This window comes from Acinetobacter marinus, from assembly GCF_900096915.1.
GTDB lineage: Bacteria > Pseudomonadota > Gammaproteobacteria > Pseudomonadales > Moraxellaceae > Acinetobacter > Acinetobacter marinus.
This window is the reverse complement of sequence record NZ_FMYK01000001.1, coordinates 576,715-773,491: the sequence shown is the minus strand read 5'-3', so window position 1 is coordinate 773,491 and position 196,777 is coordinate 576,715. Positions and strand designations below refer to the sequence as shown.

The 196,777-nt window shown below is 43.6% G+C and carries 155 protein-coding genes, 1 tRNA gene, 1 rRNA gene and 2 pseudogenes (1 of these 159 cut by a window edge); 99 read left to right on the top strand and 60 right to left on the bottom strand.

The genetic code is table 11. The features are described 5' to 3' along the window. From rrf to BLQ60_RS03335, 10 genes are all read left to right on the top strand, one after another. A 5S ribosomal RNA gene (gene rrf, locus BLQ60_RS03375) occupies positions 1-90 on the top strand; the annotation flags it as partial. Positions 91-261: 171 nt separating this feature from the next. Beyond that, the gene (locus BLQ60_RS03370) at positions 262-660 is read left to right on the top strand and encodes a putative signal transducing protein (protein ID WP_092615881.1); all 399 of its coding nucleotides are present in this window, start codon (positions 262-264) and stop codon (positions 658-660) included. Between the two features lie 167 nt (positions 661-827). Next, a complete protein-coding gene (locus BLQ60_RS03365) occupies positions 828-1,346 on the top strand; it encodes a hypothetical protein (protein ID WP_213030456.1) in 519 nt (172 codons plus the stop codon). A gap of 48 nt (positions 1,347-1,394) precedes the next feature. Beyond that, positions 1,395-2,711, top strand: coding sequence for a DUF445 domain-containing protein (locus BLQ60_RS03360; RefSeq protein WP_092615878.1), 1,317 nt, complete (start codon positions 1,395-1,397; stop codon positions 2,709-2,711). Positions 2,712-2,817: 106 nt separating this feature from the next. After that, positions 2,818-3,477, top strand: a complete 660-nt coding sequence (gene adk / locus BLQ60_RS03355; protein ID WP_092616121.1) for an adenylate kinase — start codon at positions 2,818-2,820, stop codon at positions 3,475-3,477. A gap of 128 nt (positions 3,478-3,605) precedes the next feature. After that, on the top strand, positions 3,606-3,761 hold the full coding sequence (locus BLQ60_RS14020) for a hypothetical protein (RefSeq protein WP_171259034.1): 156 nt from the start codon (positions 3,606-3,608) through the stop codon (positions 3,759-3,761). Positions 3,762-4,121: 360 nt separating this feature from the next. Beyond that, positions 4,122-5,972, top strand: coding sequence for a hypothetical protein (locus BLQ60_RS03350; protein ID WP_092615875.1), 1,851 nt, complete (start codon positions 4,122-4,124; stop codon positions 5,970-5,972). Between the two features lie 12 nt (positions 5,973-5,984). Then, the gene (locus BLQ60_RS03345) at positions 5,985-6,683 is read left to right on the top strand and encodes a hypothetical protein (RefSeq protein WP_244515948.1); all 699 of its coding nucleotides are present in this window, start codon (positions 5,985-5,987) and stop codon (positions 6,681-6,683) included. Between the two features lie 28 nt (positions 6,684-6,711). Next, complete coding sequence (locus BLQ60_RS03340) at positions 6,712-9,138, top strand: DUF6160 family protein (RefSeq protein ID WP_092615872.1); 2,427 nt, start codon at positions 6,712-6,714, stop codon at positions 9,136-9,138. A 102-nt stretch (positions 9,139-9,240) separates the two neighbouring features. Then, complete coding sequence (locus BLQ60_RS03335) at positions 9,241-10,797, top strand: hypothetical protein (RefSeq protein ID WP_092616115.1); 1,557 nt, start codon at positions 9,241-9,243, stop codon at positions 10,795-10,797. Positions 10,798-10,879: 82 nt separating this feature from the next. On the opposite strand, the gene exaC is transcribed toward BLQ60_RS03335, so the two are convergent. Then, positions 10,880-12,391, bottom strand: coding sequence for an acetaldehyde dehydrogenase ExaC (exaC, locus tag BLQ60_RS03330; protein WP_092615869.1), 1,512 nt, complete (start codon positions 12,389-12,391; stop codon positions 10,880-10,882). A gap of 165 nt (positions 12,392-12,556) precedes the next feature. On the opposite strand from exaC, the gene BLQ60_RS03325 reads away from it, so the two are divergent. Together BLQ60_RS03325 and BLQ60_RS03320 are read left to right on the top strand one after the other, a co-directional pair. Continuing rightward, positions 12,557-13,729, top strand: a complete 1,173-nt coding sequence (locus tag BLQ60_RS03325) for a transcriptional regulator (RefSeq protein ID WP_092615866.1) — start codon at positions 12,557-12,559, stop codon at positions 13,727-13,729. Between the two features lie 394 nt (positions 13,730-14,123). Continuing rightward, positions 14,124-15,830, top strand: a complete 1,707-nt coding sequence (locus tag BLQ60_RS03320; RefSeq protein ID WP_092615863.1) for an AAA family ATPase — start codon at positions 14,124-14,126, stop codon at positions 15,828-15,830. A 104-nt stretch (positions 15,831-15,934) separates the two neighbouring features. Here BLQ60_RS03320 and BLQ60_RS03315 read toward each other — a convergent pair whose 3' ends face one another. Then, on the bottom strand, positions 15,935-17,122 hold the full coding sequence (locus tag BLQ60_RS03315) for a S1C family serine protease (protein ID WP_092615860.1): 1,188 nt from the start codon (positions 17,120-17,122) through the stop codon (positions 15,935-15,937). A 489-nt stretch (positions 17,123-17,611) separates the two neighbouring features. Between BLQ60_RS03315 and BLQ60_RS03305 the strand changes: the two genes are divergently transcribed. From BLQ60_RS03305 to BLQ60_RS03290, 4 genes are all read left to right on the top strand, one after another. Continuing rightward, complete coding sequence (locus BLQ60_RS03305) at positions 17,612-19,135, top strand: M48 family metalloprotease (protein WP_092616112.1); 1,524 nt, start codon at positions 17,612-17,614, stop codon at positions 19,133-19,135. A gap of 94 nt (positions 19,136-19,229) precedes the next feature. Then, the gene (locus BLQ60_RS03300) at positions 19,230-19,610 is read left to right on the top strand and encodes a GFA family protein (protein WP_092615854.1); all 381 of its coding nucleotides are present in this window, start codon (positions 19,230-19,232) and stop codon (positions 19,608-19,610) included. Positions 19,611-19,870: 260 nt separating this feature from the next. Next, positions 19,871-21,037 carry an ATP phosphoribosyltransferase regulatory subunit gene (locus tag BLQ60_RS03295; RefSeq protein WP_092615851.1) on the top strand — a complete coding sequence of 389 codons (1,167 nt, stop codon included), beginning with the start codon at positions 19,871-19,873 and terminating at the stop codon, positions 21,035-21,037. 156 nt (positions 21,038-21,193) lie between these two features. Next, complete coding sequence (locus BLQ60_RS03290; RefSeq protein ID WP_092615848.1) at positions 21,194-22,510, top strand: adenylosuccinate synthase; 1,317 nt, start codon at positions 21,194-21,196, stop codon at positions 22,508-22,510. A gap of 218 nt (positions 22,511-22,728) precedes the next feature. Here BLQ60_RS03290 and BLQ60_RS03285 read toward each other — a convergent pair whose 3' ends face one another. The 3 genes from BLQ60_RS03285 to BLQ60_RS03275 all read right to left on the bottom strand — a co-directional run bounded on the left by BLQ60_RS03285 (position 22,729) and on the right by BLQ60_RS03275 (position 25,813). After that, positions 22,729-23,031 (bottom strand): hypothetical protein, encoded by a 303-nt coding sequence (locus BLQ60_RS03285; protein ID WP_092615845.1) that lies wholly within the window; start codon positions 23,029-23,031, stop codon positions 22,729-22,731. A 39-nt stretch (positions 23,032-23,070) separates the two neighbouring features. Then, positions 23,071-25,182 (bottom strand): TonB-dependent copper receptor, encoded by a 2,112-nt coding sequence (locus tag BLQ60_RS03280; protein ID WP_244515946.1) that lies wholly within the window; start codon positions 25,180-25,182, stop codon positions 23,071-23,073. A 115-nt stretch (positions 25,183-25,297) separates the two neighbouring features. Next, a complete protein-coding gene (locus BLQ60_RS03275; RefSeq protein WP_092616105.1) occupies positions 25,298-25,813 on the bottom strand; it encodes a DUF2946 family protein in 516 nt (171 codons plus the stop codon). Positions 25,814-26,319: 506 nt separating this feature from the next. Between BLQ60_RS03275 and sohB the strand changes: the two genes are divergently transcribed. The 8 genes and pseudogenes from sohB to pstB form a co-directional block, all read left to right on the top strand. After that, complete coding sequence (gene sohB, locus BLQ60_RS03270) at positions 26,320-27,282, top strand: protease SohB (protein ID WP_092615842.1); 963 nt, start codon at positions 26,320-26,322, stop codon at positions 27,280-27,282. Positions 27,283-27,534: 252 nt separating this feature from the next. After that, positions 27,535-30,228: a COG1470 family protein gene (locus tag BLQ60_RS03265; RefSeq protein ID WP_244515945.1), complete on the top strand. Its 2,694-nt coding sequence runs from the start codon at positions 27,535-27,537 to the stop codon at positions 30,226-30,228. Positions 30,229-30,243: 15 nt separating this feature from the next. Next, positions 30,244-32,934 carry a hypothetical protein gene (locus BLQ60_RS03260; RefSeq protein ID WP_092616099.1) on the top strand — a complete coding sequence of 897 codons (2,691 nt, stop codon included), beginning with the start codon at positions 30,244-30,246 and terminating at the stop codon, positions 32,932-32,934. 289 nt (positions 32,935-33,223) lie between these two features. Next, positions 33,224-37,420 (top strand): prealbumin-like fold domain-containing protein, encoded by a 4,197-nt coding sequence (locus BLQ60_RS03255; RefSeq protein ID WP_171259033.1) that lies wholly within the window; start codon positions 33,224-33,226, stop codon positions 37,418-37,420. 432 nt (positions 37,421-37,852) lie between these two features. Beyond that, the gene (locus BLQ60_RS03250; protein WP_092615836.1) at positions 37,853-38,875 is read left to right on the top strand and encodes a substrate-binding domain-containing protein; all 1,023 of its coding nucleotides are present in this window, start codon (positions 37,853-37,855) and stop codon (positions 38,873-38,875) included. Positions 38,876-39,039: 164 nt separating this feature from the next. After that, on the top strand, positions 39,040-40,419 hold the full coding sequence (gene pstC, locus BLQ60_RS03245) for a phosphate ABC transporter permease subunit PstC (protein WP_092615833.1): 1,380 nt from the start codon (positions 39,040-39,042) through the stop codon (positions 40,417-40,419). Next, entirely contained in the window at positions 40,416-41,813 is a 1,398-nt protein-coding gene (gene pstA / locus BLQ60_RS03240; RefSeq protein ID WP_092615830.1) for a phosphate ABC transporter permease PstA, read from the top strand. The genes pstC and pstA overlap by 4 nt, the downstream gene beginning before the upstream one ends. Positions 41,814-42,000: 187 nt before the next feature. After that, positions 42,001-42,756: pseudogene (gene pstB / locus BLQ60_RS03235) on the top strand (phosphate ABC transporter ATP-binding protein PstB); the annotation flags it as partial. Positions 42,757-42,863: 107 nt separating this feature from the next. Here pstB and thiM read toward each other — a convergent pair. The 7 genes from thiM to BLQ60_RS03200 all read right to left on the bottom strand — a co-directional run bounded on the left by thiM (position 42,864) and on the right by BLQ60_RS03200 (position 54,518). After that, positions 42,864-43,709 carry a hydroxyethylthiazole kinase gene (gene thiM, locus BLQ60_RS03230; RefSeq protein ID WP_092615824.1) on the bottom strand — a complete coding sequence of 282 codons (846 nt, stop codon included), beginning with the start codon at positions 43,707-43,709 and terminating at the stop codon, positions 42,864-42,866. A 180-nt stretch (positions 43,710-43,889) separates the two neighbouring features. Then, positions 43,890-44,816: an ABUW_2363 family tetratricopeptide repeat lipoprotein gene (locus BLQ60_RS03225; RefSeq protein WP_092615822.1), complete on the bottom strand. Its 927-nt coding sequence runs from the start codon at positions 44,814-44,816 to the stop codon at positions 43,890-43,892. A 167-nt stretch (positions 44,817-44,983) separates the two neighbouring features. After that, on the bottom strand, positions 44,984-45,778 hold the full coding sequence (cysE, locus tag BLQ60_RS03220; RefSeq protein WP_092615819.1) for a serine O-acetyltransferase: 795 nt from the start codon (positions 45,776-45,778) through the stop codon (positions 44,984-44,986). Next, entirely contained in the window at positions 45,771-46,709 is a 939-nt protein-coding gene (locus tag BLQ60_RS03215; protein WP_092615816.1) for an RNA methyltransferase, read from the bottom strand. Before BLQ60_RS03215 ends, cysE begins: the two co-directional genes overlap by 8 nt. Positions 46,710-46,765: 56 nt before the next feature. Further along, positions 46,766-50,374 carry a DNA polymerase III subunit alpha gene (gene dnaE / locus BLQ60_RS03210; RefSeq protein WP_092616096.1) on the bottom strand — a complete coding sequence of 1,203 codons (3,609 nt, stop codon included), beginning with the start codon at positions 50,372-50,374 and terminating at the stop codon, positions 46,766-46,768. Between the two features lie 152 nt (positions 50,375-50,526). Then, entirely contained in the window at positions 50,527-51,933 is a 1,407-nt protein-coding gene (locus BLQ60_RS03205; protein WP_092615812.1) for a peptidylprolyl isomerase, read from the bottom strand. Further along, positions 51,933-54,518, bottom strand: coding sequence for an LPS-assembly protein LptD (locus BLQ60_RS03200; RefSeq protein ID WP_244515944.1), 2,586 nt, complete (start codon positions 54,516-54,518; stop codon positions 51,933-51,935). Before BLQ60_RS03200 ends, BLQ60_RS03205 begins: the two co-directional genes overlap by 1 nt. Positions 54,519-54,642: 124 nt before the next feature. Here BLQ60_RS03200 and BLQ60_RS03195 point away from each other — a divergent pair, with 124 nt between their 5' ends. The 18 genes from BLQ60_RS03195 (at position 54,643) to gspK (ending at position 70,123) form a co-directional block, all read left to right on the top strand. Further along, complete coding sequence (locus BLQ60_RS03195) at positions 54,643-55,686, top strand: aminoglycoside phosphotransferase family protein (protein ID WP_092615808.1); 1,044 nt, start codon at positions 54,643-54,645, stop codon at positions 55,684-55,686. Further along, the gene (gene murU, locus BLQ60_RS03190; RefSeq protein WP_092615805.1) at positions 55,683-56,384 is read left to right on the top strand and encodes an N-acetylmuramate alpha-1-phosphate uridylyltransferase MurU; all 702 of its coding nucleotides are present in this window, start codon (positions 55,683-55,685) and stop codon (positions 56,382-56,384) included. The genes BLQ60_RS03195 and murU overlap by 4 nt, the downstream gene beginning before the upstream one ends. Positions 56,385-56,503: 119 nt before the next feature. After that, on the top strand, positions 56,504-57,136 hold the full coding sequence (gene rsmG / locus BLQ60_RS03185) for a 16S rRNA (guanine(527)-N(7))-methyltransferase RsmG (protein ID WP_092615802.1): 633 nt from the start codon (positions 56,504-56,506) through the stop codon (positions 57,134-57,136). 236 nt (positions 57,137-57,372) lie between these two features. After that, positions 57,373-58,212, top strand: coding sequence for a ParA family protein (locus BLQ60_RS03180; RefSeq protein WP_092615799.1), 840 nt, complete (start codon positions 57,373-57,375; stop codon positions 58,210-58,212). After that, positions 58,209-59,102 (top strand): ParB/RepB/Spo0J family partition protein, encoded by an 894-nt coding sequence (locus BLQ60_RS03175; protein ID WP_092615796.1) that lies wholly within the window; start codon positions 58,209-58,211, stop codon positions 59,100-59,102. Before BLQ60_RS03180 ends, BLQ60_RS03175 begins: the two co-directional genes overlap by 4 nt. Before the next feature lie 49 nt (positions 59,103-59,151). Next, complete coding sequence (locus tag BLQ60_RS03170) at positions 59,152-59,835, top strand: MotA/TolQ/ExbB proton channel family protein (RefSeq protein ID WP_092615793.1); 684 nt, start codon at positions 59,152-59,154, stop codon at positions 59,833-59,835. Further along, on the top strand, positions 59,825-60,250 hold the full coding sequence (locus tag BLQ60_RS03165) for an ExbD/TolR family protein (RefSeq protein WP_092615790.1): 426 nt from the start codon (positions 59,825-59,827) through the stop codon (positions 60,248-60,250). Before BLQ60_RS03170 ends, BLQ60_RS03165 begins: the two co-directional genes overlap by 11 nt. A 47-nt stretch (positions 60,251-60,297) precedes the next feature. Then, positions 60,298-62,058, top strand: coding sequence for a lipid A export permease/ATP-binding protein MsbA (gene msbA / locus BLQ60_RS03160; RefSeq protein ID WP_092616090.1), 1,761 nt, complete (start codon positions 60,298-60,300; stop codon positions 62,056-62,058). Between the two features lie 32 nt (positions 62,059-62,090). Further along, complete coding sequence (lpxK, locus tag BLQ60_RS03155; protein ID WP_092615787.1) at positions 62,091-63,104, top strand: tetraacyldisaccharide 4'-kinase; 1,014 nt, start codon at positions 62,091-62,093, stop codon at positions 63,102-63,104. Positions 63,105-63,134: 30 nt separating this feature from the next. After that, entirely contained in the window at positions 63,135-63,899 is a 765-nt protein-coding gene (kdsB, locus tag BLQ60_RS03150; RefSeq protein WP_092615785.1) for a 3-deoxy-manno-octulosonate cytidylyltransferase, read from the top strand. A gap of 30 nt (positions 63,900-63,929) precedes the next feature. Continuing rightward, entirely contained in the window at positions 63,930-65,021 is a 1,092-nt protein-coding gene (locus tag BLQ60_RS03145) for a hypothetical protein (protein WP_092615782.1), read from the top strand. A 105-nt stretch (positions 65,022-65,126) separates the two neighbouring features. Next, positions 65,127-65,468, top strand: a complete 342-nt coding sequence (locus tag BLQ60_RS03140; RefSeq protein ID WP_092616088.1) for a PilZ domain-containing protein — start codon at positions 65,127-65,129, stop codon at positions 65,466-65,468. A 222-nt stretch (positions 65,469-65,690) separates the two neighbouring features. Continuing rightward, positions 65,691-66,470 (top strand): TatD family hydrolase, encoded by a 780-nt coding sequence (locus BLQ60_RS03135; RefSeq protein WP_092616085.1) that lies wholly within the window; start codon positions 65,691-65,693, stop codon positions 66,468-66,470. Between the two features lie 146 nt (positions 66,471-66,616). Then, a complete protein-coding gene (locus BLQ60_RS03130) occupies positions 66,617-67,276 on the top strand; it encodes a TetR/AcrR family transcriptional regulator (protein WP_092616082.1) in 660 nt (219 codons plus the stop codon). A 55-nt stretch (positions 67,277-67,331) separates the two neighbouring features. Then, positions 67,332-67,958, top strand: a complete 627-nt coding sequence (locus tag BLQ60_RS03125) for a type II secretion system protein (protein WP_244515943.1) — start codon at positions 67,332-67,334, stop codon at positions 67,956-67,958. After that, a complete protein-coding gene (gene gspI / locus BLQ60_RS03120) occupies positions 67,942-68,391 on the top strand; it encodes a type II secretion system minor pseudopilin GspI (RefSeq protein WP_244515942.1) in 450 nt (149 codons plus the stop codon). The genes BLQ60_RS03125 and gspI overlap by 17 nt, the downstream gene beginning before the upstream one ends. Further along, positions 68,388-69,137, top strand: coding sequence for a type II secretion system minor pseudopilin GspJ (gene gspJ / locus BLQ60_RS03115; protein WP_092615779.1), 750 nt, complete (start codon positions 68,388-68,390; stop codon positions 69,135-69,137). Before gspI ends, gspJ begins: the two co-directional genes overlap by 4 nt. After that, complete coding sequence (gene gspK / locus BLQ60_RS03110) at positions 69,134-70,123, top strand: type II secretion system minor pseudopilin GspK (protein WP_092615777.1); 990 nt, start codon at positions 69,134-69,136, stop codon at positions 70,121-70,123. Before gspJ ends, gspK begins: the two co-directional genes overlap by 4 nt. 27 nt (positions 70,124-70,150) lie before the next feature. On the opposite strand, the gene BLQ60_RS03105 is transcribed toward gspK, so the two are convergent. Further along, positions 70,151-70,837 carry a TetR/AcrR family transcriptional regulator gene (locus tag BLQ60_RS03105; protein WP_092615775.1) on the bottom strand — a complete coding sequence of 229 codons (687 nt, stop codon included), beginning with the start codon at positions 70,835-70,837 and terminating at the stop codon, positions 70,151-70,153. 189 nt (positions 70,838-71,026) lie between these two features. Between BLQ60_RS03105 and BLQ60_RS03100 the strand changes: the two genes are divergently transcribed. Further along, positions 71,027-72,484, top strand: a complete 1,458-nt coding sequence (locus BLQ60_RS03100) for a flavin-containing monooxygenase (protein ID WP_092615772.1) — start codon at positions 71,027-71,029, stop codon at positions 72,482-72,484. 42 nt (positions 72,485-72,526) lie between these two features. Then, the gene (locus BLQ60_RS03095) at positions 72,527-73,369 is read left to right on the top strand and encodes an SDR family NAD(P)-dependent oxidoreductase (RefSeq protein WP_092616074.1); all 843 of its coding nucleotides are present in this window, start codon (positions 72,527-72,529) and stop codon (positions 73,367-73,369) included. 150 nt (positions 73,370-73,519) lie between these two features. Here BLQ60_RS03095 and argG read toward each other — a convergent pair whose 3' ends face one another. Continuing rightward, positions 73,520-74,863: an argininosuccinate synthase gene (gene argG / locus BLQ60_RS03090; RefSeq protein ID WP_092615769.1), complete on the bottom strand. Its 1,344-nt coding sequence runs from the start codon at positions 74,861-74,863 to the stop codon at positions 73,520-73,522. Between the two features lie 667 nt (positions 74,864-75,530). On the opposite strand from argG, the gene lldP reads away from it, so the two are divergent. The 4 genes from lldP to dld all read left to right on the top strand — a co-directional run bounded on the left by lldP (position 75,531) and on the right by dld (position 81,049). Then, positions 75,531-77,192, top strand: a complete 1,662-nt coding sequence (gene lldP / locus BLQ60_RS03085) for an L-lactate permease (protein WP_171259032.1) — start codon at positions 75,531-75,533, stop codon at positions 77,190-77,192. A 44-nt stretch (positions 77,193-77,236) separates the two neighbouring features. Then, positions 77,237-77,986, top strand: coding sequence for a transcriptional regulator LldR (gene lldR / locus BLQ60_RS03080; RefSeq protein ID WP_092615763.1), 750 nt, complete (start codon positions 77,237-77,239; stop codon positions 77,984-77,986). Continuing rightward, positions 77,983-79,137, top strand: coding sequence for an FMN-dependent L-lactate dehydrogenase LldD (gene lldD, locus BLQ60_RS03075; RefSeq protein ID WP_092615760.1), 1,155 nt, complete (start codon positions 77,983-77,985; stop codon positions 79,135-79,137). The genes lldR and lldD overlap by 4 nt, the downstream gene beginning before the upstream one ends. Positions 79,138-79,354: 217 nt before the next feature. Continuing rightward, positions 79,355-81,049: a D-lactate dehydrogenase gene (dld, locus tag BLQ60_RS03070; RefSeq protein WP_092615757.1), complete on the top strand. Its 1,695-nt coding sequence runs from the start codon at positions 79,355-79,357 to the stop codon at positions 81,047-81,049. 111 nt (positions 81,050-81,160) lie between these two features. Here dld and BLQ60_RS03065 read toward each other — a convergent pair whose 3' ends face one another. Further along, the gene (locus tag BLQ60_RS03065; protein WP_092615754.1) at positions 81,161-83,191 is read right to left on the bottom strand and encodes a choline transporter; all 2,031 of its coding nucleotides are present in this window, start codon (positions 83,189-83,191) and stop codon (positions 81,161-81,163) included. 312 nt (positions 83,192-83,503) lie between these two features. Here BLQ60_RS03065 and betI point away from each other — a divergent pair, with 312 nt between their 5' ends. The 7 genes from betI (at position 83,504) to BLQ60_RS03030 (ending at position 92,041) form a co-directional block, all read left to right on the top strand. Then, positions 83,504-84,097: a transcriptional regulator BetI gene (betI, locus tag BLQ60_RS03060; RefSeq protein WP_092615751.1), complete on the top strand. Its 594-nt coding sequence runs from the start codon at positions 83,504-83,506 to the stop codon at positions 84,095-84,097. A gap of 166 nt (positions 84,098-84,263) precedes the next feature. Continuing rightward, complete coding sequence (gene betB, locus BLQ60_RS03055) at positions 84,264-85,742, top strand: betaine-aldehyde dehydrogenase (protein WP_171259031.1); 1,479 nt, start codon at positions 84,264-84,266, stop codon at positions 85,740-85,742. 118 nt (positions 85,743-85,860) lie between these two features. Beyond that, positions 85,861-87,540, top strand: coding sequence for a choline dehydrogenase (betA, locus tag BLQ60_RS03050; protein WP_092615745.1), 1,680 nt, complete (start codon positions 85,861-85,863; stop codon positions 87,538-87,540). A gap of 118 nt (positions 87,541-87,658) precedes the next feature. Then, positions 87,659-88,069, top strand: coding sequence for a hypothetical protein (locus tag BLQ60_RS03045; protein WP_092615743.1), 411 nt, complete (start codon positions 87,659-87,661; stop codon positions 88,067-88,069). Positions 88,070-88,329: 260 nt separating this feature from the next. Beyond that, a complete protein-coding gene (gene clpB / locus BLQ60_RS03040; protein ID WP_092615740.1) occupies positions 88,330-90,909 on the top strand; it encodes an ATP-dependent chaperone ClpB in 2,580 nt (859 codons plus the stop codon). A 75-nt stretch (positions 90,910-90,984) separates the two neighbouring features. Continuing rightward, entirely contained in the window at positions 90,985-91,254 is a 270-nt protein-coding gene (locus BLQ60_RS03035; protein ID WP_092615737.1) for a hypothetical protein, read from the top strand. Between the two features lie 175 nt (positions 91,255-91,429). After that, complete coding sequence (locus BLQ60_RS03030; protein ID WP_092615734.1) at positions 91,430-92,041, top strand: glutathione binding-like protein; 612 nt, start codon at positions 91,430-91,432, stop codon at positions 92,039-92,041. Positions 92,042-92,137: 96 nt separating this feature from the next. Here the strand turns inward: BLQ60_RS03030 and BLQ60_RS03025 are convergent, their stop codons facing one another. The 4 genes from BLQ60_RS03025 to trhA form a co-directional block, all read right to left on the bottom strand. Then, on the bottom strand, positions 92,138-93,535 hold the full coding sequence (locus tag BLQ60_RS03025) for an APC family permease (protein ID WP_092615731.1): 1,398 nt from the start codon (positions 93,533-93,535) through the stop codon (positions 92,138-92,140). Positions 93,536-93,869: 334 nt separating this feature from the next. Then, positions 93,870-94,259, bottom strand: coding sequence for a DUF1398 domain-containing protein (locus BLQ60_RS03020; protein WP_092615728.1), 390 nt, complete (start codon positions 94,257-94,259; stop codon positions 93,870-93,872). A gap of 168 nt (positions 94,260-94,427) precedes the next feature. After that, a complete protein-coding gene (locus tag BLQ60_RS03015; protein ID WP_092616071.1) occupies positions 94,428-95,723 on the bottom strand; it encodes an MFS transporter in 1,296 nt (431 codons plus the stop codon). A 175-nt stretch (positions 95,724-95,898) separates the two neighbouring features. Then, entirely contained in the window at positions 95,899-96,585 is a 687-nt protein-coding gene (gene trhA / locus BLQ60_RS03010) for a PAQR family membrane homeostasis protein TrhA (protein ID WP_092615725.1), read from the bottom strand. 207 nt (positions 96,586-96,792) lie between these two features. Between trhA and BLQ60_RS03005 the strand changes: the two genes are divergently transcribed. Continuing rightward, positions 96,793-98,043: a class I SAM-dependent methyltransferase gene (locus BLQ60_RS03005; protein ID WP_244515941.1), complete on the top strand. Its 1,251-nt coding sequence runs from the start codon at positions 96,793-96,795 to the stop codon at positions 98,041-98,043. A gap of 123 nt (positions 98,044-98,166) precedes the next feature. Then, positions 98,167-98,400: a hypothetical protein gene (locus BLQ60_RS03000; protein WP_092615719.1), complete on the top strand. Its 234-nt coding sequence runs from the start codon at positions 98,167-98,169 to the stop codon at positions 98,398-98,400. A gap of 204 nt (positions 98,401-98,604) precedes the next feature. Here BLQ60_RS03000 and polA read toward each other — a convergent pair whose 3' ends face one another. Beyond that, positions 98,605-101,373: a DNA polymerase I gene (gene polA / locus BLQ60_RS02995; protein ID WP_092615716.1), complete on the bottom strand. Its 2,769-nt coding sequence runs from the start codon at positions 101,371-101,373 to the stop codon at positions 98,605-98,607. Between the two features lie 157 nt (positions 101,374-101,530). On the opposite strand from polA, the gene BLQ60_RS02990 reads away from it, so the two are divergent. Both BLQ60_RS02990 and BLQ60_RS02985 read left to right on the top strand, forming a co-directional pair. Continuing rightward, positions 101,531-104,551, top strand: coding sequence for a DUF2339 domain-containing protein (locus tag BLQ60_RS02990; RefSeq protein ID WP_092615713.1), 3,021 nt, complete (start codon positions 101,531-101,533; stop codon positions 104,549-104,551). A gap of 56 nt (positions 104,552-104,607) precedes the next feature. After that, positions 104,608-105,183, top strand: a complete 576-nt coding sequence (locus BLQ60_RS02985; protein WP_092615711.1) for a flavin reductase family protein — start codon at positions 104,608-104,610, stop codon at positions 105,181-105,183. Positions 105,184-105,242: 59 nt separating this feature from the next. Here BLQ60_RS02985 and BLQ60_RS02980 read toward each other — a convergent pair whose 3' ends face one another. The 3 genes from BLQ60_RS02980 to BLQ60_RS02970 form a co-directional block, all read right to left on the bottom strand. Further along, positions 105,243-105,746, bottom strand: a complete 504-nt coding sequence (locus tag BLQ60_RS02980) for a nuclear transport factor 2 family protein (RefSeq protein ID WP_092616068.1) — start codon at positions 105,744-105,746, stop codon at positions 105,243-105,245. Positions 105,747-105,833: 87 nt separating this feature from the next. Beyond that, positions 105,834-106,778, bottom strand: a complete 945-nt coding sequence (locus tag BLQ60_RS02975; RefSeq protein ID WP_092615708.1) for a mechanosensitive ion channel family protein — start codon at positions 106,776-106,778, stop codon at positions 105,834-105,836. 69 nt (positions 106,779-106,847) lie between these two features. After that, complete coding sequence (locus BLQ60_RS02970) at positions 106,848-107,678, bottom strand: hypothetical protein (RefSeq protein ID WP_092615705.1); 831 nt, start codon at positions 107,676-107,678, stop codon at positions 106,848-106,850. Between the two features lie 202 nt (positions 107,679-107,880). Here BLQ60_RS02970 and gspE point away from each other — a divergent pair, with 202 nt between their 5' ends. The 4 genes from gspE to BLQ60_RS02950 all read left to right on the top strand — a co-directional run bounded on the left by gspE (position 107,881) and on the right by BLQ60_RS02950 (position 110,617). After that, entirely contained in the window at positions 107,881-109,356 is a 1,476-nt protein-coding gene (gspE, locus tag BLQ60_RS02965; protein WP_092615702.1) for a type II secretion system ATPase GspE, read from the top strand. Positions 109,357-109,524: 168 nt separating this feature from the next. Continuing rightward, positions 109,525-109,782 carry a type II toxin-antitoxin system ParD family antitoxin gene (locus BLQ60_RS02960; protein WP_092615699.1) on the top strand — a complete coding sequence of 86 codons (258 nt, stop codon included), beginning with the start codon at positions 109,525-109,527 and terminating at the stop codon, positions 109,780-109,782. After that, positions 109,779-110,084, top strand: coding sequence for a type II toxin-antitoxin system RelE/ParE family toxin (locus BLQ60_RS02955; protein ID WP_092615696.1), 306 nt, complete (start codon positions 109,779-109,781; stop codon positions 110,082-110,084). The genes BLQ60_RS02960 and BLQ60_RS02955 overlap by 4 nt, the downstream gene beginning before the upstream one ends. Before the next feature lie 53 nt (positions 110,085-110,137). Continuing rightward, positions 110,138-110,617: a hypothetical protein gene (locus BLQ60_RS02950; RefSeq protein WP_092615693.1), complete on the top strand. Its 480-nt coding sequence runs from the start codon at positions 110,138-110,140 to the stop codon at positions 110,615-110,617. A gap of 114 nt (positions 110,618-110,731) precedes the next feature. Here BLQ60_RS02950 and BLQ60_RS14015 read toward each other — a convergent pair whose 3' ends face one another. The 5 genes from BLQ60_RS14015 to BLQ60_RS02930 all read right to left on the bottom strand — a co-directional run bounded on the left by BLQ60_RS14015 (position 110,732) and on the right by BLQ60_RS02930 (position 115,143). Then, positions 110,732-110,890 carry a hypothetical protein gene (locus tag BLQ60_RS14015; RefSeq protein ID WP_171259030.1) on the bottom strand — a complete coding sequence of 53 codons (159 nt, stop codon included), beginning with the start codon at positions 110,888-110,890 and terminating at the stop codon, positions 110,732-110,734. Between the two features lie 238 nt (positions 110,891-111,128). After that, positions 111,129-111,755, bottom strand: coding sequence for a superoxide dismutase (locus BLQ60_RS02945; RefSeq protein WP_092615691.1), 627 nt, complete (start codon positions 111,753-111,755; stop codon positions 111,129-111,131). A gap of 193 nt (positions 111,756-111,948) precedes the next feature. Further along, complete coding sequence (gene rsmD, locus BLQ60_RS02940) at positions 111,949-112,509, bottom strand: 16S rRNA (guanine(966)-N(2))-methyltransferase RsmD (protein ID WP_092616065.1); 561 nt, start codon at positions 112,507-112,509, stop codon at positions 111,949-111,951. A 24-nt stretch (positions 112,510-112,533) separates the two neighbouring features. After that, positions 112,534-114,543, bottom strand: coding sequence for a penicillin-binding protein 2 (mrdA, locus tag BLQ60_RS02935; RefSeq protein ID WP_092615688.1), 2,010 nt, complete (start codon positions 114,541-114,543; stop codon positions 112,534-112,536). 255 nt (positions 114,544-114,798) lie between these two features. Beyond that, complete coding sequence (locus tag BLQ60_RS02930) at positions 114,799-115,143, bottom strand: hypothetical protein (protein WP_092615685.1); 345 nt, start codon at positions 115,141-115,143, stop codon at positions 114,799-114,801. A 342-nt stretch (positions 115,144-115,485) separates the two neighbouring features. Between BLQ60_RS02930 and mnmG the strand changes: the two genes are divergently transcribed. The 4 genes from mnmG to BLQ60_RS02910 all read left to right on the top strand — a co-directional run bounded on the left by mnmG (position 115,486) and on the right by BLQ60_RS02910 (position 119,508). Beyond that, positions 115,486-117,366 carry a tRNA uridine-5-carboxymethylaminomethyl(34) synthesis enzyme MnmG gene (mnmG, locus tag BLQ60_RS02925; protein ID WP_092615682.1) on the top strand — a complete coding sequence of 627 codons (1,881 nt, stop codon included), beginning with the start codon at positions 115,486-115,488 and terminating at the stop codon, positions 117,364-117,366. Positions 117,367-117,444: 78 nt separating this feature from the next. Continuing rightward, on the top strand, positions 117,445-117,825 hold the full coding sequence (locus tag BLQ60_RS02920) for a hypothetical protein (RefSeq protein ID WP_092615679.1): 381 nt from the start codon (positions 117,445-117,447) through the stop codon (positions 117,823-117,825). Between the two features lie 144 nt (positions 117,826-117,969). Then, complete coding sequence (gene rnhB, locus BLQ60_RS02915; RefSeq protein ID WP_092615676.1) at positions 117,970-118,557, top strand: ribonuclease HII; 588 nt, start codon at positions 117,970-117,972, stop codon at positions 118,555-118,557. 177 nt (positions 118,558-118,734) lie between these two features. Continuing rightward, on the top strand, positions 118,735-119,508 hold the full coding sequence (locus tag BLQ60_RS02910; protein WP_092615673.1) for a DODA-type extradiol aromatic ring-opening family dioxygenase: 774 nt from the start codon (positions 118,735-118,737) through the stop codon (positions 119,506-119,508). A gap of 90 nt (positions 119,509-119,598) precedes the next feature. Here BLQ60_RS02910 and BLQ60_RS02905 read toward each other — a convergent pair whose 3' ends face one another. Continuing rightward, positions 119,599-121,068 (bottom strand): amino acid permease, encoded by a 1,470-nt coding sequence (locus tag BLQ60_RS02905; protein WP_092615671.1) that lies wholly within the window; start codon positions 121,066-121,068, stop codon positions 119,599-119,601. 479 nt (positions 121,069-121,547) lie between these two features. Next, complete coding sequence (gene pdxR / locus BLQ60_RS02900; protein WP_092615668.1) at positions 121,548-123,047, bottom strand: MocR-like pyridoxine biosynthesis transcription factor PdxR; 1,500 nt, start codon at positions 123,045-123,047, stop codon at positions 121,548-121,550. A gap of 370 nt (positions 123,048-123,417) precedes the next feature. Between pdxR and BLQ60_RS02895 the strand changes: the two genes are divergently transcribed. From BLQ60_RS02895 to BLQ60_RS02870, 6 genes are all read left to right on the top strand, one after another. Next, positions 123,418-124,701 (top strand): Glu/Leu/Phe/Val family dehydrogenase, encoded by a 1,284-nt coding sequence (locus BLQ60_RS02895; RefSeq protein WP_092615665.1) that lies wholly within the window; start codon positions 123,418-123,420, stop codon positions 124,699-124,701. Positions 124,702-125,068: 367 nt separating this feature from the next. Next, positions 125,069-126,331, top strand: coding sequence for a 4-aminobutyrate--2-oxoglutarate transaminase (gene gabT / locus BLQ60_RS02890; protein ID WP_092615662.1), 1,263 nt, complete (start codon positions 125,069-125,071; stop codon positions 126,329-126,331). A 16-nt stretch (positions 126,332-126,347) separates the two neighbouring features. Beyond that, positions 126,348-127,796 carry an NAD-dependent succinate-semialdehyde dehydrogenase gene (locus BLQ60_RS02885; RefSeq protein WP_092616062.1) on the top strand — a complete coding sequence of 483 codons (1,449 nt, stop codon included), beginning with the start codon at positions 126,348-126,350 and terminating at the stop codon, positions 127,794-127,796. Positions 127,797-127,954: 158 nt separating this feature from the next. After that, positions 127,955-128,446, top strand: a complete 492-nt coding sequence (locus BLQ60_RS02880; protein ID WP_092616059.1) for a GNAT family N-acetyltransferase — start codon at positions 127,955-127,957, stop codon at positions 128,444-128,446. A 170-nt stretch (positions 128,447-128,616) separates the two neighbouring features. Continuing rightward, complete coding sequence (locus tag BLQ60_RS02875; protein ID WP_092615659.1) at positions 128,617-129,201, top strand: M23 family metallopeptidase; 585 nt, start codon at positions 128,617-128,619, stop codon at positions 129,199-129,201. A 256-nt stretch (positions 129,202-129,457) separates the two neighbouring features. Then, the gene (locus BLQ60_RS02870; RefSeq protein WP_092615657.1) at positions 129,458-132,247 is read left to right on the top strand and encodes a M16 family metallopeptidase; all 2,790 of its coding nucleotides are present in this window, start codon (positions 129,458-129,460) and stop codon (positions 132,245-132,247) included. A 218-nt stretch (positions 132,248-132,465) separates the two neighbouring features. Here the strand turns inward: BLQ60_RS02870 and BLQ60_RS02865 are convergent, their stop codons facing one another. Continuing rightward, positions 132,466-134,166: an AIPR family protein gene (locus tag BLQ60_RS02865; RefSeq protein WP_092615654.1), complete on the bottom strand. Its 1,701-nt coding sequence runs from the start codon at positions 134,164-134,166 to the stop codon at positions 132,466-132,468. 157 nt (positions 134,167-134,323) lie between these two features. Continuing rightward, the gene (locus BLQ60_RS02860) at positions 134,324-134,719 is read right to left on the bottom strand and encodes a DUF3144 domain-containing protein (protein ID WP_244515939.1); all 396 of its coding nucleotides are present in this window, start codon (positions 134,717-134,719) and stop codon (positions 134,324-134,326) included. 175 nt (positions 134,720-134,894) lie between these two features. Here BLQ60_RS02860 and BLQ60_RS13950 point away from each other — a divergent pair, with 175 nt between their 5' ends. The 3 genes from BLQ60_RS13950 to BLQ60_RS02845 all read left to right on the top strand — a co-directional run bounded on the left by BLQ60_RS13950 (position 134,895) and on the right by BLQ60_RS02845 (position 138,090). Next, positions 134,895-135,320: a hypothetical protein gene (locus BLQ60_RS13950; RefSeq protein WP_143005167.1), complete on the top strand. Its 426-nt coding sequence runs from the start codon at positions 134,895-134,897 to the stop codon at positions 135,318-135,320. A 78-nt stretch (positions 135,321-135,398) separates the two neighbouring features. Then, entirely contained in the window at positions 135,399-137,279 is a 1,881-nt protein-coding gene (locus tag BLQ60_RS02850; RefSeq protein ID WP_092616056.1) for a copper resistance system multicopper oxidase, read from the top strand. Then, positions 137,203-138,090 carry a copper resistance protein B gene (locus tag BLQ60_RS02845; protein ID WP_378235165.1) on the top strand — a complete coding sequence of 296 codons (888 nt, stop codon included), beginning with the start codon at positions 137,203-137,205 and terminating at the stop codon, positions 138,088-138,090. The genes BLQ60_RS02850 and BLQ60_RS02845 overlap by 77 nt, the downstream gene beginning before the upstream one ends. Positions 138,091-138,307: 217 nt before the next feature. Here the strand turns inward: BLQ60_RS02845 and BLQ60_RS02840 are convergent, their stop codons facing one another. Next, complete coding sequence (locus BLQ60_RS02840) at positions 138,308-138,853, bottom strand: hypothetical protein (protein WP_092615642.1); 546 nt, start codon at positions 138,851-138,853, stop codon at positions 138,308-138,310. Positions 138,854-138,973: 120 nt separating this feature from the next. After that, positions 138,974-139,063, bottom strand: a tRNA-Ser gene (locus BLQ60_RS02835). Between the two features lie 248 nt (positions 139,064-139,311). On the opposite strand from BLQ60_RS02835, the gene BLQ60_RS02830 reads away from it, so the two are divergent. Beyond that, positions 139,312-140,196 (top strand): ATP-binding protein, encoded by an 885-nt coding sequence (locus tag BLQ60_RS02830; RefSeq protein ID WP_092615639.1) that lies wholly within the window; start codon positions 139,312-139,314, stop codon positions 140,194-140,196. 117 nt (positions 140,197-140,313) lie between these two features. On the opposite strand, the gene lolA is transcribed toward BLQ60_RS02830, so the two are convergent. From lolA to rplU, 3 genes are all read right to left on the bottom strand, one after another. Then, positions 140,314-141,018: an outer membrane lipoprotein periplasmic chaperone LolA gene (lolA, locus tag BLQ60_RS02825; RefSeq protein WP_092615637.1), complete on the bottom strand. Its 705-nt coding sequence runs from the start codon at positions 141,016-141,018 to the stop codon at positions 140,314-140,316. A gap of 350 nt (positions 141,019-141,368) precedes the next feature. Further along, complete coding sequence (gene rpmA / locus BLQ60_RS02820; RefSeq protein ID WP_092615635.1) at positions 141,369-141,626, bottom strand: 50S ribosomal protein L27; 258 nt, start codon at positions 141,624-141,626, stop codon at positions 141,369-141,371. An 18-nt stretch (positions 141,627-141,644) separates the two neighbouring features. Beyond that, positions 141,645-141,956, bottom strand: a complete 312-nt coding sequence (gene rplU, locus BLQ60_RS02815; RefSeq protein WP_092615632.1) for a 50S ribosomal protein L21 — start codon at positions 141,954-141,956, stop codon at positions 141,645-141,647. A 587-nt stretch (positions 141,957-142,543) separates the two neighbouring features. Here rplU and sdsA point away from each other — a divergent pair. The 3 genes from sdsA to BLQ60_RS02800 all read left to right on the top strand — a co-directional run bounded on the left by sdsA (position 142,544) and on the right by BLQ60_RS02800 (position 147,267). Continuing rightward, positions 142,544-143,527 (top strand): All-trans-nonaprenyl-diphosphate synthase, encoded by a 984-nt coding sequence (gene sdsA / locus BLQ60_RS02810; protein ID WP_092615629.1) that lies wholly within the window; start codon positions 142,544-142,546, stop codon positions 143,525-143,527. Positions 143,528-143,609: 82 nt separating this feature from the next. After that, entirely contained in the window at positions 143,610-145,655 is a 2,046-nt protein-coding gene (locus BLQ60_RS02805) for a site-specific recombinase (RefSeq protein WP_092615626.1), read from the top strand. 316 nt (positions 145,656-145,971) lie between these two features. Next, positions 145,972-147,267, top strand: coding sequence for a serine hydrolase domain-containing protein (locus BLQ60_RS02800; RefSeq protein WP_092615624.1), 1,296 nt, complete (start codon positions 145,972-145,974; stop codon positions 147,265-147,267). 161 nt (positions 147,268-147,428) lie between these two features. On the opposite strand, the gene BLQ60_RS02795 is transcribed toward BLQ60_RS02800, so the two are convergent. Next, positions 147,429-148,619, bottom strand: coding sequence for a transglycosylase SLT domain-containing protein (locus BLQ60_RS02795; protein ID WP_092615621.1), 1,191 nt, complete (start codon positions 148,617-148,619; stop codon positions 147,429-147,431). 556 nt (positions 148,620-149,175) lie between these two features. Then, on the bottom strand, positions 149,176-150,165 hold the full coding sequence (locus BLQ60_RS02790) for an AraC family transcriptional regulator (RefSeq protein ID WP_092615618.1): 990 nt from the start codon (positions 150,163-150,165) through the stop codon (positions 149,176-149,178). 125 nt (positions 150,166-150,290) lie between these two features. Here BLQ60_RS02790 and BLQ60_RS02785 point away from each other — a divergent pair, with 125 nt between their 5' ends. After that, positions 150,291-154,229: a molybdopterin-dependent oxidoreductase gene (locus tag BLQ60_RS02785; RefSeq protein ID WP_092615615.1), complete on the top strand. Its 3,939-nt coding sequence runs from the start codon at positions 150,291-150,293 to the stop codon at positions 154,227-154,229. Between the two features lie 119 nt (positions 154,230-154,348). Here the strand turns inward: BLQ60_RS02785 and greB are convergent, their stop codons facing one another. From greB to BLQ60_RS02760, 5 genes are all read right to left on the bottom strand, one after another. Next, positions 154,349-154,825 carry a transcription elongation factor GreB gene (greB, locus tag BLQ60_RS02780; protein WP_092616053.1) on the bottom strand — a complete coding sequence of 159 codons (477 nt, stop codon included), beginning with the start codon at positions 154,823-154,825 and terminating at the stop codon, positions 154,349-154,351. A gap of 78 nt (positions 154,826-154,903) precedes the next feature. Further along, a complete protein-coding gene (nth, locus tag BLQ60_RS02775) occupies positions 154,904-155,584 on the bottom strand; it encodes an endonuclease III (RefSeq protein ID WP_092616051.1) in 681 nt (226 codons plus the stop codon). 128 nt (positions 155,585-155,712) lie between these two features. After that, a complete protein-coding gene (locus tag BLQ60_RS02770) occupies positions 155,713-156,543 on the bottom strand; it encodes an RnfABCDGE type electron transport complex subunit B (protein WP_092615612.1) in 831 nt (276 codons plus the stop codon). 422 nt (positions 156,544-156,965) lie between these two features. Further along, entirely contained in the window at positions 156,966-157,952 is a 987-nt protein-coding gene (bioB, locus tag BLQ60_RS02765) for a biotin synthase BioB (RefSeq protein WP_092615609.1), read from the bottom strand. 106 nt (positions 157,953-158,058) lie between these two features. Next, on the bottom strand, positions 158,059-158,958 hold the full coding sequence (locus BLQ60_RS02760) for a LysR family transcriptional regulator (RefSeq protein WP_092615607.1): 900 nt from the start codon (positions 158,956-158,958) through the stop codon (positions 158,059-158,061). Positions 158,959-159,066: 108 nt separating this feature from the next. Between BLQ60_RS02760 and BLQ60_RS02755 the strand changes: the two genes are divergently transcribed. From BLQ60_RS02755 to BLQ60_RS02745, 3 genes are all read left to right on the top strand, one after another. Continuing rightward, positions 159,067-159,702 (top strand): SDR family oxidoreductase, encoded by a 636-nt coding sequence (locus tag BLQ60_RS02755; RefSeq protein WP_092615604.1) that lies wholly within the window; start codon positions 159,067-159,069, stop codon positions 159,700-159,702. Positions 159,703-159,773: 71 nt separating this feature from the next. Next, positions 159,774-160,688, top strand: coding sequence for an alpha/beta hydrolase (locus tag BLQ60_RS02750; protein WP_092615601.1), 915 nt, complete (start codon positions 159,774-159,776; stop codon positions 160,686-160,688). Positions 160,689-160,784: 96 nt separating this feature from the next. Next, the gene (locus BLQ60_RS02745) at positions 160,785-161,705 is read left to right on the top strand and encodes an alpha/beta hydrolase (protein WP_092615598.1); all 921 of its coding nucleotides are present in this window, start codon (positions 160,785-160,787) and stop codon (positions 161,703-161,705) included. Between the two features lie 104 nt (positions 161,706-161,809). Here BLQ60_RS02745 and tal read toward each other — a convergent pair whose 3' ends face one another. After that, on the bottom strand, positions 161,810-162,790 hold the full coding sequence (gene tal / locus BLQ60_RS02740; RefSeq protein WP_092615595.1) for a transaldolase: 981 nt from the start codon (positions 162,788-162,790) through the stop codon (positions 161,810-161,812). Positions 162,791-163,046: 256 nt separating this feature from the next. Between tal and BLQ60_RS02735 the strand changes: the two genes are divergently transcribed. Then, the gene (locus BLQ60_RS02735) at positions 163,047-164,753 is read left to right on the top strand and encodes an Hsp70 family protein (protein ID WP_092615592.1); all 1,707 of its coding nucleotides are present in this window, start codon (positions 163,047-163,049) and stop codon (positions 164,751-164,753) included. Positions 164,754-164,856: 103 nt separating this feature from the next. Here BLQ60_RS02735 and BLQ60_RS02730 read toward each other — a convergent pair whose 3' ends face one another. Further along, complete coding sequence (locus BLQ60_RS02730) at positions 164,857-167,139, bottom strand: sulfite exporter TauE/SafE family protein (RefSeq protein ID WP_092615589.1); 2,283 nt, start codon at positions 167,137-167,139, stop codon at positions 164,857-164,859. Positions 167,140-167,331: 192 nt separating this feature from the next. On the opposite strand from BLQ60_RS02730, the gene pgaA reads away from it, so the two are divergent. The 4 genes from pgaA to pgaD are packed head-to-tail and all read left to right on the top strand — an operon-like array spanning position 167,332 to position 173,721. Further along, entirely contained in the window at positions 167,332-169,800 is a 2,469-nt protein-coding gene (gene pgaA / locus BLQ60_RS02725) for a poly-beta-1,6 N-acetyl-D-glucosamine export porin PgaA (RefSeq protein WP_092615586.1), read from the top strand. A 2-nt stretch (positions 169,801-169,802) separates the two neighbouring features. Then, a complete protein-coding gene (gene pgaB, locus BLQ60_RS02720) occupies positions 169,803-171,800 on the top strand; it encodes a poly-beta-1,6-N-acetyl-D-glucosamine N-deacetylase PgaB (RefSeq protein ID WP_092615583.1) in 1,998 nt (665 codons plus the stop codon). Between the two features lie 3 nt (positions 171,801-171,803). Continuing rightward, positions 171,804-173,099 carry a poly-beta-1,6-N-acetyl-D-glucosamine synthase gene (gene pgaC / locus BLQ60_RS02715; RefSeq protein WP_092615580.1) on the top strand — a complete coding sequence of 432 codons (1,296 nt, stop codon included), beginning with the start codon at positions 171,804-171,806 and terminating at the stop codon, positions 173,097-173,099. Beyond that, positions 173,092-173,721 carry a poly-beta-1,6-N-acetyl-D-glucosamine biosynthesis protein PgaD gene (pgaD, locus tag BLQ60_RS02710; protein ID WP_092615578.1) on the top strand — a complete coding sequence of 210 codons (630 nt, stop codon included), beginning with the start codon at positions 173,092-173,094 and terminating at the stop codon, positions 173,719-173,721. Before pgaC ends, pgaD begins: the two co-directional genes overlap by 8 nt. Here pgaD and pgaB (BLQ60_RS02705) read toward each other — a convergent pair. The 3 genes from pgaB (BLQ60_RS02705) to trpS form a co-directional block, all read right to left on the bottom strand. Continuing rightward, a complete protein-coding gene (gene pgaB / locus BLQ60_RS02705) occupies positions 173,639-175,024 on the bottom strand; it encodes a poly-beta-1,6-N-acetyl-D-glucosamine N-deacetylase PgaB (RefSeq protein ID WP_244515938.1) in 1,386 nt (461 codons plus the stop codon). The two genes, pgaD and pgaB (BLQ60_RS02705), sit on opposite strands and share 83 nt — an antisense overlap. Positions 175,025-175,119: 95 nt before the next feature. Then, the gene (locus BLQ60_RS02700) at positions 175,120-175,530 is read right to left on the bottom strand and encodes an MmcQ/YjbR family DNA-binding protein (protein WP_092615575.1); all 411 of its coding nucleotides are present in this window, start codon (positions 175,528-175,530) and stop codon (positions 175,120-175,122) included. Between the two features lie 285 nt (positions 175,531-175,815). Further along, positions 175,816-176,829 (bottom strand): tryptophan--tRNA ligase, encoded by a 1,014-nt coding sequence (gene trpS, locus BLQ60_RS02695; protein WP_092615572.1) that lies wholly within the window; start codon positions 176,827-176,829, stop codon positions 175,816-175,818. Positions 176,830-177,101: 272 nt separating this feature from the next. Here trpS and BLQ60_RS02690 point away from each other — a divergent pair, with 272 nt between their 5' ends. From BLQ60_RS02690 to ypfJ, 3 genes are all read left to right on the top strand, one after another. After that, a complete protein-coding gene (locus BLQ60_RS02690; protein ID WP_092615569.1) occupies positions 177,102-177,650 on the top strand; it encodes a hypothetical protein in 549 nt (182 codons plus the stop codon). Positions 177,651-177,878: 228 nt separating this feature from the next. After that, positions 177,879-178,814: a DUF808 domain-containing protein gene (locus BLQ60_RS02685; RefSeq protein WP_092615566.1), complete on the top strand. Its 936-nt coding sequence runs from the start codon at positions 177,879-177,881 to the stop codon at positions 178,812-178,814. 44 nt (positions 178,815-178,858) lie between these two features. Then, complete coding sequence (gene ypfJ / locus BLQ60_RS02680) at positions 178,859-179,764, top strand: KPN_02809 family neutral zinc metallopeptidase (protein WP_092615563.1); 906 nt, start codon at positions 178,859-178,861, stop codon at positions 179,762-179,764. A gap of 91 nt (positions 179,765-179,855) precedes the next feature. On the opposite strand, the gene BLQ60_RS02675 is transcribed toward ypfJ, so the two are convergent. The 6 genes from BLQ60_RS02675 to BLQ60_RS02650 all read right to left on the bottom strand — a co-directional run bounded on the left by BLQ60_RS02675 (position 179,856) and on the right by BLQ60_RS02650 (position 184,643). After that, a complete protein-coding gene (locus BLQ60_RS02675) occupies positions 179,856-180,143 on the bottom strand; it encodes a PA4642 family protein (protein ID WP_092615560.1) in 288 nt (95 codons plus the stop codon). Positions 180,144-180,313: 170 nt separating this feature from the next. Continuing rightward, on the bottom strand, positions 180,314-180,586 hold the full coding sequence (minE, locus tag BLQ60_RS02670) for a cell division topological specificity factor MinE (protein WP_092615557.1): 273 nt from the start codon (positions 180,584-180,586) through the stop codon (positions 180,314-180,316). Position 180,587: 1 nt separating this feature from the next. Then, on the bottom strand, positions 180,588-181,400 hold the full coding sequence (gene minD, locus BLQ60_RS02665; protein WP_092615554.1) for a septum site-determining protein MinD: 813 nt from the start codon (positions 181,398-181,400) through the stop codon (positions 180,588-180,590). A 66-nt stretch (positions 181,401-181,466) separates the two neighbouring features. After that, positions 181,467-182,210: a septum site-determining protein MinC gene (gene minC, locus BLQ60_RS02660; RefSeq protein WP_092615551.1), complete on the bottom strand. Its 744-nt coding sequence runs from the start codon at positions 182,208-182,210 to the stop codon at positions 181,467-181,469. 232 nt (positions 182,211-182,442) lie between these two features. Beyond that, positions 182,443-183,486, bottom strand: a complete 1,044-nt coding sequence (locus BLQ60_RS02655; RefSeq protein ID WP_092615548.1) for a hypothetical protein — start codon at positions 183,484-183,486, stop codon at positions 182,443-182,445. Between the two features lie 239 nt (positions 183,487-183,725). Continuing rightward, entirely contained in the window at positions 183,726-184,643 is a 918-nt protein-coding gene (locus BLQ60_RS02650; RefSeq protein ID WP_092615545.1) for an acetyltransferase, read from the bottom strand. A gap of 342 nt (positions 184,644-184,985) precedes the next feature. Here BLQ60_RS02650 and BLQ60_RS02645 point away from each other — a divergent pair, with 342 nt between their 5' ends. Together BLQ60_RS02645 and tfpB are read left to right on the top strand one after the other, a co-directional pair. Further along, positions 184,986-185,630: a YiaD family glycine zipper/OmpA-like lipoprotein gene (locus BLQ60_RS02645; protein WP_092615542.1), complete on the top strand. Its 645-nt coding sequence runs from the start codon at positions 184,986-184,988 to the stop codon at positions 185,628-185,630. 228 nt (positions 185,631-185,858) lie between these two features. Then, positions 185,859-187,622: a type IV pilus assembly ATPase TfpB gene (gene tfpB / locus BLQ60_RS02640; RefSeq protein ID WP_092615539.1), complete on the top strand. Its 1,764-nt coding sequence runs from the start codon at positions 185,859-185,861 to the stop codon at positions 187,620-187,622. Between the two features lie 100 nt (positions 187,623-187,722). Here tfpB and hemP read toward each other — a convergent pair whose 3' ends face one another. Beyond that, positions 187,723-187,893, bottom strand: coding sequence for a hemin uptake protein HemP (gene hemP, locus BLQ60_RS02635; protein ID WP_092615537.1), 171 nt, complete (start codon positions 187,891-187,893; stop codon positions 187,723-187,725). A 117-nt stretch (positions 187,894-188,010) separates the two neighbouring features. On the opposite strand from hemP, the gene mutT reads away from it, so the two are divergent. Next, positions 188,011-188,988, top strand: coding sequence for an 8-oxo-dGTP diphosphatase MutT (gene mutT, locus BLQ60_RS14180; RefSeq protein ID WP_092615534.1), 978 nt, complete (start codon positions 188,011-188,013; stop codon positions 188,986-188,988). A 146-nt stretch (positions 188,989-189,134) separates the two neighbouring features. Here the strand turns inward: mutT and BLQ60_RS02625 are convergent, their stop codons facing one another. Both BLQ60_RS02625 and mrcB read right to left on the bottom strand, forming a co-directional pair. Next, on the bottom strand, positions 189,135-189,746 hold the full coding sequence (locus tag BLQ60_RS02625) for a tetratricopeptide repeat protein (protein WP_092615531.1): 612 nt from the start codon (positions 189,744-189,746) through the stop codon (positions 189,135-189,137). A gap of 305 nt (positions 189,747-190,051) precedes the next feature. Next, a pseudogene (gene mrcB / locus BLQ60_RS02620) lies at positions 190,052-192,322 on the bottom strand (penicillin-binding protein 1B); the annotation flags it as partial. A gap of 202 nt (positions 192,323-192,524) precedes the next feature. Here mrcB and BLQ60_RS02615 point away from each other — a divergent pair. Continuing rightward, a complete protein-coding gene (locus BLQ60_RS02615) occupies positions 192,525-193,427 on the top strand; it encodes an NAD(+) kinase (RefSeq protein WP_378235163.1) in 903 nt (300 codons plus the stop codon). A 66-nt stretch (positions 193,428-193,493) separates the two neighbouring features. Continuing rightward, a complete protein-coding gene (locus BLQ60_RS02610; protein WP_092615522.1) occupies positions 193,494-193,763 on the top strand; it encodes a YeaC family protein in 270 nt (89 codons plus the stop codon). A gap of 66 nt (positions 193,764-193,829) precedes the next feature. Here the strand turns inward: BLQ60_RS02610 and BLQ60_RS02605 are convergent, their stop codons facing one another. Beyond that, a complete protein-coding gene (locus BLQ60_RS02605; RefSeq protein ID WP_092615519.1) occupies positions 193,830-194,852 on the bottom strand; it encodes a glycosyl transferase family protein in 1,023 nt (340 codons plus the stop codon). Between the two features lie 210 nt (positions 194,853-195,062). Between BLQ60_RS02605 and BLQ60_RS02600 the strand changes: the two genes are divergently transcribed. Beyond that, on the top strand, positions 195,063-195,524 hold the full coding sequence (locus BLQ60_RS02600) for a PACE efflux transporter (RefSeq protein ID WP_092615516.1): 462 nt from the start codon (positions 195,063-195,065) through the stop codon (positions 195,522-195,524). Positions 195,525-195,959: 435 nt separating this feature from the next. After that, entirely contained in the window at positions 195,960-196,172 is a 213-nt protein-coding gene (locus BLQ60_RS02595; protein ID WP_092615513.1) for a cold-shock protein, read from the top strand. Positions 196,173-196,336: 164 nt separating this feature from the next. Here the strand turns inward: BLQ60_RS02595 and BLQ60_RS02590 are convergent, their stop codons facing one another. Then, positions 196,337-196,777, bottom strand: partial view of a DUF2238 domain-containing protein gene (locus BLQ60_RS02590; protein ID WP_092615510.1) — the 3' portion only. The gene runs 177 nt beyond the window's last position; 441 of the gene's 618 nt are visible here — the last part of the coding sequence; the start codon falls outside the window, past its right edge; it ends in the stop codon at positions 196,337-196,339.

Genomic DNA, 196,777 nt, shown 5'->3' with positions numbered 1-196,777 from the left:
CACCTGATCCCTTCCCGAACTCAGAAGTGAAACCACTTAGCGCTGATGGTAGTGTGGGGTTACCCATGTGAGAGTAAGTCATCGCCAGCTTTTAAATCCAAAGCCCTCACCTAAAAGGTGGGGGCTTTTTTTATTGTGTGCGATTTTGTTAGAATAAAATTCGTACATGATTTGCCATAAAGAACAGCGTTATTCCCGTATCAGCTGTCTGGTATTTATGAAGAAAAATCCTCACTCACTTAGATTTTAAAGAAACCAAAGATGAAATGGATCTTAGTTCAAAGTTTTTCTTTTCCTTGTGAGGCGCAAATTGCCAAATCGCAATTGTATGCTGTTGGTATTAATTCTCGGATTGAAAATGAACATACCATTAATATGGATTGGTTGTATTCTAATGCATTAGGTGGTGTGAGATTGCTCGTTTTGGAGCGTGATTTTGAAGACGCTAAGAAATTACTGGAGCAAGATTTTAGCGATGCTGTAGATGAAGTCTTTGTAGAGGAGAAAATACGTTGTCCGCAGTGTCAAAGCCAGCATATTGTTTCCCACACTCACGGGAAAAGAGTGGCTTATCTTTTATTTATGCTTTTAGGTTTTCCCTTGTCTAAAGTAGAACATGGTTATCTTTGCCAATCGTGTCATCATTTTTTTAAACTTTAATTTGATTTTGATCGAATTGACCAAGAATGTTGTCAAATCAGCACTTTGGCATCTTCGGTTTTTCTGTTAGAGTCTTGCAAGAGATTGAATCGCACATGATGTGCTGTAAATTTCGATAATGATTGCGTTTAATGAAATGCTTTAGGGATAAAGCGGGGATAAAAAAAGTGAATAAATTTTTCTTGACGCTTTGTGCGTTGTTTAGTTTTGGACATGCGTATGCGGTAGACCTATTACCTGATGCCAAACTTGCGGAGTCTGCACCAACCTTAAAAAAAGGCTATGTCGGAGCGGGGATCAGTCAGCAATTATTGCATGGGAATTTCGAGTGGGTTAACCCCTATGGTATTGCCTATGCAAAAGCAGGTGTCTTTATCAATGATGATCATGAGGCGGGTGGACAGATCGGCTTTCGATTTCCGTATCATTTTACAGGCACGGATCAGAATGGTTACTACTTCGGGGTTTATGCGGGACATTTGGAAAGTATCGAGCTGGATAGTGAGGCGCATACTCGCTTAGGTGTGGGCGTAGATTTGGCGTATGTGATGTTGAATGCGAATCGGATTAGCACCATCAGTGTTGGGATTGGGGCTGCGGAGAAAGTGGAAGGGCAGTATGGTGGTGAGAAAGAGACCGAACCACAATTACAATTTGCCTATAGCTTAAGTTTTGGGGTTTTCTAAAATCATGAATGGCTGTAATTCTAAGAATATTTTGATTGTGAGTGGTTGATGTTAGCGCAGATTGCCCAGCTTTGGCAGGAATTTAGTAGTCGTCCAGATTTTTGGGCGATTTTGAGCATTGTCCCCGTGACTGCATTTGTGACGTGGGCACATGTATGGATGGCGCTGAAAATGGTGTTTTATCCGATTCATTTTTGGGGCTTCCATCTCGGCCCTTTGCCTGTGGGCTGGCAAGGGATTGTGCCACGTAAAGCGGGGCGGATTTCAGGCATTATTACTGACAATACGCTATCGAAGCTCGGTTCTTTGCGGGAGTTTCTTGAGGCGATGGATCCTGAGGAAATGGCTCGGATCATCGGCGAGCAAGTAGGGCATGAGTTGGATCACTTGATTGATGAAGTGATGATGGAACGTCGTGCTGTACTTTGGGAAAACCTACCTTATGCGATTAAACGGCGTATTTATGCGCAGGCGCATCAGCAGTTACCGAATGTGATGAAAGATTTGGTCACGGAGCTGACCTATAATGTCGAAAATCTCGTCGATATGCGCAGTATGGTGGTCAACCAAATGGAAAATGACCGCCAGCTGATGGTGAAAATGTTCCTGAAAGTCGGTCAAAAGGAAATTAATTTTATCTGGCATATTAGTGCATTGATTGGTGCATTTTTTGGTATTTTTCAAATGTTTGTTTATGTCTTTGTACCTGAACATTGGACAGTGCCATTTTTTGCGGCGATTTGGGGATTTCTGACCAACTGGATTGCGATTTGGATGGTGTTTAATCCGATCAATCCTCATCCTCTAAAATTTCCGCAATTATTCAAACGTACAGACGGTTTGAAATTTCCGTGGATTCGTCCTGTGATGCCTCGTATTGGCACCTATAATTTTCAAGGTGCATTTATGAAGCGTCAGGACGAGGTGTCGATTGTTTTTTCGGAAGTGGTGACGGCGGATTTAATTACTTTGAAGTCGATCATGACGGAAATGATGTACGGCAAGCGTAATCTGAAAACTCGCCGAATTATCAAACGCCATGTTAATGAAATGATGGAAACGCCTTTGGTGCGTACTTCCTTACAATTGGCGATTGGTCCTACAGAATATGCCAAACTAAAGTCTGACTTGATTGATCGTTCGATCGAACTTACGATGGTTCCTGTGAGTGATCCTGCGTTTAATGCGAGTCGGGCGAAAAAGATTTTTACCATGTTTCGAGATCGGATCCGACTATTAACCCCGCACGAGTTTCAAAATTTGTTGCGTCCAGCATTTCATGAGGACGAGTGGATTTTAATTGTGCTCGGTGGCGTCACGGGTTTTGGTGCGGGTTTGATTCACTTATTTGTGGCATTTTTATAGGCTTCGAGCTAAACTAGCCACAATTAAAAAATTTGAATTTCGTCAATTCAGTGTTCAATATTTGATAATTGTTTGATTTAATTTTATTGTTATGAGGATGTTTATGATGCGCATTATTTTATTAGGACCACCTGGAGCAGGTAAAGGTACGCAAGCTCAGCTGATCTGTAAGCGCTATAATGTCCCACAAATTTCAACTGGTGATATGCTGCGTGCAGCAATCCGTGAAGGTACAGAACTTGGTAAACAAGCACAGTCTGTCATGGAAAATGGTGGGTTAGTTTCTGATGAGTTAATCATCGGTTTGGTCAAAGAACGCATTGCTCAGCCAGACTGCGAAAATGGCTGTATTTTTGATGGTTTCCCACGCACGATTCCACAAGCAGAAGCCCTTGCCAGTGAAGGCATTCACATTGATCACGTGATTGAAATCCGCGTACCTGATGAAGAAATCGTGAAACGTCTTTCTGGTCGTCGTCAGCACCCTGCCTCTGGTCGTGTTTATCATATCGTGTATAACCCACCAAAAGTGGAAGGTAAAGATGATGAAACAGGTGAAGATTTGGTACAACGTCCAGACGATCAAGAGCAAACCATTCGTAAACGTCTAGCGTCTTATCATGCGGAAACAGAACAGTTGGTTGGCTTCTATCAAGAGCGTGCTGGCAAAGAAGAAAATTCGGCGACTTATGATCAAATCAACGGTTTAGATCCAATCGAAAAAGTCCAAGAAAACCTATTTGCGATCTTAGATAAAGAAAACTAATCGCCAATAGGTGCAAAAAGCTCTATCATCAGATAGAGCTTTTTTATTTTAAGAGCTTTTTTATTTGAAGTTTGCAATATTGGTCATTCGGCAATATTGTAATGTTAGACAGGAATTAGGAAATTGGCATGAAATTTATGATTATCTTATTATTGCTCGTGTCCATTGTGATCTTAATTGGTTTATTTATCATGAGTGCACGTTTGCTCAAACATGCAAAACAACAGGATGAAAATGCTACACATCAAGCGCTAAATCCGAAATCAAAACAGCGTCAGAAGTGATTTCTTGGGTATAAATAAGTCCTTGTGAAAGGATATTATGCTGCGAGTTTTAAAAACAGTTTGATTTGCATAAAGCGTTGTTTATTGGTTTGAGATTAACTTTGCGATAAATGGTAAATTATTGTTAAGTATTTAAATTTTAAAATAAAAAACTAAAAATAAATGCCCATCTTTGCTTGTCAGCACAAAAAAGTGGTGGCAGAAGCTGACTTTTTCAGCATAATATGAATGGTGTGAACTGGCTGGCAAGGTCGCTGAGTTGGTTTGTGCGATGTAAAGATGTAAAAGTGATGTAATACAAAAATAAGCATCAAGTAGGACGCAATAAAGATGCATGACGCATCGAGATAGGATGAGCTGATGATCAAGCGCACAACCGATTTATTTCAATTCTCTGCAATTGGTTTTGCAGTCTATGTTGCGATGTGTTCCAACGTATTTGCTCTTGAAAAATTAGAAGAAGAAGAGCTTGCTGCGTCAACGGGCGAGGGTATTGCCTTAATTCCACAAGAATTTTCTATGCGTTTCAATGGTGCGGATGATACAGGCATAGGTACGCTTGATACAGGTTATGTGCGTTTAATCCCTGTTGGTCCTGTGACTGCTGAAGCAAAAGCAGATGGTTTTGAAAAGGCCGATGTCTATCTTTATGGTTTTTCGATTTCACAATCTAATGCAGATTATGGCGAAAATCGCACCGCTGATGATTGGGGTACTCCGTTCGGTCGAGCCATCACATCGTGGGGCAGTGCCAATAATCCGTGGTTGATTAAGACCGTTACTGCAACAGATGTGGCAAATTTTGCAGGTGATACCAATAATACCGTGCCTTATATCAGCCTCGAAGCGCCACTTTATGAGGCGAATGTCAGCCAATCGGATGCTCAGTCTGCCTATAATTTAAAAATGAATATGTGGATGGATGCCTATCAACGTGATTCTAATGTGGCTGAAGTTCTAAATACAGAAACAGGGTTAAGTAACCGTTTGCGTTTGAATTTTGCCTTTGATGGCTTTGGGATTAACGGTAGTAATTTAAAAATTTTTAGTACCTTAGATGGTGTGAATGCTGGCAATGTTGGGCAGGGCTTAGATCCATCGTATAACAAAACACTGGGTATGGCAGGCTTGATCCGAATTAACTCGGGCGATACCTCAAATCTGCGTGCCAAAGTGACGCAAGGTTCGGTGACTCGCTCAACCATTGTTAATAATGCGACCTTAGCCAGTAATTATTCGGGTGCTGATTTTAAAACTACCTATATGCCTCTAGTGAAAAATGGCTATGGCAATCAGCTTTGCGGTAGTTCAACCAATAATAATGGTAAGACCAGTAGCAATAACTCAGCACACTGCTTGACTCGTGAAGGGGTGAGAACCATCACCGCAACCGCAACTGCGACCAACAGTTGGTCGAAGCCTGATCAATTGCCAAGTGTACTCAAAATTGGCACACAAGAAATTGGTGATGCAGGCAGCTCTCCTGCCTTTGGTGGCAATGCGCCTGTGTTTAACTCAAGCAGTGCAACAGGAACGTCAGATGGGATTTATTTATATGGTTTAAATGCCAATATTGTCTTAGGTAGTTTGTCGCAACCACTTATTTTTAATACAGATGATGGCAGTAACTTTTCGATGGAATTGACTCGGATTCCAAACCAAGAAAATGTCTATAAAAAAATCTATACCGATTACTCTGGGCAAGATGCATCTTATCTCGGCTCGACTTGTAATGTACATCAATGTGGCACGACACAAAGCTATGGTGGTAAGGATTACCAAGGTTCAAATGCGACGCATAGCAGTATTACGATCGGTTCAACCGTCTATGACCCGACAACCAATACGCTGACGGCATATAACGGCGCCGAAGCGATCGGGATTTCCTTTGGAGAAATGGTGAATGCGACAGGGCTGACCGCAACGAATACGCAAAATTATCAACAATCCTATCAGAGCACACGTAGTTGTAATACCAACTGGTTAGGTAATTGCAATGGCGGTTGGGGAAACTGGGGCAACTGGCAACAAACAGCCAATACCAAATATACCCAAAATACCAATGGGCAAATTTATCAAACCATTTCCAATGTACCGTTAACCAATACCTTAAATGTCACACCAAAAAGTATCGGCAATAATTTGGGGTCGGCTGTGATCGATGGCGTGCTGATTCAACATCTCAAGTTTAGTACTACAGGTTTAAATTAAGGAGGGCGTGCCATGTATAAAAATTTAATGTTGAGCTTCGCCCTTGCAGGTTGTTCTGTTGCTTTTTCAGTACCCACTATGGCGGGACTTGAACAACTTGATGATGGGCAGTTACATCAAGTGGAAGCACAGGCAGGTGCGGATATTTCACTCAAACTCACCTTGAATCATACTGCAGATGCCATGTTCGATACCTCGGTCTGTCCACCAGATCAGTTGCAATATTGTCGGCTCGGGATTTCTTTGAATAACCGCTACCATGACGATAGTTTGGATACTATCGACCCGACCACGGGTGTCCGTACGGCATCAACTACGGGGCGCAAAGAATGGTTGGTCTTTAAAGGTATTCAAGGGACGATCAATATTCAAAAAATCATGCTGGATGGTGCTGATGTGGCATTTACTAACGGTGCAAGCACCACAGTGAAAGCCGCAATACAGCTTGGCTTTGATGAGAAATTACCGATTCAGATCCGCAATTTTGGTTTTCAATCATTGTCTTTGGAGCGTGATGATGGTTCAAACGAGCAAGGACCGGGCTATTTACATACCGCACAATATACTGCAGCAGATGGTGCATTTGATGCGAATAATCCGCTGACGGGCAGTGCACGTGAACGAGGATTTATCGGCATGAATGTGCATGGCAATCTTGCAATTGGTGGCAATATTAAAATTTTTGGCTGCGATGGACACGCACGCTGTTAAATTTTAGTCAAAAATAAGGGATTCCATCATGAAAACAAAAAATCTAAAACAGTCTAATATTCGTCAATTTCGCAGTCGCCGAGCTTTTGTGCTGAGCGCTTTAGTGAGCAGTCTGATGCTAGTACAGCACACGGCGTATGCCTTACAAGCCTTAGAAGAAAGTGATCTGCGCAAAATCGATGGTCAAGACGGCATTGCTTTGCAAACTGAATATGCTCAGATTGAGATTGATCAGTTGTACTGGGAAGATCAAGCAGGCACCGCATCCAATACAGAGCAGTCTTTACGAGCTGTTGCCAATGATGTGAAAATCCAAAAAAATCCCAATTATCAATCAGGGAATTATTCGCTCGGTACGAGTTATGAAATAGATACGGGTGCCGATACCAATGGTGCGACTGGGCTAAGTTTAAAAATTACTGCACAACCATCGACAGTTTCCATTCGAAATTTCCAGCTGTGTGCACAAACACCGAGTGTAGATTGTAATGCCAGTTTTGGTAATTTCGCCATGCAAACAGGCTCTCCGCTACAGATCGCTTTGGTCACCACAGATGGATTATTTAACAGGAATGCTCAAGCTGAGCTGAAGCTCGGACTACAAAATATCAATATTTATACTGGACTCGCCACAGCTGTTGCTGATCAGTACAACCAATTGATTTTAAAAAATACCAATTTTAATTTTTATGGCAAAGGCGTTGCTTATATCGATGATGCGGAAGGATTTGTACTGAATACCAATGTTGGTAACAGCACAGCATCAATGACACAAGCCCCTGATGCAAACCATGGCTATGTCGATTTTGAACGGGTTACCGATCCTGACCAGACAGGTGCGTCCACAGGCACTTATGCGGGTACCAGCTCAGGAATTAATTTAGAGTTCATGACCAAAGCCAATGCAGTGGTTGATGCCAATACACCTGTCTACTCTACAGACAATGCCAAAGGTCTGATACGTGTCGGCGCCAGTGGTCGTATTGTCAATGGTGAAGTGCAAGTGCGTGGTGTGAATGCCAATGGCTTGGGTGCAACTGATAATGTACTTGGTTTTGCAAGTCGTGCTGATCAATCTGCGCCGAATGCAACAGGCGCAAATGCAACCATTATTGGTTCCTCTGGCATTGGTATGCGCATTCGTGGTGAGTTTACCGCTAGTGGTGACTCAATGCTGGGTGGTGATAACTCGAAAGCAACTACACTGGAAATCGGTGGTGCGGGTAGCAATACCTTTGGTTTTGAATTTGGCGAGCTGAAACCGTTGATTGCCAATTCTGATCAACGTGCTTATTTTGATAGTGGTAATGTCTATTTAAATATGGCAAATACCAAGCATTTGGCACTACCAGAAAATTACGTTCTGCAAAACTCACGCTTTGGGGGCACAAGCAACACTTATCTGACCAAGGCGAGCGATTATATTCAACAAATTCATAATTTGAGTGTCAATCCATATAGCTTGGTGTTGGCAGTGCGTGGTGCAGAATTTCAAGCCTTATCTAAACGTGGTCGCTTCACCTCAAGTAGTGGCGTGTCGACCGAGAACAGCATTGCTGCGGATAAAGGGTTAGATAACCGATGGGGCTTGGGTTTACCGTTTTATAATTTAAATGCCAATATGGCGATGTACTCAACAGAGTATTCAGGCGACGTATTTACGCTGGACAACGCCAGCAATCAAGTCACGAAAAGTACCGTCAATAACTCACAACGTCTTGGTTTTTCGTTGGCAATGAGCGTTGATGGAAAAAATACGGACGGTAGTAAAACCACGTCAATCTTGGTGATTGATGGTGGTGACCGTGATGGGAATAGCGCCAATGGCATTCAAGCCACAGACTATTATTTTGGATTGCGTAATATCGATATGCTGTTGAGCGGATCGGGCAGTGTCGGTTTTGAAAATGGCAATTTTAATATGAATTTGCCCAATTTATTAATGGTCATGGCGGCGGAAATCGCAGCAGGTTATCTACCAGGTGCGAAATATAAATCAACTGGGGCAGATGTGCCGCTGAACAATTTTAATTTACCTGATGATGTTTTACTGGGCTTAAAAGTCAAATTATTAGGTGATATGAATTTCGCCTTGATTCCAAACAATCAAATCTCGGCAAATCGAGGCAACCAGCTCTCCATCGTTGGTGAATATGACTTAACAGAAGGTACGATTCAGATCAGTGATTCAATCGATGGCTCAATGATCGGATTTGATAATATGTCTGGTTTGGTACGATTTAATAATGCGATCGAAGTGAATAAAGACAATGTCGGATTCAACTATAGCTTTGATTTTAACCCGAACCGCAATGCCGCAGATGTCTTTCGGGTAAAAGATCTAAACTTTTATCCACCACTGGGTGCCAGTAATAACCGTGGTCAACGTCTTGGTGAAATGGTCATGACAGGTGGACGACTTGGTGTAGAAATGAGTATTACCCCTCGAAATTAGTTCGATCGTGGATGCTAGAGAATAGCACTTCAGCAAATTGAAATTTGAATCGATGGATATCGACATGAAAGGAATGCAAAACGTGGTATTAGGATGATGCAGATGAAAAAAATATTTCAGATCACAGCAATCACCAGTTGCATAATGGCTTTTGCAGCACAAAGTATTGCGCAAACTGGTCTACAAGCGCTGACAGACCAAGAGCTTTCACAAGCTGAAGGTCAGGCATTGTTAAATCTAGGTTACACCGAGCCAACGGGTGCCAAAGGCAGTGTGTCGGATTTTGGCTTTTATAAGCTCGGTTTAGAAGGCGAGCTTGAGATCAATGCCAATATCCGAAATCTTCAGCTCGGTTGTGGCGGGGTAAATGGTGCAGGTGGCTGTGATATTGATATGGAAAATGTTGCACTGAGTGGATTGCCTGACTCTTATGCCGCAGATGGCACACCGCAATGGGACAATGGTCGTCCCTCAAGTAGTGCGAAAATCACCAATCCATTTATTGAGTTTGCGATACGCAATCCGACCTCATCTGCACTTCGAGAAGTTTCAGGCATACGCTTGAGCGCAGAGCAAATCAGTGGACTACTGACTGCTGGCGTGGAAAATCTAGGTGCGGGACAAACTACGACAGATGGTATTAAATCCTTTAGTGGTTATCTCCAAGTGGCAGATACCCCAGTAAGTTCTAAAACAGAAGCAGCGGTTTTTGGTAAAACTTATGATCAAATGATCTATGCACAAGTTCATACTCTTGTAGGTGACTCATCGGTATTCTCCAATATTCAACAAATGAATGGTGGCACGGCAGCACCTTCTGGAACCCATTGGGGAACCAATGTTGCAGAGCAAGCAGTTAACTTCATTTTTCCGCAAACCACGATTCAGGGTAATCGTATGTCACAGCTGAATCTGGTTGTGGAAGGTGTGCCAATTAACCCGATTGCGATTGCTGCGGGAGATGGTGCGTTGTATATGCGCTTGACCGATAATATTTTGACGGTGAATAACTCGACATTCTATATGGGTGAAGAAGGCAGTAATTCATGGACGGTAAAAGATTGTGCAGTTTCAGCATCAGCAGCCTCTTGTGGTCTCAGTACAGTGCAAAAAACATGGAATGATAACTTGCGTAATGCGGGTATCGCCGTTGGGCAAATGGGCTGTCTAAATAGTAGCAATGCCTATGATCAAGGTGCATGTACTTATATTACCAATCTGAAAGCCAATGTAACGGTCAAACAGAATTTCAATCTCGTACATAATCTGCCAATTGAATCAGGTGGGTACCTTTCTTTGCAAAAAGAAAGTATTCATTGGCCTGGCGCAAATAGCGATGATATCGCCCAAACGGGTTGGTGGATGTCATTTCAAGATCCTTTGAATTTTGGCGCATTAAATCCAACCCAAGCGATTTCGATGCAAGATGTCTTACCACAAATTGCTACACTGATTACGGACTATATGGCGACACCTGAGGGGCGTATTGATCTTGGTATTGGCGATGCTTTAGGTCAACTCTTTGGTCTACCACTCTATAAGCCATTAGGTAACATTGATGTGGCAGGGAAACCTGCGGTATTGACCTTGGAGAATCTACCACTGGATAACCATCAAGCTGTAGTATCGAACTGCTGGGGGAATTTAAAGTTCTGTTAAATTGTGATTCAGTCAAATTAGACTTGTAAGATAAAGCCGAGAATCATCTCGGCTTTTTCATTGCATGAGGTATTTAACTAGGTTAGAAGAAGCCTGCAGGTTTGGTTGAATAACTCACTAACAAGTTTTTGGTTTGTTGGTAATGATCAAGCATCATGCGATGGTTTTCACGTCCGATCCCTGATTTTTTATAACCGCCAAATGCCGCATGGGCAGGATAGATGTGATAGCAGTTGGTCCAAACACGACCTGCTTGGATTGCACGCCCAGCACGATAAGCAGTATTGCCACTACGTGCCCAGACACCTGCGCCTAAACCATAAATAGTATCATTGGCGATCTTCATCGCATCATCGAAATCTTTGAACGTGGCGACTGATAGTACAGGACCAAAAATTTCTTCTTGGAAAATTTTCATGCTGTTATTGCCTTTGAAGATGGTTGGCTCGATATAAAAACCAGTACCGACTTCGTTACGTGCTTCACCACCAGTCAAAATCTGTGCACCTTCTTCTCGACCTGTATTGATACAACCCAAGATTTTATCTTGTTGCTCTTGCGAAGCCTGTGCACCAATCATGGTGTCGGTATCCAGCGGATGACCAGTTTTAATACGTTTTACCCGCTCGACAGCCAGCTCAAGGAATTGATCTGCAATACTTTCTTGTACCAAAGCTCGAGATGGACAAGTACAAATTTCACCTTGGTTCAGCGCAAACATGGCAAAACCTTCGAGTGCCTTATCCAGATAGTCGTCTTGCTGATCCATAATGTCGGCAAAGAACACATTCGGTGATTTACCGCCAAGTTCAAGCGTCACAGGAATGATATTTTCAGTCGCATATTGCATGATCAACTGACCAACTTGGGTCGATCCTGTGAATGCAATTTTGGCAATGCGGGAATTGGTGGCAAGAGGACGACCTACTTCAGCACCATAACCATTGACGATATTGAGCACACCTTCTGGCAGTAAATCTTGGATTAATTCCACCAAGACCAAAATACTAACAGGCGTCTGCTCAGCAGGCTTGAGCACGATGCAGTTACCCGCTGCAAGTGCAGGTGCAAGTTTCCAAGCTGCCATGAGAATTGGGAAATTCCACGGAATGATCTGTCCGACTACGCCAAGCGGCTCATGGAAATGATAGGCAATGGTATCTTCGTCAATCTCAGAAATACCGCCTTCTTGGGCACGGATACAACCTGCAAAATAGCGGAAATGATCGATTGCTAATGGAATATCTGCAGCCAGCGTTTCACGAATGGGCTTACCATTGTCCCAAGTTTCTGCAACTGCAAGCACTTCTAAACTTTGCTCAAGACGATCGGCAATTTTTAATAAGAGATTAGAACGTGTGGTCGGTGAGGTGCTGTTCCACTGCGCTTTGGCAGCATGTGCAGCATCTAAAGCAAGTTCAATATCTTCAGCACTGGAGCGGGGTACACGGGTAAAGACTTCACCGTTCACTGGAGAGATATTGTCAAAATATTCTCCTTTGACTGGTGCAACCCATTTGCCACCGATAAAATTTTCATATTGTTTTTTAAACTGGATTTTAGAGCCATCTGTGTTTGGGTCTGCATAACGCATAATTCACATCCTTTTGACTAAAGTTCATTGTATATCTTCTATGATCGCTCCTATACTGTATATACGGCTTTCGATGTAGAGATACAGTGGATCACTGAACTAGCCTAAGCAATCTTAGGTAGGGAAAAGGTAGGAATAGATTCGGTCAATCTGTAGGACGATCACATGTCACTCAAAAAAGAGTTAAATCAACGACGTAGAGATATTGAAAAATTAAAAAATCAATGTTTACAGACCACTATTGATGGTCATATTGAAAATGGTTCGATCCAGTATTCATGGCAACGCTCCACCAAAGCACAAATCGCAAGTGATCTGACGGCTGCCCCCTTAGCAAAAGTGTCAGAAAATGTGTCGATACTCGATAAAGCGCTGGAGCAATGTGATTCGCAATTAAAAGACATCGCCCATCAGTCATCAATGGTGCTGGCAGTGGCAGATCAATCCACGCAAATCCGTTGGGTTGAAGCCAGTCGACATATGCAAGGCGCCTCAGAAAATGTCCATTTTGTGCAAGGCGGGCAATGGGGCGAGGACGTGGTTGGCACAAATGCCTTGGCGTTGTCGCTATATACAGGAAAATCCAGTTGTGTCTTTTCCAATGAGCACTACCTAGATGCGATCCAAGATTGGGTCTGCTATGCGGCACCGATCTATCATCCAAGTACAGGGCAAGTGGTTGGTGTGGTTGATTTGTCCACCACGTGGGATCAGCATAATCAATTGGGTATTTTGGCAGCGGAACGCTGTGCACAGATTGTGCAAGGTGCATTACAGCTTCAAAGTCAGCAGATTTTACAATTGACCTGTTCAGGTATCGCCAAAGCGCAATATCAGGGCAAGACGCTGAATCTCAGTCCACGCCAATTTGAAATCGTCTGTATTCTCACGTTGTGTAAGCAAGGCATGAATTTGGATCAACTTCACCAAGCATTGTATGGTGAGCGCAAAGTCAGCATGGGCACACTCAAGGCAGAAATGTCACAATTACGTGAAACCTTAGGTGGCATGTTGGGTTCACGTCCTTATCGGCTATTGCTTGATGTGCATGCCGATTTCTGTGAATTAGAACACGCCTTAGATGCGGGCAATATTCATGCGGCACTGCGACTCTATCAAGGCATCTTTTTGGCCCGGACGGAAAGTCCATTTTTGATTGCGTGGCGAGATTGCATTGAATCGAGAATGAGCGAGGTGATTTTTAAACTTGAAGATAAGGATTTGCTACTGAAACATTTGTCGCATTTTCCTGAAGCCATCGATGCTGTTGAGCGTTTGATGGAATTATTACCTGAGGATCATCCGATGCAACATACACTGTTGCGTTTTCATGGGTAGTAGTTTGAAGTAGATAAACATCGAAATTTTAAAGCGAAATATGATTGAATTAACGATTCTTTAGTTGGATTTCGTCGAGGGTTTCGTCTTAAAAAATCAATGATCATGCGATTGATAAAAAGCAACAAAAGTAAAAAGCAAAAAAAAAAGAATATTGAGGTTCAAATTCAATATTCTCTAAAGTTGGGAGAAGTATCTGAGGAAGATATTTCTTAAACGCATCATACAAATCTATCGAAATATGAACCACCTACCTTTTGCCAACTTTTATCGAATTGGTCATTTTTATGTGCAAATGTGCTGAGAAGTCGGGCGTAAGTGTCCAATTTTTTGGTGAGATCAGCTACAATCGTCGCCACCTGATCGTCAAACCTGTGTGAATTAAGCCAAAGCTATGAAACAAGATACCGCATTAAAACTACTCAAAGCTGGAGAAAATGTATTCCTCACAGGCTCCGCTGGCGCAGGGAAAACTTATACCTTAAATCAATATATTCAGTATCTTAAAGCTCGGAAAATCCCTGTGGCAATCACTGCATCGACAGGTATTGCCGCCACCCATATGAATGGTATGACGATCCATACATGGGCTGGGATTGGCATCAAAGATCAGCTCGCTGAAAATGATCTCAAACGCATGAAAGAGCGTAAATATTTGCGTGAGCATTTGGAAAAAGTACAAGTCTTAATCATTGATGAAATTTCCATGCTCCATGCCAAACAGTTCAATCTCGTCAATCAAGTATTGCAATATTTCAAAGGCTCAGCAGAGGTGTTTGGTGGCATTCAAGTGGTTGCATCGGGGGACTTTTTTCAGCTCCCACCTGTGGGTAAAAATGATGAGTTGAATCGAGATAAATTTGCCTTTATGTCTGAGGCTTGGGTGCAAGCTCAGTTTCGAGTGTGTTATCTCAGTGAACAGCATCGTCAGTCGGATAGTGTATTGGATCAAATCTTAAATGCAATCCGTCGCCAAGCGGTGAGTGATGCGCAGATTCAAACCCTGATCAATACCAAACATCAACAGCACGACACAGAGATCGTGACTCGTCTGTATACACATAATCTCGATGTCGATCGCATCAACGAACAACAGCTCGATACCATTAGTCAAAAGACGCATCGTTTTGATGCAGTGCTTGAAGGCAATGAAAAATTACTGGAAACCTTAAAATCTTCGGTGCGTTGCCCAGAGCAATTGATCTTGAAAAAAGGCGCAAAGGTGATGTTTGTCAAAAATAACTTCGATCTTGGCTATGTCAACGGCAGTATCGGCGAGGTGATTGGCTTTATCGAAGATGAAGAATTGGGCATGATGCCACAGGTTCGCCTCAATGATGGCTCGTCAATTGCGGTGGAAGCAGAAACATGGTCGATCGAAAATGAAGAGGGTAAAGTCCTTGCAAGTTTGACGCAAATTCCACTACGTTTGGCTTGGGCGATCACCATTCATAAAAGTCAGGGTATGACGCTAGAAAGTGCTGAAATTGATCTGGCACGGACTTTTGAAAATGGTCAGGGCTATGTGGCATTGTCACGGCTCAAGTCGATTGAAGGCTTAAAATTACTGGATTTCAATCCGCAGGCGTTGGTGCTAGATCGTTTGGCGGTGAAAGCGGATGCTCGTTTTAAAGAGCTGTCTGATGAAGCAGAGCAAAATTTTGCTGAGCTTGATTTGAGCAAACAGCATGAAGCCTTTATTCGCCGCACGGGTGGCATTACCAATCCGAATGAAATCGCTCGACTAGAGAAGAAGCTACAAGGTCAAAAGCGGAGCTATAGTAGTGATACGTTGGCAGAAACACAGGCGCTATATGAAGCGGATTACGATATTGAAGACATTGCTTCGGAGCGTCAACTGACCAAATCCACAGTGATTAATCATTTATCCAAACTTGCCAAAGCGGGCAGTATCGACGTCGAGCGGATTCGTCCTGAAGAAGATGAGTTAGAAAAAGTGCGCAAAGCCTATAAGAAAATCCAAAAGCGCAATCAAGTCGATGACCTGAACGATGATGGTAGTGTCAAGCTACGGCCACTGGTCAGTGAAACGGGTTTAGGATACGAGAAAGTGCGTGTGGCGCTGATCTTTGTTGCATGATTGCTGTATTGTGATCTTTGTCGCCTGATTTTTGTATGTGGTTTTAAAAAATGGCGTATCGTTAAGGTACGCCATTTTTCTGTAAAGTAAACTCGATATGAAACTTATCGAGGCTGTTGCTGAGGGATCGGTAAAAATTGCCCTGATTTACTATCTGGACGCTCGGCAATTTTTATGGTGATGTCGATCTGCTGATCGCCACGCACAATCACCGCAGGCACTTCTGTATTTGGCTTTTGACGACCAACATATGAAATCAATTGATTTGAGTTTTCAAAAGTTTGATCATTAATCGATAAGATAATATCGCCTTTTTGGATGCCAGCTTGATCTGCAGGACCATTTTTTAATACACCCATCACTTGTACGCCAGTTTTACTGTCAGTATTCAGTGGGTCTGCTTGATTTAAACCACGCACTTCGATACCGAGCCAACCACGCACCACACGCCCTTGCTCCAGAATCGAATCCAATACTTGCTGACAGATTTGCGCAGGAATGGCAAAACCGATGCCAAGCGAACCACCTGTACGTGAGAAAATCGCCGTATTGACGCCAATCAAATTGCCCGCAACATCAATCAGTGCGCCACCAGAGTTGCCTGGGTTAATCGCTGCATCAGTCTGAATAAAGTCTTCATAGGTATTGATGCCAAGTCCAGTACGTCCAGTCGCCGAGATAATGCCTTGTGTAACGGTTTGACCAACGCCGAATGGATTACCAATCGCCAAGACCACATCACCCACCGCATTGCCACTGAGTTTAAATGGCAACACAGGCAAATCATTCAGTTCGATTTTGATCACCGCCAGATCAGTCTCTGGGTCGGTACCGATCACCGTGGCTTTGGCTTTACGTCCATCATGCAGACCCACCACGATTTGTTCGGCTTGGGCGATGACGTGATTGTTGGTGAGGATGTAGCCATCAGGGCGAACAATCACCCCAGAGCCTAAGCTGTTTTGGTCTTCAGGTTGTAGCTGTTCAGGGATTTGATCGCCAAAGAATTCTCGTAAAAACTCTTCATTGATCGGCATACTTTGTTGCTGTGAGACTTTTTGTAGGGTGAAAATATTGACCACAGCAGGCGCAGCGACTTCCACAGCACCACTATAGGACACCACGCCACCCGTACGACTGGTATCGATCAAGGGTTTGACATTTTCGGCTGGCATCTTGACACCGTCGGCTGCCACAGGTGGTTTAGGGACTTGTAATTTTTGCCACGCAACAAAACCAACAATTACCACAACCAACAATAGCCATGGCAATACTACAAATAAACGGCGCACAGTGAGTTCCTCAATGTCTCAAAAAGATCAAAATCGATACGGCGATGAAGCGTTGAAATATCAACAATTCTTAGATAAAACTTTGATTATTTTAGAACAAATCAAAAAGTGTTCACATCGGCTACCTGATTGGAATTGTAATGCTTTAGTAAACTTTGTCCCATTTTTTGCCTTGATTCACGTACTAATTGGAATGTGGCGGTCGCTAAAGTGGATATTAAAGTAGATATATGGATGATTTCAAAGACGCAATTTACATTTACACATTGAGTATTTGTGCTGTGAATGCTACAAGAAAATATGACACAAAACAGACCACGTTACTTTACTAAGTCGACAGAGATGCCACGAAAAAACACAACTGATTTGACAGAGTTTTCTCAATCACATCGTCCTAGCACGGTGCCGAGATTTGCACTCAAAACACAGCTATTGGTAAATGTTTTTTTGCTGGAAATGTTCTGTAGCCAAGTGGCTGTGGCTGAGCCAATGCAAACGGTCAATCTGCAAAACTCACCCCCTGTGATCGAATTAAATCGCTACCCAAATCCACTATCTAGTCGGAACTCTAGTTATGATTGGAGCACGATTCCCAATGACAAGAATCAATATCTGGATATTCCTGATATTGGCGGTGGTGGTGTGGGTTTGATTAATCGCAATGAAGAACAACAAATCGGCGAAAAAGTCTTACGTGAAGTACGTGCCAAACTGCCTGTGTTGCAAGATGCGTGGCTAGAAGATGAGCTGAGTCAGGTATTTGGAGAAATTTACGGTCAAAGTAACTTAGGTGCACCGATCGCCTTAGTGGTGATTCGTGATGAGCAGATCAATGCCTTTGCCGTACCAGGTGGATTATTTGCGATCAATGCAGGTTTGCTGACCACAGCCAAAAATATGGACGAAGTCGCAGGGGTGATGGCACATGAAATCGCCCATGTGACCCAGCGTCATTTCAGTCGTTCCAAGGAAAACTTTAAAGGGCAGGGTTTACTGACTTTGGCAGGTATCTTGGCGGGCATTGCCGTGGCGAGCCAGTCGCCAGATGCGGGTGCGGCGGTGATGCTTGGTTCACAAGCAGCCATGCTTGATCGACAGCTCTCCTATAGTCGAGAACAAGAGCGAGAGGCGGATCGTGTTGGGATGCAGTATATGGCGATCGCAGGCTATAACCCTGAAAGCATGGCAGATTTTTTTGAAACCATGCATCGTAAAACCTCACAACTGAGTTTTTTGCCTGACTTTTGGCTGACCCATCCGCTGACGACGGATCGTATGAGTGAAGCACGCCTGCGGGCACGGCAATATCAATATAAATCCAATCAATACACGATAAATCATCAAGGCAGTCATAAAAATACGCAACAAGACTTATTCGAGATGATGCGCTGGCGAGTGGCAGTGCTTTCTGGCTATGTCAATCTCACCCAACTGAAAAGTATGGCAACCCGCAATCATGGTGCCGCCTTGGCATTGGCGCATTATTATATCGAGCAGTCACAATATGCCGATGCCAAGAAAATTTTGGACAATCTCAGTCCTAGTGCCGTGGAAAAGACTTTGTATCAACTGACATGGTCGGCGTGGTATGTCGAAAATAAACAATACCAACAAGCGCTGGATGCGGTATTACCACTCTATCGGGTGATGCCAGAGCATCGGGCTTTGGCGATGCAAGTGGCAGACATTTATATCTTGCAAGGACAGGGTGATCAAGCGCATCAGATTTTAAATAAACTCAGTCAAAGTAATCCACGTGACGTGGCAGTTTGGCAAGCCTTACAACGTGCCGAAACTGTCCGTAGTAAAACCGCGATTAATCAAGAATTTCAAGCGATCAATGGCTTACGTTATCGTGCAGAGGCGCAATTTTGGTCAGGTCAAGAGGAAAATGCCATTAAAAGCATGCTCCATGCCGAGCGTCTGGCGATGCAAAAGAACAATGAGTCGTTGCAATCTCGGATTACGGTGCGTTTAAAAGCCATGCAAGATGCGCATCAATTGAATTTATAAGTCAGTGACCTTTCGCTAATTATATAAATGCTTGAAAAATATTATCGTATAATTTGATCAATGATTTTAAGGATGAGTTTAAAGGAGAGTGAAAATGATCAAAGGACAATGTCAGTGCGGTGCAGTAAAATTTCGTTATGACGGCGAACTTGAGGAAACAATCGTCTGTCATTGCAAGGATTGTCAGCGTGCGCATGGCACAGCCTTTGCGTTTAACAGCCCAATTGATGAACGACTGTTTGTGTTTGAAAGTGGCAAAGACGCCCTAAAAGAATTTTTTTCTTCGCCAAAAAAATCACGAGTATTTTGTCAGCATTGTGGTACGCCACTGTATTCTTACCGCACCGATTTGCCCAATGTGATGCGCCTACGCATGGGGATTATCCGTGAAGGGCATATTCCCGCACCTGCAAAACAAGTGCATGTGGAAAGTAAACTACCTTATGTGACGGTGCAGACCGCAGCAGATCAATAACGCATGGATTGAAATATGGCTTGGTATCCACATTTTGCAAAGTGTTGCTGAATCGCTGTAGCAATATTTTCCGATCGGATGTGCAATGTGTGGGTGCAACGATTTTGAGATCGTGCTAAGATAGCGTGCAATTCGGGTATTGCCCGATTTTTTTATGCGACAAATTTGGGTGAATCAATTTTCCAGTGCCAATCAATGCGCTTGGGAGGTGATTCGCCTGCGTCGATGTGGTCGAAAAAATTACATTTAGGTCTTCGTACATGCCCATTTCAGAGACATGGTTGCTGCCTGATGGTGTAGCAGATGTTTTGCCAGAACAAGCGCAAGTGATCGAAAACATGCGCCGTCAAGCCTTAGATTTTTTAGCAGGGCGAGGCTATCAGCTCGTATACACGCCATTTATTGAATATTTAGAATCATTATCTTCCTTAAGTGCGCTCAATCAAGATTTGGATTTGGTCACCTTTAAATTGATCGATCAAATCTCAGGACGTCTGCTGGGTGTGCGTGCCGATATGACGCCACAAGTGGCACGTATTGATGCGCATGTGCGTCCGATTGCGGGTGTGGCACGTTACTGCTATGCAGGAACGACTTTACATACTAAACCACAAGGTTTAGCGGCGTCTCGTGCGCCCTTACAGCTTGGCGCAGAATTGTTTGGACATGACAGTGTCGATGCCGATCTCGAAATGATCGACACCATGCTAGGCGTATTAAATAGCGTCGGCATCACTGAAAAATTACACCTTGATCTCGGACATGTTGGTATTTTTAGAAGTTTGGTGAAAATCGCTGGCTTAAGCCAAGATCAAGAAAATCATTTATCTGAGCTATATCAACGTAAAGCATTGCCAGAGCTCAAAGCCTATACTGCAACCATTCAAAACGGAGCAGACTTTGAAGCCTTAGGTCGTTTGTCAGGTGATTTGGATCAATTACTAGATAACCTATCGTCTGGCGTGCGTGCTGATGCAGATTTTAGTCATGCGTTCGAGACCTTAAAATCGACCGTTGAACAAATCCAAAGCCGTTGGGCACAGGTCAGTGTCGGTGTGGATGTGGTCGAGTTACGAAGCTATCACTATCATACTGGACTGATGTTTGCGGTGTATGCGCCAAATAATGCCACGCCACTTTCGCAAGGTGGACGTTATGACGGCATCGGTGAGCACTTCGGTCGAGCACGAGCGGCGACAGGATTTAGTTGTGATTTATATCGTTTAGTTGCAGATCAATTCCAAGCGATTGAGATCGTGGTTGCACCTGCAGGACGTGATACGGATCTACTGCAAGCAATTGAATCTGTGCGTGCGAATGGTCAGCAGGTGGTACAACTGCTTGGTCAAGATCAGATGGATTCTGTGCCACAGGCTTCGCACAAGTTGGTGAAAATTGATGCAGATTGGCAGGTTCAAGCGATTTAATCGAGTGGCTGTAAAAAGTTCTGTAAAAGATTGATGGTTTTAAGGTTTTAGTAATTCGGGTGATGCACCATTGTTCAAGTAACATTATGTAAAACGCAGAATGTGATGAACAGTGCGCATTTTCAAGACAATTTTTAATGATGTAATGAGGCTATTATGGGCAAGAATGTTGTGGTACTCGGTACCCAATGGGGCGACGAAGGTAAAGGTAAAATCGTTGACCTGCTCACAGATCAAGCAGCTGCTGTGGTGCGCTATCAGGGCGGTCACAATGCAGGGCACACATTAGTGGTCGGTGGTAAGAAAACCGTTCTTCACCTCATTCCATCAGGCATTTTGCGTGACAATGTCTTGTGCTTCATTGGCAATGGCGTGGTGCTGTCCCCTGAAGCCTTGATCAAAGAAATGGATATTTTGGAAGCAGAGGGCGTACCTGTGAAAGAGCGTTTACGTATTTCTCCAAACTGTCCATTGATCTTGCCGAACCACATTGCACTCGATCAAGCACGTGAGAAAAAACGTGGCAATGCCAAAATCGGCACAACAGGTCGTGGTATCGGTCCTGCGTATGAAGACAAAGTCGCTCGCCGTGCGGTACGTGTCGCAGATTTGATTCGTGGCGGTGCTGCGCTTGAGCAACAATTGTCAGAATTATTAGAATTCCATAATTTCCAATTGACCCAATACTACGGCGTGGAAGCGGTTGCACTTGAAGATGTGTTGGCACTTTGCAATGTATGGCGTGAAGTGCTTGCACCGCTTGTGGTGGATGTGACTGAAACCTTGCATCAATACCGTAAAGCGGGCAAGGCGATCATGTTCGAAGGCGCACAAGGTTCGTTGCTTGATGTGGATCATGGTACCTATCCGTATGTGACTAGCTCGAATACCACAGCAGGAGGTGTGAGTTCAGGTTCAGGTATGGGACCACTGCATCTTGATTATGTTTTGGGCATTACCAAAGCCTATACCACACGTGTTGGTGCAGGGCCTTTCCCAACTGAGCTTCATTATGATGCAGCGACAGACACAGGTGATGCGATCGGTCGTCACTTGGGTACAGTCGGTCATGAGTTTGGTGCGTCTACTGGTCGTCAGCGTCGTTGTGGTTGGTTTGATGCAGAGATTCTACGTCGTTCGGTTGAAGTGAACTCATTGTCAGGGATTTGTTTGACCAAACTCGACGTACTTGATGGACTCGAAGAAATCAAAATCTGTGTCGGCTATGAGCCAGCGGATTCGGGTTGTGCGGGTTCTTCGGATGCGATTTCATTCGAGTGCTTAAAGCCAATTTATGAAACTATGCCAGGTTGGACAGAGTCGACCGTTGGTTTAACCGATATTGATCAATTGCCTGCAAATGCGTTGGCGTATGTGAAGCGTATTGAGCAATTGATCGAATGTCCGATTGATATTGTATCTACAGGGCCTGATCGTGCGGAAACCATTATTTTACGTCATCCATTTAATTGAAATGTCGATAAACCATCTGCGTAGATGAATTTCTGCGTTGCGCCTTGCTCGCAATCCTCATGTACTTCTATGTACACTGCGGTTGCTGTGCGAGGTGCGCCTAGAAACTCTAGCTACTCGTTAGGTTATCGAGCATTCCAAGTGCTTAATTTGAATGCCGTATAAACGAGAAAATGCCAGCATATTGCTGGCATTTTTATTGGTGTTGAAAAAATCATTTAGTGTGCATGTTGCTCAGAATGGTTCATCTCTGTCGCTGTAGCATCTGTGCTATTTGCTTCAGGCATTGCCATTTCGGTATTGCTTTCCAATGTAGTCGCATTCGCCATTTTTGCATCAGTTGCCGCTTGTTGTGCGGCAGCTTCGGCGGCTTGCTTGCGCTTTTGGCTTGGCATATAGTCAGGCTCATTGGCAATCGAGAGGAATAAGAATCCTAAAAAAATTGCGGCAAAAATCAATGCAATAATGACACCTTTCCAGCCAAAGATGGATTTGTCTGATTTTGCGTATTCGTCACTCATGTTGAGCTCCTTTTGTAATATTCAAAAAATTAAAATCATTTAAAATTTCATGCTGACATGAGCCCAATAATTGCGACCCGTTTGATTAAACTGTTCATTGCTGGCATAGCCAAATACCGATGCGCCTGCTTTATTCAGATGTTCAGTATAGGTCTCATCCAAGACATTATCTATACCGAATGCCAGTCCAATCGCAGGATTGATTTGATAGTTGGCATTGACCGATAGCGTGTTAAAGGCGTCACTTTCTTGTAGATCATAACCGACGATATTGCCTTCACCCACGCTAATCCGATCTTGCTTGGCAACCACTCGCCACAATAGCCCAAGACTATAGTTATCCGTGACATAGCGCAGATTGAAACGTCCCTCAAGCGGTGCAATTTGGGGTAATGGCGTATTATCCGTGGTATTTTCACCCCATGCGTACATGGCACTGAGGTCGGTTTGCAGACGATCGGTAAAGTTATAGCCAATGCCAAGTTCACCACCTGCAATGGTTGCATCGATATTCTCAGCAAGCGGTCGAGTATTGCCATTATAACGAACTAATATAAAGTCATTAATCACACCCGCATAAGCTGATGCCCAAGAATGATATTTGCCGAATTGATGTTCAAAACCAAGATCGAGTTGCGTGGTTTTTTCAGTGTCTAGGTTGTTGAGATTATCCACCATTAGATAACTGCTATTGCCCATCATATCGGTCGTGCCATTACCATAACTGATTGAGGTGCTATACAGCTCCCAATAATCTGGACTGCGCTCGACATGACCTACGCCGATATAGCGCTTCAAACCATTGTCTTGATTGTTCTCTAGGCGAATAAATGCGCTTGGCAGGGTGTCTTTACGCACTTGATCATTCTCGGCGCTATCAACTTTGACTTGATCAAAGCGTAGACCTGTTACGACTTTGTTTTGCGGATTGACTTGATAATTCAGCTCACCAAACGCACCATAACTTTGAAAACGCAGATCTTCTTCGAGTGGCATATTCATCGACGGCATCGCAGAGCTTTTCATATCGCCAGCATGTTTATTGCGCTGTGAGTCGAGTCCTGTGATCAGGCTGAATTGATCCCAATCACTGGTCATGGCAATGCGACTATTCAATGTGCGACGTGTAACTCGCATCGACATTTCATTGGGCACGCTCATTCCCATCATGGTCGTCATCGGCGCATCACGCAAGCTGTAGTTGTCCATAACATGATCATTAAAACTATAATCAATTTGCGCTTCAATCTTGGAAATCACATCGCTAATGTTGCGTTTCTCGGCATGCAAGCCCAGACTTTCTCGTTTGAATTGTGAGCCATCCATAGTGCGTCCTGCATAAGCGGATTCACCATCGCCCACACCTGCTTTAAGTTCGAGCCAAGTGTCTGCATCAGGTGTCCAACCTAAGGCAAGATCACTACTCCAACGTTCCCAGTTGGAGTGGATGGTTTGTCCATCGCCATCTTGATAATCATCAGACTTTGAGCGGTTGGCATTGAGGCGTGCGTAGACCGTATCATTGCCCACAGCCGCTTCGACATTGTGATCAATGCGACCAAAAGAGCCGATCATCACGCTGGCTTCACCTTGATAGGGTTTGTCCTTGTCGAAAGTTGGCGCTTCACGCTCAAAGAGTACTGTTGCCGCAGAACCTGGTGTGGCATACTGCACGGTTTGTGGACCTTTAATCACCGTGATTTTGTCAAAACTTTCTGGAGAAATATAAGCGGTCGGTGCGTCCATACGATTGGGGCAAGCGCCAAGATTCTCTGTACCATCTGTAAGCATTTTAATCCGTGAGCCATACATACCACGAAAAGTGACATCGCCATTGGTACCGCCATTTTTTACGCTATTAAAGCCCATGATGCTATTTAGATAAGCAGCACCGTCCGAGGCAGGCATTGGCTGAATGGTTTGTTTGGCATCCGTTTCCACGATTAAACCATTGGCTTGATTGCCTTGTTGTGCCGTCACCACAATTGGAGAAAGCATAACAGGAGAATTTTTAGACGACGCATCGGCATGCTGATGGTCATGCGTTTGAGTCGTTTCAGTGTCTAAAGCGTCTGCATGACTGAGCTGAACTGCTGATAAGCAGACCAAAGTCATCGCTAGCATTAAAGGTTGAGTTTTAAAATTTTTCATAAATTATTCGCAAAACAATTTTAAAGTCGATCACAAAACATGGCACGTACTTTTGCACTGGCGTGTATCAACCAGTCAAAGTGATATGCATCATTTTGCAGTGAAGTTTTAAACGTTATGCGAATAGTGGCGGGGCACGCCCTTGAGGAATCAGAAATAAACGCTGTAAATAAAAATAAATCGGCGCAAACTGGCGCTGAAGAAACAACAAGCGCACTTGCACACGCTCAAATACTTCTTGAATGCCAAACTCAGGTGGCAAGACTAAGTTGGCATAGACCGTACAGTATTGACACTGATGACCTGCATCATGTTGATGTGCGCTGTGCGGAGAAGGTTTTGCATGGTCATCCATAGACATCGCATGATAATCTGTGTGTAATGACATTGAGTGTGCATCGTGTGTACTATTTTTATTCTGATCTATTGCATGCGCTTGATGTGAATGCTGATGATCTAAATGCTTTGATGTATTTGAATTGGCAGAATGGTCATGCCACAGTAGCGCACGACTAATCGTTTCACACACAGGTGAAATCTGATATTGCGCTGGGAGGAGTGGTTGCAGGAAAACTGCAATCTGTAAACATACCGCAAAACAACTCAATAACAAGCCACTAAAAAACAGCATACGTTGATTTGAGCAATGCTGATTCATGAGCTTTTGATTGAAACCGTTATGCGACATGCGTTGATGAAATAACAATAGCGTTACTCAACAATTCAAAGATTTAAATCGTGTTACATATTATCACACATCGCTATCTACGCCATGAATATTTAGTTCCTTAAAAAATAGGCTTGATTTTCTACGGATAGACCTTATAAATGTAGGGTCTGTTGACATTTCAACCATGCTTTGCGTTATGAGCTAAAACCACATAACTGAGGCATGAGACGAAGGGAATGGTTGTTCCCTTGCCAAGTTTCATAACGAAAGTTATGGCAGTTTTAGCCATAACCCTTTGGGACAAGGATGCTTTTTGACGCTACGTCGTTATAAATGAGTCATTTAGAATGACTAAATTTCCTCATTCCTGCCTAGTATCGTCTAAAAAGCATCCGATGTCGCAAACATCTGTGAAATGTCATCAGACCCTAGACAATATTCATTTTCATTTATGTACTGGACTATCTATGTTATTTCATCTGCCAAAGTTGCCTTCAGAGCTTCGAGTTGTCCATCTCAACCAACGTATCGAACAACAACGTCGTCGTATTGCACAAACCACATTAGGCAAACTAGAGCTGTTACAACTCACTGCACAGCTCAAGCGTGAAGCCTTAGCACGCAAAAAAAACAATCAGAAGATTTTTGTTTTAGATTTCAAAGGCGACATGAACGCCAGTGCCGTCGAACAGCTACGTGAAGAAATTACTTTAATTCTCGCTACGGCAAAAGCAGGCAAAGATCGTGTAGTACTTCGCCTAGAAAGTCCTGGTGGTGTGGTGCATGGCTATGGTCTTGCTGCGGCACAGTTGGTACGTCTGCGTGATGCAGGTTTTCACCTGACCATTTGCGTGGATAAAGTCGCTGCCAGTGGTGGCTATATGATGGCGTGTATTGCCAATGAAATTATCGCTGCACCTTTTGCGATCTTAGGTTCGATTGGTGTAGTGGCCCAGTTACCAAACTTTAATAAGTTGTTAAAAGAACATCATATTGATTATGAGGTGTTTACCGCAGGTGAATATAAGCGCACAGTGACATTATTTGGTGAAAACTCTGAACAGGGGCGTGCCAAGTTTGAACAAGAACTTGAACAAACCCATGCTTTATTTAAGCACTTTGTCGAAAACTACCGCAGCCAACTTAATGTTAGCGATGTGGCAACTGGTGAGCACTGGTATGGTGAAGATGCGCTGAAATTAAAATTGATCGATAAAATTCAAACTTCGGATGCCTATTTGTTGGAGCATTTACAACAACATGACGTCTATGTCTTGAACACTCGTAAAAAACCGACATTGGGTGAAAAACTTGGCTTACAAGCGGCAAGTATTGCCACAGTAATGATGCCAACTTTGGTTGATTCTGCAAAAGAGAGTTTGATGAAATTGTCACAAAAAACCGTAGCCTTTCGAGATCCAAGTTTGTAACTGCTGCAACAATTCAAAATCGTCTGATTTTTCAAAGCCACAGTTCAGTGGCTTTTTTAATGCCTTGATTTTATTAAGATAAAGGTAAATTTCTATTCTTTAGATGCATTCCTTACAAATCTTTTGTATTTTAGATCAGTATTTTCTTTGTGATTTTGTTGGCATAATGTATATTCTGTCACGTAAAAATTACTTTTTTGCAACATTTTCTGGTTTTTCTTTTGATTGATTGGCGTTCTGGGCGAGGCGAGCATGATTGACCGAGGTCAAGTGGGGATATTTTACAAGCAAATATGGCAGAAATCTTTTGCGCTGATCATCCTCGGATGTGCGCTAATGATGGTACAGCAGTTTGCTTTTGCACAGCCCAAAGCAGGCACAAAAATCACCAATATCGCCAGCGGTGATTTTCTTGATGCGCAGGGCAATTTGCAAGTCATTAACTCCAATCCCGTTGTACTTTCTGTACAGCCGATCTATGCGCTGACCTTACAAAGCAATCAATCCAATATTGGCACGATCGGCAGCCAGCTTGATTTTCCGCATGTGCTGACCAATACAGGGAATATTGCAGACAACTACCAACTGAGTCTCACTCAATCCACAGCGGATCAGTTTGATCTCAATGGCGTTGCGGTCTATATCGACCGTGATCAAAATGGCATTCCCGATGACAATAATAATCTACTCGCAAGTGGCGCAACCATCCGTTTAGACGCGGAAGAATCTGCCATGTTGGTGGTGGTCGGTACCATTCCTTCCGATCGCACAGCAGGCAACATCGCAAACTTTAACCTGACTGCGACCAGTCAAGCGAATAGCACCTTAAATGCTACGGTCACAGATAGCACCAAAGTAATTGACGATGCGGCGATTCACGTCACCAAGTCGCAAAGTCTAAGCTATGGCAAAACGGGCACGATTCTGACCTATACCTTTACTTATGAAAATACAGGTACAGCAGCAGGGCGTTTAGTACTCACAGATACTTTGCCTGCAGATTTGAGTTATCAAAAAAGTTCAGGGAAATGGAGCAACGGTTCTGGCAATTTAACTGATGCAGACGATACCGAAACAGGTACAAATGCTGCAATCATCTATCAAGCTAGTGAAAGTACGGGTGTGGTGGCGTTTGAGCTTGCCAGTATTCCTGCGCTGACACGAGGCACAGTCAGCTTTGCTGTTCAAATTGATGATGATGCAAAAGCCAAAATACCAAATACAGCAAACTATCAAGTGTTTGATAGTGCAAATACGGTACAAAAAGCCACAACAACCAATACCGTGATCTTTACCGTACAACATGAATTGGCAGTCGTTCTGAATAATAAATCCTCCGCACCTGATGACGGTGGCGATGCTACGAATGCACCTGACAATTTAATCAGCGTGGATAGTGCCAAAGCAGGTGGTGCGGAAGTCGTTTTTGATAATTATGTCTGGAATACAGGGCAAAGCACCGACACTTATAATTTAACGATTAATAAGGACAACGTTCCTGAATGTGCTGTAGTGCGTTTATATCATGCAGATGGTCGCACCTTACTCACAGACAGCAATGCAGATGGCATCATTGATACGGGTGCTATTGCATCTTCGGCAAATAAACCGATCAAACTCGGCGTGTATTTCCCGTCAGATTGTGTGCTCACTGGCACCATGAATTTTGATATCACTGCGACTTCTGTAACCAATACAGCGATTAGCAACAGTACCCGTGATCAGATCGTCGATGTGGTCATTACGGGTGAAAGTGATCTCTATAACGCAGAAGATAAGTCTGGGGAAGGCGTTGGTGAGGTCAGTGATAACGGCGTAGCTTGGATTAGTAAAAGTGGTAGTCGTGGCAGTACCGTGGTCTTTCCACTGGAAATCAAAAATAGTGGCAGTTTAAGCAATAATTACGAGCTGTTTGCATCAAGTGCAGAGATTGATCTGAGTAATATTACGACTACACTGCCTGATGGCTGGACAGTGAATTTCTATGAAGGCGATGCAACGTGTAGCACGCTGGGCGGACTGATCACCAATTCAGGCAACATTGCCGCGGGTGCGACTAAACAATATTGTGCAGTGGTGAGTATTCCTGAAAATACCGATGTGTCAACCACGCCGATTTGGTTTGCGATGAAATCGCCATTAAATGCACAAGGCGATAGTGTCAAAGATCAAGTGGTGGTACAGCAGTACCGCAATCTAAGCCTCGTCAATGATCAGCAAGGTCAAGTGGCTGTGGGTGGCACCATCACGTATTTACATACCTTGCGTAATAATGGCGTGTTGGTCGAAGGTGATCAGGCGGGTGAAATTCTATTGGCAGTTACGCCACATGATCCAGCCGATGGGTTTAACTATACGCTGTATTATGATGCCAATGCCAATGGCGTGATTGATGCCACAGATCCGCTGGCAACTGATCTCAATGCCATTGTTAGTGCTGGTCTACAACCGAATGAATCGATACAGCTGCTTTTAAAAGTCCAAGCGCCAAGTACAGCGGCAGTTGGCTTGATCAGTAATGCCGATATTACCGTAACTGCGACAGATACTATCCAAGGACTGACGCTTGATCCGATCATTAACACCGATCAGACTTCGGTTGGTGTCTCTCAGCTTCGTTTGATTAAAGAACAAGCCAAAGATGAAGATTGCACATGGACAGCTGCTAATGTGGTCTCGGCAACCTATACCGTGACACCACAGCAAATCAAGCCAAATCAATGCTTAAACTATCGTCTGACCATTCGTAATGACAGTGAGACCACTGCGACCAGCGTCAAAATCAATGATGTGGTTCCAGCTTACACCATCTTGCGTGCATCATTACCACCTTCGGTCAGTCAAGGCACGGTAACAGTAACAGGTGTCAATATCGAGGGGGCAATGGGAGATTTGGCGCCACTTGAGCAAGCGATTCTTTATTTTTCAATACGTGTGACACCATAAGGGCGGCTGATGATCATGGATAAACGATTGAATTTTAAATTGAAAAAAAACCGCCTCACACAAGCCATTTCTTGGGCGATGTTGAGCGCTGGGCTTGCGATATGTACGCAAAGCTATGCTGCCAACCAAACCATTATCAGTAATATGGCGATTGGTGAATATACCGAAGAAGGCTCGACCGTGGTACAAACCAGTCGTTCAAACTTGGTACAGACTACGATTTTGCCTGTGTATTCGATGCAACTCACTGCGAACAATACCAAAAATGTCGCTACAGCGCAGACGGTGTATTTGCCACATACGTTGACCAATAATGGTAATTTCGCTGATCAATATACGCTGACCAGTGCCAACGTAAGTGGTGATGGTTATGACCTCACAGGTTTGGTGATTTATCTGGATGCCAATCGAGATGGTTTGCCCGATTCGACCACGCCAATTACTGCCTATGCTTTGGAAGCGGGGCAATCAGTCGGTTTGATCCTCAGTGGCACCGTGCCAAGTACCGCAACTGCGGGGCAAGTGGCTCGCCTCACGCTCAGCGCCAATGCATCTAATGGTGGCAATAGCATCAGCAATACCGATGCCTTGACCGTGACCAATCAATCGGCATTAGAATTCCGTAAAAAGTTTTCTGTGATTGAAACCACCACCAACGGCATCGTCACCATTCGTATTGATTATCGAAACTATGGCGCTGTAGCCACAGGCGCAGTCGTGCTGACGGATATTCTCAGTACAGATCTCGACTATCTAGCGGGCAGTGAAAACTGGAATGGCACAGCAGTGAACCCTGCAACAGGCGCCAACGATCCGACAGGCATCGACTATAGCGTGACAGCTGACGTACTGACTGCTACCATTAGTAGTATTCCTGCAGATAGTTCGGGTTATATCGAGTTTCGGGCCACAGTAGTGAGAAGTACTGCGGGCAATATTGAAAATGTCATTAATATCTCAGCAGATCATGATAATTCGGGCACTACAGCGAATATTAGCGACCAATCCAACACCGCATCAGTGCGGGTCAATCCGATCTATGGCGTGGAAATCAATGCCTCTTCGAGCACTGCAAGTCATAGTAGTGCCGACAATATCTTGACTGCGGCTGGCGTGAGTCAGGGCGGTGTGATCAATTTCAATAACTATGTTTGGAATACAGGCAACACCACCGATCGCTACAACCTCACTATTGCCAATAATACGTTTCCTGTCGGAAGCGTTGTTGAGTTTTACCGTGCCGATGGGGTAACGCCACTCCTTGATAGTAATGGTGATGGGATTCCTGATACAGGCAGTATTGCGCCGAATCAACACCTTGCGATCGTGGTCAAAGTACGTTTGCCAAGTGACTATGCTGTATCTGCATCAGAAACTTATAGCATTAGCCCGCAAGCGCAATCCATTAATCAAAGTGCAGTCGTCGATACGGTTGAAGATCGCAGTAATTTAAATGCAATTACATCCACTCAACTGGTTGATTTATATAACAGCCCTGAAACTACAAATAACGGTACAGGTAACGGCAGTGTTAGTAACGCAGGCAATGCTTGGAAAACATTAACGACGACTAGCAGTAGCACAGATGCTGGCGCTAGCGTGGTATTTCCACTGACCGTGAAGCACACAGGCACGCCAACAGAATATTTACTCAGTGCAGATGCCGATCAAAACTTTGCACAGGCGAATCTCCCCGCAGGTGTCAATGCAGTTCGCTTCTACCAAAGTGCAGATGCAAGTTGCACAACATTAGGTGCAGAAATTGGCAAGACCCGCTATCTGAATGATGGTGAAAGCCAAACTGTCTGTGCTGTGGTTGAAATAGACGCCACAGCTGCATCAGGCACGGTGCCGATTTATTTTCGTGCCAGTTCGACCAGTACAGCAAGTAGCGATGGTACCAGCAATGTTGGTTTCGACAGCATTCACAACGCCATCACCATTCAAAATGTAGAATCTGTTGCGCAGATCGAATTTATGCCTGATTTATCAGGACAAGTTGCGCCACTCGGGACAATCGTCTACAGCCACTTACTCATCAACCATGCAGATAGTGCATTAGATTCAACGCATAATTTCACCATCAGCAATTCAAATAGCGCATTTAAAGCGGACTTGTATCTGGATAGTAATGGTAATGGTCAGTTTGATAGTGCGGATACAGTGATAGATAGCATTGCCGATTTACCGGGTGGAGTTTTGGCTGCAAATTCAGAAGTTCGCCTCTTTGTGAGAGTGGAAAATACTGCTACAAATAACCTTGCACAGACCAATACCACGACCGTGAATTTGGTTGATGCTTCTGATGTAGTGATTGATCAAGTGGTTGATTTGACTACGGTGAACAATCAACAGTTGATCTTGACCAAGCTACAAGGCTTAGATGCAGACTGTAATGGTGCGGTTGACGATGAGTATACCAGTAACACATTACCAATCGGTAAAAGTGCTGATGGCTCAGGGCAATGCGTGCAATATCGTGTGACGTTGACCAATCAAAGTGCCACTGCGTTAAACAGCGCATTTAACTTTCGAGATCAGACACCTGCCTATACGGTGCTGTCCCATGCTGTAACGTGTGCAAGTTGTACGGGTGTAACAGCGCCAGCAATTGGTCAATCGGGTAATGTGACAGGCAGTTTAGCGAATGTAGCAAGTGGTCAGTCTTATGAGTTTAGTTTTGGGGTGCGCTATGTTGGGCAATAATATGAGAAGTAAAATAATCAAGCCTAAAGTATCTATTCTTCGGCTGATTTTGATTTATTTGGTTGCTTTAATTTCAATTTTAGTAAGTGATCTGTCACATGCTGCGTATCAGCGTAGTTATGAAAATTTAGGTTTTGAATTACCAAAAATCGCAACTTCTCCTAATGATTGTCGTGTTTATTTAAGCAGTACGCGCATACCTGGATGGAATACGACTCATGGAACACGATCAGAAGGTTATTCAGGAACATGTACCATCTCAACCAGTGGATCAGGACAAATCATTGAAATGTGGTCTGGGCCACGAAATATTAATGGTACTGCGGGTAATAAACTCGATACGATTTCAGCACGTGAAGGGACACAATTTGTTGAATTGAATGCAGAGCAATTGTCTGAACTTTCCCAAAATGTATGTTTGGTCAGCGGCGAGACAGTAGCTTGGAAACTCAGCCATAATGGTCGGAATGCAAGCAACGATACCATGAGATTTCGGGCGGGCTCACAAAGTATCGCAACCATGTCTACCAGTACAACTGGTCAAGGTAGTGTGACGTGTACTTTAGGGACATGCAATGTCAATAGTCAAGTATTAAAAACAGATACTGGTGCGACCACAGGAACAACTGTAGCAAGATGGGCAGATTATTCGGGAACATTTACTTATAGTGGTTCCACTGGGGAAGTTCCAATGGGATTTGAATCCACTTCAGGCACTGCCACGAGTGGTAATTTCTTAGATGCAATTCAAATCTCTGTTAAGCCGATTGTGGAGTTTGGTTCTGCAAATTACAGCGTTGCAGAAAATGGAGGAACATCTCAACCCATTACTCTAAATATAACGGGGACAATTCCTACAAGTGGATTGGCACTTACTTTTGTAGTTACGGACAAGACTGCGCAGTTGGGTGTAGATTATAAGATTAACAATGGTTCAGGAAATACCTTTAGTGTCACAATCCCTGCAGGAGACTATGGTGTAGGTGGTACACCTTATACTGTGAAAGTGCCCGTTGAAGTGATCAATGACACAGTCAATGAAAATGATGAAGTATTTTCTGTCGCCTTACAAGAAAATCAAAACTATCACTTATTATCCACCAACGCTTGTGGCGCATCAGGTTACGGTACAGCAACTTATACTATTATTGATGACGATGCACCATATAGTATGGATTTGAAAATTGTCAAATCCCAGCGTGCAGATACATCGGGTGTATGGTCTACTGATCCTGTACGAGTTATTCTTGGAGGGATAGTACAGTATCAATTAGTCATGAGTAATAAAAGTGACAATGTAGTGAGTCCAACCAGTCAAGCCAGCTTTAGTGATAACATTCCTTCGAATATTACTGGGTTATCAATCATCAGCAATGTTGGCTCAAGCGGTGCAACATCATGTCTTTCCAGCCTCACAGGAAATATCTTAAGTGGACAATTTAGTGGCCCTAAAAATGCAATATGTACGGTAACAATTCAAGGTACTGCGACAACAGGAGGAATCATTACCAATACTGCAAATGTTGTCGTGCCTGCAGATAATACAGATGCATATCCTTCAGATAATACGAGTACGGTTCAAACAAATATTGCGATTGCTGAAATTAATTTAACCAAGTCAAGCATTGGTGGTGTAGGGACATTTGCTTTTACCCTGACAGGAACATCACAAACTACAGGGTCTATATCAACTACAGTATCCAATAGTGCGCATCAGGTCGATGGTAATACCTCGCTTGCAGGCGTACAAAGTTTTGCGATAGTTAATACTGGCAATGTAACGATTACAGAAACATTACCGACAACCGGAAGCTGGAAACTTACTGCTATGACCTGTCGTGATTATAGTACTGGAAATGCAATTTCAGGTACCCTGTCAGGTACGACATTTACGATTCCTGCAAGTCAAATTATATCAGGTAAAACCTATACTTGTAATGTGGTTAATACCAAGACACCAACGGTAAAAATTACTAAAGAAACTCTAGGTGGCTCAGGCGGTACGTTCAATTTCACAAATACTAACTTAAGTAGTGCGACAACGACGTTAAGCCCAGTTACGACTGGAACTTCAAATACCGCCACAGCAACTTCATCTGTGTTGACCGTTCAGAATATTGGATCTAATGTTACCATTACCGAAGATGCATTAGCGAACTATAAGCTGAGCAATGCAGTATGTACCGATGCCAATAGTGCAACAACGGGGAATAATGGGACATTTGGTACAGTTGCTAATAATACGCTCACCATTCCAGCTGCCAATATCAAAAGTGGTGCAGACATTACCTGTACCTTTACCAACCAAAAACAACGCACATTGACCTTAAAGAAAACGTGGGTCAATGCCAAACTCAATGATGCTGCGACGTTGACAGCGACTGGTTTGACTGATTTTGCATCGGTAGCAAACACGGTGAGCGAGACAGATACCGCACCATCTCAAGCTGTCAATGTGGGTGCTGTGATCACACTCGGTGAGACCATTACCACTGGCACAGGCAATTATAATGCGACTTTAGCTTGTGTGAATGATTCAAATGTTGCTGTGCCTGTCACATCAAATCAAATCACCATGCCAGATGCTAATGTGACTTGTACCTATACCAACAGTCGTATTGCACAGCAGTTGAATTTGAAAAAGCAGTGGCAAAATGCGACGCTCAATCATAGCGCATCTGTAACCACAACGGGTGGAACGAATAATCCGACTTTTAATTCTACAGCGACCAGCGCAGGGAATAATGCAACTACAGGCACGGCGGTGACAGTGTATGCAGGGGATGTCGTCACTTTGCCTGCTGAGACGTTTGCAGGTGGAGCGAGTGCCAGTAACTATACGGCGACAGTTGCCTGTGCAGGCGGTTCAATGCTAGCGAGTGGTGCGACAGGGCGTACATTGACAATTTCAAATAATACGACTGCCACTGAGTGTACATATACGAATACTAATAATGTTAAATTGACGGATTTATCCATCACCAAAACCGATAATGTGGATAGTGTCTATAATGACACCGATACCACTTATACTATTGTAGTGACCAATGCGGGACCAAATGCAGCAGATGGAGCGATCTTTAAAGATCCTGTGGCAACGGGACTGACGAAATCAACCATTACCTGTAGTGCAACTGGCGGTGCGGTCTGTCCGACGACTGCAAATTTAACGATTGCGAATATCGAGTCGAGTAATGGCTTGGCTATTCCGACTTTGCCAAATGGTGGTGTGGTTACATTTACGGTGAAAGCGAATGTTACGGCGACCAGTGGTAATGTATCAAACGTTGCAACAATCACGGCACCAAGTGGTACGACTGATCCAGTGAGTACAAATAACTTAGCAACAGATACGGATTCTGTGCTAACACTTATTGTTATCCAAGGTAAGGTTTTTGAAGACAATAGTGGTACGACTGGTATTGCATCGAATGCGTACAATGCAGTGCAAAACACTGGCGAAGTTGGAATAGCAAATAGCACAGTACAATTGACCAACTGTTCGGGCACTGTCCTTGCAACAACAGAAACGGATGCAATGGGTCAATATCAGTTTGCCGTGAGTCAAGCGACATTACCTAGTCCGAACTTCTGTGTTGTACAGACCAATGTTGAAGGTTATACCTCTGTGAGTGGTACGACTGGCTATACACGTAGTACAGATACGATTACAGTCGCAACGACTGGTAGCACATATACAAATTTGAATTTTGGTGATGCCAAGTTAAATCTTGTCTTAACAGAAAGTGGTCAGCATACCGTAGTCGCTGGTGCGGTAACGGATTATCCACATCGCTTGCAGTCAGATGCAGCAGTACAAATTACAGGTATGACGCAGACATTGAACCAACAGCCAAACAGTGCATCTGATCAAGATTGGCAGGCGCTGATCTATCGTGATAGCAACTGTAATGGTGAAGTCGATGCAGGTGAAGCCTTATTTAATCCAAGTAGCACGACGCCTGTGACATTGTTGCCATCAGCAGATATCTGCTTGGTACAACGTGTCCACGTGCCAACCAATGCCTATGCAGGTGCACAGCATAATGCACAGCTCGAAGCCAGCTATAGCGTGACATTAAGTAATTCTACGCCAGCCATAACAGGTACATCGAATCAAGTGCAAGATACCACGATGCTTGGTAGTGCAGGGCTTGAGCTGAGCAAGAAGGTGCGCAAAGTGGCATCGTGTCCATCGACCAGTGCCGATACCACGGTATTTAGCACCAGCAATGAAGCAACCACGCTCGACAAGCTGGAGTATGAAATCACCTATAAAAACAATAGTGTGAAGAATCTGCAAAATGTCAAAGTCAAAGATGCGGTTCCGACAGGCACGACTTTTGGTAGCATTTCTTGTGAGTCGACACCGAGTGGTAATAGCTGTACGCCAACGCATACTGGTGAAGCCTTGTTGTGGCAACTCACGGGCAATCTTACTCCAGCAAGTAGTGGTACGGTACGTTTCTGCGTGACACCGCAATAGGGTAGGCGGTCGATATTGTTGAAGTTGAAGCAATATCACGAGCTGATCTGATCAACAGATGAAAGAAACTGTCTCAAAATCTAACTATTAACCCCACCTAACCTCCCCTTTAAAAGGGGAGGAATTTTAACCATTTGATTTTATTGAGCGGTCTTCCCCCTTCAAAGGGGGATGAGGAGTACTCTCCGCAAGGGGGTTTTATAGTTTTGAGACAGCTTCTTGATTTAGCACTTTCATTTTTAGTGTTTTTCATTTTCAATGCATTGTCGATAAAAAATACAATGCCATAAATTATTAGAAATAAATCAATTAACAAAATAGTCATCTCACTGTCACTTAACTGTCATATTAAAATTTCACAATATCGCTACACAAGAAGCTGACTCCTCGACATTAGCTTTAAACATTTTCAACAATCCAAGAGAGATAAGAATGCGCTTAACTCAACAAATCGGTCTCGCAATTGCTGTTGCATCAACCATGACCGCTGCGAACGCTGCTCGTGATACCATTCAAATTGCTGGTTCTTCAACAGTATTGCCATTTGCAAGTATCGTTGCAGAAGAGTTTGGTAATACATTCCCACAATTTAAAACCCCTGTTGTTGGCTCTGGCGGGAGTTCAGGTGGTTTACGTCAGTTCTGTCAAGGCGTGGGTGACAATACCATCGACATCGCCAATGCATCTCGTAAAATCAAAGATTCAGAAATCGCAAGCTGCAAAAAAGCAGGCGTCAATAAAATCCAAGAAATCAAAATCGGTTATGACGGCATCGTATTTGCGTCTAACGCAAACAAAGCCTCTTTTAAATTGAAGCCTTATCACGTATTTGCCGCTTTGGCTGAAAAAATGCCTGCAAAAGGGAAATTGATTGCCAACCCATATACTCGTTGGAATCAAATTGATAAAGCATTGCCAAATGAACCAATTACGCTAGTGATTCCTGCATCAAACCACGGTACACGTGAAGTGTTCCAAGAAAAAATGGTCAATGCAGGCTGTGAAGCATACGATTACTTCAAAGGTTTGGACAAAGATGCACGTGAAAAAGCATGTTCATCATTCCGTAAAGACGGTCGTGTGATCGAAATCGCTGGTGACTACACAGAAACCCTAGCTCGCTTAAAAACTTCACCAAGTGCGGTGGGTGTATTTGGTTTGAGCTTCTATGATCAAAACAAAGACCGTCTACGTGTGGCAACAGTGAATGGTGTGACACCATCTGAAGCAACTGTGATCAGTGGTAAATATCCTGTGTCTCGTCCGCTTTACTTCTATGTTAAAGGCGAGCATCTACAAGCCATCAAAGGTTTGCCACAATATGTTGAGTTCTTCTTGAGCCCGAAAGTCTCTGGTAATAACTCGAAAATTGTCAAAGCAGGTCTGATTCCAATGAATGCGTCTGAACGCAGCAAAGTATTGGCAGACTTCAAAGCAGGTAAATCTGTTAAATAAATAACTCAGCACGGAAGCTGATGATAGAACACTCTGTCATCGGCTTTTTTGTCTATCGGTAGATTGATGTTTCGGTAAATACGATTTTTCGATAGATCAATTGATTTCGTTTTTGTTTGGTGAAATGTGGGTTTAGCCCGTATCACAGCATACTTGGAGCCTCCATGAATTTATTACTGATTGGCATTTTGCTGGCGATTATCGCCGTTGCCTATCAGATCGGTCTGACCCGTAGTCGATCGATTGCTGGTAAGGGCAACAACTCAGCAATGTTGCACTCTCGTCCAGGCTACTATGGCACGTTGGTTGCCTTGTGGTGTGGTATTCCTGCTGCACTGTTACTCTTTGTTTGGAACTTTGCAGAACCATCGATTTTGCGTCATGTGGCGCTCGGTGAGATTCCTGCACAGGTGGCGAGCAGTTTGTCTGCGACGGAGTTGGATGTGGTGTTACGCCGTATTCAGTCGATCGCTTCAGGATTTGGTGTGACGGATACCGCACAAGCCTATGAAGTGGCTGCAGCAGAAAAATTAAAAGGCTATCAGACCATTGGTTTGATTGCCAAGTTTGCCGTGGTGATTTCGGTTGCATTATTTGGTTTGGCATATGCCCGCCAACGCATCTCCCAGCAATATCGTGCCCGTAACCAAGTGGAAAAAACCATTTCGGTGGCTTTGGCATTGTGTTCAGGGATTGCGATTTTGACCACCGTCGGCATTGTCATGTCGATGCTCTCAGAAGCCTTGAATTTCTTTAATTTTGTCAGTCCTGCAGAGTTTTTCTTGGGCACAGAATGGAATCCAGGTTTTAGTACCACAGGTTCTGCCGAAGGTAGTTATGGTTTATTACCACTACTTTGGGGCACCATCATGGTCAGTATCATCGCCTTGCTAGTCGCTGTACCAGTAGGTTTGATGACGGCGATCTATTTGGCGGAGTATGCCAAGCCACGCTTTCGTGCCATTGTGAAGCCGATTATTGAGATTCTTGCAGGGATTCCGACCATTGTGTACGGTGTGTTTGCCTTGATGGTGATTGGTCCATTTTTTAATACGATGGGCAATACTATCGGTTTAAATATCAATGCCACCAGTGCGTTGACGGCAGGTTTTGTGATGGGGATTATGATTATTCCTTTTGTCTCGTCACTGTCGGATGACATTATCACTCAAGTGCCACGTTCACTTCGTGATGGCTCATTGGGGCTTGGCGCAACCAAATCTGAAACCATTCTCAAAGTGGTGATGCCAGCAGCGCTACCAGGTGTGGTCGGTGCATTCTTATTGGCGGCTTCTCGTGCCATTGGTGAAACCATGATCGTGGTACTGGCAGCAGGGAACAGCCCATTATTACATGGCAATCCACTGCAAGCGGTATCGACTGTGACTGTCACCATCGTTAACCAGTTAACTGGCGACACAGACTTTGCCAGCCCGCAATCCTTGGTTGCCTTTGCCTTGGGTCTAACCCTTTTCGTGATCACTCTTGGTCTGAACATCATTGCACTGTATATCGTGCGCAAATATCGTGAGCAATACGAATGAGTACAACCAATCATCCAACCATGGATCAGTACCCAGAGTTTGATCCACAACAAGCTGCAGCAGAACAGGCTGAGCGTCGCAAGCGAATCGAGAGTTCACTGGGCAAGCGTCATCGTAAAGAAAAAGCATTTAAAACCATGGGGTTTACTGCGGTACTCATCGGTTTGTTCTTCGTGGTGCTGTTATTCGGCAGTATTTTAAGCCGTGGTCTGCCTGCATTTTGGCAGTCTTCGATGAAGACCGAAGTCTACTTTGATCCAACGGTGATCAATGTTGGTCCAAAACCTGTGCCACGTTCTGGTGAATCACCTGCGGCATTTGAAGAGCGCTTTGTCAATTGGCAGGGTGAATTTGCCATGGTCGATTGGGATAGCTTATTGGTCAATAGTGTCATTGCCCAAGATCCGCAGCTAGAAAGTCGTCGTGATGATTTGGTGGCGATTTTTAGTAGCTCAGAAGGCTATCGCTTGCGTGATATGGTGCTGGCGGATCAAAGTCTGATTGGGAAGAAGCAAGAAATTAAATTCTTAACCGATGCCAATGTCGATGTTTGGATCACTGGGAAAATTGATCGTAGCCTCCCAGATGAGCAACAACAGCTCAGCCCAGAAGTGCGTCAACTTGCCGATCAGCTTAAAGCCGATGGCGTGATTTATAATGGATTTAACACCAATCTATTTACCAATCCAGACTCTCGGAGTGCGCCAGAGCTCAGTGGTTTGGCGGGTGCGTTCATGGGCTCACTGTTCATGATGTTGATCGTAATTTTTATCTCGATCCCAATTGGTGTGGCGAGTGCGATCTATCTCGAAGAATTTGCCAAGCAAAACTGGTTGACTGACATTATTGAAGTCAATATCAACAACCTTGCTGCAGTGCCATCGATCGTGTTCGGTTTGCTCGGTGCGGCGATCTTCATTAACTGGTTCCATTTACCACTTTCTGCACCATTGGTCGGTGGTTTGGTACTCAGTCTCATGACTTTACCTACCGTGATTATCACCACCCGTGCGTCATTAAAAGCCGTGCCACCGTCGATTCGTCAAGCAGCACTCGGTCTAGGCGCTTCAAAAGTGCAAAGTGTGTTTCATCACGTGTTACCGCTTGCATTACCAGGTATTTTGACTGGTGCCATCATCGGCGTGGCACAAGCGCTTGGTGAAACTGCACCACTATTATTGATCGGAATGAGTGCATTTGTTGCCAGTATTCCTGCTTCACCAATGGATCAAGCGACCGCTTTACCTGTACAAATTTATCTTTGGCAGGGCAATGAATTGCGTAACTTCTTTGAAGGGCGTACTGCGGCAGCGATCATCGTATTGCTTGCGATGATGATCGGACTGAACAGTTTGGCGATTTGGTTACGTAAAAAGTTTGAAGTTCGTTGGTAATTGGAGAAAAATGATGCTAACAACTGAAGTAAAGAATGTTGATACACAGGATATCAAAGTGAACAATCCAAGTACCTCACACACCAATGCCACACAAACCAACGGCGATCAAACGCCTGAGCAATCACAGCGTGAGACTTCAAAGTTTGATGTGAAAAATAAAGAACAATCACAGCGCCAGCAAGCTGAGGTGAAACTCAGTACCAAAGACGTGCACGTCTACTATGGTGATTCCGAAGCGATTAAAGGCATTGATTTAGATATTTATCAAAATGAAGTGATTGCCTTTATTGGTCCGTCTGGCTGTGGTAAATCGACTTTTCTGCGTACCTTAAACCGCATGAATGACACCATCGATAGCTGTCGTGTGACTGGACAAGTCAATCTCGATGGTCGTGATATTTATGACCAAAATCTTGATGTGGTTTTACTTCGTGCGCAAGTTGGGATGGTATTCCAAAAGCCCAACCCATTTCCAAAATCAATCTTTGAAAATGTTGCTTATGGTCCGAAACTGCACGGTCTAGCAAAAAGCAAATATGATCTTGAAGAAATCGTAGAAAATAGCTTGCGCAAGGCTGGACTTTGGGAAGAAGTCAAAGATCGTTTAAATCAACCGGGAACGGGACTTTCGGGCGGTCAGCAACAACGTCTATGTATTGCACGTACTATTGCGGTCAGCCCTGAAGTGATCTTGATGGATGAGCCATGTTCTGCGCTCGATCCGATTGCCACCGCAAAAGTGGAAGAATTGATCTCTGAGCTGTCGACCCAATATACCATTGCCATTGTCACGCACTCAATGCAACAGGCTGCTCGTGTATCGAATCGCACGGCATACTTCCATTTGGGTGATTTGATCGAAGTCAACTCGACCGAAAAAGTATTCACGCAACCTGATCATCAGCTGACGGAAGCCTATATTACAGGTCGTTTTGGCTAACACGTATTATCAAAGCGTTATCGGTAAAATAAAAAAAATCAGGACGGTTTAGACCGTCCTGATTTTTTTACAGATTTACGAATTAGACTAGCTCAGTATCGATACCATTATTTTGACAAGATGTTGATGTCTACCTGCAGAAAATCTTCGGCAGTGATTTGAAATAAAGTATCTAAAAATAACATCTGAAAACTACCAATACCTGCATTGTTGTCCTGCATTTTTTGCTCAGCGATTTGCGCTGCCACGGCGAAATGCGCATGTGCCGCAAGTGCTGCCAAAGCGGGCGCTTGATCCTGTGTTAACACACCGAGATAGGCTGCACAGACTGCACCGAGTGCACAGCCCATTGCCGTGACTTTGGGCTGTAGTGCTGAGCCACCTGTAATGCGGATCACGCCATATTCTTTAGACAAGATATAATCACTGGCGCCAGAAATCGCCACACAATCACAAATGCCTAACAGTTGCTGTGCTTGATCAACGGCTTGCTCTGCGCTTAAGGTGCTATCGACGCCTTTGCTTTCGCCCTGTGCACCAGCGAGGGTTGCCATTTCAGAGGCATTGGCACGGATAATCGTCGGATGATATTGCAATAAATCATCCACAATCTGACTGCGCCACGCCAAAATCTCACTATAACCAACTGGATCAAGCACCCACGGCTTTTTGACATTATCGGCACTTTGTGCGGCATATTGCATGGCTTGTGATTGCTCGGGTGTCGGTGTGCCTGTATTGATGCTTAAAGCATGGGCAACACGGGCGAAGTTGCCCGCTTCTTGCTTATTATCAATCATCGCAGGGGATGCGCCGATCGCAAGACAGACATTGGCGGCAAAGTTATTGGCGACACTATTGGTGATGCAATGCACTAAGGGTTGCGTGCTTTGCAGTTTCAGCCATAAGGATTGAATGGCTTGAGTGAGATGTGACGCAGTGGTGGTGGTCATGGATGGATGCACCAAATTAGAAATGCCAAATTAAAAAACGATGGCAAGAATTAAAAAGAAAATTGACAGTACACTTCACCTATCATCTTGGTTCAAGACTACAGTGAAATAGCGGTCTAAAAAAGCCAGCCCGAAGGCTAGCTGATGCATTTCAAGTCGATTAAATTCATCTTTAAAGTATTAACTGCCACGCTGCCAAACATTATAGCGATTGCCAGATTCGATCGATGCACGTACTTGATCAACTACGCCAGCCTCAGATGGATAGGTAATTTTGTAATTATTCAAGGTAGTGAGCGCATTTTTCTTCTGCTCGAGCCCAAGATAATTATTCACCATCGACAAGTGTGCTTCTTGAATGCCTGCGTCCATTGCGGTTTTGAGATAAGGGGTCGCTTCTTTGAATGCACCACCTTCAGACAGTCCAAAACCTAACCAAAAACTGGTTTCAGGATCATTTGGTTTGAGTTTGAGTAAGCGAGTCGCATAGCTCAGTGCTTTTGGTCCGTACTTATCGCCCATATCGAGGTTACGTGCCATGTGGTTGGCTTTGGCTGCACGGAGCAAGATGTCATACGATGCGTTCGGTTGCACTGCATATTGATCGAGGGTGACGATAATGTCTTTGAGTTTATCGGTCATGCCAGATTTTTCACGTTTCACATCAAAACGGGTTGGATAATGACGGGCTTTACCTTCCAAAATCGTGAGGAAATCATCAATGTCTGTGACATCCAGTTCATTGTCTTGGGCAAGTACCGCAAATTTCATGGCTTTATCATTGCTGTTGGCGACAGGAATAATAAAACGGTTTTGATCCAAAATAATCTCTTCAGAGTTTGGATTATTTGGATCAGCTTTGACACGCAGTTTGGTCAGCGGGGCATTGATGGCTTTTTGCAAATTCACTTCAAACTCAGGCGGTGCAGTATAGTCCGCAGGGTTGAGTGCATAAAATGGCGCAGAAACTTGCGGTTCGGTGTAGACAATCGGTTCAAGTACCGCAGGTTGTTTATTTGCTTGTACCTGCGAGGTTGGGGTAGTGCTACAAGCACTCAGAAAAATACTACCCAATACAGTTAAAGTTAAAATTGGTTTTATTTGCATGTTCATTCCATTCGTTCGAGCTGACACAAAGTCATCAGTCTAAGGAAAATTGTGCTGTGCTTCAAGATTTGATCTGATAATCACGTAACGGATTGTTTAGTCAAAAACAAAATATCCATTGAAATTGTAAATGCAATGAACAGCTCAATATAATTCAATCAATAGACTCATGACTTTGATTCGATACTCAAGTCATATTCCCGCTGTACTTCTTCAAGCACCTGTTTATCTTGCTTAGATAGTGGTGTGAGGTGAGGGCGCTTAAACTCTGGATCGAGCTTGCTAAGTTGCGTACACATACGTTGTAGATGTGCTTCGTTTTTTTGCAGGCGATCTGACAAGATGCGTAGACTTTCCAGTACCGTATCAGGTTCACTCTGTGAAGCCGCATAGGGCTGAAAATCGGCGCATGCATTATCTTGTGAAGAACTTTCGATGATTGCTTCTTCTTGTTTCATAATAAATCGTGCAGGATTACCCACTGCGGTGGTATTTGCAGGCACCGCTTTGGTCACGACGGCATTGGAACCGACTTTGGCATTTTTCCCGACAGTAAATGGTCCAAGAATTTTCGCACCTGCACCGACGATCACACCGTCTTCAAGGGTTGGATGGCGTTTACCTTTATCCCAAGTTGTGCCGCCCAAAGTCACCCCATGATACAGCGTGACATCATTACCAATCTCGGCAGTTTCACCGATCACCACACCCATGCCATGATCAATGAAAAAACCTTGTCCAATCTTCGCTGCAGGGTGAATCTCAATGCCTGTAGCAAAGCGTGAAAATGCAGAAACCGCTCGTGCTGTGCCTTTCAACTCTTTTTGCCACAATCCATGCGCAACGCGGTGCATGACAATGGCGTGAAAGCCGGGATAGGTGGTGACGACTTCCAAAACATTACGTGCCGCAGGGTCACGATCAAACACCGCTTGGATATCTTGTTGAAGTTGTTTAAACATCTGTTCGATCTCCTTGAGTGTTCATTTTGTCATCACATTGATTTTGATTACTAGGCTTTTTATCGTTTGGGCTTTTATTGGCTTTGCTATCTTGTGGCTGCCATGTGCCTTTGCGTAAGGCTTGTACTCGACTAAACACGCCACGCAGTAAATGATATTCCATCCGATCTAATTGTATCCGACCGAATAATCGCCGTAAACGCAGCGGTAATAAACGTGGATTTTCAGGATCAAGAAACTCAATATCAGCTAAGGTCTGTTCAAAATGCGGATAAAACTGTTGCATCTGATCTTGAGTCACTAAAGGCTCATCCCATTGCATCGACTGACCTTGTACCAATTGCATGGCTTCGACTTTTTCTGCGTTTACTTCTGCATCATTTCTTTCGAGTGAACTGTTTAGACTTACAGTTTCGACACTTTGTAAGCATGCCATTCTCAGCTCATAGCACACGACTTGTATCGCTTGTGCGACATTGAGTACGCCATATTCGGGATTGACTGGAATGGTCAGGTGATAATTGGCAAGTGCCAGTTCTTCATTGGTCAAGCCACGATCTTCACGCCCAAACAGTATCGCCACCTGTTGATTTTTTTGCGTCGCATTGGCGATTTCTAAGCTAGCAGGGCGGACGTCTAAAATCGGCCAAGGAATAGTACGACTGCGGGCACTGGTGCCAAACACCACATGACAATCCGCCAAGGCATCTTCAATCCGCTCAACCACTCGAATATGTTCGATCAAATCACTGGCACCTGCGGACAGCGCATCAATATCAGGGTGTGGATAATGCTTTGGCGCAACCAACACCAGATGCTTTAAGCCCATGGTTTTCATGGCACGTAAGGCTGCACCAATATTGGCAGGGAGTGTGGTATTGACCATCACGATACGGATATGATCAAGTAAATCAGTCGCTTGAGTAGACATATTTCCTTCAAATTTCAGAATATTTGATAAATGTGGCTTGTGCTTATATTCATGCCTTAGGAATAGCGCATGTCTTCGCTATACTCAAAAGCATCATCACTACGAAGCATGCCGTCTAATTCACCTTCATTAATTTGACGATTTTGCTGTAAATGTGATGGAGGTGGCGGTGGTTCGTCAATCACTTGATATTTTGGTTTCACCACTTGCGCGGCTTTTGATTTAACCTGATATTCCACCCGAATATGTTCTTTACCCAAATGATCACGCAGTTTCAGCATCAGATCATCGGTCGGTGTGACTTGCCAAGCCTCACCAAGTTGCAATTCATAGGTCGCAAAGTGATTTTCCAATTGCAATTTGATTGGAATATGTACCGCATTGGCTTGCTGACAAAATGGCTCAATCGCAGTGAGTAAATCATTGGCAAAATCAGCACTTAACTGATCTTCATGAAAGCGCAAATGAATCGCTTGGGCACGTTTTTCACGGATTTGATTGAGGTTAAAGGCTTTGCTGAGTCGTCCAAGTGGGCGATCAAAACCTTCTCGTTCATAAATTTCCCCTTCAATCACCACCACGGTTTCATTTTGGAAAAATTCTTTGTAGCGTTCAAAGCGTTCACGATTTGTGGATATTTCAAAACGAGCCGTGCCATCGTCCAAGGTGATCATGGTGCGATTCGGGAAATGCGCCACATCAATAATCAGCCCTGCGATCACGGTGGTCTGTCCACGTCGTGTGGTACTGAGATTATTCAATGTATTTGGAATAAAGCGTTTTAATTCATCTTTATACACATCAATCGGGTGACCTGTCAGATACAAGCCGAGCGTGTCTTTTTCACCTTTGAGGCGGACTTCATCACTCCACGGTTTGATCGGTTTCAGTGGTTTACGCTGTACTTGCTCCACTTCACCAAACAAATCCATGATGCCTGATTCACGGTTGTTACGAGCTTGCTCCGCCGCTTGCACCGCTTCGGGAAGATTTTCCATTAGAATGGCACGTTCTTCACCCAAACAATCGAGCGCACCTGCACGAATTAAGGCTTCTAATGTACGTTTGTTGATTTTCTTGAGATCAATACGATGACAGAAGTCGAATAAATCTTGATATTCGCCTTGCGCCACTCGAGAATCAATCACCGACTGCATCGCCTGCTCACCAACGCCTTTGATTGCACCGAGTCCATAGACAATCGTTTTCGGGTCACTGGCTTTAAAACGATAATCCGACATATTGATTGACGGCGGTAAAACGGTCAGATCATTACTACGACAGTCATCAATCAAAAACACCACATTATCAGTATTTTGCATTTCCGAGGACATCACCGCCGCCATAAACTCGGCAGGATAATGGGCTTTAAGCCATGCGGTATGATAGGCGACGAGGGCATAAGCCGCAGCATGCGATTTGTTAAAACCATAGCCTGCGAACTTTTCCATATAATCGAAAATTTCGTTGGCTTTGACCTCATCAATGTCTTTGGTCGCTGCACCTTTGAGGAAGATTTGCCGTTGCTTGACCATTTCCTCAGGTTTCTTTTTCCCCATAGCACGACGAAGCAAATCCGCACCGCCGAGGGTATAACCTGCACAGACCTGTGCAGCCTGCATGACCTGTTCTTGATAAACCATGATGCCGTAAGTTGGTTTCAAAATATCTTCGAGCAGTGGATGCAGATATTCAAAACTGCCACCGTGCATACGATGGATAAAGTCAGGAATCAGATCCATCGGACCGGGACGATACAACGATACAAAGGCAATGATTTCTTCAAACTGACTTGGGCGTGCTTCTTTGAGCATGCGTTTCATGCCGACGGATTCAAACTGGAATACCGCTGTGGTATTGCCATCGGCGAACACCTCATAGGCTGCTTTATCATCTAAAGCAATCTGTTCGAGGATAATCCGTTCAGATTCAGGTAAGCGTGCGTTGATATGGGTTAATGCATCCTCAATCACGGTGAGATTTCGCAGCCCTAAGAAGTCGAACTTGACCAAGCCGACCGCTTCGACATCATCTTTATCAAACTGGCTGACTCGACCTGTGCCATCGGCTTCACAGCTAATCGCTGAAAAGTCGGTAATTTTTCCGGGAGAGATCAGTACGCCACCTGCGTGTTTTCCTGTATTACGAGTAATACCTTCGAGCTTGAGTGCCATATCCCAAATTTCTGAGGCATCGTCATATTCAGGGTTGGCAGGGTTGGTCACCATGTCTTTGAGCTCTGCTTCCATTTCCAAAGCAGTTTTCAGATCAACACCGAGTGGCTTGGTCGGCACAAGTTTTGAAATCCGATCTGCTAAACCATACGACTTACCCAAAACACGTGCCACATCTCGAATCGCACCTTTGGCTGCCATCGTACCAAAGGTGGCAATCTGCGATACCGCATCTCGTCCATAATGACGTGACACATACTCAATGACACGGTCACGTCCTGCGATACAGAAGTCAATATCGAAATCGGGCATCGATACACGTTCAGGATTCAGGAATCGCTCGAAAAGCAGTTCATAACGTAGCGGATCAAGATCGGTAATTTTTAGACTATAAGCAACCAATGAGCCTGCACCCGAACCACGACCCGGTCCAACAGGGACGCCATTATTTTTTGCCCAGCCAATAAAGTCCATGACGATGAGAAAATAACCTGGGAAACCCATTTTGAGAATAATATCAATCTCATAGGTCAGTCGATCATGATATTTTTTATCAATCTCGGCCCAGGATTCATCACGCTCATTTTCGGGATAAAGTAAGGCAAGCCGTTCGATTAAGCCTTGCTCTGACACATGACGGAAATAGGAGTCAATAGTGTGTTCAGGCGGAATCGGGTAATCAGGTAGATAGTTTTTACCCAAAGTCAGATTGACCGTACAACGCTGTGCGATCAGATAACTATTCGTCAGCGCATTGGGTAAATCAGCAAACAGCGTTTGCATTTCAGCATTGGATTTGAAATATTGCTGATCGGTATAATTTTGCGGACGGCGATCATCACCGAGTACATAGCCTTCGGCGATACAGACCCGAGCTTCATGCGCTTCAAAATCACTTTGCTTAATGAAGCGTAAATCATTGTGCGCAACCACACCGATTTGATATTTTTGTGCAAGTTGCAATGCCTGTTGGATAAACAGTTCTTCATTCGGCAAGCCAACACGGCTAATCGCCAAATACACCCGATCGCCAAAAGCATTTTTCCATGCGTCAATCAGTGGCTCGGCTTTGTCAGGATTGGATGAGCAGAGTGCTTGACCGACATCGCTATGAATTCCCAACAGGGCAATTAGTCCATCAGATTGCTGACAAATCCATTCTGGCTGAACGGTTGGAATGTCGAGTTTCAGTCCATCGGTAAAACCTTTAGACACCAGTTCGGTGAGATTAAGCCAACCCGCTTGATTCATCGCAAGCAATTGTACACGTTGGTTTTCTTCACCAAGTCGTAGATCACTACCGAAAATTGGCTTAATGCCATGCTTAAGACAAGCATTATAAAACTTCACCGCAGCGTGCATATTGGACAGGTCAGTCAGTGCCAAAGCAGGCATCTTGTCTTCGGCAGCAGCTTTCACCAAATCAGGGATTCTGATAATCGAATCCGTAATCGAATATTCGCTGTGAATGCCTAAATGGACAAATTGCATCATTGAAACCGTCTAACTTGAGTGTGAAATTCTAAGCATCAAATCTTAACACGAGTGCTGGCGTTTGAGCGGATGTGATTTGAACAAAGTAAAAAACCAAATACAAGATTTGGTTTTTTAAAAGAAAATGAATCAATTTTGATGTCAAATGATTAGTTTTTGGTGCTTGACGCTGCGTTCGAATCAGGTGCTGTTTGCGAAGCGTTGGCTTGCGGTTCAGAATTGGTTGAACTTGGGTCTTTTAAGGTCGGATCTTTGATATCGACATATGCCTCTGCACGCACTTCACGCAGCCAACTATCGAGCTCTGCATCAAACTGACGTTCGCCAAGAATTTGCTTCGCCATACGACGCTGATATTCTTCGGTCATATCGACTTGGCGTTGGTTTTCAACTTTCAGGATATGCCAGCCGTATTGTGTTTGGAATGGTTGACTAACTTGACCTACAGCAGTTGAGGTCATGACTTTTTCAAATTCAGGCACCATCACCCCAGGCGATACCCAATCCAGACTTCCGCCATTACGTGCTGAGCCAGAATCGGTAGAATAGGTCGCTGCCATTTCTTGGAAATCAGCACCTTGTTGCAAGCGACTATAGATTTGATCAATCTGTTGCTTGGCATCTTCAGGGCTGACTACTTCAGACGGTTGAATCAAAATATGGCGGGTGAAATATTGTGGCACAAGGGCTTTTTTACCATCAGCACTGCGTTCTAACAATTTTAAAATATGAATGCCATCTTTAGCCTGAATCAGCTCAGTGGTTTTACCCACTTCCAAATTGCTCAAACGAGCAGCAAGATCGGCTGGAATGTCAGATAAAGCACGTGTGCCCATATCGGCACCTTGCACTACGATTTGATCATTATTGTATTGATCGGCAATGGCTTTGATGTCATCGCTATTGTTGAGCGCTTCACGTACTTGATTGGCTGTTTCAGTGACTTTTGCAACATCTGTACTTTCAGATTGCGGTGCAATGCGTAAGTGTAAGACATGTACTTGGCTACCGAGTGCAGCTTGACCTTGTGGTGAATTGAGGAAATTATCAATATCTCGCTCAGACACATGAATCCGTGACATGACTTGTTGCTGACGCAGACGGTTGACACTTAAATCTTCAGCGACTTGTTTACGCATCGCTTCATAGCTACCTGGACGCTGTGCATCAAGACTTTTTTGGAAATCTTCAAGGCTGGCAGCACCTTGTTGTTTGGCAATCGATTGAACTGCTTGATTCAGCTCTGCATCGCTTGGCTTAATGCCAAAACGGCGCACTTGTTCCACTTGGGCTTGACGTAAAATCAATTGATCCAACACTTGTCGACGTAAGATCGGCGCAGGTGGCACTTGTTGCCCCTGACTTTGCATTTGTTGTTGAATCACCGCAGCAGCTTGATCTAAATCACTTTTGAGAATCGCACTCGAACCGACCACAGCGATTACTTGATCGATATTTGCAGCGTAAAGCGATGCTGAGGTCGATAGCGCTAGGGCGAGCGTAGATGCACGAAGCATTTTAACAAGTGTTTGACGAAGTACAGTTGGGTTATTCATTAACGTTGCGTCCAAGTTTGGTTAACATGATCAAATCCAATGACACGATCTTCTAATAAAGAGGCGAGTTTACCAGTTAAACCACCTAAGCCTTTTAAGCTAAATTCTGCCATGATGGCTTTTTTCGCAGAGACATCTTCATCGGTTGGGTCATCCAGATCATTATAATATCTGCGTGCATAGACCGAAACGCCCCAGCAACACGATTCATAATTTACCCCGAGCAGAATTTCTCGTGTCAGGTCATTGTCGATGTCGTATTGTACGTGACCCATTAAGCGCCAATTGTTGTGAATCGGTTGCACAAATGAGCCGACCACTTGCTGATAGGCTTGTTGGCGTAAATCTGCCAACTCGTCACGATAGATGTAGCCGAGATTGTAGAGTTGACCGACATCATCGGCATAGCTGAGGGTGAGATTACTCAGTGTATTTTTGCCATCCGCATCAAATGCGACATTTGAATTGACATTGATGGTGTTGCTCAGCTGACTAGAAAAAGTCATTACAGGACCAGAATAGTCGTCGGTCGCAATCGGGTCATTGTCAGTATCGAGGCGCACTTTGCGATCGGCAAAATAAAAACTCTGACCAATACTGGCACGTAAGCGCTCCAAGCCGACTTGATCATACAAACGATAAGTCACACCGAGCGAGGCAAAATTATTGTCCTCTAAGCGGTCATGTCCATAGAAGCGATATGGGCTAAACAGGCGGTCATAACTGATCGAAGCATAGGTACTGTCGAAGTTTGGATAGCCATCTTGTTGCTGATAAGGGGCGTAGGCGTAAAACAATCGTGGGCTAATGGTCTGTAGGAATTTACCCTGTTTTTCAAAAGTCATCCCTGTATCTAAGGTAAACTGCGGTACAGAGACTGATTTTTCTACAGATTCATTTTCGTCATAGCCTTGGCTGACTTTACTATCACGGTCAAAGTAGGTGTTGATGCTGCGTACCGAGACTTCTGGAATCACAAATAGGCTTGGTGTGCGATAGTTGTAACGGCTATACAGCTGATTATAAATTCGTGTACCACTACTTTCTAAAGCAGAACCATCATCAATGGATTTTTTAAAATACGCCGTATCATTATAAAAACCATATTCCAAGCCATCGTAGTTGCCACCTTCATAATGGAAGATCAACTGGGGTAATTTGGCATAAGGCTTTTCTACATCTTCAAGCGATTCATCCAGAGTTTGGAAATCTTGCACTTTGAGCTGTGCGGTAATGCCAGGAATGCCATTGGCATAGTTGAGTACCCACGTACGCTCTTGATAGGTTTCATCTTCACTATTGAGCGAATTACCCAAGTCGGAGAAATAATCTTCATCGGAGACGTAGTTGTAATCTACCGCCGTACTCCATTGATTATTAATTTTCCAAAAGTGTTGCCAGTGTAATTCTTTACGATCTTGATTGTCGTAGCTATTATCACCCGGTAAATAACCGCCCCAAATCTTACCCGCACCATAATTTTCAGTCAGATAATTAAATTCGCCCTCAGCCATAAAGCCACGTTCATTGAGATAGCGTGGTGTCACAGTGAGATCATAGTTTGGTGCCAGATTGAGATAATAAGGCACACTGAGTTGTACGCCACCATCATTGGTATAACCAAAGCTCGGCACTAAGAAGCCCGTGGTACGGCGGTCATCAATTGGGAAATTGAAATACGGTACAGGAACGATCGGCGTATTTTTGATATACAGACGCGCATCTTTGGTGACGCCACGTCCTGTGGTTTGATTGAGCTCAATCGATTTGGCTTGGATATGCCAAGCAGGGCTGGTGCTCGGTGCACAGGTCGAATAACTGGCATTTTCCAGTGTGACAATATCGGGTGCGGTACGGCGAATATCGGAGGCATAGCCATGCGCTTGTTGTTCTTCGCTGATGTAATAACTATCCTTCAAATCGCCTTGCTGAGTCTTTAAGTTATAATTAATTTCATCGCTTTGCGCAAACAAACCACCTTGCGCCATCTGCACTTCACCTTGCGCTTTGGCATAGGTTTGGGTTGGATCGATTTCGACCCGATCGGCACGAATACTTCGACCTTGTTGGTCGATTTGTACATCGCCTTCAAGTACCGATGTGCCATTCGGATCGTAATATGCGGTTTCTGCGCCGATGGTCGCCGTTGCTTGAGTCGGATCGCTTGGCGCTTCGACATTGCTGCCGATTGGTGTCACCCACACCCCAGAACAGAGACGGTCGGGATGCACATCATTACGGTCACTAGCGATGACTTCGGCAGGGCTTAAATAATATTGCTGATAAAACTGTTGGGCTTTTTCGCTATTAGCAGGAGTTAAATTGCTATTTTTGGCTTTTACTGTTTTGGCGGTGCTGGTTTGAGTGGTCTCGGCTGTATCTTGTTCAGCTTGATCTTGATCAGCTTGCACAGTCGTCGATGCTTGTTGGGCAGTTGTTTGCTCACTGGCGCCCTGTTGTTCAGCGGTCTCAGCAGCATCCGATTGCGCAGACTCGACCTCTGCATACGCCATATTGAATGCAGTTAAACTCATCAGTCCGATGATGGCTTTGAATAAAGCATTTTTTTTAAATTGATGTGTCATAACAATGGCAACGAATCAAGTCAGCAATAAATATTTTCATTGCATCATAGAGAAAAAAAGCGGAAACGACTACACTTAGTTCGCTAAATAATGCACGCTTTTTGCAATTTGGGATGCGCTTTACATGCAACGTGAACAACTCATCGAAACGTGGCTACAGCAAGTTTTGCCACAACAAGATTTTAAAATCAATTACTTAGCTGGAGATGCGAGTTTTAGGCGCTATGCCAGAATTCAGCTTGAAACGACCCAATATATGCTGATGGATGCACCGCCAGAAAAAGAAGACTGTGCGCCATTTGTTCAGATTGCAAGCTATTTGTCTGCGCATGGTGCGCGTGTGCCTCAGATCGTTGCGCAAGATTTAACGCAAGGTTTTTTATTACTTGAAGATTTTGGCGATCAATTGCTCTCTACAGTATTGACGCAAAATACGGTCGATCAATATTACACACAAGCCTTTAGACAAATTATTCAGCTACAAACGATTGCTCACGAGGCACAGCTTTTTCCGCAATATAGTGCCCAAAAGCTCACCGATGAGATGCGCTTGTTTGATCAATGGCTACTTCCAGCACTTGGCATTGACCTGAGCGATGCACAAGCCACCATGCTACAACAAAGTTATCAATGGATTTTAGACAACCTCAAACATCAACCTGAAGTGATCGTACATCGTGACTATCATAGTCGGAATCTCATGGTGTTAGACGGTGAATCGGTGCTTGGTGTGATCGATTTTCAAGATGCGGTAGTTGGACCAGATACTTATGATTTGATCTCAATCATCCGAGATGCCTATGTGCAGTGGTTGCCTGAGCAAGTTGCAGGTTGGGTCGATCAGTTTTATGGCATGCTGTCTGAGTCTGCCAAAGTTGGGCGTAGCATTGAGCAATTCCGATTGGATGCTGAAGTGATGTCAATCCAACGTCATTTAAAAATTCTCGGCATTTTTGTGCGTCTATATGTGCGTGATGGTAAATCAGGCTATCTCAAAGACATGTCCCGAGTAATGTGGTATCTGCGTCAAGAGCTCAAGCATTGTCCTGATTTGCTTGCTTTACAGCAATTTGTTGAGGATGTGGTGATGCCAAAATTTGAACAAGAATATGGCGTTTATCAAGCCATCACATCGGAACAATTAGCGCAAGCAGGAGCAACAGTATGAAAGCCATGATCTTGGCAGCAGGGTTGGGCAATCGTATGCGACCGCTGACCTTATATAAGCCAAAACCATTGTTAGAAGTGGGTGGTAAGCCGTTGATCGTATGGCATATCGAGGCGCTGGCTAAAATTGGCGTGACGGAAATCATCATCAATGCGGCATGGCTCAAAGATCAGTTGGTTAATACCTTGTGTGATGGTTCGCAGTTTGGTGTGAAAATCCTCTGGTCTTTGGAAGATGAAGGCTTGGAAACGGCGGGCGGTCTGATAAAAGCCTTATTTCACTTTGAGGATCAGCCGTTCTTGGTGGTCAATGGCGATGTCTGGACACGTTATGATTTTTCGGGCTTAAAGGACTTTGCATTGGGTGATCGTCTTGCGCATTTGGTTTTGGTGGATAATCCGCCACAACATCCAAATGGCGACTTTATTTTGAGTGCAGAGAGTGCACATCAGCAAATGGTCAGCACGTTTGAACAGGAAAATGACGGCGAAGCGTTAACCTTTTCGGGGATTAGTGTGTTGTCGCCGAAGCTGTTTGCAGATTTACCACAGGGCAAACGCCCACTTGCGCCACTACTTAAAGATGCGATGCAACAAGGCTTAGTTAGCGGTGAAAAAATGACGACAGCATGGGTCGATGTCGGTACACCAGAGCGTTTGATGCAATTGGATCAGCAAATCCGTGAGCAAGCGATTTAATTCTCAGCAAATGGCATGTGGCAAAGTCGATTTTGAGTGAAACAGATTTGCGTTTTTGCAGATGTTCCACGCATAATAGGCGCCGTTCGCATTGCAACTTAGTCAATTGAGGTTTTTCTGTGTCTCAGCATCCGTATTATCAAGATTTAGCCAAAGGCGTCTCTGCACTGGGTTTGGACTTGTCTGAACAGGTACTGACGAATTTGCTGAAATACCAAGATGCGTTGTTGCTGTGGAATAAAGCGTATAACCTCACAGCGATTCGCACCCCAAAAGACATGCTGGTAAAACATCTGCTCGATAGCTTGAGTATTTTGCCTCATTTTCCTGCAGGGCGAATGCTCGATGTGGGTACAGGTGGCGGTATGCCGGGTATGATCATCGCATTGTGTCAGCCTGAGCGTAGCAGTGTGTTGCTGGATTCAAATGGCAAGAAAATTCGCTTTCTCAAGCAATTTATTGCAGATATGAAGCTGGATAATGTGCAAGCGGTGCAGACTCGTGTTGAAGATCAGCAAAGTATCGCTGAGCTTGGACAATTTGATGTGATTACCAGTCGAGCTTTTGCCTCACTGCTGGATTTTGTCAATGCAGCACAACCATTTATGCATGATCAATCTGTGATTGCTGCCATGAAAGGTGTGGTGCCGAATGATGAGCTGGATCAATTGGCTGATTGGCAACAGCAGGTGATTGCGCTTCGTGTGCCGAATCTGGACGAACAGCGCCATTTGATTATTTTAAAGAAATGATCACTTTGGATGATTTATGCATGATGGATGATAAGCGTCAGTTGAAATGTTTGTTATAAAGTCAGATGAAGCGTCCAGTTAGATTTGCGTTTTGAAACAGTCTAGGCTTTCGATTTGACGCATAAATGCTGTATAAATGATAGACCGTAGATGATTATAAAATATTTTGCCCAAGCCAAGTCCGATGCACGGTTGCATGACATGGTGTTAGATTTTAAAAGTTGAGTAGACCGATTATGGCGAAGATTATTGCAATCGCAAATCAAAAAGGTGGCGTGGCGAAGACCACAACCGCAGTGAATCTTGCAGCATCTCTGGCGGTACTCAAAAAACGTGTGCTTTTGGTGGATTTAGATGCGCAGGGCAATGCCACCATGGGCTCTGGCGTGCCGAAAAATGAACTGAATTTTAGTGTTGCCGATGTGCTTTCAGGCGAAGCACCAATCATTGCTGCCATTCAAAAAGTCGAATCGAATTATAAAGTCTTGGGCTCAAACCGAGAGCTTGCAGGTGCAGAGTTAGTCATTGCTGAGCTAGAAAAACGTGAATTTATTTTGCGAGACGCTTTGGCGCAAGTCGCCAGTGATTTTGATTTTATTTTGATTGATTGTGCACCGAGTTTGAATCTGATCACCGTCAATGCCTTTTGCGCCGCCGATAGCGTGTTGATTCCGATGCAATGTGAATATTATGCGCTAGAAGGTTTAGCGGATCTTTGTCAGACCATTGAACGGATCAATCAAACCTTAAATCCAAACCTAGACATCCTCGGTGTGCTTCGCACCATGTACGATGGGCGCAGTGCCTTGACCAAGGATGTATCTGCTGAGCTTGAGCAATATTTCGGTGACAAACTTTTTCAAACCGTGATTCCACGCAATGTGCGTCTTGCTGAAGCACCTGCACATGGTATGCCTGTGATGTATTTTGAAAAAAGCTCAAAAGGGGCTGTTTCTTATCTTACTTTCGCTGCGGAATTGATGAAAAAAATTAAAAAAGAACTCAAAAGCACCGCAGAGCTTTCAGTACAAAACACCGCAAAGACCAAGCACAATGATTTAGGAGCAAAAGCATGACAGTCAAAAAACGTGGCTTAGCCAAAGGTCGTGGCTTGGATGCATTGCTCGGTTCGGTCAATAAAGAAAAGCAAAATTTAGCCCTAAATACTGCGGATATTGAAGATGGTCAGCTTGAGCAAATCTCGGTGGATGTGTTGCAACGTGGACAATATCAACCCCGTCAACACATTGCCGATGAAGCCTTACAAGAACTGAGTGACTCGATCAAGCAACATGGCGTGATGCAACCGATCGTGATCCGTAAGGTAGCAAGTGATGCGCAAGAAGTGCGCTACGAAATCATTGCGGGTGAGCGTCGTTGGCGTGCGGCGAAACGTGCAGGGCTAACGCATGTGCCTGCGATCGTGCGTGAGATGTCCGATCAGGTGGCGATTGCTTTGGCGTTAATTGAAAATATTCAGCGTCAGGACTTAAATCCAATGGAACAGGCTTTGGCTTTACAGCGTTTTCATGAGGAATTTGGCTTAAGTCATCAAGAAATTGCTGAAACTGTCGGTAAGGCACGGGCTTCGGTGAGTAACTTATTGCGCTTACTGAGCTTAGAGGATCAAGTCAAAGCCTTGTTGGATGAGCAAAAAATTGACATGGGGCATGCACGAGCGCTTCTCTCGCTGAAAAAAACAGAGCAGATTAAAGTTGCTGAGCAAGTGGTGGCGAAGGGCTTGTCTGTGCGCCAGACCGAGCAATTGGTGCGTGATTTACAAAAACCTGTGGCGACGCCCGCCAAAGCGCAGCCGTCTGCGGATATTAGCCAATTGACCGAACAGCTGATGGAAAAGCTCGGTGCAGAAGTGCAGATCGATCACCATGCCAAAGGTAAAGGCAAAATTGTGATTAAATATCATTCACTCGATGAGTTGGATGGCATTTTAAAAGTGTTTCAATAATAACGAAATTCAACCCAAGCGAGGTTGATGAATTTTAAAAGAGGGGTCTATGTGGGAATTTATTAAAGCAGGTGGTTGGCTGATGCTACCACTGATTTTATGTTCGATTGTTGCTTTGGCGATTTGTATTGAGCGATTTTTACGACTCAAAAAATCTCAGATTTTACCGAAGAATCTGAGCAATGAAATCTTGGCGCAAGCACAAAGCGGACGCTTGAATATCGAGTCGCAAAATACATTATTTTCGTCATCTTTAGGCAAAATCTTACAAAAAGGCTATCAATATAAAGATAAAGGCGCTGACTTTGCGCAAAAGCAAATGCAGACCGAAGCCAGCGTGCAGATTGCATCGCTTGAAAAAAATATTAACTTTTTAGGCACCATTGGTTCGATTGCACCCTTACTGGGTTTACTCGGTACAGTGCTGGGCATTATCCAAGCCTTTTTGGCGGTGAATACGGGCGGTGTTGCTGATCCTGCGTTATTGGCTCAAGGCGTGTCTAAAGCGTTGATTACTACGGCTGCGGGGATGATTATTGCGATTCCTGCGTTGATGGCATATCGTTATTTTCAGCGGGTCATTGTGGAATATGTGGTCGAATTAGAACAACAAGCTACATTGTTTCATGCTGCATTGTTTTATGATGTGGAGCAGGTCGGTGGTCATGTTGCGACGTCGTCATCCGTGACTGATCCTGTGTTGATCAATGCGCAGGTGGCTGATGAAGTTTAGTCGTCCACGAGTCAATGAAATCGAAGTCAATCTGACGCCGATGATTGATTGTTTGTTATTCTTATTGGTGTTTTTGTTGGTATCGACCACGTTTAATCAACATAGCCGCATTAATTTGACTTTGCCTGATGCACAAGGCGTTCCACCTGCATCGACCGATGATCGTGTGGAAGTGGTGGTGCAAGCCTCTGGCAAGTATATGGTCAATGGGCAGGCCTTGGCAGGTAATGACGAAACGCAATTGACCACAGCAATCCAGCAAGCCACCAATGCACGCCGTGACATGCCTGTGATTATTGCTGCCGATGCCAAAGCTGCGCACCAAGATGTGGTGCGGGTAATGGATGTGGCAGGCAAACTCGGCTTTATGAATATCAACATCAGTACCAAAGTGCCCGCACGAGGTTATCCATAGGTGAAAATACGGTGAGTCGAGAGTTAAAGAACCAAGCCAAAGCAGATCTGAAGAATTACGGGAAATCCGACTTTCGGACAGATTTACAGGTCTATTTTCGGCTATTAAGCTATCTCAAAGCCTATTGGAAAGTCGGTTTGTTGGTATTGCTTGGTTTTGCCATCAATGCCGCCACCGAAGTCTCGATTGCGCAATTGATCAAATACATCATTGATGCGATTAATACCGCAGATCAATCTGCCAAGAACCTATTTCCTGCTTTGGTGATTTTACTGTTCTTTTGTCGTGGCTTAGGCTCTTTTCTTGGGAGTTACTTTTCTGCGGTGATTTCTCGAAATCTGGTATTTACCTTGCGTCAGCAGATTTTTGATAAACTGTTAAAACTACCAACCCAATATTATTTAAATAACTCCAGCGGTCATGTCACAGCGAAGATTATTTACAATGTTGAACAGGTCACTGCAGCATCGACCGAGTCGTTAAAATCCATTGTACGTGATGGTTTGACGGTGATTTTGCTGTTGGGTTATTTGTTTTATATGAACTGGCGTTTGTCACTGACCATTTTGGTGATTGCCCCTTTAATTGCCTTGGTGATTCGTAAAGCCGCAAAACGTATGCGTAAACTCTCTACGCAATTGCAAAATAGCATGGGTGACGTCAGCCATGTGGTGCAAGAGGCGGTTGCAGGCTATTCGGTGGTGAAAAGTTTTGGCGGGCAAGCCTACGAGAAAAAACGATTTTTACAATATTCAAAAGAGAATTTGAAAAAGGGCTTGAAGCTCGTGGTCGTAGTCAGTATCAATACGCCGTTGGTGCAACTATTTATGGCGATTGCAATGAGTGCGGTGATTTGGATTTCACTACGTCCGCAAATCATTGGCGATACCAGTGCGGGTGAGTTTGTTGCGTATATTACTGCGGCAGGCTTGCTCAGCCGACCAGTCAAAGCGCTGACCGATGTCAATGAAAAAATCCAACGTGGTTTGGCGGCAGCAAAATCCATTTTTGATTTGCTGGATCAGCCAGAAGAACCTAATCTTGGACAATTTAAACCGCCGATGACCGGGCAAATCCAGTTTAAGCAACTGGGTGTGACTTATCCTGATGGTACACAGGCGCTACGGAACATTGATTTACAGATTGAGTCGGGTGAAACCATTGCTTTGGTTGGACGTTCAGGCGCAGGTAAGTCTACGCTGGTCAATACCATCATGCGTTATCAGAATCATACCGAAGGTCAGATCATCATGGATGGGCATGAGATCGAAGATATTGAGCTCGATTATCTGCGCCATCATATCGCCATGGTCAACCAACAGGTGATTTTATTCGACCGTACTGTACGTGAAAATATTGCCTATGGCGAGCTTGTTGATGCCACAGAAGAACAAATCATCGCTGCGGCAAAAGCAGCTTATGCACATGACTTTATCATGGAGCTTCCCAAAGGCTATGACACCAATCTTGGTGCAAATGGTTTGAATCTGTCAGGTGGTCAGCGTCAGCGTTTGGCAATTGCCCGTGCCATGCTAAAGAATGCACCAATTCTGATTTTAGATGAAGCGACCAGTGCATTGGATAATCAATCTGAACATTATATCCAGCAAGCGCTTGAGCAAGCCATGCAAGGGCGTACCACGATTGTGATTGCACATCGACTGTCGACCATTGAAAATGCAGATCGTATCGTGGTGATGGATCATGGGCAGATTCTCGAAGTCGGTAATCATCAAACGCTACTCGACAAGCAAGGCGAATATGCAAAACTTTACCAGCGCCAATTCCATCTTGATGATGTCAATTGAGCACTTTGCTTAAATATTGAGTCGATAATGTCATGAGTTTGGCTGAGCAGATACAAAAAGCGTGGCATGATCAAGCCAAATGGCTGGTTGTCCTTCGCCCATTCTCATGGTTGTATCGTGCGATCTTTCTGTGGCAAAAAACTAGCAAATCAAAACATGCCTACCGTGCGCCAGTGCCTGTGATGATCAGTGGGAATATCACGGTCGGTGGCAGTGGTAAAACCCCTCTTATTATTGCCTTAGTTGAATATTTACAATCCAAAAGTATCAAAGTAGGTGTAATTAGCCGTGGTTATGGTGGAAAGGGCGAGTTTCCGTTACTCGTAACCTCGGATTCTACGCCTGAACAAGTCGGTGATGAACCGACACTGATTGTACAACGCACCCATGTGCCGATGGCAGTTGGTCCAAACCGTCAAGATGCAATTGAATTGTTATTACAACATCATCACGTGGATTTAATTTTAAGTGATGATGGTTTACAGCATTTTGCGTTACAGCGTGATTTGGAGTGGGTGGTAGTGGATGCCAACCGTGGTTTTGGTAATGAAAAACTTTTACCCGAAGGTTATCTGCGAGAGCCATTAAGCCGTTTAGATGAAGTGACAGTCATTGAACATTCGGCACATCCTAAAACTAATTTGCATATGCATCTTGAACCAAGTAAGCCGTATAATTTGGCAGATCGGAATCAAACTTTTGATGTTAGCCTGACCTATGATGCAGTGGTGGGTATAGGCTTCCCGCAGCGCTTTTTTAATACACTGGATAATTTAAATATCTCGTATCAAAAGCATGCGTTTGCAGATCATCATGCCTATCAAGCCAGTGATTTTTCAGCAATGAAAAGTCAAGCGATGATTACCACAGAGAAAGATGCAGTCAAGTTAAAGCAACTTTGGCACAATGATCCTGAGAAATTAGCTCGTGTTTGGGTGGTGCCAGTGCAAGCAGTTTTATCTGGAGACGTGTATCAACTGTTTAATAAGCAGTTGCTCGATTTAAATCCGAATTTTAAGATCAATTTATCGACATTCTCAGAATAGCCTAAACATTGAATAGATTAAGGAAATATTATGCGTAAACACATTGTTATCCCTGCACGTTTTGCCAGTTCACGCCTACCAGGCAAACCATTGCTCGAGATTCATGGGCGAGCGATGATTTTGCGTGTGGTCGATCAAGCCAAAAAAGTCGATGGTTTTGATGATTATTGTGTGGCAACAGATGATCAACGCATCGCTGATGTTTGTTTGGCAGAAGGCATTGATGTGGTGATGACAGATGTTAATCATCCATCAGGCACAGACCGTTTAAGCCAAGTGGCACAGATCAAAGGCTGGTCGGCTGAGGATATTATTGTCAATGTACAAGGTGATGAACCTTTGCTTCCTGCACAGTTGGTCAAGCAGGTGGCACAGCTTTTAGAAGATCAAGCGCAATGTGCGATGGCAACGCTGTGTGAACCGATTCATTCATTGGAAGAATTTGAGCGTGATAGCATTGTCAAAGTGGTGATGAGCAAAACCAAAGAAGCATTGTATTTTAGCCGTGCTACAATTCCGTATGATCGTGATGGCGCAAAACTTGCCGAGCGCACATTACACAACAAAGCCTATCGTCATCTCGGTTTGTATGCCTATCGTGTGCAGTTACTTCAAGATTATGTGACATGGTCGCAAGGTGATTTGGAACAGTTGGAAAGCCTTGAACAGCTTCGTGTTTTAGAAAATGGTCATCGTATTGCCATTGATGTGGCACAGGCGAATTTGCCACCGGGTGTCGATATCCAAGCCGATTTAGACCGTTTAAATGCCATGCCAGTCAGTGCATTTGAATAAATTCTTTTTGCATAGATACAGATCATGTCCATGAGCGAAGATCATCATCCGTCTGAATTGCACGATCCTAGTTCGAAGGAACGGGGTATCTATACTTGGCATCATCCGATTTGGCAAAAGCTCACGACACGGTATCCAGAGCTTGGTCATGCGATGTTGTTTTATGGCAAGCAGGGTTGTGGAAAACAGCAATTTAGTCTGCAATTCGCCAAATGGGTGCTCTGCTTAAATAAGCCAACAAGTCATGATTTGAATGATTCAACAATGATTCAAACAGCTTGTGGGCAGTGTAAAAGTTGTCACTGGTTTGATGCCGATACGCACCCACAGGTTAAGCAAATTTCTGCAGATTTTGATGAAAAAAAGCAAAGTTATTCTGCGATTAAAATTGATCAAATTCGTGAACTGAATGACTTTATTCAGCAAACGGTTGACGGTTGGCGAGTGGTGGTGATCCATCAAGCGGATAAGATGAATATTGCTTCAAGTAATGCTTTGCTAAAAACTTTGGAAGAACCGGGTGATCGTGTGCTGATGATCTTGGTCAGTGATGCCATGTTGCAACTTTCGGCAACCATTCGTAGTCGTGTCCAGCAATATGCATTGGATCGAATCACTATTTCGCAAGCGCAGCAGTTTTTATCCGAAAATAAGTTACCAACTTCTGAAAATCCTAAAGAATTCAATGCAGATGAGCAACAGATTGCTTTGGCGTTGGCGCATTATATGCCTTTAAAAGCGCAAGACATTTTAAATAGTCCGTGGTTTGCCAAGCGTGTTGAGTTTGCACAGGCTTGGATTAATTTGGTGAAATATAAACAACAGCCAATGAGGTTTGCCAATGATTGGCTCAAGGCACTGGACTTTAAAGCACTGATGATGATGCTGCGTTTTAACCTGCAAGATATGACGGCATATAAATTACAGCAAGCGATTCAACAGAGCGATCTCGACATTGCTGATTTACAACAGTATTATAGTTTAGAGCAACTTTTCGATTTGGATCATGCATTCAATCAAGTGCCGAAACAGCTTGCGCAAAATGTACAAAGCGCATTGATTTTTGAGCAACTTTGTATGCAATTGATGAATGTGGATGGGGTAAGTGCTGAATACAGATGAGTTTCGGATGTGTGCCATTGCACCATCAGAAAGATGTCAGCTAAGCATATAAATAATGATGCGATGATCTCGCAAAAATGTTGATAAATAGGGAGATGATTCATGATGCCACCACGTGCAGGCGCAATTATTCAAGCCAATATGCCTGACCAAGCCAGCTTACAAGCCTGCTATATGCCATTTGTGTTGGGCGGTGGTTTGTTTGTGCCATCGAAGCAAGAAGTCACTTTGGGGCAAGAGCTTTTGGTGATCGCTTCCTTACCAGATCAATCGCAAAAATATCCCGTGACAGGTAAAGTGATTTGGATTTCGCCACGTCAACAAGGCAATAAACCTCAAGGTTTTGCCATTCAGTTGGATGGTGAAAAAGGCATTGCACTGAAGAATGAAGCGGAAAAAATGTTGGCAGGGCATTTAACTTCAGATAAGCCAAGCTATACACTATAGTTTGTGAAATAGTCATTGAACTTTCATTCTGCGATAGCGTTAACCTCGCTCGAAGTACGATCAGTACAGCTTCGCTTGGTTGCCTTGTATCAGAAAGAAATTTCTTCGACGATATAAACTGATCTTGGTGGATCATTGCTTTTGGGGCGAAATCACAGCTCAGTGAATGCTCAGATGTGATAAAATTGCCACGCTAAATTTAGATGTTGTAAAGGTTTTATGATGCAGTTTGTCGATTCCCATTGTCACCTCACCATGCTTGAGCTCAAACCCTATGATGGTGATGTGCATGCAGCCATTGATGCCGCCAAGCAGGCAGGTGTGACACGGATGATGGGTATTTCTGTGGCGCTGGATGATCATATCGCTTTATCTGAGATTGCAGCAGTGCATGATCACGTCGGTTATAGTGTCGGGGTGCATCCTTGTGAAGATCCTGAGATCATGGCTCAGGCAAGTGTAGACACACTGGTTTCATTGGCGCAGTCGGATAAAGTCTGGGCGATCGGTGAAACGGGCTTGGATTATTATCACAGCACCGATTTTGTACAACAGCAAAAAGACTGTTTTGCACGGCATATCCAAGCCTCACAGCAGGTCAAAAAACCGTTGGTGGTGCATACTCGTAGTGCCAAAGCAGATACCATTGATGTGCTCAAAGCAGAAAATGCCACGCATGGCATTTTGCATTGCTTTACCGAAGATTGGGATACGGCAAAAGCAGTATTAGATTTGGGTTTTTATATTTCTTTTTCGGGGATTATTTCCTTTAAAAATGCGCAAGACTTGCGTGATGTCGCCAAGCAAGTGCCACTTGATCGCTTACTCATCGAAACAGATAGCCCATATCTTGCGCCTGTGCCATATCGTGGTAAGCCGAATGAGCCGAAATATGTGCCTCATGTGGCTCAGGCTTTGGCAGATGTTTACGGGGTATCGGTGGATCAGATTGCTGAGCAAACTACGAACAATTTTTTGCGCATTACAGGTTTAACTGTTTAAATCTGAACAATATGGCATAAAAGGCTGACGTATTTGCACTATCTGATATGCTTAAGTGCTAATATGACGGCACAGCTTAAAAGTCGCAAATCCCCCTTATCATGAATTGATGTGAGCATTTCAACATGAAAAATTTAGACCAGCAGATGGAGCGTCAAGCGCAGTTTAAGGCGCGTGAAGAGTTAATCTTTTCTACTGCGGAAAATTTATTGTTGGAATATGGCGAATCAGGCATGACGCTGGATACCTTGGCGGCGGATTTGGATATTGCCAAAGGTACGCTGTATAAGCATTTTCAAAGCAAAGATGAGCTATATATGCTCCTCATTATTCGTAATGAGCAAATGTTACTGGACATGATCCAAAACACGGAAAAAGAGTTCCCTGAGCATTTGGCATTTTTTATGTTGCATCAGTTGCATCATCCTGAGCGCACCGTGCTTTATCATCAGATTGAGGAGCGTCTTGCCAATACGGGTCAAGGTTTACAAAACTTGTTTCAAGAGCTATATCAAATCCGCAAAAGACACTTACGCATTATCATTCGTTTGACCGAGCATTATCTGAAATATATTCAAAGCTCGATGTCGGTGCGTGACTATTTGGCGTCGATTTGGTCGATTACTCAAGGTGCGGCGGCGATTTTGAACTCGACCTATTATCAGCGCTATCTGGGCGAACGTGACAGTCTGCGTGTGTCCTATATTGAGCAAGCGTTGGCACTACCAAAACATGCGCGTGAAGAAGCCTTTGATGAGCAAGAAGCGGCAAAAGCGGTGCAGGATGCCAATTCGCAAAACAGCTAAAGACTGACGCAAGTCAATTTAAAATCGACCCATGTCACAGGAAAAATAAAAATAAATGCAGCCATTTTTCAATATGGATCAATTGCCGAAAGGGGCTAAACAACATGGCTTCACCTTGATCGAAGTGATGTTGGTGATCGTGATCATGGCGGTAATGGCAAGCCTAATCGTGATGAATGTACAGGGTGTCGATCAACGCAAAGTGATGCAAGCCCGTGAATTATTGGTTTTAAATTTAAAAAAAATCCGCTTAGAGTCGGCTGATCAGGGGCGTATTCTAGGCTTATTGATTCAACCTGCGACAGATATAGCGCCTGCAAAATATGAGGTGGTGGAATATCGTTTGCAAGCCAATCCAGACAATTCTATTCAAAACCAGTCTAATCAAAGTCAATTTAATCAAAGTCAGCCGTATGCACAGCGTGATCAATACCGTTGGCAATTGGCAGCTGATTTTGACAGTCAGACTTTACCTGAGCAAAGTAGTTTGCAGATTCAAAGCCTTGATCATCAGCTCAATTTGGATGTGCTGAAACAAAATGATGCTTTGCCACAGATCATTTGGTTAGGAAATGGTGAAGCGCTACCCGTGCGCATTCAGCTGTATTTGCAACAACAACAAGTCGGCGATGCCATCGTGCTTAATCGACTCGGTGCGGTGAGTGATGAACAAGATTTGTAAGCAAAACGCTCAGCATCGACCATTCAACGCATTCGGCTTGACGTTGCGTGGTTTTACCTTGCTTGAAGTCATGGTAGCGCTGGCAATCTTTGCCACGACAGCATTGGCATTGATGAAAATTGCCATGAATTACACCCAGTCAATTCAGCAAAATGAATTACGTACTCTAGCGCATTTCGTTGCGATGAATCAGGCGGCGGAGCTTCGGATTGAGCAGCAATGGCTGACGGGCAGTCAAAGTGAAGACATCACTGAGCAAGGCGAGCAGTGGCGTATTCAGAAACAATCTTTTGAGACCATGAGTCCTGATGTACAGCGCATCGACATCCAAGTGTCGCATATTAATCCTGATGATGCAGAAAATGTCCAAGGTGTAACCACATTGTCGGTGTTTAATTATCGACAGCCACAGCTCGAAGGTGACTCACCATGAATGTGCTGAGGAATCATGCGATACAACCTAAAAGTGCTTCAGGATTTACCCTTGTCGAAGTGTTGGTAGCGATTGCGATCTTTGCGGTGCTCAGTGCGTCAGGATGGATGGTTTTCGATCAACTGATTAAAACTCGTGAGCGCAATACACAGCATTTGGAGCATCTGCAACAATTACAATTTGCTTATATGCAGGTGCAACGTGATTTGAGTCAGATTGTCCCATTGTCAGGGCGAGAAGGAGATGAGTCTTATCCAGCCATGCAACTGGACAATCAGCAATTACAGTTTAATAAAGCAGGTGTGATTGATCCCTTGCAACAAGGTTCGGATCGTTTTGAATTTGTTGAATATCACTATGATCCCGACAAGCAAGCCTTGATGCGTTATCACAATGCTTATATCTACCGTAAGCAAAGTCAAGATATGCAAGGTGATGTGCTGATTGCGCCGATTGAGAATCTACAAATTCAAGCGCTTGATCCTGCTGTACAAACACAGTGGCCCGCACAAAGTGTGACCGATACCGACTCGGCAGAATATCTGATGTCACAGTTGCCACAAGGTGTGGTGGTGAGTTTTGATTATCAAGGGCGAGCCATCCGCTGGGTATTCAGTACCGCCAAAAATATGCCCACCACTGAAACTGAATCGGGTAGCAATGGCAACAATTCTAACAACGATTCAAACAATAATTCAGATAGCGATTCAGACAATGGTTCTGAAAATGGGAGCACGAGCGAATGACAAAGCCGAACCATTTTCCAGTGAATTATCACTTTTCAAAATCATCGCAAAGCGGTGTGGCGTTACTGACCATTTTAATTATGGTGGTGCTTGCCACGATTCTTGCGGTGAGTATTTTGCGCTATCAAAATGCCAACTTGGAAGAAACCAAGTTGCTACTACGTCAAGATCAGGCGTTGCAATATGCGTGGTCTGCGGAATATTTTTTCTCAGAACTGCTGATTCAAGATGGCAAAGACAATAGCACGGATAGTTTAAATGAAAGCTGGGCGCAACCTTTCCCGCCGTTTCCAGTCGAAGATGGCGTAGTCACAGGACAGCTCCATGATGAGCAGGGGCGTTTTAATCTGAATAGCTTGCTGAATGAAAATGGCGAAAAAAACGAAACTGCGGTGCTGTTTTTCCAAGCGATGTTAGAACGACTCAATCTTGATCCAAATCTCGTCGAAGCGGTGATCGACTGGCAAGATGCCGACAATGAAACGGTTGGTGCGATGGGCGCAGAAAATAGCTACTATCAAGGCGTGCAAGCGGGTTATCTCGCCCCGAATCAGATGTTTAGCAGTGCCAAACAATTGCAATGGGTACGTGGATTTGAAGGGGAGAGTTATCAACGCATTGCACCTTACATTACTGCCTTGCCATCTCGAAGCACCAAGATCAATATCAATACCGCTGATCCATTTATTTTGGCGTGTTTGAATCCACAGCTTGATCCGATGATGGTGGCAAACACCATGCAAACCCAGCGTCAGAATTTGCAAACATTAAACAGTTTTTCTGATCTTTGGAATTTGGATGGCTTTAGTGCGGTTACCACTGATCGTGAAAAATTTTCGGCATTATTTGATGTGTCTTCATCGTACTTTGTTGCGGATATTCAGGTGATGTTATCCGAGCGCAAACGCAGTATTCAGACGCATTTATATCGTAGCAAAGAAGCGGTGCAGAGTTATCAGCATGATTGGCATGGTGCAGATTTTTAGCCAAATCTGAACAAAATCTGTATGATTTCATTCGTTGAAATTCTCCATTTCTATATTTTGCATATTGGGTTGTGACAACAATAAATGGGTACCTTGAATCATATAAGACATGGATCGAATTAAGGTTTGCTTATCCGTTTGATAATTGCTGAGATACCACAGGCTGGTGGTTTGGCTAATCGCACCAATCACACCAATCGCAATGGTGGTGACTTCCGCTTTGGAAATCTTTAAATCTGGATATACGTTGAGACTAATCTGAGCAAATAAATTGGCAAAATTTTGAATGGTCGAAATATATAGCTGATCAATGGTCTCGCTGACACCAAGCACCTCAAACCACACAATTTTCGCAGTCTTTGTATTCTCAGCAACAGCAAAAAAGACCGCTAAAGTCTGCTCAATTAAACTTTTGACCGAGACTTGATTGATATTTGTTGAGATCGAGTTCAATACTGCTGTTTCAATAAGCCCAATCTCTCGCTGATATACTTCAGCCAAAAGCTGCTCAATACTTTGAAATGATTCATAAAAATAGCGATCAGTTAGCCCTGCTTGTTTGCACAAGTTGCGCACAGTCGTTTGCCGAAAGCCAATCGTACCAAAGAGTTCATACGCAGCTTCAATAAATTGTGATCTACGTTTTGCCTGCCGATCTTCAAGGCTTTCGCCTGCATAGGTACGACCTTGTAAGGCGTGTGATGAGTTTTTCATAGTTTAAATTCAATGCTCAAAAAGTATTTGACAACAAATGTTGTCAGATGTAAATTATCAACGATCTGAAGAAGAGTGTAGTCATATTTAAATCTGATGACAAGCGTCTTCAAATATGTGTTTTTAAAAAAATTGCTGACTTGATCAGACACAAAGCACATGGACTCAGCAGAAATAAAGGTGATACAGATGACATCGGTGCAGGTTTTGATTATCGGCAGTGGTTTTGGCGGGCAATGTACTGCGATCAATTTGCTCAAGCATGGATTGCAAGATTTTTTGATCTTGGAGCGCCGTGATTTTATGGGTGGAACGTGGTGTCAAAATAGCTATCCTGGTGCGGCTGTCGATGTGCAGTCGCCACTGTATTCGATTTCGCACGAACCGTATGCATGGACTCAGATGTTTGCTGAGCAAGCAGAGCTTGAAGAATATACCAATCACGTGATTGATAAATATGATCTTCGAAGTAAAACTAAGACCAATGCTAATGTCGTGAAGGTCGAATGGGATAAAGCGACCAGTCGCTGGTTGGCGCATATTGAAAGTGGGGAAGTGATTTCAGCACAGTTTGTTGTCAATGCTTCAGGGCCACTCAGTACACCAGTGATTCCAAATTTCAAAGGTCGTGATACTTTTCAAGGTGAGTCGTTCCATACCAATAACTGGAATCATGATTATGATTATCGTGGCAAACGTGTGGCGATCATCGGCAGTGGCGCAAGTGCTGCACAGGTGATTCCTGCAATCGCTGAAGATGTTGCCCATCTGCATGTATTTCAACGCTCTCCGCATTGGGTAATGCCTCGACCAGATTACAAGTTTAGCCAAACACAGCAAAAATTAGTCGGTAATCAACTGATTCATAAAGCATTGCGTACAGCGGTTTATTGGCAACTCGAGTCACGTGTGATCGGCTTTAAATATTCTAAAACCATGCTGAATCTTGTCGCACAGCGTAAAGCACTCAAACATATTCAAGATCAAATCAAAGATCCAGCACTGCGCAAGGCTGTGACGCCAGATTATACCATTGGTTGTAAGCGCATTATCTTGTCGAATACGCTTTATCCTGCGCTGTGCCGTGACAATGTGACATTACACACCAAAGATTCAGCGATTCAATCGATGGATGGCACAGGGATTTTGACTACAGATGGTCAGCATCTTGATCTGGATTTAATTATTTATTCAACGGGTTACGATGCGACCGATGGCGTGATTTCTTATCCTGTGGTGGGCAAGCAAGGCAATCAATTATCTGAGTTTTGGGAAGAATATCCACGTGCTTATATGGGTACGACGATTCCAGATTTTCCAAACTTTTTTGTGGTGACAGGACCGAATACGGGGATTGGACATACTTCGGCAATTTTCGTGATTGAAGCGCAAATGAATTACATCATGAAAGCCATTAAAGAGACAAAACTGCGAGGCAATTCGGTCATTGAAGTGACGAAACAAGCTGAAAGTGATTATACCGAAATGATTCATGATGAAATGAAAAGGACGGTGTGGCAATCAGGTGGTTGTAATAGTTGGTATAAGAGCAAAAGTGGTCATGTGATTGCGATGTTCCCTGGTTTTAGCTTTAGCTATTATCAAATGGCAAATACATTCCAGCCGAATCATCATGCGTTTTCTTGATGATGATTAGCGGGGAGAACATGAATTATAGGATAAAAAATGATTAAAAATTTTCAGGGAAAAGTCGTTGCGATTACTGGCGCAGGCTCAGGGATTGGTCGAGCGTTGGCAATACGCTTTGCTCAAGCAGGGTGTGATTTGGCGTTGTCTGATATTAACTACGCAGCGGTCGAGGCAACCAAACAGATGGTGAATAATGATTACGATTGCAATATCAGTTGTCATCAGCTGGATGTCAGTGATCGTAAAGCATTTTACGCATGGGCAAATCATGTCGTGGCATATCACGGTAAGGTGAATATGATCATCAATAACGCAGGCGTGGCATTGTCAGGGACAGTTGATTCATTAAGTATTGAAGATTATGAGTGGATCATGGACATCAATGTATGGGGCGTGATCTATGGCACCAAAGCCTTTTTGCCTTATCTTGAGCAATCTGGCGAAGGGCATATTGTGAATATTTCCAGTATTTTTGGACTGACATCTCAACCACTGATGAGTGGCTATAACACCAGTAAGTTTGCGGTGCGTGGTTTTACTGAGTCTTTGCGTCAAGATTTAGCATTGACCAATTCTTGCGTCAGTGCGACCTGCGTGCATCCAGGTGGCATTAAAACCAATATCGCCCAAGCCGCTCGAGTATCTGATAGCGTTGCCGAAGCGACTGGGAAAGATAGCAAAGCCGCAACTAAAGATTTTGAAATGACATTTATTACCACACCTGAGAAAGCTGCGGATACGATATTTCATGCAGTAAAAAATGATAAGCGACGCGTTTTAGTTGGGCCAGATGCAAAAGTTTATGATTGGGTGGTGCGATTGATGCCGACAGGTTATCAAAAAATCATGACAGCAGCGGTCAAGTTGCGAAGTAATAAATAGAAAATATAAAACCAAAAAATAAAGAGGCAAGGGATAAAAAAATAAGCTGTAAAAGATAACAATAACAATAAATAAAAAAGTGAGTGTCCTTGAAGAATGCCAGTCTTCATCACACTGGCATTCTTTTTTTTTAAGTAATTTCTGGAAAAATTACTTCTTGGTACTGTCTAACTGTGGTACAGCCGAACCTTGACCGAGTGACAATAAACCAGTCTCAGTATAGATGCCGAGTTTTGCACGGGTATCAGTAATATCAAGATTGCGCATCGTCAATTGACCGATACGATCCATCGGGGTAAACATTGAATCGCCTTTTTCCATCGTCAAGCGTTCTGCTTCATAGGTCAGGTTAGGCGATTCAGTATTTAAAATACTAAAGTCATTACCACGACGCAGCTCAAGTGTCACCGTACCAGTAATGGCTTTTGCCACCCAACGCTGTGCAGTTTCACGTAGCATCAATGCTTGCGAATCGAACCAACGACCTTGATAGAGTAGGCGACCAAGACGCAGACCATTGATACGGTATTGCTCGATAGTATCTTCGTTGTGAATACCAGTGATCAGACGCTCATAGGCAATATGCAATAACGCCATACCTGGTGCTTCGTAGATACCACGAGATTTCGCCTCGATGATACGGTTTTCGATCTGATCTGACATGCCTAGACCGTGACGACCACCAATACGATTGGCTTCAAGAATTAATTCAACTGGATCATCAATGCGTTTGCCGTTGAGTGCAACAGGCATGCCTTCTTCAAAAGTGATCGACACTTCTTCTGCTTTGATCTCAACATCATCTTTCCAGAATGCAACACCCATGATCGGCTCAACGATTTTGATGCCTGCATCGAGGAATTCTAAGTCTTTGGCTTCATGGGTTGCGCCAAGCATGTTGGAATCGGTCGAGTAGGCTTTTTCTTTCGACATTTTGTAGTCGAAGCCATTGTCGATCAAGAATTGTGACATTTCAGCACGACCGCCAAGCTCATCGATAAACACTTGATCAAGCCACGGCTTATAGATTTTCAGTGCTGGATTGGTGAGCAAACCATAACGATAAAAACGCTCAATGTCGTTACCTTTATAAGTCGAACCATCACCCCAAATATTGACATCATCTTCTTTCATTGCGGTCACCAGCATGGTGCCTGTTACAGCACGCCCAAGTGGTGTAGTATTGAAGTAAGGAATGCCGCCAGTAGAGATATGGAATGCACCACACTGAATCGCAGCAATCCCTTCTAAAGCCAGTTGCAAACGACAATCGACCAAACGTGCTTTGGTTGCGCCGTACTGTTCAGCTTTCTTTGGAATCGCATCGTAGTCATCTTCATCAGGCTGACCCAAGTTTGCGGTATAGGCAAAAGGCGATGCGCCTTTTTGCTTCATCCAAAGCAGTGCAGCAGAAGTATCTAAACCACCAGAAAAAGCGATCCCAACTTTTTGGCCTACAGGTACATTTTGCAAGATTGTTGCATTATCAGTCATTGTTCATCCTAACGATATCGACATCGGCACCGCAGTAGGGTAGCCATCACAAGAAAAAAATTTTGCTGATTGTAGCACTTTTCCTAGGTTTTTTGATCAAAAACATCGACTTTAATCCTGCGTGAAAAAATGTGCTGTGTGTCAATATATTGCAAATTTCAAAGCATAATTTAAGTCAAGCAGATCATCTCTGTGCTAGATCAGCGTAGTCATCTTGGATTGATCTACTTTTGTATTCATTGATTAATCTCAGCAATTTCAAGCCTGAACAGAGAAAATAGGGATTCATTTTTAAAAAACAAAAAATGGTATGACCAATATGATTTTTCTGTGGCATTCAAGATTGATCATTTCAATGCATAGAAATCGACTCATCCGATGGTCTTTTAGACTAATGTCTAAATGGATGCTTTGAGTGTTTATAAGTAAAAGAAAAATAACAAGATAGGCTCGAAGGAATGGCGAATCGACGTGTATTTAAACTTATAATTGGTATGACCAATGTTAATCTATGATTGAATTTTTGTTTAGCCATGAACCATAATGCACACCATGTGAGGCACTGTTGGGCTTAAGTTTCTTTTAAATTTAAAATTGGTCATACCAATATAATTTATACACCTTCCAACACTGTCTGATTTGATCTCTTCCAAAGCATTTCAAGGAGATGACAATGCTTCAATGGCAACAAATGTATGACCCGATGGGGAATATTTGGATTTCAAGCCTAATTGCTTTGATTCCGATTATTTTCTTCTTTTTGGCACTCGCCGTGTTTCGGTTAAAGGGCAGTGTGGCTGGCACGATTACAGTGGTACTGGCACTTTTAGTCTCCTTATTTGCCTATAAAATGCCGACCATGATGGCATTTGCATCGATGGTTTACGGCTTCTTTTATGGTCTTTGGCCGATTGCGTGGATTATTCTTGGTGCGGTATTCCTCTATAAAGTCTCCGTGAAAACAGGGCAGTTCGATATTATTCGTGCCTCGATTCTTTCGATTACCGAAGATCAGCGCTTACAGATGTTGTTGGTTGGTTTTGCTTTCGGTACTTTCTTGGAAGGTGCAGCTGGCTTTGGTGCACCAGTGGCGATTACCGCTGCGCTGTTGGTGGGCTTAGGCTTTAAGCCACTTTATGCGGCAGGTTTATGTTTGATCGTTAATACTGCGCCTGTGGCATTTGGTGCGATGGGGGTTCCGATCATTGTTGCGGGTCAGGTATCTGGCGTAGATACCATGGAAATCAGTCAGATGGTTGGTCGTCAGTTGCCATTTATGGTGCCGATCGTGCTGTTTTGGATTATGGCGATCATGGATGGCTGGCGTGGTGTGAAAGAAACTTGGCCTGCGGTAGTCGTTGGCTCTTTAAGTTTCTCACTCGCACAGTTTCTTACGTCAAACTTCGTCGGTCCAGAGTTGCCTGATATTACCGCAGCGATTGCGTCTTTGGTTGCCTTGACGGTGTTCTTTAAATATTGGAAACCAAAGCATATTTTCCGTTTTGAAAATCAAGAGATGGATGCAGAGGTCGAAGCACAAGCACAAAAAAGTTATAGCTTGGGGCAGATTGCCAAAGCATGGTCGCCGTTTGCGATTTTAACCGTGATGGTGACGATCTGGAGTGTAAAACCATTTAAGGCACTGTTTGCTAAAGATGGTGCGCTGCATGATATGGTGTTGTCGATCGAAGTGCCTTATTTGCATCAATTGGTACAGAAGATGCCACCTGTGGTGCCAAGCATTACCGATTATGATGCGGTGTATAAGTTTGACTGGTTCTCTGCGACGGGGACGGCGATTATTATTGCGGCGATCATTACCATTATTTTCTTAAAAATGAAACCAAAAGATGCTGTAGCAACTTTTGGCGAGACCTTGAACGAGCTGAAAGTGCCGATTTATTCGATTGGTATGGTGTTGTCATTTGCCTTTATTGCCAACTATTCAGGCATGTCATCGACCTTGGCATTGGCGCTAGCGCATACGGGTTCAGCATTTACTTTCTTCTCACCGTTCTTGGGTTGGTTAGGTGTGTTCTTAACGGGTTCAGATACTTCTGCCAATGCGCTATTTTCAGCACTCCAAGCGACCACGGCACAGCAAATTGGTGTACCTGAAGTATTACTGGTGGCAGCCAATACCAGTGGTGGTGTGACTGGGAAAATGATTTCACCGCAGTCGATTGCCATTGCCTGTGCGGCGGTGGGATTGGTCGGCAAAGAGTCTGATTTATTCCGTTTTACCGTGAAACACAGTATCACCTTTACCATCATTATGGGTATTATGATTACCCTACAAGCCTATGTGTTCCCGTGGATGATTCCATAGTGCCAGGCAATGATAATGCAGTGATATAAGGTTGAAAGAAGTCGATGAAAGTCTCCGATAAAGCAGTACAAAGCCTGCGTATATTGATCGAACAAAGCAATATGCAAGTCGGAGACCGCCTGCCAGCCGAGCGCAAGTTGTGTGAACAGCTCGAAGTCTCTCGAACCTCGCTACGTGAGGCGATTTCACAGCTCACCAGTATGGGCATGTTGGTCAGTAAAGTGGGTGCTGGGACTTTTTTACAACAATTGCCTGAACACTGGTCGAATACGCAAATCGTGCAACCGATCAGCAGTTTGATGGATGAAGATCCCGCCTACCGCCATGATGTGCAAGAAGCACGCATTATCTTAGAAGGCGGTACGGCGTGGTATGCCGCACAGCGTGCCAGCAAAGAAGATTTGGCACATATTCGACATTGTTATGATCAGATTAGCCATTTTCAAGCGGCTGGCAATGGCGATGAAGCTGCTCGAGCAGATGCCAATTTTCATCTGGCGATTGCCGAAGCCTCACACAATATCGTGCTGATCCAGATGATGCGTAGTCTGTTTGATCTGTTGCAATTTAATGTAGTGCTGGCACGGCGCAAGTTTTATAGCGAAAGCCACCGTTTTGACCAATTGCATGATCAGCATTTACAAGTGATGAACGCAATTGAACGTCGTGATCCCGAAGCTGCTCGTCGTGCAGTCTGTGGACACATCGAGTTTGTAGTACAGCAGGTACGCATGATTGATGAAGAAGAAGCTCGTCGTCAGCGTTCCCGCCGATTAAATAGGATAAGAGCATGATTATTTCTTCTGCCAATGACTATCGTGAAGCCGCACAACGTCGTTTGCCACCATTTTTATTTCATTACATCGATGGTGGTGCCTACGCAGAATACACCTTGAAGCGCAATGTGGAAGATTTATCCAAGATTGCACTGCGCCAGCGTGTGCTCAATGACATGTCGCAGCTCAGCCTTGAGACCCAACTTTTTGATGAAACCTTGTCGATGCCTGTGGCGTTATCTCCTGTCGGTCTAACAGGCATGTATGCTCGTCGAGGTGAAGTCCAAGCTGCGGTTGCTGCGGATAAAAAGGGCATTCCATTTACCCTATCGACGGTTTCGGTGTGTCCGATCGAAGAAGTTGCGCCAGCGATTCAGCGTCCAATGTGGTTCCAGCTCTATGTACTGCGTGATCGTGGCTTTATGAAAAATGCCTTGGAACGTGCCAAAGCTGCGGGTTGTTCAACCTTAGTCTTTACCGTGGATATGCCTGTACCGGGTGCACGCTATCGTGATGCACACTCGGGCATGAGTGGACCAAATGCTGCGATGCGCCGTTATATGCAGTCGTGCTTTCATCCGCATTGGGCATGGAATGTCGGCTTACTGGGTCGTCCGCATGATTTGGGCAATATTTCTAAATATCTGGGTAAGCCTACAGGTCTAGAAGATTATATCGGCTGGCTTGGTAATAACTTTGATCCGTCGATTTCGTGGAAGGATTTGGAATGGATTCGTGAGTTTTGGGATGGTCCGATGGTGATCAAAGGCATCCTTGATCCAGAAGATGCCAAAGATGCGGTGCGTTTTGGTGCCGATGGTATTGTGGTGTCAAACCACGGCGGTCGCCAGCTCGATGGCGTGTTGTCTTCGGCACGTGCGCTGCCACCGATTGCGGATGCGGTGAAAGGGGATATTAAAATCCTTGCTGATTCAGGTATTCGTAATGGCTTGGATGTGGTGCGTATGCTGGCATTGGGTGCGGATACCTGTATGCTCGGTCGTGCTTTTGTCTATGCGCTGGGTGCCGCAGGCGGTGAAGGTGTTGCCAACTTGCTTGAGCTGATCGATAAAGAAATGCGTGTCGCAATGACCTTAACTGGGGCGAAAACCATTGCAGATATTACAGCCGATTGCTTGGTCAATTTGGACAAAGTTTTGGCTGAATGATTCTTTACATCAGTAAAAGTGCTTTTACACTGTAAATGTGCATTCAACAGGCATTTACATCCATAGCGTGAACATTGCTATTTATATAATCCCTCCCAACCTCCCTTATTAAGGGAGGTGTTATACCGATCAGAAATCATGATAATGATTCAGATAAAGAAAATATCCCGCTTTGGAAATGGGGGAGCTGGATTTTTAATCATTGGAAATCACAACTATGACCACCCAAGTATCATCGACTATCATCCAGCAACTCATCAATATCGTCGGTCAGCAACACGTATTTACCGAAGATCACGATACACGCTTGTACCGTCAAGGTCGGCGTTATGGTGCGGGCAAGGTGTTGGCTGTGGTTGCGCCAGCGACGTTGCTTGAACAGTGGCACGTGTTACAAGCTGCGGTCGATGCCGATTGTATTGTCATTATGCAGGCGGCAAATACAGGTCTGACGGGTGGTTCAACGCCGTTTGGTGATGATTATGATCGTCCTGTGATTATTCTCAGCACTCGCCGATTACTTGGCATTCAAGTCATCAATGATGGTCAGCAAGTGATTTGCTTGCCAGGCGCAACACTGGATCGACTAGAAAAAGAATTGGCACCATTTAACCGTGAACCACATTCGGTGATTGGCTCATCTTGTATTGGTGCATCGGTTTTGGGTGGTGTTTGTAATAACTCTGGCGGTGCATTGGTGCGCCGTGGTCCTGCCTATACTGAGCTGGCATTATATGCTCGAGTCAATGACGATGGGCAATTGGAATTAGTCAATCATCTCGGCGTCAATCTCGGAGAAACGCCTGAAGATATTCTCAGCACACTTGAAAACAAAAATTATCAAGTCAGCGACATTATCAATAATTCAAGTTGCTGTGCTTCTGACCATCGTTATAGTCACGATGTCAAACAAGTCGATGAAAATACCCCAGCTCGCTTTAATGCCGATCCCTCTCGACTCTTTGAAGCATCAGGCTCGGCGGGTAAGGTCTGTGTGTTTGCGGTGCGTTTGGATACTTTTGAGAAAATTCCAAGCCAAGTGTTTTATGTCGGCACCAATTCTCATGATGATTTAACAGAAATTCGTCGTTTTTTACTGAAAGATTTGCCTCGTCTTCCGATCGCTGGAGAATATATTCATCGAGTCGCTTATGACATCGGTGCTGAGTACGGTAAAGATTCATTCTTATTTATTGAAAAATTTGGTACAGCCAAAGTGCCTGCTGCTTTTGCCATGAAAGATAAGGTCGATGCCTATCTGGAAAAATTTGGCATGAAAGGGTTGTCTGATAAAGTATTGCAGCTGGTGACCAAGTTTTTGCCAAATCATCTTCCCAAACGGATGAATGAGTTTCGAGATCGCTATGAACATCACTTGATGATTCGCATTGAAAATCAAGATGCGGCGCAAGTGGAAAGTTTTTTAATTGCTTATTTCCAAGCGCATGCTTCGGGTGATTTTTTCCATTGTAGCGATGAGGAAGGACGTAAAGCATTTTTGCATCGTTTTGCGGTGGCGGGCGCTGCCATTCGCTATCGAGACACGCATCGTTCAGAGGTTGAAGATATTGTGGCGCTGGATATTGCACTGCGCCGTAATGATCGTGCATGGGTGGAAACTTTACCGCCAGCGATGGATGAGCAGATCATTCACAAACTGTATTATGGGCACTTTTTGTGTCATGTGTTTCATCAAGATTATATTGTGAAAAAGGGCGTAGACCCTTTAGAAATGGAACATCAAATGTGGCATTTGCTCGATGAACGTGGTGCAGAATATCCTGCTGAGCATAATGTCGGACATCTCTATGTGGCAAAGCCCGCACTAAAATCACATTATCAACAGCTCGATCCGACCAACCGTTTTAATGTCGGCATTGGACACACCAGTAAATTAAAACATTGGCGTTAAGTCATGCTGAGAAAAATTTAAGGGCAAATTAAAAACAAATTCAAAAAACAAATAAAAAATCGGACTGAGAAAGTCCGATTTTTTGTGCTTGATTTACTGCAATATTTTGCCTTATGCATCAGGGAATTGCGGTCTTTTCCCTGGGCTGATACGGTTGATATGCAGGAACATCATATGACGTTCGTATTTATCCAAAATATCGTTGATGACTTGCTCTTTGTTGTAGCCGACCAAGTCATTGCCTTGCGAGCCTTCAAACAAGTAACTTTCCAAACGGTAATAATATTTTTTATGACGATTATCCCGTTCGTTAAAGTTTGGTGTGGCGTAGCGTACAGGCCAGATTTGATAGATAAAATTCTGCTCCTCACCAAGATCGATGATCACATCGAGATGATACAGTTCAGGATTTTCCTCAAGTTCTACTTGATCGAGGCTGACGTTGATACCACGACTTTCAAGCTCAGTTGCCACCGCATGAATCGCAGGCTGGCAGACTTCATCGAGCATACGTTTAGTTTCAGCCAAGGTCGGATGCAACATGACACGACTGAGGCGTTTTTTCCAGTTGGAAATATCCACATTCCCGACCACAGGTGCGGCATTCATATTGGTACTGGCTTGACGATAATCTTCCAAATGCAAAGACTTATACAAACCCGCCATGACAAAGAAAATCACAAAACTAAATGGCAAGCCCATAATAATGGTTGCATTTTGCAGTGCGGTAATGCCGTCTGCCATCAACATCGCTAGCGTCAAGAAGCCAATCGCCAATGCCCAAAACACCGTTAGCCAGCGTGGTGAATCATGCTCGATATTGGTAAATTTGGTGGTGAAATTCCCCAACACCAATGAACCCGAATCGGCAGAAGTCACATAGAATAACAGCCCTGTAATGGTGGCAACGCTGGCAATAAATGGAAAACCTGGATATTGCGCCAAGAGGTCATAAAAGCCATGTGCAGGATTGGCAAGTACGGTTTGTGCAAGCTGTGCATTGCCATCAAAAATTACACTGTGTAGCGCACTATTGCCAAAGATTGACAACCAAGTTAGGGTGAATAGTAACGGAATAATCAAAGTTCCCCATACAAACTCACGAATGGTACGACCGCGAGAAATCCGTGCAAGGAATAGCCCGACGAAAGGCGACCACGCAATCCACCATGCCCAGAAGAACAGCGTCCAACTATTCATCCATTCTTTCGGTTGTTCAAATGGAAAACTGGTCAATGACAGCTTCGGAAAAGCACTAATATAGTCACCAAAGTTCTGGATCAATGCGCCAAGTAAAAATTCGGTATTGCCCAAGAATAAGATAAACAGCAATAAACCAATCGCCACATAAATATTAATCTCAGACAGAATCCGCAGACCTTTATCTACACCAGAGGTCACAGAAATGATCGAGACCACGACCGCAAAGGCAATCAGCGCCGATTGAATCACTAAATTTTCAGGTAATCCAAACAGTACATGTAAGCCATAATTGAGCTGTACCACACCGATACCACAGGTGGTGGCAATCCCGAAAATCGTCCCCAATACCGCAGCAGTATCCACAGAATGCCCAATCGCCCCATTAATGCGCTTGCCAAAAATCGGGTATAAGGCAGAGCGAATCGTTAAAGGCAGATTGTAACGATAACTAAAATAACCGAGCGCCACACCGACGAGGGCATACATACTCCAGCCTGTGAGACCGTAGTGAAATAGCGTCCACACCATCGCTTCACGGGCAGCCTCATAGGTTTGCCCCTGACCAACAGGTGGATTCATATAATGTGACAGTGGCTCAGCGACCGAGAAAAACATCAAGTCAATACCGATCCCCGCAGAGAACAGCATTGCAGACCAACTCAGCAGGCTGAATTCAGGCTTGGAATGTTTTGGACCGAGTTTGATGTTGCCGTAGCGAGAACAGGCAATAAAGACAATAAACACCAAATAACAGGTGGCAGCCAATAAATAGTACCAGCTAAAGGTGCTCGACACCCACGCCAAGACATCATTAATGACGTTATTGGCTTGTTCATTGAACAAAATAGTCGCCAATGAAAATAATAAAATTAAGGATGCTGAAAGGAAAAACACCACTTTGTTCAGACCATCTTTGGTCTGCGAGTTTTGATCGACCATAAATCTGTTCCGTATAATTTAATTAAAAATCGCAGATTTACAGCGCACTTTGATTTCTCCGATTTGGGTTGATGCAAAACTCCGTCATCTCAATCAGCCAAATGGCGTGACATGACGGAATTTGCACAATGAAAACAAACTGGGCTGTACATCAAAGGACAAATGGGATTATAATTTATTTTGATTGATCGTTCAATTAAAAATACAAAGTTGTTTTTTTGAACGACAAAGTAAAGATTTGCTTAGTAGGTTTGTTAAGTTCATTTGCTCAGTAAATTAGTTTGATATTTTTATAGAGAGTAGTCCATCGCCATGCCAAAAGTGGGAATGCAGCCAATTCGCCGTCAACAACTGATTGATGCGACTTTATCAGCGGTCAGTGAGCTTGGTTTTGCGGATGCCTCACTCAGCCAAATCGCCAAGCGTGCAGGTGTTTCGACAGGCATTATTAGTCATTATTTCCAAGACAAGCATGGCTTGATTGAGGCGACGATGCGTTATTTGCTCAAAGAGCTTGGTCGTGAAATTGCTGAGGCATTGGCACATGCTGAGCATACGCCCGAGGCACGATTGACTGCGATTATTTGTGGCAACTTTTCTGCATCACAAGTCAGTAAGGCGGCGATGAATACGTGGCTTGCCTTTTGGGCGAATAGTTTTTATCAGCCTGATTTGCACCGTTTACAACAGATGAATCATCGCCGTTTACATTCCAATCTCAAGCATGAATTTTTAAAAGTGCTGGATGAGAAGCATGCAGAGCAGTCTGCATTGGGACTTGCCGCATTGATTGATGGCTTTTGGTTACGAGGAACCTTATTGCAAAGTGAATTTGACTTAGATGAAGTGCTAAATGTTTGTCAAAGCTACATTCAATGTCAACTTCAAAGCCAAACAGTACCGTGACCAACATGTTTTTTAACACGTCGTTTTTAAACCTTAAATTTTAAATAGCAGTTTTTGAATAGTAGTTTTTAAATAGTAGTTTTTAAATAGCAGTTTTTGAATAGCAGTTTTAAACAGTGATTTGCCACTCAGGCAATCTGCTTAAGATTTGATGAGGAGAAAGATTTTGACGAATTTGAATCAGCAACGCCCATATATTCATGGTCAGTATGTGGATGCAACCACCATTCAAACCTTTCAAAGTATTAATCCTGCCAATGGCGAAGTATTGGCGGAGCTACCGTGTTGTGGCAAAGAAGATGTCGATCGTGCAGTAAAATCAGCACAGCAAGGACAAAAAGTCTGGGCGGAGATGACCGCAATGCAACGCTCACGCATTTTGCGTAAAGCGGTGGATATTTTGCGTGAGCGCAATGATGATCTGGCAAAACTTGAAAGCCTAGACAGTGGCAAAGCCTATAGTGAAACGGTTGCGGTGGACATTGTCACGGGTGCCGATGTGCTTGAATATTATGCAGGGCTAGTGCCTGCGATCGAAGGTCAGCAAATCCCACTGCGTACAGGATCGTTTGTCTATACACGCCGTGAGCCACTTGGTGTGGTGGCTGGCATTGGTGCGTGGAATTATCCGATTCAGATCGCCCTATGGAAGTCTGCACCAGCACTGGCTGCGGGCAATGCCATGGTGTTTAAAGCCAGTGAAGTGACACCGCTGACTACATTGAAATTAGCTGAGATTTACACCGAAGCGGGTGTGCCAGATGGTGTATTTAATGTGGTCACAGGTGGTGGTGAAGTCGGATCGTACCTGACTTCGCATCCTGAAATCGCTAAAGTCTCGTTCACTGGTGGCGTGAGTACGGGCAAGCATGTCATGGCACAAGCGGCGCAATCATCACTCAAAGAAGTCACTATGGAACTTGGCGGAAAATCACCGCTGATTATCTGTGATGATGCGGATTTAGACTTGGCGGCGGATATTGCCATGATGGCGAATTTCTATAGTTCAGGTCAGGTCTGTACCAACGGCACACGGGTGTTTATTCCAAGCAGCTTAAAAGCAGAATTTGAGCAAAAAATCCTTGCACGCATGCCATTTATTCATCTTGGGCAACCTTTGGACGAAGCGACCAATTTTGGGCCTTTATCCAGTTTTGCCCACATGGAAAAAGTCCTCGGCTTCATCGAAAAAGGCAAACAACAGGGCGCCACTTTGCTTGCAGGTGGTGAGCGTCATACTGAGGGTGAATTTGCCAAAGGTGCATTTGTACAGCCGACGGTATTTACCGATTGTACCGATGAGATGGACATCGTTCAGCATGAAATCTTTGGTCCTGTGATGAGCATTCTCAGCTACGACAGTGAGGAAGAAGTGATCGAGCGTGCCAATAACACCGTGTATGGCTTGGCAGCGGGTGTGGTCAGTCAAAACTTAAATCGTGCGCACCGCATCATTCACCAGATCGAAGCAGGCATTTGCTGGATTAACACTTGGGGTGAATCTGCCGCCGAGATGCCAGTTGGTGGCTATAAGCAATCGGGTGTGGGACGTGAAAATGGGCTATCAACACTTGAACACTATACCCAAATCAAGTCGGTACAAGTCGAGTTAGAGCCATTCCAGTCGGTATTTAGTGCAAACTGATTCCATGCAGATAACAATGTTTCTGCAGAAAAATGAAATGAAAAATGCTGATGTCATTGGTTTAGATAACTCATGGCATCAATCCAAACCAATTTGACACAATCAAAGAGGCATACAGATGACGCAACAGAATTATGATTACATCATTATCGGCGCAGGCTCTGCGGGTAATGTTTTGGCAGCACGCTTGACCGAAGATAAAAATACTACAGTGCTCCTGCTCGAAGCGGGCGGACCTGATCATCGCATCGATTTTCGCACCCAGATGCCAGCTGCTTTGGCGTATCCACTACAAGGCAAGCGCTACAATTGGGCATACCTCACCGACCCTGAACCTCATATGAACAATCGCCGTATGGAATGTGGTCGAGGCAAAGGCTTGGGTGGTTCATCACTGATCAATGGCATGTGCTATATCCGTGGTAATGCCATGGATTTGGAACAGTGGTCTGAGATTAAGGGCTTAGAACATTGGCGCTATGCAGATTGCTTACCGTACTATAAAAAAGCTGAAACCCGTGATATTGGTGGCAATGACTATCATGGTGGCGAAGGTCCTGTCTCCGTTGCAACACCAAAGCAAGGCAATAATGTATTGTTCCATGCCATGGTCGAAGCCGGTGTGCAAGCGGGCTATCCTCGTACCGATGACTTGAACGGTTATCAGCAAGAAGGCTTTGGTCCAATGGATCGTACCGTGACCAAAGAAGGGCGTCGTTCAAGTACCGCACGTGGTTATTTGGATATGGCAAAAGATCGTGACAATCTCACCATCATCACCCACGCCATGACCAATAAAATCTTGTTTAATGGCAAACAAGCCGTCGGCGTGGAATATATTCATCGTGGTAACAAGTCGAATCTGATCCGAGTCAACGCAGCAAAAGAAGTGCTACTTTGCGCAGGAGCAATTGCCTCACCACAAATTCTACAGCGTTCAGGTGTCGGTAATTCAGCATTTTTGCAATCGATGGATATTGATGTGGTGCATGACTTACCGGGTGTTGGTGAAAATCTGCAAGATCACTTGGAAATGTATCTGCAATATAAATGCACGCAACCTGTTAGCCTATATCCTGCATTGAAATGGTATAACCAACCGAAAATTGGTGCAGAATGGATGTTCCTTGGGCAAGGCATTGGCGCAAGTAATCAGTTTGAAGCGGGTGGCTTTATTCGTTCATCAGATGAGTTTGACTGGCCAAATATCCAATATCATTTCTTGCCTGTGGCGATTAACTATAATGGTTCGAATGCAATTCAGGCGCACGGCTTCCAAGCTCACGTTGGTTCAATGCGTTCGCCATCACGTGGACGGATCAAACTCAAATCTAAAGATCCATTCGAGCATCCAAGTATTTTGTTCAACTACATGAGTGCTGAACAAGACTGGCGGGAATTTCGTGATGGCATTCGCATCACCCGTGAGATCATGAAACAGCCTGCACTTGATCCGTATCGTGGTGAAGAAATCAGCCCAAGCAATGCGCTACAAACCGATGCGGAGCTGGATGAATTTGTCCGTCAACATGCGGAAACTGCGTATCATCCATGTGGCTCTTGTAAGATGGGTGAAGATGATATGGCTGCGGTAGATGGCTATGGACGAGTGCATGGCATGCAAGGTCTGCGTGTGGTCGATGCGTCGATCATGCCGATCATTATTACGGGGAACTTGAATGCCACTACCATCATGATTGGTGAAAAAATTGCCGATCATGTGCGTGGTCAAGCGCCACTTGCACCGTCAGATGCGCCATTCTTTAAAGCGAGTACGCCAACGCCAAAAATTATCTAATGGCATCACAGACCTAATAGTTTAAAGGCATCAATCAAGCCACTTTTCGAAGTGGCTTTTTTGTGTCAGGATGAGCGAATAATTAATATCCTAAAAATTTCTGATTATAATGAACGATATGCTAAAACTCTTACGGGCTTATTTTCAAATTGATCGCACTGCATATAATCAGAAGTTGGCATTGATGGTGCGAGTTGCCAATGTGATATTCATTGCGTCCTTTGTCATTGTACTTTTTCTTAAACACGCAGATACATTCAAAAATCCTTTGGCGCTATTATTTACTTTTTGTATATTTGGTTCTGTGGTCTATCTCACACATCATTTATCACTACAAATCATAGACGGCAAACCGCAAGCGAAACGAAATACTTTTGGATTTGTTTTGTTTACTTTGTTCTTATATGGTGAACTCCATATTGCATTATATTTGCTGGTCATATGTTATGTGCTGCTCATGTGTTATCTGATGATGGGACAAAACTGGCAAGATCAACGAGATATTTATCTTGGCAGGTTTCGTCGTTAAAAAGTTTCGACGTTAAAAAATTTCGGTGATTAAAAAAATGGCGGTTAAAAAGATTTGGTATTAGAAGCAAAGCATCGTCTCGAGTTAAGATTTTTAGGCAAAACCAGCCTTGAAAAAAGTCATTCTAACCACCATTAATACAACTGATTTCTATCTAAATTTTAGACATAACATTTTGAAAAATATCAATAAATAATACTTGAAATCTTGCTATTTGCACCTATCTATGAGTCATGTCAATAGTTTTAGGATAATAACAAATGCGTTTTGAAAAATTCTCTGATCGACTTCAACAAAGTCTCTCTGATGCACAGTCTTTAGCCACGGGCAAAGATCATACCTCGATTGGTACGATTCATATTCTCGCCACTTTGTTGGAAGAATCATCCAATCAAAGTCTGTTGCAACAGGCGGGTGTCAAACTCACCGAGCTGAAAGATAAACTCAATCAAGCGCTGCAAGATGCGCCAACCATCGCCAATCCAACAGGCGACGTCAATTTCAATCCAGAAGCAGCGAAAGTGTTAAATCTGGCAGATGGCTATGCGCAAAAGGCGGGCGATGAATTTCTCACCACAGATTGGGTGCTTTTGGCTTTGGCGGAGCAGGGTGAAACCCACAAATTGTTCACTGCCGCAGGTGGTGATGGTAAAAAATTGCGTAGTGTGATCGAAAAAATTCGAGGAAATGAAAAAGTGACCACCAGTAACCATGAAGAAAATCGTGATGCGCTTGGTAAATACACCATTGATCTAACGGATCGTGCGCTCGCAGGCAAACTTGATCCTGTGATTGGTCGTGACGATGAGATTCGCCGTACCATTCAAGTACTATCACGCCGTACCAAAAACAATCCTGTACTGATCGGCGAGCCAGGTGTCGGTAAAACTGCAATTGTCGAAGGTTTAGCGCAGCGCATCGTCAATGGTGAAGTGCCTGAAAGCCTAAAAGGTAAACGTGTTTTGTCTTTAGATTTAGGGTCATTGCTCGCAGGTGCGAAATATCGTGGCGAATTCGAAGAACGTCTCAAAGCGGTATTGAAAGAACTGGCAAAGCTAGAAGGTCAAGTGATCTTATTTATTGATGAGATTCACACGCTTGTAGGTGCAGGTAAAACCGATGGTGCGATGGATGCGGGTAATATGCTCAAACCTGCATTGGCACGTGGCGAATTACGCTGTGTCGGCGCAACAACCTTGGACGAATATCGCCAATATATCGAAAAAGACCCTGCGCTTGAGCGTCGTTTCCAAAAAGTCTTGGTGGATGAGCCAAGTGTGGAAGATACCATTGCCATCTTGCGTGGTCTAAAAGAGAAATATGCCACCCATCATGGCGTACAAATTTTAGATTCGGCGATTATTGCTGCGGCGAAAATGTCACAGCGCTATATCACCGATCGTCAATTGCCAGATAAAGCCATTGATTTGATCGATGAAGCCGCTTCACGTATCAAGATGGAATTGGACTCAAAACCTGAGGCTTTGGATAAACTCGATCGCCGTTTGATTCAGCTGAAAATGCAGTTTGAACAGGTAAAAAAAGAGGAAGACGCAGGCTCGAAATCTCAAGCATCGTTACTTGAGCGTCAAATTAACGAAACGCAAAAAGAGTATAATGACCTTGAGGAAGTGTGGCGTGCCGATAAAGCCTTGGTCGAGGGCAATAAAGATGTGCAAGTGAAATTAGACCAAGCCAAAATTGCCTTAGAGAAAGCACAACGTGAAGGTGATTTGGCAGAAGCAGGGCGGTTGCAATATGGCGTGATTCCAGAGCTACAAAAGCAATTGGAAAAAGCCGAAGTCGCAGATGAAAATGAAGCACCAAAATTACTGCGAAACAAAGTCACCGATAATGAAATCGCTGAAGTGGTCAGTGCCGCAACAGGGATTCCTGTGTCGAAAATGCTACAAGGTGAACGTGACAAGCTTCTGAATATGGAGAGCTTCTTGCACAATCGTGTGGTCGGACAAGATGAAGCGGTGAAAGCGGTATCGAATGCAGTGCGTCGTTCACGAGCAGGGCTGTCTGATCCGAATCGTCCAAGTGGTTCATTCCTGTTCCTTGGACCAACTGGTGTCGGTAAAACTGAGCTGACTAAGGCATTGGCGAATTTCTTATTTGACAGTGATGATGCCATGATTCGTATCGATATGAGCGAATTTATGGAGAAACACAGCGTCAGCCGTTTGGTTGGTGCGCCTCCAGGCTATGTCGGTTATGAAGAAGGTGGTGTGCTTACCGAAGCGGTGCGCCGTAAGCCATACAGCGTGATCTTGTTCGATGAGGTGGAAAAAGCTCATCCTGATGTGTTCAATATCTTATTGCAAGTCTTGGATGATGGGCGTTTGACCGATTCGCAAGGTCGAGTGGTAGACTTTAAAAATACAGTGATCGTGATGACCTCGAATCTTGGCTCGCAAGATGTGCGTGAGCTGGGTGAAGGGGCAAGTGATGACGATGTCCGTGCGGTGGTGATGGCGGCGATCGGTCAGCATTTCCGTCCTGAGTTTATTAACCGTATTGATGAAGTGGTGGTATTCCACGGTCTGCAAAAATCACAAATGCGTGGTATTGCTGACATTCAGCTCGCTCGTTTGCGTGATCGGCTTGCCGAGCGTGAGATTGGCTTGCGTATCGAAGACGATGCCTTTGGCTTGTTGATTGATGCGGGCTATGATCCTGTGTTTGGTGCAAGACCACTGAAACGTGCGATCCAGTCTAAAGTGGAAAATGAACTGGCAAATGATATTTTGTCAGGGAAATTTAGCGCAGGCGATACCATTGTGGTGTCTAAAGATGGCGATCACTTGGCTTTTGAGAAACTCAAGTTGAGTTGATTTTTCATCATTGATTCGTCAGAAAACCTCTCTTATGATGTGTTAAGAGGGGTTTTCTTTTACAGTTTTTTTATCATGCAAGCACAAATTTGGAAAAAAGCAAAGATAATCTTCAAAGTGATCGGTATAGCAGTGCTTATGATGGCATTGCTTGTCGTTGCATGGCTGTGTGTATTTTATTATCGTGCTGATGAGGGGAATGTCGCTACCATCTGTGAATTTGATGCCCAAAATCAGCGTTATACTGTTGAACGATATATTGTAAAAGATGGGGAGCATATTCCACTTGAAAGTTCAAACCCTGAACAGATTTGTACGAGACTTGAGCGAGATGCGCAATTTTAATTTTTTAAAATGCAAAATACTTGAAGATAATGATAACGACACATGGCAAAAAACTGTATACGCAGTATCCAAACTGACTGTCATACATAAGTTGTAGCAAGATGATAAACTTTAGGACTTGAAAGTTGATGCAGAACACACTACAACTAAGCATAGGTTATCACAGGGAAAAACAATGAAGCTGTATTACACGCCAGGCGCATGTTCGCTGGCTGCACATATTATCTTAAATGAAATTAATGTCGATTTCGACTTGGAACGTGTTGACATCAAAACACACACCACCGAAAAAGGGCAGGATTATTATGCGATCAACCCAAAAGGCTACGTGCCTGCATTGGAAATTAATCCAGGCTTAGTCCTGACCGAAAATGTAGCGATTTTGCCTTTTCTGGCGCAGCACGATCCACGCCAAGATTTGATTCCACCGTCAGGTTTAGGACGTGCCAAAGTATTGGAATGGCTCGGCTTTTTAAACTCAGAAGTACATGATGCCTATGCGGTCTTCTTTGGTCGTGAGCTAAATGCAGATGAGAAAACTCGAGGCTATGCAGAAATCGATCGTCTACTACAATTCGTCGAAGATTATCTTGCTGAAGTTGATACAGATTATTTAGTCGATGACAATTTCGGTCCTGCCGATGCCTATCTGTTTGTCCTTACTAATTGGTCAAAATCAATTGGTCATGATTTGTCGAAATTTAAAGAAATTAACGATCTGCGTGATGTGGTGTTTAAGCGTCAGTCAGTACAGATTGCGATGCGTGATGAAGGTTTAATTAGCTAAGCATTGATTTTGAAAAATTGAATTTACCATAAAAAAATGCACCTTCGAGAAGGTGCATTTTTTTGATCATGGATAATCGCTTTTCATTTTTAGCGATTATTTTTGATCATCAAATTCATTGTATTGTGGTGCTGGACGGGTAAAACCACCAGTTTTATAGGCGAGATAGAATACGCCGATCACTGCCCAGATCATACCTGCTTTGAGCGAGTTTTCATCAGTTTCGATCCACAGTGCAGCGATACAGGTGAAGCCGAGCACAGGAATAATCACATAGTTGAGCAATTCTTTGAAGGTCTTAGTACGGCGATCCCGCAAAGCATAACGTGAAATCACCGACAAATTGACAAAACTAAATGCGGTCAATGCACCAAAGCTGATTAGCGAGATGACAAAATCCAAGCTCATAAAGCCCGCTGTCAATGCTACTGCACCAACGATCAAGATGTTATACGACGGGGTGAAACTCTTCGGGCTAATATGACCAAAGATTTTCTTATTGATGATGCCATCACGACCCATCACATACATCAAACGTGATACACCTGCATGTGCAGAAATCCCTGATGCCATCACCGTGACAATCGCAAACGCCAAGACATAAGATTGGAACAATGAACCGCCAACCAACATTAGAATATCAGGTTGAGTCGCTTCAATATCAGCAAAATAGGTGGTTGGATCTTTCGGGAAATAGATCTGCATAAAGTAAGTGCTGACTACGAAGATCACACCTGCAATCAGTGCAGTTAAGAAAATCGCTTTCGGCAAGGTTTTCTCAGTATCTTTGGTTTCTTCTGCCAGCGAGCTGAGCGAGTCAAAGCCTGTGAATGAGAAGCACAGTAGAGTCGCCCCTGTGATCAACGCACCAACAGACGTGAGTTCATTCCAAAACGGCTCGATACTCCACAGTTGATAGCGTGTTTCCGCTGTGATTGGTCCATCTGCATTCATGCCAGCTTGCAACTTATCAAAGATCAAATAGGTGAAAATACCGATGACCAAAAGCTGAATAAACACAATCAAGCTGTTAAAGTTGGCAACGAAACGTGCACCACGCAAATTGACCCCAGTCATAAATGCGGTCAATACCACTACCCAGACCCAGTGATTGATATCAGGGAACAATGCTTCGAGATAAATCACCGCCAAAATGATATTGACCATCGGCGAGAGTAAATAATCCAGCCACGAAGACCAACCCACCATAAAGCCGACATTGGGATGAATGGATTTTTGTGCATAGGTATAGGCAGAACCTGACGATGGATATCTGCGAATCATATGTCCATAGCTGATGGAAGTCAGCAAGATGGCAACGAGGGCGATAATATACGACGTAGGCACATGATAATGGCTTTCTTCTGAAACCAAACCAAAGGTATCGAACAAGGTCATCGGTTGAATATATGCCAAGCCAATGATAATGACGTGCCAGAGCCCAAGTGTTTTTTGCAATTTGGCGGCAGAGTGCGTGCCAGCAAGATTTGTCAAAGTCGTTATCCTCTTGAATGATGACTTAACGTGTTAAGCCAAGGATCGCGATATCAAAGGATCAAAAATGGATGATCCTCCCCAAAAAAGTACTTTCGAAAAAGAGCGCAACAAAATAACGCAATTACTGGCATTTTGTCAGTATCTCTAGCGCAAAAAATAGCAAAAATTTAGCCAAAAAAAAGCAAAATTAGAAAATTTATAAAAATAATTGCGTAGACAAGCAATAAAATGAATAACGCAACTGTGTTTATTTGATCTTGAATGTGGTCAATAGTTTAAAAATATTTTCAAATCATATGATTAGCATGATTGTGGGAATTCTTATTCAGCATTAGTACGGGACTTTTTCAGATAAGATTTCATCTCCAGCAAGATTGAAATATGTGCAAGTCATTGTATTTAAACACATCACCCATTTCTCAATGCCTGTTTCTGCACAGTCTTTGCAAAACTGAAAATAATCTGTCTGACCTTGCTGATGTGCTTTGAGGTATTTTTTGAAACTTTCAGCATCACTTTCTATAGCGATGTCTAAATCTGCATACTGTGCCTTTGAACTAATAGAATAGTCTTCGTCTCCAAAATAAACGGTGTGGCTATCTTTGACCCAAGTTTCAAAAGCGATCACCCCAAATGATTTAATCTCCTGAATATACTCAGGAAAATCAGCACCTGTGCGTACTTTTTGATGGGCTTGTTCGATTTGTTCTAGACTAAACATGTCACTTTCCTTGTGTTATTGGTGCTGTGCTTGATCGATGAGATGGAGATGAAGATTCACAACTGAGTAGCTATATTTTTATCTTAGTGGGTATGGACTAAGCATCTTTATTTTCGGCTAAGACGCTCAGTCCGTTAAGTATTTACATGTTGGCAGATCACACCGAGTTTAAATCTGATGATTTACATCGACGTTTTTACTTTCTTTCATACATAAAAAAGCAAGTAATGAAATGGTTGCTGCACCCGCCAAATAATAGCCGACTGCTTGCAAACCATACGTCGTTGCAAGATAAGTGGCGATTAATGGTGCAAAAGATGCACCAAGAATGCCCGCCATATTAAAAGTCAATGCAGAACCTGTGTAACGCACTGAAGTCGGGAACAGCTCAGAAAGTACTGTGCCGATCGGACCGTAAGTCAGCCCCATCACCGCAAGTCCAATGCATAAGAACGCAAACACAGATCCGACATTATTCGCCACCAACAGGTGTGAGAAGAAAAAGCCAAAAATAATACAAATGATGCAGACCACAATCGAGGTGGTTTTACGACCAAATTTCTCCGCAAAGATTGCCGACAGTGGAATAAATGCCGCAAAGGCAAATGTCGCTAATGTGACCATCGTCAAAAATTGCTCACGAGGATAACCTAAAGCCTTTGTCCCCCAAGTGAGTGAAAATACCGTCGTTAAGTAAAACACCACAAAAGTACAAATCGCCGCCAGTGTTCCTAGGATGAGCTGAGGTAAATTATTTTTAAAGACCGCTGCAACAGGGACATTTTTTTCTTCTTGTTTGTCTAAAACCCGCTGGAATGCTGGTGTTTCATGCAGTTTCAAACGAATATATAAGCCCATAATGACCAATACTGCACTGGCAAGGAAGGGAATACGCCATCCCCACGCCAAGAACTGTTCATCAGTGAGCACTGAGCCTAAGAAAATAAAGAAGCCATTTGCCAAAATCAATCCAAACGGTGCGCCAAGCTGCGGGAACATGCCGTACCACGCTCGTTTTCCCTCAGGTGCATTTTCTGTAGCAAGCAGTACCGCACCGCTCCATTCTCCGCCAAGTCCGATGCCTTGCCCCAAACGACAGATTGCCAGCAGAATTGCTGCGGTGATGCCGATGTCTTGATAAGTCGGCAATAAACCAATGGCAATAGTGGATAGCCCCATAGTAAGCAGTGCTGCAACTAGTGTGGTTTTTCGACCGATCCGATCACCGAAATGTCCAAATAGCGCAGAGCCGAGTGGACGTGCCAAGAAAGCAATGGCAAAGGTCGCTAAAGACTGCAACACCGCAGTTTGCGGATTGCTCGATGGAAAGAATAAATGAGGAAATACAATCACCGCCGCAGTGGCATAAATATAAAAATCATAAAACTCAATCGTGGTGCCGACCATACTGGCGGTCAAAACCCGTACTTTGGAGTTGAGCGGTTGCGTTGCAGTCGATTGCATAGTGATTCCTGTATTGCGACGATGATAAAACACCACATATTGCATGCGTGGCAATGACGCAAGACAAAGCGGTGTGACAGTTTAACCATCTGAAAACGAATTACAAAGCAAAAATTGATCAAAGCCAAATTTTTAAAATACTCTTGATATTTTTTAGCTGATTTTTCAAAGTGCTTTACAACATCACCCAGATTGAGAAAAAGTGTGCAAGCGCTCCCAACATCACAAAAACATGCCAAATGACATGGGTATAGGTATATTTTTTCATGGCATAGAAAATCGTGCCGACGGTATACAAGACACCACCCAAAATGAGGAGTTGTAATGACAACGTAGACAGGTAAGTGTGCATATCATCCAGAATAAACAGCGCCAGCCAGCCCATGATGATATACGCCGCTAATGATAATTTCTCAAAACGGTCGATAAAATACAGCTTAAAAAAAGTGCCAAGTAGCGCAATCGACCATAACGCCACCAACAATACTTTTGCTTTGGTGGTGGGAATATAAAGCGCAAGAAAAGGGGTGTATGTCCCTGCGATCAAATAATAAATTGCTGTGTGGTCTAATTTCTTTAGCCAAGCACGGCGCTTCATTGTGGTCGCGGCGTGATAAAAAGTCGATGCAGAAAATAGCAATACCATGCTCAGCCCATAGACCAACATGGTCAATCCAGCACTTGGTGACAAGGCGTAAGCCTGTAAGCATAGAAGCGCTGTGGCAATCACCGCAACCAAAGCAGCTAGACCATGCGTCAATGCATTCCAGCGTTCCTCGATGGGATGATAGTCGAGAATCTCATCGACAATGTCTTGTGTACTGATGGTTTGATGTGGTGACGGTTTGAAATCATTCGGCATAGCAATTTGAAATAACGGCTCAGATGCAATTACTATACACTTGTATTTTAAAAACAGAATGCTTAATTTTCAGCAATTCGTGTTTAAAATTGAAAAGATACATTTTATCAGCGGCAGTCATCAGACTATTGTTCGCTTATGTACAGATGCGAAATCGACGGAAATCCGTTAAAATAGCACCTTCGGTTTTAGTTTGAGTTCATGATAATGGCGATCAGTTTGCACGGGCAAGTGCTTGAATTTTTTCAGCATATTCAACAGGCTTGGCAGTCGAATACGTTGCAACGCTTGATATTCAGTCAATATCAAGGTGAAGACGCAAATCTGCAAAAACTGATGATTCGTCCAATCACGCTCAAAGATGAATTGCAACTGCAATTTGTGTATCGCTATCAAACTAAAGACATCACGAAGAACTATACATGGCAGGATTTTGAGCCATTGCTGACCGATTGGTTCATGCAATTTAAGCAAAGTAATTTATTTACTGAGCAAGCCGAATTTCAGTTGAAATATAAAAAGCAACACTGGCATTTATCGGTAAGAAAAACTAAAGGGAATACTACTTCGAAATTGCAAAAGACTAACAATGTCATTACACATGGCGAAAATACACAGCATAATCGTCAAAAACAGCGTTGGATTGAACAAGATCGCCCGTTTTTACAGTTACTTGGTGTGACGGATCAAAAGCATCAAATTATTCCAAGCATGTCGAGGAAGTGGAAGCAAATTAATAAATTTGTCGAGATTTTCGCAGGTGCAGTCAATCAAGCAGGATTTACTGAACATCAAAATTTACATGTAGTCGATTTTGGCTCGGGTAAAGGCTATCTGACTTGTGCGGTCTATGATTATTTACAATCCCATCAGTTTGCGCCACATGTGACTGGTGTAGAGCTACGTCAAGAGTTGGTGGATTTTTGCCAAAATGTCGCCACGCAAAGTAATTTTCAACACTTAAATTTTTTCCAAGGTGATGTGCGTAGTTATCAGCCTGAGCGAACTGATGTGATGATTGCGCTTCATGCTTGTGATATTGCGACGGATTTTGCCATTCATACAGGGATTCGCTTGGGTGCCAAAGTGATCATGTGCGCACCGTGTTGTCACAAAGAGTTGCGTCCACAAATGCAATCGCCATCGGTGCTTAGTCCGATGCTAGGTTATGGCGTACATATGGGGCAACAGGCGGAGATGCTCACCGATACCATTCGTGCGCTGTTTTTACAAGCCTATGGCTATGATACCAAGGTGTTAGAGTTTGTGTCTTTGGAGCATACCAGTAAAAATAAAATGATCTTGGCGACCAAAAAGCGTAATGTGGAAAATCTGCCAAATAAAAAAGTGCTACAGCAAATTGCAGCTTTAAAAGAATTTTATGGTATACACAATCATGCCTTAGAGAATTTGCTCAGAGATATGCCAGTCGATGATCGGCACGGTTGTGCGTGTTAGTGGTGTAAAGCGTGACTTTAAATAGAAAATGGAATTGTCATAAAACTGACGTAAACTATTCATGTGCTTGAAATATCACTTAATTATGATAATCGCAGGTTAGTAAAAAACACAGGACATGTGATGAAAATAACCCATGCGTTACAACAAAAAGTGATCGGCAAATATAAAGATATTCTTGAGCATCAACTGTCGATCATCGAAGCACAGCAAAGACAAATTGAAAAATTACAACGTGAGCTGAATGCGTTTAAACAACAAAATCATTTATCCGAAGAAAGAACAACTTGGCAAACACTGCGCTTAAAAGTATTTAAAAGTCAGGATGTTGTGGTAAATCCACAAAAATTATGGTAAATCATTTTTTAGTATGAATTTATAAAATTCTGCTGCTGATCGTATGAACAGGCAATGCAGTCAGTCAAAATGATATTAACTGTAAATCATGCATCGAATTTTATGCATTTTCGTCGCCTTTGGCGCCGAAAATGCGAGTGACGTTAGGGGCTTCGCCCCTAAAACCCCAGAGATTATCAAGACCGTTGGGTGGAAGATTAACGCTTAATGCGCTTCATCCCAGTTGTTGCCTTTACCCACTTCAACCACAAGCGGTACATTCAACGTGAATACATCTTGCATGGTGTCTTTGATCAATGTCTTTGCCTCAGAAACATAATCTTCATCGACTTCAAACACCAATTCATCGTGGACTTGCAGTAACAACAACGCACGACTTTGATCGAGTTTCTTTTCAATCGCAATCATTGCCAGTTTGATAATATCCGCTGCACTACCTTGTAATGGCGCATTGATCGCTGCACGTTCAGCGGCTTTTCGTACCATCATATTGCGTGCATGAATATCTGGTGTGTACAGTCTGCGACCAAGTAAGGTTTCGACATAGCCTTGTTCCTGCGCAAGCTGTCGGGTGCGTTGCATATACTCGTAAATACCAGGATAACGCTGAAAATATTGCTTGATATAGTTCTGCGATTCTTCACGGGTAAAGCCAAGCTGCCGAATCAAACCAAACTCTGACATGCCGTAGAGTAGACCGAAGTTGACGGCTTTGGCTTGACGACGTTGATCAGAAGTCACTTCATCTAGTGGAATATTTAGCACTTCTGAAGCAGTTGCTTGGTGAATGTCTTGTCCTTCGTTAAAGGCTTTGACTAATGCTTCATCTTCACAGAAATGTGCCATCAGACGTAGTTCGATCTGTGAATAATCTGCAGCGAGAATCACACGACCTTTCGGTGCGACAAAGGCTTTACGAATCTGACGGCCAATCTCACCACGAATCGGAATATTTTGTAGGTTAGGATCAGTCGAAGATAGGCGACCAGTCGTGGTCACCGCTTGATGATAACTGGTATGCACACGCTTGCTGGTTGCATCGGCTTGCTCTACAAGGCGATCGGTATAAGTGCTTTTTAGTTTGGCAAGGGTACGATAGTCCAAAATAATCTGCGTGATCGGATGATCAATTTTTTCCAGTACTGCTTCACTGGTGCTGTATTGTCCAGTTGCAGTTTTCTTGCCACCTTTTAAACCGAGCTTATCAAAAAGGATGTCGCCAACTTGTTTTGGAGAGGCGATGTTAAATTGTTCGCCTGCGATTTCGATGGCTTGTGCTTCATAGTTGGCAATGTCTTTTTCAAACTCCTGACTCAAGTTAGTCAAAAAGTCGGGATCAAGCTGAATGCCACGAGATTCCATATTGCACAACACTTGCGCTGTTGGTAGCTCGACACGTTCTAGCAAGGCTAAAAGTTCAGGTTGTTCAGCGAGTTTCGCTTTCAACACTTCAAATAGGCGATAAGTGACATGCGCATCTTCGCAGGCGTAAGGCGCAGCGACATTTAAATCAATTTGGTTAAAGGTCAGTTGCTTAGCACCTTTGCCTGCGACTTGCTCATAGGTCGTGGTTAAATGACTTAAATACAGCCGTGCCACATCGTCCATATTGTGACGAGTTGCAGTCGGATTCAGTACATAAGAGCCGAGCATGGTGTCAAAGCCCCAACCTTGCAGTTGGATGCCATGATTGGCAAAGATATGTGCATCATATTTCAGGTGATGCCCGATCTTCGCCACGCTTGGATTTTCCAAAATTGGTTTGAGCTGTGCTAATACCGTTTCACGATTGAGCTGTTCTGGTGCACCTTCATAGTCATGGATGAATGGCACGTAATAGGCATCTTTGCTGTCGAATGCCACCGATAAACCCACCATTTCCGCAATACGATAGTCTAGGCAGGTAGTTTCGGTGTCGATGGCAAATTGCTGTGCATGTTCAAAACGCTGAAATAAGTTATCCCAATCTGCTTGAGAGAGCACGGTATGATAATTGGCTTGACCGAGTTCATCATCGCCACTGCTCAGTTGTGCTGTACTTTCTACAGCTGAAGATGCTTGTGACGGCGTGACATCGGTTTTTTGACTTTGGTTGGCTTGTTTATTCTTGGTATTGTCAGGATTATTTGGATGATCTAGGGATTGCAGTTGGGTACGGAATTCGAGTTCAGTATACAGACGGCGCAGTTCATTGACGTTGGGATTGCTCAATTGCAGATCATCCCATGTCAAGGTTAAATCTAGTCCAGTGATAATCGTCGCCAATTGGTGATCGAGTTTAATATTGTCGAGATTGTCTTTGATATTTTGGCTAACTTTACCTTTGATCTGATCGACATTGGCAATAATACCGTCGAGTGAGCCAAACTCATTGAGTAGTTTCGCCGCCGTTTTCGCACCAACGCCTGGCACGCCCTTGATGCCATCGGATGCGTCGCCCATTAAGGTTAAATAATCAATAATCTGATGCGGATGCACGCCGAATTTTTCAAATACACCTGCTTCATCAAGCTGACGTTCTTTAAAGCTGTCTTCTAAGGTGACGTTGGGATTGACCAGTTGCGCCATGTCCTTATCGCCAGTAGAAATCAGCACTTGATGACCTTCAGCAAGCGCACGTTGCGTCAATGTACCAATAATATCATCGGCCTCAACACCCGCCAAACTATACAGCGGAATACCGAGCGCACGAATCAAATCATGCAAATACGGAATTTGTTCGCCGAGTTCGTCAGGCATTGCAGGGCGGTCACCTTTATAGATCGGTGATAATTTATGTCGAAATGTCGGCTCAGGCGTATCAAAAATCACCGCCATATGTGTCGGTTGGATACGGCGCATCAGTTTCTGTATCGCCGAGCTTGCGCCACGCACCGCATTGGTGTGCAAACCTTGAGAAGTGGTCAATGGCGGTAGGGCGTGAAAAGCACGAAATAAAAAATAAGACCCATCAACCAAAACAAAAGGTGGCATGTGTGATTCCATGAATAATTAAAAAACTGGCTATAGTGTAATGCAATGTGCGGTGAAGGACTACAGCCAGCGATTTTAACTGCGCACAAATCAATTACACGTTGCAAAATAAGGCATGTTAAATTATGGGTTAATATGACATGAAAATATTGAATGAATGACGCATCCAAGCTTGCCAAATAACGCTAATAAAAACAACAACGCCTTGCACACATCGCAAGCGACGACTTCGCTATTTCGTTTTCCTGATGCCACTTGGGCGAGAATATTGCTGATTATTTTTGCCATTCTTTTTTTAGGTGAGTTGGTTTTTGGCGGTCAGGTCGATATTTTGTGGTGGTTGGCATTGCTTGGTAGCGTAATCATCGCTTGCAATACATATGAAAATCAAAACGCACAAATCAAACAATTACAGCAAAGTACCTTTCAACTTCAACAGCAAGTTGATCGCCTATCACAAAGTCAAATTCAAGTTTCAAATTCAGCAACTCAAGTCGATGCGCAACGAGATGCAAGCATCGAAGAAAATAAAGAAATCGTTGCAGAATCAAATCGTTTTCCTAAGCAGGTTTCACCGTCATATCAAAATGAAATTATTCAAGAAAATCATGGTTTAAAAAGTCGTGATTTAAAAATTCAGGATTTAGAAAATATTTCTACAGACTCATCTGCAACGGCTTCACCTGCATGGATGAATGCCAACACTACGCAATCAACTAAAGATTTGCAAAGTGATCATTTTTCAAAACAATCCGAAAAGATTCCATCATCGAATTCTGTCAAGCAAGATTCACCTCAACACGACGAACTCAAAACCATGACCTCGATGTGGGATGCCGCATTGAACTGGTTTAAAGGTGGCAACAGTATCGTGCGCATTGCGGTGGTGATTTTGTTGATCGGTGTGGTGTTGTTATTACGCTTCGCCAGTGAATATTGGCAATTGACCTTATCAGCGAAAATGGCAGGGATTGGCGCAAGTGGTATTGCACTGACAGGGCTTGGTTATTTCTTGCGTCAACGCCGTTTTGATTATGCGATTAGTTTGCAAGGTTTGGGTCTTGGCGTTTTATTTTTGGTGTTATTTTCCAGTTTTCATCTTGGTGTGATTCAATCCGTCACATTATCTTATGTTGCATTGATCGCCATACTTGCCACGACCTTATGGCTTGCGATACGACAGAATGCCTTGATTTTGGCATTTATTGCGTTGGGCAGTGGTTTTATTGCGCCGTTTATCTTGAATACAGGCAGTAATAATATTCCTGCATTGATGGCATATTTCTTTGTTTTAAACCTTGCTTTGGCGATCATCGCTTACTTTAAACCGTGGCGGATTCTCAATACTTTAGCGTTATTGATCACCTTTGGCTTGGGTGGTTTTGCCATTTGGACGAAAGCTGAAGATGCGCAGGCATTTCAGATTGCTTGTTGGGTGTGGGCGATTTTTGCGATTTATCTCTTTATTTCGATCCGCTATAGCCAACATATTGTCGCCCTCAAAACCCAATTCAAAGACATTCCCTATATTGATACCTCGCTGATTTTCGCTACGCCATTTATGGCATTTAGCCTTTATGCGGGCTTGGTGTCCTCAGACGGTTATGCGCTGTCGATTGCCAGTGCGGTCTTGGCAAGTGTCTATTTGGTTTTAGCCTATGTTTTGCATCAAAAAGCCAAGCAATTACTCATCTTAACCCAATGTTTTTACGGCTTAGGCTTTGTGTTTTTGGCGTTGATTTTACCGTTCGCCTTTGATGCCTATTGGAGCAGTGTCGGTTGGGCGATTCATGGATTGGTGATGCTGTGGCTCGGGTGGCGCTATGCGATTGTCAATGCACGATATTTCGGTGTGGCGCTATTGCTAGCGAGTGGCGTGGCGACTTTGTATGTGGTGCTGTTTAATAATCAAAGTGCGCTATTTGCAGGGTGCTTATTGATGGCGAGTTATGCGATTGCAACGTATTTATTGCTTCATCCCAAAGCGGAAACTGAAACATCAAATGCAACGGCTTTGGCAAGTATCTGTGGCATGACGCTGTTGCTTTTGTCCTTAATCCTAGCACCTGTGAATTATTTCTATGCAATGGACAAGTTCTACGGACTTAATAGTGAGTGGATTAGCTTGCCGTTATTATTTTGGACATTTGTACTTTATCTTGGCTATAGTTTTTTTGCCAAATCTCAAACACATTTACTTTTGAAAATCAGCGGTTTTATCGTCTTGGCGATTACGGCGTTTGAAACGTTGATTGGCAATGTCGGCTATCAGCTTGAAGGTAAGTCTTATCTTGCAATGACCTATCACGGAGGCTATGAATGGTACGCCTTGATGGGCTCGGCAGTATTGTGGCTTATTATTTTTGCGATATTAGTTCGTGATACTGTCTTTAAAAATCAGCGCATTGCATTAGAGCAGTCATCAAATTCACATTTTTTAAATGCCATTGTACAGGTTTATACCGCTGTCGCTGTGTTGATGTTGGCGATACTGGGCAGTGGTTTTGCCAATGAAAATAGCTACGTGCCGATGTTGGCTGTACTTCCAATCATTGCCTTTGTACTCACTTATTTTGTGAAAAGATTGCATCACTGGCAAAGTCTATGGGTGGCGAATCTTGCTGTGATCGTCGTGGTGTGGTATTGGCTGGTGATGGTGAGTTTTGGTCAAGACGGTGCTTGGTCATTCCCGTTTGTGCCATTACTCAATCCAATTGATTTGGTGAGTATCGCAGGATTTTTTTTCTTAACTCTTGCCTTAAAACCGTTTCTATTGAGTGTGTCTCGTGTGTGGCAGTTTGCCTCTGCCAGTGTATTGTTGGGTACGGGGATGCTATTGATCAGTAGCGTACTGCTTCGTGTGCTTACGCATTATGCAGACTTGCCATATTGGCTCGATGGCGCATGGCAAAATGGCACGGTGCAGGCGAGTTTAACCATTTTGTGGACGTTGATTGCGCTGATTCTGACCACGCTTGCTAGTCGTCAGTCGTGGCGCTATATCTGGATGCTCGGTATTGCGGTGCTTGGTTTGGTGATCTTTAAATTGATCTTCCATGATCTCTCGCAAAGTCAGACTTTGACTCGCATTATTTCCTTTATTGGCAGTGGTTTGATCATGTTGGTGATTGGTTATTTTTCACCTTTGCCACCGACCAATAAGCGATTGGGGGAGTGATGGTGGGTTTAATTTTCTATATTAAAGTCGTATATAACGTGAAATAGGAGTTTTGCATGGCAATACAAGCCGTGAGTTTGGAAAAATCGTATCGCTTATTGAATCATGGTGCGACGGTATTGGTTTCTGCCAAACATGGTGAAATTGAAAATGTGATGGCTGCATCTTGGGCGTGCGCTTTGGAATTTTCTCCAGCCAAAGTCACCGTGGTGCTTGATAAATCTACATTTACACGTGCATTGGTTGAGCAAAGTGAATGGTTTGCCTTACAAGTGCCTGTTGCACATCAAGCCCAGATGGTCGTTGATGTCGGTACGGACAGCATGCACGATTTTCCTGACAAATTGCAAAAATACGGTGTGAAGCTATTCTATCAAAATGATTATCCAACCCCATTGGTTGAAGGTTGTGCAGGATGGTTGGTGTGTAAACTCATTTCCGAGCCACATAATCAGCAAGTGCATGATTTATTTATTGGCGAAGTGGTGGCTGCTTGGGCAGATGATCGCATTTTTAAAGATGGACATTGGCACTTTGATGAAGTGCCGAACGAGTTAAAAACCTTGCATTATGTGGCGGGCGGGCAATTCTATCTGACAGGTGCAGGACTCAAAGTGAATAAAGGGACGTAAACCATTCAGCCCCGTATCTGCGCAACACTCAAAAACTCGTCTGATTAAAACATCACAAATTAAAACATCGTATTGTCATTGGCAGAGGTTTCAGGCACATCTTGGATGACGTCCCAATGCTCGACAATTTTACCATTTTCAACACGGAAAATATCTACCACCGCTTGCCCACGATCATCTTCGCCATTTTGCGAATGCACATGCAACCAGACTAAATCACGATCAGTCGAACTACGAACGATTTTGCTCTGATATTGCGGATTTTGTTGGAAATACTGTGCAAAGTAGCCGACAAAAGGGATTTTGCCATCAGGCACTTCTGGATTGTGCTGGCGATAATTATCTGCGATGACCGCCGTACTGTTTTTGGTTTCATGTTGATTAAAAAATTGATTATAAAAATTCACCACCAACTGTCGATTTGCTTCCTCTTGCTTGAGATCTCGCATGATTTCTTTCTGTGTTTCTTGCTGATTTTGCGCTGGTGTCGTCTGTGCGTGGGTCACGCCAACAAAGAGTAGGGAGAAACTGAGAAGTAAAGGTTTAAAATTTGACTTTGGCATATTGCAATGCTCGCTCATCATGATCAATCGTGTTAAAAAACTTAGCATGAAAATGCTAAACAATCATTAACAAATCTATGTTTAGTATTATTGCTCAGGCTCGATCTTGGTTTGACGACTCGAACGTGGATGATTCAGATCATTGCGAGCGACTGCATCAGCATCGTTGCCGTCCGCATCGCCTGTCAGATTTGGCTCGATCAAGCCCATTTTCGGGATTGGAATCTCAATATTATTATCAATAAAGCCATTACGCACCCGTTCCTGAATCTCATCATGCACCCGAATATAATATTCTTGCTGTGTCCACACGGTAAATAATAACTCAATGGTCGATTCACGAAATGCGGTCACCGCCACTTGCGGGCGAGGCTCATCCAGTACCAGCGGATAATTATCCGCCACATCGATCAGCACCTGACGCACTTTGACGATGTCCTCATGAAAGTTAATAAATAGCGTAATCGGAATGCGCCGAATAGGGAATTTCGACAGGTTAAACACGGGCGTTTTGATCAATTGTTCATTCGGCAGACGGATAAAGACATTATCCAAAGTCAGTAGTTTGACCGAAAGCAGATCAATTGAAATCACTTCACCTTCGATGGTATGACCACGAATCAAGGTCACTTGAATGGTATCGCCGACCTCAAAGGAGCCTTCGCCAATCAAAAATAAACCACTGATCAAGTTCGATGCTGAGGTCTGTGATGCAAAACCCAGCGCAACCGTTAAAATCCCCGCCGCACCAAGAAAAACACTGAGCTTAAAACCTGCTTCACGCAGGCTGGTGATCATAAACAGGAGGAAAATAAAATAAAAAATACCCCGACGCCAAATCAGTTTTTGGTGTAAATTCAACCGTTTGCCGATGGTTGCAGTAAAGCCGTTACTGATGATCCGCGCCACGAAAAAGCCCAGCACGATAAAGATCAAGGCAAAAATCATATCTTGAAAGCGATCAGAGTTTAGGCTGGTCAAAAAGCCTTTGAGTGTCTCACTCATTTCGTTCACGATTTGGATTTCGGTCATGACCCATTCCTAAGATATTGTTTTTGATATTGCATGTTTACACGGTATTCAAGCGATCTGGCGAAGTGATTAAAACATCGATTCAAACATATTACTGATAAACCCCGAACTGTCTGATCGAGCAGGCTGGATAAAAGACACTTGCTCCGCCATCGGTGGGGTGCGAGATTCAATGCGAATCCGTGGCGGTTTATCGAATTCACTTTGATGCACTTTGATTTCAGATGTCCACAGACGCCCAGTGCTTTCACTATAAAATAACGGCAAAGACGGTGCGGGCACGTTAATCCGCTCAAGGCGCATCTGTTGATGACTGTCATTATAAAAGTGGATCGGCGTCACTGCCCGAAAGGGGTTAATATCTAGCTCATTCAAGTTGGTGGTGCCATCGACTTGTGTGGCATAACACATCTGACCCTCTTGATAATTCATACCAAACCAAGTGTCTTTACTTTGAAATACAGGAAAATCAAAAATCGGTGTTTTTTGATTTTCCACAAAGCCAGCCAACCACAGCGGGGTACTGATAAATAACGTCGCACGTTGACCCGCTGGAATATGAATTGGTTGCACAGGTTTGATCACCACGCCACGGTCGGCAAGACGGGGCATCAAAAAGAATTTTTCTTTACTGCGATTAAACATAAATCGCTCAAATTTACTCGGCTGAGGAATCGGAATTTCTTGTTCTAAAATCAACCAATCATTGCGCATTTCTGAATGTTTGTGCAGGCGATGATATTCCACCAACCAATCTTTTTCACGACGAAATAGGCGAAAATACAGCGGACCAAGTCGCCATGCATGCGATTGATTGAGATGAAATTTATATTCCCCCCACCATGTTCTAGCTTGAGGGCGTGGCGTGGGTTGTGAATTTTGTTGTAAATCTTGGCTCATATGCTAATCATAACAAATACAGTCATAACAAATACAGGTCGATTGAATCGTATGGCGCAAAACAATCTCAATAAAAATCAAAATGTTTTCGACAAAATGCGCACAGTATCCTACGGAGTCTTTCATCTTATATCATATTTACAGTAAACTGCTGTTTGTATTCATATGATTTTTGAAAAATAGAAATTTTGAGACGAGCAAGATGCTGAGACAAGTACAAATACCGTATAGCTTTGCCAAACGTCATGGTGTGTTATTGAAATATGATGGCGACCATGCGCAGATTATCCGTTGCCAAGATACCCCGCTTGAAGCGTTGCAGGAAGCTCGTCGTTACTTAGGGCAATCGGCGACGCATCAGATCGTGACCACGCAAGACTTCCAAAAAATGCTCAGTGCCGCATTCGCAGGTGATACAGGCGAGTCGCAACAAGTCGCCGCAGGACTTGAAGATCATCCTGATTTACTCAGCCTAGCCGATCAAGTGCCTGAAACTGAAGATTTGATGGATCAAGAAGATGATGCGCCAATCATTCGTTTGATCAATGCCTTATTGTCCGAAGCAATTCGTGTCAATGCGTCGGATATTCATATCGAAGTGTTTGAAAAACGTCTATCCGTGCGCTTACGTGTCGATGGGCAATTGCGTGAAATCGTGCAACCTCGCCGTGAGCTTGCACCACTTCTTGTTTCACGTATCAAAGTCATGGCAAAACTCGATATTGCTGAAAAGCGTGTTCCGCAAGATGGACGTATCTCGCTACGTCTTGCAGGGCGTGAGGTCGATGTGCGTGTATCGACCTTGCCATCGTCACATGGTGAACGTGTGGTGATGCGTCTTTTGGACAAGCAAGCAGGGCGTTTAAATATGACCCATCTGGGCTTGATGCCAAGCGACTATGAACGTCTGAGCTATTTGGTGCATCGTCCGCATGGCATTATCCTCGTTACTGGTCCAACGGGTTCGGGGAAAACTACGACCTTATACGCCGCACTTTCAGACTTGAATGACAACACTCGAAATATCCTGACCGCCGAAGACCCGATCGAGTATCAGCTTGAAGGGATTGGACAGACTCAGGTCAATACAAAGATTGACATGACCTTTGCCCGAGCGCTCAAAGCCATGCTCCGTCAAGACCCTGATGTGGTGATGGTCGGTGAGATTCGTGACTTGGAAACAGCGGAAATCGCTGTACAGGCATCATTAACAGGTCACTTGGTATTGTCCACATTACATACCAATACAGCGATCGGTGCGGTGACTCGACTGAAAGACATGGGCATTGAGCCATTTTTATTATCCAGTTCGTTGATCGGTGTGGTGGCACAGCGTTTAGTGCGAACATTGTGTTCGCAGTGTGTGACTTGGGCGCCTGCCGATGAGTTTGAACGTCAGCTATTCTCAGGTGTAAGTACCGATAGCGAACTAAAACTTCCGCATCCTGTAGGCTGTGATCAATGTAATCAGTCAGGATTTACAGGACGTACAGCGATCTATGAGGTCGTACCTGTCGATGAGCAAATGCGTCGTTTGATTCATGGTAATGCGCCTGAGTTTGAGCTTGAGCAATATGCTCGAAAGCAAGCACAATCGATCCGTCAAGATGGTTTGCAAAAAGTGTTGGCAGGGAAAACCACGGTGGAAGAAGTCTTGCGCGTGACGCAAGAGGAGTAATTTAATCGCTGAGTTTTGATAACTCGGCTTTTCGATCTATATAAGGTAGGAATGAGACAATTTAAAATTGCTACTTGATAAATAGATTTCTCAGGTGGCTTTTATTTGCACGATTTAATAATAGTTGATAAAATTTTATGAATTATTATCAAATAAAGGTCAAAGAAAATGATTAGTGCAGAATTAGGTAAGCCACTTGAAAGCTATGTACAAGAGTTGGTTTCATCTGGGCGGTACGGTTCAAAAAGCGAAGTGCTTCGTGAAGGCGTGCGTATGATCCAAGAGCGAGAAACTCAGCAAGAAGCACTCAAGGCATTAATTATGCAAGGGATGGCTGACATTGAAGCAGGACGAACACATTCTGCCGAAGATGTTTTTGGTGCAATGCGACAACGTATTCAAGCAACCATTCAAGAGAAACAATGAAAATTCAATTTTCAACAAAAGCTAAGGCAGATTTGTTGCATATTGCTGTTTTCATTGCCCAAGACAATCCTGATAGGGCGTTTACATTTACTGATGAGCTAGAGCAAAAATGTTTATCCATTGGCGATATGCCTAAGGCATTTCAAATTGTTGCTGAGCTAGTAGAACTGGGAGTACGCAGACGGATATATCAAAACTATTCAATATTTTTTACGATTGAATCTGAGAGTATTTTTATTATTCGTGTCCTAAACTCGACAGTTGATTATGCGACTTTATTTGAGCAAAAGTCTTGCGAGTGACGCAAGAGGAGTAATGTGGTCTACGGTATTAAAAAAAGAGCTATAAAGTAAGTATGGCTAATCTCGGAAATAAAGACTTTTATTTTGAAATAGCAGCAAATGAAATACAAGGAAAACTTGTGCCCATAAGAATATTTATAAATGGAGAAATTATCGGTACTTTGGATTCTCCAACTTACATGCCTAGCTTCATAAATTGCCTTATTTCTTTACTAAAAGATCCATATTATTATCGACAAAATTTAAATGAAGAAGAATTCTTCAATAATCTAAAGCGATCTTTAGATACGGATGATAATTTTAGGATTACTTTTGAAGAAACGTTTGATGATTATGTGAAGCGTGCAGGTAGAAATGATAATAAAGTCTTTTTCTTATGGTACATCCATAAAAATCATTTTTTTAAGTATTCTGAAAGTGAGTTGGACAGTATAAATCTTCAAAGTGTAGCTATGGATGATGTGCGTAAAGCCGTAAATGCGTTAATTGAATGGTGTGAAAATTATATGTGTATTAGCTATGAGGTGGTTTAGATTTTTGCCCATTTTCATCAATACAAAGCAATTTTCTCAAATTTATCCTGAATAAAGTTGATAGCTGAGTAGTTAGTTAGTAGCTAATCAAAAGAAGAAATTCACTCGAGTTTGCTAAATTCGCTGTTCAACTTTTTGATTATCAGTCGAGGAAAAGGTGGTGGTATATTTCGCATCACCACTGAATGCACGGTGTTCACGCTTCACATCATATAAACATGCGCTGAGTGATGTCGCAAGTACGGCGAGCAAGATCAGATGGATCGTTTTCATGGTTTATCTCTATATGTTGTGTTTGAAAATTTATTCTGCGCTGTATTTTAATTTTTGACAAGTCGATCACCGTGCGGAACTTTTAGCCAGTTTCAAGGTTACTCAGACTTTCTTTTCTATATATTTTTTCCAGATATTTTCGAAGCCATAAAAAAAGCTGATGATCTGGGCATCAATAAATTGATCAGATCATCAGCCATTGAAGTATTCCGACCAAATCAGGTCGGAATATGCAAAATTACTTCTCTACGCCTGCTGGTTGCCCTGCAAGTTTTGCATTGGCATAGTCCCAGTTCACAAGGCTTTCAAGGAAAGTTGCGATGTATTTTGGACGTAGGTTACGGAAGTCGATGTAGTAGGCATGCTCCCACACGTCAATGGTTAATACGGCGATTTGACCATGTGCAAGTGGTGTGTCTGCATTCGCAGTTTTGGCAATAGATAATTTACCATTCACTTCGTCAGCAACCAACCAAGCCCAGCCTGAACCAAATTGTGTGGTTGCTGCAGCAGTAAATTCTTCTACGAATTTTTCATAGCTACCAAATGCTTCATCGATTTTCGCTGCGATTGCACCAGTTGGTTTGCCACCACCATTTTGCTTCATGCAGTTCCAGTAGAAGGTGTGGTTCCATACTTGCGCAGCATTGTTGAAAATACCCGCTTTAGAAGCATCGCCAGCCGCCGCTTGGATGATTTCTTCTAAAGTTTTGCCTTCAAGCTCAGTGCCTTTGATCAGGTTGTTGAGGTTGACCACGTAGGCATTGTGGTGTTTGTCATGATGGTATTCTAAAGTTTCACGGGTAATGTGCGGTGCTAAATCATCATAACCGTATGGTAATTCAGGTAAAGTAATCGTAGACATCTTTTCATTCCTTGCAATTTGCTGGGTTAGATTAAGTGCATTTATTGTAAAGTATTCTATGGCGAATAGAGCAGGCTTTTCGTATAAAAAACATGCAAAAAAACCATAAAAAACATATGCGATACAAAACTGAGGATGCCATCAGTGCAGATTTGTCGTATTGGACAGGTATTCACGGGCATATTGATGTGTATTATAAAGTGGATGGACTTAATTTTTGATACAAACCTGCATGGATAATGCCGACCTTGGCATATTTAATCTGTTGCCAAGTCTTTGGCAGATTTAAACTTTCCAGTGAACGATCTGCTTCAACATAGATGAATGCATTTTCATTGAGCTTTTCATCTGCAAGTTGTGAGAGTTCCTGCCACAGATTGAGCGAATAGGGTGGATCAAGAAATAACAGATCAAACGATTCGTTGATTTTTGCTAAAGCCTGTTGTGCTGTTGATGCGTAGACTTTGGCATTGTCGATATTTAACAATGCCAGATTCTGTTTTAGGAATTTGACTTGTTCTAAGTTGGGCTCGATCATATGCACAGATTTTGCGCCACGAGATAATGCTTCAAAAGCCAGTGCACCAGAGCCTGCACAAAGATCCAGCACCGTTGCACCGTTAATATCCCACATTAGCCAGTTAAATAAGGTTTCACGTAGACGGTCAGGGGTTGGGCGTAAGCCTTCAATGTTGGCAAAAGCCAACTGACGGCGTTTGTGTACGCCTCCGATGATACGCAGTTGATTTTTCACCTGACTTTTCATCTGACGTTTCATTTATTCCTCATCCGCATCTGTACTGTTGCTTGTAGCTGTTTGTTCAGCGTTTTGAGCACTATTTGATGCGTTGTTGGGCGTATCATCTTGCACACCGTCAGTCGGTAGCTCACCTGGCTTGATGCCTGCAGTCATCAGTCCACCACCGACATGTGTATTGGCTGGCATAATCGGATTTTTCTTACGTTGAATGAGCCAGTAATCCATTAACGGGCGAGCAAGTTTGGCAGCCGAGCCGCCATGTTTACCATTTTCCCAAACGACTGCTACAGCGATTTGCGGATTGTCCGCAGGTGCAAAACCGACGAATAAACCGTGATCTCGTTGCCGTTCTTTTAGTGCTGCTTCGTTATAGCTTTTGCCTTGGGCGATACTCACCACTTGCGCTGTGCCTGTTTTACCTGCGATTGAGTAGACATTACTCTTAATGCCACGTCCTGTACCACTTTGGATCACTGCTTCCATAGCTTGATGCATCTTGACCCAGTCTTCACGGGTGCCACTAAAGTCGATTTTTCCCTCAGTACCATTATGGATTTCGAGGACACGAGTGCCTTTGGTTTCCCGCAGTACGTGTGGTTTGATGTGTTGTCCGTAATTGGCGGTAATTGCGGTCGCCATCGCAAGCTGTAGCGGTGAGGCAGTAAATGCGCCTTGTCCGATACTCACCGAAATGGTTTCGCCACGAGACCATTCTTTGCCTCGGGTACGCATTTTCCATTCAGGTGAAGGGTAGAGCCCTGAGCTTTCACTTGGTAGGTCGATGCCAGTCTTTTCACCAAAACCAAACTGGGTCATCCAGCTATGCATTTTATCAATGCCCATTTGGTAGGCGAGGATATAGAAGAAGGTATCGCAGGAGATAGCAATGGATTTGGTAATATCGACCACACCATGCCCCGATTTTTTCCAGTCACGAAAGCGATGGCTGTCCCCAGGTAGGTGGAAGTAACCAGGATCAGAAATCTTGGTGCCCCAATCGATCACTTTATAATGTAATCCACCCATAGCAGACATCGGCTTGATGGTCGAACCTGGTGGATAAACCCCTTGTACTGCACGGTTATAGAGTGGTTGGTCAGGGTTATCACTGAGTGAACGATAGTCGGTATGGCTAATGCCAGTCACGAACAGATTGGGGTTAAAGCTCGGACTCGATACCAATGCGAGGATTTCGCCTGTATTTGGATCCATCGCAACGATAGCACCCCGTTTACCGACCATTTGCTCGGCTGCCACCACTTGCAAGCCATAATCGAGAGAAAGGTAAAGATCATTACCCCTAGTCGCTTCGGTACGCCCGAGATGGCGTAAAATATTGCTGTGCGCATCTGCTTCTACAGATTCATGCCCTGGCATGCCGTGGAGCAGTTCTTCGTAGGATTTTTCAACGCCAATTTTACCGATTAGGTTGGTGCCAGCATATTGTTCTTTATCAATTTTTTTTAGTTCACGGTCGTTAATTCGCCCCACATAACCGATCACATGCGCAAACAGGTCGCCATGCGGATAGTAACGAGTCATCTGTGTTTCGATGCGCACCCCTGGGAACTGTTGTTTGAGCTCACTAAAGCGGGCAATATCGGTTTCCGTCAGATTGAGTTTGAGCGTTAAAACTTCAGTTTTGCGTGCGGTCTTGGCACGTTTTTGAAATTGCTCAATGTCTTCAGGTGTGAGCGCCAAAACGGAAGTCAGCTCACGCACAGTTTTATCGACATCCTCAATATCTGCGCGGCTAATTACTGCGGTAAATACAGGATAATTATCTGCCAGCAAGTAACCATTACGATCGTAAATAAATCCACGTGCAGGTGGCAGGGCTTGCAGGCGGATACGGTTATTGTCTGATTCAGTTTGAAAATGCTCATGTTGTTGCAGTTGCAAATAGCCATAGCGTGCCATCAGCACTAAAAAAAAGAATGCAACCACCCCCATCGCAAAATAAATTCGGCGACGAAATATCTTTTTTTCCTGTTGAATATCTTTGATTGGGGTATTGATTTTGGACATGGCGCATCAGTATCACATTTCAGCGCTATTCTAACCAATTGCATTCACAGGGTATAGTTTTTTCCCGATGACGATGCGGTGCTGGATATTTTTAAATCGGACATGTTGCAATGGGTTGGCGATGAGATGGAATGAACAAGAAGAAATAAACAGACCGTAGAAAAATTGACGAAATGAATTGATAAAATGAATACGCATAAAAAAGCATAGCGCTTAGGCTATGCTCTGAACTTCATTGATGAAAATGAAGTGATATTATTGCACGGGCTGTGGTGCTGGCGCTGGTTGTACCATCGGTTTAGGTGCATCTTGCACTGGATACGGCGCAGATTGATTTTCTTGCATTTGCACTGGGGTGCTGATTGGTGCTGGTGCATTGGCTGCTGGCATTGGTGGTTTAAATTTCAATTTACCATTGTCACCTGGTTGGCAAGTCCCGTTATAAATCACACCTTTATGTGCATAAGAAACTTGCGCACCTTCAGATTTTTTCTTACATACAGCGACTTGCTTTTGATCGTGTGGATCGGCTGCATGCACTACACCAAAACCCGCCATACAAAGTGCAGAAACAGACAATGCTTTAACTAATGTATTCATCCTATACGTCCTCTTTATCAATGCAGAAAAACTTCTAATCAGAAAATTATTCAATTAAGAAAATTATTCAATTAATAAGGCGATTATTAATAAAATAACTATTTAATAAGGAAACAATTTAACTGATTGGAAACTGCTAAATCATTTAATACGTTAAATTACTTTCACTATATTACTGCTAAGTTTTTCATTGTTAATTGGTTTTTCTAGGGCTTCGTGAAACAGTTTGTCAAAATATGTAATGTGCCTGTGAAGATCGTCGCAAATAATTTGTAATTTTACCGTAGAGAAGTGCTTTTTTTGCTATAATTTTGCGTCCTATTTTCTTGGTGTGTTTAAGCCATGCATTATCCTAAAGTTTACGATGTCATTGTTATCGGTGGCGGTCACGCAGGTACCGAAGCGGCGCTTGCTGCGGCACGTATGGGGCGACAGACTTTGTTGCTGACGCACAATATCGAAACTTTGGGGCAGATGAGCTGTAATCCAGCAATTGGTGGTATTGGTAAGTCACATCTTGTCCGTGAGATTGATGCGCTGGGTGGTGCGATGGCACTGGCAGCGGATAAAGGCGGGATTCAATTCCGTATCTTAAACTCTCGTAAAGGCGCTGCGGTACGTGCAACACGTGCACAAGCCGATCGTGTGCGTTATAAAGCTGCGATTCGCTATACCTTAGAAAATCAAGCCAATCTCGACATTTTCCAACAAGCCGCTGATGATCTGATCGTAGAAGGCGATACTGTCAAAGGTGTGGTCACGCAGATGGGCGTGCGCTTTGAATGTAAAACGGTGGTGCTGACTACAGGCACATTCTTAGGCGGCGTAATTCATATCGGACTAGAAAAATCTAGTGGTGGTCGTGCAGGTGATCCGCCGTCGATTGCGTTGGCTGATCGTTTACGTGAGTTAAATTTACCCGTTGGTCGTTTAAAAACAGGTACACCACCACGTATTGATGCTCGCTCAGTTGATTTCTCTGTGATGACGGCACAACCAGGTGATTTCCCATCGCCGACCATGTCATTCATGGGCGATGTGTCGATGCACCCTAAGCAGGTCAACTGTTATATCACCCATACCAATGAAAAAACCCATGACATTATTCGCAGTGGACTAGATCGTTCACCGATGTATACAGGCGTGATCGAAGGGGTTGGACCTCGCTATTGCCCGTCGATCGAAGATAAAATTCATCGTTTTGCCGATAAAGATTCACATCAGGTCTTTATCGAACCTGAGGGTTTGGATACGCATGAATTGTATCCGAATGGCATTTCAACCTCATTGCCTTTTGATGTGCAGTTTGAATTGGTACGTTCGATCAAAGGCATGGAAAATGCGCATATTTTGCGCCCTGGTTATGCCATCGAATATGACTATTTCAATCCACAAGCCTTAAAATTCACCTTAGAAACTAAGGCTATCAATAACCTGTACTTTGCAGGTCAGATCAACGGTACTACAGGCTACGAAGAAGCGGGTGCACAAGGTCTGCTTGCAGGTTTGAATGCCGCACGTCGTGCGTGGGATCAGGAGCAATGGACGCCAAAACGTGACGAAGCCTACATGGGTGTCTTGGTCGATGACTTGATCACACTCGGTACAAAAGAACCGTATCGTATGTTCACTTCACGTGCTGAATATCGTTTGATGCTCCGTGAAGACAATGCTGATCAACGTCTGACGAAGATTGGACGTGAGCTTGGCTTAGTCGATGATACTCGTTGGAATGCTTACTGTGAAAAAATGGAAGCCGTTGAGACTGAAACAGCACGTCTACAACATCTCTGGGCGGCGCCAAATAATCCAATGGGCAAAAAGTTTGTCGAGATGACAGGTGCAGATTTATCTAAAGAATGCTCTGCGATTGATTTGTTAAAACGTCCAAATATTAATTTTGCTCAAATTGCCGAACTCACAGATTCAGAGGTGTCTGCACAAGTCGGTGATCAGATCGAAATAGCGGTGAAATATCAAGGTTATATTAACCGTCAGCATGAAGATGTGGCACAGTTGAAACGCTTAGAAGAAACGCAAATCCCAAGTGATTTTGATTATGACATTGTCTCGGGTCTATCTCGTGAGATCACGCAAAAGCTCAATACGGTGCGTCCTGAAACATTGGCACAAGCGGGTCGTATTCCAGGTGTGACGCCAGCCGCAGTACAATTGGTGATGATTACAATTCGTAAAAATGCCATGACCAAGAAGTCGGCATAATTTTGACCTGTATTGATTTTTAATGCATCAATTTTAAGTGAATGATTTTACAGGTTTGTTTTTTTTAAGGAAATGATGATGAAAAAAGTTTTACTTGCAGTGGCCGCAATCTCAATGAGTTTAGCCGCATGTACCACCACAACGGGGACATCCACAGGTACTACGGCGGGTACAGCAGCAACGATTGGTTCAAACATCTTCAAGGCAGCGGTGGACAACCAATGCCGTACTGAGCTCAACAGCAACAACGCTTGGCGTGCGTTGGCATTGACCATGACGGCGGAACAACAAACGGCAATGGAAACTAAAATCTGTAGCTGTGTCAGTGAAAAAGCACCGCAAAATGTCACTGCTGTTGATCTTGCTACGGCTGCAGTGGATCAAAATGCCCGTGCGCAGATCGTTGCCAATACAGTCGCAAAAACATTGACGGCATGTTATTCAGAGTTTGTGAAATAAGCGATTTCACTTGTTCTATTTCACCAGTGCCTTTCTCGTAATGAATTGCATCGGTGAACAAAAAGGCGAAATAATCATTGATGATGGATTTCGCTTTTTTTATGCCAATTATTTCATTTCAAATTTAAGCAGTAAGAGAAAACCATGACACAAATTCAACGCATCGCAGGGGTAGACGAAGCAGGGCGAGGTCCTTTGATTGGCTCAGTAGTGGCTGCGGCGGTGATTTTAGATCCCAATCAACCGATCGAAGGATTGAATGATTCGAAAAAGCTCACGGCAAAAAAACGTGAAAAGCTGTTTGACGAAATCCAGCAAAAAGCATTGGCTTGGTCGATCGCCGAAGCAAGCCATGAAGAAATTGATGAGATTAATATTCTTCAAGCGACTATGCTTGCGATGCAACGTGCGGTTGCAGGTTTAAAGGTACAAGCGGATTTGGTGCGTATAGATGGCAATCGTTGTCCTGATTTAAGCTTGCCGTGTGAAGCTGTGATCGGTGGCGATGCTTTGCATCAAGAGATCAGTGCAGCAAGTATCTTGGCAAAAGTGGCACGAGATCGCCAGATGCAGACGCTTGATGCCGAATATCCTGCCTATGGCTTTGCCAAACACAATGGTTATCCGACAAAAGCGCATTTAGAAGCCATCGAAGCGCATGGGGTCTTAGCACAGCACCGCCGTAGTTATAAGCCGATTCGCTTAATCTTAGAGCAAAATGCAGGAGACTGATTTTTAAATGGCTTGTTGTCGCCTCGCTGTTTGTTAAAAAGAAGCCTTTTCAAAAGCTGTATTAAAAATGCAACGCTGTTAGATGATATACAGGCTTTTTTTCAGCGTGGAATTGCATGAAAATGGTGAGCACAGCACAATAGATGGTGATGCTGTTTTTCTATCAATCATTCAGGAATGGTCATGAATATTTTACCCGGCTTATTTATCTCTCACGGTTCGCCGATGTTGGCGATTGAAGCGGGGCAGGTTGGTCCAGCTTTGGAGCGCATTCGTTTGAATTTGCCAAAGCCCGCAGCGATCGTGGTCTTATCTGCACACTGGGAAGATGATGTGCTGGAGGTGAGTACAGCTGTGCGTCCGCAGACATGGCATGATTTCCGTGGATTTCCTGAAGAATTGTACAAAATTCAATATCCAGCGGCTGGTGAACCTGCACTGGCAGAAGAAATCATTGCGTTATTGCAACATGCGGGCTTGGATGCACATGCCAATGCCATGCGCCCCCGTGATCATGGAGTATGGATGCCACTGTTGCATATGTATCCAGACGCCGATATTCCTGTGGTACAGATTTCATTGCCACGCTTTTATAGCGCAAAACAACTTTATCAACTGGGTCAAGCGTTGGCTGTATTGCGTGAGCGTCAAGTGTTGTTGATTGGCTCTGGAAGCATTACTCATAATCTGGCAGAGCTGAACTGGTCCGATCAAGCCGATGTGCCTGAGTGGGCGAGCGAGTTTCGTAATACGGTGGCGCAGTACTTACAATCTGGCGACTATGAATCGGTATTAGATTGGAAAAATCTACCGTTTCTGCGCCGAAATCATCCGACCTTAGAGCACCTTGCGCCATTATTTTTTGCGATGGGTACTGGGTCAAGAATGAGTTTGGTGCATTCGAGCTTTAGTATGGGTTCATTGGGCATGGATATTTATCGTTTTGATTGATCAATATTTTTATTCCACAAAATAAAAATCCGATGCTTGATCAAGCATCGGATTTTTTTACAGTAATATTGAGGTAACATTCGATGTGATTTACGCCGAGATGTTTGTTGACGTCTTTGCAGCGGTATTTTCAGTCGACTTATTTTCCGTATCGATCTGGTCGGCTGTTTTCCCCCAATTAAACTTCTGTGCACAGATGCCCAAGATTACAATACATAGTGCAAGTAAGCTGGTGTAGGTTACTTCTTTGAAATACGTGCCTTCAATCAACATAGTGATCAGTGCGCCGATGATAAAAAAGATCACCAAATAGGTCAGCCAAGGGAATAACCACATTTTGAAATCAATCTGCGTGCCTTCGGCTTCAAGTTTCTTGCGCATTTGTAGTTGCGTGCAGGCAATGGTCAGATAAACATACAGTGCCGCAGTACCTGTCGCCAGCATAAAGATATCGTAGACATTCATACTGTCTGTTGCGGTAAGGACGGTGGCAAGCAAAGCAAATAAGGATGAAATCAATACCCCCATCCACGGACTACCGTTACGGTTGATACCTGCAAAACTTTTTGGCGCATCGCCACGCTTGGCAAGCGAAAATAGCATCCGTGAACAAGTATATAATGCCGAGTTAAAACAGCTACAGACCGAAGTCAGTACCACAAAATTGACAATGTGTTTCGCTTCAGGCACGCCAAGCGCCGTTAAAGTGACACTATACGTTCCCCATGTAGCATCTTTGAGCAGTGGATTATCATGTGGAATCAAGCATACAGTGACGAACATCGAACCGACATAGAACAACATAATTCGCCACACCACCGAATTCGATGCTTTACGAATCTCACGTGCAGGATTTTTTGATTCAGCAGCAGCCACAGTGACGATCTCAGCGCCGATATAGGCGAACATCACACCAAGTAAAGCGGTAATGACGGCAGAGAAACCATTCGGCATAAAACCTTCAGCAGTCAAATGGGTCATGCCCACTGCACCAGCTTGGCTCCACGGCCAGAGATGCATCACAGCGAGACTACCGATGACGAGGAAAATCACGATAGCGATGACTTTGATTAAAGCAAACCAAAATTCAAATTCACCATAGTTTTTGACATTTTGTAAATTGACCAAGACCAAAGACACGATCACGAGGAGCATATAACCCCAGATCGGGATAAATGGAAACCAACTGTTAAGGATTTTACCTGCCACATAGGCTTCCCAACCCATCAGCAATGCCCAAGAACACCAATAAAGCCAGCCAATGGTAAAACCAGCCCAACGACCAATGGCACGATCGGCATATGTGGAAAATGAACCACTATCTGGATTCAGCACCGCCATTTCACCAAGCATACGCATGATCAGCAAAATCAACAAACCACCAAAGGCATACGCCAAAACAGCAGCAGGTCCAGCAGAGTAGATCACACTGCCCGAACCGATAAAGAGAGAACCACCGATGACCCCTGCAATAGAAATCATGGTGAGATGGCGTGACTGTAATCCGTTATTTAAGCCATTGGCAGAAGATTGTTCTGACGCATTGAGAGGTGCTGTCATATGTTTTCCCTTTGTCTTTAGGGCGTAAGCGACGAAATTAAGCGTTGAGCAATTCCGAATACAAAGCCACTAAAACTAAAACTGAATACCCAGCACATGCCATCAAAGCGGTGGTTCAAGTGTCGTGTGATTTTTTCACAGTTGCAAAAAAATCACCGTATCATGACCAGAAAATGACATGCGGGTAAATTTGTAGGGGTAATTTCTCTTTTTTGTGTAACAGAAACGAGAGCCATTTCGCCCTGATTCAAAGGAGCCAATTCACGTTTTTTGCGTTAAAAACAAGGAGCCAATATTTACAGACATCATGTTGCCCATTAAAATAGCGGTAAAATGAGATCGCATTCATTTATTGTGAAAAAACTGTGCTTTCAATAAAACAAATGAAAAATGACAGCAATACAGTCAACAAGACAACCAACAACACAGCTAACAACGCATGACAAGCGGTCGCACAGCCAATAATTCAACATGGACAACTAGGTCGTTTCCACACCAGCCTCGCGTAGACATTGCAATAAAATGCCAAAAGCCACCAAGATTTCTTGCTCGTTGACACAGGCAAAGCCCAGCAATAAGCCTTTTTGTCGGGTGGAATAATTCTTAATGAAATACTGCGATAGGGCACGGACTTTGACCCCACGATCCAACGCTTGGCTGGCGATCAGGACATCATCATAATCACTGGGCAGTTTTAAGATCAGATGCAAACCCGCAGCGGTATTGTATTCATGCAGAAAACCTTGCCCCAAATGTTTTTGGATGAGGTTGACTAAGTAGGCATGGCGTTTGCCATACAGCAATCGCATCCGCCGAATATGCGCCTCATAATGTCCTTCTCGGATAAACTCCGCCAAGACTTTTTGATCGAGCAGATGTCCCCCACGATACAGCTCCGATGCGGCAATACGAAGCGGTGAATACAAACGCTTTGGTACCACCAAATAGCCGATGCGTAGTGCAGGATAAATGGTTTTACTAAAGGTGCCCATATAGATCACGGGCGCATCAGGCTCCAAACCTTGCAGGGACGGATAGGGCTGACCTGAAAAGCGAAACTCACTGTCATAGTCATCTTCGACGATCCAGCTATTGTGTTGTCTTGCCAGATCAATCAATTGCTTACGCCGTGCAAGACTCAGATGTGCGCCGAGTGGATATTGATGAGATGGTGTAACAAAGATCAGCTTAGGCGGATGCTGTGGCTCAAAGTAGGGCAAGATGCCATCTTGATCAACAGGTAACGCCCGAAGATTAACCCCATTAATGCGTAAAATATTACGAGCACCCCAGTAGGCAGGGTCTTCAATCCACACCTCATCGCCAATATCGGTCAGGGTGCGAGAGACCAAGTCGATCGCCTGATGCGTACCTTCGGTAATGATAATCTGATCGACATCACACTGCACCGAGCGTGAAATGCGCAAATATTCGACCAATGCTTGACGAAGCTCTAAACAGCCCCCCGCATTGCTATAAATCAGACGACTAATGTCAGGTTCTTTGCTTAATTTATTCTGTATTCGACTAAAGATATGATGTGGAAATTCGGTCACATCGGGTGCACCTGGGACAAAGGCGCCCCATTGGTACGGTGAGGCGGAAGAATAACCAATTAAATACGAGCCACGCTGCGACAGATGGTTATTTTGAAGGTTGTTTTTTTGCTTATTATCTATTTGATTTTCATTGGATTTACTGAGAAATTGTTCAGGCAAATGCTCGGCAACCCAAGTGCCTTGACCTGTTCTGGCATCGACATAACCCTGTGCTTGAAGCTGTTCATAAGTGCTCAGTACGGTATTTCGAGAGACTTTGATTTCTTTAGCCAGATCACGTGAGGCAGGCAGTCTGGTTTTGGGGGCGAGCACACCATCCAAAATGGCATTGCGTAAACTGCGAAACAACCGCTGTTGCAGGGTTCCATCACTATCTTGTTGTAATCTTTGTAGTAAAAAATCACCCAACAAACGCTGCAATTGGCTCTCTCCAGCAGATAAAAAGTGGCTCTCGTCAGCGCTGTGATGCGCAGTGCAAAATAATGAGAGTCGCTGTAAATGTAGGGTGTTTCACGCTCAGCTTGTCAGTTTATGCACTTGATCACAGATAATACGCAGAGGTACACTCATTCGCAGGGAATATACACAATTATTGCTTAAAGCCAAAGTGAAATCAGGATGATTTTAAAACGACGATTTACGTCGATGATTTAAAATTTTAAGTATCAAAAACTGATGATCTGACCATGCAGACCACCGTGCTGCCAGTTTTGTGTTCAATCGTGTGTATTTATTCCGCATTGCATTTGCTACAGCGTATTTTCTATTGTATCGGTCTAAAGGGTATTTTATGAATTCAATCGATCCTTCACTCACCTATGCAGGTCAAGGTAATACTGCTTGGAACAACTATCTTAAACAATTGGAAAAGGTTTCGCCTTTTCTGGGCGAATTAAGTGAGCGACTGGATATGCTCCGCCGTCCAAAACGGAGCTTGATCGTCGATATTCCAGTGATCATGGATGACGGTACAGTAAGACATTTCGAGGGCTATCGTGTACAGCACAACGTCACCCGTGGACCAGGTAAAGGGGGCGTGCGTTTTCACCCCGATGTCAATTTGGATGAAGTGATGGCATTGTCTGCGTGGATGACTATCAAGTGTGCGGCATTAAATCTACCATTTGGCGGTGCCAAAGGTGGCGTGCGTGTCGATCCGAGTCAGCTTTCTCGCCGTGAATTGGAGCGTTTAACGCGCCGTTATACCGCAGAAATCAACCTGATCATCGGACCACAAAAAGATATTCCTGCGCCAGATGTCGGCACCAATGGTCAAATCATGGCGTGGATGATGGATACCTTCTCGATGAATGCGGGCAGTACAGTGACTGGTGTGGTAACAGGTAAGCCTGTACATCTTGGTGGTTCTTTGGGGCGTGTTAAGGCGACAGGGCGTGGTGTCTATGTCTCTGGGCGTGAAGTCGCTGCCGAAATTGGTCTAGAGCTCAAAGATGCACGCATTTGTGTGCAAGGTTTTGGTAATGTCGGCAGTGAAGCGGCATTATTATTTCATGACAATGGCAGTAAAGTGGTCTGTGTCCAAGATCACTCAGCGACGCTTTATCAGGAGCACGGTATTGATGTACCGAAGCTGATTGAATATATGCAAGCCAACAAAAAAATTCAAGGCTATGCGTTTAATGACGAAATCAGTAATGATGCGTTCTGGAAAGTCTCTGCAGAAATCTTTATCCCTGCGGCACTTGAAGGGGTGATCGATGTCGATGTGGCACAAACCATCGATGCCAAGCTGATTTTGGAAGGTGCGAATGGTCCAACCGACAGTGATGCCGATGAAATCTTAACCGAGCGTAACATTACCGTCGTGCCTGATGTCATCTGTAACGCAGGCGGTGTGACGGTGAGTTATTTTGAATGGGTGCAGGATTTTGCCAGTTACTTTTGGACGGAAGAAGAAATCTATCAGCGTATGGATGCGATCATGGTCAAAGCGGTGCACGATGTATGGCACAAATCGAAGCAGGCAGGTAGCACGATGCGTACCGCAGCTTATATCGTGGCGTGCGAGCGCATCTTAAATGCTCGTAAAGAACGTGGTATTTATCCAGGATAATTTTGTTTAGGCTAGTCTTTTGACTCGTTTAAATGCACACTAAAAAGATGTAGGTCGAATGCCCAAAAAGGGGTGTTCGGTCTACATTTTTTATGGGTACCATCCAATTAAGCTGTATTCGTCGAATTTAAAACGATAAATTTCATCAGTTAAAATACAGTTCTAAGCAATTCAAAAGAAAAACAATCAGTTAAATTGGCTCTGTCGGATTTGCAGAAAGTGGCTCTCGTTTCGTGACCAGAAAGCGGTAAATTTGAATGCATCAAAAAGCGTTTTTTGGAAGTTCAGCTTCCCCCAAAAAGCGTTATTTATTGCCACGAATTGTTGCCAATCAAACTGGCAAATTACACTGTGATGAGGATGAGAAATGGACAGTAAACACTCTGCGCTAAATGCACGCAAACAACAAGCAACGCCACGTGGTGTCGGTGTCATGTGTCAGTGGTATGCGGAGAAAGCAGAAAACTCAACGATTTGGGATGCAGAAGGCAAGCAATATATCGACTTTGCGGGTGGTATTGCGGTACTCAATACAGGTCATCGTCATCCAAAAATCATTGCTGCGGTTACTGAACAATTGACTAAATTTACTCATACAGCGTATCAAGTTGTCCCGTATGAAAGCTATGTGGCTTTGGCTGAGCGCATCAATGCACGTGCACCAATCGCTGGTGATGCCAAAACTACATTCTTCACTACAGGTGCAGAAGCGGTTGAAAATGCTGTAAAAATTGCACGTTCGTACACAGGGCGTCACGGCATCATTACCTTTGGTAACGGCTTCCACGGACGCTCATTCATGACCATGGCGATGACAGGTAAAACAGCGCCGTACAAACGTGATTTCGGTGTGATGCCTGCAGGCGTATTCCACGCACGTTATCCTGTTGAATCAAAAGGGATTACTGTGGATATGGCAATTGAAAGCATTGAAGATATTTTTGCCGAAGACGTGGCGGCGCATGATGTAGCGGCGATTGTACTCGAGCCAGTTCAAGGCGAAGGCGGTTTTAACGTCGTTCCTGCGGAATTCTTAAAGCGCTTACGTGCGCTATGTGACCAACATGGTATTTTAATCATTGCAGATGAAGTACAGTCAGGTTTTGCCCGTACTGGTAAACTGTTTGCGATGGATTACTATGACACCAAAGCAGATTTGATCACGATGGCGAAAAGTCTTGGTGGCGGTTTCCCAATCTCAGGTGTGGTTGGTCGTGCCGAAGTGATGGATGCACCAAACCCAGGTGGACTCGGTGGTACATATGCTGGTAACCCAGTCGCTGTGGCGTCTGCACATGCGGTACTTGATGTGATCGAAGAAGAAGGCTTGTGTGAACGTGCCAATGTTTTGGGTAGCGAATTGGTTGACGTGCTCAATGAATTGAAACAATCTTCTACCACAGTCAAAGACATTCGTGCCTTAGGTTCAATGGTGGCGCTAGAGCTGGAAACTGCTGAGCAAGCCAAAGCCATCCAAAACTATGCAATGCAAAATGGCTTGCTGATTTTGACTTGTGGTCGTTATGGTAATGTCATCCGTTTCTTATATCCTTTAACGATTCCTGCAGAGCAGTTCCGTGCTGGTTTGGCGATTTTAAAGCAAGGTTTCGCACTGTCTGCAGCAGCATAATTGAAGAGTAATGATGATGCTTGAAGCACAATATAGAGATATTTTACAGCATCCAGATATTCGCTTTGATCAGCCTGATACGGCTGATTTCATCGAAGTCAAAGATGCAGCAACTGATGACACATTGGCATGGGTGAAAACCCATGACCGTGCCTCGGTTGAACACGCCATTGCCCGCTCACAAAAAGCGCAAACCGCATGGAAAGCACAAAGCGCATTACAACGTGCCGATGTGCTTTGGGCGTGGTTTGATTTGATGCAACAGCACAAAGAAGCCTTGGCGCAGATTTTGACTGCGGAACAAGGCAAGTCCTTGACCGAAGCACGGGGCGAAATCGGCTATGCGGCTTCATTTATCCGTTGGTTTGCAGAACAAGCACGCCGTATCGATGGTGAAATCCTGACACAAACTCAGCCGAATCAGCGCTTATTGGTGATCAAACAAGCCATCGGCGTGACAGCGGCGATTACCCCGTGGAATTTCCCTGCGGCAATGATCACCCGTAAGGCAGCACCTGCCATCGCAGCGGGCTGTTCAATGATCGTCAAGCCTGCTGAGCTGACCCCGTTAACAGCCTATGCGCTTGAAGTCTTGGCGTTACGTGCTGGTTTACCGCAAGATGTGTTATTGCATATCAGTGGTGATTCGAGCGAAGTCGGTAAGGCACTGTGTGAAAGCGATACGGTGAAAAAGCTGAGCTTTACAGGTTCAACCCCAGTCGGTCGGATTCTGATGGAGCAATGTGCACCAACCATCAAAAAGCTGTCTTTAGAATTGGGTGGCAATGCCCCAGTATTGGTATTTGACGATGCCAATCTGGAGCAAGCCGTGCAAGGCATTATGGCGAGTAAGTTCCGTAATAGCGGTCAGACTTGTGTTTGTGCCAACCGAATCTATGTGCAAGATGGCATTTATGATGCTTTAGTTGAAAAACTTGCCGTTGCTGTTGCCAACTTAAAAGTTGGTGATGGTCGTGAGGAAGGCACTACGCAAGGGCCTCTGATCGATCACGCCGCAGTGGAAAAAGTACAATCGCACATTGCAGATGCCACCAGCAAAGGTGCTCAGGTCAAAGTCGGCGGTCAACGCTCAAGCCTTGGCGGTAACTTTTTTGAACCGACACTTTTAACTGAAGTGACGCAAGCGATGAAAGTTGCCAAAGAAGAAACCTTTGGTCCATTGGCTGCTTTATTCCGCTTTAAAACTGAAGAAGAAGCAGTACAGATGGCGAATGATACCGAATTTGGTCTGGCAACCTACCTATTCACGCAAAATACAGCACGTCAATGGCGTGTGGGTGAGGCGCTAGAATACGGTATGGTTGGTATCAATACTGGAGCGATTTCGAACGAAGTGGCGCCGTTCGGTGGGGTGAAGCAATCTGGCTTAGGTCGTGAAGGCTCGAAATTCGGTATCGACGAATATCTTGAAATGAAATATATGTGCCTCGATTTGAGTGAATAGTCTTGGCATTGCGCATGATAGACAATTCTTAATGTGATTTTAAACATCAGCTTAGCTTCGGCTAAGCTGATGTGGTTTTAGTTGAACACTTTTTTGAAAATAACTAGGCGCATAAGAAAATGGATTCTAGGCAAGCAAAAGACCATCAATTAAAAAACATGCAATCAAAAGACATTCATGACAAAAATCATCCGACAACATCCGAACAACAGGTACAGATTGAAGTTGAATCAGCTACAGATTATCAAGGCTGGCTCACCTGTTGGCAGGCATATCAACAGTTTTATCACGTGACTTTAGCAAACCAAATCACCGAAACCACTTGGCAACGCTTCTTTGATGAACAGATACCTGTGCACTGTGCAGTTGCGAAATGTGGCGATGAGATACTCGGTATTGTGCATTATATTTTCCACTACAGTACATGGGGTGCTGAGGATTATTGCTATTTCCAAGATCTCTATGTCGATCCATCGGCAAGAGGACAACAGCTTGGTCAACGCTTGATTGAATATGTCAAAGTTGTAGCGCAGGCAAGACCGTGTATGTGTTTGTATTGGCTGACACATGAGTCTAATCATGGGGCACGACGGCTTTATGATCGACTAGCTGACAATGCAGGCTTTATTCAATATCGCATCAACTTATAACCCAACAACTTAAGTGCATCAGTTTAAATATATTGGCACAGCGCTTGATACACACTGAACAATGTAAAAAATGCGCATTACAAAATGTGGTGTGATCTTGGTGTGAGATTGTCTAGGATGAATAGATATTTATCTTGAGGAACACAGCATTTCGCATGATCAGACAACGCATGACTAGATTTATACCTCAACGTTCACGCAATCTGAATGGCAAAGCATGGCAATCTGTCGTTGTCATCATCTTCAGCGGATTGTTTTTAAGTGCTTGTGAGCCACCCAAATCCAGTGAATCGGCGGGCGCAAGATCGGTGATGTTGTATTGGAAACTGCAACAACAATCTATGCCCACACAAGTCGCCATTCCAGTACAAGGTGTCACACACAGTCAAATCACTGATACATGGGGTGCAGCACGTAGTGCAGGGCGTAAGCATCAAGGTGTTGATATTTTTGCGCCACGAGGTACACCAGTGCTGGCATCGACACATGGTATTGTGTCACGACTTGGCACCAACAATCTGGGTGGCAATGTGGTCTGGGTGGTCGGTCCCGATCGGAGTCGGCATTATTATGCGCATCTGGACAGCTATGCCGCCCACATCCAAGAGGGCGATTGGGTCGAGGCGGGTGAGGTGCTCGCCTATGTGGGCAATAGTGGCAATGCCAAAACCACGCCACCCCATCTGCATTATGGCATTTATCTCAATGGGCAAGGTGTTGTGAATCCCTATCCGTATCTACAAGAGGCAAACTAGCATGCTGAATTCGCTAAAATATTGCAAAAATTTACTGAAATAAAGTTAAAAATTTGAATAATAACTAGGAGATATCATCAGCTTGTGTCGAACAAGACGGTATACTCAACTGACATTTTAAATCGCAAAAAAGAATCTATTCATGAAAATATCTCGATCCACGCCAATATCTACTGAAAACCTGAAAACGAAAAGCCCAAATTCAAACAGACCAAAAATAAATAGTCTGAAACCAAAAAGCCCAAAACCAAAAAAAATGCAGTCTAAAAAACTGTGGCTTGCTTGTACTTTATTATTTATTCAACCTGTTTTTATCGGACAACAGCTGTTTGCCAAGCCAATATTGGTCAAGACTGAGCAAGAGATCAGCGAATATAAATTAGACAACGGCTTGCGTATCGTCCTTGCACCGAATCAAAAAGAAAATAAAGTCTATATGAATACCATTTATTTCACGGGTTCATTAAACGATCCACAGGGTAAAGGCGGATTGGCGCATTTGCTGGAGCATCTGGCATTTAAAGGCACGACCAATATCCCTGGGGAAAGCTACCAACGCCAGCTCGATCAATACACGCTGAGCAACAATGCCAGTACCGAATACTATTCCACACGCTATACCAATTACATCCGTCCTGAACAAAATGCCGTCGATAAAGTCCTTCAGCTTGAAGCGGAGCGCATGGATAAATTGGTGCTGAAAGAGCAATATGTCCCGTCTGAAATCGAGATCGTGCGTCGTGAACGTGAGATTCGTCTGGATCAGCCTTTTGCGGTGATGCTTGATCAGATGTGGAAATCCGCCTATGGCAATCAATCGCTTGGGCGGTTACCGATTGGTGATTTGGATGAGCTGAAATCCATCAAAATGCCCGAACTGGAAAAATTCTATCAAAGCTACTATGCCCCGAACAATGCGGTACTGTTGATCACAGGGAAGTTTGATCGCGACAAAGTCTTAGCCAGTATTGATCAGCATTTTTCACCTTTAAAATCCAAGCAGATTGCGCCATCTGCAACGGTGCCTGCCTTAGATTCAAATCAAATCACCACCCGACACTATGAAGTGAAAAAAGGCAGTGATTTGGCGCAGTTCCATATTTATTTAAATGGTCCCAATGAAAAGATTCAGCCTGCTTTAGCCTTGGTACCTTCGCTCTACACCATGCAACCGAGCGGACAGCTCTATCAAAACATGGTGAAAACGGGTGTCAGCACGGATGTGTTTGGCAGCTCGTGGCTTGAGCCTGATTTTAATTTACTGTTCCTTGGTGCAGTCTACGCACCGAGTCAAGATGGCAAAAAAGTCGATAGCGCACTGACGACTGAGGTAGAAAAACCCAAACAATTTACCCAAGCCGAGTTGCAACGGGTGAAAAATGTGTTAAAAAATGAACAGCGTCAAATGATGGCGAGTGCGACCGATTTGGGTGATGCATTGACCAGTTACATCGTCAGCGAACATGGTGATTGGCAACGCCTTTTTGTTGATGAAAAAGCCATGCAAGCCGTGACACTGGATCAAGTCAATCAGACCTTGAGCCAGTTTTTAGTGCCGTCACATCGAGTCACCGCATCGATATTACCGACACCAGAAGATCAAAAGAAAGCACAACAATTGGCTGAGCAATCCACAGAAAATGCGACACCATTGGCGCCAGTGAGCACAGCAGAGACAGAATTGCTCGATCCAAGCGTGTATCAAGCGCAGATCGCCAGCTATGTCAAAGCCTCTGCACAAAAACTTGGTGCTAGTGAGAAGGCGATCCAACGTGGAAAATTGCGCAATGGGATGGAGTATGCGCTGTATCCAACCATGACCAAAGATGATCGAATCTATGCCAGCATCGATGTCGATTTCGGTGATGCACAATCGATGATGCACAAAAAGAACCTGATCGATATGACCGCATATTTACTATTTCGAGGATCGAAAGCGTATAGCCTGCAACAGATTATGGATAAAAGTATTGAGCTCGATGGTCAGCTCAGCGCTGAATCGGATAGCAATCGCATTAAAATTAATATCTCTGCGACCCAAGCCAACTTTGCTGAATATTTTGATTTTGTGGTGGAGTTACTCAAAAATCCGAGCTTTTCCCAGTCTGAATTTGATTTGATCAAAGCACAATCGTTACAAGCGCTTGATCGTCCATATACCGAGCCTGAAGTCGTGGCAGGGCTGACACTGGGGCGGATGACAGAGCAATATCCTGTTGGTGATCTACGTTATCATTTTGAACCGACTGTGGCTGAGCAAGAGTTAACGCAAATTACTAATGCACAGGTTCAGCAGTTTTATCAGCAATACTTCGCCATGAACCATGCACGCATCTCGGTGACGGGTGAGTTCGAAGCCAAGAAAATGCAAGATGATATTAAAGATGCGTTTCAAAAGTGGTCAAGCAAAGCCACTTTTGCCCCTGTTGTTTCAGACTATCAACAGCTTAAAGCAACGCAAGTGCATGCTTTGTCAGAGCAACGTGAGTTTGGCTACTATCAAAGTGCGCTGACCGTACCTGTGGGTGTCTATCATCAAGATGCGCCTGCGTTGATCGTCTTTGCGCATATCTTGGGTGATTCGCAGTTGTCCTCTCGCTTGGCAAAAGAGCTACGTGAGAAGAATGCGTTGGTCTATGGTTTCGGCAGTCCGTTGCAATTAGACGCACAAAAAGACAACGGTGCATTGCTGATCAGTGCCAACTATACAGCTGGGCGTTCTGCACAGGTCAGTCAGTCGGTGCATAAAGTGCTGAAAGAGCTTTTGGAAAAGGGCATTACTGAACAAGAGCTTGCCGCCGCCAAAGCCGACATCATGAAGCAACGTGCCACGATCTTGGAAGATGATCGCATCATCCATCGGATGCTGAACGGTCAGCTTGAGAATGATCAAAGCATGATAGATCGTGCCAAGCGTGATCAAGAAATCATTAAACTGACGGTTAAAGATGTCAATGCAGCGATCAAAAAATATATCAAACTGGATCAGTTCGTCGAAGTGATGGCGGATCAATATGGTCAGCCAGTGGTGCAAGATAAAAAGTGATCGTGACGAAATGCTGTAATGCACTAGGATAGTGCATTACAGTTAATATTTTGACCAATTAATTGTTATAAAAAATGGGCAGATGGTGAAGTTTGGGGGTGAGGGATAAAGATTTCGGAGCACAAATTTTCTATTTATTAGTAAAGTTCATTTGAAGTACAGAACTCCAAATGATGCATCAGCCAACTTGATTGAAAACTCGTAAAATAAACTATTTATTACTTAAAATATAGGCTTTTAATATTTTCTACAAGCTTATTTGATTTTGATAATTCAGTGCTTTCTAAATCTAAATGTAATGTATCTATTTTTTTAATTACATTATTAATTTTTTCATCGAAATTAGTGTCAACACTAAAATGAACTATTAGATCACTACAATATTTTTCAATCTTATTGGCTTCGAAATTCGGAAAGTTTAAATTATATTCCAATCTTAGCATCATTAATATGAAGTATCTGATTTTTTTATACTTTTTATCTATTTCGTTGGATCTAAATTTATTTTCCAACTTTTTATAAATCAGGGCTGAAGTATAGTATGGATATAATTTATGATTATCGAGGAAAAGTTGGTTTCCAAATTCGTTGAATAGTGCACCAAAATATCTAGTAGCTAATTGAGGCTTAAGAAAATAAAAACTACCGAGAGTTTTGATTAAAGTCGATTTATCAATAATCAGTTTATTATCAATACTAGAACCATTGTATTGTTTAGATCTTCGTTCGTAGTATAATTTATCAGACTCATCGAATGTTTTGAAAAAATCCTCAAGCCTTTTCTGAAAATCTGAGTAAGCTAACAAATCTTCTTCCTTCACCTCTGTCTGGCGGTTTGTTGATCGAATTATTTTTGATATTAGGTTTTCATCTTCAGTAACAATTAGTTTTAGTGTTACATAAATTTTATCATCGATAGAATTTTTGGAATCAAGTAGAACTCTGGAAGTTTGAAGACCATTGATTATTTGATAATTTGTAATGGTCACATTGTCACGAGAAGATGTTAACTTTTCCGCAACGATTGTAATACCATTATTTAAAACCGAAAAAGCATATTTTAAATTTTCATCAGAGATAGTATTTTTAATTTCTTGATTTATTTTGTTAAAACCTTGAAAATCTCTAACATTATCATAAAAAATTGAAGATATTAATTCTGAATCTTCTTCGATTAGATTAATTATAGTGGTTGCTGGGACTACACCAATATAAGCTTCCTTTACTTTTTCAATATCTGGCATTAAAGTCTTCGAACTGAAAGAGAAAGTTCTGGATATTTTTTGACCAATTTTCTTGTAATCATTTTGTAAGTCATTGTAATCTATAAAATCAAACTCAATCCTATTGAATACTCTTTGATCTCTAATATTTTTTAAAACCCTATTTTTTTCTGCTTCCGTATTTTTATCTTTTTCATACTCACCAAGAGTGCAATAAAATATGTGGCATGTAGGGTTAGTCTCTAAATCGTTTGCTCTAGATGTTAAATGCTTAAACAAATCAATAAAATTTTTCGCATTTTCATTCCATGAATAATTTTGGTTTAATGAAACAAAATCTTCGATGGAATTACCAAATGAGCTAATTTCTTTAACCTCAAAACTATTTGAAGTTTTTGCTTGAATAAAAAAAACGTCTGCAACTGGTTTTATATTCTTTTGAAGTATAGAATCTAAATCCTCAATGGAGGTAATTAAATGTTTGTTGATTAAAATCGCAAAGCCATCTAAACCGAATGTGCCATTTATTCCAATATTTATTAATCCTAACGAATCTTCATCAATTCTGTCCTCTAATTTTCTTTCAAGAATTGTATAGTTCACAAAATGTTCAAACAAGTCAGAGTCTTTTTCAACATTAAAATCAAATTTGGTTTCAAAATCTTTTAATAAACTTTGAGTAATTCTATCAATCATTATGTTCCCCTTGTTTATGTTAGTATTGCTTAGAACGGTTAGCTTACAGAATATCTTTTATAATATCCTTAAAGAAAAGTCTAGTATTGTTCATAAATAAATATTGCAAAACTATATTTTATTATTTTATCTATTCAATAAAATGGATTGAAGCCTTTTAGCCACCATCTTTATTCCGATGAAACTCTTCCATATTGCGATAGCGTAGATAGTTTTCAAACTGCTCACAATATTCATCATAGTTATCTTCGAGCATCGCCTGAAACTGCTGAACCAAATACGCCATAATCTGATCTTTGGCATCACGCATCTCATCGCCATCTTTAAAGCCGTTGGCACTGACCCACGTATTAAAGCGAGCCGCAGAGAACAACATCGCTGCGCCAACTTGACCACGTACCTCAGTCGGATTGGTTTTTTGACCTTTGGTCGGACGGCAAAATTCATTGGCAAGTTTGATAAACTGATCTGCACGATCAAAAAATACAGCGTTTTGCGCCTCTTCTTCAGTCACATCGGTGGCATCAATACGAGTATTAGTACGATCAGTCACTTGCATTCTCACAACATTAAAATAAAAACGTGGCTATCTTAACCAATTTTGCTGGCAATGGCGACAGTTGTCTGCGTGAGTTCACCGTGTTGCTTAGATTGTGTTTTGTTAGAATATTGGCTAAGCTAATCGTCTTATCGAACGATTGACTGATTTACAGCCCATGAACAAATTGATGCACAATATCGCTGTTGCGGTGCTGATGGTATTTGCCATTGCGCTGTCTTCGCTCGTGCATGCGTATAGTGGTTCTGTAAGTGGTTTTATAAGCGGCGGTTTAAATAGTGATTCAATGCAGATCACGACGCAACATGACAATGTTGCTGATCATTCAATACATCACGCCATACATCAATCAACTCATTACTCAAATAGTAATGATCATTCAGCGTCAAATCATCACGCCGATATGAAGCCATCACAAGATTGCCACGAATGCCCGCCATTACATTGTCAGCTGATGGCTTCGGCGGTGCTACCAACAGCGCAATTCCTTCCTGAAATGGCGATCATTTTCCATAATTTAACCCACGATAGCCTCTATCAAGCGCAAGACTTGTCAGGTTACTGGCAGAGAATCCTACGTCCTCCGATTGTCTAATCATTTTTAACTGTTCTGGTGGAATTGACTTTCCACATCACAACTTTTTTTAAAAAATGATTAGGAACAATCATGTCTATATCTATACAAACCTACAGCAAATATGTGCTGTGTAGCGTGTTGCTCGCCAGCTCGACGTGGAGCACCGCCGCAGTCCGTGAATATCATCTGAATATTGATGAAAATACTGTGAATGTCACAGGTAAACCTTTAAAACGTATCACAGTGAATGGTCAATTCCCTGCACCACTGCTTGAGTTTGAAGAGGGCGATGAAGCGGTGATTTATGTGCATAATCAGCTCAAAGATCAAGACACCTCGATTCATTGGCATGGCTTACTTTTGCCAGGGATTATGGATGGCGTACCAGGTTTTAATCAATTTCATGGCATCAAGCCAAAAGGGCATTTTGAGTATCGTTTTAAGATTCGTCAGAACGGTACTTATTGGTATCACGCCCATAGCCGTGGGCAAGAGCAAGATGGTTTGTACGGCGCATTCGTAGTCTATCCAAAAGGTAAAATGCCCGTCGCACAGCATGAACAAGCCGATCGTGACTATGTGGTGATGCTCTCCGATTTTCATGATTCGACCAGCGCCGAGATCATGAAGAATCTAAAAAAATCCGCAGAATACTATCAAAATCAGCGTGAAACTTTGCCCGATCTATGGCAACAGATCCAAGATAAAGGGGTGAGTGCGACATGGCAAGACCGCAAAATGTGGAATCAAATGCGCATGCTCAAAACCGATCTGTCCGATGTGACGGGTTATACCTTTTTGGTCAATGGCAAAACGCCTGAGCAAGACTGGACAGGTGCGTTTCTTCCTAATGAAAAGGTGCGCTTGCGCTTCGTCAATGCCTCAGCGATGTCGTTCTATGATGTGCGCATTCCCAACCTCAAAATGACCGTGGTGAGTGCCGATGGTCAGCCTGTACAACCAGTGGCAGTCGATGAGTTTCGTATCGGTACGGCAGAAACCTATGACGTGATCGTCGAGCCAAAACAGGCACATTACCAAATCCAAGCCGAGTCGATTGATCGCACAGGATTTGCTTTGGCGAGTTTGACGCAACAAGGTACAACAGCGCCAAAAGTGACGATCCCAGAATCTCGACCGCGTGCTTTACTGACTATGGCAGATATGGGACATGGCGCGCATCAAGCGGATTCGGCGAGCCATTCACAGATGGATCATACGCAAATGAATCATGCCAAAATGAATCATGAAATGATGAGCCATCAAAATATGCAACAGATGAACCATTCAGAAATGGATCACAGCATGCACATGAATCAGGCGATGGATCATTCACAAATGAATCATCAAACGATGAATCATGAAAGCATGAACCACGGCCAAATGAATCATGAGCAGATGAATCATTCTGAAGCAACAAAACAGAATGAACAAAACGCCGAAGGTTGGGCGGATGCTTCCACGCCAGCAGGGCATAAGGCGTTACAATATCAAGATTTAAAATCACTGACGCCGCAGACTGATACTCGTGTGCCTAAGCGTGAAATCGAGATCAAACTCGGTGGCATTATGGAGCGTTATATCTGGACGATTAACGGCAAAAAGTTTACCGAAGCTGAACCGTTGACGGTGAATTATGGCGAGCGTATCCGTCTAAAATTCGTCAATGAAAGCATGATGGCGCACCCGATGCATTTGCACGGCATGTTTATGCAACTTGAAAATGGTCAAGCACCGCAAGATTTACCCAATAAACACACGGTCATTGTTCCTCCAAATAAAACCGTATCCTTGCTACTCACTGCTGATGAACTCGGTGAATGGGCAATCCATTGTCATCTGCTCTATCACATGAGCGCAGGCATGATGAATAAATTGATCGTGGCGCAGGTTGATGAAGATCAAGTTAACGCACAATCAAAAATGCAAGACAAAGTTCAAAACTACGCAAAAGGAGAAGACCATGCACACCACTAAATCTTTTCCGAAAAAGTTAAAAATTGGCTTAAATCGTTCTACATTTTTTCAAGTAAGTTTGATATGCCTTGCCAGTGCGGTGAGTTCATTGAGCTATGCAACTGATACAACAAGTTATTCTGCGGATCATGCCTCTCATGATTCGATGAATCAACATCTCAAAGAACACGGTGGACAGATTTATCAAGTGAGTAATCTGGAAACAGCGTGGCTACTGGATGAAGATGGGCAGGGCGCTTTAAGCACTGAGTTGAATAGCATGATCGGTACAGACGAAAATCGTCTATTTTTTCTTGCTCATGTCAATAAAGCGGAAAGTAGCGATGCACATTACGATGTGTCTGCATTATATAGCCGAAAAATCAGTGACTTTTGGGATGCGCAAGCAGGTCTGCGCTATCGTGAAGATCGAGATTTAAGCGATGGCGACACGGTTGATGCCATGTTTGGTCTCTATGGACTTGCACCGTATTTTTTTGAAACGGAGGCTTATGCCTATCTTGGTGAAGATGATTATCTAGCACTCGGACTAGAGTTTGAGCGTGAATTTTTATGGACGCAAAAGCTGATTAGTCAACCTTATTTGGAGATGAATATTGTGCTCAGTGATGATTCAAAGTATGCCTCGAAATCTGGGCTTTCCGAGCTAGCTGTCGGTGTGCAAACACGTTATGAAATCACCAAGCGGGTTAAGCCATTTATTGATGTTGGCTATGCTTATGAAAAAGGACAGAAGCAAACCAATTGGCAAGCTGAAACAACGTCCGAAAAAGGTTGGCAATATGGTGTCGGTTTGGCGTTGATGTTCTAGATGTTTTAATGCTTGTCATCGCAATAAAAAAAAGCCTTTGTATTAATTACAAAGGCTTTTTCAAACTTGGCAGAAGCAGTTCTATCTATAATGGTGCTATAGCATCCTGTTTTACACGAGAAGACACTGTATGATTGATAGAATTAGTCGCTAGACGATTTGTAAGACCAGTTTCTCTAAGCCCGTTTATCTAGGTTGTGTATAGAAAAAGCAAATATTAATCGCATTTCTTTAGAAAATCCTCGTTATAGATAATTTGGGTGACATCAGCTCTCTTAAATACTTTACCCTTAACCTCATAAGTCTCATCATGTCGATACCAATACGGCTTGCTTGAATTACCCCTCTCATCGATGGTTCGCTTCCCAGTATTGGGATCACCGATTCGCTCAGACTCTAATGGCAGAGTAGCTATTACGCCCTGATGAGAACCCTCTTCAATTCTAACCACAATATGTGCTCCGATATAGCCAGTGGATTGCCATGTTTCATACATTCGGTAAATACTTAAGCGAGTAGATGTTGGAATTGAACCTATTTCTCGATAACCAATCGTAGCAGGGGCTTGGACGACATTTAAAGTATTGAGCATATATGCTGTTCCATATGATTTAAATGTTGTTTTTCCTAAGACCATATCTTGTTGGGTGATTAAACACTGTCCATCAGCTTTATGAGATAAGATCTGGTTGGTCAAACACGCAGTTAATAAGGGTATTAAACTCAACAATCCCACCGTTTGTAAAATCCTGATTTTTTTCATCTGTAATTCCTTTATTTATTTAACTCATTCTAATGTATTCTTTGCGAACATTCACTTTGCTTGCATACCACTCCAAAATAAAAAAGCCTTTGTATCAACTACAAAGGCTTTTTCAAAATTTGGCGGAAGCGGTGAGATTCGAACTCACGGAGGACTCACACCCTCGTCGGTTTTCAAGACCGGTGCATTAAACCGCTCTGCCACGCTTCCTGTGGGCGCTATATTATAAATTTTTTATACACTTGGCAAATTTTTTCCGAAGAAAAAGGTGTGATTGGCTAATTTCAATACAAATTTATCCGCTCGGATGTTGTTCGCCCAGACGAAACCTTAAAAACTCAGTGAATTTTGCGGAAAAATTTTGCAGATTGCCAAGCAACTGTATCCAAGAACGCTACTTTATTTCATATAAATCGTTTTACAATAGCGCTTTCGACAATTTCCTTCGGGCGGTAAACATGGCGCAACTTGAGCTTCCAGATCAATTTATTGATTTATTACAACAGATTGCCAAACAAGTACAACAACAGCTTCCAGCGCTGAAACAAGATGTTGACTTCACTGCGCCTGCCTATATCTGGAAAGATCAGCAACTCTTCGCCATCCATTCACCCAAAGCCATCCATCTTGATGACCTCAAAGGCATTGATCGTCAAAAAGAAAAATTGGTGCAAAATACCCAGCAATTTTTACATGGTTTTCCCGCCAATGATGTGCTGCTTACGGGCGCAAGAGGCACAGGAAAATCGTCCCTTGTTCGTGCATTATTGACCGATTTTCAGTCACAAGGTCTACGCATTATTGAGATTGAGCGAGATGATTTAAAAGATTTGCCGATCATTCGTGAGCTGATCAAAGATCGTCAGGAAAAGTACATCGTCTATTGCGACGACATGGCGTTTAATGCTGAAGATGAAAATTATCGCAGTCTAAAAAGTGCTTTGGATGGCTCATTGCAATCGGGCGCAGAAAATATTGTGATTTATGCCACCTCGAATCGTCGTCATTTATTGCCAGAATTTATGCATGAAAACACGCCAGTGCGTAAAGTCGATGTCCCGCAATATGATGAGCTACATCCGCAAGAGGCAATTGAGGAGAAAATCTCACTGTCTGATCGCTTTGGTTTATGGTTGTCATTTTATCCGATGGATCAACAGTTGTATCTCGATGTAGTGGCGCATTGGCTCAGTAAAGCTGATTTGGCAATGACTGAGGAAACACGGGCAGAGGCGTTACGCTGGAGTCAGATGCGTGGACAGCGTTCGGGACGTGCAGCTTATCAATTTGCCAAACATTGGATCGGGATGACGCAGTTAAGCAAGAAAAATTCGCAAAGTTAATTTTTCGAGAATTTTTTTGCGCCAAAAATAAAACCTCGTTTGCGCACAAACGAGGTTTCTTATTTCAGGACTAGACAGAGGGCGCAGATTGATCAAATGCGTCCAAGCTGCTATAAATTATTGCTCAATGATGTCGGTGCCTTTAGGCGGAGTAAAGTTAAATACGCTTTGATCAATATTGGCATTGAGTTTGACGTTTTTAAACTTAATGGTCGTGGTCTGACCCATCGAGTCTTGTAAAATCATCAGGCTCGGCGCTTTATTTTTGCCAAAGCTAACCAATAGGCGTTCAAACGCACCCTCACTATTTTTTGGTTTTAAGCTGTAATAGGTTTTAGAGGCATCGGGCTGACTGATTTCATACGCCTGCATGATTTGCTGTGTGTTGCCAGATAACAGTAGCGCAGGGGTGTTTGCCACTTGATCATCCAGCTGTTGCTTTACTGCTTGCTGTAGATCAGGGTCATAGATCCATACCGATTGACCTGTGGTGACAATGGTTTGCTCAGCAGGTTTGATGGTTTTCCAATAAAACTTACCTGGGCGAGCCACTTTCATCTGACCTGTAAAACTTTGGTTCATATGCTGTGGCATCGGTTGATTTTTCTTTTGCGTAGTTTTCGGATTGGTCAGTTTTGTGCTTTGCTCAAAATCGGCAGTTAGGTTTTGAATCGCACTTAATTGGCTGACCAAGCTACTGGTCGCCTGTTGGCTTGACGCTGCTGCGGCATAAGTTTGTGTGGCGAGAATAGGCGTAGCCACCAATGTGCTGACGGTAATCGCATATGCTGTTTTTTGAAAAGCTGATTTTAGTGAAGACATTTTACTTTTCCTGTCTTAATTAAAAGTTTGTGAGCACATCTTACTGTTTTTCAAAATAAATAAAATGAAGAAAATTCTAAGTTTTGTGTAATTCCTGTGGAGAAAAGTGCGTTTTAGTATGCCAAAGCATACTTTATGCAAGATGAAGTTAAGGTGCTTATTATTTTGAAATGAATGAGAATGTAATGTAAGTAGGCTGTATGTTGTGTAAGTTGGCATGGTTAAAACGAGCACTGTTAAAAAAACATTGTTAAAAAAAGCATTGCTAAAAAAGCATTGTTTAAATCATTTGGTAAAAATCGACGCAACAAAAAACCCGCACAAGGCGGGTTTTTTTGAACTATGGAAACTTATGCAGTTTCAACAGTTACATAGCGACGGCCAAATTGACCTTTCACTTCGAATTTGATGACGCCGTCAGCAGTAGCGAACAAAGTATGGTCACGACCCATACCTACGTTTGCACCAGCGTGGAATTCTGTACCACGTTGACGAACGATAATGTTACCAGCAGTCACAGCTTGACCACCGTACATTTTAACACCAAGCATTTTAGGGTTAGAATCACGACCATTTCGTGTCGAACCACCAGCTTTCTTGTGAGCCATTTCTCTTACTCCTCGTGATTAGCCTGCGATACCAGTAATTTTCAACTCAGTAAACCATTGACGGTGACCTTGTTGCTTACGGTAGTGCTTACGACGACGCATTTTAACGATGCGTACTTTGTCATGACGACCATGACCAACCACTTCTGCAGTGACTTTTGCGCCAGATACAACTGGAGCACCGATTTGAACGTTGTCGCCATTTACAACCATCAAGACATCATCAAAAGTGATGCTTGCGCCTGTTTCAGCTTTCAACAATTCGACTTTAAGGGTTTCACCCTCAACTACACGGTGCTGTTTACCACCGCTTTGGATTACTGCGTACATAACGTACTCCACACTAGCCCGTGTCGTCGTGCCGATAAAGGGATATATCGAGCTTAAAACGAACGCCACTGGGGGTATAAGGCGCATAATTTTACGCAATTTCTAACCAAACGACAAGTTTTTAAGCAGAAAATCCCTGTGTAAATGCAAAATATTTTTAAAATGCCAAAAGCAAAAATTTTCTCTAATGGCGGAGATTGTATTGAAGTGTATGTTTGGGTCAATTTAATCGTAGCTAAGCATTGTTTTGTATTTGATTTGGTTGCTGATTTGTAGAAGTAGGCTTGCAAGTTGGGCGAAGTTTGATGAAAATAGCACGAGCTGTATCGGCTGGTATGATTTGTGTTAGAAAAATAGCGTTGAGTGCGATTGTTACTGGTTGAAATGTCAGATTTTGTTTGAGTTTAAATATTTGATTATTGGGTATTTTGATTCCTTCTGTCTTCTACTGTTCTCATATTTTTTGACATCGCATCTCCATCGTTGAGCGCAAATAAAGTGAAAATCGAATAACGTGAAAATCGAAAAATCACAATCGAAAACTGCCTGACAACTGTGCTGGAATTTTTTTTAGAGGCTTGATCTACATGAGTATTGATTTTAAACAGGATATCCTTGCGCCCGTGGCTGAAGATTTTGCTGAGATGGATCGATTTATCAATGAAGGCATTACCTCAAAAGTCGGTTTGGTGATGTCGGTCAGTAAGCATGTGGTCGAAGCGGGCGGTAAACGTATGCGTCCGATCATGTGTTTGCTTGCTGCGCATGCCTGTGGTCAAACAGAGATGTTGCATTCACGGCATCTAGCAGCAGTGATTGAGATGCTGCATACCGCAACGTTAGTGCATGATGATGTGGTTGATGAATCGGGTTTGCGCCGTGGTCGCCCAACAGCGAATGCCACGTGGGACAATCAAACTGCGGTTTTGGTCGGTGATTTTTTGATTGCCCGTGCTTTTGATTTGTTGGTGAATTTAAAGGATTTTGATTTACTCAAGGACTTTTCATCAGGGACTTGTGAGATTGCCGAAGGTGAAGTCCTACAACTTCAATCACAGCATCAGCCTGATACCACCGAAGAGATTTATTTAAAGATTATTCACGGTAAAACCTCACGTTTATTTGAACTGGCAACTGAAGGCGCAGCGATCTTGGCGGGTACTGAACAGTATCGTCAACCACTGCGTGACTATGCGGGGCATTTTGGCAATGCCTTTCAGATCGTCGATGATGTGCTAGATTATATTTCCGATGCGGAAACGCTGGGTAAAAATATCGGTGATGACCTGATGGAAGGTAAACCAACCTTACCACTCATTGCGGCGATGCAGATGACAGCGCAAGGCTCTGAGGCGCATCAAATTATTTATAAAAGTATTGCCACAGGCGGTACAGCACAGCTTGAGCAAGTGATTGAGATTGTCAAATCTTCGGGTGCTTTGGACTACTGTATGCAACGTGCCAAGCAAGAAACCGATGCGGCGTTGCAGTCTTTGCAAGCTCTACCACAGTCTATTTATCGTGATGCTTTGCAAAATTTAGCCAAGATGGCTTTAGACCGCATTCAATGATTTTTAAGCTACTGATTTTAACGATGTGCAATTTAAATTGTGCTATCTCAGCACTGCTGTTTCAGTTGAAGGTGATTGATTGATGCATATTCCATTGCAAGATTTGTTGATCGAAATGCAGGCTCAGATTGATCAGGAGCGCTTGGATCTACAGCTATTGGTGCGTCTTGTCGACCGTTTGCGTCCAAGCGACGCCAGCGATCATGCCCAAATCAATCAAAAGATGAAGGCATTTATTCGTGCCTTGATTATGACACCGACCGCTGGTGATATTATTCAGCGTTATTTTTTGCGTCTGCTCAATCAATATAAGCAAGTTAGCCTGTATGTTGAAAGTGGCATCTTGGGCTCTGAGGGCTTCAATACCCAGCTTTCTCAGCGTATTGGTGCGCATTTTTTGCCGTTGGTCAAAGATGAGAGCGAACTCAAAGAGTTGGTGGGGCGGGTTTTTTATAAGAAAAGTGACCGCTATTGGCTAGATAATATTCAAGCCGAAGATTGGCAGATGATTTTGCATTTACTGGGCCAGTCCAATGCTAATCAAGGCAACAAACACCATATTCGCATGAAGATGATTAATGCGATCATGATTTTGTCCTATCGCGTCAGCGCTATTGGTTTACATTCCGAGTTTACCCACGCCTATCCAGAAATTGATGAATTTGAATCGCCATTTTTGATTCAAAACCGTGAAATTGTTGAGTTTATTGAAACCTATAAAAAGTATGAATCGCAATACGATATTGCCTCAGTGATGCCTGTGCCTGACCCAGATCAGGCGCTGGTGATGTTGGAGCAATGTCGTGACATCATGCAACGGGTACGCCGAGCCACCAAGCGTATTGGTGTGAGTCTAAGTCTGACCTATTTGCTGACCTTACTTGAGCAATGTTTACAACGCATTGAAATCCTTTTGCACGTGGTCACTGATGAGGATAAGGCGCAACAATCCGCAATTATGGAATTGCTGCGTAATATTACCTATGCGCATTATAGTGATCAAAGTGTGCGTGCACTGCTGACCACCAATACTGAATTGATCGCTTTACAAGTCACGGAAAATGCCAGCCGAACAGGCGAGCATTATGTGAGTACCGACAAAAAAGGCTACTTTGAAATGTACCGTGCCGCAGCGGGTGCAGGTGCGATCATTGCGGTGATGGCGACATTAAAGATATTGTCGGCACGGCTGACCTTAGCGCCGTTGATGCAAGCCTTTATTTACAGTATGAATTATGGATTGGGCTTTGTTTTTATCCATATTTTGCACTTTACCGTGGCGACCAAACAACCTGCGATGACGGCGGCGGCATTGGCTGCCACCATTCAGCAGAAAAAAGGCAGTAAAAATGCGCATATGGCGGAGCTGGCGGCGCTGATTATTAATATTATCCGTACCCAGTTTATTGCCATTTTGGGTAATATTTCCATCGCCATTCCTGTGGCGGCATTGATTGCTTATGGCTGGGATGCCATGTTTGGTGAAGCGTTGATGAATCATGCCAAAGCCAGTCATGTGCTGCATGAACTCAATCCATTCACTTCGCTCGCCATTCCACATGCGGCAATTGCTGGGGTGTGTTTGTTTTTTTCAGGATTAATTGCGGGCTATTATGACAATTTGGCGATCTATCGCCAGATCGGTGCACGCATCAAAGCCCATCCAAAGTTACAAAAAATCTTTACCAAACATCGCCTTGAGCGAGTTGCCAACTATGTTGAGCAAAATCTTGGCGCAATTATGGGTAATTTCTTGTTTGGGGTGATGCTCGGCAGTATGGGCACCATTGGCTTTATTTTGGGATTACCACTGGATATTCGTCACATTGCCTTTGCATCAGCGAATTTTATTCAAGGCTTGATGAATATTAACGGTTCACCTGACATTGGTCTGATCGTGGTGTCATTTTTAGGCGTGCTATTGATTGGTCTCACCAACTTATTTGTCAGTTTTAGTTTGACCATTTTCGTGGCATTGCGTGCCCGCCGTGTGCGTGTACAAGAATGGCGTCCGTTATTCAAACTGATTGCCACGCATTTTGTCACCCGTCCGAGTGAGTTTTTCTGGCCACCACGCAAACCATTGCAAATTGATGAAGCTGAGGTCAAAGAGGCAAGATCGTCTTAATTGCTCGAAAACGATGATGACTGACTTGCAAAAGTGATTAGCAGAAATGATTTGTAAAAATGGTTCGCAGAAATGAGTTGTAAAAATGGTTTGCAAAAATCATTTACAAGACCAGTTTACAAAGAGGCGTGCAAAAAAAGGTGCAAATCAGTTTCTAAAATTTGAAATCGAGGCGACTTTCTCATCACACCTCGATCCGACGAAAAGTACAAACTGAGCCGATATTCATCAAGACATTGCGTTAAGATAACATTGGTGCAAAACACAACATCTTGCTGGATAGCAGATAAAAATAAGCTGAAAAAAAGGACAAGACATGAAATTTTGGTCAACCAATACCAGTCCAATCGCAGATGATTTAGTCACAGATATTGGCAACGAGTCGCCGATTGCACTGACGGGAATGAGCGAGGCACAAAAGCAAAAAATCTGGTCTGCAATTGAACAGCTTTACCGCACAGGAAATCATCCTCAGATTTCATTCTGTCTACGCCGTCAAGGTCAGATTGTACTGAATCGCAGTATTGGTTTTGCCACAGGCAATGGACCTGACGATCTGGCATTTTCCGCAAAGCGTTTGGCAAAGACCACGACCCCCATCTGTCTATTTTCTGCATCAAAGTTGGTGACAGCGATGTTGGTGCATCTGCTTGATCAAGAGGGTGCGTTGAATTTACTCGATCCGATTAGCCATTACATTCCAGAATATGCCAAACACGGCAAACGCCATACCACGATTTTTCATCTGTTGTCACATCGAGGCGGGATTCCCAAAGTTGAGGGCAAGATCGCACCTGAAACCCTGTTCGATAAGGCACAAATTTTACAACTGCTCTATGATGCCAAGCCGATGTCTGTGTCTGGTTCAAAGTTGGCGTACCACGCCGTCACCGCTGGCTATATCTTGGGTGAGGTGATGGAACGGGTCACACAAATGCCACTTACTCAACTGTTACATGAACGCATTAGCGAACCAATGGGGATGCGCTGTTTTAACTATGGTCTTGCACCCGAATTCCGTGATGAAGTCGCAAAAAACTATGCCACAGGCTTCTTCTCCAGAATGGGGACAGACCAATATTTACGCCATGTGTTGGGTGCGGATCTGCAAACCACAGTGGATTTGACCAATGATGCTCGGTTTATGGACACCATCAGCCCCGCAGCCAATATCTACACCAGTGCGGAGGAGATGGGGCGCTTTTTTGAAATGTTATTGAACGGCGGGCAATATCAAGATCGACAAATTTTCTCCCCTGAAACCGTATTTCGGGCAACCTTGCCAACCTCAGGCTATCTCATGGATCGCTCGCTGATGATCCCGATGCGTTATGCACTTGGACCAATGCTCGGCGGTGATCCTGTCGGTATTTTTGGTCCGATGACAGGGCAGGCTTTTGGGCATATTGGCTTTTCCAATATCATGTGCTGGGCCGATCCAAAGCGGGACATCAGTGTGTCATTGTTAAGCACGGGTAAATCCATCGTCGGCACGCATATTCCACCACTGCTCAATGTGCTCTATCAAATTTCAACGCAATGTCCGAGTCTCGAGCGTCAACGGCGCCGTGGTGTATTTGCATCGGATCAACAACAAGCAGAAAAAATTTAAACTTTGTTCAACCAGCGCTTTTCAGAAATATGCAGTGCAGGAATCTGCTGTATAAAATGCAAGTGCAGAATTATTAGCGCAAAAAAATCCCAACCAAATATGGTTGGGAGATCAAATTGCAGATCATTCTAAAAACAAGGACAAGACTTCATCCAATCAAGTTAGAGCCGTGCCAATTCAGTCTGCTTGATGTGTTCGGTGTAGACTCGAATCCGCTTCACATATTGTAGTGCCTGACGGTAGCGCCCATTTGAGGCTTGATTACGCTCAAGATAATTGTACAGATTGACCCATTGATTTGGGTTTTTACCTTGATTTTTAAGGCGTTTTTGAATGCCTTGTACGGCGCCAGGTCCCATATTATAGGCAACTAAGGCGTACCAGTTACGATCTGGATAAGGTACATCATCGAATTCATCGAGCATCAGTTGCATATATTTGGCACCACCTTGGATGCTTTGGCGTGCATCGGTACGATCGGTGACCCCCATCGCTTTTGCAGTACTGCTGGTCAACATCATCACACCACGCACACCTGTCGGAGAGACTGATTCGGGGCGCAAGTATGATTCTTGATAGCCGATCGCTGCTAAGAAGTGCCAATCTAAATCATGCTGTTTGGCAGATTGTTTGAACGAGGCTTGATAGATCGGTAGACGTTTTTGCAGATCACGATCGATCTTTTGCAAATCACTGTCTTTGATATATTGCTGATCATAAAATGATGCCAGCTGTTGCAATGTGCCTGTATTTTTACTTTGGCACAAATGTCCTGATGCGGTCGCCGTCATCGGATCTTCAGCAGACTTAAACACCCAAGAAAAATTGGTATCGAGACCATATTTTTCTAAGATCGGCTGTGCACCACAACTGCCTTCAACCGCAGTCAGACGGGCATTTTCAATGGCAGCCACACTGGCAGTGGTCAGTGCAAATTCGGCTTTGCCTTGCTTCACCCAGCTCAGTGCTGTGGCATTGTCTTTGACGGTTTTGAGCTCTAAGCGCAAGTCCATACTTTTGGCATAGCTACGTGCCAGATCATAGCCAAAACCATGCGTGAATCCATCTTGTTGAAATACGGTGGTTGGACCTTGTACGGCAACCACGGTGAGCACATTGCCGTTGCGTAGTGTGGTTTCTGTGGCTTGGTGCTCAGTTGCATACTGTGTTGCTGACGCATTTTGCGCCTGATCTTGTGGTGCGCTGAGGTCGGATTTGATATGCAAACCTTGATAGGCATTCAAACTCAATGGAACGAGGATTGCACACAATGCTGTGGCTTTTAACGAGGGGCGAGAGCTAAAGTAATTGAGGCAGAGCCTCGATCGAGAAAGCTGACGATTTTGCTTCATGATATCTCCGCAGTAATGCGATCCACTGTGGCAAATACAGCATGTGAACTTCAAAAAAAGTTCATCTGCTTTGCGACAAACGTACTAAAGCGCAAAAGACAAGTCGATTGGGAGAAAAGACAGGTAATTGCTTGAAATAAAATAGGTTTGTGCAGGGGATGACAAAAAAGAATAAATATCGTACAGATATATTGCAAAAACCTAACGAGGTGGCGCATTTTATCTAAATAAGCGATTGGAGTCAAACAACTGAGAGTTGCATCACAAAAAGTCAACTAATTAATTGAAATGATGAAGATAATTGATTAAAAAATATGCGTAATTCGGGCATTATTCGCAGTTTGGTTACAAAAAAACTGACCAGTCATCCTGAAATCAGCAATAAAAGTTGCTGATGATCAGCATGGCATCGCCAAAATACCGACTTACAATAGTTGTCTGATGATGCCAGATTTGCGTTATCCAGCTTACGCCGTTTAAGCGAGATGACTGTTGATCTATAGAGAGGCTGTTACTGAATTTGTAATCGAGTTTATAGCCCAGTTTATAACCGAGTCTATAACCGAGCCTGTAAGCGATAGGCTGACGGTGTTTGTGCCGACCACGCGACAAAGGCACGAGAAAATGCACTCTGATCTGCATAGCCCAACATCAAGGCAATCTCGGCAAGGCTCAGGCTTGGATCATGCAAATAGGATTTTGCCAGTGCATAACGTGTATCTGCGATCAGCGCACGGTAGCGTAACCCTCGTGCATCAAGATGACGGTAAAAGGTGCGTAGTGAATAGCCGAGTTGTTTGGCAATCTGGGCGGCGCTACAGCGTTGCTCAGGTAGTGCATGACGTATGGCAAACTGCGTCATCTGTAAAAACGGATCATGTGCAACAAAATCTTGATGTAAGGCGAGGGCTTGCCGATCGTAAAGCTGACGTAAAAAGGGATCACTGCTGGAGATTTTTAGGGCATAGAGTGATTTTGGCAGTGCGATGCCAATCGCATCACAGCCAAACTTGACAGGACAACCACAAAGCATCTCATAAATCTTGGGATCGCCGTGGCACGGTGCAGTCAATTCCACATAGCTTGGCGCGATGTCTTTGCCGATCAGTGCTTGATAAAAGTTGATAAACACCATTAAGCCAAACTCGCCCCAGATGCCTTGGCTATTGGCTTCGTTATGCCACCAACGAATGAGGCGTTGATTGCCCACATCACTATAGCGTGTGTCCAAACTGGAATCGACCAAACTGAGGTGTTGTTGATAACGCTGTAAGGCTTGCCCAAGACTCGAGCAACTGGTCGCAAGATAACCCACCATGCCGTAATGCTCTGGGCTTAAGCAACGACCAATCCGAAAACCCAAAGCAGGTTTGTCATATCGTGCCTGTATCTGCTCAAGCAAGCCAATAAACTCAGACTTTGGCATACGCCATTGATAATTTTTTTGTGCATGTTCGATCTGCGTCAACAGGTCTGCATCTTCTATTTCATTGGAGGTTAAATAGACCTGTAGTGTATTTAAAAAACTTGGCGATACAAAGCTCATCGATGGATTCACTATGACATTGGCTATGGCACAAAATGTCAAATTATCAGAATGCTGTCAATACAGCACATGCCAATTCGGCGTATAGTAATCTGATCAGAAATGGAATCGTAAAGGTGTTCAGGATGACTTATGTAATTACAGATGCATGTATTGGTGCAAAACATACCCATTGTGTCGATGTCTGTCCCGTGAATGCCTTTCGTGAAGGCGCAGAGATGCTTTATATTGATCCTGATGTCTGTATCAATTGCAATGCTTGTCTGACGGAATGCCCAGAACAAGCCATTTTTCCTGAAGATGCCTTGTCAGAAGCTGATCGTCAGTTTATCGCTATCAATGCGCTTGAATCGAAAAAACAACCCGCAATCACAGAAAGTTATGCGCTAGATGCACAGCAAACCCAAGCGGATGCACAACAAAAAAATAGCACCTCGTCTCGTCGCTTTGCAGTGGTGGGTGCAGGGCCATCAGGCTTTTATAGTTGTGAAGCCTTACTCAAACAGTATCCAGATGCGCAGATTGATTTAATTGATAAATTACCGACACCATTTGGTTTGGTGCGATTTGGTGTGGCGCCAGATCATCCAGAGATTAAATCTGTAGCAGCGCAATTTACGCAACTATTGCAACAGCATCCGAATCTCAAATTTTTTGGCAATGTCAATGTCGGACAAGATATTGATCGTGATACGTTATTGTCGTTGTATGATGCAGTGATTTATAGCACGGGTGCTTCGCAGAGTAAGCCTTTGACGGGTGTTGCGCATCAGCAAGGGGTTTATGGTTCAGCGGAATTTGTCGCTTGGTATAATGGACATCCTGATCAGACACAGCTTCAGCCCAATCTTGCGCACGATACGCTGTCGATCATCGGCATGGGCAATGTGGCGCTGGATATTGCCAGAATCCTGTGCTTACCACAGGCTGAGCTTGCCCGTACCGATATTGCAGAACATGCACTCAATGCACTTGCCCAGAGTCAGATCAAACAAGTGAATATCATTGCTCGCCGCAGTCCTATCCATGCCGCCTTTACCCCCAAAGAATTAAAACAATTAATTCAGCATCCGCAGATTCAGCTTGAAGTGGATGCGGAGGATTTGGCATTCGATGAAGCGACGTTGGCAATGCTTGAGTTGCCAGAATATCGAGAAGCCAAAGAAAATATTTCTTTACTGCGCAGTATTTTAACTCGCCCACCCACCTCAGGGAAAACCATTCGCTTTATGTTCCATCGTCATCCGAAGCAAGTGTATGTCAACTCATCAGGTGAGTTCAGTCTCGAGTGTACGGTGAATCAGTCCCATTTCGATGCACAGTCTGAGCAATTGGTGGTGGAGGCAACCACAGCACAGCAGTTGATCGACAGTGGCGTGATCATCACGGCGACAGGCTATCAAGGACAAGCCATCGAGGGCATTGGCTTTGATGCGAAACAAGGCACGATCAGTCATCAAGCGGGACGAGTACAGCTTGAAAATGGAGAATTATCCGAGAAAGAATATGTCGCTGGCTGGATCAAGCGGGGCGCAAATGGGGTGATTGGCACCAACAAACAATGCGCTTATCAGACGGTAAAAAGTCTGGTGGCGGATCTGTCGGTTTCATCTGCTGTCGCACAAAACAGCGATCGTCAATCACTCAAACAATATCTCAGTCAGCAGGGTGTGCAGTATTTTAGTTTTGCTGATTGGTTGGCGATTGATCAACATGAAAAATCACAAGGCATGACGCAAAATAGACCTCGACACAAATTGATTGATCTGCAACAGATGCATGCCGTGCGACAAGATTACCGTAACAAAATTGCCAAGGCGCAACACCAGCATCAACATCAGGATCAAGGTCAAACGCAGGCTCATGCAGTAGTTAAACCATTTGATCGCAATCAAGCTGTACAGCAACATTATCGCACCTGCACCTTATGTGAAGCGATGTGCGGCATCGTGGTGGATTATCAAGGGGAGAAAATATTGTCGATTGCAGGCGATCCTCTGGATCAGCATAGTTCAGGGCATATTTGTCCAAAAGGCTATGCACTGCAAGACTTACATAATGATCCTGATCGGTTGAAAACCCCAAAAAAACGGATTGGCGAGCAGTGGGTCGATATGGATTGGGATGAGGCTTTTGATGAAGTTGCACAGCGCTTGGTTGCGGTACAAAAGCAATATGGTAATGATGCTGTAGCCGCCTATTGGGGCAATCCAACCTCACACAACTTTGAAGTGATGATGCATATTGGCAGTTTTAAAAAAGCACTCAAATCCAAAAATATGTACAGCGCATCAAGCCTTGATCAAATGCCACATATGCTGACCTCATTGTTGATGTACGGACACAGCATGAATTTCACCATTCCAGATATTGACCGCACCGATTATATGTTGATGCTGGGCGCCAATCCTGCTGCATCGAATGGGAGTCTGATGACCGCTGGCAATGTGCTGGAGCGTTTAGAACGGATCAAGCAACGTGGCGGCAAATTGGTACTGATCGATCCACGACGCACAGAAACTGCACGCTATGCCAGTGAGCATGTGTTTATTCAACCGAGTCGGGATGCTTTATTTTTACTGGGCTTATTGCAAGTGATCTTTGATAAAGGCTTGGTCAATGCCAGCAGTCGTTTGCCCTTCAACGGAAATATTGACGATATTCGCCCATTAGTCAGTGCAATTCCTTTGGACACCATTGCGACCTTAACCCATATTTCTGTCGCTGATATCGAGCGCATAGCCACTGAGTTTGCACAAGCTGAACATGCCGTCTGCTATGGGCGGATGGGCGTTTCGACACAAGAGTTTGGTGCGCTCAATCATTGGTTGATCCAACTGTTAAATATCGTCACCAATAATCTCGATCGTGAAGGCGGTATGATGTTTACCACGCCAGCAATTGATATGACGGATTTTGCGGGGCGGGGCAGTTTTGCCAGTTTCCACAGTCGGGTGCGAAAGTTACCTGAATTTAATCGTGAACTGCCGTCTGCAACCTTGGCAGATGAGATGCTGACCGAAGGTGAAGGGCAGGTCAAAGCCTTTGTGGTCACGGCGGGCAATCCTGTACTGTCTACCCCGAATGGCGCACGACTAGAGCAGGCATTGGCAAATCTTGATTTCATGGTTGCGATTGACTTTTATATCAATGAAACGACTCGCCATGCCGATATTATCCTGCCACCCACAGGACCGTTTGAGCATGGGGTCTATGATTTGGTCTTTACCAATTTGGCAGTGCGCAATGTAGCACGCTACTCACCTGCATTATTTAAGCAAAAAAGCTATATGCGCTCAGATGGGCAAATCTATAGTGCGCTAATTGAGCGCATCGAACAGCTGAAACTGCGTAAACCATCAATGCTAAATCAACTGAAATTAAGCCAACAACACAAGGTCAAATCATTGTTCAACGTAGAACGGGTGATTGATCTTGGACTTCGTCATGGACGCTATGGCAATGGCTGGAAAGGGCTGGCAACAGGTCAAGGGCTGAACTTAAAAAAACTGAAGCAATATCGGCACGGCTTAGATCTTGGGGCGTTACAGCCACGCATTCCAGAGAAATTATTTACCAAGGATAAAAAGATTCAGCTATTCCCAGCGCAATTTTTGCAGGATTTGGAACGCTTGCAGGCATTTGTCGATGCGCAAAGTACCGCAAAAAAACTGACTTTGATTGGTCGGCGTGATCTGCGCACCAACAACTCTTGGATGCACAACAGCCAGCGTCTGGTCAAAGGCAAAAATCGTTGTGATTTATATATGCATCCGCAAACTGCCAAGGATTATGGCATTGCGCATCAAGAGCAAGTCTATATCAGCAGTGATGTCGGGGCGCTAAAAGTCACAGTCAGTCTAACCGAAGATATTATGCCGAATGTGGTCAGTCTGCCGCATGGTTGGGGGCATCACCGTCAAGGGATGCAAATGTCGATCGCTTCGGCAAATCCTGGGATAAGTATGAATGATTTGACCGATCAAAGTCTGGTCGATGAGCTATCGGGCAATGCGGTATTGAATGGCTTGGCGGTCGAGGTGCAGAAGATTTATTCGCAATAGCGGGATAAAATCACGGGTTGTCGTCGGTGAAAATCGTCGGTTATAACCATTTGAGCAAATCGTCAGAGAAAAGCATCGCTCATAAAGGTTAGCCAAAAATTACGATGCTCGAGGAGCATTCATGATGAATGATACTGGATATGGATGATATACCAAGTGATTTTGCCCTTCGGCGTCTGGACATAGACTTCATCATCGACGGCTTTGCCCAGACAGGCTTTAGCCATCGGTGATTGCAATGAGACATAATCCTTATTGCCGTAGATTTCCTCATCACCGACAATACGAAATTGCACGGTTTCTCCCGCATCGTTTTCCAGCGTTACCCAAGCACCAAAGTAGGCTTTGCCATCCTGTTCAGGACTGTATTCGACTTTTTGCGCAACTTCAAAAAGTTTGGTTAAGTATCTGATCCGACGATCAATTTCACGGAGTTTTTTCTTGTTATAGGTATAGTCAGCGTTCTCAGAGCGGTCGCCGAGACTCGCTGCCCACGAGACGATCTTGGTGATTTCTGGGCGTTCTTTTCGTAGCAAATGATTTAATTCATCTTGCAATCGTTGATAGCCTTCTGCGGTGAGCAGTTTTCTTTGCATAGGTTCACTCATTGCTTTTGATTTTTGCATTTGGAATTTTTTGCATTTTTACTTGCGTAGTGCGTTCATTCGATCATGTTACGAATCAAACTCAGCGGTAGATTGTAACTCAGGAATCTCTGCACCATAGTCAAAGCGTTCTTTCCAGTTGCAGACATCGGATACGATACATTCACCACATTTCGGTTTGCGGGCGATACAGCAATATCGACCATGCAAAATCAGCCAGTGATGTGCATCAATAATAAACTCGGTCGGAATACGTTTTAACAGTTGCTGTTCGACCTCTAATACATCTTTGCCTTTAGCCAAACCAGTACGATTCCCCAATCGAAAAATATGGGTATCCACCGCCATCGTCGGCTGACCAAAGGCGGTATTTAATACGACATTGGCAGTTTTACGTCCGACACCGGGCAGGGCTTCGAGCTGTTCACGTTGCTGTGGGATTTCACCGCCATAGTGTTCAATCAGAATATGACAGGTTTTAATGACATTTTCGGCTTTGGAGTTAAACAAGCCAATTGTCTTGATATAGTTTTTTAGCTTCTCCACGCCAAGCGCATACATGCTGTGTGCATCAGGCGCATCTTGGAAAAGTTGATCGGTGGCTTTATTCACACTGACATCGGTGGCTTGCGCAGAGAGCAAAACAGCGATTAGCAATTGAAAAGGTGAACCATAATTTAGCTCGGTTTCAGGGTTTGGGCGTTGCTCACGCAGTCGCTCGAAAAAGATTTGGATTTGCGCTTTGGTCATGGTTTTGCTGTTTGAGGGCTTCTTCTCGACGGCTTTTTTCTCGATACTTTTTCTCTGAGCTGGCTTTTTCGCAGGCGCTTTTTCAGTTTTGGCTTTTACTGTTTTGGTTTTTATAGTTTTTTCCATGATCAAGACTCCATCAACTGGGCAAGCTGTTGTTCAAGCGCTTGCAATTGTTCAGCTTTACCTGCATCAGGGCGCACACTGAGTTGTTTCTGTAATTTCTTAATTTGCGTGCGCAGTTTTGCCAATTCAATGGTGGTTTGCGCATCTTGTACTTTAAGTGGTTGAGTATTATTTTGTGTTGAATCAATTTGTTCTGGTAAGGATTGCCCAAGGATGGCTTCGAGTTGTGATTTTGAAGCAGAGGCTTTGGTCACAGGGCGAGCAGATTGTTTTTGTGCTTCACGAGTTTGTTCACGTAGGAGATGTGCTTTATAACGGTTGCGTAGATCATTCTGTTCTTGAATGCGTTCGTTAGGCGTTGGCAATGGCGACAGATCTTCGACCAAATCAATGCAATCCACAGGGCATGGCGCAAGACACAGCTCACAGCCAGTACACAGATCGGGCATGATACTGTGCATCACTTTACCACTGCCGATGATCGCATCCACAGGGCAGGCGGTAATACATTTGGTACAGCCGATACATTCATCTTCACGAATCACGGCTTTGATGCGTTGCGGTCGTCCATCGGCTTGGACTGCCCAGACGCTCGGTTCAGCGCCGAGTTTTGGTCGGTCTAATACATTGGCAATGGCATCGGCAACAGGCTGACCACCAGGGATACATTTATTGGCGTCCTCACCCTCGGCAATCGACTGTGCATAGGGCAAACAGCCTGCAACATGACCACAAAGTCCACATTGGGTTTGTGGTAGGAGTTGATCAATTTGCTGGACTAAAATCTGCTGAGCTGAGTTTTGAGGTTTGGGCGTTTGCAGTGGCGAGGACATAAGCTATGCAAAAGGGGATAAGAATAGAACGTGCAAGTATAGCCCAAAATTACTTTTTGGGCTTCATTTAGAATTTTGAAAGTTTTTAGAATGATAAAAAAGAATCACGTTCAATAAATATCTATAAAATATTGAATTTATTTTAAAATTATTTCTAATGTAGTTGTATCGTTTGTTATCGTATAGACAGTTTAACCTTCGGTTCGACCTGAGAGATACATCTCGCAAGGCTTTCGGGAAAAGTAGGCAAAACCATTTGTCAGTCGCAAACTCGGTCATAAACCGAAACTAATCTAATTTCTTGAGAATACGGTAATTTACCGATCTTGTCCTGACCTCGAACAATGCGACTGACCTTTCCACGAGTCAGATAGTCTTTTACTCATCCTATGCTAAATCAAGTAACCTCAAAATTTAGACAGTTAAATCGCCATCGCATCGACAGCAGTTTCACGGACATTGAGTTGTGGTTTTTCTGCAACTAGACCGAGTTTGGCGAATAACTGCTGATCTCGCCCTTGTCCTGCATTGGGTGTAGTCAGCAGTTTTTCACCTGAGAAGATCGAATTTGCCCCAGCCATAAATGCCAATGCTTGATCGCTATCACTTAAGGATTCACGCCCTGCAGAGAGACGAATATAGCTTTTCGGCATGAGAATCCGAGCAGTGGCAATAGTGCGAATCCAGTCAATCACATCTAACTTCTCGACATCAGCAAGCGGTGTGCCTGCGATAGGCACCAACATATTGATCGGTACAGATTCAGGATGAATTGGCAACGTAGACAATTCATGCAGTAAGCCGATGCGATCTTGTTCAGATTCACCGAGTCCGACGATCCCGCCACTACAGACTTTTAAGCCTGCATCACGGACATGATCCAACGTATTTAAGCGATCATCAAAAGTGCGGGTGCTGATGATATTGGCATAATATTCACGTGAGGTATCGAGATTGTGATTGTAATAATCCAGCCCTGCATCTTTTAAACGTGTCGCTTGCGAGCTATTCAACATACCCAATGTCATACAGGTTTCTAGTCCAAGTGCTTTGACTTCTTTGACCATTTCCAGAACATAGGGCATATCACGCTCATGCGGATTGCGCCATGCTGCACCCATACAAAAGCGAGAAGAACCTGAGGCTTTGGCTGCTTGCGCTTCACGGATGACTTTATCAACGGCGATGCGTTTTTCTGCTTCGAGGTCGGCATCATAATGCGCAGATTGCGAGCAATATTTACAATCTTCAGGGCATTTCCCTGTTTTTATCGAGAGTAAAGTACTGACTTGGATGGTATTTTTTTCAAAATGCTGGCGATGAATACTTTGCGCCTGAAACAATAAGTCCATCAACGGCAGTTGATAGAGGCTGTGAATTTCTGCTCGAGTCCAGTCGTTGCGCAACATATGTTCTGTTCTTCCGATGTGTCAATAAGTACTGCAAACTACTATACCCAAAAAATGGCGCATTGTGATGGATGAAAAATTCCAATTTTTCAGGGAAATGCTTTTGCTATTTTTTAATCAAATCTGCGGTCAATGCCTCTTTGACTAGTTTAAATGCAGGCGACATGAGCTTACGACTGGTATAGAACAGATAAAACGGCGGATGGGTAATACAATATTCTGGCAACACACTGATCAGTTTTTTATTTTTAAGATATGGTGCAACCAGTTTCATCGGCAAATAAGCGATGCCAAACCCACACAGACTTGCTTCCAAAATTTGCTCAATATTAGACATGATGACTTGTCCACGCCCTTTAAAGACCACTTGTTTATTATCTTCAATAAAAGTCCAACCGAGCAATGAATTATCAGTTAATAGTCGGATATGGATACATTGATGCTGTTTTAAATCTTCGATGGTGACGGGAATATGATGTTGTTCAAGATATTTTGGTGAAGCAACCAAACACATTTGAATATCTTCGCTGATCGGCACGGCGACCATATCAAGATCGATTAAATTGCCCAAACGCACACCTGCATCATAGCCTTCTTTGGCAATATCAATCCGTGCATTGTCCGAAGTTAAATCAATCTGAATATCAGGGTATTTCGCAAGTAAAGGTTTGATTTTGTCCCAAATATAGTATTTGTGCACGTAGGCATCGGCAGAAATACGCACCAAACCTGAAGGATTGTGGCTATGTGTCTTGAGCTGTTCTACGCCTTGGGTGATTTGTATCAGTGGTGTATCAACGATGTTGGATAACTGTTCTCCCGCTTGGGTTAACGTCAGGCTTCGGGTCGAACGATTGAATAATCGAATGCCCAATTCTTTTTCCAAGTTGCCGATGGTTTGGCTTACTGCAGACTGTGTCATCCCTAGACTTTTCGCTGTTTTGGTGAAGTTGAGATGACGTACAACTTCGCTAAATACACGCAGTTCATTCAGGTTGATTTTCATTGATTCATAAGTATTACTAATGCTATCAATCAGATTGTAGCATCTAATCAGGCAAGTTTTTTTTTTTTATGATCTTCTCATTACTTCAAAAAAGAGATATAGATCACAATGTCAAAGGTTTTAGTTCTCGGTGCAAATGGACAAATTGCACGTTGGGCAATTCAACTACTTGCCAATAAATCTGATGTCAAACTCACGCTCTATCTGCGTGATGCTAAGAAAATTAGCGATCTCGTCAATGCAGAGATGACTGTGATCGAAGGTGATGTGCTGGATGAAAAGCGATTAAGCGATGCAATGCAAGGGCAGGATATTGTTTATGCCAATCTTGCAGGTGAGCTTGAAGCACAGACCCAAAATATCATCAAAGTGATGCAGGCACAGGGTGTTAAGCGGATTATCTCGATTAGCTCACTCGGCATCTATGATGAAGTCACAGGTCAGTTTGGTGAGTGGAATCGTCAAGAAATCGGTCAATACCTTGCGCCATATCGTAAATCGGCAGATTTGATTGAAGCATCGGGTTTGGATTATACGATTTTGCGGGCGGCATGGCTGATGGATGAGGACGAGGTGGATTATGAAATCACGCAAAAAGATCAAGCCTTCAAAGGCACAGTGATTTCAAGAAAAAGTGTTGCCAGTCTAGTGATCAAAATCATTGAAAATCCAAGCCTGCATGTCAATCAAAATCTTGGTGTCAATAAACCGAATAGTGATGCGGATAAGCCGTATTTCATGTAGTACCTATTCTGTGTAAGAACAAGCAAGATTAATCTCAATTTAGCAACACATTCAATCAAAAGGAAACAACGATGAAAACTGTAAAAATCAAAGCACCATACTGGGATATCGCAGCGGATATCTATTTCCCTGATAACTTTGATGCCAGTCAAAAATATCCTGCGATCATTAGTGCCCATCCGATCGGCAGTTGTAAGGAGCAAACCTCTGGCAATGTTTATGGTATTGCTTTAGCCAAAGCTGGTTTTGTGGTCATCGCCTTTGATGCTAGCTTTCAGGGCGATAGTGGTGGCGAACCACGCTATATTGAAGATCCGACACTCCGTGTTGAAGATTTTCGTTTAGTCGCTGATTATTTAGTGACTTTAGATTATGTCGATGAAAATCGTATCGGTGTACTCGGTATTTGTGGTGGTGGTGGTTATTCTGTGAATGCGGCGATGACGGAGCGTCGTATTAAAGCTGTCGGTACAATCACAGGGGCAAATTACGGACGTGTAATGCGTGAAGCAACACAAGGCAATCCGATCGCATTTCTCGAAGCGGTCGCTGCACAGCGTACAGCAGAAGCGAGAGGGGCGGCACTTCGTGTAGATCAAGGACTCTATCCTTCCGTTGAAGCAGCCAAAGCTGATCATGCAGACATTGATCCTTTGGAAGCGACGGAATATTACCGAACTGCGCGTGGCGAAAAGCCAAATGGGGTTAATAAAACTTTATTCTCTCACAATGCCGTTGCAGTGGGTTGGGATGCTTACCATCTCGCAGAACATCTGTTAACTCAACCATTAATGATTATTGTTGGTAGCAAACCAGGTGGTTTTGGTGCGTATCGAGATGGTTTTGAAATCATTAATCGTTCAGCATCAACCGAAAAAGAATTGGTCATTATTGATGGTTGGTCGCATTACGACCTGTATGACAAGCCTGAGCCAGTCGCTCAAGCACTGGAAAAATTGATTCCTTTTTACCAAAAGTATCTTTAAATGATTTTTCATATTTCATTCTTTTTAGATTGAATGTTGTTTTATCAAATAGCAAATTTAAACGCTAAATCGGCAGTTTATTTTTAGGAAGTTATCATGTCACAACAAGCAGTTAAAATCGAAACTAAAAATGGTCAAGGTATTACCATTGCTGCAGTCATCAACTTTCCAGCAGGATTTGATGAAAATCAAAGCTATCCAACGATCGTGGTATCACATCCCGGTGGTGGCGTCAAAGAGCAGACCGCAGGATTATATGCGAAAAAATTGGCAGAACATGGTTTTGTGACCATTGCTTATGATGCATCGTATCAAGGTGAGAGCACAGGTTTGCCACGTCAACTTGAAAACCCATATATCCGCACCGAAGATGTTAGTTCGGTGATTGATTATTTAACCACCTTGTCTTATGTCGATAATAACCGTATTGGTGCAATGGGAATTTGCGCAGGCGCAGGTTATACCGCCAACGCAGCGATCAATGATCGTCGAATCAAAGCGATTGGTACAGTCAGTGCGGTGAACATTGGTCAAATGTTCCGTAATGGTTGGGAAAATACAGTCAAAGATGCGGATGCGATCCCATATATCCAAGCAGGCACTGATGCACGCACAGCAGATGCAAGTAGCGATGAATTCCAAACTGTGCCACTTGCACCGATGAAGGAAGAAGATGCGCCGAATGAAGAGTTGCGCCAAGCGTGGGAATACTACCATACGCCACGTTGCGAGCATCCGAATGCACCGGGCTTTGCTACTGCACGTAGCCTGACGCAGATTATTACTTATGATGCGTACAACAAAGCGGAAGCGTTTTTGACGCAGCCAGTGTTGGCGATTGCAGGGAGTAACGCAGGCAGTAAATGGATGAGTGATGACTTGGTGGAACGAGCTGCGAGTAGCGATAAAAAACTCTATGTCGTGGATGGTGCAAATCACATGGAGCTGTACGATGGTGAAAATTATGTCAATGAAGCCGTGTCACAGCTTGCCCCATTTTTCCAAGAGAAACTGTAATTCACTCGCTGATTGTCCGTACGCATAAAATTTAAGTGAAAAAGAGAAAGCGACGCAAATGTGTCGCTTTTCTTTTTGCGAGATGTTGTTATAAAGATTTGGGTTTAAACATGAATATTTGCCAAACCATAACTTTCACGAAGCACTTGATGAAGCTGATCACGTGCTTTGATAAAGCCATCAATGCCACCTTGCAGTAGTTGAAACGCCATCAAGTCATGCTCCAGTTCATTTTGGAACGTAGCTTGATCTAAGTTGTCACGTTCGATTTTGTCAGCTTGCTGTGCTTGCTCAACAGTTAATTGGGCTGTGACATCTTGCTCATCTTGACTGAGTTGATCCAGTAAATTCGGTGCAATAGTCAGGAGGTCAGAACCAGCCAATGCCAAGACTTGAGCAGTGCTACGGAAGCTCGCACCCATGACTTGGGTTTGGATACTATTTTGTTTGTAGTAGGTGTAAATCGTTTTCACCGAGTTGACCCCTGGATCTTGCTCAATCGGGTAGCTGTCTTTATTTTCCGCTTTCTTGTACCAATCTAGAATTCGACCGACAAATGGCGAAATCAACGTGACTTTGGCATCGGCACAGGCTTGCGCTTGGTGCAAACCGAACAATAATGTCAGATTGCAATGAATGCCATTTTGCTCCAAATGTTTTGCCGCTTGGATACCTTGCCATGTTGATGCGATTTTGATGAGTACACGATTGGTGTCAATGCCAAAGTGCTTATACAGATTAATCAAATCATAGGCTTTCTGAATGGTCGCTTCGGTATCATAAGAGAGGCTTGCATCGACTTCGGTCGATACACGACCATCAATATATTTTAAAATTTCAACGCCAAACTTGACTGTCAAAATATCAATCGCACGTTCAACCAGTTCATCGCCTTCGTAGTTTTCTGCTTTTGCCATCGCTATCGCATCTTCGATCAACACACGATTTTCAGGAATGCTTGCCGCGGCAGTGATCAATGATGGGTTGGTGGTGGCGTCGATTGGACGAAATTTTTGTACCGCTTCTAAGTCGCTACTGTCTACAACGATGGTGGTGAGTTGCTTTAATTGTTCAAGTGCAGTCATGTTTGAGCCAATGTTCAAGTAAAATGTCAAAATAACTTAGCACGCTTTGCACAGCGCTAACAGAGCACTTTGATGGGCGAATCGCCGTTTAATATTGTATTTTTTGTAATATATTGTGCCTATCAGCAAAAAAATCACGCTGATTCAATTTTGCTTTACACTTTTGCTTTACGTTTTGCATTTCTGGGAAGCATTGCCTTATGATGCAAAGCATGATCTTAAAAATATATGCTTTGTACCGATTTGGACGTGAAACATGGACACACAACAACAATTGATTGCCATTGATTTGGGGACGACAAATTCTTTGGTTGGTATTTATCAAGATGGTGAAAGTACCTTGATTGATAATGCTTATGGACAAAAAAGCACGCCTTCAGCCATCGCCTTAGATGAGTCTGGACAGATTTTAATTGGTCAAGCGGCGCTGGAATTGCGCCATAAAGGCTTGCCTGTACTCACCAGTTTTAAGCGCTTGATGGGAACCGATAAGAAGATGCAACTCGGACAGCAACGCTTTAATGCCACCGAGCTATCGTCGTTGATTCTAACTACATTAAAACAAGATGCAGAGCATGCTTTGGGGCATTCCGTGAATGAGGCGATCATCACAGTGCCTGCCTATTTTAATGATATTCAACGTCAGGCAACAATTAGTGCGGCGGAGCTCGCAGGGCTGAAAGTAGCACGCTTGATCAATGAGCCGACGGCAGCAGCGCTGGCTTATGGTTTGGGGCAAAGTGAGGACAGTTGTTTCTTGGTATTTGATTTGGGCGGCGGTACTTTCGATGTGTCGATTGTCGAGCTGTTCGATGGTGTGATCGAAGTGCGTGCCAGTGCAGGGGATAATTATCTCGGGGGTGATGACTTTGTCAGTATGATCATGAAGCAGTTTTGGCTGGCGCATGGTGTGCAATTTGGCGCAGAAGAGGGTGTGGAAACCATTCCGATCGATATTGAAACGGCACTACGGGCAAAAGCGCAACGTGCATTGCATCAGCTGAGTAAAGACAGTCAGGTCAGTCTTGACTTTAGTTGGCAGGGCGTAGATGCGTACATGCAGATTGAACAACAGCAGTTTAATCAATGGGTTGAGCCATTATTAACTCGTTTGCGTCGTCCGCTGGAGCGTGCCATGCGAGATGCACGAATTCGTCCAAATGATATTGATCAAATCGTGTTGGTTGGCGGTGCAACACGGATTCCTGTGATTCGTAAGATGATCACCAAGCTATTTGGGCGTTTTCCATCGACCAGTATCCAACCTGATGAGGCGATCGTGCGAGGCGCGTGTGTGCAAGCAGGGCTCAAAGCCAAAGATCAGAGTTTAAAAGAAGTGGTGCTGACTGATGTTTGTCCATTTAGTTTGGGGATTGCGATTACTGAGGAGCATGTTTTCGATCCGATCATTGAGCGAAATACCGTGATTCCAGCGAGTAAGGTCAATAATTATCAAGCCATTCATAAAGGACAGCGCAGTATCGGCGTGAAGATTTACCAAGGTGAACATCGCTTGTGTAAAGAAAACATTTTTTTGGGCGAGCTGGATGTGCCGTTGCCACCGAATAATGAGTTGCTGACCATTGATGTGCGTTTCTCTTATAATCCGAACGGTATTCTTGATGTCGATGTGCATGTGCCAAGTACAGGAGAAAATCTGCAAAAAGTGTTGATCAATCACCAAAGCGTGATGTCTGCTGAGCAGGTGGAGCAAGCCCGTTTGGAATTGGCAAAACTGAAAATTCATCCTCGAGATAATCTGGTGAATAAAGCATTATTACTGCGTGCAGAACGTCTGTTTAGTGAACATACGGGCTATCTGCGACAAGAAATCGGCGAGAAAACCCAGCAATTCAGTCAAATCCTTGACGGACAAGATGAGCGTAAGATTCGTGAAACACGTCCATATTTTGAAAAATTTCTCAATGATATTGAGCAACAAGGCATGTTTGATGATTATTGATTAAAGACGACGTTCATCTTATGCCTATCTGCATCGACAATACAACGGCTTTATTGACCGATAAATTAGACAGGGACATCGCTTAATCAGATTGGCACATCGTTTAATTGGGTTGATGACGATGTGCTTTATATTCGCGAATGTCTTCTCTTGCTGAATAAAACAAATAATACAACCCTAAAATCGGTAAAATAATCGTGACCGCTGTTGCGATTAACAGGCTGATATAACACAGATATTTATAAAAATAATATAGCGTGCTCGGCTTGCCCGCCAGCAAAAATAAACTGAGATAACAACCAATAGCAAGGAGTAAATCGGGTGACAATGCGGGTGCTTTCAACACATGAAAACCGATTACAAAGAGCCAAAATCCAATGATCAATATATTAAAATATGTTCGTGGTTTGCTCCGAGCAGTTGTTGGTTTGGGCGCATCGGCTGTGTTGAATACAGCGTTTCGGCGAAATTCAAAAGACTGAAACAATGGCTGGAAAAAAGCAGGAAACAGTAAGAATCCGACAGGAATCGCAATAAACCCCATCGACAACAGTAACTCAGGCTGGAACTCATGCGTGATCACCGCCCAAAAGATCACTGCAAATAGCATGCTGGCAATCGCCATAATCCACGGATCAGCGACGATTTTACGTGGATAAAGAAATAACATTTTCACAGCGCTTGGCACAATGGCACTTGCCATGCTAAACAGAACCAATGTGACGAGTAACCAAAGCATTGCCATACTCTGATGCACGCTATTGAGCAGAAATGGTGTGCTCATGATCAGGGCAATGCCTGAGAAAAACCACAATTGACTCAGACGCAGTTGAATGGTTGTGTGCTCAGGATGACTGAGCAAGCGGGCTTTGATCGGAGATTGAATAAACAGATACCAGACAATGCAAAACAGCAACATCAACGCCTTGATCAGTGCTGAAGCATGAATATGATAATTGACGTAATAAGTGGATGCCACGAACAGTACGATAATCATCCACAGCGCTTGGCGCCAATGTCGAACGTCATTTAAATACAAAAAATTGGCATTGCGATCACGATCTGCAATTTGCAACTCATCCAGATAATGCCTAGATGGAAATTGCTTATTTAGCTCACCATTGAGCAGTAGCATTTGCCACGGTTGAAATTGGCGGTTTTCCGTCAAATGCAAATATGCTTGCTGACTAGAGGGCTGTAAATGCTGATAGATCAGATCTTGTTTTTGATAAAACTCAACCAAAAGCTGGACTTGCTCGGCATAATAATCTTGATTTAAACAATCATCTTCGGTCGGGAAATATTGCTGCCACAAGAGAATAAACGGCGCAAAATCCTCTTGATATTGCGTGGCATCAATCTCGGCAAAACTATAGATCATGCGTTCTTTGAGCTCGAGTTGTTGCTCAAAAGAATATTCATTGACTTGGTGAATCAGTTGCTCAAAACGCTGAAATTGATTTGGAGAAAAATCCCGTGCTTCGATAGCGTCAATATTTTGCTCAAGAGCCTGATAAAACTGCCTTGAGGTGTCGGTATCTGGGTTAATAAAATCGTGATTTAAATTCTGTTCATCTAAACTTTGTTCATTTAAATTGCGTTCATTAAAGTTTTGTCCATTTAAATTTTCAGTATGGATGCGTTCTTCATTGGCGTTCTTTGCATTGAAATTTTCCTCATAGATATTACTATCATGATTGCCATCATCTCCCTGAGAAAATTCTGCATCGGTAAAAGATGTCTCTGAAGCCTCAGTATCGGAAATTGGTGCATTGAAAACATCTGTCTGTTCAACATCTTGCTGTATTGTCGCTGAAATCTTGAGTTGCGATTTAAAGCTATCTAAATTGTAGCGTTCAAGTAATGCCGAGAAGCGTTGTACATATTCCACACCGATAGATGGATCTAATGCTTCAAGCTGAGCTTGAATCTCCGCAAGTGCTTCATAGAGATGAAATTGTTGGTTTTGCTCTTGAAGTTGTTGTTCAAACTGCTGGTAACTGTATTCGATGTTTTCAATTTGCTTGGCGTGTTGAGCGATTTGGTTTTCACTGAGGTCTTGATCTTCGTCTAGACTATGATTTTGATTTTCGCTCAGGTCTTCGATTAAGCCTTGATCTGCGCCGAAGTTGTAGTTTGGTGATGATGCTTCTTGGTCAGCATATACCTCATCATCGTTATCTTCATCGTCATCACTATTTTCATCGTCATCACTGGTTAAAATATATCGTGCTAAATATTGTGCATGTTCATAGGCATCACGTAAGGCAATGAAGGCTTGAGGATCGGTTTCTTGGTCGATTTGTTTTAACTGTTTGGCGTAGGCTTTCTTGATTGAGCGTAAATCTGTGGTCGGCGCAAGTGCGAGTATGTTCCAACAATCCATATATCCTCTTTAGATCACCTATTATTGTTATGTTCTTGTTTTACAAGTATTACAAACACATACGAATGTAAAACAAAGTTAATATTATTACAACATATGTGGCAGGGAATACAAATTATATTTGGTGAACTGTTTCACATTCATCTTCCAACTTTTTTCAAATTTTAAAAATTTTACCCTTGGGGTGTGTTTATGCCAATTCGCCTGCACTTAGCCGTTGCTATCTCAATGGCTTCAATTTTTGTTCCTGCGCATGCCGATGATCAACGCATCGCACAGGCACAATCTGTAGATTCACTGCGTGAGCAAGCTGTTTTACAAATTCGTCAAGGACAAGTAGAGCAAGGCTTAACACAGTTGAAAACGCTGTTGGCACAGCATCCAACACAGCAAAAGTTAATCGCCGATTATCTCATGTTAGCGTATCAGCATCAGCAATTATCAGCCGATGATTTGCAATATATCCAAAAGATTGATGCGGCAAGCTATCCGCAGTATGCCTATATGACCACTTTGTCTGCGCTGCGAGATCAGAAGCAATTTCCGCAAGCGATCACGTTGGCACAGCAATTTTCAAAGCAACAGCCGTCGACTGCATTAAGTCTGATGCATGGTGTGTTACTTGCAGAAAATGCCCAACCAGAAGAGGCATTAACGCAATTGGATCAGCTCAATGAAGCGCAGTTGAACACCTCACAGCGTTTGCAGCTTGCTTATGCCTATCGCATTTCAGGGAATTTAGTGAAAAGTTTAACATTGACTGAGCAGGCTTATCAGGCAGAACCCGACAATCAAGAAGCAATTAATCAATACATTGCCACGCTTAACGCCCTTGGTAGCGTGGAAAAAGCCCAGCAAGTGGCTGAACAACATGGCTTGGCAGATCGCAATAATGCATTGAGTTATCAAACCAAACAGCGTTATTTTGCCGATCAGATCAAGCAAGCCTTGCAGGTGCGTGACTATCGGATGGCATGGTTGGAGCCGAATATTAACGAAAAGCTCGATCAAGTGATTGTTGAGATGCAGGACTATGCCACGCAAATTGATCAAAAAGACCCGATGTATAAGGCGTTTAATTATGATCTGATTTACGTACTGAGTGAGCGTCGTCGATCACAGCAGGCGATTGATCTCTATCGTCAGCTGGGTTATGAGCAACAGCAGATTCCTGCTTATGTCGAACAAGCAGTGGCCGATGCCTATCTGAATGCCCGTCAGCCAAAGCAAGCTGAACCACTGTATAAGCATGTCATCGCACAGTCAGAAGCGGTTGATTTTAGTGCCTATTCTGGGCTGTATTATGCGTTGATTGAGCAAGAGAAGTTTAAAGAAGCTGAGCAGATGCTCGAAAAGCTCGATCAGATTTTGCCGAAGAAGCAATATAGTGACGCCGCAGGGGTAAATGCCGATGTGCATCCTGATCGTTCTGCGTACATCAACTTATATGGTTTACATCAGGCGTATAGTAATCGCTTGGCTGTTGCCGAAAAGTATTTCCAAGATTTGCTGGCAGTCGCACCAAACAATGAAAGCTATATCACGCAACTGGCGATGATCCAGCGCTGGCGCAACAAACCTTTGCAAGCGGAGCAAACGCTCGCACGACTCAATGCGATTGAGCCTGTATCTAAATCACGACAGCTCAATGCCATGCAAAATGCGCAAGCCTTGGGTAATGTGCCTGCTTGGCGCACAGGTCTGGAAAAGTTAGAACAACTCGATCCTGATGATACGGGGGTGATCAAAGCCCGCCAAGAACTGGACGACCGTGATCGTTTTGCCATTTCTCATCAGACCAGCTTTGGTGAAAGTAAAGCCGACAATGCCAGTGAAGCGAGAAGTCTGCAAGGCTTGAGTGATCGTGATAGCACCACCACGCTGTATACGCCGTGGTTTAAGGACAATTTCAGAGCCTATGCCGAGTATCGTAATCGTTGGGGCGAATTCCGTGATGGCGAGATTGAAGAAAATCGTTATGGCGTCGGGCTTGAGTGGACAGTAAATCGCAAATCATTGTCAGGTCTGGTGTCTCAGTCTGAATCAGGCGATCGGGCGGGGGTTGATCTGCAATGGTCGCATTGGCTCAATGACCACTGGAATTATGGTTTAGGTGTCAATACTGCTGCCGATATTCCGATGCAAGCATTGGTTGATGATCATAATGGGCAATCCTATCAAGCCAATCTGACGTGGCAAAAAGATGAATCTCGCCGTGTTAATGTCGGTTATCAATTTACCGATATTGATGATGGCAACCAACGCCAAGAGCTTTCTGCGAGTTTTAACCAAGACCTCTGGAACTCGGCGCATCATCGTACTGAAGGCACGGTTTATGCATATTATGGCAAGAATAGTCTGGATAACGCCGATTATTTTAACCCTGATCATCATCACAGTTTAGAGCTGAATGTACGACACGACTGGATGACATGGCGTAATTATGAAAAATCTTTAAACCAAGTCTTTGAAGCGGCGGTTGGCTACTATGCCCAAGCGGATTATGACACTTTGCCGACCTATGTGGTGCAGTATAGTCATGAGTGGGATTTGTCACGAACTTGGCAATTGCGTTATGGCGTGGGTTGGAAACAACACCCCTATGATGGTGAGCAAGAGCAACGCACCTTTGGAATGGTTGGGCTTGAAGGGAGGTTCTAAACATGCCTCATGTGTTTTCACAGTCTGCACAGCACGGACAATCTGCATCAGTTGAACGGGCAGATTTAAAATCTCTGGTGGTTCGGGCGATGCAAAAGTCGCTGTGCTTGACCTTCAGTTTGCCTCTCTTGACTTTGTCTGTATTGGGGCATGCACAAGACGCCAATCAGTTTTTACAATCGGGGAAAAACTTGTCAGCATCGCAAGCATCAATCAATAATTCATCTAATGAAGCAGTGCGTGCGAATCCATCCGCAGATGATCATAACGACTTTAGCGAAAATAGCTTGGGACAACAGTTTATTGCTTTGACTTTTCACGATGTGCGAGATGATGTCAAGCGCTCAGGTGATCGAGATTTATATGCTGTCAGTACACAAAATTTGGCGGCGTTTTTTGAGTGGATCAATCAAAATCAGTGGACGCCAATTAGCCTAAAAAACATCCAAGATGCTAAGCAGGGTAAATATAAATTGCCTGCAAAAGCGGTATTGCTTTGTTTTGATGATGGTGCATTGAGTAGTTACAATCGTGTTTTTCCGTTGTTGAAACTGTATAAATATCATGCGGTATTTGCCATTCCGACCAGTTGGATCAACGGCAATACCAAAGCAGGCTATGCAGCCTATGGCGATGGTAACCTCATGAGCTGGGATCAGATGCGTGTGATGCAGGCGACGGGATTGGTCGATTTTGCCTCGCATAGTGATGATTTGCATAAAGGCATTATTAGTAATCCGCAGTTAAATGAAAAAGCGGCGGCGATACACCCGCAATATTTCCCACAATTAAAACGCTATGAAAGTGATGCGGAATATCGCACAAGGGTGTTTAAAGATTTAAAACATTCGAAGCAAGTTTTGGATCGTGAGCTCGGACAAAAAACCACAGCGATCATTTGGCCTTATGGTGCAGTCAATGGCACTGCGCAAGATTTGGCACAGCAGGCGGGGTTTACCCAATCGTTTAGCCTTGGGCGCAGTGCGATTAGCAATGTGCACGATGAGACCTATCAGCGGGTATTGATTTTTGATAATCCGATGCCAGAAGAAATCCATCAACAAGTGCAGAATATTGAACGTGGCGGTGACAATGTCATCATGCAACAGGCACGGATGCTGAGTTTTCCCATGCAACAGTTGCAGGCAGGAACTTTAGCGCAATCGGATGCCAAACTCGGTGAGTTACTCAATGCAATGTCAGCCCTTGGAAATTCTCACTTATCGCTGGATGCGATGGCAGATCAAAATGCTGATGGGATATTTGAAACGGCGTACTTCCCAACGCAGTGGGTTCGCACACAATATGACTTACTATCACGTGTCGCATGGCAAGCCAAAACACGGGTAGGTCAAAATGTCTGGGTAAATTTGCCAGTATATCCTGATCCTAAACAGCCCGATTTGGTGGTGAATTTAAGCCAAGATATTGCCAAACACAGTCCGTATTTGGCTGGAATTAGTCTGGATGCAAAAAAACAATTGGCATGTCTGTGGAATAGTCCAAGTGATCAGCGCCCTGAATGTCAGCAAAAGCTCAAACAAATCCAACACTTGCTCGATCAAATTCGAGTTCAGACCCGACCGTATGAAAGTTTAAGTGATCAGTTTTTGACGGCATTGCGGGTGGATTTGGTAGAAACCGATGCTCAGGCGTTAAAAAATCATTTCCAAAAATTTTTGCAAGGGGATCATCTGCTGATCATTGATGTGGATGGATTACGCAGTCCAACTGCATTTTCAGAGGTGGTTCAGCAAATTCAAACTTTATCAGAATCACAAAAACAGCGTGTGATGATTAATCTGATTTTGCCGAATTCGCTCAATGCCGATCAAGCAAAATCCATGAATCAAGCCTTTGCACAATTGAAAAAATTAGGGATTCGGAAGCTCGGTGTGAGCCCGTATACCTTGACGCAATCTTCAGCGATCCATCAATATTTATATCCATCGTTAAGTTTGAACAGTAGCCCTGTCACTTATAAGACGTGGCAGGAGTAATGCATGCAGGCATTATATCAATTCTTTGACGTAGTTCGACAGCTCTCCCTCGCTGACATTCTGTTCGGTATGGCATTTTTCTATCCGCTGGCGATGGCGTGGTTGTGGATGCTCGGCGGTTTTATCTTTTTTATCCGCCGTGAAATCCCGACCCCAGATTTGCCGATTCCCACCGAAGAAGGCTGTAGCATCATTATTCCTTGCTTTAATGAGCAGGCGCAGGTACATGAAACCATTCGTTATGCGATTCAGACCCAATATCCAAAGTTTGAAGTGATCGCCGTCAATGATGGCAGTAGCGATGATACCGCAAAGATTCTCAATCAATTGGCAGAAAAATATCCGCAGTTGCGGGTGGTGCATTTGGCAGAAAATCAAGGTAAGGCGATTGCACTGCATGCGGGTGCGCTGGTCAGCCAGTATGAATATTTGATCTGTATTGATGGTGATGCCTTGTTACATCCGCATGCGGCACTATGGATGATGGCGCAATTGGCGAACCATCCCCGTGTTGGCGCTGTCACAGGAAATCCACGGATTTTGAATCGTTCTAGCATTTTGGGTAAATTGCAAGTCGGTGAATTCTCCTCAATTATTGGACTGATCAAACGTGCGCAGCGAACCTATGGGCGGATTTTTACTGTATCTGGGGTGATTGCAGGATTTCGTAAATCGGCACTGTTCCGTGTTGGTTTTTGGTCGGAGAAAATGATCACCGAAGATATTGATATTTCATGGCGTTTACAGTTTGACCATTGGGATATTCATTATGTGCCACAAGCCTTGTGTTATATCTATATGCCTGAAACATTTAAAGGTCTGTGGAAGCAACGGGTACGCTGGGCACAAGGTGGAATCGAGGTGTTATTTCACTATATGCCGAGGATTTTTCACTGGCATTTGCGTCGTATGTGGTTGATGATTTTTGAAAATCTAATCAGTGTGGTGTGGTCGTATATTATTCTGTTAATTGCGATTTTATATCTACTTGGGCTGTTTTTTCCGATGCCTGAAGACTGGTATGTACAATCTATTTTACCGCAGTGGTACGGCGCTTTACTGGCATTCACCAGTTTGTGTCAGTTTGGGCTGAGCCTATATATTGATAAACGCTATGACGGTGGACGCTTTTATCGCAACTATATTTGGACGATTTGGTATCCGATTTTTTTCTGGATGCTATCGGTGATGACCACCATTGTCGCCTTGCCAAAAACAGTATTTAATACCAAAACACGGGCACGTTGGGTCAGTCCTGACCGAGGCTTCCAATCATCGGGAGATTCGTCCAATGAGTAAAAGAAATCTACCAGAACATCGACATACTCAGCATGACCATTCCGTACAGGATTTAAGTGAATTTGGTATTGAAACCGATCCGAAAAAGCTGAACTTGCCTGAGTTTATTGATCGATCAGAGTTGGTCAGAAACCGTGCTGCCTATACACTGTTGCAGTTCATTGGTTGGGCAGCATGGATGTGGTGCATTATCCCAATGATCACTTTGATTTTTTGGGTCGTGCAGTTTTACATTATGTACCGTGAGTTCGGGCATTATAGTTTGGATGAACAGTTACAACGCCTGGAATGGATTGCGTTTGCGATTATTATATTGGATGTGATGTTCTTAATTTGGGCTGGCTATAACTGGTTGCGCTTTCGTAACTATACCCGCCGACAAAATTTTTATGTGACCCCAGATCAGCAGTTCAGCCACAAATTTAATGTGGATGTTGAACAACATGAGCAGCTTCAGCACCATAAAATCATTACCCTACACCATAATGATCATGGAGAAGTGGTTGGCTTTGACCTCAATCCATTGCTGGAAACCACGGCTACTGCGCAAACTGTCTGTGCATTGCTTCGCCATCTGGATGATTCTGAAAAAAGTTATCAGGATAATAACCATAATGCTTAGCGCCATGCGATTCGAGGTATTGCATATCTTGAATGATTTCCGCACTGTCGATGGCTTGTTGAGTATTCCAGTTGACACTTTGTAGCTCAAAAACAGTGTGACTGAGATCGCTGTCATACTGCTTTGCTGCATTGATCAGATTTAAATAAAACTGCTGATGATTGCTGACTTTTTCCATATATGGCATCGCCATCACTGCATTATAGTCATAATATTTATAGGTGCTTTCTAGGGACTGCGCAAACCAGCGTTCACTATCATTGTCGAGATGAATCATGGCATAGCTGTTGCGTGCGGTCTTGATATTCGGTTGATATTTCTTCACCAATTCGCCAAGCCCATAGGCAAGTTGATCGAGGTAAGCCGTTTTTAACTGCGTAAACTGGAGCTGTTTCTCTTGCAAAGGTGTCGTGATATAGCTTTGATCATAGCCCCATGTCGTATAGGTTTTGATCGCATCAGGATGCGCATCTTCATAATCATTTAAGGTTAAATCATCATGAAAGAGAATGCCATCAACCGCATTATTCTTGGCAAAATCTTGATAAATATCCGCAATGATTTGCAAGTTTTTTTCTACAAACGGTGAAAGACGAATATAACCTGTACTGCTACCATTGGCATGTTTGACAAAGTCGCTATTGTTCGGGACTTCCCACGCCATCACAGGTAGCCACGCAAAAATGGCTTGGACGTCGGTATTAGACTTGATCGCTTGGCTAACTGTGGCAAAAATATTCGCACGTGTCGGCAGATGACGATTGTCAAAGTAGGTTTCATCGGCAGAACCGTTGCCATCTGGATCAGCAAAGGCTTGTAGAAACACGGTATTCGGTTGCACGGTCTTGATCTGCTCTATCAGTGCATCGATATTGCGCTTGAGCTGTGTCGCATCGGCATCATAAACATAATCTAGATCGACGTGCATGATGCGCATCTGTTCTGGCATAGTCACAGTGCTGCTATTATTCGGTGTAATCGACTGATATTGTTTTAAAATCTCGTTGATCGGATGTGAGGAAATATCAATTGGCGTCATCGTGCTAAGTGCTGTGCTTGTGGTTAAATTTTCTGAAGATGTCGAATTCATGGATTGATTGTTGGCTGTTTGGTTGTTAGCTGTTGGGTTATTCGAGGCTTGGTTATTCGATGACGTATTTGAACTCGAAGCACCACCACCACAAGATGCCAAAGACACAATCAAAAATAGCGTGCTCAATTGATGGCAAAGTTTAAAGAAATGTTTAGAAAATTGATGTGAAAAGGTGGTCATCATATCAGTAGCGAAAGTGCGATTCGCCATGATACACATACACATCATAAAACTGCTCATCATAAAACGATAATTGAAAAGCATTATAAATCAATCATTTTTAAAACTGCGCTTTGAATCACAGTTCATTCGGTACATAAATAACTTTCATGCAAGCAGTCCAACACGATTTGTGCTGTTGCCTCTGATAAAACGATACTCACCCAATGTTCCTTATTCATATGATAGGCAGGGTATATTCCCGCATTTTGCCGTGCAGAACCAATGAAGTCTGGTGGCAGTTTTGTATTGAGTACCGTGACAATCGTGTCACTGTGTAAATCCAGTTTACTTTTGGCAATGTCCATCAACACCGCAAACCATTTTTGATTGCTGGCATGTCGAAACACCGCATGTTTTGGATAACTTGCCCAAGGATATTCTGGATCGGTTTGATAATGGTTTTGGATATATTCGGTGAGTGTGCTCCGATCAAAGTCGCTCCGATCAAAATCATTTGGATGAAAGTCTTTTTCTTGTTCAGACACTTTTGTCATGTGATGCTCCGATGAATAAGGCACGGCAAAAAAAGTTAAAAAAAACGCAATGATCTGGGGGAATCATTGCGTTGAATATCGATTTCATGTTTCGAAGTGCTTTGCTTCTGAACTTATGCATTCAGTATGCAATAGGCGAGCGAAGATGACTTTAGTCTTGCCGTAAAAGAATGTAAAGCTGCGTAAATAATGTGATTAAATACGCAGAAATAATTACAATTATAATATTTTTACATTCTTAGATTGGTATGGAAAGTCAGCCAGCCCGTCGACCGCTCATTGTTATTAAAAACGAAACAAGCCTAAGCCAGCTTTGACTTCATCTAAGGTCTCTTGGGTAATGAGACGACATTTATCTGTACCATCACGCAATACATCCATGACATAAGATGGGTCTTTCGCCAACTCATTACGACGCTCACGAATCGGTTCGAGCAGTTCTTTGAGCACACCTTCAAGACGTTTTTTCACGGTACCGTCACCCAGTCCGCCACGGCGATAATGTGCTTTGAGTTCTTCGACTTCTTCCTTATTTGGATCAAAAGCATCGAGATAGGTGAATACCACATTGCCTTCAACTTGACCTGGGTCTTCGATGCGCAAGTGATTTGGATCGGTGTACATGGCATTGACGGCTTTTTTGATGTCTTTATCTGTAGCATTCAGGACGATGGTATTGCCCAGTGATTTTGACATTTTGGCTTTGCCATCAAAACCAGGTAAACGCCCAACATTAGAAAGCAGTGCTTTACACTCAGGTAAAACATCTTGACCAATCTGACGATTGACACGGCGTACCACCTCATTGGTCTGCTCAATCATTGGAATCTGATCTTCACCAACAGGCACTAATGTGGCTTTAAATGCAGTAATGTCAGCCGCTTGAGAGACGGGGTAGCACAAGAAACCTGCGGGAATATCCCGTTCAAAACCACGCATTTGGATTTCAGATTTGATGGTTGGATTGCGTTCAAGACGTGCCACGGTGACAAAGTTCATGTAATAGCTAGTCAATTCAAACAGCGCAGGCAAGCAAGACTGAATGCAGATCGTAGTTTTGCTTGGGTCGATACCAACAGCCAGATAATCGAGTGCCACTTCGACAATGTTGCGGTGTACTTTTTCGACATTATCGGCATTGTCTGTTAATGCTTGGGTGTCAGCGAGGAGTAAATATTGTTGATGGGTATCTTGTAAGCCAACACGGGTGCGCAATGACCCAGCAAAGTGTCCTAGATGTAATTGTCCTGTTGGGCGATCGCCAGTCAAAATAATTGGACGCTCTGCGGATTGAGTCATAATATATTCCCATGCAAATGTGTAATTTGTGCAGTGACTGGCATTTCAAAAAAGCCAAGTTCATCGGAGCAGTATTGTAAAGAAGCTGAACGAGAATGCATAGTGCTTATTGCTAGGGCGGAAATGAGTGGACGCTATATCGCAAAGTGATGCACAAAAGCGGGAAGTTGTTGAGATACAAATCTCAAAATCGCTGCGCTTGGAATTTCGGCTAAACTATACGGAGAGAATGACCGATACACAGCGAATAAAAATGACATGGAGTATGCAAGATGCACAGCAATATTCAAAATTTGAGTCATGGTAAATTGACGATGATACAGAGCAATTTGACCTTGATCTTTGCATGTGTGGGCATGGCGAGCTTGATGTTATTCAATCACTCGAGTCATGCTGCGCCGACGACGTATCGTGCGGTCGATGTCAAACCTGATCGCATCGCCAACAATCGCTATGGTCATCTGACCAAGCAACGCAATAATCCGTATAATCGTTATCCTCAGCCTTATCCTCATAATTATCCTCAGCCTTATCCGAATAATTATCCTTACGGCTATCCCGATAATTATGGCAATCGCTATCCAAGCAATCGTGCGCAAGTCTATATTGGTACGCCGAATGTGCAGGGCTATCTACAGCCACAAACGCAATATCATTATCAAAGTAGCGAAGAAGTCTATTTGCCTTATGGTGGCACCTATCGCAAGACCACAGAATATTTACCACAGACGCAATATGCTTATCCCGTCAACCGCTACCCACAATATCCAAATACTCGGCGCTATGGCAAAGTGATTCAACAGGGCAATTTTCAGGATTAATCGTATGACTGTCGCAATGCGTGCGATGTGGAGAAAAATGCAGTGAACTAGCGATTTTTGCTACAGTTTTTAGCAGAAATTTTGTTGCACTACACGGCAAGTTTAATTATTGTGACAGAATCAAAGGTTTAGCTCAAAATTGCACAAGTACAATGTCGCTGTACAATTTATTTTTTTGGGAATTGATTTTGATCATTCATTTTGTTCGTTTAATTAGGGAATCAGCACATGGCTAGTAGTTTGTTGCTACTTTTAGATGATATTGCAACCATTATGGATGATGTTGCTGTGATGAGTAAGGTCGCAGCAAAGAAGACCGCAGGGGTCTTGGGGGATGATCTTGCTTTGAATGCACAGCAGGTGAGCGGTGTGCAAGCAAATCGAGAGCTCCCCATCGTTTGGCGGGTGGCAAAAGGCTCATTTGTGAATAAACTGATTCTCGTGCCACTGGCGCTGTTTATTAGTTGGATTGCGCCAGCGTTGATCAATCCACTCTTGGTGATTGGCGGTTTATTCTTATGTTATGAAGGTGTGGAAAAAGTTTGGCACACCATTCAACATAAAAAAAATCCACATGCCAAAGACGACGTGGACGTTGCCAAACAGCAATTGGAAAAAGATGCAGGTGACCTGAAAGCCTTTGAAGATGAAAAAGTCAAAGGCGCAGTGCGCACCGATTTTATTTTATCGGCAGAAATTGTGGTGATCACCTTAGGCACCATTTCATTGGCTGCACCATTTATTACCAAGGTGAGTGTATTGTCGTTGATCGCAATTGCAATGACCGTCGGTGTTTATGGTTTGGTGGCATTGATCGTGAAATTGGATGATATGGGCTTATATTTGGTCGAAAATAAAGACGGCGTTGCCGCCAGTTTCGGTCAAGGTTTATTGAGTTTTTCACCGATTTTAATGAAAATTTTGTCGATTGTTGGTACTGCTGCCATGTTCTTGGTCGGTGGTGGCATCATTAACCACGCTTTACCGTTTTTACATCATTTCACTGAAGATGCGGCGGAAGTCACCAGTCATCTGCCTGCAGTGGGCAGTATTTTTGGTGCAGTCACCCCAACATTGATCAATTTTGCCATTGGTGCGATTGCAGGAATTATCGTGGTATTGCTGGTGACGCTGGGCAAAAAAATGTTTGCAAAAAAATCTTAAACATCCGAGCGTTGCAATATTTTTAAAATTTGAGGAGTAAGACCATGCGTTGGAAAGGACGTCGTACCAGTGATAATGTACAGGATCGTCGTGGTGGTGGGGCGGTCAAAACAGGTGGCGTGAGCGTACTTGGTTTGGTCGTGGCATTTGTCGCATGGAAGTTTTTTGGTGCAGATCCACAGCAAGCCTACCAAATGACCAAGCAAGCCACACAGCAAACCAGCAGTGCTTCACAGACAGCGCCTGAAAATGAAACGGCAGAGCAAAAAGAAGCACGTCAATTTGTATCAACTGTTCTTGCTGATACCGAAGATACCTGGACCCCGATTTTTCAACAGCTTGGACGTGAATACAAGGCGCCGACTTTGGTGATGTATAGCGGTGCAACAGCCACAGGTTGTGGTACAGGTCAGTCTGCCATGGGACCATTTTATTGCCCTGCAGATCAGACAGTCTATATTGATACCGATTTCTTTAAAGATATGCGTACGCAAATGGGTATCACAGGTGAGCAGAACCAAACCGAATTGAGCCGTCAAGATCAGGCGGGTGATTTTGCCCAAGCCTATGTCATCGCACATGAAGTTGGGCACCATGTTCAGACTTTACTCGGCATCTCTCAGCAAGTGACTCAAGCTCGCCAACAAGCCAGTGAAACCCAAGGCAATCAGCTGTCTGTGCGTCAAGAGTTACAAGCCGATTGCTTGGCGGGACTTTGGGCGAAGCAGACCAATCAGCGGACGCAGTTCCTAGAGCAGGGTGATGTGGCTGAAGCTATGGATGCCGCAGAAAAAATCGGTGATGACTATCTGCAACGTAAAGCACGTGGTAGCGTGGTACCTGATAGCTTTACTCATGGTACCAGTGAGCAACGTCAGCGTTGGTTTGATCGTGGCTTCAGCAGTGGTGATATTAATCAATGTGATACTTTTGGCGCCAATAGTTTATAAGCGATATGTTCAGTCCAACCATCTTTGGTTGAGTACATCAAAAAAAATGGCATCCCATCGGATGCCATTTTTTTGACTTTTTTGAAGATCATCAAGCAAATTTCGCAAGTACCGCCAAGAATTCCTCTTTTTGACGTGGATATTTGGCAATCACATCGTGAATACGCTCACCCTCAGGATTGGTGGCGTTGACATCACGACCATCCGCAACAAATTGCGTTAATAAACGCTCATAATCAAACGGGCGCATATGTTTGAACGCATGATAGAGCACGTGAAAGTCGGCATTGACACCTTGTGGTGGTAATTGATTGAGATAGGCAAATACACGCTCATCAGACCATTCTTCATTAAACGTGGCTGGTTGGGATAACGCCATGCAAAATTCCTAGCAAAAAAACAAATAAAATTTCTAAATGCAAAACGACAGCGATAATACTACTTCACTCGAAGCATCGCTTCTCGTCTTGCGACTGGGCGAGGAGTACCTCGCCGATCCAGTCTCATATTTTGCCTTGAAATCACTGTTGTGACTAGTCAATTCTAAGATTAACGGTCTTCAGGCAAATTGATATTCATTTCTAACATTTCGATGTTAGCCTCAGAACGCACACTCATTTGAATGTGATCTTCATCCACACCACGCACATAGCGACTAACGACTTGCAAGATTTCCTTTTTCATTTGGTTAATCTTGTCTTGGCTCAAGCGACGACCTAAGCCTTGCTCAGAAGCCACGATCACTTTGAGGCGGTCTTTCGCAGTTTGTGCGCTGGTCGGTTTTTCTTCGTTGCCGAATAATTTATTCCAAAAACTTGCCATCTTAACCTCCAAATAGTCGTGCCAACCAGCCTTTTGGTTGCGCAGTAATGTATCGGAAAGGACGGTCTTCGCCAAGGAAACGAGCCACTAAGTCATCATAGGCATGACCTGCTTTGGTTTCTGTATACAGAATCACAGGTTTACCTTCGTTCGATGCTTGTAATACGCTTGGGCATTCTGGAATCACGCCAAGGGTTGGCACACGCAAAATATCTTGTGAAATATCTTCAATGCTGAGCATTTCTTCACGTGCAGCACGATCTGGATTAAAACGTGTGATACACAAATGCTTGCGAACACGTCCTTCTTTTTGTTCTACTTTTTTGGTTTTGCTGTCAAGCATACCAATGATACGGTCTGAGTCACGTACCGATGAAATCTCAGGGTTGGTGACAATGATCGCTTCATCCGCATAATACATGGCGAGCATCGCACCACGTTCGATCCCAGCAGGGGAGTCACAGATGATATAGTCAAATTCCTCAGACAACTCTTCCATGACACGCTGTACACCTTCATCGGTGAGCGCATCTTTATCACGGGTTTGTGATGCTGGAAGAATATACAGACTTTCAATGTCTTTATCACGGATCAAGGCTTGTTGTAAGCGTGCTTCATTATTAATGACGTTGACAAAGTCATAGACCACGCGGCGTTCACAGCCCATGATCAAATCCAAATTACGTAAACCTACATCAAAATCGATGACGACAGTTTTATAACCACGTTTTGCCAAACCGGTTGCAAATGATGCGCTGGTGGTGGTTTTACCAACACCGCCTTTTCCGGAAGTTACGACAACAATTTTGGCCACCGAAAATACTCCTACTTGTCTTATATTCTCTAACTTAGAGGGCGTTCAAATTTTTCCTCACTCACCTTAAATGGATAGCAATTCAAATTCAAGTTCTTGATTGTTATTTAGGTAAATTTGTACCGATTTTTGTAGATACTGCGTAGGAATGTCATCATAGACGCAGAATGTGCCAGCGATAGAAATCAGTTGTGCTTCAAGGCATTGGCAGAAGATGCGTGCTTGCGTGTCACCACTGGCACCTGCAATAATCCGTCCACGTGCTGTGCCATAAACAAAAATATTGCCCGCAGCGATCAGCTCAGAGCCATTGTTCATGCTGGCAGTGAGTACGATGTTGCCGTGATCTTCGACTAGACTTTGTCCTGTGCGCAGGATTTCATCATGATAGACCGTTGCTGCGCTGGCAGGTGAAGCCACAGGTGTTGTTTGATTCGAGCCAACGGTTTCAGTGCTATTACCATGTGTTGGTGCAGTCACTTCTGTTTCTGGTGCAGTATTGGCTTGAGAGCTGGCGGTAATACGCTGAATTGGTTGATCTTTAGGCAGGACAGGGAATTGGATGGCACGGGCATCTTCACCGAGTAATCCATCGACCACCGCCATTGGTTGCAGTTCAAATTCGATCAGCAGTTGAATCAACACAATTAACTCTTGTTTCACTGTACTGTCAATGATGACCAAAGTGCCTGCATAACCTTGACCGTCAGTAAGACTTTTCAGTTGTTGGCGAATCTGTTCTAAATCATTATTACTAAAGGTAAGACGAGAAAAATTGACCATGCGCCCAGTGATGCGTATGTCTGTCATGTGTGTTCCTTTGCTTTTTCTTGCCAAATCTCAAGCGTTGGCTAAATTCATGGATGATGTGGCAACATGCTAGAGCAATTTGTAGGATTGTTCTAGTCGCAAATGTGGTTTTTGCACAATAATTAACGGCGATAGCAATTGCGAAAGCGTTGACTCGGACAAAAAGCTCGCTCAGATGGATAATGTGCGTCCATTTTAGAGCTACTATACTTGAACTGCTATTCTTACGTTACTATTCCTGAGTTTCTTCCAGAATTTGTTGCCATTGTTTGATTTTGATTTGCTCTCGGATCAGATCGAGACTTTCTTGCACGATGGAATCTGCTAGTGCATCGATTTCAGCGGTATTGAGTTTGATCTGACTGACTTCTTGCGCCACTTCAGTCAGCACTGGATTTGCCACCTGACCAACACTGCTTGGCTGTGCCAGTCCATCAATGATGCCACTGCTGATATTTTCGCCCAGACGTTGTCCAATGGCTTGGATCAAACTTTCAATGCGTGAGCCAACCACTGGCATCAATTTTAACAGTTGAGTCAGTTCAGGCGTGTCATCGATGGCTTGATAGACGATTTGACCAATATTTTCACTGATATTCTGGCGTTGTAGGAGCAGTGCTTTCGGAAGAGATTGTTGTAAGACACCCGCCAACACTTGTGCAAATTGTTCACGGTGCCGATCAATCAGTTGGTGAATGCGCTGATTTTCACCATCGCTGTCATTCATTTCTTTTTCAGCTTGTTTGAGCACGGTGAGTACAATACGGCTGGTCAGTTCTTCCATGACCAAGTCATAATAAAACTTGGCACGATTGAGGATATTTTGCGGCACAACTTGATAGCCGAGTTCATGCAAGCGGTAGGCAATCACGCCAGCGCGTAACAGTCGGAAAAAACGCAACATCGGAATGATGGCAATTACCTCATACCAATGCACAAAAGGGAAAAACCACCAACGCTGATGATGTTTATAGATAATCGCAATCAACCAACGCACGCCCAATTCTGCGATCAAATAAATAATAAAATAACGATCAATGACTTGAATGATGGGGTCAAAGGTATGGATATAATCTTGGCGTAAATTGCTGAGGTGCATCACTTGTGCAACCCATGAGCCAAAGTCACTATGAATCACAAAGTGGATGAATAACACCAAAATATTCAGCACAATCAAGATCATCATGATCACATCATAGACCAAGAACAGCTTCCACTGCGTGGTGGTATGATCGATTGTCTTGCGGTTTTGCTGTTGTGCGTTACGCTCAGTCATGCAGACCTCATCCTCGTTGTCTTTTTATTTCACACTGCTTTTAGTTCACACTGCTTTTAGTTCACATGGATTTGACTTTAGATCGCTGTCGCAGTGAAAAGATCGCATTTATCCAGTGATTGTGAGTTTGCTCAATAATATAGCCAAGTTCCTTAAAACAGCATTTTTAAATGAAATGGAATCATCCATTGTATTTGGCGTGTTTTAAGGAAAATAGCATAAAAAGAAGAGCTTAAAAATTATTGCGTGGCGTATTTTTGTTTCAAAGCGCTGATACGCTGATCTTTTTCACGCCAGATTTGATCGACCCACTGCTGGAATTTTCCACGAAATTCGGCATCTTCTTCATAGTTGCCCGCCAAAACCCATTCAGGTAAATCAATTTTGTGCAGTTCAACCGCAATGCGAGGCACTTCACCGAGCCAAAATTCGCCATAACCAGGTGCGCCATCAGGATAAACAATGGTCATGTCGACCAAAGCATCAATATGCTCACCAAGTAAATTGAGCGCCAATGCCAAACCGCCTGCTTTGGGTTTGAGCAGATTTTGATACGGCGATTGTTGCGCAGCATGTTTTGCTGGAGTAAAGCGTGTGCCTTCGAGATAGTTGAGTAAAGTAAACGGTTGATTGGCTAAATACTGACAAGATTTCCGTGCTTCTTCAATGTCTTGCATTTTGAGTGCAGGATTTTTGGCAATCTGTTCTTTGCTGTGCCGTTTCATCATCGGGAAATCAAGAATTTTAAAGGCTTGCCCCACAAAAGGGATAAAAATCAGCTCCCACTTGGTGAAAAATCGAGTCAAAGGCATCCGCGATACACCAAAATACTGATTGACCGTGGTATCCACCCAGCTTTGATGATTGCACATCATGATGTAACGACCATCCATTGACAGCTCAAGCTGATCATCGACATGAATATCCCACTTGGTCTCAGGTAAGACATGCTCAATCAACCAATTATTCACATTCAGCCAACTATTGGTTAATTTGATCGTTGTGTCGTCAATGCTTTTATTCCGACCAAATAAATGAGTCAGCCCCAAAGCGAGCACAGGTGGCCCATGTAAGAATGTGCTGGCGGTAATGGTCGATGACACAGAAAGCCCTTTGGCAATTTTTTTAAACACATTGTTTGATTTTACTTTTGACATGTGAGACCTAAATTATGGAAATCGAACTGTGGGAAAAACATAGCAGAGAAGTGCAATGAAGCCAAGAGATACGCAGTCATTTGCTGTGCGACTGTATAATAATAAAGATAGCAAAAATGAGGATGGCAGAAATGAGAATGACAAAAATAGGAATGGCAAAATACAAGAAACAAGACAACTGCGCAGATTGTGAACAGAATGTGATGAAGGAAACACTGACATGAGTCACAAATATTTCAATTTGTAAAAAAATAGCCTCTTTTTTACATTACTTCAATGGTTTATTCAAAACTATATATCATAATGATCGACATATTAAACACAAGACGAAGGAGGCATGCCATGCGTGCACTAGCAATTTCAGCCGTCATCGGGGCAGTCGCATTAACAGGTTGTACAACTGATCCAACAACAGGTCAGCGTGACTACAACAAAGCAGCAATCGGCTCAGTGATTGGCGCAGCAGCAGGCTATGGTCTTTCTAAAGGCAATGCAAACACGAGCGCACAAAATAACCGTGCCGCAGCAATTGGTGCGATTCTTGGCGGTGCAGGTGGTTATGTACTTGACCAAAAAGAGAAAAAACTAAAAGAACAATTGGCAGGTTCAGGTGTAGAAGTTGACCGTAATGCCGATGGTTCGATTGGTTTGGTGATGCCAGGTAACATTACCTTTGCAACCAACTCGTATACCATTAGCCCAACTTTCTATTCGACATTAGATAAAGTTGCGCAAACTTTAAATGATGGTTCTGTTGCCGTTGTCGTTTCTGGTTATACTGACAGCTCAGGTAACGACAGCATCAACATTCCATTGTCTAAAAACCGTGCTGCCGCTGTTAAACAATACTTGATTAACAAAGGTGTTTCTTCAAGCCGTATCAGCTCTGAAGGCTATGGCGCAAGCAACCCAATCGCATCAAACAGCACGGCTGCGGGTAAAGAGCAAAACCGCCGTGTCGAATTGAATGTCTATGCAACATCTTAATCTCGATTGATAAGATGGTAATGAAAGAGCGCTTCGGCGCTCTTTTTTATGTGCATTCTTTAGCACAAAGCCAAAATAACCATTCAAAAGAAACGGCAAAAAACAGTAAAAAAACATCAGTCGGAAACCTCAGTAAAATTTTCAAAAAAGATTGCATGGAATCCGCTGTAGTCCAAACAGAATCGGTGCTAAGATCAACCGAATTTATTTATTTTTCCGTGTCATCTTATGGACTTGCGTACTCAGGCGTTTAAAATCGATTTGCAATGGTGTCTTGCACAGCTTAAAAAAGAACAACGGCTCAGCGATAAAGATGCGAGCTTGATCCAAACCACATCCCGCTCCAGAGAACAACTCACATGGCATCCTTTGCAGTGGATTGCTTATTTTAATGTGACCGATCAAGCGCATCCAGAGGCTAAATTGACCTTAAATCGCCTCTGTCAGTGGCTGGCACAGCAAGCGGATGTGCCTTATTTTGTGATTGATCCACTCAAAGCCGATGTGGCGAAACTGACCCAAGTGATGTCACAAGAATTTGCCCTGCGAAATCGGATTTTGGCAGTAGAAGTCTTTGCTGATCGGGTGGTGATTGGCACAGATCAACCGTTTTATAGCGAATGGAAGGCAGGTCTAGGCAATACCATTAAAAATAAAACTTTAGATGTGGTGCTACTGAATCCTGAACAACTGACACGCTATCTGCATGAATATTATCAAGTCAGTCGTGCCGTGGCGTCAGCACAGGGCTTAGGTGCATTCAAATCTGAAAAAGGTGTGGAAGCCTTATTACAGTTGGGTGAAGTCAGCAATAATCCTGATGCCAATGATCAGCATATCGTGCGCATTGTCGATTGGATTTTACAGTTTGCTTTTGAGCAAGGTGCCAGTGATATTCATCTTGAGCCACGTAAAGATAATGGTCGGGTGCGCTTTCGTATTGATGGGGTGTTGCACAATATTTATGACATGCCAAGTAATATTTTGATCGCCGTGATTGCAAGGATCAAAATCCTAGGTCGTTTGAATGTCGCTGAAAAACGCAAACCACAAGATGGTCGTCTAAAAACCCGCACACCCAAAGGCATTGAAACCGAATTACGACTATCGACTTTACCGACTGCATTTGGTGAAAAGATGGTGATGCGTATTTTCGATCCAGAAGTTTTGGTACGTTCATTCGAGCAATTGGGTTTTAGTGGGCAATTATTTGAAACTTGGCAAAAGCTCAGCAGTTTTACCCACGGTATTATTTTGGTGACAGGTCCGACAGGCTCGGGGAAAACCACAACCTTGTATTCGACCTTAAAAGCCTTGGCAACCGATCAAGTTAATGTCTGCACCATCGAAGATCCAATCGAAATGCTAGAGCCGAGCTTTAACCAAATGCAGATTAATCCTGCCATTGATCTTGGCTTTGCGGATGGGATTAAGGCGTTAATGCGTCAAGATCCCGACATTATCATGGTCGGTGAGATTCGAGACCAAGATACCGCCAATATGGCGATCCAAGCAGCACTGACAGGACACTTGGTGCTTTCGACTTTGCATACTAACGATGCACCATCGAGCTTGACACGCTTAAGTGATCTTGGGGTACAACCGTTTCTCTCTGCGGCAACCATTCTTGGTGTTTTAGCACAGCGTTTGGTGCGCACCTTATGCCCACATTGTAAAAAAGCCGTGACAACCGATCGCGAGCTGTGGCAACAATTAACTCAACCGTGGAATGGTCATGCACCTGAACAGGTCTATGAGGCGGCGGGTTGTGATCAGTGTCGACACACAGGCTATAAAGGGCGTGTTGGACTGTATGAGATGATGCCGATTAGCCATGAGTTAAAACGCTTACTTGGACAAGGCGCAAGTTTGGAACAGATTCGCCAGACTGCGTATCAAGAAGGCTTGCAACCATTGCGTTTGGCTGGTGCAAAACGTATTGCAGAAGGCTTGACCAGCTTTGAAGAAGTGATGCGCGTGGTGCCGTTATAGGATTGATTTTGCAATCGATAATAAAAAAGCCAATGAAGACTCAATCTACATTGGCTTTTGATCCCACGATGATAATTTTAGTATTGAACGATTATTTTAATTATTTGGTGAGAATCAAACGGTTGTTACGGGTCAGACGGAGGCGATATTCTTCACCTGCGTGCAAGATGCGGATTTCTCTGCCGAGGGCAAATAGATTGCTCGAATGTAGCATTGGTAGATTGTGTTGCGTATCATTACTGCGAGTGAAAATCGTGAAAGGTGCGTTCATTGTTGTTGACTCCGTGGTTGTGATCTAACGGAATAAATGATAATAATTATCGAAATCATCTGTCAATCATTTTCATAAAATAATTGTTATTTTTTCCACCGAATTTGTAAATATCCCATGAATGCAGACAACTTTCAGAAATCCATCAGCGTATCGATCGCGATTATTCGTCATCAAAATCAGATTTTGCTGGGCTGGCGAGATCAAAAATTGGCACAAGGCGGTTGCTATGAATTCCCAGGGGGCAAAGTCGAGCAGGGTGAAACGCCAGAGCAGGCGGTCATCCGAGAGGTATTCGAGGAAGTGGGTATTGCTGTGCAGCCCATCAAATGCTTTGCAACCTTTCAGCATCACTATCCAGATCGGCTGTTAACGCTGTTTTTTATATTGTGCGCGGTGCAAGATGTCGATGAACTAAAAAGAATCGATGCAGGGTGGCACTGGATTGCATTGGATGCATTGCAAAACTATCAATTTCCAGCAGCCAATCAACGCATCATCGAACGGCTGACATGGGCTAGGCAGATCGCAATTTTAACCGACAATAATTTAAATTTTAAAACCCCAGACACTAAAGTAATCAAGCCGAATGTCGGCGCATTATATGTTCGACTCAGTGGTGAAGATTTTAAGCAGTTCGTAAAACATAAAGCGCATCTTTTTGATCAAAAGCAACTGATTGTGCGTTGGCAAGACTATTTGAATTTAGAGCAATCGCTTCAGGACAAAACCTTTGCAGTGCATTTAAACCATACGGCATTAGCACGACTTGCACAGGCTAAAGCCGTAGATGAATCACAATACAATGAAATCTCAATGTCATTACAAGGAAGGAATCTTATCGCTGCCTGTCACAGCGAACTTGAAATAAAGTATGCCAATACGCTTGCTTGTGATGCGATTTTTCTCAGTCCTGTACATGCCACGCCAAGCCATCCCGATCAAGTTGGCATGGGCTGGGATGCTTTTGCAAGCCTAGCCACTTTGGCTGATATGCCTGTCTATGCTTTAGGTGGAATTCAACTGGCAGACTTAGCAACAGCTCAAACATATGGTGCATATGGTGTTGCTGGGATACGAGACTTTTTTGATTGAACGACAGCAATTCATCGCTCTCGCATTGCGATGATTTCAATCTGCTCATCTGAGATGGCTTCCTATCTCAGATGTTTTTCAATCTAAACAGACATAAAAAAGCTGAATATGATTAACATATTCAGCTTTTTAGCTCTAATGTCATGTTAGTAGCGTTGCATCATTTGCTGGGCTTGACGTGCCAAGTTGGCATTGTTGCGCAGTTTTGCTGACTCTAGGATTTGCTCCCACAGTTGCTTACGAATGGTATTGTTTTGCGCAAAACTCAGCCCTTTACGGGCGAAGGCTTCGGCACTACTGCCTTGTTTGCGTAAGTTAGCAAGTCTCGCCAGCTCTCGATAGACTTCTGCCGATTGCGGGGCAATACGCTGGGCTTGAATTAAGCTACTCTCAGCCTCTTTGAGATTGTTTTGGCGTAAGTTTTTTAAGTACGATTGCATCAGGTTTTGATAGGCGGGTACGCCTTGCCCATCTTTGAGCTTTTTCGTATTGTTTTGATTTTCTGGAAGAATCACCCGAGGTGGCTGACGTGACGGTAAGGGCTGTGATTCACGGCGGATACCGTCATCAGGCAAAGCAGTCACCACGACTTTGGATTCTTTTTCCTTTGGTTTCTCTTCCGATTGTGTTTCAGTCTTTGCCGTTGGAGTATTACTGGTACTTGGTAAGCTCTGACAGCCCACCAAACCTAGTATGCTGAGGCTGGCGAAGACCAAGGAGAGTTGAGAAAATAGAGATGGTTGTGAGGATTTTGGCATAATTAACGGCTCCCAATCGTATATTCACCTTCGGAAATCACGGTGCTTCCACGTTGTTGCGGGGCACGTTCCGAGTCACTTTCACGTAAATAGTTTTGCGTAGATCGTGGGGTGTTTTGATTCAATGGATTATTTAAATTTTGCGAATTGTTTGGTCGATTTGCCGAGTTGTTACCCGTTGATGTGCGTGGTTGCATAGTGTTTTGATTTTGCATCGGTGCAGGTTGTGCGTTCGGCTGTGGATTGAGCGGATGTTCACCACTCAATCCCGTATCTGGAATCGGATTACCAAATTCATCGACATAGCTTTCTTCATAATACTGTGGCTCGACCTGATAATGCGGTAGACCACAGGTGGTTGCTTGGCGTGGAATAGTATTGCGTAGCAGAGGCACATAGACCGCACCCGCACAGCCTTGTGCAGACAGTAAGCCCTCAAAGCTGTCGATCCATTGCCATGAGATATCATCAGGTTGTGGCATGTCATTTGGCGTGTTTTTCAGTTGCTTCATGACATTGATCCAAACAGGTAAGGCACCTGATGAACCAGTCAGTCCAATCGGTTTATTGTTATCTTCACCAAGCCAAACTACTGCCAGATAATTACCGCTATAGCCTGCAAACCATGAGTCACGTGCATCATTGGTGGTGCCTGATTTTCCTGCTAAACCCATGTCTTTTGAGAAAGTGTTGTAAGCAGAACGCCCAGTTCCGCTCGACATGACTTGTTGTAAGCCATAGTTCACCAGATAGGCTGTCGATGGATCGATGGTGTTTTGCACTTTCAGTCCATAGCGCTCAAGCAACACACCATCGGCATTGACCACTGAGCGAATACTACGGGTTGGATAGGCATAACCACCTGTGGCGAAGTTTTGATAAATCCCCAAAATATCCATCGGGGACATATTGACCGCACCAAGTAAAATCGAAGGATAGCGAGGCACTTCACCTTGATAGCCAAGGCGATGCAAATTATTGATAAATGTTGGTAAACCTGCTTCCCAGCCAAGTCGCACAGCAGATAAATTATAAGAATGCGCAAGCGCAGTTTGCATGGTGACCATGCCTTTTTCACCGCCTGCATAGTTTTTCGGTTTCCAATCTTTGAGCCCTGCACCACGAATCACGATCTCGCTGTCTTGAATCGGGCTTGCCCATGTATAGCGTCCAGACTGAAGGGCTTGCATATAGATTACAGGCTTGAGTAATGAACCGACTTGGCGTTTGGCATCGAGCACACGGTTAAATCCAGTAAACTCACCTGTACTGCCGACCGCAGCGACGATTTCACCATTTTCAGGATGTGACACGATCACCGCACCTTGTAGGTCTTTCAGCTTCGATGGATTACTTTTTGATAGGCGTGCTACGGTTTTTTCAAAGGTATTTTGGATACGAGACTGCGCCAAAGGATCTAGTGTGGTAAAAATCCGTAAGCCTTGGTTGGTTAAATCTTGCTCTTGATATTCTTCTTTGAGCTGACGACGCACAATGTCCATAAAGTCAGGATACTTCATGGCGGTATAGCCTGGTTTATCGAGCACACCCAGCGGACGAGCGACTTCGGCATCGTACTCTTTTTGACTGAGTTTCCCAGTGACCAGCATATTGTGTAGTACCACATCACGGCGGGCACGGGCACGCTCAGGATTGCGCCACGGATTATAATAAGATGGTCCGTTGACCAAACCGACTAAAAAGGCAAGTTTTGCAGTGTTCAACTCACGAAGTGGTTGCCCGAAGTAATACTGTGCAGCCAAACCATAGCCATTAATCGAATAGTTGCCGTTTTGACCGAGATTGACTTCATTCAGATAGGCTTCGAGAATGTCATTTTTGCTGTAATGTAGCTCGACCAATAACGCCATCAAGGCTTCATTGGCTTTGCGTTTATAAGTGCGTTCAGGGGTCAGGTAAAAGTTTTTAACCAATTGTTGGGTTAGGGTAGAACCGCCTTGACGCTTGCCACCTGTAACATTACTGAGCAGGGCACGAGCTGTACCACGAATCGACACACCATGATGCTCATAAAAGTTACGATCTTCGGTGGCGATCAAAGCATCGACCAAAGGAGCAGGGACATTTTTCAGCTTAATCAACACACGGTCTTCGTTGTGCTGTGGATAGATACCACCGATCACCATTGGCTCAAGACGTAAAATACCTGTACTCGATGGCTGTGTGGTACGAATGGTTGAAATGGTTTCGCCATTAAAATTCAGCTCAATAACACGCTCTGGCTCTTTACTATCGCCAAAGTCAAAACCTCGTGTGTGAATAAACAGCTGTGAACCGTTATTATCAAACGTCCCTGGATCATTATAATCATTAGCAGATTTATAACCGAGCAAACGCAACTCATCTAAAATATCTGTTTTACTACTATCCGCTTGGCTATAAAGTTCCAGCGGACGTGCATAAACTTTGGCGGGAATATCCCAGCGCTGACCGTCAAAACGATCCCGAACAATATTGTCCAGACGCACCAAATAAATCCCCAAGCCAATACAAAAGACAAGGAATAGAATTAAAAGAATAAGTGAAATGAAGCCAAGACCACGTTGTTTCTGCATTGATTAAAATTTCATGACAACTAACAAATTGGCTAAATAATGCGATAGCAGACAGGGATATGCAATACAAACTGTGTTGTTAATTGCTAAATTTCTTTGATTTCACAGAAAAATCATAAATCATCAGAAAAATGAAGTTGCTCGATTGGTCATCTCGCCTTGAAATGCTATGATGGTGAGGAATTTCACTGGAGTGAATTGGGTGCAACAACATTTCTCGAAATCTTTTCGGAATATCGGTCTGATCGGACGTCCGGGAAAGTCTTCGGTGGTCGATACCTTAAAGATCATTTATCAATATCTCAATGAGCGTGGCTTACGCATCATCTTTGACCAAGAAACAGCCGAGCTTGGACCGTTTGACAATGTGCAAATTAGTAGCCGTGCACATCTTGGTCAGGTCACAGACTTGGTGGTCGTGGTCGGTGGCGATGGCTCTTTATTACATGCTGCCCGTGCTTTAGCAAAATATAATGTGCCTGTGGTCGGGGTCAATCGTGGTCGTTTGGGGTTTTTAACGGATATTTCGCCTGCGGAAGTTTTGCATAAACTCGGGCAGGTCTTAGATGGTGATTTTATTCACGATCAGCGCTTCTTGCTCGAAACCGAAGTGCGCTCAAAAGGGCAGACGGTATATCAAGATATTGCCTTAAATGACATTGTATTGCACTCTGGAAAGTCGGTGCATATGATTGATTTTGAGCTCAATATTGATGGGCTGTATGTTTATCGTCAGCACAGTGACGGTTTGATTATTGCTTCACCAACGGGTTCTACAGCATATGCTTTGTCAGGTGGTGGTCCGATTGTTCACCCGAATATGGATGCGATCGTGATTGTACCGATGCATCCACATACCATTTCTTCCCGTCCGATCGTGGTCGGCGGGCAGTGCGAAATTAAGATTTTTATCCGAGATAATCAGATTTTGCCGATGGTGAGTCCTGACGGTCAAAATAGTGTGACTTTGCAAGTCGGCGATCAACTGTTGGTGCGTAAGCATCCGTTTAAGCTGACTTTATTGCATCCACCAGGGTATGATTTCTATGCGGCATGTCGAACCAAACTCGGTTGGAATCGTGATTTTGAACCTAATGATGAATAATTGAACTGCTAAGTAACTGGTGCAATCCGCAGTTACTCTTATGACCAAGATGAAGTGAATAGTCTGATGAATATTGAACAAATGCTAAACACATTAACCCCTGAAATCGTTGAAAAACTGAAAACAGCGGTGGAAATTGGTAAATGGCCAAATGGCGTTGCGCTTACCAAAGAACAGCGTCAAACCTGTATGCAAGCGGTGTTGGTATGGGAACACAAACATTTGCCTGAAACTGAACGTACTGGCTATATCGATCGGGGAACCAAAGAAGAGGACGAACCTTGCGACTCACATGATCCGAAAGATGATGAGTTTAAACCGATTCGATTTACTTGATGAATTGCATAAACTGTAAAAAGCACTTCAATATGAAGTGCTTTTTTATCCTGAAATTTCCAAGAATTAAGTCGTTGCAGTAAAACGTGTTTGCCAAAGCGTTTGTGCCTTTGTTTGGGCAGCAGCATAATCCGATTCCATCTTCATAGTCATCAGCGCAATTGCTAAAGTTTCAACAATCGCTTGTTCACCGTATTCATGCGTTGCATCACCCAGCCAAACTGCCTTGAAGTAATCTAAATCAAAGCCTTCTTCTGCGATGGAGCGATCAGGATTGATTTTTGGTAATTCCAGCTCATAACAAGCGCCGTCTTTAATGCCACAAATCAAGGTCTTGGCATCAGGGTTGCGCTCAAACTCACCGCCTTCACCTTTAATCACTGCACTATTTTGATAACCCAATTGAAAGGCAGCCTGTTGATGCGAGGCACGATAAGCAGGATGAAAAATCGCTTGTAGTGTGGCTTTGGCATCAAAAGGATTGATTAATCGGGACAGCGTGTGTACAGGTGAGCGCAAACCCAAAAATTGACGAAATTGAATCATTTCAGCGAGCTTTGGGCACATCAACTCTAAGGGAATAAAGGCAAAATTCTGTGATTGCAAATGTATATCGACCTGATCGAGGGCAGTACAACTTTGAAAATCAAGTGCTTGCACTGCTTGTTCGGTATATAGGCGATTGGTGGTGTGTCCAGCCACGCCATGCATCACCACTTTATAGCCGTGCTGTGCCAAGGTCAGCGCTGAAAGTAAAAACCACGGATAATGTTTGCGTTTGCCTGCATAGCTCGACCAATCTAAATCAACGTCACAGCTCAGTTTTGGTAATTTTAGGCTGTCTTTGGTGGCTTGAACAAAGCCTGTCAGCTCATCAACAGATTCTTCTTTGACTCGAAGTAGCATCAAAAACGCACCAATCTGCAAATCTAGCGCTTCGCCACTCAAGATCATTTTAAAAGCGTGATATGCCTCATCATAATTCAGCGAACGACTGCCGGTTTTGCCTTTGCCAAGTATGCGCACATATTGGGCAAACGGATGTTCTTCGATGGCGTATAGATTTCGCTTTTGAGTAGATGTCGGCATAGTTAGGCTCATTTGGATAAATTTTGGTGCAGTGTTGCTAATGTCGTGTTGATGGTTGATGGTGCGTATTGATCATAAAGCAATTCGTATGCCGAAGACAGTTGTGTTCGACTTGGTCTTTGATTTAAGCTGATTTTTGCACCAAAACAAGGCAAAATGCGTTACAATTCAGCTTGATACTTTCTGTTCGATACTTTCCGTGATTTTCTTATGTCCTCAAAAAATACCACCACAGTTGATGCGCCCAAAGTGCCCGTTAAACAACGAATTATTCATGCACTGAGTTATGAGCTAATCCTGTTGGTGATTGGTACGCCTATTCTGAGCTGGGTGCTCAACAAGGATTTGAGTCATACAGGGATGTTGTGGGTGGTGATGAGTGTCATCGCCATGCTGTGGAATATGTGCTTTAACGCTGTATTTGAACGCTTTGAGCGTCGGATGAATTGGCAAGTGCGCACCATTGCTGTGCGTGTAGTTCATGCGATTGGTTTTGAAGGTGGATTATTGCTGTTTACCGTACCGATCATTGCGTGGATGATGCAGATCAGTCTATGGCAGGCGCTGATATTAGATATTGCGCTGGCAATGTGTATTGTGGTGTATACCTTTATTTTTCAATATTGCTATGATCAAATCATGGCGAAACAGACGCAACATCAAAAACCTTAAGTTATTTTTATTTCACTTGTACTGCGACACTGTATTACATCAAAACATAGCGTATCGAAATATGTATCTAAATCTTTCGATTGAAAAGGGGAAGATCACGAAAAATGTGATCGGTTTAACAGACTGAAGTGCTGTTGGTAGGTATATAAAATACTGTATAAAAAATATTCATCAAATGAATAACAATATCTGAAAAAATAGGTATCAATCTCATTTTAGTCGTGCTAAGCTCACGGCGTAGTTTTGGATTGAGATTGCACATTTCCGTCGCAATACAATGCAGATATACAAATGGATGTGAATGGGTTGATGTTGAAAGTTCTTCAGAATGATAACGAGAGTAAAATAACTAAGATGTTTTTTCAATCGTGTTTCTCTACTGTTAGCAGCACCTGTGCGTCCTTATTTTTTTCCAAGAAACGATGAGGAATAGTTATGTCGGCACGTGAACAAGGTGTTGTTAAGTGGTTCAACGATACTAAAGGCTTTGGTTTTATCCAACGCAGCAGCGGCGAAGATGTATTCGTACATTTCCGTGCAATTCAAGCAGAAGGTCACCGTTCACTACGTGATGGTCAAAAAGTTGAATTCACAGTTGCTCAAGGTCAAAAAGGCTTGCAAGCTGAAGAAGTTCGTCCTATCGACTAATTTCACGCAGAATACTTAACTTGGTGGCTACAAGTTGCCAAGTTATAAAAAGCACTTTATGTTTTGCGATTTCGCATCATAAGGTGCTTTTTTTATGCTTGAGTTTTGGAGAAAGAAAGCGTTCGATTGAGAGCTATTCATCTCAAAGTTATGTTTGAATATTGCTATTGTTGGCTCAGTTTAGGTTTAAAACACAATGCAGTAATACAGCTCCCCACCGTCGCTAAAAACATATCTTGATGTGCATCCCAAATATCACCTTGCTGTCCATTATAGTTTTCAGCTTGCTCTGGCGACATGCCTAACGCAATCCACCATTCGATCAACTCATAAAACATGCTACTTGCCATCACCCAAAGAATGCACACTAATGCAATCTTTGCATGCTGTTGTAAGGGCTTAAGCCATGCTGAAAGTATTTGATAAAAGAAAGGGTAGAGTAATAAGCCATAGGCAAAATGCACAAGGCGGTCGAACATATTACGTTGCCAGCTAAAAGTTGCATTGAGATCAAAACCAAATAATGCCTGAATCCAGTCATTATATGGCACATAAGAATAGAGATAATGCGCAGCTAAAATGTGAATGGCGAGAAAAATGCCGTA

Excerpts from the sequence above, each read along its gene's own strand:
- gspJ (WP_092615779.1), top strand. The coding sequence starts at position 68,388 with ATGAATGTGCTGAGGAATCATGCGATACAACCTAAAAGTGCTTCAGGA.
- BLQ60_RS03280 (WP_244515946.1), bottom strand. The coding sequence starts at position 25,182 with ATGAAAAATTTTAAAACTCAACCTTTAATGCTAGCGATGACTTTGGTC.
- BLQ60_RS02930 (WP_092615685.1), bottom strand. The coding sequence starts at position 115,143 with ATGAATACATTAGTTAAAGCATTGTCTGTTTCTGCACTTTGTATGGCG.
- BLQ60_RS02905 (WP_092615671.1), bottom strand. The coding sequence starts at position 121,068 with ATGACAGCACCTCTCAATGCGTCAGAACAATCTTCTGCCAATGGCTTA.
- lldD (WP_092615760.1), top strand. The coding sequence starts at position 77,983 with ATGATTATTTCTTCTGCCAATGACTATCGTGAAGCCGCACAACGTCGT.
- BLQ60_RS02945 (WP_092615691.1), bottom strand. The coding sequence starts at position 111,755 with ATGTCTACGATTACTTTACCTGAATTACCATACGGTTATGATGATTTA.
- BLQ60_RS02755 (WP_092615604.1), top strand. The coding sequence starts at position 159,067 with ATGTCAAAGGTTTTAGTTCTCGGTGCAAATGGACAAATTGCACGTTGG.
- BLQ60_RS03130 (WP_092616082.1), top strand. The coding sequence starts at position 66,617 with ATGGAGCGTCAAGCGCAGTTTAAGGCGCGTGAAGAGTTAATCTTTTCT.
- BLQ60_RS02870 (WP_092615657.1), top strand. The coding sequence starts at position 129,458 with ATGCAGTCTAAAAAACTGTGGCTTGCTTGTACTTTATTATTTATTCAA.
- BLQ60_RS03360 (WP_092615878.1), top strand. The coding sequence starts at position 1,395 with ATGTTAGCGCAGATTGCCCAGCTTTGGCAGGAATTTAGTAGTCGTCCA.
- gabT (WP_092615662.1), top strand. The coding sequence starts at position 125,069 with ATGGACAGTAAACACTCTGCGCTAAATGCACGCAAACAACAAGCAACG.
- BLQ60_RS02875 (WP_092615659.1), top strand. The coding sequence starts at position 128,617 with ATGACTAGATTTATACCTCAACGTTCACGCAATCTGAATGGCAAAGCA.
- BLQ60_RS02785 (WP_092615615.1), top strand. The coding sequence starts at position 150,291 with ATGACTTATGTAATTACAGATGCATGTATTGGTGCAAAACATACCCAT.
- BLQ60_RS03295 (WP_092615851.1), top strand. The coding sequence starts at position 19,871 with ATGCCCATTTCAGAGACATGGTTGCTGCCTGATGGTGTAGCAGATGTT.
- BLQ60_RS03265 (WP_244515945.1), top strand. The coding sequence starts at position 27,535 with ATGATTGACCGAGGTCAAGTGGGGATATTTTACAAGCAAATATGGCAG.
- BLQ60_RS03180 (WP_092615799.1), top strand. The coding sequence starts at position 57,373 with ATGGCGAAGATTATTGCAATCGCAAATCAAAAAGGTGGCGTGGCGAAG.
- BLQ60_RS14020 (WP_171259034.1), top strand. The coding sequence starts at position 3,606 with ATGAAATTTATGATTATCTTATTATTGCTCGTGTCCATTGTGATCTTA.
- BLQ60_RS02675 (WP_092615560.1), bottom strand. The coding sequence starts at position 180,143 with ATGGCGTTATCCCAACCAGCCACGTTTAATGAAGAATGGTCTGATGAG.
- BLQ60_RS03205 (WP_092615812.1), bottom strand. The coding sequence starts at position 51,933 with ATGAATAACCCAACTGTACTTCGTCAAACACTTGTTAAAATGCTTCGT.
- BLQ60_RS03290 (WP_092615848.1), top strand. The coding sequence starts at position 21,194 with ATGGGCAAGAATGTTGTGGTACTCGGTACCCAATGGGGCGACGAAGGT.
- BLQ60_RS03135 (WP_092616085.1), top strand. The coding sequence starts at position 65,691 with ATGCAGTTTGTCGATTCCCATTGTCACCTCACCATGCTTGAGCTCAAA.
- BLQ60_RS02910 (WP_092615673.1), top strand. The coding sequence starts at position 118,735 with ATGGTCATGAATATTTTACCCGGCTTATTTATCTCTCACGGTTCGCCG.
- BLQ60_RS02980 (WP_092616068.1), bottom strand. The coding sequence starts at position 105,746 with ATGCCAAAGTCAAATTTTAAACCTTTACTTCTCAGTTTCTCCCTACTC.
- ypfJ (WP_092615563.1), top strand. The coding sequence starts at position 178,859 with ATGCGTTGGAAAGGACGTCGTACCAGTGATAATGTACAGGATCGTCGT.
- thiM (WP_092615824.1), bottom strand. The coding sequence starts at position 43,709 with ATGACCACCACCACTGCGTCACATCTCACTCAAGCCATTCAATCCTTA.
- BLQ60_RS02895 (WP_092615665.1), top strand. The coding sequence starts at position 123,418 with ATGAATTCAATCGATCCTTCACTCACCTATGCAGGTCAAGGTAATACT.
- BLQ60_RS02975 (WP_092615708.1), bottom strand. The coding sequence starts at position 106,778 with ATGACCGAAATCCAAATCGTGAACGAAATGAGTGAGACACTCAAAGGC.
- BLQ60_RS02920 (WP_092615679.1), top strand. The coding sequence starts at position 117,445 with ATGAAAAAAGTTTTACTTGCAGTGGCCGCAATCTCAATGAGTTTAGCC.
- BLQ60_RS02985 (WP_092615711.1), top strand. The coding sequence starts at position 104,608 with ATGGCAATACAAGCCGTGAGTTTGGAAAAATCGTATCGCTTATTGAAT.
- gspK (WP_092615777.1), top strand. The coding sequence starts at position 69,134 with ATGACAAAGCCGAACCATTTTCCAGTGAATTATCACTTTTCAAAATCA.
- gspI (WP_244515942.1), top strand. The coding sequence starts at position 67,942 with ATGAACAAGATTTGTAAGCAAAACGCTCAGCATCGACCATTCAACGCA.
- BLQ60_RS02600 (WP_092615516.1), top strand. The coding sequence starts at position 195,063 with ATGTCCTCAAAAAATACCACCACAGTTGATGCGCCCAAAGTGCCCGTT.
- minE (WP_092615557.1), bottom strand. The coding sequence starts at position 180,586 with ATGGCAAGTTTTTGGAATAAATTATTCGGCAACGAAGAAAAACCGACC.
- BLQ60_RS02735 (WP_092615592.1), top strand. The coding sequence starts at position 163,047 with ATGGACACACAACAACAATTGATTGCCATTGATTTGGGGACGACAAAT.
- BLQ60_RS03285 (WP_092615845.1), bottom strand. The coding sequence starts at position 23,031 with ATGAGTGACGAATACGCAAAATCAGACAAATCCATCTTTGGCTGGAAA.
- minC (WP_092615551.1), bottom strand. The coding sequence starts at position 182,210 with ATGACAGACATACGCATCACTGGGCGCATGGTCAATTTTTCTCGTCTT.
- BLQ60_RS03195 (WP_092615808.1), top strand. The coding sequence starts at position 54,643 with ATGCAACGTGAACAACTCATCGAAACGTGGCTACAGCAAGTTTTGCCA.
- dld (WP_092615757.1), top strand. The coding sequence starts at position 79,355 with ATGACCACCCAAGTATCATCGACTATCATCCAGCAACTCATCAATATC.
- BLQ60_RS02790 (WP_092615618.1), bottom strand. The coding sequence starts at position 150,165 with ATGAGCTTTGTATCGCCAAGTTTTTTAAATACACTACAGGTCTATTTA.
- BLQ60_RS14015 (WP_171259030.1), bottom strand. The coding sequence starts at position 110,890 with ATGAAAACGATCCATCTGATCTTGCTCGCCGTACTTGCGACATCACTC.
- bioB (WP_092615609.1), bottom strand. The coding sequence starts at position 157,952 with ATGTTGCGCAACGACTGGACTCGAGCAGAAATTCACAGCCTCTATCAA.
- gspE (WP_092615702.1), top strand. The coding sequence starts at position 107,881 with ATGCTGAGACAAGTACAAATACCGTATAGCTTTGCCAAACGTCATGGT.
- BLQ60_RS03140 (WP_092616088.1), top strand. The coding sequence starts at position 65,127 with ATGCCACCACGTGCAGGCGCAATTATTCAAGCCAATATGCCTGACCAA.
- BLQ60_RS03045 (WP_092615743.1), top strand. The coding sequence starts at position 87,659 with ATGCTAAAACTCTTACGGGCTTATTTTCAAATTGATCGCACTGCATAT.
- BLQ60_RS03300 (WP_092615854.1), top strand. The coding sequence starts at position 19,230 with ATGATCAAAGGACAATGTCAGTGCGGTGCAGTAAAATTTCGTTATGAC.
- mrdA (WP_092615688.1), bottom strand. The coding sequence starts at position 114,543 with ATGTCCAAAATCAATACCCCAATCAAAGATATTCAACAGGAAAAAAAG.
- BLQ60_RS02730 (WP_092615589.1), bottom strand. The coding sequence starts at position 167,139 with ATGGATTGTTGGAACATACTCGCACTTGCGCCGACCACAGATTTACGC.
- BLQ60_RS03015 (WP_092616071.1), bottom strand. The coding sequence starts at position 95,723 with ATGCAATCGACTGCAACGCAACCGCTCAACTCCAAAGTACGGGTTTTG.
- BLQ60_RS03335 (WP_092616115.1), top strand. The coding sequence starts at position 9,241 with ATGAAAAAAATATTTCAGATCACAGCAATCACCAGTTGCATAATGGCT.
- rnhB (WP_092615676.1), top strand. The coding sequence starts at position 117,970 with ATGACACAAATTCAACGCATCGCAGGGGTAGACGAAGCAGGGCGAGGT.
- tfpB (WP_092615539.1), top strand. The coding sequence starts at position 185,859 with ATGGACTTGCGTACTCAGGCGTTTAAAATCGATTTGCAATGGTGTCTT.
- rpmA (WP_092615635.1), bottom strand. The coding sequence starts at position 141,626 with ATGGCTCACAAGAAAGCTGGTGGTTCGACACGAAATGGTCGTGATTCT.
- dnaE (WP_092616096.1), bottom strand. The coding sequence starts at position 50,374 with ATGCAATTTGTCCATTTAGGCATTCACAGCGAATATTCGATTACGGAT.
- BLQ60_RS03035 (WP_092615737.1), top strand. The coding sequence starts at position 90,985 with ATGCAAGCACAAATTTGGAAAAAAGCAAAGATAATCTTCAAAGTGATC.
- BLQ60_RS02865 (WP_092615654.1), bottom strand. The coding sequence starts at position 134,166 with ATGATTGATAGAATTACTCAAAGTTTATTAAAAGATTTTGAAACCAAA.
- lolA (WP_092615637.1), bottom strand. The coding sequence starts at position 141,018 with ATGTCTTCACTAAAATCAGCTTTTCAAAAAACAGCATATGCGATTACC.
- greB (WP_092616053.1), bottom strand. The coding sequence starts at position 154,825 with ATGCAAAGAAAACTGCTCACCGCAGAAGGCTATCAACGATTGCAAGAT.
- BLQ60_RS02745 (WP_092615598.1), top strand. The coding sequence starts at position 160,785 with ATGTCACAACAAGCAGTTAAAATCGAAACTAAAAATGGTCAAGGTATT.
- exaC (WP_092615869.1), bottom strand. The coding sequence starts at position 12,391 with ATGCGTTATGCAGACCCAAACACAGATGGCTCTAAAATCCAGTTTAAA.
- BLQ60_RS02955 (WP_092615696.1), top strand. The coding sequence starts at position 109,779 with ATGAAAATTCAATTTTCAACAAAAGCTAAGGCAGATTTGTTGCATATT.
- argG (WP_092615769.1), bottom strand. The coding sequence starts at position 74,863 with ATGACTGATAATGCAACAATCTTGCAAAATGTACCTGTAGGCCAAAAA.
- murU (WP_092615805.1), top strand. The coding sequence starts at position 55,683 with ATGAAAGCCATGATCTTGGCAGCAGGGTTGGGCAATCGTATGCGACCG.
- BLQ60_RS03125 (WP_244515943.1), top strand. The coding sequence starts at position 67,332 with ATGCAGCCATTTTTCAATATGGATCAATTGCCGAAAGGGGCTAAACAA.
- BLQ60_RS03030 (WP_092615734.1), top strand. The coding sequence starts at position 91,430 with ATGAAGCTGTATTACACGCCAGGCGCATGTTCGCTGGCTGCACATATT.
- BLQ60_RS03225 (WP_092615822.1), bottom strand. The coding sequence starts at position 44,816 with ATGCAAATAAAACCAATTTTAACTTTAACTGTATTGGGTAGTATTTTT.
- BLQ60_RS03175 (WP_092615796.1), top strand. The coding sequence starts at position 58,209 with ATGACAGTCAAAAAACGTGGCTTAGCCAAAGGTCGTGGCTTGGATGCA.
- BLQ60_RS02840 (WP_092615642.1), bottom strand. The coding sequence starts at position 138,853 with ATGAAAAAAATCAGGATTTTACAAACGGTGGGATTGTTGAGTTTAATA.
- BLQ60_RS03250 (WP_092615836.1), top strand. The coding sequence starts at position 37,853 with ATGCGCTTAACTCAACAAATCGGTCTCGCAATTGCTGTTGCATCAACC.
- sdsA (WP_092615629.1), top strand. The coding sequence starts at position 142,544 with ATGAGTATTGATTTTAAACAGGATATCCTTGCGCCCGTGGCTGAAGAT.
- lldP (WP_171259032.1), top strand. The coding sequence starts at position 75,531 with ATGACAATGCTTCAATGGCAACAAATGTATGACCCGATGGGGAATATT.
- BLQ60_RS02805 (WP_092615626.1), top strand. The coding sequence starts at position 143,610 with ATGCATATTCCATTGCAAGATTTGTTGATCGAAATGCAGGCTCAGATT.
- betI (WP_092615751.1), top strand. The coding sequence starts at position 83,504 with ATGCCAAAAGTGGGAATGCAGCCAATTCGCCGTCAACAACTGATTGAT.
- pstA (WP_092615830.1), top strand. The coding sequence starts at position 40,416 with ATGAGTACAACCAATCATCCAACCATGGATCAGTACCCAGAGTTTGAT.
- BLQ60_RS02795 (WP_092615621.1), bottom strand. The coding sequence starts at position 148,619 with ATGAAGCAAAATCGTCAGCTTTCTCGATCGAGGCTCTGCCTCAATTAC.
- BLQ60_RS03200 (WP_244515944.1), bottom strand. The coding sequence starts at position 54,518 with ATGACACATCAATTTAAAAAAAATGCTTTATTCAAAGCCATCATCGGA.
- BLQ60_RS02970 (WP_092615705.1), bottom strand. The coding sequence starts at position 107,678 with ATGAGCCAAGATTTACAACAAAATTCACAACCCACGCCACGCCCTCAA.
- mutT (WP_092615534.1), top strand. The coding sequence starts at position 188,011 with ATGAATGCAGACAACTTTCAGAAATCCATCAGCGTATCGATCGCGATT.
- BLQ60_RS03020 (WP_092615728.1), bottom strand. The coding sequence starts at position 94,259 with ATGTTTAGTCTAGAACAAATCGAACAAGCCCATCAAAAAGTACGCACA.
- BLQ60_RS02595 (WP_092615513.1), top strand. The coding sequence starts at position 195,960 with ATGTCGGCACGTGAACAAGGTGTTGTTAAGTGGTTCAACGATACTAAA.
- BLQ60_RS03320 (WP_092615863.1), top strand. The coding sequence starts at position 14,124 with ATGAAACAAGATACCGCATTAAAACTACTCAAAGCTGGAGAAAATGTA.
- BLQ60_RS02700 (WP_092615575.1), bottom strand. The coding sequence starts at position 175,530 with ATGACAAAAGTGTCTGAACAAGAAAAAGACTTTCATCCAAATGATTTT.
- BLQ60_RS02800 (WP_092615624.1), top strand. The coding sequence starts at position 145,972 with ATGAAATTTTGGTCAACCAATACCAGTCCAATCGCAGATGATTTAGTC.
- pgaA (WP_092615586.1), top strand. The coding sequence starts at position 167,332 with ATGCCAATTCGCCTGCACTTAGCCGTTGCTATCTCAATGGCTTCAATT.
- BLQ60_RS02685 (WP_092615566.1), top strand. The coding sequence starts at position 177,879 with ATGGCTAGTAGTTTGTTGCTACTTTTAGATGATATTGCAACCATTATG.
- hemP (WP_092615537.1), bottom strand. The coding sequence starts at position 187,893 with ATGAACGCACCTTTCACGATTTTCACTCGCAGTAATGATACGCAACAC.
- BLQ60_RS02690 (WP_092615569.1), top strand. The coding sequence starts at position 177,102 with ATGCACAGCAATATTCAAAATTTGAGTCATGGTAAATTGACGATGATA.
- BLQ60_RS02750 (WP_092615601.1), top strand. The coding sequence starts at position 159,774 with ATGAAAACTGTAAAAATCAAAGCACCATACTGGGATATCGCAGCGGAT.
- adk (WP_092616121.1), top strand. The coding sequence starts at position 2,818 with ATGCGCATTATTTTATTAGGACCACCTGGAGCAGGTAAAGGTACGCAA.
- BLQ60_RS03260 (WP_092616099.1), top strand. The coding sequence starts at position 30,244 with ATGGATAAACGATTGAATTTTAAATTGAAAAAAAACCGCCTCACACAA.
- BLQ60_RS02830 (WP_092615639.1), top strand. The coding sequence starts at position 139,312 with ATGGCGCAACTTGAGCTTCCAGATCAATTTATTGATTTATTACAACAG.
- tal (WP_092615595.1), bottom strand. The coding sequence starts at position 162,790 with ATGACTGCACTTGAACAATTAAAGCAACTCACCACCATCGTTGTAGAC.
- BLQ60_RS03005 (WP_244515941.1), top strand. The coding sequence starts at position 96,793 with ATGGCGATCAGTTTGCACGGGCAAGTGCTTGAATTTTTTCAGCATATT.
- pgaD (WP_092615578.1), top strand. The coding sequence starts at position 173,092 with ATGAGTAAAAGAAATCTACCAGAACATCGACATACTCAGCATGACCAT.
- BLQ60_RS02605 (WP_092615519.1), bottom strand. The coding sequence starts at position 194,852 with ATGCCGACATCTACTCAAAAGCGAAATCTATACGCCATCGAAGAACAT.
- BLQ60_RS03325 (WP_092615866.1), top strand. The coding sequence starts at position 12,557 with ATGTCACTCAAAAAAGAGTTAAATCAACGACGTAGAGATATTGAAAAA.
- clpB (WP_092615740.1), top strand. The coding sequence starts at position 88,330 with ATGCGTTTTGAAAAATTCTCTGATCGACTTCAACAAAGTCTCTCTGAT.
- kdsB (WP_092615785.1), top strand. The coding sequence starts at position 63,135 with ATGCGTAAACACATTGTTATCCCTGCACGTTTTGCCAGTTCACGCCTA.
- BLQ60_RS02760 (WP_092615607.1), bottom strand. The coding sequence starts at position 158,958 with ATGAAAATCAACCTGAATGAACTGCGTGTATTTAGCGAAGTTGTACGT.
- BLQ60_RS03255 (WP_171259033.1), top strand. The coding sequence starts at position 33,224 with ATGTGGTCTGGGCCACGAAATATTAATGGTACTGCGGGTAATAAACTC.
- BLQ60_RS03145 (WP_092615782.1), top strand. The coding sequence starts at position 63,930 with ATGAGCGAAGATCATCATCCGTCTGAATTGCACGATCCTAGTTCGAAG.
- BLQ60_RS03345 (WP_244515948.1), top strand. The coding sequence starts at position 5,985 with ATGTATAAAAATTTAATGTTGAGCTTCGCCCTTGCAGGTTGTTCTGTT.
- BLQ60_RS02990 (WP_092615713.1), top strand. The coding sequence starts at position 101,531 with ATGACGCATCCAAGCTTGCCAAATAACGCTAATAAAAACAACAACGCC.
- BLQ60_RS02960 (WP_092615699.1), top strand. The coding sequence starts at position 109,525 with ATGATTAGTGCAGAATTAGGTAAGCCACTTGAAAGCTATGTACAAGAG.
- BLQ60_RS03275 (WP_092616105.1), bottom strand. The coding sequence starts at position 25,813 with ATGCTGTTTTTTAGTGGCTTGTTATTGAGTTGTTTTGCGGTATGTTTA.
- BLQ60_RS02885 (WP_092616062.1), top strand. The coding sequence starts at position 126,348 with ATGCTTGAAGCACAATATAGAGATATTTTACAGCATCCAGATATTCGC.
- BLQ60_RS02770 (WP_092615612.1), bottom strand. The coding sequence starts at position 156,543 with ATGTCCTCGCCACTGCAAACGCCCAAACCTCAAAACTCAGCTCAGCAG.
- lpxK (WP_092615787.1), top strand. The coding sequence starts at position 62,091 with ATGAGTTTGGCTGAGCAGATACAAAAAGCGTGGCATGATCAAGCCAAA.
- BLQ60_RS02655 (WP_092615548.1), bottom strand. The coding sequence starts at position 183,486 with ATGACTGAGCGTAACGCACAACAGCAAAACCGCAAGACAATCGATCAT.
- pgaB (WP_244515938.1), bottom strand. The coding sequence starts at position 175,024 with ATGGCGAATCGCACTTTCGCTACTGATATGATGACCACCTTTTCACAT.
- trpS (WP_092615572.1), bottom strand. The coding sequence starts at position 176,829 with ATGACTCAATCCGCAGAGCGTCCAATTATTTTGACTGGCGATCGCCCA.
- BLQ60_RS03305 (WP_092616112.1), top strand. The coding sequence starts at position 17,612 with ATGCAAACGGTCAATCTGCAAAACTCACCCCCTGTGATCGAATTAAAT.
- BLQ60_RS03065 (WP_092615754.1), bottom strand. The coding sequence starts at position 83,191 with ATGGTCGATCAAAACTCGCAGACCAAAGATGGTCTGAACAAAGTGGTG.
- BLQ60_RS02950 (WP_092615693.1), top strand. The coding sequence starts at position 110,138 with ATGGCTAATCTCGGAAATAAAGACTTTTATTTTGAAATAGCAGCAAAT.
- BLQ60_RS03000 (WP_092615719.1), top strand. The coding sequence starts at position 98,167 with ATGAAAATAACCCATGCGTTACAACAAAAAGTGATCGGCAAATATAAA.
- trhA (WP_092615725.1), bottom strand. The coding sequence starts at position 96,585 with ATGCCGAATGATTTCAAACCGTCACCACATCAAACCATCAGTACACAA.
- BLQ60_RS03370 (WP_092615881.1), top strand. The coding sequence starts at position 262 with ATGAAATGGATCTTAGTTCAAAGTTTTTCTTTTCCTTGTGAGGCGCAA.
- rplU (WP_092615632.1), bottom strand. The coding sequence starts at position 141,956 with ATGTACGCAGTAATCCAAAGCGGTGGTAAACAGCACCGTGTAGTTGAG.
- BLQ60_RS02610 (WP_092615522.1), top strand. The coding sequence starts at position 193,494 with ATGAATATTGAACAAATGCTAAACACATTAACCCCTGAAATCGTTGAA.
- BLQ60_RS03165 (WP_092615790.1), top strand. The coding sequence starts at position 59,825 with ATGAAGTTTAGTCGTCCACGAGTCAATGAAATCGAAGTCAATCTGACG.
- nth (WP_092616051.1), bottom strand. The coding sequence starts at position 155,584 with ATGACCAAAGCGCAAATCCAAATCTTTTTCGAGCGACTGCGTGAGCAA.
- BLQ60_RS03215 (WP_092615816.1), bottom strand. The coding sequence starts at position 46,709 with ATGTCTACTCAAGCGACTGATTTACTTGATCATATCCGTATCGTGATG.
- pgaC (WP_092615580.1), top strand. The coding sequence starts at position 171,804 with ATGCAGGCATTATATCAATTCTTTGACGTAGTTCGACAGCTCTCCCTC.
- BLQ60_RS03105 (WP_092615775.1), bottom strand. The coding sequence starts at position 70,837 with ATGAAAAACTCATCACACGCCTTACAAGGTCGTACCTATGCAGGCGAA.
- BLQ60_RS03100 (WP_092615772.1), top strand. The coding sequence starts at position 71,027 with ATGACATCGGTGCAGGTTTTGATTATCGGCAGTGGTTTTGGCGGGCAA.
- BLQ60_RS03340 (WP_092615872.1), top strand. The coding sequence starts at position 6,712 with ATGAAAACAAAAAATCTAAAACAGTCTAATATTCGTCAATTTCGCAGT.
- mnmG (WP_092615682.1), top strand. The coding sequence starts at position 115,486 with ATGCATTATCCTAAAGTTTACGATGTCATTGTTATCGGTGGCGGTCAC.
- polA (WP_092615716.1), bottom strand. The coding sequence starts at position 101,373 with ATGCCACCTTTTGTTTTGGTTGATGGGTCTTATTTTTTATTTCGTGCT.
- BLQ60_RS03350 (WP_092615875.1), top strand. The coding sequence starts at position 4,122 with ATGATCAAGCGCACAACCGATTTATTTCAATTCTCTGCAATTGGTTTT.
- cysE (WP_092615819.1), bottom strand. The coding sequence starts at position 45,778 with ATGTTTAAACAACTTCAACAAGATATCCAAGCGGTGTTTGATCGTGAC.
- BLQ60_RS02645 (WP_092615542.1), top strand. The coding sequence starts at position 184,986 with ATGCGTGCACTAGCAATTTCAGCCGTCATCGGGGCAGTCGCATTAACA.
- pstC (WP_092615833.1), top strand. The coding sequence starts at position 39,040 with ATGAATTTATTACTGATTGGCATTTTGCTGGCGATTATCGCCGTTGCC.
- BLQ60_RS02650 (WP_092615545.1), bottom strand. The coding sequence starts at position 184,643 with ATGTCAAAAGTAAAATCAAACAATGTGTTTAAAAAAATTGCCAAAGGG.
- BLQ60_RS02880 (WP_092616059.1), top strand. The coding sequence starts at position 127,955 with ATGCAATCAAAAGACATTCATGACAAAAATCATCCGACAACATCCGAA.
- betA (WP_092615745.1), top strand. The coding sequence starts at position 85,861 with ATGACGCAACAGAATTATGATTACATCATTATCGGCGCAGGCTCTGCG.
- sohB (WP_092615842.1), top strand. The coding sequence starts at position 26,320 with ATGTTATTTCATCTGCCAAAGTTGCCTTCAGAGCTTCGAGTTGTCCAT.
- BLQ60_RS02625 (WP_092615531.1), bottom strand. The coding sequence starts at position 189,746 with ATGCCAAAATCCTCACAACCATCTCTATTTTCTCAACTCTCCTTGGTC.
- pgaB (WP_092615583.1), top strand. The coding sequence starts at position 169,803 with ATGCCTCATGTGTTTTCACAGTCTGCACAGCACGGACAATCTGCATCA.
- BLQ60_RS03170 (WP_092615793.1), top strand. The coding sequence starts at position 59,152 with ATGTGGGAATTTATTAAAGCAGGTGGTTGGCTGATGCTACCACTGATT.
- BLQ60_RS13950 (WP_143005167.1), top strand. The coding sequence starts at position 134,895 with ATGCACAATATCGCTGTTGCGGTGCTGATGGTATTTGCCATTGCGCTG.
- lldR (WP_092615763.1), top strand. The coding sequence starts at position 77,237 with ATGAAAGTCTCCGATAAAGCAGTACAAAGCCTGCGTATATTGATCGAA.